Origin of the sequence: Paraburkholderia sp. RL17-337-BIB-A, from assembly GCF_046025895.1 — a bacterium.
GTDB classification, from domain to species: Bacteria; Pseudomonadota; Gammaproteobacteria; order Burkholderiales; family Burkholderiaceae; genus Paraburkholderia; species Paraburkholderia fungorum_C.
Map to the genome: position 1 here is coordinate 55,616 of NZ_JARESY010000002.1, position 230,686 is coordinate 286,301.

The window sequence follows — 230,686 nt, forward strand, 5'->3', positions numbered from 1 at the left end:
ACGGCGCGCCGGTTACGCCGAATACATGCGCACCACCAGCGCGCTGATTCCGTGGCCGCCGCGGCATTGAGATAGGCCGGGAGGCGCGTGCGGACGTTCAGTAGAGTCCAGATAAAACGATAGGGAGTCAGCCTCATGAGCCTTTCCACCACCGACCATACAATGCCGCCTTCCTCGCCAACTGAGCCCAGCGATGGCTGGCTGATCCAAAGCTGCGAACGCGGCTGGCTGCCCGACAGCCTGATCCGTTTCGGCATGCGTCAACTGCTGCGCCAGCGTTTGCGCGCCGAAGCGATCGACAACGGCGAGTTGCGCGCGCAACGACTCAACCGCCTGCTGGACGATTTGCGCGCGAGTCCGATCGCCATCGAAACACAGGCCGCCAACACGCAACATTATGAGGTGCCGGCCTCGTTCTTTCATGCGCATCTCGGACCGCATCTGAAGTACTCGTGCTGTTTGTACCCGGCCGGCAGCGAAACGCTTGCGCAAGCCGAAGCGACGATGCTCGAGCGCTATGCCGAGCGCGCGGAACTGGCCGACGGTCAGCGGATTCTCGATCTCGGCTGCGGATGGGGCTCATTGTCGTTGTGGCTGGCGGCACATTATCCGCGTGCGCGGATCGTCGCGCTGTCGAATTCGCATGGGCAGCGCGCGTTCATCGAAGCACGCGCGGCGGAGTTCGGTTTGCGCAACCTCTCGGTGGTGACGGGCGATGTCGTCGATTTCGAATTCGATGACGCGCAGCTTGGGGATGGTTTCGATCGCGTGGTGTCGATCGAGATGTTCGAGCATATGAAGAACTACGGCCTGCTGCTTGCAAAGATCTCGCGCTGGATGCGCGACGAGGCGAAGCTGTTCGTGCATATGTTCGTGCATCGCACGCTTGCGTATCACTTTCAGGTGCAGGACGGCAGCGACTGGATGTCGAAGTACTTTTTCACGGGCGGCACGATGCCGTCCGAAGCGCTCTTGCTGAACTTCCAGGACGATCTGCGGATGGAGCGTCAATGGTGGGTGAGCGGCACGCACTATGAGCGTACGGCGAATCATTGGCTCGCCGCGCTCGATGCGGCACGTGATCGCGTGATGCCGATGCTCGTCGATACCTACGGCGCTCGCGATGCGGCTGTGTGGTTTCAGCGGTGGCGCATGTTTTATATGGCCGTGGCCGAGTTGTTCGGCTATGCGAATGGAAACGAGTGGGGCGTCGGGCACTATCGGTTTGTAAAGCGCTAACGTGCTAACGGGTGTTGCTTCACATGCAGATGGCATCGGGTGCCGCGGTTGACCAGGCGTCGTTCGCGGGGTAAACGTAGAACTTCCTCGCCAACGCCAGGGTGAGCCTGCGATGACGCTTCCGTTTTTCACGATCGGTCATTCCACGCGTCCGCTGCACGAGTTCACCGATTTGCTCGAAGCATCCAGGATAGAAACCTTGGTGGACGTGCGTAGCATCCCGCGTTCGCGCACCAATCCACAATTCAATCGCGACACGCTGCCGGACTCGCTCGCGCCCGCGGGTATCGACTACCTGCACCTGAGCGAACTGGGTGGCCGTCGCAGCCATCATAAAGAGGACGCGCCGTCGCCGAACGGTTACTGGACGCATCCCGCCTTTCGCAATTACGCCGACTATGCGATGACGGCTCCGTTTCAGGATGGTCTCGCGCAACTGCTCGAACTCGGCCACCACCGCCGTTGCGCGGTGATGTGCTCGGAAGCGGTATGGTGGCGATGCCACCGGCGTATCATCGCCGACTATTTGCTGCTGCGCGGCGAGACGGTATTGCACATCATGGACGCGCACCACGCCCCTGCCGCGACCATGACACCGGGCGCGCAGGCGCAGCCGGGCGGCACGTTGCTTTATCCACCAGAAACCTGAATCCCGATCCGCGCCACGGTATGACCGCAACGAAACCCATTGCTCTCAATCGGCTATTGCATGACATTCGCGCCTGTACGGTGTGCGCGCCGGTGCTGCCGCATGCGCCGCGGCCGGTCGTGGTGGCGTCGTCTGACTCGCGCATTCTGATCATCGGCCAGGCGCCGGGTGCGCGCGTGCATGCTTCGGGCATTCCATGGAGCGATGCGAGCGGCGCGCGTTTGCGCAATTGGCTGGGGGTCTCCGACGAGACCTTCTACGACGCCTCGAAATTCGCGCTCGTGCCGATGGGCTTCTGCTTTCCCGGCAAAGGCGCAAGCGGCGACTTGCCGCCGCGGCCCGAGTGCGCTGCGCATTGGCATCAGGCCTTGCTCGCCCAGTTGCGCGAGGTGCGGCTCACGTTGCTGATCGGCCAATACGCGCAGCGTTTTGGTCTCGGTGACGCATTCGGGCCGACGCTCACCGATACGCTGCTGCGTTGGCGGGAATATGGCCCGAGCGTGGTGCCGCTTCCGCATCCGTCGCCACGCAATATCGCGTGGTTCAAGCGCAATCCGTGGTTCGAAGCGGAGGTGTTGCCGACGTTGCAGACGCGGGTGACGGCGGCGCTCAAAGCATGATTCGCCACGCGCGGTCGAAATAGACTGAATCACACTATTAAGCGCCTCGCGGAATAAACCGGCACACTAAGGCGTTAGCTTTGGTATCGGAGGCGAGAGCAGGCATTGCACCGGCACGGCCGACTTTTCAAACAGCTTTCGCAAGAATGCATTTGCAGACGGAGCGACCCATGAACACGCACGCCGATTCGCTGACCGATTCGACCGGCACGCCGGTGCCGTCGCGCTATACCCGCACGGCAATCACGCTGCACTGGCTGATCGCGCTGCTGATGATCGTCAACGTCGTGCTCGGGTTGACGGCCGAATCATGGCCGGACGACTGGGTGCGTCCGGTGGTCGATACCCACAAGTCGATCGGCATCACGGTGCTCGGCCTCGCGCTGCTGCGCATCTTGTGGCGCCTGTCGCACAAGCCGCCGCCGCTGCCGCGCGAGTTTCCGTCGTGGGAGAAGATCGCGGCGCACGTCGCCCATTTCCTGCTGTATCTGCTGATGATTGCACTGCCGCTCTCCGGCTGGTTGCACGATTCCGCCTGGAAAGATGCGGCCACGCATCCAATGCATCTGTTCAACCTGTTCCCCTGGCCGCGCATTGGCTATGTGATGAATCTCGACCCGGCGCTCAAGGAGACGCTGCATGACCGCTTCGGCGCCTTGCATACGTGGCTCGGCTACGCCCTGTATGCGTTGCTGGCAATGCATATCGGCGGCGCGTTGAAGCATCAATGGATCGATCGCAAGTCGGTTCTGAAACGCATGGTGCCGTGAGCACCACCACGCTGTTTCCCATTTAATAACCGCACCGTCGACGGACTCAGCAGTCACTTTGAAGAACACTCTGGAACAGGCGCTCGCCCTCGCATCGCCGCGCATTCTGCCGCGTCCCACTACGCTGCTGAGCACGCTGATTCATTTCAGCGTGGTCGTGCTGTGGTTGCTGCTGTTCGCTCGCGCCTTCTTTCTACAAGGCGTGGTGGCGTGGTCGACGGGGCTTGCGTACGTCGTGTACGACACCTTGCTGCTCGCGTTCGTCACGTGGAAAACGCTGCCGCTGATGCGGGCCACGGCGCCGCTCGAGCCCGACTTCGATTCCCGCAGGTTGCCGGGCATGGGTGTGATCGTCGCGTCGCATAACGAGGCGGCGGTGTTGCCCGTGACGCTCGCCGCGCTGCTGCGCCAGACGCATGGCCCGGCGCAAATCGTGATCGCCGACGACGGTTCCACCGATGCCACCTCCGCGCTGCTCACTGAACGCTTCGGCTTGACTGCCGCAGCCGAGGGCGTGCTGAGCGCGCCGAGCTCGCTTTACCCGAATCTATTCTGGCTGCGCGTGCCGCACGGCGGCAAGGCCCGTGCGTTGAACGCGGCGATCACGGTCATGACGACCGACACCGTCATGACCGTCGACGCCGACACGCTGCTCGACGACGACGCCACCTACGCGATGCGCGCCGCCTTCGCGAGCGAGCCGAAGCTGGTCGCGGCGGCCGGCATTCTGGTGCCGGTGTGCGGCAAATCGGTTTCGGGCCGCGTGTTCCAGTGGTTCCAGACTTACGAGTACATGCGCAACTTCATCGCCCGTTTTGCGTGGATGCGCGCCGACAGTCTGCTGCTGATTTCAGGCGCGTTCGCGTCGTTCAGGCGCGATGCGTTGGTCGACGTGGGCGGCTTCGATCCGCAGTGCCTGGTCGAAGACTACGAGTTGATTCACCGGCTGCGCCGCTATTCGGTCGACCACGGTCTCGGCTGGGACGTGCGCGTGGTCGGCGATGCCCATGCGCGTACCGACGCGCCGGACAACCTCGGCAGTTTTCTGCGGCAGCGCCGCCGCTGGTTCGCCGGCTTCCTGCAAACGCAGTACTGGAACCGCGACATGACCGGCAACCCGCGCTACGGCACGCTGGGCATGCTGATGCTGCCGGTCAAGGCCATCGATACGATGCAACCGATCTACGGGCTGACCGCCTTCGCATTGCTGCTCGGCTTTCTGTTCGGCGGGCATGGCGCGATCGTGGTGTCGATTTTCAGCGTGATCTTCCTCAAAACGGCGATCGACCTCGCGTTTTATCTCTGGTGTATCCATCTGTACCGCCGCTGGACCGGCGAGCGCACCGGCTCCAGTCTGTGGATGGCGGTGCTCGCGGCAATCGCCGAGCCGTTCACGTTCCAGTTGGTGCGGCATGTCGGGGCACTGCTCGGCTGGCTGCATTTCCTGCGTGGCGGACGCTCGTGGGGCGTGCAACGGCGCTCCGGCCTCGTGACGCACGACGAAAGTTAGCAGGCGGTCTCCTGTAGTCGGCGAAACCATACCACTTCGGCTTCGAGTAGACTGTACGACGATGTCGGCCCGCGAATTGCAGGCCGATCACCTTCTATCCGCTCGTGCACGGAGGCTCCACGTATGCATGCTGTTCCCCCGCTCGAACAAGACACCGTCGATGCGCCGGTCGATGCGACGGCTGCTCATGCAGCCACTCAGGCTAACGCCCCTGCCATAGGGAATGTCCACACGCCGGATAAAGACGCCAACGGCGCCCCGGTGCGCGATCTGCGCCGTGTAGGTATTCACCCTGATTACTGGTATCCGCTCGCGTGGTCGCATGAAGTGAAACGGGGCAAGACGCATGGTGTGACGTTCGCGGGAGAGCCGATCGTGCTGGCGCGTACTGAGTCGGGCAAGGTGTTCGCGCTCGAAGATCGTTGCGCGCATCGTCAGGTGCCCTTGCATCAGGGCGTGGTGGACGGCGAATCGATCCGCTGCGGCTATCACGGCTGGACCTACGATTGCTCCGGCACGTGCATCGACGTGCCGTATCTGGGCCGCGATCGTTTGCCGAACGGCGTGCGTTCTTATCCGTGCCGCGAAGTCGAAGGGCTGATTTTCGTGTTTCCCGGCAATGCCGGGTTGGCCGAAGCACGGCCGCTACCCGCGTTCGGCTCCGTATCCGACAAGAAGTACAAGACGCGCCGTTTCGGCCGTCCGGTGAATTGCCACTATTCGTTCATGCACGAGAACCTGATGGACATGAACCATCAGTTCCTGCATCGCCGGCAGATGGGGCAGATGCGCGCTCGTTCGCTGGGGCGGCGGCGCGGTGAAGGCTGGGTCGAAGTCGATTACACGTTTGCGCGCATGGCCGGCCAGCAGCCGATCGGCGAAGCGATCGTGTTCGGCCAGAGCCGCAAGACCGGCGGCGACAACGACAAGGACGTGATGACGATCCGCACCGAGTATCCGTATCAGACGCTGCAGATTCGCACGTCCGACCAGACGCTGGTGATGGATTTATGGATCTGCTACGTGCCGCTCGATCGCGAGCAGCGCACGAACCGCACCTTTGGCCTGCTGTCGATTCGCAAACCGGGTATTCCCGGCGTGCTGAATCTCGCGTGGCCACTGCTCGTGTGGTTCACCGAACGCATTTTCAAGGAAGACCGCGAGATCGTCGAAGCCGAACAGCGCGCGCACGATTCGCAAGGCGCGGACTGGAATCACGAGGTGTTTCCAGTCATCAACGAACTACGCAGTTTGCTGCGCGAGAGCGGTGCGCCGGATCAGGTAGTGGGCGCCGGCACCGGCGGCGCTGCGGTGATCCGCTTCTGGGATTCGCGTCACGGCAATCCCTTGTCGCATACCTGATAGCGGGTTTTTTGCGCCGCGCGGGACCGTACGATTATTGGCGACGATGAGTGAGAGCCGGCACAGCAATTGTGGCGGGGGTGTCTGAGCATGCCGGGGAGGTGGCTTTTGCGTAAGTTGGCTTTCCCGCCGGTGGTGAATTAATCCATCTCCGTGCGGGAGGGAATGCAGGCCCCTCAAGCAGCGATAATGGCATCTCACACACTAGGATTTGCGCCAATCGAGATGCGCCCGCCTCCGACCCGTGTACCATTTCGCTTTTTCCGATCTTTAAGAACACCTCGTGACTACGCAACAAATCCCTACCGCATCCCGTAAGTCCCTCACTCTGCTGCAACTGCTGGGCCTCATTGGCGCCGCTGGACTGATCGCAGCCATCGTGCTGAACCAGTTCGTCTGATCCCGCCACGAAGCCTTCGCTTCAAGCACCCGACCCTAGACCGGCGCTCGCCGCCGGCTTCATCGATATTCCGATTTGCCATGTACAAGAAGGGCGTAGCCGTAGAAATCCAGTTTTCGCCCGAGCGGCTCAATGACGGCGCCGGCGACCCTTACTGGATTGATTTGACGCGGGCCGAAGCGCAACGGCTGTTGGAAAGCCTGCAGGTACGCCTCGCTGAAAGCGGTGTGGGGACGGTCGCGCCGATGGTGGTGAGCCTCGATGACACGCCGGCATTGCAAGGTGGCGCCGCACCGCATGCGGCGGCAGAAAGCCCGGCATCCGCGGACGACTTCAAACAATGGGTCTGCGTGATCTGCGGCTGGATCTACGATGAAGCCGCCGGCTTGCAGGAAGAAGGTATCGCGCCGGGCACCCGCTGGGCGGATGTCCCGGCCGACTGGCGTTGCCCACTATGCGACGTGGGCAAGGAAGATTTTGCGCTGGTCGAGTTTTAAGCCGGGAAATCCGCGCCAATCGTGGTGGCTTCCCAGCCATCGAAGTCGCCGCGCATGAAGTCCAGCTTCTTGCGCGCGAGTTCGAGCGCGGTCTTGCCGAGCAGCAAGCGCAGTGGCGGGTTGTCCGACAGCGCGGCGTCGATGATGGCTTGCGCGGCGCGTACCGGATCGCCCGCCTGTTTGCCGCTGCGCGCTTCGGTCTGCTTGCGGCGCTCGCCGGCCGTGGCCGCGTAGGCATCGATCACGGTTGCCGACTGCTTGATCGACGGACCTGCCCAGTTCGTGCGGAACGGACCCGGCTCGACGATCAAGACGTCGATGCCAAGCGGCTTCACCTCCGTCGCGAGCGATTCGGACAAGCCTTCCACTGCGTACTTGGTGGCATGGTAGTAGCCGGTCGCGGCGAAACTCGTAATGCCGCCAATCGACGACACGTTCACGATCAGCCCGCTGTGCTGCTCGCGCATGATCGGCAGCACGGCCTTCGTCAAGTCGACGAGACCGAACACGTTGGTCTCGAACATTGCGCGGACTTCGTCGTCCTCGCCTTCTTCGATTGCAGCGAGATAGCCGTAACCCGCGTTATTGACGAGCGCGTCGATGCGGCCGAAACGCTGTTTGGCTTGCGTGACCACGTCTTCGATCTGCGCGCGGTTCGTCACGTCAAGCGGCAGAACCAGTGCGCGATCGCCGTGTCCTTCGGCGATGTCTTTCACCTTCGACGGGTCGCGGGCGGTGACTACCGCACGCCAGCCGCGCTCCAGCACCAGCTTCGCCAATTCGCGGCCGAAGCCGGTGGAACAGCCTGTAATCAGCCAGACGGGGTTGTCTCGATTCATCATTTGGGAAACTCCTGTTGATGGGTCAAACGGCCTGTGAAACGCCACGCGGCGCAGAGATGCAGGGCATCTGCAGATAAGTTATGGTTGCTTGCGTTTGGTGCGAACGCTTAATTGTAGCCGTAGCGCGGCAGCTTCGCTTTGCAGCGCTTCGACGAACGCACCGGCCAGCGGATCGCTCCCACGGATGGCCTCCGGCGTGCCCTTGCGCATGTCAGCTGTGCTGCGCGAAGCGGCGCGGCGTACAGGTCGTCGACGTTCAGCGCCACGGTGCATCGTGGAGACCATCGCTCGCCTTGCTGCATCGATCTGGCTTCATCGCGCCCTTACCGTGCGCGTGTACGACGCAATCATCGTCGCGAGCTCCTGCGCGGCAGGGGTGACCGGAATCGCCGCGCGTTGCAACAGACAGACGTTCTGTTCAACCGCTCGCTCGAGCACATTGATTGACGTAAGTGTGCTCGCAAACGGCCCACGCTTCACGACGACCGACGCCTCCAGCGACAGGCAATCCGTCGCGCCAACCAGATGCAGCGTCTCGTACAGACCTTCCACCGTCGCGATGATTCTGGGCGGCGGCAAGCCGTGGCTCTCGAACAGATGGTTTAGACGGTTAACTTGCGGATCGTCGGTGAGGTTCGGCGAGGGCGTCGCCACCCACGTGCAATCGACGAGTTCGGCAAGTGACGTCGCCCCCGCTTTCGGGTGACCGCGACGGCAGACGATCACCGGATCGGACGGATAGAGCGGCGTGACGGACAGATCGGCCGTGTCGGTGTGCTTCGATACCAGTGCGACAGCGAAATCGAGCGTGCCTTCGCGAATCCACGAAATCATCATCCGCGAGGTGCCGGTGCGCAAATGCACCGCGACCCGCTCGAAGCGCGCGCGGAATTCCGTCAACACCGGCGCGAACGCGTCGATGAGCGGCTCGGTGGTCATGCCGAACGTGACCTCGCCCGCGTAGTCGCCGCCCAATTGCTGCACTTCCTGCTCGGCGCGCTCGCATTCGCTGAGAATCGCGCTGGCGCGCTGCAACAGCCGCTGGCCGAGCGCAGTCAGCGCGATGCCGCGGTTCGTGCGGGTGAATAAGGTCGCGCCCAGGATCGATTCGAGGTTCTGCAACTGCTGGGTGATGCCGCTCTGCGCGATGCCGAGCGCCCGCGACGCTGCGCGAATGCTGCCGTGCTCGGCGACGGCAGTGAACGCGCGCAGTTGGGAGATCGTCATTGCCATGAGGAAGCCAGTGATCGGTAAAAGTGATCATGATATTACTTTTGGGACTTCTTTGAGGCGCGGCGGCGGCTTAGGATGCCCCTGTGTTAATCCCGGTAATAGTCCGTTCACCCACACCCATTTCCCATGAAAATTCCGCTGATGATCTTGAGCGCCGCGCTGGCTTTCAGTAGTGGTGCGTTTGCCGCCGACTCCGCCACGCTGCGCCTCGGTATCGATCCGAGCTATCCGCCGATGGACGCCAAGGCGCCCGACGGCAGCTTCAAAGGTTTCGACGTCGATCTCGGCAACGAAATCTGCCGGCGCATCCATGCGCGTTGCCAGTGGGTCGAACTCGAGTTCTCCGGGATGATCCCGGCGCTCCAGGCGCGCAAGATCGACGCGATCCTTTCGTCGATGGCGATCACGGAGAAACGCGAGCAGCAGATTCTGTTTTCGTCGAAGCTGTTCCAGTTCAAATCGCGGCTGATCGCCAGGCAAGGTTCGCCGCTCGCAGCCGGGACGAATGCGCTGGCCGGCAAGCAGATCGGTGTGCAGTCGGGGACGCAGTTCGAAGGCTATGCGTTGAAGAATTGGGCGCCGCTTGGCGTGCATGTGGTCGCATACAAGAGTCAGGATGAGGTGTTTGCCGACTTGCAGAACGGCCGTCTTGATGGTGCGTTGCTCGGTTCGGTCGAAGCCGACTATGGTTTTTTGCGCACGCCGGCGGGGAAGGGATTTGCGTTTGTCGGCGAGCCGCTTTCGATGGGTGATCGTGGCGTCGGCATCGGTTTGCGTAAGGATGAGACTGCGGTGCAGGCGTCTATTAACGCGGCGATTGCTTCGATGCTGAAAGACGGGACGTATGCGCAGATCGCGAAGAAGTACTTCGACTTCGATCCGTACGGCAATTGATTTTCCGTTTTACTTCTCTTCTACAGACCTCTGGCTCCCATGAACAAGCAATCGATTCCGCTTCTATCGCCGGCTATCGGCACGCACCGCGAACTGGTGTCGTTTCATTTTGGTCCCGCGGATAGCGGGCAGAAGATTTACATCCAGTCGTCGTTGCATGCCGATGAAACGCCGGCGATGCTGACGACGGTTTTGCTTAAGCGTCGATTGCTCGAACTGGAGAAGCAGGGTGCGTTGAATGCCGAGATTGTGCTGGTGCCGGTGGCGAATCCGGTTGGGCTGGGGCAGTACGTGCTTGGGCAGTTTGTTGGGCGATTTGATCTGGGCAGTGGGAAGAACTTCAATCGGCATTTCATGCAGTTTTCGAAGTTGGTGGCGCGGGCCAAGGAGGTTTTGGGTTCGGATGCTGAGGAGAATCGGCGGATTGTTCGGGAGTTGATTGCTGCTGAGCTGGCTGAACAGAAGCCGTTGACTGAGTTTGAATCTTTGCAGTTGGCATTGCTCAAGCTCTCATTCGATGCGGATGTGGTGATCGATTTGCATTGCTCTTTGGAAGCGGCGATGCATCTCTATACCAGTGAGGCTGCTTGGCCTGAGTTCGAGCCTTTGTCACGGTATTTGGGGGCGCAGGCTTCGTTGCTGGCTACGAACTCGGGCGGGGAGTCGTTTGATGAGACGCATAGCTTGTTGTGGTGGACGCTGCAGCAGGAAATGCCTGTTGATAAGCCCGTGCCCAACGGGACGATTGCTGTGACGGTGGAGTGTCGTGGGCAGCGGGATGTTTCTTATGAAGTTGCGCAGGAAGATGCGGATGCGTTGGTTGATTATCTCGGTTGGCGCAAGGCGATTCGGGTTGATGCGGTTAAGCCATTGCCCGACTTGTTGTCGCCCGCTACGCCGCTTGCTGGCAGCGAGCAGTTCTATGCGCCTGTTAGCGGGATTCTGATTCATCGTGCGAAGATCGGGGACTCGATTCGCGTCGGGCAGGCTTTGTTCGATATCGTCGATCCGTTGACTGATGAGACGACTACGCTTGTTAGCAATACCGAGGGTGTGTTTTATATGCGGCGAGCTATTCGGTTTGTGACGGCTGGGGCGCCGCTGGGGCGGGTGACTGGGACTCGAGCGTTTCGGACTGGGGTTTTGTTGGGGGCTTGAGTTTTTTTGCCTCCCGCGTGGTTAGCCATTTTTGAATTAATAGATCACAGCGGCCTGCGGCTTTCCGGCAGCGGCGTTTCAGCGTGCTTCGCCGCGTCGAGCATTGCTTTTGGCAACGGCGGTGGGCTGTCGGTTTGTGTAGTTTTATTTGTGCTGCGTGCAGCGGCTGGGCTCCTGCCCGCAAAGATGCGCGTGGGCAGCACGAAGCCTCTGAGTGCAAGCAGTTCGAGCGGACCTTTGGCGACGTCCGTGCGCATCATGTAAGTCAACGGCCACGTCAGGTCGGCCGATGCCGGTGTGAGGGGCCCCTGGGCCGTCAGAGGCGTGGTGCCCTCCGCGTCGGCATCGGTTTCGTCGTTTGCGGTCTCGCTCGCGCCGGTTGCCGTTGCGGCGCTCGCTGTCGTGGCGTTTGCCGCAGCCGGCATGGACGCGGGCCGGTTCGCCTCTGCCGGCTTTAGCGGCTTCGGGTCCGGGGCGCCTTGCCACGTCAACTGGTAGGTCGCGCTGTCGATCGGTTCGACCCGGGCGCGCTCCAGCATTCGCACCAGCCCCCAGCGGCCGCCGTACTCGAAGTTCTTGCTGGTGCCGGCCTTTTCGGTTTGCCATTCCAGCCGGGTACCGAGGTCCTGGGGACTGTTCGACGGCCACGTCAGCGCCTGCCACGTTTCCTGTTGGTTGTAGTAGTGCAGCTTCTGGCCGTCCAGCGTGAGCAGGGTGTTCGTCAAGCCCGGTGTCGGTACCGGCTTGAACTCGAAGCGGTATTGCGGTTCGCCCTGTGCAAGCAGATGCCCGGCAATGCGCTGCAACGTGTTAACCGCCTTCAGGAATGCCGGATCGAATGCCAGTGCCTGGCTACTGGTGCTCGCCGGGACCCATTGATCGCCTTGCAGTTCCAGCACACCCGCCAGTTGGGAGCCGAGGAAGGCGCCGATCAGACCACCCTGCGGACGCAGGAAGCGCGCGAGTTCCGGCAGCGACGCATCGTTGTCGGTGTTGGCGAACGGGTACAACTGGGAGATGATCCACTCGTATCTTGAGAATCGAATTAATCGTCTCATGGCAGACGATTGGCCCGCACTTGCGCTTAAACTGAGCCGCTTTGCCGGTTGGGAATTTGAGAGTGACTAGAAGTAAGTTTTCCTCCGGATGAAAGGAAGGCGCGACTGACCGCGCCTTTTTTTCTTATGAGCGCCAGCATGGACACACTCCAGCGGGCGCCAGTGCCGCCGTAAGTTGGTCACTTCGAACGAAGCGGAGTACAAATCCGTATGCGACCACAGGCGTCCAGGCCAACCATGTCCACAAGTCAGCACCGAACAGTCGCTGGTACATCGACAACACACACTTGAACATCGCACCATGAACTTAAAAATCAAGGGGTTTTATTCCTTCGAACTGGAAGACTACCTAGACCGCTATCGGCCCATTGAACGGGACAATTTCGGCACAACAATTCGTCTCTCAATCGGCCCTGCAGATGAAAAAGGGGCGGACGATTTTCTCCTTTTTGTTTGCACACCGCAGTGGCTCTCCGAAGAGCTCGAAAGAGATTCACCTGCCCGGTGGGCGCGCCACTTCCTGATTGTCAAGGAATATGACCTCGACTTGATCACCGATCAATGTGAGCGACTGGTGCGGCGATGCTGCGGTAATGACTGGCTAACCATTGCGCAGAAGATCGCACGCTATGCGTATTGGGAGTTTGAAGACATACAACCGTAAGCGGCCGGCACACGGGTCTGATTTATGAAAAGAAGGCACGAGCAATCGCGCCTTCTTTTCTGCGTTCGTACATCGACAAGCGTCACAACGACGGCCCGAAGGAAGCCGTTTTTTGTCAGTCTTTAAGTGAATGTTTCGCGGTCCGTGGTGTCTCCACCGGCAAGCAGTTGCGGAGATTTACTGTAACTTTATTTGCCAATTCATGCCGAGCGCAGCCGTGTGTTATGCCGATGCTGTTGCGCCAGCGCCGACCTTACTGCGCGTTCTCGTGCGCGGCGCTACTGATTCGCCCATCCCTTTCCTGCGGCGCACAGCATTCGATTCCGCCTCCTCCGCATCGGCCATCACGACCGACATCCTTCCTCGCTCGATATTCGCCTCGGTTTCGTACTGATGCGCGGTACGCTCCAGCAACTCGGCAAGCAACATCTGATCGCGACGGTCGCAATGATTCATCGCGATACCTTTGCGCAGCGTTCTCGCTAGCATGGCCAACGATGAAAGCCGTTCCAGATACGTACGAGTTACCTCCAACACCTCTCCGGCAAGACGCTTATATTCAGCGGGCTTCACCGACAGGCGAGGATTCATGAATGGAACTTCAGCGGGTTTGTTCATGGCGCGATTTCCGGTGGATTCTCGAAATCGCCCGACACTCGCTATAAACGGGTGGGCGGGCACGTAGCGAGGTTGACAGGCCGGCGCTAGTTCAAACCGGCGAGCCTTGCGGCTCCCTCGCCACGGCCCGCCCGTTGAAAGGGCGTGCAGAAGCTCACGCACTGCCTGCGAAACAGGTCGTGCGGGAACCAGCATTCAGGCTGTCAAACCCGGCCGTCGAAATTGCTTCAACAGCAGCCGAAATTATAAGTGCGCTCTCTTCTTAAAATTCACTTTGTTAAGCTAACTATCTAACTTTGGCCAATCGGCCTAAGACCGATGCAAAGTTCCCTCAATGCAACAAATCAACCACCCGAGCTTCGATCAAGCGCCGCAAACAACGCAGCCGCCCAACCGAAGCCCTGCTGTCATTACCAGCCCTTAATTCACCACCAAAACCGGCGCCACAGCCGCCGGATCACTAATACTCGGCCGCCCATTCTCCACATGCCCAGCCAAACGACGCGAGAAGCTAGCGTCATCATTACTCGTCACCGTCAAGTCATACCAGTGATGGCTCGACGCCAGCACCCAGGCCTCTTCGATATTCGCCCCGGCCGGCACCAGCACCGGACGCGTCCGCGCCCCATACGCGTTATCCGTCACCGTCATCCGCGCAATACCGCCACCGCCATTGCTGAACTTCAAAAACACATTCCCGTTCGCAACATCGTATTGCACCTTGATTTCCGGCAGCGCGGGCTTATTGTTGCCATGCCATCCCGCAGCCTGCGCGGTCTGCGCCGTCGCCTGCTGCGTATTACCCGCGAACTTCCGCACAAAACCATTCGGCCCAAACACCTCGAACGCGTACACACCGTTCGTCGTCGTCAGATCGAAGGTCTCGCTGAGCGACTTGCCGGCCTCGACGGTATAACGCCACGGACCATCCGTGCGATTCGTCGCGTACACGTAGAAATGCGCACCTTGATCGCCGGTATTGGCAATCACGATCTGGAACGTGTTCTTCTTCGCATCCGCTTGCCCGTTCACATGCAACTCATACGGCAACGCGCGCGCGAAACGAATACCACTTTCCTGCGGATCGATCACACCCGGCGTCGCGGGCACGGTCGGTTTCGGCTGCGTCGCGCATTGGTTGTCGGCGATGCTCTTGTAGTTGCTCGTGTCCGGCAGCGGCGGCACTTTCGAATCCGGCGTGCGGAAGTCGAACGCCGTCGTCAAGTCGCCGCACACCGCGCGGCGCCATTGCGTGATGTTCGGCTCCTGCACGCCAAAGCGCGTTTCGATGAAGCGAATCACCGACGTATGATCGAACACCTGCGAACACACAAAACCGCCCTTGGTCCACGGCGACACGATCGTCATCGGTACGCGCGGGCCGAGGCCGTAGGGCAGACCGTCCGCGGTATAGCTACCGCCGCGTCCCGGATTCACGACGTTGTGAATTTCGCCTTCCGTGCTGACCGTCGACTGCCCTTGCGCGGGCGTCGTTGCCGGTTGCGGCGGCACGAGGTGATCGAAGAAGCCGTCGTTCTCGTCGTACATGATGAACAGCACGGTCTTGCTCCACACCTCGGGATTCGACGTCAATGCATCGAGAATCTGCGACGTGTATTCCGCGCCGTACGCGGGCGTATAGCTCGGGTGCTCGGAGTACGCAGCCGGCGGGCACAACCACGACACTTGCGGCAGCTTGTTCGCCAGCACGTCGGCCTTCAGGTCGTCGATAGTACGCACGGTTTGCGCGCGCTCATACAACGGCGAACCCGGCTGCGCGTTGACGAAGTTCGTGAAGTTCTGCAGGATGTTGGTGCCGTAGTTGCCGTTCAACGGATCGGCGCCGGTCAAACCCTGCTGATACACCTGCCAGGAAATGCCCGCCGCTTGCAGACGTTCCGGGTACGTCGTCCACGAGAGCAATTGATATTTCGGCGGACCGTCGCCGTCGACGAAATCGTTGTTGTCGAGCAGCGGACCGCCCTGCGTGCCGGTCGGATCGACCATGCCGCTCATCAGATACGCCCGGTTCGGGTGCGTCGGTCCCGCCAGCGAACAGAAGTAAGCGTCGCAGATGGTGAACGCATCGGCCAGCGCGTAGTGGAACGGAAGGTCGCTGCGCAGGTGATAGCCCATCGTCATGTCGGTCTTGTTCGCGGGCCACTGATCATAGCGCCCGTTGTTAATCGCGGCATGGGTTGGATACCAGTTGTGGTCGAGATCGCCGAGACATTGCGCACTGGTGGTCGCCGTGTTCAGATGGAACGGCAGCACCGGTTGGGTCGGGTCTTCCTTCGACGGTTGATACCACACCGGCTTGCCGCCTGGGAGCGGAATCGGGAAGCGGTCGTTATAGCCACGCACGCCGCGTATATGGCCGAAGTAGTGGTCGAACGAGCGGTTCTCCTGCATGAACACGACGATGTGCTCGACATCGCGAATCGTGCCGGTGCGCGAAAATGCGGGCACGGCAAGTGCGTTGCGAATCGATTCGGGCAGCGCGGTCAGCGCGGCAGCAGCGCCGGCGGATGAAGCCACGGTCTGCAGGAAACGGCGACGGCTAGTTGATGTCATCGAAATATCACCTTCTGCGGGGAGGAAAAATAGCGCGCCTTGCGCGCCAGTGGAATCAGGTCAATTGCTGCTGGCGTTGTCGCCCGGTGCGTAATGCATCACGGGCGCGATTTGCTGGCTGTCGGCAGCAAGGTTGGCTTGCATGTTTTGTGTGATCGGGTCGGACGCCGCGGCGGGCCCGGCTGCGAGCGATGTCGACGCATTGAGCATGTCGGTCGCGGGATTGATTGCTGAACTTTGCGCGACATCGTTGTTAGCAACGCCCGGCGATAAAGGCGTCATCGCGGCGTTTTGTGCGGCATCGCTATTGGCCGCAGTCGTCGATGAAGACGAAGGCGCGGCGTCGTCCGCGCCACAGCCGCTTAGCGTGGAAGTTGCAACTGCAACAAAAATGGTAATAGCGAGGAGGGCGTGTCTTCTCATGTCTGCATCCGACTTGGTGATGGCGGATGCAGTCTCTAATTCTTTCAAGAAATAATTGTGAAACGTTTGCGAGTGAATCAATTTGCATCGCAATGTTGGTTGTTCGAAAGGAATTGGAAAGCAGTAAGCAGGAGAATGGTCACGTTAGCGCCATACGGCGAAAGCCCAGGCACACCGAACGATTGGCGATTTTCATATCCCGGTAAGTTCATGACACGCATCGAACACCCTTTCGACATCACGCGTCTCGAAGACGAATGGCTTGAGGCAGACGGCTTCGGCGGCTTCGCATCGGGAACCGTCGGCACGCCGCGCACGCGCCGCTATCACGCGTTGCTGCTTACGGCCACGCGCGCGCCCGGCGGCCGCGTGGTCCTCGTCAATGGTGTGGAAGCCTGGATCGAAGCGGACGGTCAGCGTTATCCATTGAGCATGCAGCGATACATGCCGGACGTGATCTATCCGGACCTGACGGCGAGTCTTCTCGCATTCGACACCGACCCGTGGCCGACATGGCGTTTGCAACTCGATCCGCACACCACGCTGATAGCGGAAGTGTTCGTGAGCAAGGCAACACGCGAAACGGTTTTGCGTTGGCGGTTGCAGAGCGACGAGGCGGATGCTCCAGCGAAAGCGTTCAATCTGAAAGTCAGGCCCCTGCTTTCCGGCCGCGACTACCACGCGCTGCACCATGAAAACCCCGTGTTCAACTTCAACGCGCAGACAAGCAGCGACGCGGCATGCGTGAATTGGCAACCCTACGGTGACCTGCCGATCATCAATGCGGTGACCAATGGCACGTACGCGCACGCGCCTGACTGGTACCGAAACTTCTGCTACGTGCGCGAGCGAGAGCGCGGCCTCGATTTCAGCGAGGACCTCGCCACGCCCGGCGTATTCAGCTTCAACCTCGCCGATGGCGAAGCGGTGATGATCCTGAGCGCGTCGATCGCATCATCGGCGTCGGCAGTACCCTCGTCGGCAACATCTGCGACATCTGCAACGGAGGTGGCAGGCGCGCAGGCAGTCGCCGCGTATGCAGCGGAGTCGGTCGGCGCAGCCGCTCTTTCAACGAGTCAGGTCGGCGCGAAGACCGCCGCCGGCTACCAGACGAACTCTGCGAGCACACAACCGGCCGCCGCCGACACAGCAGACTCCGCAACCACAAACCCAGCCGCCGCCCACGCAACCCAACTCGCCCACACCGAACAACAACGCCGCAGCGCACTCGGCTCCCGCCTCGAACGTTCCGCCGACGCCTACGTCGTAGCGCGCAACGAAGGCCGCACGATCCTCGCCGGCTTTCCATGGTTCACGGATTGGGGCCGCGACACGTTCATCGCCATGCGCGGCCTGCTGATCGCGACGGGCCGCCTCGCCGAAGCCGAGGCGATCCTGCTCGAATGGTCGGGCACCTTGTCCGAGGGCATGCTACCGAATCGCTTTCCCGACTACGGCGACACCCCGGAGTACAACTCCGTCGATGCATCCTTATGGTTCGTCATCGCCGTCCACGACTATCTGGCGACGAAGCACGCAAAAGCCGACACCCGAACACGTCTCCAACAGGCAGTGGAAACCATCCTCACGGGCTATACGAACGGCACGCGCTTCAACATCAAGGCATCCGCCGATGACGGCCTCCTGAGCGCCGGCGTCCCCGGCGTGCAACTCACGTGGATGGACGCGAAGGTCGGCGACTGGGTGGTCACGCCGCGCATCGGCAAACCCGTGGAAGTGCAGGCGCTCTGGATCAACGCATTGCGCATTGCAGCAACATGGAATCCGCACTGGCAACCGTCCGCGGAACGAGCGGTGCAAGCGTTCCATGAACGCTTTACCGATCCGTCGACACAAGCGCTTTTCGACAACGTCGACGTGGACTTCGAGAAAGGCAGCATCGATCGCTCAATCCGCCCGAACCAGATCTTCGCCGTGGGCGGTCTGCCGTTTCCGTTACTCGATGGCGCGGCGGCGCGCGCGGTGCTTGACCAGGTCGAAGCGCAGTTGCTCACGCCGCTTGGCGTCAGAACGCTTGCCCCGTCCGATCCAGCCTACCGTGGGCACTACGGCGGCTCCCCGCTGGAGCGCGATGGCGCCTATCATCAAGGAACGGTCTGGCCATGGCTGTTAGGCCCGTTCGTGGAAGCATGGCTACGGGTTCACGGTGCCGGGCCGGACGCCCGTGCACAAGCCAAAGCGCGCTTTCTCGACCCGCTGTACGCCCATCTCGATCACGCAGGACTCGACCATCTGTCCGAAATCGCCGACGGCGACGCGCCGCACACGCCCGCCGGCACGCCGTTTCAGGCGTGGTCGCTGGGCGAGTTGCTGCGCATCGAAACCCTGCTTGCCGGCCGGGAGCCCATCGCCGCTTAAACCGCGCTACGATGTGAGTCCCGCCGCCAAGCCCGACGCAAGGACGTAGTCATGCCACCGCTACGCGCTGCCAATCTGCTCGACACCATCGAAGGTTCACGGCTGCATTCAGCCGACTGCGCCCATTGGCAGCGCTGGGGGCCGTATCTCAGCGAGCGTCAGTGGGGCACGGTGCGCGAGGATTACAGTCCGGACGGCACCGCCTGGGACTACTTTCCGCACGACCACGCGCGCAGCCGCGCTTACCGTTGGGGCGAAGACGGCATTGCCGGTTTCGGCGACGACAAACTCAGCTGGTGCGTGTCGCTCGCGCTGTGGAACCGCAAGGATCCGATCATCAAGGAACGTCTGTTCGGGCTCACCAACGCACAGGGCAATCATGGCGAGGACGTGAAGGAGCTGTATTTCTACGTCGATGGCACACCTACGCATTCGTACATGCGCATGCTCTACAAGTACCCGCATGCCGCCTTTCCGTACGACGACCTGGTTCGGGAAAACGCGCGACGCGATGGTGACATGCCTGAGTACGAGATTCTCGATACCGGCGTATTCGACGATCTGTGTTACTTCGACGTGCAGGTCGAATACGCGAAACATGCGCCCGACGACATCCTGATGCGCGTGACGATCGAGAATCGTGCGGACCAGGCGGCCTCGCTCGATGTGTTGCCGCAGATCTGGGCGCGCAATTCGTGGTCGTGGAAGGAGAACAAGGACAAGCCGTCGCTTGTCGCAGGCCAGGACCACAACGGTGAAACCCATGTGGTCGGCCGGCAGCATGGCCATGAGCCGATCGTCGTGACGGCGTGGTCGAAAGACGCACCGCAGATGGCGTGGCTGTTCTGCGAGAACGATACCAACGTCAAGCGGCTGTTCAACATAGAAGGCACCGGACCGTTCAAGGACGGCTTCAACGACTACCTCGTACACGGCGACGAACAGGCAGTACGCCGCGACGCCGGCACCAAGGCGGCCGCGCATGCGTCGCTTGAACTCGCTCCGCATGGCCGCGCTGTGGTGTACATGCGCTGGCGTCCGCAGTCGTGTCCCGACGATACCCAGCTGGATGCCGATGCCGTGTTCGCCCACCGCATTGCCGAGGCGGATGAATTCTATGGCGCGCTGCAACACGAGATCGACGAGCCCGATGCGCGCCTCGTGCAGCGTCAGGCGCTCGCCGGCATGCTGTGGTCCAAGCAGTACTACCAGTACGACGTGCACCGCTGGCTCGAAGGCGATCCGCTGCAGCCCAAATCGTCCGCGAATCGCAAACACGGCCGCAATTCGGAGTGGCAGCATCTCTGCAACGCCGACATCGTGTCGATGCCCGACAAGTGGGAATACCCGTGGTACGCGTCATGGGACCTGGCGTTTCACGCGGCCGCGTTCGCGCTGATCGATCCGGCGTTCGCCAAGCGTCAATTGCTGTTGCTGGTGAAGGACCGCTATCAGCATCCGAACGGCCAGCTGCCCGCCTACGAATGGGCGCTCGGCGACGTGAATCCGCCGGTGCACGCCTGGGCCGCGTGGCGCGTCTATGAAATCGACCGCGCGCTGACCGGCAAGGCGGATCGCGATTTTCTGGAGCTTGTTTTTCACAAGCTGCTGCTGAATTTCTCGTGGTGGGTGAACCGTAAGGACGCGGACGGCCGGAATATTTTTCAGGGTGGCTTTCTTGGCCTCGACAACGTGGGCATGTTCGACCGCTCGTCGCCGCTGCCCACCGGCGGCCATATCGATCAGTCGGACGGGACCGCGTGGATGGCCGCGTACGCGCTCGACCTGATGCGTATCGCGCTCGAACTGGCGTATGCGAACCATGTGTTCGTCGATATCGGCGTGAAGTTTTTCGAGCACTTCCTGTATATCGCCGAGGCCGTGAGTTGCGACGACGACTGCGAGACCGGTCTATGGGATACCGAAGACGAATTCTTCTACGACAAACTGCACCTGCCCGACGGCACCAGCGTGCCGATGCGGTTGCGCTCGATCGTCGGCCTGATTCCGCTGTTCGCCGTGCACGTGCTCGAAGAGCGTTTGCATGGTCACCTGCCGGGTCTGCGCGAGCGGCTCGTCTGGTTCCTCGAACATCGTCCCGATCTGGCGAAGCTGGTCTCACGCTGGAACGAGCCCGGCAAGGGTAATGCCTTGCTGCTCTCGCTGTTGCGCGGGCATCGGATGAAAGCGTTGCTGCGCCGTGCGCTCGACGAAAGCGAATTTCTCTCCGATCACGGCGTGCGGGCGTTGTCGCGCTTTCATCGCGACAACCCGTTCGTGTTCACGCACAACGACACCAGCGTCACTGTCAAGTATCTGCCGGCCGAATCCGACACGCGCGTGTTCGGCGGCAATTCGAACTGGCGCGGGCCAGTGTGGATGCCGGTGAACTATCTGCTGATTGAGTCGCTGTACGAATTTCATCGCTATTACGGCGACGATTTCCGCATCGAGTATCCGACCGGCTCCGGGCAGAAGTTCTCGCTCTGCGAAATCGGCGACAAACTGGCGCGCCGGGCGACCACGCTGTTCCTCAAGGACAAAAACGGTGAACGTCCGGTGATGGGCGCGTATCCGCTCTTGCAGGCCGACCCGCGTTCGTGCGATCTGGTGCTGTTCCATGAGTATTTTCACGGCGACAACGGCCGTGGCGTGGGCGCCTCGCATCAGACCGGCTGGACCGGGCTGGTGGCGTTGCTCCTGCAACCGAGAGTGATGGCCGCGTCGGGCAATGTGCCGCTGGCCAGCGAGTCGGACCAGGCGCCGATTCCAACGTCGACCACGGTGCCCGCGCCCGAGTCCGCGTCCGAGCCTGCGCCTGCGCTGACCACCGCGGTGGCCAAATAGCGCGTGGCGACGCAGCCGCGCACGAGGTTGCATAGGCGATACAGCGCGCGGCATGGAAAGGTTTAGCAGTTGTTTTTGAACTGTGCTGGTTCAAGCGTGGTCTTTCATGTACCGCCACGTCCGTTCCATTGGCTTCCTTAAGCGAATCCCATGTCGACCACTCCGAATACCCAAACCTCCCCCCGCCCCGACGCCGGCCACGAACCCAGTTGCAAAGTCAGCGCGAGCCCGCATGATGCGCCGCCCTCGCCGGCGGGCAAGCGGCCTGCGCCGCCTTGCACGCTGGTGATCTTCGGTGCGGGCGGCGACCTGACCAAACGCTTGCTGATGCCCGCGCTCTACAACCTTGCGGTGGACGGCCTGCTCGACGGCGGCATGAAGATCATCGGCGTGAACCACGGCGAGCGCGAAACGAGCGAATGGCGCGAGGACTTGCACACGTCGCTGCAACAGTTCGCCGCCGACAAGGCCAGCACCTTCCACGCCGGCAAGCTCGACGACAAAGCGTGGGACTGGGTCGCGCAACGGCTCGAATACATGGCCGGCGAATTCGAAACCGACGACACCTTCACGAAGCTCAAGCAAAAATTCGATCAAGCGCCGGGCGGCAACGTGATTTTTTACCTGGCGGTCAGTTCGCACTTTTTCAAACCGATCGTCGAACATCTGGGCAAGGCGGGCTTGCTGAAAGAAGGCGAGAGCGGCAGCGGCGGCTTCCGCCGCATCGTGATCGAGAAGCCGTTCGGCACCGATCTCGCGTCGGCGCGCGATCTGAACGCGCATATTCTGTCCTACGCGGACGAGTCGCAGGTGTATCGCATCGATCACTTCCTCGGTAAGGACACCGTGCAGAGCATTCTCGCGGTGCGCTTTGCGAACGCGTTGTTCGAACCGATGTGGCGGCGCGAATACATCGACAGCGTGCAGATCACCGCGGCTGAAACGATCGGCGTGGAGGGGCGCGGCAAGTTCTACGAGCAGACCGGCGCGTTCCGCGACATGCTGCCGAATCACCTGTTCCAGTTGCTCGGCATGGTCGCGATGGAGCCACCCAATTCGTTCGATGCCGAAGCTGTGCGCGACAAGAAGGCTGAAATCTTCGACGCCATCCTGCCGCTGACCGCCGACGACGTCGTCTTCGGTCAGTACGAAAAGGGTCCGGCGGGCGTCGGCTATCGCGAGGAACCGGACGTCGCGCCCGACAGCACGACCGAAACCTATGCCGCCGCGCGCGTGTACGTCGAGAATTGGCGCTGGGCCGGCGTGCCGTTTTATCTGCGCACCGGTAAGCGCCTCGCCGCGCGTCGCACGGAGATCTCGGTGCAGCTGAAGCCGGTGCCGTTCCGCCTGTTTCGCGACACGCCGGTCGACGCGCTGACGCGGAACGTGCTGACCTTGCGCATCGATCCCGCGCACGGCACGAGCTTCGACTTCAATGTGAAAACGCCGGGGCCCGTGATGCAGATCGGCCCGGTGCAATCGTCGTTCGACTATGCGAACTTCTTCGCCGAACAGGCCAACGTCGGCTACGAGACTTTGCTGTATGACTGCATGCTGGGCGACGAGACACTGTTCCAGCGTGCCGACAGCATCGAAACGAGCTGGTGCGCCGTGGACGACGTGCTGCATCCGAAGACCGGCGGCGCAATGCTGGTGCGCGGCTATGCGGCGGGCAGCGAAGGCCCCGCGGAGGCGGACGCACTGCTGGCACAAAACGGCCATGCGTGGCGGCCTTTGCAAAAGCATGCAGTCGAAAAGAAGTAACTCCACTGAGACGGATCAACACAATCGGGGGACACCGTGGCCACACGTAAGACGAGTAAGGCAGGCAAGACGACTAAGCCAGGCAAGACGGCCAGGACGAAAGCAACCAGCAGTACCGAACGGATTCTGGCGATCGACGTCGGCGGCACCGGCCTGAAGGCCGCGATCATCGACGCGGACGGACAGATGAAAACCGAGCGTTTGCGCGTGGCGACGCCGCATCCCTGCACACCGGAACAACTGGTGGATGCATTGGCGACGCTGGTCGGACCGCTCGTCGAAAAGGAGCCGCCCACGCTGATGTCGATCGGCTTCCCCGGCGTGGTGCGCAACAACCGCATCCTGACGGCGCCGCATCTTGGCGTGGAAGGCTGGCACGACATTCCGCTGGCGGATTCGCTGGCGCAGCGCCTCGGCGGCTTGCCGGTGCGCATGATCAACGACGCGGAGATGCAGGGCTTTGCTGCGATCGAAGGTCATGGGCTCGAGTTCGTGCTGACGCTCGGCACGGGCGCGGGCACGGCACTGTTCCGCGACGGCGAGTTGATGCCTCACCTCGAGCTTGCGCATCATCCGGTCAGCAAGAAGGGTGTGGCGTACGACGAATACATCGGTGACGCAGCGCGTGAGAAGGTGGGCAATAAGCGCTGGAATCGCCGGGTCGAGAAGGTGATCGGGATTCTGAGTTCGCTGGTGAACTACGACAAGCTGTGGCTTGGGGGCGGCAACGCGGCGCGCTTGACGATCAGCTTGCCCGCCAACGTCGCGACTGTTTCGAACGATGCGGGCATTGAAGGCGGCGCGCGCCTGTGGCATCCGAAGTCCATACGTGAGACGCGGCAGTTGCCGGAAGCCAATGCGCGGACCGGCCGGTTCAAGTGATACGTGATTGCCGGGCGGATTCTTTGCACGTCGGCGGAATAAAGGGTTTGATCGATACGTTTGCTACCGGAGGTAGTCACGCAGATCCTTTGCGTGACTGCCGTTTTCAGGTTGGCTAACTCATACCCGGGCAATCAACGATGATTCGAAGCGATAACGCTGGCGTTGCACGACGCCTTATATTTGTCGGCATGTGCGCCGTGCTGACCTTTGCCGCTGTGAGCGCCCGCGCGGCTGACGCGTTCGCGCTGTCGTCGCCCGGATTGGCCGACGGCGGGACGCTGGACTCGAGCCATGCGGCGAGCGCGAATAATTGCGGTGGTGGGAATGTGTCGCCCGCGCTGCAATGGCGGAATGCGCCTGCCGGCACGAAGAGCTACGCGATCACGATTTTCGATCCGGACGGCGCGAAGGGATTGGGGATTGTGCACTGGATGCTGTATGGCGTCGCGCCCTCGGCGACCGGGCTGGGTGCTGGCGCTACGCCGCCGGCCGGCAGTGTGGGCGGAACGAATCGGACGGGCGGTTCGGGTTATTACGGACCGTGCCCGCCGATCGGGGAGGTGCCGCACCACTATGTCGTGCAGATTTATGCCCTTGATTTGCCGCCCGACGCACTGCAGGCAGGTCTGACGCGGGACGCTTTACAGGCGGCTATCAAGGATCATGTGCTTGCTGCTACCAGTACTGTGCTTCGGTACGGGCGATGATTTTTTTGCCTTTGGTTTTGTCTGCGCGGCGGCCGGGCAACTGGCGGCGCCGGCAAGGGCAACTTCCGCTGGCAAAGGCAACCTCGGCTGGCAAAGGCAACCTCGGCTGGCAAAGGCAACCTCGGCTGGCAAAGGCAACCTCGGCTGGCAAAGGCAACCTCGGCTGGCAAAGGCAACCTCGGCTGGCAAAGGCAACCCTGCCGGCAAAGGCAACCCCGCGCCGGCAAAGCGACCCCATTACCTGGCAGCATCACCCCATCGATATTCGTGGCTCGCCTCGTCAAGCTGCGACTTAACCTCTGCATCGAGCACAAGCTCCGAAGCCGCCAGCGTATCGCTCAACTGCTCAGCGCGACTGGCGCCAATAATTGCCGACGTAATCAGCGGATTAGCCAACACCCAGGCAAGCGAGACCCGAGTCAACGACTCGCCCGTCGACGCAGCGATCCCCTTCAACTTCTCGATCGTTTCGAACTCGCGCTGATGCCAGTACCGTTGCTGGTACATCGCGCCTGCCTTCCCGACGGTTTCGCTAAAGCGCCCGGACGTGGGCGCCGCATCCACCCGATGCTTACCCGTCAGCAAGCCACCTGCCAACGGGTTGTAAGGCATGACGGCTAATTGCTCTTCAGCCGCCAAAGGCAACAATTCCCTTTCGATCTGCCGGAACAGCAGGTTATACCGGGGTTGCACCGAGACGAAGCGCGCGACGCGCAACACATCCGCGCGCCCCAGTGCCCGTGCCAGCCGATAGGCGAGGAAATTCGACACGCCGATATAGCGCGCCTTGCCGGATCGCACGATCACATCCAACGCCTCCAACGTTTCATCAAGCGGCGTATCCGCGTCGTCGGAATGGAGCTGGTAAAGGTCCACGTAGTCCGTGCCGAGCCGCCGCAGCGATGCGTCGATGGCATCCAGCAGATGCTTGCGCGATGCGCCTTGATCCCACGGTGACGGCCCCATCTTGCCGACCGCCTTGGTCGCCAGAATGAAGCGGTCGCGTTTGCCCTTCAGCCAGCGGCCGACGATTTCCTCCGTGCGGCCGGCCACATCCTCGCTGCCGCCAAGCGGATAAACGTCCGCAGTGTCGATAAAGTTCACGCCGGCGTCCGCCGCGGTGTCGAGAATCCGCTGCGAAACGTCTTCTTCAGTCTGCAGGCCAAAGGTCATTGTGCCGAGGCACAGGCGCGAAACGGTCAGGCCTGTGTGGCCGAATTTGCGGTATTGCATAGTCATCTCCGAAGCAGGACGGAACAGTTGCGGTGTGCAGTGTTGCAAAAAGGATAAACGGTGTCGCGATTTTACGTTTGGCCGGCGGCGCGTGCAGACGCAGCTAACCGTCAGTATTTAGAAAGCTTTGCGCGCTGCTCAATTTATGTGAGCAAGTGCAACGCGTTTCCATCATCGGTGCACATCATGCGGATCGCGTCGCAGCTTCTGCGGTGAGTTCGCAGGATTTGGCGCAGTTATCTCAGATATAAGCAAATTCACCTATTCATCTGATTAACATTCAGAGTCCTTTCATGGCCTGTCGCTATACCTTACAAATACGTAATATTTGCCCGGTGCCGGCCCATCAAAAATTACGAAATCCATACGTTTGTAAAAAAAAGAAACAATTCAATTACACCAGGTAATGTTCAGCGCGATTGATGCATTTTTATGCATGTGGAATGATAGCGATTCTCATTTAACCAACTAGCCAGCCATCCCGTCGTCTTTGCCCTCAGCAGGAGACCGGCAGCCAGCCAATTGCGGTTTTGTCATTGATCCCATGCCGAACCATGCGGATCTGGCAAGCGCACTTCTGACGGGATTTCCCATGTTCAATCACACGCCGCTGGTGGCTGCGTTAGCGCTAGCCTTTGCCGTTCCGTTTGCCACGCCCGCCGTCGCGCAGACGGCTCCGCAGCCTTCGGCTCAAAACGCTCCGCAACCCGCATCGCAGCCTTCGGCTCAAAACGCGCCGACAACCGCAGCAGGCGACAACGCAACCTTGCCGACCATCGGCGTCGCAGCGCAAGCCGAACAACAGGACTTCCAGGCAGAACGCGCGACGGTGGGTGCAAAGACGCCCACCGCGTTGCGCGATATTCCGCAGACCGTCACCGTCATCAACAAAGCGGTGTTGGCCTCACAAGGTGCGACGTCGTTCCAGGACGCGCTGCGCAATGCGCCGGGCGTGACGATCGGCGCGGCCGAAGGCGGTCAGATCGGCAACAACATCAACTTGCGCGGCTTTACCGCACAGAACGACATCTATCTCGACGGCTTCCGCGATCGCAACCAGTACTATCGCGACACCTTCGACCTAGAGGAACTCGAGGTGCTGTACGGCCCGTCGTCGATGTTGTTCGGCCGCGGCTCGACCGGTGGCGTGATCAACCAGGTCAGCAAGAAAGCGAACCTGAAGGACTCGGCGGAAGTCTCGGGCATGATCGGCACCGACGATAAATATCGCAGCACCGTCGACGTCAACCATAAGCTGACCGACACGTCGGCGATCCGCCTGAACGCATTCGGCCAAAGCCTCGGCTCGACGCGCGACGAGATGAAGAACAAGGACTACGGCATCGCGCCGGAAGTGCGCTTCGGCATCGGCACGCCGACTGAAGTCACGATCTCCGCGCTGATCCAGCACAACTACGACATGCCCGACTACGGCGTGCAGGCGCTGAACGGTCGTCCGTCGCCGGTGCCGAAGAACACCTTCTACGGCCTGACCACCGACCGCACGATTCAGGACGTCCAGACTTTCACTGCGGGGGTCAAGCACAAGTTCTCGGATAACCTGATCCTGACGAACCAGACGCAGTTCTCGCACTCGATGACCGACGCGCGCGAAACCGCGCCGCAATCCGTGTTGACGGGCCCGCTTGCCAGCAGCACCGCGCTGACGAACGGCAATTTCACGACGCTATCGCCGTCGCAACTGTTCATCAAGCTGCAAAGCCACGACCGTGTCATCGAGAACCACTCGCTGTACAACGACACGATGCTCGAATACAAGTTCGACACCGGTCCGATCAAGCACGACCTGATCACCGGTATCGACCTCGGCCACGACAGCTATTCGAACCAGGCATCCACGCGGAACAACCTGCCGGTCGTTTCGATGGTGAATCCGCCGTATCTTTCGTCGCCCGCGGGCGTGACGACGACGGTCGGCAACTACGCGGACTCGGGTTCGAACGAGATTGGCGCGTACGTCAACGACACCATCTCGCTGGGCCGCGACTGGAAGTTTATTGGCGGCCTGCGCTGGGATCGCTTCCAGGCGCAGATCCACAACACGATCAGCCTGCCGGGCTACGCGACGCAAACCAACTTCTTCACCAGCGTGCGCGCCGGTGTGATCTATCAGCCGACCGACTGGCAGTCGTATTACGTCTCGTACGGGACGTCGTTCAATCCTTCGCTCGAAGCGCTGACGGTGACGAACCTGACGCAGAACCTCGCGCCCGAGTCGACCAAGTCGTATGAAGTCGGCGCGAAATTTGATCTGCTCGGCGGCAATCTTTCGGTCACGTCGGCGTTCTTCCGCGAGGAAAAGACCAACGCCCGCACGCAGGTTTCGCCGACCGAATACGAGCTTGACGGCGACATCCGCGTCGACGGCTTCCAGGCCGGCGTGACCGGTCATATCACCGACAAGTGGCAGATTTTTGGCGGCTACACGTACATGGACGCCATCATCCTGAAGGCGCTCGACGGCACGCAAGGGCACGTACCGGCCAACACGCCGCGCAACACGCTGACGCTCTGGAGTACCTATGCGATCACGCCGCATTGGGAAATCGGCGGCGGCCCGACCTATATGTCGCCGCGTTATGCATCGAACACGAACTACGTGCAGGTGCCGGGCTACACGCGCTGGGACGCGACCGCTGCGTACCACGCGAAGCAATACGACATCCGTCTGAACCTGTTGAACCTGACCAACAAGATGTACTACGACGCGCTGATTCCGTCGGACGGTGGCCGTTCCGTGCCGGGTATCGGCCGTACGCTGCTGGCAACGTTCGACTACCGGTTCTAAAGCTGCCTCATTGATACGGTAGGCTTGCCGTTCCACACACGGCAAGCCGACGTAACGAGGCAAAGGAAACCCAACATGCTGCTGCACATTCCGAATGTACTGAACGCCGAGCAGTTGCGCTTCGTGCGCGAACGGCTCGACGGCGCCGGCGATGCGTGGGTGGATGGCCGCGCGACCGCCGGCTATCAGGGCGCGCCGGTCAAACGCAATCAGCAGATCGCCGAGCATTCGCCGCTTGCGCGCGAGATCGGCGACGTGATTCTCGCGTCGATCGAGCGCAACCCGTTATTCATCAGCGCGGTGTTGCCGAACCAGGTGTACCCGCCGCTCTTCAATCGTTACGAGGGCGGCATGGAATTCGGCAGTCACGTCGACGGTGCCGTGCGTGTGCTGCCCAACGGCATCAAGCTGCGCACGGACGTGTCGGTGACGCTGTTCATTTCCGAACCCGCCGAATACGACGGCGGCGAACTCGTGATCGAAGACACCTACGGCGTGCAGCAGGTCAAGCTGCCGGCGGGCGACATGATCGTCTACCCCGCCACCAGTCTGCATCAGGTCACGCCGGTGACGCGCGGCGCGCGCCTCGCCAGCTTTTTCTGGGTGCAAAGCCTCGTGCGCAGCGACACACAGCGCGCGTTGCTATTCGATCTGGACACGGCGATTCAACGTCTGAACGCCACGCATGCCGACGATGCGGCGCGCCGCAGCCTGGTCGGCTGTTATCACAACCTGTTGCGTACCTGGAGCGAAACGTGAGCGCACCCGAGGCTATTGAATTCCAACCGGCTGCGGACATCGACGCCAAAGCGAGCGAACCGCAGCGGCTCGACCAAGGGGAGCTGAAAGCGCGGCAGCAGCGTTCGCGCCGCGCTACCTTCGTCAAGTGGCTGCGCAAAGTGCATGGCTGGATCGGTTTGTGGGGGGCGGCGCTGGGTTTGCTGTTCGGCACCACGGGCTTTCTGCTGAATCATCGTGGCGGACCGCTCAAAGTGTCGACCGGCGAGCCGCAGGTGTCGGTCGTGCAGGTGCCGTTGCCGCAACCGGCACCGGAGACGCCGCGCGAACTCGCCAAGTGGCTCAAGCATGAACTCAAACTCGCCGGCAACCCGGGCCGCGTGCAGAAAGAGCCCGCGCATCCGGTCGCGTGGGGAGACCGCACCATGGTCCAACCGGAACACTGGCAGCTCAACTTCGCGGCGCCGCATGAAAACACGGCCGCTGAGTATTGGGTCGGCAATGGTTACGTGACAGTCAAGCGCAGCGAAAACTCGTTTCTCGCGATGCTCACGAATCTGCACAAGGGCGTTGGCTTGAGCGTCGGCTGGGTGCTGCTGATCGATACGCTGGCGGGCAGCATCATTTTGCTGTCGCTCACAGGCGTCCTGCTGTGGACGGAGCTGAACAAACGCAAAACCGTCGGCGCCGTGCTGGTGATGGGATCGATCGTCGCTGCCGTTTGCATGGGGTTGATCTAAAAACCCTTTCATTTCAAGTCTTTCGCGCGTCACCCCAGCTTCCTCCACAACGCCGCTCCATGCGAGAATCGCGCTACGTCGATTGGCTGCCGCCGGGCAGCCGTCCGGCGTGCCTGGCCTTGTTTTTGCTATTCCAGTCCGCACGAATTCGAAACAGCAGCGTAGGAGATCGCGTTGAAAAAGCCGGACAGGGTCATGTCGGAGGAGGGAACGCCCGCGAACCTCGTCACGCCGTCGTTTCTTGCCGGCGGCGGTGAACTGGGTGCGCTGATCCGCGCCCACGACTGGACGCAGACGGCGCTCGGCGCACCCGAGAACTGGCCGCAAGGGCTGAAGATCGCGATTCGCATCATGCTGACTTCGCGTCAGCCGATCTGGATCGGCTGGGGTGACGAGCTTCTCTATTTTTACAACGACGCGTACAAATCGATCATCGGCGGCAAGCACCCGGCCATGCTCGGTCAGGCCACTCAAGTCGTGTGGCGTGAAATCTGGGCCGATATCGAGCCGCTCCTGGATACCGCGCTCAAAGGCGCGGAGGGCATCTTCGTCGAACAGAAGCTGCTCATCATGGAGCGCAACGGCTTCCCCGAGGAAACGTATTACACCTTCTCGTACAGTCCGATTCCCGGCGACGACGGCGAGGCCGGCGGCATCCTCTGCGCCAATAGCGACGACACCATGCAGGTGGTCGGTGAACGGCAACTGGCGCTGTTGAAGGAACTGGCGGCAGCCAGTCCGAATGGCCGCGACTGGCGTGAGGCGTGCGAACTGAGCGCGCGTGCGTTGCAGTCCAATCCGCAAGATCTTCCCTTCGCGCTGCTGTATGCAGGGGAGCCGGGCAGCAGCACGGTCACGCTAGTCGGCTCGTGCGGCATCGAGCCGGGTCATCCGGCGGCGCCTGAATCGATGAGCCTGGCCGGCGCCCCGGTGTGGCCGTTCGCGGACGTGCTGAAGCGCCAGGCGCCGCAGATGGTGCGCGGCTTGACGGAACGTTTCGGCATGGCCTTGCCGAGCGGCCCGTGGCACCTCGCGCCCGAGCAAGCGGTCATCCTGCCTGTGTCGGCGGGTAGCGAGACGGCGCCGGCGGTGCTGTTGATCGTCGGTCTGAATCCTTGCCGTCTTTTCGACGACGCTTATCGCAGCTTCCTGAATCTGACCGCCGGCCAGATCGGCGCGGCGATCGGCTACGCGCAGGCCTACCAGGAAGAGCGGCGGCGCGCGGAGGCGCTGGCCGAAATCGACCGCGCGAAAACCACCTTCTTCTCGAACATCAGCCACGAATTCCGCACGCCGCTGACGCTGATGCTCGGCCCGCTCGAGGAATTGCTCGCCAAGCCGCGGCTTGGTGCGAGCGCGGATATCCCTCGTCCCGGCAGCGATGCCGACGACCGCACGCTGATCGAGATCACGCATCGCAACGGCTTGCGTCTGCTGAAACTCGTCAACGCGCTGCTCGACTTTTCGCGGATCGAGGCGGGACGCATCCAGATTCACACCGAACCGACCGACGTCGCCGCTTTCACGGCCGAACTCGCGTCGCTGTTCCAGTCCGCTATCGAGGCAGCCGGCTTGCGGCTCGAGGTGGAGATTCCGCCCGCGCCGATCGTCGTGCAACTCGACCGCGAGATGTGGGAAAAGGTCGTGATGAATCTGCTGTCGAACGCGTATAAGTTCACGTTCTTCGGCACGATCCGGGTCGTGGTCCATGCTATCGAGGGCGGCGGTGCCGAAGTCAGCGTGAGCGACTCCGGTATCGGCATTGCGGAAGACGAAATGCCGCGCCTCTTCGAGCGCTTTCATCGTGTGGCGGGTGCGCCCGGCCGCTCGGTCGAGGGCAGCGGCATCGGTCTCGCGATGGTCCAGGAGCTTGTGAAGCTGCACGGCGGCACCGTACAGGTCGAAAGTCGTCTGGGCGAGGGCGCGTGTTTTACGGTCACGCTGCCGCGCGGCGTGGCGCTGCCTCATGCGGCAAACGAAGCCGCGGACGAAGCGGTGCGCGCCGCCATGAGCAAGCACGCGCGCACCTATGTCGATGCCGCATTGCGCTGGAGTCCGGAGAACGAAATTCTCGCCGATGCGTCGTCCGCCATGACGCCGGCCGGGAAGGCGGCCCCTGCGGTCGGGCCAACGGCGGCCGCGCGCTTGCTGGTCGTCGACGACAACGCCGACTTGCGCGAATACATGAGCCGCATTCTGCGCACGGCCGGCCACACCGTCCAACTGGCCAGCGACGGCCTGGCGGCGCTCGAAGCGGCACGCGCCGCGCCGCCCGACCTGATCCTGTCCGACGTGATGATGCCGCGCCTCGACGGTTTCGGCCTGCTGCGTGCACTGCGCGCGGATCCCGGCTTGCGCGACACGCCGGTACTGATGCTGTCCGCGCGCGCGGGCGAAGAGGCTCGCGTGGACGGTATCGAACACGGTGCCGACGATTATCTGACCAAGCCGTTTTCCGCCCGCGAACTGCTGGCGCGCGTGGCGGGCAATTTGCAACTCGCACGGCTGCGTCGCGAGACCGAGATGAAGCTGCGCGAGGAATCGCGCACGCTCGAAATTCTCAACCGCGTCGGCTCGACGGTCGCGGCCGAACTCGATCTGAACCGCGCGGTGCAGATCGTGACCGACGCCGCCACGGAATTGACCGGCGCCGCATTCGGCTCGTTCTTCTACAACGTAGTCGACCAGGTGGGCGGCAGCTATATGCTGTACACGCTCTCCGGTGTGCCGAAAGAAGCGTTCGAGAAGTTTCCGATGCCGCGCAACACGGCGGTGTTCGCGCCGACGTTCAATGGCGAAGGCATCGTTCGCGTCGACGACATCACCAAAGATCCGCGTTATGGGCACAACTCGCCGCATCGTGGCATGCCTGAAGGCCACCTGAAGGTGTGCAGCTATCTGGCCGTGCCGGTGCAATCGCGCAGCGGCGAAGTGGTCGGCGGCTTGTTTTTCGGCCATCCGGAACCCGCTGTGTTCACCGAGCGTGCCGAACGGATTGTGGCCGGTATCGCGGCTCAGGCGGCGATTGCGATCGACAACGCACGCCTCTATCAGGCGGCGCAAACCGAAATTGCCGAACGCACCAAGGCGCAAAGCGCGCTGCATGATCTGAACGAGACGCTCGAGCGCCGCGTGATCGAGACGGTGGCGGACCGCGACCGGCTGTGGGAACTGAGCGAAGACCTGCTCGTCGTGGCCGACGTTGAAGGCCGCTTGCAGCGCGTGAGTCCGTCGTGGAGCAGCGCCCTCGGACACAACGCGCAATGGCTGATGTCGCGTTCCTACTTCGATCTGGTCCATCTGGACGACATCGAGACCGTGCGCACGCACCTGGCCGAACTGCGCCGCACGGGTGTGCCGGTGCGCTACGAAAACCGCTTCAAGCGGATCGACGGCAGCTGGCGCTGGGTCGCATGGACGCTCGCGCTCGATCCGGACACCGCGCGGATTCACGGCGTGGGCCGAGATGTCACCGCCGACAAGGAAACCACTGAGGCGCTGCACCACGCGGAAGAGGCGCTGCGCATGGCGCAGAAGATGGAGGCGATCGGCAAGCTGACGGGCGGCGTCGCGCACGATTTCAACAACCTGCTGCAAGTGATCGGCGGCAACCTGCAATTGCTCGCGAAAGACGTTGCCGGCTCCGACAAGCCTGAACAGCGCGTGCGCAATGCACTGGCGGGCGTGGCGCGCGGCGCGAATCTCGCGTCGCAATTGCTGGCATTCGGGCGGCGCCAGCCGCTCGCGCCGAAGGTCGTCAATCTCGGCCGCTTCGTGCGTGGACTCGACGACATGCTGCGGCGCGCGCTTGGCGACGGCGTCGAAATCGAAACGATCGTGTCCGGTGGTTTGTGGAATACGCTGGTCGATCCCTTCCAGGTCGAGAACGCGCTGCTCAATCTGGCGATCAACGCACGCGACGCCATGAACGGCCACGGCAAACTCACTATCGAAGCCGGCAACGCCGCGCTCGACGACGTGTACGCCAAGCGCAATGCGGAAGTCACGCCGGGCCAATACGTGATGCTCGCGGTCACGGATACCGGTTCGGGAATGTCGCCGGAAGTGCGCGAGCGCGTGTTCGAACCGTTCTTCACGACCAAGCCGGAAGGACAGGGCACGGGTCTGGGCCTGAGCATGGTGTATGGCTTCGTGAAGCAATCCGGCGGCCATGTGAAGATCTACAGCGAGCAAGGCCACGGTACGACGATTCGCATCTATCTGCCGCGCGTGCGTCAGGAAGAAGACCTCGAAACGAATATCGACGCCGGGCCCGCGAAGGGCGGCACGGAAACGATCCTGGTGGTCGAGGACGATGAGGAAGTGCGCACCACGGTCGTCGAAATGCTGTGCGATCTCGGCTATCGCGTGCTGAAGGCGAAAGACGCGCAAAGCGCGCTGGCGATCGTCGAAAGCGGTGTGCCGATCGACATGCTGTTTACCGATGTGGTCATGCCAGGACCGCTGCGCAGCACCGAACTCGCCCGCAAGGCGCGCGAGCGGCTGCCGGCCATTGCCGTGCTGTTTACGTCGGGCTATACGGATAACGCGATCGTGCATTCCGGCCGGCTCGACGAGGGCATCGAATTGCTCAGCAAGCCGTACACGCACGAAGCGTTGGCGCGCAAAGTCCGCTATGTGCTGCAAACGCAGAATCCGCAGCTAGATGAAACCGCCGCGCTCGACCCGCAAGATCTGCAGATCGAGCCGCCGGTCATGCCGGAGGGCGCCGACAGCTTCGCCGTGGATGAGCGGTTGCGGATTCTGCTGGTGGAGGACGACGAGCTGATTCGTGTGAGCACCGCGGAGCTGCTGCGTAGCTTCGACTTCGACGTTCTGGAGGCCGAAGGCGAGCACGATGCCAAGCAGATGCTCAGCGAACACGCGGTCAACGTGATGCTGACCGACGTGGGGCTGGCCGGCAAGTCAGGTCTCGAATTCGCGCTGGATGTGTGCCATTCCCGGCCCGATCTGCGCGTAATCTTTCTGACCGGCTACGATCTCGTGCTGACGCCGGATCAGCGCAAGGTGTTGCCGCATGCCATCCTGCTACGCAAGCCTTACGATCTGCTTGACCTGATCGACGCGCTGAAAACGCCGCTGTGATAGTGGCTCGGCCGCCGGAGACCTTGTGCGTCTGCCAGCGGAAAAGTGGGTGCTCGCGCTAGAATCTGCGCAGACCGCCCAACCCGTTGGCCCTGCCGGAATTCCGCCGATGACCACAACGATGAAAACCTCACGCCGCCATTTTCTGACGCTGAGTGTGGGCGTGAGCTCAGCGCTCATGCTCTCCCGCCCCGCGTTCGCCGACGCCGCGAACGCGCTGAGCGAAGCCGATCCAAAGGCGCAAGCCGTCGGCTATAAAGAAGAGGCATCCAAGGTCGATAAAGCGAAATTCCCCGACTACGCCGCTGGACAAACCTGTGCCAACTGTTCGCTATTTCAGGGTAAGGCCACCGACGCTTACGGTGGCTGCACGCTGTTCGGCGACAAGCAGGTCGCCGCGCGCGGCTGGTGCAGTTCGTATTCGAATATGTGACGGCGCACGCGGCCGCGCGTCAGGATCCGGTGTCTGAAAACACTTGGCCTTAGGTCAAAGCGCTCAGCACCAGTTCATGCGAATGGCCGATCCACACCGCCGCGTCGCGGTGGTCGCGCAAGGCGTCGCCGGTATTCGGATGCAGAAAAATATCCAGCGCGCCGTGATTCAGCGTGAGCCAGCCGACCAGCTCGGCGAACTGCTCCTGCGTGAATGCGAGCTGATACGACCACATCGGGTGCGGTCCGACCGGACGTTCGTGAAAACGGCCCATTTGCAGTTTGCCGTTCCAATGCGCTTCGATTTGCTCGCGAAAGGTCCACGCGGCGTGGCGGCTGCCTGCATCGAAGTAAATATGCGCGTGCCAGCTTTCGATGGCTGAGGTGTCGCGAGAGGTCATAACAGGGTCCGTTGTGGCTCAGTCTTTTTCAGACATCCATTCTGCTCGTGTTTCCGCTGACGCGCGTGGCACGCGTCTCATGTGAAACTGTATTTCGTCTTCGTCGACGATTTCGAAGCCGAGGCGTTCGTACAGGCGCTTCGCGGGATTGCCTTTGAGCACCTTGAGGGTGACCGGCAGGGCGTCAGCCTGCGCGGCCAGCAAGACGGTTTGCAGCACGCGCTCACCCATGCCGTGCCCTTGATGCGCCGGCGCGATCTGCAATTGCACGACGATCCATTCGTTCTCGGTACGATAGGCTTTTAGCAAACCGGCCGGCGTGCCGTCGAGGCAAATCACCCGCGCCGTGTCATAGCGATGGCGCAGACGCGCGCGATGCTGGGCATCGTCGATGGATTCGCCGACGCGCGCCAGGTGCTCCGTCATGGTGGCCTTGCGCAGTTCGAAGAGAAAAGGCTCGTCGCCTTCTAGCGCCGGGCGCAGGGTGAGGGCAGGTTCTTGGACGGGCATGCGGGTAAGGTTCGGGCGCGCGGGCGGTGAGTAAGAATTGTCGTGAATTGTCGCGTGTGCAGCGCCTTTTTACCATGCGGGTTATGGTTAAGCCTCGCGATTTCATTGCTGGACGTCTTCACGATCCGCGATGCAGGTTATGCATTCATTGGCATGCGGTTTGCTTTTGCCTCATCCGCCGATCGAGCGGCTCAACGAAACTTTGCGAGGTGGGCTATGGAGATTATCGAGCGTGAAGCCAGCGTCTCGGCAGATGGACGCGCGGTGATTTTCCAGCTTTCGACGCGAGGTCGAGACCTCGAGTGCGCTGTCACGCGTGAAGCGTTGGAACAGCACTTCTGGCTGCAACCTGGTGCCGGTGAGGAACGCGTACTGAAGACCTTCGCGGATGGGCGCAAACGCATTACCGCGGTGGCCGAGAGAAAAATGCTGGCGCGGCCGGGTGAAAAGGTATTGCTGACAATCAGCGATTTTGCCGCGCGCGGGTGAGGCGCAAAATGATGGCTTAAATAAGCCGCTGTTCAGGTCTTGGCTTTCTCGCGGACCTTTCCCGCCGCGTGCACCGGCACACGTTGCGCGCCCTTTACGTCTGACGAAATTCGGCACGCTGCGCCGATTCGCCAAACTAGCCTGCCAATTCCCCTCGTTTCGCGCAATTGCATCCGGGTCCGCTCACATAAACTGTTTTCCATGGAGCGACAAGTCACCGCGCCCATCGACGCGGTCTTCCCCCGCGTTGTTTTGAACCGTACCGTTGATGGCAGTTTGCCGCGGTTGTCTGACGTGGCAGTGCAGTAAAGCAGTAGGAAGTCGAAGCAATGCAAACGGCGCGCAATCGAAATAACAATGCGCGCGTCAATCAGCAGGGGGTTGCAGCGAGGCGATGTTGAATGCGAGGGACCAAGCTGCGATCTGGTAGTAGCAATTCAGGTAGCAACAGCTTTGTTAGTTTGTGGTGGTTATAAAGTCGGCACGCATCCACGCGCCTGTACGACTCTTCCATCCTGTCCGGCCCTGTTCCCTCGCGAGAACAGGGCTTTTTTTTTCGTCAGTGCGGCAAAGGTGGCTTGTATTTAGCGGGTTCGAACTTATATGGCAGCGTTGCATTTCGGCGCTGGCGCCGCTGTCGCGGCGGAAAATCCGTTCGCGCGCGGCGAGATGCCGCGCACAATCGAGACTTTGAGCCGTTTAAGTCTGTCTTAATAGTTGCTTGCCATGATGGCTACACAGACTCACAGTAAGGGCCTGTCGTGCCGCCGGCGCATCGGCGGCGTGCCACCGGAGAGCACAACATTCGGTGGCAAAGCCGAGAGTTAGCGAAGGAGGTTGAATCAATATGTCCAGTAAATCGCGAGTCCGCAAGCACACCCAGCCGGCCATGTCCCCGCTGTTGCGCGCGCTGGCCTATAGCCGCACCGCCCACGAGCCGGTCACCGCGGCGATGCTCCTGCAGTGCTACACCGCGCTCGATGCATTCCGGCGCGGCCAGGGCTCGCGGGATTTACACACGACCTTGAGCCGGCATTTGCTGGTGTCGCAAGAATTGGCGCGTGTTGGACTCGGCGAAGAGGTCATTGCCGAAATCCAAAGCGCGCATGCGGCGATGGTGGAGCTCGACGCGCGTGAACATCACGACGGCGCCTGGATTCTCGAAGACAGCGAGTACGCCCGTCTTTGCACAGCGCTGGCGATTCTGGACGGGCAACTGGCCGTCGCATCGTTGAACGAGATTGCGAATGCGGAAGCGAAGATGATCGAAGGGCTGATGAGAGCCGCCAATACGCAGGCGATTGTCGAAGCCGTCGTTTAAACCGCGTCGCAGCGCTGCCGCAACCGCCGCACAAGAATACGCCCCACATGGGGCGTTTTTTTTTAATCCAGCGCAAGTCCTGTTGTCAGCCAATCCGCTGCACGGTTCGGTCAATCCGCAATGTGCTGCCAGACTTCGCCCCTATTTCCGCAGCGCCGCGACCATCTTGACTTCGACTAACAACTCGGGACGCGCCAGCGATGCCACGCCGAGAATCGTCCATGCAGGGAAGTCGGAACGGATGTAACGCTCCTTTACGGCCCGAAAATCACCGAGTTGTGACGCTATGTCCACGTGGTACGAAACCAGTTCGACGAGGTCGGTGAAGTCAAGACCGAGGTTCCGAAGAATGACTTCAGCACGCTTGAACGCCAAATCAATTTGCTCTTGAGCCGACACGGGAATGGACCCGTCCGCTCGCAGCCCGACCTGCCCTGCAATGAAGACCAGACCGTTCGCCGACACAGCAGGCGAATACTGGAAAAGGTCGAAAAGCTTGTTGCCGCCGAACGTATCATCGTTTTCGGGCAATCGCAGGCGCTCAATCTTGCTCATTTTTAACCTCACCGATGTTCATGCTTTAGTGCTGCCAACTTGCCTGACGGGCGGCATCACAAGTCAAGACGTAACCGTGGTCCCACCTCGACAAAACCCACGGACAGATAAAACGCCAGCGTGCGGGCCCAACGTGGCTGGCCAGGCGCGCCGACGTCGAGTCGTTTCCATCCTCGTTTCATGCCTAATTTCGTGGCTTCGCGGATCAGCGCAGCGGCCAGCCCGCGAGACCGATATTCCGGTCGGACGTATAACTCGGTAATCTGCCCGAATGCGCCTCCTGCGTATATTGCCATTCCTTCTGTCATGAGAAGCACGCCTACCGGACTATCGCCTTCGAGCGCCACGTATCCGAAGCTGCGACTCGTTTGATTCAAAACGGTTTCGGCAATGGACATTCGGTCCGCGGGTTCAAGCTGGCCTTGTTGTTCGGCACTGTATTCATGGCGCAAATCCTCTGCATCGAGCGGCTCAGGTGTCAAGCCGCGTAAGTGTCTGGGCGTGGAATGCCTGAGCCGCCGGGCTCTCCTTCCAGGCTACAACCTGGCCGTCAGATAGCCGCTCACGGCCATACACAATCCATGGGTCGTCGACAGTTCCGATTCGCTCGTCGATTCTGAATCGCGTGGGGTTCTCGGTTGCAAGGGACGAGTACGTCAGACCGCTTTTGTATTTGCCCGAAAGGAGTCCATCCGCAACCGATGCTGTCGACGTCTCCGGAATCAGAGTCAGTCCATCTGTATTGACATAGTCGCGCGTGGCCGGCTGAAGCGCCAGCGTTCGAGGTGTATCGACATCAATGCGGGTCACAACCGCCATGTCCTTGCTGGAAGAGACGAAGGCATCAATGACGAAAAGTTGTTTGCGGTACTTCGCGACGATGTCAGCCGTCGAAGGGTGTACTGCAACCTGAACGATATAGTCGGCTTCGCCGTCAATCACCATCCGTGCCGCTTCGTCAAAGCTCAACACCAGCGCCATCGACGCGCGTCCTTCCAGACCGTGATGTTGAATGTATCGAGCGGTCACAAATTCGTGATTGCTGCCAGTTGGTCCAAGTGTCAGAAACCGAAGCAATTTGTGTTTCTCCATTAACTTTGCGCAAGGAACTCGGGAGCATGAGTCCGCGCAAAAAAATTGCGTTACACGAGGACTAGGCCGCGTGAGTGTCGCCGGAATCTGAAGACTTCAGCATTGCGGGTTGTTTAGGCTTTCGAGGGTTGACGACGTTGACGTCTTTCCCTGTTCTGCGTGCAATGTTCAGTTCGAGAATCCGGAACGTATGCGACAGGAGGAACGTCATCGCCAGATAAACCATTCCCGCGCCGACGAAAATCTCATAGGGCGCGTAGGTTTCACTGACCAGAAGCTTCGACGTTCCCGTCAATTCCATGATGGTCACCGTCGACGCCAGCGACGTCGCCTTCAGGTTCAGAATCGTTTCGTTCGCGTACGCGGGGAGTGCAATACGGACGGCAATGGGTGCCTTAACACGAGTGAGTATGGAGGCTCGACTCAATCCGAGCGCCTCGGCAGCTTCCACGATGCCTTTGGGTACGGCGGACAGCGCTCCCGTCAGGATGCGCGCTGTGTACGCCCCGAATTCAGCCCCAAGCAATGACCGCACAGGTGAATGGGTCACGCAAGAGCGGCCAGACTATGGAGTGTCGGATAAAAGAGAACTGTCCGAAGCCGTAATAGAGAAAGAACAGTTGCACGAGCGCCGGCGTGCCGCGGAATGCGCCGATATAAAACTTGACGCTGCCGCTCAGAACCTTGGGCGAGCTCATTCCAACGAGCGCAGTAGGCACCCCCACAATGAGACCGACAACCACGATGGCGACAAACAGCTCAAGCGTCACAGGCAACGCAGCGAGCAGACGCGGGAAGCTCGAAATGAGCAATGAAAGTCAAACATGCCTCACCTCGCCAATGCGGTCGACGTCTTGCGACGAACCGTGCTAAAAACGTTTGTCAAAGCGAAGCTGAGAACAAAGTACAGCACAGGCGAGCTACCGATCCGAGGGGCCGGCTGAAATGAAAAACGCCCCTTGCGGGGCGTCTGGCAGTCCAGGCGTGGTTCGCCTTGTGCTAATCGTTGTACTCCGTCATATCGTAGTACGTAGTCCCATTGCGCCCGCCACCCAACTGCACGAGCCGCGAACCACCGGACGTCAACGCCGGGAACGGGCAATTCGTGCAAGTCTGCACACCCAGCGGGTCGACCCCTGCATGGACCGTGGTTTGATACTGACCGACCGTCGTGTTGTTCGGTGCACCAACCGAGAAGCCGTCGATCGCAGTTGTCGATCCGGAGCCCGTTCCCGGCGAGGCCTGGATTTGCACGGACGACACCGGGTAGGTGGGATTCGGTCCCGTCACGACGCTCGACCACGTCACGCTCATCGCGTACTGCACCCCGGCCAGCGATCCAGCTGGTGTGAGGAACTGGGTCGCGAAGTCCGGCAGCAGCGTCGGCCACGCGACCGTGCTGCCTGCCGCGGCGTTCAACGGGCTACCCGGGTTGATGATCGACGACTGACCGAGCTGCGCGCCGTTGTTGTCGTAGAACGTGACGGTGTAGGCCGCATAGAGCGGCACGGTGCTCGCGTCGATCGGCTGCGGCGCGTAGTAGCCGCTCGACGATGCCGGCGTGAAGTTCGCCGTCGACGACAACGACTGCCATGACCAGCGATACAGCGCCGTATTGCTATTGGTCAACGCCGGAGAAACTGGCGCCGCATTCAACGGCAGATCCGACAGACCGAGCGACCCGCTACCGGACGCATTGCGCTGCATCAGCCAGACCGGCGCAGCGAGGCCAGGCCCCGTGACGGACGCCGAATACACCGTTGGATTCGAAGCAGTCGGAATCGCAATCTTGAGGCCCGACTCGTAACGGTTCACGTCGCTCAGCTTCGAATCGAGAAAAGTGCGGCGCTGGATTTGCGACATGATCGACACAGCGAATTGCGACTGATTGCCGACCAGATCCCAGCCGAGCTGCGTGCCGTTAGCGAGCGTGACCGGTGTGGGCAGCTGTTGTGCAACGGTGTAGAGCACGCCAGCGGTTGCGCCGTTCGCCAGTGTGACCGGCAATTGCACGAGCGCAAGCTGCTTGCCGTTGCGCGTGAAGAAGGCGAGGGTCTTCGGCGAACCGAACACCGCGCCGCTCATGCTCGCATCGGTCAGACCGTGACCGACGGCCAGATCGGCCGAACCGTTTTCGAGGAACGTGGCGTCGATTGCCGGCGAGCATGATGTGTTGAGCGTGCCGTTCGCCGCGCAGGCAGTCAGCAGCGACGCAAGCGGCTCCAGATAGTTTGCCGCCACCGGCGGCGCTGCCAGCGTGACCGATTGCGCAGTCTGGTCGTTCAGCGAGACGGTCGTGCCCGGCGCCGCATTCGACAGCAGCAGCACGCCACCATTGGCCGCCGATACCAGCGACACCGTGTCGATCACCGCGTCGGCGCCGGTGTGGTTCGGCGTGAATGCCGTACCGATGGGATCGAAGCCCGCCGTCTGAATGCCGTTCTGCGCGAGGATTTTGGCCAGCATCGTGTCGAGCGTGATGGTGGCGATCTGCACGGACGGCAACGTTACGTTGGCCAGCGCCTTGGTGGACGCGAGGTCGGTCGGATTACCCGAGGCGGTCAGCATGGCGGCAATCGCGGTGGTCAGCGTGGTGACGTTGGCGACAGCCGGCGCCGTGCCGTTCGGCAGCCTGGCCAGCACGGAGACGAGTGGCGCGGAGATGCCGGCGGCGTCAGTCGCGACGATCAGGAACGGCGCGGTCATGCCCTTCACCGAGATCGCATATGCGCCTTGGGTATTGGTGGTAGCCGTGGCCTGAGCGCCCGTCGCATCGGTCAGCGTGACCGTCGCGCCCACGACCGCGGTGCCGGTGGCGACCGTGCCGCTCACCGTGGTGGCCGTGACGGCCGGCGTACTCGATGACGTCGAGCTGGAGCCGCCACCGCCACAACCACCGAGCTGAATCAAGGCAAAGGTGACCGCGGCCGCGACGCCGGTACGCACTAACGATCGATGCATGAATTTCCCGAAGCTCTGTTTGTATTGTATGAGTCGCTTGTTATGTCGACAGAGTATGCCGATGAGTCTGGCTGCGTTCGCCGCGTCGTCTTAGCGGATTGGAAGCAGATTTTATCCGCCGTTATCAATCGATAAACGGCATTCATGACACAGCTTTAACGCGTTCGAAGAATACTTTAAACAGACGATCTTGTGTCGCGCCTCGGGATGCGGTTCAGGCTTTCACTCTTCTGCCGATTACTTGCCCAGCTCGTGGCCGATCACCCCGCCGGCTACCGCGCCGCCGACCGTGCCGACCGTGCTGTGATTGGTTGCCTCGTTGCCGATCACGCCGCCCGCCGCCGCGCCGCCCAAGGTGCAGCCAGCCGTCAAAGTCAGCAGCACCAATACCACTGCAATGACGCCCAGATCAGATCGATTCCGCATGATGTCACCTCGGATGTTTATCGATATAAACGGGGGAGCAATCCCCATGCCGCGTCTGTATTACGAGTGTCCGTAGGCCTGCGGTTCGCTTGCGCCGGGCGCTAAAGCGGGTTTGCTGGAGTCCCCCGCGCTTGCTAGACTGCCTTTCGCAAGCTCTTTCGCAATCCAACTGTAAGCGCGTTTTTGCCGTCGTTCGCCTGGCTGGCGTTCACGTCCACGGCGCGATCAATCGGAGACGCCATGTCTTACATGCTGCTGATCGTCGAACCCCCGAAGCAACGCATCGAACGCGGCGAGCAGGCGGGGCGCGAAGTCTATGACCAGATGGTGCGTTTTGCCGCCGACCTCAAGGAGCGCGGCAAACTGCTGGCCGTCGAATCGCTGACCTCCTCCAGCGACGCCGTGCGCGTGCAGGTGCGCGACGGTCAGCCGAAACTGCTCGATGGGCCGTTCGCCGAAGCCAAGGAAATGATCGGCGGGTTCTTTCTGCTCGATTGCGAAACCCGTGAAGAAGCGGTGGCGATTGCGCAGGCTTGCCCAGCAGCCTCGTGGTGCACTGTCGAAGTCCGCAAACTCGGACCTTGCTTCATGTAAGCGGCTCGGCTATTCGCGGCTGTTTGCTGGGGTTTTCCCTAGCCGGCGACAAATATGTCGATCCGGTTGCGCATCGCTCGTCGTGTGAATAAGGAGCTGGCAGGCTCTTCACTTACCACTACCCACGGAGCGATTGCGATGCGATTCATGATCATAGTGAAGGCGACAGCCGTCAGCGAAGCCGGCGGCCCGCCTGACGAAGCCCTGATGGCCGCGATGGGCACGTACCACGAAGAACTCGCCAAGGCCGGCGTGCTGCTCGACGCAACCGGTCTGCAACCAAGTGCCAAGGGCTGGCGCATCCACTACAGCGGCGGCAAGCGTACGGTGATCGATGGTCCGTTCGCGGAAACCAAGGAACTGATCGCCGGCTACACGCTGATTCAGGTTCGCTCCCGCGAGGAAGCCATGGAATGGGCGCGGCGATTCCCTGCGCCGTTTGGCGAGCAGGCCGACGGCGAAATCGAGGTGCGGCAACTGTATGAACTCGAGGACTTCGAACCCAGCCCTCAAGTGGACCGCTTCCGTGAACTGAACGCGGCCAAACATTGATTTCGACGGATTCCATCATGCACAAGCAGATCTACGTCAATCTCGCCGTCGACAATCTCGAACAGTCGAAGGCATTTTTCAGCGCGATCGGTTTCGGCTTCGAGGCGCAATTCACCAACGAGCAGGCCGCGTGTCTGATCCTCGGCGAGAACCTCTACGCGATGCTGCTGGTCAAGGACCTGTTCAAGTCCTTCACGCGCAAATCGCTTTGCAATCCAAAGGAAAGCACTGAGGCGTTGGTGGGCTTGTCGTGCGAAAGCCGGGGCGAGGTGGACGCGCTGGTCGCGAAGGCGCTCGCCGCCGGCGGCACGGTGCCGCGCGCGCCGCAGGACTACGGCTTCATGTACGGGCACGGCTTCGAGGATATTGACGGACACATCTGGGAGCTGATCTACATGGACCCGAACGCCAAGGCAGCGGGCTGATCCCGTGACAAAGCCGGCCACCCATCGTGCCATCGAGGCCGTCTGGCGGATCGAATCGGCCAAGGTCATCGCCCACGTCGCGCGGATGGTGCGTGACGTGGGGCTCGCCGAAGAGCTGGCGCAGGACGCGCTGGTAGCGGCGCTCGAACATTGGCCTGACGCAGGCGTACCCGACAATCCCGGTGCGTGGCTGATGGCGACCGCAAAGAACCGCGCCCTCGACCGCTTGCGCCAGGAAGCGCTGCATGCCCGCAAGCGCGAAGAGCTGGGCCACGATCTCGACGCATTGGAGGCGCATCTCGTGCCGGATTTCGTCGATTCCCTCGATGCCGCGCGCGCCGACGATATCGGCGACGACCTGCTGCGGTTGGTGTTCACGGCCTGCCACCCGGTGTTGTCGACCGACGCCCGCGTCGCGCTGACGCTGCGCCTGCTCGGCGGCCTCACCACGGACGAAATCGCGCGTGCGTTTCTCGTGCCCGAGCCCACCATCGCGCAGCGCATCGTGCGGGCCAAGCGCACGCTGTCGGCGGCCAAGGTGCCGTTCGAGGTGCCGCAAGCGGACGCGCGTGCGCCGCGGCTTGCGTCGGTACTGCAGGTGATCTATCTGATTTTCAACGAAGGCTATTCGGCCACCGGCGGCGACGACTGGATGCGTCCGGCGTTGTGCGAGGAAGCGCTGCGGCTGGGGCGCGTGCTGAGCGGGCTCGTGCCGGACGAAAGCGAAGTGCATGGCCTCGTCGCGTTGATGGAAATCCAGGCGTCGCGCACGCACGCGCGCACCGATGCCGAGGGCAGGCCGGTGCTGCTGCTCGACCAGGACCGCAGCCGCTGGGACCCGCTCTTGATCCGCCGTGGGCTGACCGCGCTCGGCACCGCGCACGCGTTGGGCGGCGCAAGCGGGCCGTATGCGTTGCAGGCGGCGCTGGCCGCGTGTCATGCCCGCGCCCGCCGCGCCGATGAGACCGACTGGACGCAGATCGTCGCGTTGTATGACGCGCTGGCGCAGGTGGCGCCTTCACCCGTGGTCGAGTTGAACCGGGCGGTGGCGGTCGGCATGGCATTCGGGCCGGCGGCCGGTCTGGAAATCGTCGATGGGCTCGCGGCCGATGCGGCGCTCGCGAACTATCACTGGTTGCCGAGCGTGCGCGGCGATCTGCTGGAAAAACTCGGCCGCATGGAAGAGGCGCGGGCAGAATTTGAACGCGCTGCCGGCATGACACGTAACGCGCGCGAGCGCGAACTGCTGCTTGAACGCGTGCGCGGCCTCGCGCATTGACGGTTGTGGGGCGTCGCGCCCGAGCCTAAAAGCGGCTCGACGCGCTATGACTGCCGTTGTGCCTAGCCAGGCAATCGAATCTCTTCCACCATGGCAAGCACTGCGTTGATCACGATGTCCGGATCGTCGCGCTGCACGAAGTGCTGGCTCGCCGGGGCCATATTCTGATGCGCGTGCGTCGACAGTTGCAGCAGTTCCCGCTGCAGGTCTTCCCACTGCGACTGCAGCGCAGCCCGCGTCGTCGCTGGAAAGAATCGGGAATTCGAGTAAGCGCCCGCAGTAATCACTGTCACCGGAAGGTTACCGAGCGGCGCGATCTCGCGATACTTGTCGAGACTGACGGGCAGATCAAGGCGTTCGGGTGTCGCGTCGGGCATGCGCCACCCACCTGTCCAGAACGTCCGCATGCTTGCCTGTTCAGGCGTATCGGATCTGCTTGGGGGAGGAAACGCGTTGCCGAATACGTCGAACTGTCGCGAATGCATGGATTCCACCAGCACGAGCCCGCAGACTTCGTCGCGGTACCGCTGGGCGAACCCACGCGCCAGCAGTCCGCCAAACGAATGACCGACCATGAGGTAAGGCGGCGACGTCGCGGTTGCGTGCAGCAGGGTGTGCAGTTCGTCGACCAGATGGCCGGCGTGGCGCACCGTCGAAGGGGGCTCGCTCGCACCCCGCCCCAGCCGGTCGTAACGGAACACCCTGCAATGCACAGCAAGCGCGGACTGGATCGTTTGCCATTCGGCGCTCTCCGCGCCCAGTCCGGTTTCGAGCACAACGGTCGGCGCGCCATGCCCCGATACGGCATAGGCCACGCGGCCAGACTCGAGTTTGATGAACAGGTCGTCTGCAGCGTTAGGGGATGTATTCACGGTAAGTCCTCCATGACGGGTTGCGCCGAATACTGCGGCGCGGACACGCGATGCAAGATCGCGGCGCCCTTTGTTTATGTCATGAAATTGGACTACTGAGCATCCGATCCGCGCGTCTTTGACCCAGGGCAAAATGGCGCGCGGAGGGCTTTAGGGCTGATTTGAGGTTGAGGTGTTCGAGAGGCAAGCGGCCTATCGGATCAGCCGGCGCACGCCCAACGCGACGATCAGCCCGCCGCACACGCGATCGATCCACGCTTTGCAGCGCCGATACGCCGACGCAATCCGCGCCGCTCGCACAATCAAGCCGAAAAGAATGCCACGGCCGCAGTGATCACACCCGCAGCCGCCACACCGAACGACAGATTGCGCAGCCAATTCTTGCGAGTCAGCAACGTGATCGCGCTCAGGGCGATCGCCACCTGAATCAAGGTCGTGGCCTGCGCCCAGCGATGATGACCGTGCAGTAGCGTTTCACTCCTGGCGTCGTTATCCACGACTTCCTTTTCGATCGCTTCAGCGTTCGCGCGGATCGGCTCTTTCTGCTGCCTGTATTTGTCGACATCGGCGGCAAACTTCGCGTGCGCGTCGGCATTGCCGAGCGACAGCGCCGCGCCGAGTTCAGCGAGATTCTGTTTCTCGCCCTTCGCCTGGTAGTAGTTCCATTGATTCGACGCTTCAGTCTTTTTGATGGCGGCTTCGTTCTTGTAGTACAGCGCCAGATTTTCGCTGTTGCCGCTCTGGTATGCGCACAATGCGCCGATCGTCGCGAGGATCGCCGTCATCACGGCCATGCGGCTCGCAAACGGGTCCGCGTCGTGGTGGCCGGCGTGTTCAACCGCATGGTCGTGTGGACCATGCACTTCATATTCTTCAGACATCCGATTCTCCGAGCCAGGCTATTCGTGTGGTCCCCGGGCGGCGCGCATGGCGATGGCACATGCGCGGGCGACGCCGCAAGCGCGGCGCGCCGGCCCGGCGGCCTCAATCTTAGCGTGAGGTGCCCGGTGATGGAAAAGGTATCGGCGCGAGGAAGGTCAATGAGGACGTCAATGGCGCGTCAATGAATGCCGGCGGCCAGCCATGTCCGTACGAAGGGGATCGCGTGCTCGCCGGCCAGCATGCCGAGCAAGCCGACCAGTGCGACTGTCGGTGGCGCGGGCGATTTCACCTGCATCACGCTGTAGATCAAACCGACCACGACGCCGGCCACGAGCGAGATCAAATACGCTTTCATGTTCGTTGTACCCATCTGAAATGCGGGCCGCCACGCCCGCCGGTCGCATCGGCAATTACATCGTGATGACGACCCGGCCGCGCGTGCCGTTGGCTACCGCCTCGTAGGCCTCGCGGGCACGTTCGAGCGGGAATGCCTGCGCGATGGCCGGCCCTTGCAGCTTGTTGCTTTCGAAGCCTTCCACCAGCGCTGTCATCAAGGGCGCCGATTCGGCGACGCCCAGCTTGGCGCTGTCCACGCCGAGCAATTGCGTTTCGTTGTGATAGAAATCGATCAGGTCGAATTCCACGCGGCGCTTGCCGGTGGCGCTGATTTCCAGCACCCGGCCGCGATGCTTGACGAGACTCAATGCGGTCTCGAACGCCACGCCGCCGACGCTGTCGTACACCACGTCCGCGCCGGCGCCGCGGGTCAGCGCCTTCAGGCGCTCGGTGACGTTTTCGTCGAACGGGATGTATTCGTCGAGCAGTCGGCCTGCGGGCGTATCGGCGGAAAGCGGATGACGATCGATTGCGATCACGCGAGCGCCCCGTGCTTTCGCGATCTGCACGACCGCGCCGCCGACGCCACCGCCCGCGCCGATCACGGCAATCGTCTCGCCGCCTTGCAAGTGGGCGTACTCGACCGTGCCGAGCCAGGCGACCACGAAATTCACGCCGATCGCGGAGGCCTCCGCATGGCTGAGCGAGGCCGGCTTGCGTGACAGACCGGCGAGAGGAATCTTGATGAACTCGGCGTGCGTGCCGTCGCGGGTGAAGCCGATGTCGCCGCCGGTGCCCCACACCTCGGCGCCGAGCCATGCCTGCGGGCCGTCCACCACGATACCGCTGAAGTCGCGGCCAGGTGTGCGTGGCAGGACGGTGTGTTCGAAATGGCCGGACACGTTCTTGACGTCGCTTGGATTCACCGAGGCCGCCTTGACCTGTACGACGGCGGTCTGAGCGTCGGCTTGGGGCGTCGGCAGATCGACGTAGTCCAGCGTCTCGGGCTTGCCAAAAGTCTTGAACTGAATCGCTTTCATTGCGTGTCACTCCTGTCGGTTCGTGTGCTGCGTCGTGCAGCCGATGAGCGAAGTCTAGGTGACCGGTACAAAGGCGTGAAGACAAAGGCTTTCGAATTTCGGACAAGACGTGTTGCGTGCCGATCCGTCGTGTCGTGTTTCATTGAAGTCGTGATCGCAGTGGACGGCCCGACTTAAACATTAGTCGTTGCAATTGTCTTTCCGTAATGTGGAATGGCTTTCCCGGATGCCCTTCCAGCAAGCGTTTGCGATCGGTAAGCCCAGCAGAAATGGTGCATCGCACAATCGCGAAAATCAGCAAACCAGACAAAATCAAGTACAGGAGTCCATAACATAAGTTGTGACTTCCCCAGTCGCTAAGGGTTTAACGAGCACGTATCAATTGGCACTGTTTGCAGGTCAGCGAAATGGTCCGGGCTTATGGTCCAGACGCGAAGCTTGAAGGGCCGCCACACGGCGCTTAGAGTTTGGTGCCCTGCGACATTGGGTGCCTCCCGCGTAGCGAATGCGGTCGGTCGACCGTTGCGTGTGGTTAATTGAATTTGCTGACCTTCATGCCGCGATTGTCGCCTGCATGAAAGGTCAGCATGTCTGGAGATCGCCCGCTGCTCAACATGGACGCATTGCAGCTTACACCCGACCTTTCAATTCAATAAAATATCCTTTCGGCGGTTGCCTAAACCGGAACATGGCGCGATCGTGCAATCTACCCGACCCCCGACGCAACACCTACTTTCGACGACTACGCGGTAAAGGCAAGCCCGAGCGGTTTGATGGAGGTGGTGGGAACTCGAAAAGTCTTTTGATGGGGACGCCCAGAGCAATGGCGAGTCGCTCCGCAGCATCGAGGGTCACGTTTGTCCCGTCTTTTTCAAGTCTCCAAACGTAATCACGATGGAGGACGGCAGCAGTTGCCAACGTGACCTGTGAGACGTTTGTGGCTAGCCGTACGTTCTTTACGTTCTGCCGAAACCATTCAAACGCCTGCTCATCGGTCAGCTCGAACATCAACGGAACGCGCCTCTGCGTGAAAAAGGTCACGGGCTCGACTTCCAGCGCGCGAGACAGCGCAACGACTGTCCGTAGTTCGACATTCGCAGCTGTGCGTTCAATGTTGCCCACTGTCCCGTTTCTGAGCCCGGCCATCGCCGCTAATTCTATGGCAGCCAATTTACTTGCCGTGCGGAGAGCCAAGAGGCGGGAAGCGAAGAGATCGCGAGCGTTTTCTCGGTTCTGGGTCATATACCCGAAGCATTAACGATCCCGGAATTTTCGTCTACCTACTTATAAAAGTTGTTATCAATGATGTTTCTGAAAGCCGGGAAGCTGCGATTTTAGGGTGTGGTCGAGTATGCCTTGAGACTGGTTTTGCCTCGAAGCGAGTGAAGCTTTAGCAAAGACTTTTCAACCGTCGAAGGGACGCTGAACTAACGACGACGGAAAAATTATTTGATAAGGCCACTCGGTCGTCGAATATGAAAGCTCGGGCACTCGGAGTGCTTGCAGGAAAGATCCACGCGGGGAATCTCCCTCGACTCAGATTCCGGATAACGATTGTTTGAGTCCAGTCCCTCTGCTGAATAACTAGGCGAGCCGCTTACTCCTACGAAACGCCTGTGGCCTCCAACTGCCGGTAAGCCGCGAATCGGGTTCTTGACACACCTACTTATAGCGACTAGTTTACCTCTGATGGATAACCTACTTATAACGACTAATTAACGTATAGGATTGGACTGGCGCGGAACTGGAGCCGACAGCCAACGGGATCAGCCTGGCGGAGGGGGCGTATGAGAGGAACGACGTGACGGACTCTCGACCTGATACAGGGTCTGAATGATCCGTCGGCGGTAGCAGAGGCAGCGGGCTGGTTTCGCCCACTCGCATTCAGTCTTCCGCAAGGTTGCGGCACCGCGACGGGGTGGGGAATCGTCTGGCCTGAATGAGGCCAGCTTTCAACCACGAAAGCCGACTCATTTAACGGAGGTCACTGTGGGTGCATTTAGAGTCGAACCTCCGCGCGGAGGACTCGATGCGAGGCTGGAATTCTGGTCCATTCGGCAAACCGCAAGCGGCGAACAATTCCTTGTCGGACTTGATGCCGAGCGTGGACACGGCTGGGTCAGCGCCCCGATCGCTGAGCTTGATGCGCGCACACGCGTAGCAAAGATAACAAATGGCCAATCCTGTGTCCTATCCGGTGCCGGTGGTTACAGCCCGGACGCAGAGCATGTCTGGAACGGGCTAGCACGTGAAATGCGAGTTCCCGGATGGAGGGATGTCACTCCAGAACTTTGTCCAGATTGGAGGAACCCGGTTCCAGAAGCAGAGCGTCAGCCGGCGTCATCGGCTGGCGTCTTCCAGAGATCTGATCGCAGGGCCCGGTGAAAGGCAACCGCTGGGGGGTGCACTGCAAGCAACATCGGGCAGAGGAAACCCCTCGATCGAAATTTGCGCCTTATTGGCAGAGGGGTGGCTTTTGGCCAATCCTTGTCATACCCCTCTCAATCAACTCGCACTTCCGAAGTCTGGTCGAGGTTTTATGAAGTGAAAGTGCAGGTGTGCGATTGCTTTCTTAACCAGATTCTTCACATTCCTGATGACATTGTGGGAGGGAGGTCATGCGTCTGCAGATAGCATCAGATTTGCACCATCAATTTTCAGGCGCCGGGTTGGCGACGTCACGTCTACTACCGATATCGAAAGAAGCCGATATGTTAATACTCGCGGGAAACATTCATCTGAGCGACGCCGCGATAAATATGTATAGAGACTGTGGCCTACCGGTAGTCTTTGTGAATGGTTGCATCGAACTACATGGCGCAGATATTGGGGCGGCGCGCAAAGTGTTGTTTGCACGTACTGCCGGCACGTCTATGCGTTACCTTGAGCGCACAGCATTCGAGCAGGACCACGCGCGTTTCCTCGGATGTTGCCTCTGGACCGACTATTGTCTGGGATCACGACGTCCCGAACGCGTAATCAGTGCGGCTAATAGGTGCTCAATCGACCATCGCCTAATCCGATATGGCAGGAAATCCTTTGGTGCTGAGCATGCAGCGAAAGAGCATGCTAGCTCACGCGCGTGGCTCGCGCGGCAACTCGCCAAGACCTTCGATGGGGCAACAGTCGTCGTCACCCATCATGCACCAAGTATCAAGTCAATTCCTCTAGCGCTACGAAACCGGGAGGAGTGCGCAGCGCTTGCTTCGGAGCTCGACGATCTCGTGGCTAAAGCCGACGTCTGGATTCATGGTCTTATACCGGACACGCTCGACTACACAATTGGCCGAGCCAGGGTGATATGCAATGCGCGCGGGCTGCCTTGGGAATCGTACGCGGCGCGTCGCAGATTCGAACCGGAATTTGTTATCAAGCTTTAGCTGTATGCATTGTTTAGCTGATCGCAGTGTTCGTCGAAATCGCCGGCTGCAACCGGGCTTGATGATGCCAACGAGCAAATTGCGTCTCGTAGTTCATGCCTCAGCAAAACCCAGCAATAAGTCAGCTCATAACGGGAACGGTAAATGGAAAGTCCAAAATCTGTCTTTTGGCAAGCGGTTGCTTACGAAGGCGAATTCGAGGGGCACGGTCCGTTACAGTCTTTCAGTTGGGCAGCGCATGGTTCGTCGGAATACACTCTCGAAAAGGATGCTGAGCGTGATGAAACCACGATCTGTCTGCTATCGATGCGGATGCTCCTTGAGCGACTTTTGCAAGGGGAGCTTCGCGCGGCGAACCGTAGCGTGGGCGCACTCATGACAATCGTTGTTGAATGCTTTCCGACAAAGTCCCTCGAGTTCGGAAAAGTGGTGGCGAGGCTGGACACGCATCGCGTCAACGATACGGTGGTAGCTTCGACACTCACTATTCCAGGTTTGCCATCGCGTAGTCTGGAGCCTGTAGTTCTTGGCAGAGAGGAGGGTGCGTGGGAGTTGGTTATTCGCATGCTTGCTCATCTCTGATGGCGGGGGCTGCGTGTTTTAACAAACGGACGCAGTAGGCAGGCATTCAGCGTGGATGCCCCTAGTCAGCACGCGTTGTTGTCAAAGCTCTGTGAGCGGCACGCATTGCAAACTCAAACCCGCAATAAGTCGCCTTGCCTATTCGACGAGAATGCGAACAGGGGCTGGAATTGAAAAGATCGTTGCTTTTCTTTTCTTGACGGTTCCGACCCATCCGTCGACCTTTGCTAAAGGACGTCGTGCTGATTAATCCGATCTCCCGGGAGCTATTTCAAGGGCGTCTCAAGGTGTTTGTACTAGTCAAAAATGACAGCATCTTGTGGCTACGGTCGCATATGAAATTCGTAGGAAGCGGCATCAGCGAAGCTGGAGTCCCGGTCGATCTGTTGCACCGAAATCGAGGCTTTTGGACACACTGATCGGGCCCGCGTCGCTCGCGATTCTGCAAGCAGATCAAAATGATGTTCTTCGATTTGAAGAGTGCGTTCGCCCTCATTCCTGCATTACGTCCGACTCTCATATCTCAATTGCTCTGTGATTCCCGAGGTGCACAGAAATGCCTGCACTTCGAGTGAAACTCTGCCTGGCCGGTGCTACCATAATCTAAAGCGATGACCCGACTGGGCGACGCAGGGGTTGGGCAAATCTGGATTCGGAGTTGGTAGACTCGGGGTTGGTGGAATGAGCGACAGCGCGGTGGTTGATGAAGACGTAATTGCGGCTGAGGTACGAGTGTTCGGCCGCGTGCTGGTCATTCTCGAAGCATTCGTGCCCGAGAATCAATGGCTGTCGAATTCGGAACTCGCCTCCCTCACGGGGTTGCCGCGATCCACCGTTGCGCGACTGACGTCGCGGTTGAGCCGCACGGGCTATCTGGAGCAGTCGGCGCAGGCAACCAGATTTCGCCTTGGGCTCAACGTGCGGAAGTTCGGCTCCTACAGCATGTTGACGACTCATTTGATGGTCCTTGTGCGCCACTGCTTCCAGGACGTCGTCGAACCAGCGAAGGCGGTTTTGCGTGTATATCGGCTTGAGGGGGCTACCATGCGGCTCCTTGAAGCTTTGACGCCGAAAATCAACCTGGTCGCGGCATCGCCTATCGACGAAATGCTGGCGGTTTCAACGTCAGACGCAGGTATAGCCGTTCTCGCAAATTTGACCGAAACCCAGATGGGCAGCATCCTCGCGCAGGATGCCAAAGTCGAAAACTGGCGCGTCGCTGAGGTTTTTGCCCGTGTAAACGATGCGAAAGACCAGATTAGACAAAAGGGTTTTTATTCGGCGATAGGTCGCGGTTACCCTACGGTGAACAGTGTCACGACGGTGCTCGTGGTGCACGAATGTGACGAGTGCTACGCCTTTCACCTTGCGGGTCCGGAAACCGAATTTGTCGTTGATCGTATGAACTTCGAGTTCGGGCCGCTTCTGACGATGGCGACCAAAAAGCTCGCGGGTGAGCTCGGCCTAGGCGCCTGGCTCACCGGTGAGGTTAGAGCGCATGAGTGATGGTAGCGGCCGCACCCCGCAAGGCCTCGCGGATTTCTGCCAGACCAGGCGCCTTCTCGTTAAGGTTCGCGCGACAAGAAATCACTGCCACGACTGAATCAGCCAATTTGACGGGAATCGCGAAGTGCCATTCGTTGGGCTGGTCAACGGGTTGCCGTGTATAGATCCCTTCACGCGTGAGTTGGGCGAACGCATCGAACATTCCGGCGATCTCAGTTTTGGTCCCGATGAGGTTAATCTGCTTGAGCAAATCAACCTGAGCCTCGAATTTTTCTGCCCAGACCCAGGCCAGACCAGCCGGACATTGATGGAGCGGAATGGCCTGCCCGCCACCGTCGTGACTTCGCCGCTGCAGCGAAGTCGCCCAGGTCTTGATGCTGGAGATTCTCAGTCCGTCCCGCACATCAATGCTCAAGGCAACGTTACCCACAGTGGAGAATGCCTGCTGAAAAATGTCCGGCGCCAAAATCAGTAGCCGCTCCAGTACCCCGCTCGTCGACCGTTCGAAGGCCTGGCGCATCGCGCGCACAATGGGTTGTGGCCAGTATCGACCTGAGTCGGGCAACCGCGTGATATACCGGAACCGGGTCAATGTGTCGACAAGCCGGCGCGTTCGTCCTAGCGGCAGGCCGGCAAGCTCTGCAATCTCTTGGGCGGTAAGCGCGGTGGTGCCTGGCCCATACAGCTCCAGAATTCGCAGACCGCTAAGAATGATGTCATTGCTGGCATCCTCCGCTCCAGCTTCGGCTACCTTGCGCGCATCCATGCTCGATCACCAGCCTTGAGTTGGTCGTCACTTATCGTAGCATGGGGCACCGCGTATGGAACAACCTACCCTATGGGACGGCCGGCTCTCTTCAAAAAATAGTGCCACATCATAGTGGTCACATGTTGGGGCCGAACAACAGTGGAAGGTTTCGACTATCAGAATAGGTTGCCCTGCCTGGAGGCAGGGCAACCCTTGCGAAGAGCATCGGTGATGGTTGCGCCGCAGTGGACAGGTGAAAAGACCCTGTCCAAAACCGCCATTTTCGGACGATTTGCACCCCCCTTCGTCGTCTGCCGCCCACCCGACCGCGTACATTTTTCGCTGCACTTGTGCTCGATCAAGACCAGATTCGAGGTCGCCAACGTGGAAGCTAATCGGGACGACACGCGAAGTCAGGCGTTGCCGGTGACTCGCCAAAAAAGCGAAGGGCGCGAGGTTTCGGCGCACAGCGGGCTACAATTGATAATTGTGTAGGCCTGCTTATGGATTGGCAAAAAGTCACGAAATTTTCAACTGGCCGGAGGCGGTCGATGCCGGATTGGGCATCGTCGCCGGGGCATCGATACAGTGTTCCCCGCCACTGTTGCGATAGCCAACGAGTTTGCAACTCTGACCGTAGCAGCGAGAAGGGGCCAGCAGGCCGTACGTGGCGGGTGGCTTATCAATTATTGACAAGACCGCTGGCGCGTCGCGATTGGTGGAGCTCGACGGTCTCATGCGCCGTAGGCTTTGCAATTCGAGTTGCCCATCTTCGCGTCGCTGGACGTTCCAGCATAGGGCGGGCGTCCTCACACGAAGCCAGCGACCCTAATGTCCAGCGTGTTTCAGGCACAGCCAAGGGAACTACGGCGCAGGGTCCCGTCACTGTTCGCTACTGCCGCGCGCTATGCCTCCAAGGCGCGAGCGGCGAGTGTGGAGAGGTCATATCGAGATATTGACTTAACCGCATAATTGATAATTCGGTGACGAATTAAAAAACTAACTCCTTACGGATACATAAAGCCAACTATTCGATAGAAAAGCTATAAATATTTACCAATTGTTTTGGAGACAATGACTCCATCACACGACGAAGACGCGTCGCATCTATTTTCCCGTCTGTCGTTAAGGAAAAGTGAGAATAACCCCTCTATCTGCGGAGCAACTGTAAGTCCGTTGTTTAGCCTTGTCGCGACTATTGGATAAATAAATATCCCGGAGACGCAATGGAAATCAGTTATCAATTTGCGACCGCGAACCGGGGAGGGGCGACGTAGCAAAGGTTTGGCGGGGATTGATAACAGGCGCGAGGCCATCTTATAAGGAGGGTGGACAATCCGACAGATCGCACGTTTGCAAATTCACGCCAACGAACCGTCCGTCAAATACGTTACGGATCCGAGGATGCCGTAGCCGTCCATCCATTCACTTCGGAATTGCTCCTTTAACTCAGTTAGTGTAAAAATTTCAATTTTATGCCGAGTTGTCCGGAATTCGGGATGGCGGACACAATCTTAAAAACGTGTCACCGTTTTATGGAATTTCCAAACGAGTTTACCTATGCTTTTTTTGCCACGAAGCTCTCTGGATTACAGCGCGATATCGAATACGGCGCAGCAGATCCAGAGGCGGGCGCAGTACCCAAAAGCGTGATCCGCCTTTCTCTACGAGTCGCCGGATCAACACCCAACCTTATGAGCAGTATCGCACCCAATCGCGATGCTGCCTGATGCGAGCTGATCACCATGACGATCACAACTTATGTAGACAATCTGCCCACCGAAAGGGGCCGAACCCAGACCCAGCAGGTCAACAGAAGACCACCACCACCGATTCGCGATGGGTCCGCAGCTGAGCCGCCAGGAGAGAGGCGCGAGCAGGATGCGATCGATATCGCAGCGGCGTTTCTCGCGATTCTCCACTGCGCGTTCCACAACGCGTCGGCGCTGGCACTTGTCTCTCGAATTCCTCATAGATTCGCCCGACTGCTCGTACAGTTGCTCGAGGCGCACTATCGACATGTCGATAACGTCCGAGTCGTGACACCATATGAGATTCGGGATACCGGCAACACTGCGCGGCGCGAGATTTGCCCGATTCTCCGAGCAATGATTGCGCACTATTGGACGCTCCCGCAGCAGGTTATCCTTCCCGTTTTCGGTATCCAGCATACGCTCTCGCACGAGGCAGTCGCACGCGATATCTCTCGGATTGAGCTCGGCAATGTCTCGTTACTATTGCTGGCCACAACCGCCGATCACGATGGAGAAAGCGCCGCGCAAAGCGTGGACCCGGTCCTGGATCACGGCGATTGTGCCCTTACGAGCACACACACAGCCAGTCGCGTCAATCGACGGCGTGGGGTTCGAAACCCAGATGCACTGATGGCGAGTCTTGAGGCAGCAGCTCGGTTGTTTCACAACGAGTCGGTGCGTACCAATCTGTTGATGACGTTTGGAAGATACCTGGAATCCGACGGCCTCCGACTCGCTCGAGCCGTGATCAAGGATCGCTTTGGCAACAACCATTGGCCGGAAATGGCGGTGAGTACCCTGCATCATTTTGCGCAGGGATCGACTCTCAAACTGAATGCCTACGCTGAAATCGTATACTCGTACCTCGACGGGCACAACCACGACTACCGGGGATTCTGTCGGGAGACGATTGAGCGCCTCGTGCGCACTGACATTGCGGGCGACGCGGCAACCTACACAAGGCCTGGCGGCTATGCTTCGATTACACAAAGGGAGGACATGAGGTGGGAGGTGTTTCTGTGGACAAAGTTCGAGCCCCGTGACTGCTTCCACGGTTCCGACTAAAGAGGAGCAGCGCGTCGGAGCTGGAGGCTGGCGCGTCCGGCGCGACAGCCTCTCTCCTGATCCCCTTTCGTAATGCACTTGGCCTAATTTCCGAAGGTTGTCGGACTTCGGGACGACAGCAGAACCAAATTCGGGTAAACGATGTTATGACACTAGTTGCGCATGCAACTAAATGAATCGCAAACCCTTGCCAGGCGGGGCAGAAAAATATTTTGCCCCGAAAAACGCGGTTTTCCGGAAAACGGGGTGTAGGATAAATTCAAGGTCGAAGAGTTTGTGTAGCGAGCTCGCCCGGCCGATGCCGCACAGCATGGATCCGATTCTTGCAAGAAATCGGATGCGCCCGACAGCAATCGGTGGCGCGAACGCTATTTAGCATCGCCACGTTGTGAATGGGCAGGCGCTGTCTGTACTCGTTGTCCGTTCGTGAGACCGGCTTGTCATCAGGATCATAGCGATGGGGGCCGCCGTAATCGCACGGCAACCATCACACAATATGCATAGGAGTACATATGAAGTATCGAATGCAGGATCGCACTGAATTTGGGGAGCAGATTACTGTTGGGAGGCTTCCGGCGATTCAGATCGCAACGCCCGGATGTGACTGGAATCTCGTAACCCGCTTCTCTCGCGAGGTTCCGACAACGATTGTGATCGGTGGTTACGAGAGCCCGGATTGCAGCCTGGCGACCTTCGAGATGATTGATGGCCAATCATGGTGGCTTCCAGCGGGTTGTCGTCGCGTGCCAGAGGCTGGCGATTCGGGCGCATGGCCACATTGCGTCTCGCTCCAACGACGCGACGTAGACCTTGGAACCGTTCAGCTCAGTGGGGCGTCGTTGCGGCTACCCGCCACGGGCGCGAATTCGGTTGAAGACGAACACGCCAACCCGAAAATGCTGAGGCGGTTTTTCCGGGAGGACGCAGCGTGGCTCGCAGATATCGTAAACCGTCGCTGTGACGACACTGCGATTTCTGTTGTCGCGACTGCCGGTGGCGAAGAGGGACGTAGGTCCATACAAGAAGTCCCGGACATCCGTAGCGCGCTGCGAGAGGTCGGTCTGCAACTGCAGCAGGCTTCAAAATTTACACTGCCTGAGGCCCGATGCCGTGCGCTTATGCGGAAGGCCCGGCGTGCATTAAGTCGGTACGCGTCAATCCACATTGACGCGGAAGGTGTTTACTTGCCTCAGAAGGCACTTTTACCTTACAGCATAAATGGGTCCAGGATGCTGGGAGCGCGAATGCCGCTCGTCGACAGTCCAGCCCCGGGCGTTCGCCGCGTATCGACAGCCGACCTGCTCTATACGACGTCGTCGCGCTTCCCCGGGCAGGAGCAGGACGACAGGCCGCACTTATGTGACCATGTGTTTGCATGGTGTCACGTTATCGCTTTTCTCACTCGGAGGCTCGCAGGAAGTGGTTTGCGTGCGGCTATCGAAGGCCTCCCTCTGGACGCCCTGGCGGGCGAGTGCCGCATCGTCGTCAGCGTGTTTGTGGAGGGCGTATCTATTGAGGTGGAGGACGAGATGGCGTGCGACTTAAACAATGCCATCGCCCGCACGCCGTACGCCGCTTTTGTGCACGTTCACGTTCTCGGCGTGCATTCCATCGACGAGGTAATGGAAACCGTGCGAACCCTCGGGCACGATGCAGTCGACTGCATCCACGGCGCACTGATGGACGATGCCGACTCTTTCCGACCGCACGATCTGACGGCCGTACAGGGGCAGGAATCCGTTGCCGATGGGTTTATGGTTGACCGTCGGATGAATGACGAGCGGCAAGGCGAAGAAGTTGATTATGCAGCCGACTCCGTGCAATGCGAAGACACCACGCATTGTCAGGGTGCACCCACCTGGAGTTCTCGTTTGTCGGACGATCAGACCGTCGACGATGAGCAAGTGCGTGCTTTGGAATACGAATATAGCTGAGGTGTGGACATGGGCGCTGTGCAGGCCGAAAGGCACAAGGCCAGACTTCTGGCGTTTTGAGTACCGGCCGGAGTTACCTCAGCGTGCTGGATTGTAGGCCGCAACTTCGCGTGCGATTGTTCGGCAGATGCGTTTCCGGGTCTCGAGGAGCCGTCCGCGATTTTTTGACGAGTGAATTGCTATAGGAGCTTGGAGCAGAAAAGAAATCAATTGGTAGGGCGCATGGAACCTTGACTCAGGATCCGTCGCAACCAGGCGTGAGCATACGACTCGGTCCATCGAGCGGCCGCGTGCACCGAATTCCAGCGGCGCGATTTGGCCGTGAACTCGTGTATCTCGCTTCCGATTGCGAGCTCGCGACCTGGTTGTATTGTTTCTTCCAGGCGGATGTTCGGCACATTGCGACGCAGGTCGATTGTGAGCCGGAGGATACAAAACGAATCGCTGTCGAATGCGGAATGAACCATCCTCGCGACCGCCGAGGGCGGACTTGGACTATTTCAACCGACCTTGTTGTGACGCGCGACAACGCGGGTAGCGTGAAAACGGAGGCAATCAACGTAAAGCCGAACGATTTTGACATCACACAGGAACGCTTCCAACGACTGTGTGAAATCGAGGCCCGTTACCACTATGAACGAGGGTCGGCCTTTGCGCTCGTACTCAGTCATGGGCTCAACACAAACTGGGCGCGAAATTTTTTCTACCTGTATCCGGCGGCCGATGCTTTCTATCGGAGCGGATTCAGTGACGAACAATTGCACGTGCAGACGCGCGTCCTCCGACGACTGAGGCGCCCGAATGGCGCACCCACGGTGCGCGACGTGTGCCGACATTTAACCCAAGAGGAGAGGTTGGAACCGGGTGCGGCGGTTGCAGCTTATCGTTCCCTGCTCGCGACCAGGAAGATCTGGACCAGCATGAATGTCACAGATCTACTCTCTGTCGCTCCTTTCGCGGTCACAGATCAGAAGGTTGGGGCCTTCGATACAGTCAGAGTGGGAACAGTTTAAGCAACTAACTGCGGCAAACCTTCCAGTTGGCTTCGCCGGCGGGCGGGTTTGCCTCAAAGGAGATGCGTATGGCTATTGAGGTCCGGGCCGTTCCGACAATAGCTCTTCGCGAGCTTTATCAGGACACCGGCAGCAACAAGATTTATCGGATTGTGTTCACAGGTTTCGGCCAGACGCACACGTACCTGTGCCACATTCTCGGCGAGCGATTGGATCTCCTGAAATTCGATAGCCAGGAGTTCCTGCGATTGCTTGACCCCGCAAAGCCAGACCGCCGCTTTGTTAAGTACGGTCACGATCCGTTCGCGCTCTCATCGATGGCTAGTCGAGGGACACCGGGTCAGGAACAAAAATCGGCAGACAACTGGAGGGCGATCGGGCCACTCGTTGAGGGCTTTGATGATGACGGAAACTGGCGCCTGCGATGGCTGGTCGACTCTGCTACGCGGGCTCGTTTTTTAAGGGAACACGCGGCGCAGACGGGGAATTCTGTTGGCCTGCTGTACAAACTCCTGCGCCGATACCTGCAGCGCGGGATGAATCGTCTTGCTGTCGTCGGGCAGTATGCGAACTGTGGTCATCTTCGTACCAATGTGCTGTACACAGCGGGGGAGGTGAGCGAGGGGCCTATCCTAAGTGAGCGTATAACGCGGAAATACGAGGGGCGGCCAGGGCCTCCTCCTGGTGATACCTCTCATACTTTTGCGGTGCCATCGGGCGAACTCGAGCGTCTTATTGAGCAGCACCTCGATATCTACGCAACCTGGAGAGAGGGAGTCTGGGCACTGCCGCCAGAAGCACGAGCGTTGGGCCGGCGAATACGCAAGCGGGCGCGCGATGAGCGCGGCCTATTAGCAGTAAATCCTGCTCGCGCGGCACGCGCACGCACACCATCGATGGACCACCGGCCGGCGCGCGGAAAACGTAGTAAGCCAAGCCTGCAGGATCTTACGGACTCAATCAATTACCAACTGCGCCGTGATGTCGAAGTTTGGGATGACGGTCATCTGGTACATCTAGTACTGCGAAAGACGGGCGTCGTAACGACACGTCAAGTCCAATGGATGTGGCAGAAGTCCCGACCAGATTTTGTACGTCGTCGAAAGCGGCACCCCGGCGAAAAGCAGCTTCGACCGCTGCCGGCGCCAGGCCGTGCCAGGCAACACGTGCAGGGGCCAGGGCAGCAGTTTCTGGTTGATTCGACCGTATTGGACGTATACGTCGTGTCGCCATTGGACCGAAAGAAGGTCTTGGGGCGACCCACGTTATACCTGATCGTAGACCTTTATTCGGGGATGATTGTCGGCCTGTATCTTGGTCTGGAGCACCCGTCGCGAGAAGCTTGCGCGATGGCGGTGGTGAATACCGTAACGAACAAAAGTGAGTATTGCACGGAGCTGGGGTTCGATATCAAAGACGAGGACTGGCCTGTCTGTCATCTACCGTTTGAGTTCGTCGCGGACCGAGGCGCGGAATTTTGCTCCACCGAACCGTGGACGGGTTTGGCACAAACGATCGGTGTTGGAATGAGCAATGCACCGCCGCGTAAGCCTCGATGGCGTGGGCTGGCAGAGCGCCGGTTCGGAATTGTGCCGCGTGCGTATCAGACCGCAGCTTATGGTGTGGTCGAACGCGATTTCAATACGCGGACTGGGCGGCGCTATGCGTGGGATGCGCGCTATACGTGCGCAGAGGTCGAATTGATGCTGCTGCGCGCGATACATGTGTACCACCGCACGCCGGTATCAGGTGACCAGCCCCCTGTGTGGGACATGGTCAACAACCACGACGCAAACACGCCCTTGAATCGTTGGAACTACGGCATTGCGAGTGGATCCGGGACTTTGCAAACTGCAACGCCTGAAGAGATACGAATGGCTGTGTGGCCAAAAGCCCGAGGGCGTTTGTATCGCGATGGCGTTCTGTTTAAAGGGATCTGGTATCAGTGCAGGATATTGCTGGAGGAATTTCGACGTTCCGAACATGGTAAGGGTGCGCGTCGCAGCCAGTCTGTCGAAGTTCAATTCGATCCGGCAAATCTCGGTGAAATTTCGGTGTTTGTTTATGGATATCGCCAGACGTGTCTCCTCGATGCGAATCGCAATGTACATCAGTTGTTTGGTGTATCGCTTGCCGAGTGGGAGGAGTTGCGCTCTAAGGATCGCGCGAACCGACGTGCCAAAAAGCTTGCGGAGCAGGCGAAACGTTACCTGTTGATGCAGAACACTCAGATGGACAATGAACTCGCGGGTGAAGAGCAACGCAAGCAACTGCAAGAGGCTGGTATGGATCACCCTGACGCATCCGACATGAAAACAGAGCGGGCGAAACAACGCCGAATCGACGCTGAAGCCGTTCGCAGCCGCCGCGCAGCAAAAGCGATAAGTAAGGGTATCACTCACGCCGACATGACAAATAAGGAGGAGCAACCGCGCCCGGAGCCGGATGCAATAGAGGAGTTTGACGATCCATTGCGCGATGCGATGTATGGCAATGCGCCAGAAGTCGTGTAGTCCCGCAAGCTTTTGGGGTGGACCATCGAAGCCACGGGCCTGCTGACCTGATGCTCAGTTTGCCGTCACGCGGAACCGTGTAAAGGCGAATGGTCGCCTATTTTTATTCAATGTTCTTCTCATTAGTCTGTGCTCACGCGTACGTCTCGCTCACTCAACGGGCGATACGTGCGCGTGAACCAAGATTATTTTTTTGGAGATGTCTATGGATGATGCAGTGCTGGAAGATGAAGTCGAGGCGAAAGCAGAGCTGCGGCAGCAAATTGGTCTGGAGCACAAAGAAGGCGCTCACACCAAGGTGGGTGCAGTTAAGGTTAAAAAACGGGATGTCGAGCTGATTCCAGGGGACGCTTCCCGTTACCGTGTAAAGGCGGTGTATCACGATCCCGCTCTGGAGCCGCCCGAATATCGTGAAAACCCGTTGATCCTCGCGTTGCCGCCGTATCACAGGCGCCTTGAAGTCGCGGCGGCCATCAGCAACCTGTATTCAGTGGCACACGACGATGCATTCAGGAACTGGCCCACGGAAATCCGCCTGATGGCACTTTCGCGGATTTTCCGCAATGTTGTGAGCCAGCCGATACATCTGAAAATGCTCGACTGGATTCATCAACACATGCGGGCCCACTATCAACCGCTCCATGATGACGAGGTGCGAAGCGATCGCCAGGCGAGGTATGAATCTCAGCAGGCGGGAGGTATCGAAACGATTGAACCATCCGAACGATCTCACTCGCCTGCAGTTATCGTAACTGGCTTATCGGGGCTTGGAAAATCAACTGCTGTAAAACTGGCGTTGAACCAGTTTCCTCGAGTGATTGAGCACGAGGAGTTCAAGGGAAAGGCCTATCGCGTCACGCAGATTGTCTGGCTGTATTCAGATTGTTCTCATAACGCGTCGGTCGGTGCCCTGTGTCGATCGATTCTCGCCGACGTTGATGCGCTGCTCGGTACGTATTATGAAAAAGAGATGGGCTCGCGCCGCGTCAACGCGGCCGATTACGTACGAAAAGTTTCCACGGTCCTTCGATACCACAAGGTCGCCATTCTCGTTCTGGATGAAATCCAGAACGTTCTGAGCAAGGGACCTGAGGGACGCCTCCTCGATGAACTGGTGAACATGTTAAATGGTCGACCGTGTCCGTTGCTTTGTGTTGGGACACCTGAGACAGCACTACTGGGTCCCAAAAAAATGCGGCTTGCGCGTCGCATTGGTGCGCACGAGATTTCGCTTCAACCATTCCACAAAGGACTGAAGGCGCAAGGATACCGGGACCGTGACTGGTTTCTCCAATCGGTTACGCGTTTGGATTTTCTGACGCACCGATTTACAGACACATCGGGCGTCTACGACGCGCTAATGACGGCGAGCGCTGGTGTGCCGGCGTTCATTACTCTGGCGTGGTGGAGCGTGCAATATCTGGGGATCACCAAAAACGAGAAAATGGTGACAGCCAATCTCGTGCGTGCGGCAACGCAAGAGATCTTTGGGATGGTTCGCGGACTGATCTCGGTGCTTGAACGTCGCGACTACAAGGCCCTCGCGATGATAGGCGATGCAGCCGTCGACACTTTGAGGACGGAAATCGACCGTTGGGTTACCGACGAGGACAGTGCTGCTTTTCACAAGGCCCGGGCGGAGCAGGATGACATCAATCACTTTTATTCCGCGTTGGCTGTGTTGATGAGTTTGGGTATCGGACAGGGTGACGCCGAGCGCAACATCTCGACGGTTCAGCGGGAGACGCCTGCAGCTGACGTGAAGGAGATCGTTCGCCGCGTCCTTGAAATAAGACGCAAGCCTTTTGCGTCAAAAGATGTCGGGCGGGAAAGCAATGTAGCGGATGGTCAGGATTCGAGCGCATCGGACCTCAATCACGCGGCAAGTGAATCATCGGCACAACCGAAGCCGCCGGCGGAAAATGCTTGTCCGGATGAAAAGTCCGCCAAAAAGGTCGACGGCGTTGGTAATTTCCGCATCCGGAAGAAACGGAGCGACGTCAGCGCCGATAACGAGCATGCGGTGAAAGCAAAGGAATTCGACTCGCGTACTCACCCGGCATCCGAGATGGAGATCTGATGGCTGTGTATTTACCCGAGCCAGTGCACGGCGAAAGCCTGACCAGCTGCGTTGGGCGGTATGGCCGCGATCTGGATGTCGTGCATTGGCCGGGTTTTGTGCAAAGACTTTTCGGCTACAAGCATGCGCTTAATCCGGCATATGGTCGAAATCTTAACTATCTCGCGGAGGAGACGAGAGCGTGTTGGGGCATGAGTGGCATTAAGATTGCCCGGAACTTGACGCTTGTTCCCTATCTCTGCGCATTTCGTACTGAGGTGGCTGGAAAAGAGCTCGAGGCGCATGTTGTTGGCCGTCTCGGGCATAAACGCTCGTTTCTGGCGCGCTCTATTGGACGCAACCGGGCGCTACGATATTGCGTCCGCTGTTTCGAAAGCGACTATGCGCAGGGGCAGCCGCTCTACTGGCGGCTACTGCATCAGGCACCGGCCGTGCTCGCCTGCGATAGGCACGGCGAGTGGCTTCACGAACTAAGATATGGCAACCATTGGTGGGTTCGTTGGCCTGCTCCGGAGTTGGCGAACAGCGCGCGCGCACCGGCGTTTCTGGGCAAGCCGGAACCCATCTGGAAGGATGTCTCGACGCTGTCTCGCCAGGCGCAAGAGGGCAAGTGGCCTTTGCTGGTTGCAGCGTCGCCGGCAGGCTGGACTCATGCGCTGGGAGAGTTCTACTCGCTTTGCGACCCGATTGACCGAGATGAGCTACATCGCACGTTCTGTAGTGCGTTTGGTGTCAGGCAACTCGAGAAGCTAGGACTGCGGCTGTCTGCCGGTAATGACTGGCTTTCCGCGAGACTATGCGGCCGTGCACGGGGACTTGCACCGTTCACTGATGTTCTGATAACGGCGTTTTGCCATAGCTTACTGCGAAGGGCCGAGTGGCCGGGCTGGCAGCCCTGCGTGAATGCCTTCGCTACGCACGGTGAGGGTCAACTTGCTCAATGGATATCGCAAGATGCTCGAGGGGTTAGGGCCGCGTGTATCTGTGGTTCTTCGTTTTCAATCCCGCACCGAGGGTTAGCCACGAGCTCCAAGTGATGACCCTTGCCTCGTGGTCAAACGTCATGGTGCGTAAATGAGTTGATCTCTTTCAATCCGGAAATAAGTGCCATGGCTATCTATTTGCCAATGCCGTTCGACGACGAACTTTTTAGTGGACTGATTTTTCGTTACATCTCGATGTTGGGTGTGAAATTCTATTCCCACTTTCGAGGGGCTCGTGATATGGCGCGTGGACTACGTCTGCCGAGACTGCAAACTCTCGACTGGTGGAGCGAAGAGACGCACCGCAGTCTCGGGCTCTCGGGCCTCGAGATAGCAATGCGACATACAACGCTTCCCTTTTATTCCGCCCTTCGAGTTGGCATTGACTCGACGGAGGCGTACGAAAAAATCCAGTCACACAACGTTAGACCGACACTGCTTATCCCACGCGAGTTGCGGTTCTGCGGTCAGTGTTTCCGGGAGGACCGGCTGATCGGACGTCGCGCCTACTGGCGGCGTTCTCACCAGCTTCCCGGTGCATTGTATTGCCACATCCATCAGGTCCCGCTATATCAGACTCGCAAAGACATGGAGGGGACTGCTCTTTATGATATCGCGACGGCAGAGGAAACGGGCGTGCGGTTCGAACTCGATGTGAACGATGCGCAGCGCACCAACATCGTAGCAGTTGCGAAACTGACGAATTGGATACTGAGCAATCGCTCTGCTTACTGTGGCAGAGTTGGTGGATCTCGCTACTTTTGTGAATATGCGGTCCCAGGGCGGGAGACGCAGCGAACGTTCGTCAGTTCCAATGTCGCTCCTGCACGATATCTCGCTCATTACGGAGAGTCATATATTGACAAATGCGCCACCATGTTCGGGGCTCGATGCGTTGCACGGATAAAGAGTAGAAGCCGTGGTCCATACGTGAAGCGCGAAAATATGGATCTCCTGCTCCGGCATGCGATGCTGAAGCAGTCCTGGGATTTGGCCTGGCCGAAATGCGTCAACCTGAGCGCAGCACATGGTCCTGATTACCGTGTGAGTTCGGTCGCGAGGCTAAACGATAGGTGGGTCGCGACCTGCGAGTGTGGGTGCACATTCGAGTATGTCCGCGTGCCGATTGAGGCCGGAGTGAGATTCGAGGTCACGGCGATGAAATTGCCTAACGTAGGGAGTGATTGAGTTGACATGTGCTTGAGCGGAGAGCCGCCTCGGCGGGGATTGCACCAATCGTTACCGTCAGGTCCTCTTCCCTTAATGCCGGTATTGGACGTCCGCTGTGTTGGCACGATGTGCAACGGGCATAGCCCGACGTCCAGACTATTCCGACATCCCTTGCCGCCGCTTGTGCAGTGCCGGGCAGTGCATTGTCATGCGGACGCCAAAGATTCAAATTTGGCTACAACCTGTCGGTGATGGAGGCGTACGTGGCACAGGATCGCAAGGAGCAGCCTCCCGCTGATAAGTCCCACCAGGTGATTGCGAAAATCACTGCGGAGCCAGTTGGCAGCCTTGGACCCACGTCAAACGATGGAAGAGAGCAGACGGCGGCGCTTCTGGTAATTTTGGCAATGGGGCAGAAAGATCTTAAAGCTGGCAAATACAGCGATGCGGATGAGTTTTTCAAGGAATTTGACTCGGATCCGGAATCGCAGTGACCCACTGCCATAGCTTCGTGGCCGGAGCTAGTATTCTTCGGCCATTTTTCACTTGTCCTTTGGGGCAGCACCCTGCAGCAGGTCGGCCGAGCTGGCAAAAGCAAAGAATCTTTTTTCTAGCATAAAAATCTCATATGTGAGACTATAGTGTGGCCGATGCAAGAGCCCGAGCGATACTCGCGCTTTTCGTCAGGTGTGTCGTTAATGATCGACTGGAATCTGGAAGCGAAGCGTTTGCTTCGGGCGGAACTCGTCCGTAGACAGATGGGCTACAGGCAGCTTGCCGTTCTACTTGAAGGACTTGGTATTCAAGAAACCGAACGTTCAATCGCGAACAAAATTTCGCGAGGAGCTTTCACATTTGCATTTTTTCTGCAATGCATGAAGGCGTTGGGTCGTCCGGCGGTGCACATCGACCTGACGGATATCGGCGATTGAACACACTGGAGTGGATAGTGGAGTTGGCATACGCACAAGCGCTGTCCAACGATCAAGGGCAGTTGTACTCCAGAGAAGTAAGTAGGGTAGCGATACAACCCTAACTTCGGCAACTACGTGTTGACAGGCTCAGGCGAGTTTCCATGAATAATATTATTAGGATTGCAGATTAGTTGAGCTTGAACTTCCGGGCAGGACATTTATGACTGTGTCTGAACTTATTGGAATACTCAGGAACGCTCCTCAGGAATCCAGGGTGACGTTCTTGACATGGGGTGCCGACGAAGATGAGGTACAAGACGTCGTCGCTGTGGCAACGCCGGGATGTATTTGGACATGGGCTGCAACCGCAGAAGGTGAGCGCAGTACTTCGCGCCCTCGTGCGTTGCAAGCGCCCTATGTTCCGAAGGAGTCAAACGTCATTCCGTTGTCGGTAAGTCTCGTCGTCCTCGGATCCGATGAGGATATCTTAACTACCCGGCGATTTCGGGATGACTGACGCCACGATAGCTGTGCGTGGCGCCGCTGGCGCACGTGTGGGAAGGCGGGTTGCAGGGGCAGGGCCGAAGTACGAAGAGTAACAGGGCCACTGTCGAAGGATGAGTGAGTCGCCCCAGCCCAGCCGCTGAGGAGTGGAAATGAAAATTCAGGTTGCGTCGGATCTTCATCACGAAATGGCACAGCCATTCTCCAGGTTGGCCATGCCGCTTGCGGTAGGGTGCGAGACGGATGTCCTGGTGTTAGCGGGCGATATTCATGAAGGTACCAAAGCTATTGAGCTGTACGGCAGCTGCAAAGTCCCGGTCGTGTACGTGCCTGGAAACACTGAGCCAAATAGACTTTCCTTCGAAAATTATTTGGAGGAGGCCCGTGCGTGCGCACGAAGCAGTTCCGTGCATTTTTTGCATGAAGACGAACTCGTGCTCGGGGAGGTCAGGTTTCTCTGCACCATGCTCTGGACGGACTATAGCTTTTACCCGCTACTACTGGACGATGCCTTGGGTAGCGCTGATACGGAAAGAGAAACGGACGCGCCCGTTGAAAGAGGGGTACGCCGCTTTTTCCGGCCAGAAGACGCACGTGAGCATCAGCGTCGAACCTTACGTTGGTTAGCGGCTCGCCTTGATGAGCCGTTCACAGGCACAACGGTTGTCGTCACCCACCATGCACCATCAGGGCTGTCAATTCCTCAAAGGAACCAGGCTCGCTCTCTTGATGCTTCTGATGCGTCCAATGTTGAGCTTCTAACGTTAAAGTCAGACCTCTGGATGCATGGGCACATTCATGAGTCGAGCGACTATCAGATAGGCACTAGTCGGGTGATTTGTAATCCACGAGGGCGACCTCGACCGAACTCGAAATATCCAACGATTCCTTACGAGAACGCCAAATTCAATCCGCTTTTCGTTGTTGATGTGTAGATAACGGATTTTGATCTTCGGAGGAAAGAACCGTGTCTCTTTACGTAACGTCCAGCGCTGAATCCGTATACCTGGAACGATGGTCGATTCGCGAATCCGACAAGGGAGAAAAGCATTTTTTGGGGCATAACATTCTCAGTCAAAACGGCCGCGTTAGTACCGCAATCAGATTCTTTGATCCGGTTACGCGTACTGGAACGACGGCTACTGGGAGCAAGTATCGGTTGCTCGGTAAAGCCGGTCGCGATTCCGATGCAGAGTACGTGTGGGGTGCTGCAGCCAAGGCTTGGGGAATCAAAAAGTGGGAGGATGTCACCGCTAGTCTTGTGCCAGATTGGAGGGTCGGTCTCCCATTGACAGATTCAGAGTTGGACGAAATGCGAGATATCAATTAGGCGGAGAGTGGCGATGACTCAACCATACGAACGTTCGAATGCAGTGTTGCGTGTGCGAGATTTGCTTTGTGAGCTTGCGGATGCAAAAGACGGTTCAGATCTGCAAGCGTTCCGAGAGCGGTCGCGTGCGTTGCTCCGGCATTTCCCCGAGCGCGTCCATCTGCATCTGTCAGCGGCGTTGGCGCCGGAGATTTGGGGAGAGCCCTGCTCGAGGACTCGTAACTGACCAATGCTGGCTTTCGAGTCAACCTGGGGCGGCAGGAGGCGACGGCCAGCGTGAGGGCTATCCCTGTTCCTCCGGGCTAACCTGCAATCGGGACCATGACGAACACAACGACAGGCACACAACAGGCTGTTTCCTGATGGCGTTCGTCACGCCAGCTACGTTTTGACTTTTCTTATCACAAAATGGAATCTTCGTCGCAGCGCGCGTTCTATGAGAAGCTTAAGCGGCAGTCCATCAGGGCGCGCCGGCAGATGATACGAAGCGGCGAGCTCCTGACCGAAGAAGAGTTTCGGCGGCGCCGACCTATCAGCCCTAGCCAACTGTCACGCTTGCTGACTAGTGGAAGCGTCTTTTCGGTCGACGTCGAAGGAAGGCAGTACTACCCAGCCCTGCTCGCCAACCCAAAGCACGACAGCCGACGCCTGGCGACAGTCTGCCGAATCCTGTGGCCCGCTGAGCCTCATTCTCGCTTATTCTTCCTGACGGCTCGCAATGCCGCCCTCGGCGGGGAAACTCCGCTTGAGGCGATGCGCTCGGATGAGGGCTACAAACGACTGCTCGTGAAAGCGCGCGGGTGGGCGTCGGAATGGTCGCGTACGGTCGTTGAGGTGCGGGTCGGCGAATACCTGGATCCAAATTCTCTCCTTCCGCTCGCATGCACGGCTGTTACTGAAATTGATCCGCGTACTTCTGTCTGGCGTCGTGCGCTCGACGCGCTGGAATCTGCGGGAAATGTGAGGCCCGATGGCCCATACTCAAAAGCGGCGGCCGTGACCGTTTTTATTTTTCTGTCCAGGGCTGGCGAAGCTGGCGCCACGGAAGAGGCGCGTCTGGATATTGTCGTGGAGAGGGGCGTCGCACACACGGGAGTCGTGGCCGCCGGCTTCCCTCGATCTGACTTGCCATCGGCGCGCGTGGGTAAAGCTGACGACGTTGTCGAGGTCGCGCGGAAGGTTATCGGCCAGGCGAGCAAGCGTGCTCATCAGCGTTGATCAGATTTTTCCCGAGGAGCGGATTGCGCGGGTCCACATGCTACTCGTGAACCGGCCATAGCGCGCCGTGTGAGTGCCATCCAGCGGGGGTCTGTCCGATGCAAATTGGAGGGGGCAGAAAATTTGGCGCGATTTGCCCAATTTATCCGCTCAGTATCTGCCTGTCGTCGCGCAGATACTGAGCGGATATTTTAAGTTTTGAGCGGATAGTCGGGCGTAATTTCTATCACGCATGGATCCGTGACGTATCTAGCGTCTACTCATCCTCTGCGGCCTGCGATGGCTGTTCCAAACCGGTTCGCGGCGCAAGCGCGACAATTTCCTGGATCTGAGCAGCGTGTCGCGCGGGGATGATTCGGTCTTTTGATGGATATGCGTTACCTGTCAGAGTAATAGAACCCAAGTCATCGATAGACATCCACGGCTGCTCTGGTGGACCCATCTGGTCGGTCCCTCCTAGAAATCCGACAAACACGGACCGTTGATTTTGAGCAATGCCAAATGCCCGCGCCTCGAGGGTGTGCCTGTTGTTCCATTGGTCACAGTAGGTCACGATGTGTGCGGAAAGCACGGCATGGACAAGGTCTATGTCACCTTCGAACATCGCTTGGATTTCGGCCGCGCCCATGGTGTCAAAGTCCGCCGGTACGCTCAGTTGCCACTTTGCAATGCCGACCCGCCGCATCGCATTTTCTTCGTTTGCCGCGTCGTTCAGGTCATCTTGCATTTTCGTGTTCCGCCGCTGAGGAGGACGCTACAGTTTAGCTGAAGTCCATCGACGTTAGTTCGGAGCGTTGCCGTGAAAGTTGCTAGACGGGTCACACCCTCAGACTCAGCTCGTGGCCGACGCCGCTCGAAATTGCGCTTCGGAGCGCATCCGGGCGGAGGGGCACCCTGCGTGCCGCGTGCGAGCCGGTCCCGCGATTTGTCTTGCAAGAGCGATAAATGTCGTCGTAATGACTCACTGCTAGATTCGAGAGCTATTTGGTTGGTGACGCATCGAACTGAACTGGTGTGCGGACGTTGGCTCGCCACACGGCGTGGTCCACCGCGTCGGAGTGCGAAAGGCACCGCTGGTGATGGCGCTCGCGCTTCACCTCTCAGCAGGGACAGCCGTTTGCCCTGCGAATGCAAACTGCGTGAGCAGATTTGTGCACGTTAAAACAAAATATCGGCGGCCACGAAAGTGTTGCCTTTGAAACCGCCGGGAAGGCTATGGCGTCGAAGCTCGTACCGCAGATAAATCCCGGTCAGCGTATCCGAACGTTGGAACGCGCACACCTCATGAACTCTGGGCGGAGGCAGGGAGGGCTCGTCCCAAATCACGCAAAGGGCTACCAGTCGGCGTGAGACGAGGCTACCGCTGGTGCGTCTGGTCGCTGACGAAGGTGCTGTTCCGCTTGCGGGCTGGAAGTCCGTCCGGCTTTATGGATTCCGGCTTGGACCGGAAGTCGTCGCCTGGGGCCGTTCGGTGGAGGAGGCCGCGAAGTCGTCGTTCGCCAGTTTCTCGTTCGTACATCATGCGCGGTTGCTTCGGCGTCGGTTAATCGCGCCCAGGTCGGCCTTTCCTGAACAAAGAGGCGGGCAAGACTAACCATCCGATGCAGTCCGTCGGCAAACGCAAAGGACGAAACGCCATGGCTGCACGCGTCGGGGGCTGCGCATACGTGGTTCGTGGGTGCTTTGCGAAACCTGAGCTTGGCGGCGGTGTCGGATGCTCCGTCAACTGTTGTACGAGGAAATTGTCATGTCATACGCATACATCAATCGACACAAGCGTGAGCGGAACTCGTCACTCAGTCTTTTGATTTCGTTGCCACGTTCCAATGTACATAGCCCAGCGAGTCTATGCAGCGGACGCGGCTCAATAACTGCTTTGTAGATACCGGTTTCGCCTGCTGTCTATCGGGCGAGGCGGCGCCCCCCGCGCCTAGCTTTGCGCGTGTGCGATAGTCATCAGGTCGGTTTTTAACGACGGCCATCTAAATCTCCTTCAGGAAGCGGCGGATTGTCTTTTCGTCCATGGCCTTGACGCACCAGTCCTTCAGCCTTTGCGTCGTCTTCTCGGTTTTTCGCGTCGCCGTGGAGCTACCGTCGGGTGCGACAACCAAAGTGAAGGTTCGCTCACCGTCTGATTTCGTCCACGTTCGCGTGCCATGCTTATCCGTCGTATAGCTCCAGTCTAGTTCATTCCCGTCCAGGCTCGCCAAAGCGTTTGCAACTTCGATAACCGCCTTATATCGGTCATTGACCGAGACGGCGAGGCACTTTTTGACGATAGTGCGCAGGGTGTTGGGGATGTGCGCCGGAAACCGATTTCGATCTGGGAAAGCCGCCGTATGAACAGCAACGGCAAACTCCTCGTTAGTGCTGTACTTCCCAAACTGCTCGTAGAAGGTCGAATTACCGCAGCACATGCGGTACAAGGTCAGCCCGACCTGATATACGTCAAACGCCGGCGTATGCTCGTCCTCCAGGAACGCCTCGGGAGGAATATTCTTCCAGTACATCAAAGGCTGTATCGCCTTTCCGCCAGTATGCATCTTCTGGGCGAGGCCAAAATCGGAAACCAGCGCCTCGTTACGGTTGGACAGCATGATGTTATCGGGCTTGATGTCGAAATGAATCAAGCCTTTCGAATGGATGTTGTGCAGGCCACTTAGAAGCTGAATGGAGTAGCGCACAATTTCCCGTACTGTCAGGAAGCGTTGTTCAAGCAACTTGTTCAGGGAGCCCGACGAAAAGTAAGGCATCGCAAGATAGATGAACTCGTCGTCTTCACACGCATAATGGATGGGTGCCACGTTGGCATGGTCACTTAGATACAGGATGCTCGCTTCGCGATAGTAGTGTGCGACGTCGTTCATCGAGTCTTTCCGGACACGTTTTATTGCAAGGTCAGCGTCGAGCTGTAAATCGTGTGCATGGAACACGGCCGAATTCTTGCCTTCAGCACCAATTTCTTCGCCGAGCTGAAATCTGAGGCTCGCTTCGGTGTGTGGATTAAGCATTCGCAGCTCCAATGGCTGTTGCGATTGCCTCGCGCTCTTCCTTCTTGAGCTTCACCCAGCCCTCCACCTCTTCATAGTCTGCACCCTCGAGCAGTTCACGTAGATGCTCGCGGCTCATCTTCAGCCTGGCGGCAATGCGTGCAATCTGACCGCAGAAATAGCTTTCGAGCTCACTGCTTGCGAACGCTTCCTGAATGACACCTTCGAGTTCGATGCGCTCGATGGAGATTCCCTGAGCATTGCCCTCGGTGATGCGGATACCGGCTCGCCTCACGTCATATTCCCGGATGACGTCGAGGACGGTGTTTCTGACGTATTTCAGCTGCTCAGGCGTCTCCAATGCTTTGGGTACAACGATGCCTTCCAGGTTCACAATCTGCTTTTCGTCCGCGTCGTACACGACGAACGTGACCCGTTTCGGCGCAACGCGTATCCCAATCGTTCTCATTTTTCTCTCATATTGTGCAGGTGAGCATGTTGGCCGCTGAGCCAAGCACACAGAGTGGCTCACGTGTCCGCGCGCCCTGTGATTCAACTGCATGCAATGCGGAATCTCGATGTGCCGGTGGTGAACCGGAGCGGCACAGCCGCGAGCGGTCGAATGACCTCCTGCGGATGCGCTATCGATTCGCCCACGGCGCCCAAACTGCTTCTGTGCTGGGCAATTCTAGCAGGGTCAAGGTGCCGTACTGCTCGGAAGCGATTTTCATTTCCCGCAGTTTGGTGCCCGGGCTTGCGTCCGCAAACCAGACGCTGGCAGGAACCGTCGCGCCCTCGGTTTCCCGAACGATTGACTCGTTTGCCGCAACTGACGCCCCTGGAAGCTCGACGACGTGTTTGCGTGCTCTGAAAAACGCACCGGACTTGCGAGCGCTTTCGCTCGAGTAGGACCAGCGCATGAAGCCATCGTTCGACGCGATCAGAACAACCTTCTTGTCCGTTGCGCTTACCCACCTGAGCGCTGCGGCCGTGAGCGACACGCCGTAGCGGGCCGCGCAATTACCCAGTTGCTCAAAGTCGACCCTTGGCGATATCTGCTGTCTGAAATCATCAAGAGGCATCAGCAGATTCGCGGCAAAGCTGTCGGCCTCGATTTCGATTCGTCGCTCATCCGCCTGCCAGTCGTCCATATCCTGGTCGGTGCAGTTGAACTCTGTTTGGGCGGCACGATGAAGGATGTAGTGCCCGAGTTCATGCGCCTGGGTGAATCGAACACGCCCTTTGGACCTGACGGCTTCGTTATAGATGAGAGCCCAGCCGTTGCCATTTCCAAGATAAGAGAGACAGCCATCGAAGCCGGGAATATCGGCCCCCACGACGCTGGTAATCGGGTCATGCCATTTGAATATTTCGTGGCAATTCTTTGCGAGCGACTCGACATCAACCGGGAAACGCACGTCGCCATGAGCCGCGCTCAGTTGATTGAGAAGACTCGTCAAGCGAAATGCAGCCCTCGCAGGCGTCAGCACGTCTGTCTGCATCTTAGTTTTTTAGCGCGTCAAGAATCTTGCGAAGCCGTTCTTTTGCGTCTGCGTCAAGCTTCTTGTAGTTGCGGTAGAACGCCTCATCCAGGTGATGCTGCTCTGGCGCTTGTACGTCATCTTCGACCAGATAGGCAGAACTCACCCCTAACGCATCTGCCAGGGCCATGAGCTTCTCCGCAGATGGTCTCTGCGATTCGCGGTTCTCAAGTTCCCACAGATAACTCTTGCTCAAGCCTGCTTGCGCTGCCAGAGCCTCAAGGGTCAGTTTCTTCCCCTTACGCAACTCGCGAATTTTTTCGCCGAGCCGAGTGGCCATCACAAATACCCCCAAAGATACACACCTGAAATGTACCACGATTCCGAACTTTTTGAGTGTCCAAGCCGGAAAAAGTTATTGACTTTCCGTATGAACAAAGCAACACTGCAAGTGAAGTTCGGTACACCGGAAATTTACTGACACTTCTGACGAAACTTCGTGCTACTCCATCTCTCTGTAAGGATTGAAATTATGACCAAGCATTACCCGAAAGGCCTGGATGGCCGTCAGCGTGACGCCAATGGCGAGATCCGCCACAAGCGCGGTGACACTCTCGTTCGTACATTGCGCAAGGAGTACGGTGAGGATTTTGCAAAGGGCGTGCGTTCGGACGCCCGTCTCGATACCGTGCTTGAGCGCACCGGGGCCACTTCATTGAGCGACCTGTTGAAGAAGAAGTGAAGCGGTTGGAAGCAGAAAGTTTCACCACCGGAAAAGTTAAGCGGAAAAAAAGTCGTGTTATCAGGTATTTTTTACTTGATAGCACGATGACAGATTTTGTATGTTGATGGTGTTTTTCAACAAGATATAGTGCCGCGTGCAGGACCGCACCATGCGAATGACGCCGGGTCGAACGCTATGCCTGGTTGCGTTCTGGTTGCCAGCGTATCGGCCGGAATGTCTGGCTGATAGCTTTCGAGCGTGGGGGTTTGGCGCGCTACGACGCTGCGTGGGATGGCAGTTCCTGGCTAGCAGCGCGATTTGTAGATGCGAGAACCGGCGGTAGCTGTAGAACCGAACGTGGTGAATGCAGCCTGTCAGTTGAAAACCGGCGGGCATGGAGCGAGTGGGGCAGAGGTGCTGCCAATTCGAAGGATGTGGCCAGAACATCTGTCGTTTCGCGCAACATAACACGTCGATCCGGGCGCAGGTCGGTCGAGTGGTCGATGAGGCGCGCAATGGAAAGTTTTCGAGTTTGAACTTGAAGTCTCGGTGAGCACGCCTGCGTACCAGCGGGGCTGACGGCAAGCACATGTCCTGGCAATTTTGTTCGGCCATGCGCAGAGATTTGGACCCTGGAGTGAGAGCGACAAAATATGACAGACCATGAATACTCCATCCTTGACCACGACCGGGGTCGGATTTTCCAGTACATCGGTACCGGCATCACTATTTTGGCCGCGTTATACGCGGCTAGCTGGGGGCTGCTCGGGCAACTGGTAACGCGGATTTTTCCATCCGTATGGGGGTTTGTTCCTAAAACCCTCGATAGCGGTATTGCTTTTGCGGTTTTGTACTTCGCGTTTAATCGTTGGTTTTGGCGCAACTGGGTTTGCCGAAAGCTATTCGGCTTTCACAACGTCAGTGGTGAATGGAGCGTTGCAGGTACGACGCTGGGGCCCGCAGAGGCGTTGCCGCAAGGAGGTGCACCACGACAATGGGCGGGAAGCATCAAGGTTAATCAGCAATGGACAAAAATCGGCGTCCACCTGAGAACGAAAACCTCGGAATCGTTCAGCCTGTCTGCGGCCGTAAAGGACCATGACGGTGAGGCATTGCTTATGTACTCCTATTCCAATGAGCCGACGGCCCGAGCTAGAACGGCGGATGGCCTGCAGGTACACCGTGGCTACTGCGAGCTACGCTTCAGCGAGGATGGTAAGAGCGCGTCCGGTTGGTACTTCAATAACATGGGGCGGGTCACCTACGGCGAAATGGCGCTCACAAAAATCGACCGGAGACCATAAGATGGCAAGCAACTACACACAGAAGCTCGAGAAGCTTCGCCAGCGCCGCGCCCCGACCAATTTCGCAAAAAGCCTGACCGCCGGACTCATCTTCGATTCTGCCGAAGCCCGACATGCGGTCGAGTCATTTGAGTCGAAAGGGAAGGGCGACGCAACACGGTACGCGCTGGGGTGCATGGCTGAGGTGCCGCCAGAGTACACAGAGATTTCCATCCGGGACGGGCAACGAATTTCCGATCAGCTCACAAAGCAAACGGAATATGGTGTGCTTACACGGCTGCAGGGCTCGGTACCGCTCAACATTCACATTTACGCCTCGTCGGATGTCGACTTGCTGGTGATTGCAGATTGGTTTGTCACTGTCGATATGCCTGTCGTTGCACCAGGTACATACAACTTCCGTCCGGACCTGTCACCCGTGTCGGAATTGGGAAGACTGCGATCGTTTTGCGAAAGATATCTGACCGGCAAATACCCAGCTGCTGATGTCGATGTATCAGGCGCTAAGTCGATCGCGGTGTCCGGCGGGTCGCTCGCGCGAAAAGTTGACGTAGTTCCCGCGCACTGGGTTGACACGTGCGACTACCAGCAGACAAAGAATCAAACGTATCGGGACGTTTGCATCTTAAACAAGACAGACGGGTCGACGATGTCGAACCGGCCGTTTCTGCATATGGCGCTCATCGACCTGAAGGACAGCGCTTCGGACGGCTACGCCAAACGCGCGATTCGCCTGCTGAAGTGCTTGTCTCGCGACGCGGATGTCGACATTAAGTTAAGCAGCTATGATATTGCTGGCCTGATTTACCATATGAGCAATGACCAGTTAAAAGTGAATCAGTACTTGCCGCTGCAATTGCTGAACCGCATCGAAGAATATCTTCGGTATCTGGAGGCGAACCCCTTTTATGCCGTGTCTCTTAAGGCGCCCGACGACACTCGCACCTTGCTGGACTCGGCAGACAAGGTACGTTCTCTCTCGGCGTTACGCCAGGAGTTGACGGACACCATTGAGAATGTTGCGGCAGAGTACAACACCGAGTTGGCTTACATCTTCGACCGGGCCCGCGCTGCGGAAGCGGCACGCAGAACGCTGAGGGAAACGGTCATATTTTAAGTTGGCGCGGACAACGAGGTCCGTGGAGGTGCTTCGGCCGCAAGCCTCGTTCCAATGCTGATTCGACCGCATTCGGGTAACGCGAAAAAATAAGGTCTCGCGCCGCGCTCATGGTCATCTTCGACATGTCCAACACGAGATCTGCTATTTCATCGGGCATCATCAAGGCAAGAAGGTTGTCCCGCGCGATGGCCTCGTCGGGGCGAGAATTTTTAGATTTGAAGATGCGGGCGCTCCTTTGCGGGGCGCCCGGAACATTACGCTGACTGCACCTTGTCTGGCGATGCAGGGAGCGGCGTCACAGAGCCCAGCGTGAACATCTGGTCGAAGTGATTCAGGAACGTCTCTAACAGATGACCGTGATAGTAGCCGTAGGCGGTCATTGAGACATTGTCGTCCTCAGACGGATAGATATTGAACCTTAGTCTTCCGTTGTCGACCGTTGCGGCAAACCATGCCTGGCCTCTCCAGTCCTTCGACTTGTGTGTATAGAACTTTCCGTCGTCACTGATCTCCCAGGTCGTAATCTTGCCCGTTTGCTCAGTCTGTTTGATTCGTTTGTTGAATTCGCTCAGAAGCGCTGAAGGTTCGCTTGTCTCAAAATATACGGCCATAGTTTCTCCCGTGTCATTTCTTTTAGGATTACGCCCGCTTACGAATGTAGTCGCGGGCCACGCACGCCGGCGGCTTCAGTGTTTCAAGGCTGGCGACTCTCGATTTTTACACAAGAATCAAGGCTATGTTGTCCGACCGGATGCAAGAGCAAAAAAACTGTGAACATGAACATCGAGTCCTCCGAGAACAATCCAACGCCGTGGTATCGAAAGACGAAATTCGCCTACGGCTTATATTTGGCTGCGCTCATTGGCGGCGTCTTGACCGTTGGTATCGGGAAAATCCACTTGCCATCCTCATGGCCGGACATGGTGCTGGAGACAGCTGCCGTTTGTGCGTTGATAGCGGGATTCCTGATTCGATTCTTCCCGGTCATTGCTGCGGTATGGCGACATCCGTTGGCAAGGTGGGTCTTGCTTGTATATGGAGCAATGGCGACGGTGATCGCAACCGCGCCGGCCAAACACATCGTGTCTGGCGCACTCCAGTTACCCGCAACGGACTTCACTTCCACGCTGGCGTTCTGGACGCTTCTTTGTGCGCCTCAGCTTTGGTTGTCCGGCGCCGCTTTCGCGGCCACAGGCGTCTACGCATTGCTATTGTGTCGCATCTTTCTGGAAGGGCTGTTCGTTCATAGTTTTCTCGGAGCACCGGTCCGGATTGGTATGCGCCTCTTTCCTTCGCTTCGAAGCTGGCTGGGAGCCAAGGAGACCGAGGATGTCAGCTCTTTTCTTTGGACTTTTCTCGATTGCGCCGCCGCCGCGTCGCTTGCGCTGGCACTCGGTTCAGGCGTCGACATCGCGTACAACGCAGTCAACAGACCAAGACTGGTTCGATTGTTTGCGTTCTACGCTGACTACGAGACTGCTTCCGCCTACCCGGGCGTTGAACCGGGAGAAGCATATGTGTTGCATGCCAATAACGTTGTCTCGTACGCGTGCCGAACTGGTCATGACATCGTTATTCGCACGGACCAGGTGAGATCACCCTCTTTCGGACGGGGACATTGACCGGTAAGCAAGCGACCGAAAGTCAAGCTGCAGCGGATGCCGCATCCCCAAGGGGCATGGTTCGATGCGCAATCTTTCATGGTTCCTGCCTGACGGGACGGATGCGTTGAGCTTCGCGCTGTCGCTGAACAGCAGACCCGTGCAGGTGTCATTGAGGGGCTTGATGGTCCGGTCCATTTCGCCGGTGTGCCAGCTGTCGGCGAACGCCTGGTCGTCGCTATGGTGCCGGCACCGCCGGTTGCTTTCAGGAGTTGCGACAAACCGTTTTCCGCAGGCGACTACTGTCTGAAGCGGGCGGATATCTCCGTGCTCACCAGAAGATTCGATCAGGTTCTGGTGACCGATACGTTGCTCGCGAGATTCGAGCGCAGTGTGCAGTGCGAGGCCAATTGCCGCTCCAATCAGCTCGGCAATGACGAAGCAGGGTAAGTGCGCTGGTTTCTCCAAATCCTGCTGAGAACCGGCGCATCTCAATACCCAGTCCTAACCGGGTATCGATCTGGTGTGCTCGAACGAGCGCTTACGCTTCGAAGGCCTTCTGGAAAAGTTCGGCCGCGACCGCGCTGACGGAAGTGGGCATTGATGCAGAACGCGCAATGCGCCTGTGAAAATTCTTGTGACAATCCGGCCTCCGCCCTTGCTAGACGGGCACTCCGGGTACCAAGCGACAGCCGCAACACCCTCGGCGATGCGAAGGTATTCCGCAAGTTATCGATAGATAAACTATACTGTTTTGAACGTTCCAGCTGGCCCTTGCGCGGAATCGCAGGTCGGCAAATTCGCGCATTGCCAGCGGCGAGTAACGCTTTGGCAAATCCGATTTCGGAAGCGTCGCGATCGCCGCGCGGCCACCGATGCTCACAAATCTTTCGGCAGGAGAGAGTTATGACTTCAGCGTTGTTTTCCCCCGTTACTATCGGGCCGATTACGCTCCCTAACCGCGTTGTCGTATCGCCAATGTGTCAATACAGCGCCGACGATGGATGCGCTAACGACTGGCATCAGATGCACCTGATGCAACTTGCCATGTCCGGCGCAGGTCTCATTGTTCTTGAGGCCACTGCGACCGAACGGCAGGCGCGCATCACGCATGGATGCCTAGGTCTCTACAGTGACGCAAACGAAGCATCGATTGCGCGCGTGTTGGCTGCGGCGCGGCGCGTGGCACCAAAGCAGACCCGTTGGGGCATCCAGATCAGCCACGCCGGACGCAAAGCCTCCGCGCAGCGCCCCTGGGAAGGCAGGGCAGCGCTTCGTCCCCTCGAGGATCCCTGGCAGACAGAAGGTCCGTCTGCACTGGCAGCCGGGGCGGACTGGCATACGCCCAAAGAGATGACACGGTCCGACATGGATCGAGTACGGGATGGATTTGCGGCGGCCGCCGTTCGTGCCGCACGCTTGGGCTTCGACGTGGTCGAGATTCATGCGGCGCATGGATATCTCATCCATCAGTTCCTCTCGCCGATCGCCAATCTGCGCACCGACGGTTACGGCGGTTCCCTTGAAAACCGGATGAAATTTCCGCTCGAAATTGCAACTGCAGTTCGTGAGGCGCTTCCGGCAAGCGTGTGCTTCGGCTTACGAATCACAGGATCGGATTGGATGCCTGACGGCCTCGCCGTCGCAGACGCAGTTGCCTTCGCCTCCGCTCTGAAGAATGCCGGGGCCGACTATGTGTGTGTCAGCTCAGGCGGGATCGCCAACGTTCGCATACCTGTGGGACCGAACTACCAGGTCCCCCTCGCCGCCGAAGTGAAGGCAAGCGTCGGAATCCATACACGAGCTGTAGGCATGATTGCTGACGCGGACCAAGCAGACGAAATCATTGCGTCTGGTCAGGCGGATACCGTGGCGATCGGTCGAGCGTTTCTGGACAACCCGCGCTGGGTGTGGCATGCGGCAGAGCGCCTTGGCGCGGAGGACCAGATGACCTATCCGCCGCAATATGAACGTAGCAAGCGTGCGTTGTGGGCGGGCGCTAAACTGGCGAGACCAGGTACGGCCTCTGCCTGACAAACTTGTAAATCCCCCGTTGGATCCGGTGACAATACCTCGCGGTCACCGGAGACCGGCGGAATAGTGCCCGACCTTGCTGGCCGAATCCCCGATTGTCGGGGCGTGAGCTCAGTGAGGGGAGGCTGGATAGTCAGTACGCGTTTGCGGACCGCAAGCGCGTACTCACGTGACTGGCGATCGCTGAGGAATACCCGGCACGGCGCAAGCAGGCCTAGAAGGTTTAGTTACGCTTGCGGGTGTCATGCGGCTCAGCTAAACAAGCTTTCCACGGCGCTCGTCGAAGAGTACGGCGCCATCTTCATTGGCAACTTGAGCGCCTCGACGCTTGCGAAGACACGGGTGGCGAAGTCCGTGCTCGGCGAGAGCTGCAGTTCGTTCCGAACCATGCTGCAGTACGAGTGCGATTTTGCCGGCGTGTGGTTCGGTGAGGTTGACGAAGCGTATTCAACCCCGACCTACAACTGCTGTAAAAGGCGCCCAGGCCCGAAGGGCCTGGAAGGTTTTGGAATAAGGGACTCGGCCTGCTTTGGCTGCGGCGCATATCATCACTGCGGCGGAGAACATTCTCGCGGCAGGATGTCGCAGTCTGGCAGTAGAAATCCCCGTCCTATCCGCGCCCAGCGCGGCAGCAGCAGGCTGAAATCGGGGAGGACATCAAATCGCGGCCTCTAGATATGCAATGGCGGCCGCCGAAGCTTCGGCAGCGAGAGTCTTCCAAGACATGGAGACAAACGCGCCATCGTTGCCACTTGCCTTTCCAACAACTGCTGAAGCAATGATTTGAAAAGAAAAGGTCGTAATTAAATCGGCACGAGCCGTCTTTAACGGCGGAAGAATTGAGCCAAGGACGGCGCGATACTGCAGGTAAATACGACGTCGACCGAGAGAGCCGATCTGGCTTAATGCAGGCTCTTTGACTCGGCGGTCGAACAACACTCTGTGCAACGCTCGTCACGACAAAAGCTTTTCACCAATGCGTCTACCAGAGCGATCACTAAACTTCGGATATCGGTGAACTGCTCGCCTTGCAATCTTTCGATGACAGCCTGCTCAATTCGGTCGGTTACTTCCTGCTTGATGGCGGCGAGGATGTCTTCCTTGGCGCGAAAACGGCGGTAGATGTTGCCCACTGGCAAACCCGATTTTTCAGCGACAGCGGCAATCGAAAAACCGTCAATTCCTTCGGTTCGCAGGAGCAATTCGGACGCGGTAATGATCTTGGCGAGCGCTTCACGGCTTCGCCGCTGCTGCGGTCGGAGAACGTGAGGAGAGTCTTCGAAGCTGGGGTTGTCAGGGGACATGGCGTGTTATCACTGGGAGGCCGGCTACCTTCTGACACAAGACGAAGTTGCCGCCGCGCGAAGAAAAAAGTGCGAGTTAGTATAACGCACGTGCTGTTCTCCCCAAGGGCCATCCAACCGGAGTTTGACCAAACGAATGGGGTGCCGCATAGATTCAACGTATTCGCGCTGACGTGTCCGAGCAGTTATTTTTTGAACGCTTCTTGCCTCCAAGAGGAATCGACGTAGGTAACCGGCGCGCTCGCATTACAAGGAAAAGCAAACGCCCTACGGTGCCTGTAAGGAAACTGCCGGCGAAGAGACTTCCGAATCCTTGGAAAATCTCACACGTTTGCTTTTCGGCAACGCTGAGAATGGTAGCCTAAAAAATGTTCTGCCCGGAATTGTGACTAGCTGTCGTTCGCAAGTTACCACGTCGCGACGAATGCACGGAGGTTAGTTAGGCGACGGTCATATCGCTGTTCGCAGCATGCGCGCTACTAATCGCTGTACATGGGCACATCACAGTGACTCGACGTATTGACGAGTCGACTGCGTGAAGCGTCTCGCTCTCCGCCGATCGCGAGAAAACCTCAGCTTGCTCATCCGCATCATCAATGCGTCAAGCGATGTGACTTACATCGACTCCGGCGTCGTCAGATTCGGCAAGCAACGTCCGCGCGAAAATCGCCGACGGCTGCGCGCCCCCGACCCGGCTATTGCCGATTCGCACGGTTGGCACTGCTCGGACGCCTTGCGTCTGCGCATCGAGTTCCCTGGCAACGACTTCAGCTTCTCCATGCGCGCCGCTGAGAAAAGCGCGGACCTCCTGAGCATCGTATCCGGCGAACTCGGCCAACGGCACCAGCGCATCGATCGTCCCAATGTTTTCTCCGCGCGAAAAATAAGCGGCAAAGATGCTCTCGAACAGCGCTTCGGTTTTCTCCTTGTCACCGATCCGTTGAGCTAGCACCATCAACCTATGGGCTAGGCGGGTGTTCGGGGTAACTCCGACTAGATCGTAGTTGAACTCCAGTCCCACCGTCCTTCCAGCCGCAGCCACGTCGGCGTCCATTGCCTGCGAACGAGCCCAACTGCCGAACTTGGCGGTTCGATATTCCTTCCTTGGCAGCCCGGCCAGGGGCATGGCCGGGTTAAGCTCGAAGGGCGTGTACGACAGCTTCGTCGATACATCGGCTGCCTCGCCGCTCAGCGCATTCTTCAGGTTGCGGTGGCCAATCCAGCACCACGGGCAGATGAAGTCGTAAGTGATTTCGATATCCAAGGGTTTCATGTCCGCTCCTTCCTTCTGTTGACCCAACCAGAGTAGGCCCATTCCGGCGTCGTTTGAATGGCAATATGGCGCAAGTCAGCGTTGCTCCTGCCGCAACGCGGCGTCCCTGCCTTGCGGCGCCTGCAAAGCCGCGTTGCGCTGCGCGCCCATTCTCGGTGTGGCCGCCTGGCCATATTCTGCGGCAACGAAGTTCCATCGTCCGACACTCAGCAAGGAGAGCATCATGCAATCCCCGGTTCTGCACTATCTGTACGACCCGTTCTGTGGTTGGTGTTACGGAGCCGCGCCGATGGTCAGCGCCGCCCAGCAGATTCCCGATTTGAAGATTCGAGCGCACGGTGTCGGATTGCTTTCCGGCGACAAGGTGCAGATGATGTCGCCGGAATGGGTAGATTTCGTCCGCCCGCATGAAGCGAGGATTCGCGCGTTCAGCAAGCAGCAGTTCGGCGATGCATATGTTCATGGCGTGCAGGAACATCAGGACGTCTTGCTGGATTCGTCGCCGCCAATTGCCGCCATGCTAGTCGCAGAAGAGTTTGACGCAAGGGGTGTCGTGATGCTCAAGCGTCTTCAGACCGCCTACTATCAGGAAGGCCGTGCCATCGCCGATCGTGCGGTCATCGGTGAACTCTCGGAAGAACTTGGCTACGAACGCGATGCGTTCCTGAACCGTCTCGAAGCCATGCTCACGAGCAACGTGATCAGTCATATAGCGCTCAGCAATGACATGCTGAAGGCGCTGAACATGCGCGGCTTCCCGGCGTTCGCTCTAGAGATCGACGGCGAGCTTCACAACATGCCGCTTGGCCGCTACTTCTCCCGGCCCGCGTTTTTCAAGCAGGAAATTGAGGCGCTGCTGGACGGGCATCGGGCGTAGTGCGCCATCACGAACCGGACCACCCAGAGAAATCCTGTGAACGAAGGCGTTCACCGGCCGCAGGTGAACCGCATGGCCTCCACTTGCTCGGCACCGTTAGACTTCGCGACCGAAGAGTCCTTTCGCGCCCCGATATTGGCGGCGCGCGTGAGGCGATTACGCAGGTAGTGCGATAGCGTTGCGGCCGGCGTGATTACGCGAACGATGAGCGTGGCGGTTCGGGCCATGCAGGCTGAATTCATTGCCATCCATTCGGCCGTATCGCCATCGCCAATGATGAAAACCTTTTTGCCACTACATCTCGGCACTCCGCTCGGCGCGGCGCTGCAGAAAACGCTGGCGCCGGGCAAGCGCTGCCCGGCCGGTATGCCGCAAACGCGGTATTCAAAATATGCAAGCTTGATCTCGCGCCTGGATCCCTGTGCCAGGCGGCGCGTCTGTTCCATCGCGTATCGCGCGGATCGCCGGCGGGGCAGAGCATGAGAAATGTATTCATCTCAGGATTGAGCCCGTCCAGTCACGCACCGGTGCAATCAAGCGCTCCTTTGCGCGCCACGCAATGCTGCGTGGCACGGTACACGGATTCTCCTGAAGGCGGCGTCCCCCTATCGTTGAGCCCATCGATAACCCAACTTCCTCGACGGAGCAACACCATGACCACGCACCTCTTCAGCCCGCTCAAACTCGGCCGCTTCTCACTCGATCACCGCGTCGCGATGGCTCCACTGACACGCTCGCGGGCCGGTTAGCCAGGAAACATCCCGACGTCGATGAACGTCGAGTATTACCGGCAGCGTGCGGGCGCCGCGCTCATTGTCAGCGAAGCCACACAAATTTCGCAGCAAGGTCAGGGCTACGCGTGGACACCGGGTATTTACACCCAGGAACAGGTCGAGGCATGGCGCACAGTCAGCGACGCCGTGCATGCGGAAGGAGGCCGGATGTTTTTGCAACTGTGGCATGTCGGCCGCGTCTCGCACCCAGTGTTTCAGCCCAACGGGGGACTCCCGGTTGCCCCGAGCGCGATGCCGGTGCCCGGCAAGACCTTCGTCATCGACGAAGAAGGCAACGGCGTCTGGGGTGATATCCCCGTCTCGCAGGAGCTGACCTTGGGGGGAATTAGAGGAATCGTCGACGACTATCGCCGCGCGGCGCGCAACGCAATGTCAGCGGGTATGGACGGTGTCGAGATTCATGCCGGCAACGGCTACCTGCTTGACCAGTTCATCAATAGTGCAAGCAACCGTCGGGAAGACGCGTACGGTGGCAGCATCGAGAACCGGGCGCGTCTTCTGCTCGAAGTCGTCGAAGCGGTGTGCGACGAAGTCGGCGCGGAAAACGTGTCCGTGCGCCTTACCCCAATGGGTCGGTTCATGGGAATGGGCGACGATACGCCGGAGGCTACTTTCGGCTACATCGTGCGCAGCCTCGACAAGTGGAACCTCGCGTATCTGCATCTGGTGGAACCGGCGATGGTGGGCACCGTCAAGGACGAAAACTTCGACCCGCGCTGGGACGCGATCGTCAAACAGCTACGTGGCGAATACCACGGGGTGCTCATGCTGGCAGGCGGCTACAACGGCGTGACTGCGGAGGCCGCGCTCGCAAGCGGACGTGCGGACATCATAGCGTTCGGACGACCCTTCATCGCGAACCCCGATCTGCCCTCCAGGCTGCGTCATGACCTTCCGCTCAACGCCCCCGACAGCAGCACGTTCTTCGGCGGTGGCGCGACAGGCTATATCGACTATCCGGCGCTCGTCTGAACCTCCGGAGAGCAGCAGTCCATGCAGCCATTGTGGGGGAAGGGCGCGGGAGGACAGTCATGGATGTCGTCAACCGTCACCGCGCACCCATCATTGGCGGTTTTTGGTCGAATTGCTGGCGAGCGAAAGAATCAGCAACCCGACGCTTCATTCTTTTCTGGCGCGTGCGTCGGCGGCATCGTGCAGATCGTCTCGCTCGGTCTATTGTCGGCGTGGATTGGCATGGATTGGCATGGTTGTGCCAATCCCCGTGGCTCGCGGCACTCGCCCTGATGGCGCTCGCATTTGCGACAGTTTCGCATCGCGCTGTGCGTTCGTTAATGCACGACTAATGCTACTGCTCCACGCGGTCAACCAAGATTTCTCAGCTTGCTAATTGTCGCTCGATAGATAAAAATATCGGCTCGGACAGGAGCCCGAGTCATGCCGAAACGAAAACCCGACGCACCTTCGCCGTCCGACGACATGGCGACTGATCTGTTTTCGGTCCCCGCAGGCCGCAGGCTGACGCCCGAAGCGCGCGAGCAGCAGATCGTCGCGAAGGCTATCGAGCATTTCGCCACACATGGATTTTCTGGCAGCACGCGCGAACTAGCGCGACAGCTCGGCGTCACGCAGCCGCTTTTGTATCGCTATTTTCCCAGCAAGGAAGCGCTGATAGAGCGCGTCTATCGGGAAGTCTATAGCTGGGACGGAGCATGGGAGAAACTAATCGCCGATCGCTCGATTTCACTGCAGGAGCGGTTATCGAGTTTCTACAAGTCCTACGCGCGGACGATTCTTCGGCGTGAATGGATCCGGACCTTTATCTTTGCAGGACTGAGCCGCGAAGGTCTCAATACGAAATACCTGACCAAGCTTCGCGAGCGTGTCTTCCTTCCGGTACTGCGAGAGGTTCACGAGACGTACGGCATTCCGGGACCTTCGGCCGGTGCACGGCTGGATGCTGAAATCGAACTGGTCTGGAGCCTGCACGCGAGCATCTTTTACCTTGGCGTTCGTAAATGGGTTTATGGGCTTGCCGTGCCTGACGACTTCGACGAGGTTATCGACCGTCAGGTCGACGTCTTTCTCAATGGCACGCCGGCGACGTTGAAGAAAATGAACGCGGACGCTCCGCGAGTAAGTCGCCGCAAGAGCGCTTAAGTTAATCTTGAGCGCCTGTGCGTGCACCGGCGCGCCGTGGCACTGAGCGTTATCCCGGCAATTGCGCTGTATGGGCCATCAAAACCCGAACAAGGTGCGAGCATGGACAAGCTAGCAGCACTTCGTGCATTCGTGGAAGTTGCGGAAAGTGGCGGTTTTTCCAGCGCGGCACGACGGCTCGATCTCGCCGCGTCGTCGGTCGTGCGGTCGGTAGATGCACTCGAAGAGTCGCTCGGAGCCGCGCTCTTCAATCGCACGACACGGCTGGTGACGCTTTCCGATGCCGGCAACACCTATTACACCCGCGCCAAGAAGCTGCTCGACGACCTGGCTGAAGCCGACGCGTCCGTTTCAGATCGCGGAGGCGAGCCTTCGGGGCCGTTGCGGGTTTCTATTCCGGTCGCGTTCGGCTCACGGATCATCGCGCCACACATTGCCTCGTTTTTGTCGCAGTACCCAAAGATCGAGCTTGATGTGCGGCTCAGCGATTCCATCGTCGATCTCGTCGTGGAGCGCATTGATGTCGCGATCCGTCTTGGCGAAGCGGCTTCGACAGCCGATGTTGTGAGTAAACACCTGACTGGCTTCAGGCGCTGCGTTGTTGCAAGTCCCGACTATGTACTTGCGCACGGTCAGCCGGCGGCTCCGGTGGAGCTGGCGGAGCATGAGTGCCTTCGCTTTACATATGGTTTGGATCCGCAGGTCTGGAGCTTTTCGCGTGATGGAACATCAACACGTGTAGCCGTTCGTGGACGACTGAAAGCAAACACATCTGAGCTGCTTCGGGAGGCGGTCCTGGGCGGCGCCGGCATCGCGCTGTTGCCGGACTGGCTGGTTCGCGACGACATCAAGGCCGGAAAAATGACTGAGCTGTTTCTCGACTTCGACTGCCGGCCGAATGAAGCGCAAGCGGTTGTCAACGCGTTGTACCTGCCAAACCAGCGCGGCTCGCGTCGCGTCGGCGCTTTTATCGGTTTCGTTTCCTCAATAATCGATTCCTGCGAATAGCGGTATCCGGCCTTTCGTGTGTACAGAAGGGGGCGCCTACGATTCAGGTGACTCCCGCGCCGCTCGTCAGGACGTCGGATTCACTCGAGACGCAAAAAAGCCGGCTCGGCACTGTAGCTAACCATCTCTGACTTGCCGGCTGAAGCGGTGAGTTCGGCCGCGCGCTTCGTGCCTTCCGAAACGGTGCTTTCTTGGCCAACCTGCTGTTACTACGGCTATAAGTGCCGTTGACCTTTGCGGCGTGTGCAAAGCTACTAGCGAGTTGCAGCCAATTATCAGGTCGTTCGACGTGGACTAAAGTGCTTCGTAAGAAAGGAGCCAATCATGTCTGATAACATCGAGACGTCGTCGTCCGGTTGCACTGCCGCTTCAAAGCGCGCTCTCGTCATCGGTGGATCGCTTGCTGGGCTGTTTGCGGGCACTCTGCTGCTTCGAGCGGGATGGAACGTCGATATCTTCGAGCGCTCGCCTGACGATCTTGACAGCCGGGGCGGCGGCATTGTGCTGCAGCCGGAAGTAGTCGAGGTGTTCCGCCAGGCTGGCGTGGACTTCAGCATGCATGCGCTTGGCGTTAGCTCACAATACCGCGTCGTATTTCATCCGGACGGTTCGATCCAGAGTCGCCGACTCGCGCCGCAGACACAGACCTCCTGGTCGCTGATTTATTCCACCATGCGGCGCGCATTCGGTACTCAGAGCTATCACCAGGGGCGCCCGCTGGCTGACATTCGTCGCAATCCAGGTGGTAGGGTGACCGCCGTTTTTGATGACGGCAGTGAGGAAACCGGCGACCTGCTTGTCGGCGCGGACGGCAGCAACTCGACCGTTCGGCAGCTGCTGTGGACAGACGCTGAACCTCGTTATGCGGGTTATCTGGCATGGCGCGGGCTGGTGCCAGAGGATGCTATGCCCGAAATCACCCGCGAGACGCTGCATGGCGACTTTGCTTTCGCAAACAACCGCGAATCGCACATCCTCGGCTATCTCGTACCTGGGGAACGAAACAATACAACTCCCGGACAGCGGTTCTACAACTGGGTCTGGTATCGCACGGTCGACGACGTCCAACTGCGCGATGTCATGACTGACGTAGACGGTAGGTATCGCGGATATTCCATTCCTGAGGGAAAACTTGCGCCAGCGTGGCGCGAGCACATCTGGCGCGACGCCGATGCGTTACTGCCGCCAGCGTTCCGGGCGATAGTCAGAGCCACCGCACAGCCCTTTGCCCAAGCTATCCGCGACCTGTCGGTTGATCGCATGGTCAAGGGGCGGGTAATACTGGTCGGCGACGCGGCGTCCATACCACGACCGCATACTGCCGCCAGCACGTCCAAGGCAGCGACCAATGCACTAGCGCTCCAGACGGCTCTGCTACGCCTTCCCGACGATGTCGATAAGGCGCTTGCTAGCTGGGAGCCACAGCAGACTGCCTTGGGAAGGTACCTGCGTGAGCACGGCTGTCAGGTGGGCAACCACCTGCTTTTCGGTTCGGCTTCGCCCAAACAAGTTGGGTAAACTGACGCGCTCGCTCAAGATTTTTCCAGTATGGAAGGGCTGATCCAGCCGTCTCATTCGTATCTTGTCGCAAACGGGAAGCACGTAAGGAGCCTAGTCCTTTCTTCTCACGGCCCAGCACGGTCGCATCCTCTTTTCACAGCCGTCTACGGCAGAGAGCCAGGGTAAATCCCCATTCAATTCGTCTTGGCTGTGCAGTGGGGGCGCCATATAATTTATCGAACGATCAGTAATCGATAGATAAATTAAAGGAGGCAGACATGCCTATTTCGAAACTCGCGCACTACTCGATCCGCACGACCGATCTTCAGAAGTCTTGCGAATTCTACGAACGGGTACTCGGCTTCAAGCAGGGTTACCGCCCGCCGTTCGATTTCCCCGGTGCCTGGCTCTATAAGGGTGGTGACGAGAAGGACTTGGGGACGGTGCATATCATCGGCATCGACCCCGACAATCCCGAGGGTCTGCTGGCCTACCTCGGTGATAAGGACCTTCCGTCCACCGGCACAGGAACCGTCGACCACATCGCATTTCTTGCGACGGGCGTCGCGGATATGTGGAAGACGCTCGAAGCCGAGGGGCTCGACTGGCGAGATCGGACCGTCCCGAGCCTCGGCCTGCACCAGGTATTCATTGAGGATCCCTCGGGCGTCACCATTGAACTCAACTACCCCGCCTCAGAAGTGGCGCACCTGAAAGTCCCGCATGCGGCAGCAGCGGGCGCAGAAAACAACGTTGGAGACTGATCATGACTACGCTTTCAGCTCGTCCCAAAGCCATCGTGGTGGGCGGCTCTTTAGGAGGCCTGTTCGCCGCCAATCTGCTTAGCCGCAACGGCTGGCGGGTTGATGTATTCGAGCGCGTGCCCGAAGAACTGGCTGGTCGAGGTGCCGGTATCGTCACGCACCCCGAGTTGTTCGAGGCGCTTACCGCAGCGGGGGTCGATCTCGACGATTCAATCGGTGTGCAGGTTCAATCGCGTGTCACCTTCGCTCAGGATGGCAGTGTCCTTTCCGAGCGCAGCCTGCCGCAGACCTTGACGGCGTGGAGCAAGATGTACCATGTCTTGCGCTCCGCCTTTCCCGATGCGCACTATCATTCGGGCGGTACGGTTGTCTCGGTGCAGAATGAGACCGACTGTGCGTCCGTTACTCTCGGCGACGGCACTGTGCATCGCGCTGATTTCGTCATCGCTGCAGACGGATTCAAATCCGGACTACGCGACCAATTCCTTCCCGACGTCGAGTTGCAATATGCTGGATACGTTGCCTGGCGAGGCCTGGTCGATGAGGCCGCGCTTTCCCACGAAACGCACGAAGCGCTGTTCGACAAGTTCGCTTTCTGCCTTCCTCCGCGTGAGCAGATCATCGGATATCCCGTAGCGGGCGCGGGCAATAGTACGAAACCTGGTGAACGTCGCTACAACTTCGTCTGGTACAGGGCGACCAGTGAGGACATTGACCTGCCCAATTTGCTGACAGACGCAACCGGCAAGCGATGGGTCGGCGGCATCCCTCCGACTCTCATTCGCCCCGACGTTCTCGCCGAAATGGAAGAAGCAGCGCACGCTCTTCTCGCACCGCAGTTCGCCGAGGTAGTCACGAAGGCTACTCAGCCTCTCTTTCAGCCCATTTTCGATGTCGAAGTGCCGCAAATGGCGTTTGGACGCATCGCATTGCTCGGTGATGCCGCGTTCGTCGCGCGACCGCATTGTGGGATGGGCGTAACCAAGGCAGCGGGCGATGCGATGGCTCTCGTGGCGTCTCTGAACGCAGGCACATCGATACCCGACGCATTGCTGGCTTATAGCGATGTGCGGACCCAGTTTGGAAACTCGATTGTTGAGCACGCACGTCATCTCGGTGCCTACATGCAGGCACAGCTGAAAACCGACACTGACAGGGCAATGGCTGAACGTTACAGGACCCCGGAAGCTGTAATGCGGGAGACCGCTGTCTCTCCTCACTTCTGACAAATCCGAGGCGTGCCGGCCAAACCGGCTTGCCTTCGTCCCCTCGATGACAACGTACCCAAGGAGACACCGTGGAACAAAATTCCCCGGCCTACGGCATCGACGCACTAGACACGGGCACGCCCCGCGCCGTCGTTGCTAATCCGATTCTTGACGATATTCGTTTCCAGACTCTTGTCCGCAAACGCCGCCGGTTCTCGTGGTCACTTACGGTGCTCATGTTGATCTTGTACTTTGCTTTCATCTTGACGCTGGCTTTTGCACCGGATTTGCTTGGACGACGCATCTCAGCGGAGCAGCCTTGCACATGGGGTATTCCGGTTGGGTTCGGCATGTTTGCCGTCACGTTCGCTCTGGTTGCGGTCTATGTCGTCCGTGCTAATACGGTCTTTGACGCCGCTGCGAGCAGAATCAAGGAGGGGGTACGGAAATGAAACGCCTCGGACTATGCACATTTCTGCTTTTCGGCGCGCTACCTGCGTTTGCTGCTGCGCCGGCTGGCCTCAAGCAAAGCCATAACCCGATAGCCATCGGAATGTTTCTTGTCTTCGTCGCCTCGACGCTGTTCATCACTCGTTGGGCGGCACGAAAGAACAACAGCGTCTCTGACCACTACGCAGCCGGGGGCAAGATCACCGGCTTTCAGAACGGATGGGCAATCGCCGGTGACTACATGTCTGCGGCGTCATTACTAGGCATTTCCGCGCTCGTTTTCTCCAGTGGATACGATGGTCTGATCTACTCGATTGGCTTCCTTGCCAGTTGGCCCATCATCCTGTTCCTGATTGCCGAGCCGTTGCGCAACCTCGGTCGATACACCTTGGCAGACGTAGTGTCCTATCGCTTGCAACAACGCCCGGTTCGCGCGTTTGCGGCGTCCAGTTCCATCGTGATTGTTCTCCTGTACCTCGTCTCACAGATGGTCGGTGCCGGCAAACTCGTAGAGCTGCTTTTCGGTTTTAACTACGTCGCAGCGGTTGTAATTGTCGGCGTGCTAATGGTCGTCTACGTATTCTTCGGCGGCATGCTGGCTACCACCTGGATTCAGATCATCAAGGCAGTCCTGCTGCTTGCTGGCGCCGCGTTTATGGCATTCATGGTCCTTAGCCGCTTCGGCTTCAGCTTGAACGCATTGTTTGCCCAGGCGATTCTCGCGCACCCGAAACATGTTGCGATTATGAGCCCGGGCGGCCTCGTCTCGGATCCTGTCTCAGCTGTCTCTCTCGGCCTGGCACTCATCTTTGGCACCGCAGGGTTGCCCCACATTCTCATGCGGTTTTTCACAGTCGGTGATGTCAAGGCGGCCCGCAAGAGCATCCTGTATGCGACGGGAATCGTCGGAATCGGCTACGCGCTCATCATCATTATCGGCTTCGGAACGATCGCCCTCGTTGCGACGGATCCTCAGTACCATACGTCGTCCGGTGGCGTCATAGGTGGCGTCAACATGGTCGCCATCCATCTGGCTCATGCTGTTGGTGGAAACGTCTTTCTGGGCTTTATTTGCGCCGTTGCTTTCTCGACCATCCTCGCCGTGGTCGCGGGCCTAACCCTCGCTGGTTCGTCGGCCGTGTCGCACGACCTCTATGCAAATGTGATTCGCAAAGGCGCGGCGACTGACAAGGAAGAGATGCGTGTTTCGCGTTTGACGACTCTGGTGCTCGGCGTTCTCGCCATTTTTCTTGGAATTGCTTTTGAAAAGCAGAACATCGCATTTATCGTCAGCCTGACGTTCTCGATCGCCGCGAGCTCGAATTTCCCGGTCCTTCTGCTTTCAATTTACTGGAGAGGACTAACCACGCGGGGAGCTGTATGGGGAGGTTCCCTCGGGCTGGCGACTGCCGTAATACTCACGATTCTCAGCCCGACCGTTTGGGTTCAGGTTCTCGGTCACGCACATGCAATCTATCCGTACGAGTATCCGGCTCTCTTCTCGATGTTGATCGCGTTCGCAGCAATCTACGTATTCTCTGTCACGGACAGGTCTGCCGCAGCTACGCGAGAGCGCAGCCTCTTTGAAAACCAGCTTGTCGACTGTGAGCTCGGTATGGTGAAGCAGGGTTAAGTGTGGACAGAGACGCGACGAGATGTGACCGGATTATGGATCGCGTCTGTCGCGCTTCACTGGCGATTCGGCGGATTCCAAGCGCCCTGATGCCCGCAGACATAACCTGCCGAAGTAAGAGTGAGGCAGCGCTGCCGGCCGGAAAGTACTCGATTTGAACGTGCAGCGGTTATTTCGATTAGGGCAGGCCCCCAATGCCGCTCAAACGATGTTGTTTCTTACAACGTCTGTGCTTGGAGACTTACGTCTTGTTCGCGTGGTCACTGCACGCCGGCGGCGCTAGATGACCCTGTGAAGGATTCAAGTGTCTTGACCCGCGCGGCCGCGTTACGCGCGGCCTGATTGACCTTTGCATCGGCAGACTATGAACATGAACTTTAGACCGTCGTCCGCTACGTGGTTTGCTCCGCACAACATCCGGCAGTTGGGTCCCTTCGGTCAATCAGAGCGGTCACATGGTTCAAGCGCTCTACGACAGTCACGGAGAAGATCCCACACATTTCCGATTGTTTCCTTTCGATCCGGAGAGATACACCGCGCCGGTCCGAACGGTCAATCAATCCAGTCGAAGAATCCGTGCGGGCATCCGTTTGAACCCAGGCCCAACAAATCTACGGTCCGAAGCCAGGGCTCACGCCGCAAGGATCTTTTGAGCATGATGAAAACCCTCCGCTGGTGTGCGCACTGGGTTGCAAGTGCTGGCGTCATTGCCCATCTTTGAGCAGTCGGTCCTCAGACGTTCATGTGGTGAGCCCACAGGTCTGCCGAGGGCGATTGGGTATAGCGACGGTAGATTGAAGCACTCTGCACAAGGTCCTTTCTCAGGAGAGAGTCCCAGCCTGATCCCGTTTTCTCCAATCCCTACGCGCGGGCAAGGCTGTGGGTGCTGCGATACGCAATGGTGCCTAACGCGAGCGTGAGCAGTCCCAGGACGACCGCCAAGCCGGTAATCGCAAGGTTCAGTCCGATTTTGTCAGCGAGCATGCCGAGTCCGACGATGGGCACAATCCCTCCAAGATATGCGATGGAAAAAAAGGAAGAGATCGTCCGGGCGCGATGTGCAGGCGGGGCAATCTGGTTGATAACCGCGATTGCAGACATAAATGCAAGACCTTGCCCGAACCCACCGATCAGGTCACTGGCGACGAATAGCAAGCCGGAGTGCAGCGGCAACGAAGCCGCCATCAACGCCACACTGATTCCGATCGACACCGCGCCGAAGATCAGACCACGACGGACGTCTACTTTACGCAACGCGAATTGCGCAATCGCTGACCCGACGAACAGCGTGGCCACGCCCGTGCCCGCGCTTGCGGGGCCATGCCAAGGAAGTAGGTCGCCAAGAATGCCAGGTGCGAGCGAGGCAAAGAGGCTGAACAGCGTGTAGCCGGTAAAGGTCGTAATCGATGCTATAGCGAACGGGCGCGCCGTGGAAGCGCTCGGCGCAACAAATCGCAGAGCAGGGCGGAACTGTCGAATGGGACTTACTTCACCATCGGCAGGGTGAACTGAAAGCGCTCCCAACGCAAGCGCAGCTGCAATGCCGAATACGATATACGGTGTCAACAACGGATGCGGCAGCATCTGCGCGACAACGCCACCGGCGAACGGACCGAAACCTAGCCCCACGATGTTCACGATCGAACCCACCAATGTGGCGCGCGGAGTTTTCCCAGCCGGTTCAAGAGCGACAAGTCCGGCAGTTGCCGCGCTTGAAGCAATGCCTGCAGCCACGCCAATTCCAAATCGCCCCAAGGCGAGAATCGGGAGGGAATGTGCGGCTGCGGACGTTGCCAGTCCAGCAAGCAAAAGCAGTACGGCGATACGCAGCGCGTGGATGAAGCCAACATGATCGCTCATGTGGGCGAGCAGAAGGAGAGCGAGCAGCGCGCCGCCCATGTAGCTTGAGTAGACAACCGTAACGCCGCTCGACGTTAAACCAATTGCCTGCTCATAGAGAGGATAAAGAGGGCTGGCGAGAGTGGCGCCTGCCATAGTTACACCAAGCGCAAACGCGATGGCAACGAAGCGCCGCATTGCCGTGGCATGCGCGACGGGAGCTTGCTGAAGGTCTTTCATTTGGGGAAGCCTCAAAGCGATGAATTGCTTACAAAGATAGAGCTTCCAATCAGCGGCCGGAATCCCATCGTCACGCAATGCTGCTTTGCGCAAGAGCAAGACTGCTACTAAGCCACGCCGCGCCTTCGTAGCGTCCCAACAACCCCAAACGCCTTTGCCGCGCCGGAGCCGGTTGTCGAAGCTAATGGGACGGCTGCATCAACGCGTGCGTGACGTTTGAGAGCTTGAGATCGCTGATGGATTATTGGTGACGACTTCAGCTTGATTCGTCAGACGAGACGTCGAAAAACAGCGTGTCTATCGTCGTGCGGGGCGCGGCCGTGGCCCGTCGTAGGTGCGATGCGGATCAAGATCGGGCCAAGTCTGACCCGATTCGGTCGTTCCTCGATACGTGGTCGCAGCAGACGACGATCACTTCCGGGTGCCTGCGGGGACGGCTGTAGACGCTCCGCCGGGGGCACCATTGCCTCATTTACATGCCCCGAAGTGCGTTGATTGTTACGGGGACGATAGTTTCATGGTCGTCGTGTCGCCAGGTCGACCGCGCAGAGGCCGTTTCAACGGAAGCAACTACTTCTGGCCTATGTTCATGATCTGGTTGCCGATCTTGATTCCCCAGTCCGTCATGCTCATTCCGTCGCTTACCTGCGTATCCTGCCATTTGCCGAGCGGTAGAGTAATATCGCGTTCGCTGTAAAGAGCTCTCGCCAGAGCCACTGCATTTGAGGCCGCCTGGGCTGTACTGCCCGCCGTATGGGGGCGGGGCACGAACGCAGCGTCTCCGACCAGTACCACCCGGCCAAAGACCATCTGAGGCACCTGCAAGTCCTGAATTTTCTGCACAAAAATGTCATCCGTCTTGTCGATCAGCGCAAGAAAATCTGGATTCGCGCGCTCGGCAGCCATCCGCCGGAACCACGCGTCTTGACTTGGAGAGAGGTCGCCCGGCGGAATAGAATGAGCGCGGCGGCGTCCCGTCCGGTCCGTCAAAACGGCGTCCAGCTCATCACCCGTTGCTGATTTCAGATACCAAAGCCAGTTGTATCTGCGGCTGCCTTTTTCAGTCGAGCCGTCAATGCCGGGGACCATGTACTGAAGCATCAACGCTTCTTCGTCTTGCTGGAAGACGAAGTTCTCATACAGACTAGGCGCGGCAGAACGCGCTAGCCGATTCTCATCGACCAGTCCCCGCCAAACCGTGTAGCCCGCATAGCGGGGCGACACGTGCGGAAGCATCAAGTCACGCACTGTGGAGTTGCCACCGTCAGCTCCTATCAGCAGGTCTGCGTGTGCTCGATGTCCATCCTCAAACACGGCCGTCACGCCATTCGCGTCCTGCTCGATTGCGACAAGCTTTGCGCCATTGTGGTAGCCGACGTCGGGGAAATTTCGCCTGAGAGAGCCGTACAGCTTATTCCACGAGGTCTGAATCTGCGGCATGTATTGGCGGCCGACAACAGTGCCGTCGCGGTCGAGGTAGATCCGATCGTTCGATTGAACACCGAGCTTGCCCGTTGGCTGAATGCCAGCGAATTGAAACGCGCGCACAACGGCACCTTGCAGCACGATTCCGCCGCCCCGGCTATCCAGTTTTGATGGCGACCGTTCATATATCTCGACGTCCCAACCAATCGCACGCAGCGAATTCGCCGTGAACAAGCCACCTAAGGACCCTCCGACAACAATTGCCTTCGGACGGCGGTCCGCCGGGAGGACGATGCGAGGTGTCCTCTCCGCTGAAGGTAGCTCGGACGAGGAGCTTGCTTCAATTTCCTTGACTAATGCTTCGTTCATGTCCATGACGTGCTCCAGGGGGTTGATCCCGAGCGGTTACTTGACCTCGATTGGGATGAAGCAAGGTTAGAGCGGTCGTTGACAGACGTGAATGGGACCGTGCTGCAACGTACCTTTGCGTCGCGAGCAATTGTGGAGTGGCAAGACCCGGCCGCCACCTGCGCGGTTTGTACCTTGCCCGAGACGCAAAGCTACGTTGCGCTGCCGTGCTATTCCGGGGGCGGCGGTTGTCGCCTAGTCTGGCTTCATCGCGAAACACTGGGGAGTGAATCATGAAGCCGATCGAGATACAGGTTGCCGGTGCTGCTGGATTGGTCAGCGGTACCTGAAGACTGCAATCGCGACGGACAAGCCTGTGCAACGCGTCGATGTCACGTATGTGTCTTTGAACTCAACCGACCCTTGCCGAGGAGGGGGATCAGCCGCAAAGAGTGCCGAACACGGAAGTTCGGGACATCGCATCGCTGCTCCTCCACACGAGTGGCGCCGAAGCAGAGAAACCCGAGCTGAAAGGGCTGAGCGAAGTCGAGAGGTCTGGATGTAGCAATGCCGCCTGCGCGATCGTTGACTAGGACGTTGAATATACATTTCGAAACATGGAGAGCTGAAATGGACACTCAAATCAAACTTCATTACGTATATGACCCGTTTTGTGGCTGGTGTTACGGGCTCGCGCCGCTACTCGCCGTTGCGGCGCAGACGAGTGGCATAAAGGTTGTTCCGCACGCCGGCGGAATGCTGGCGGGAGAGCGTGCGAAGTTGATGTCCGAGGACTGGCGCACATTCGTACGGCCGCACGAAGAGCGTATTGCGGCGCTCAGCGGGCAAACGTTCGGCCCGGCATACAGCGACAAAGCCCAGTTCGACTACAGCATTCTGCTCGACTCAGGGCCTCCGAGCGCCGCCATGATTGCAGCGGAAGAACTGGCGGGCGCGGGGCTGGCGATGCTGAAAAAGCTGCAAGTAGCGTACTACGTCGAAGGGCGTCCCATTGCTACCCGCGAAGAGATTCTACGGAACGCAAGCGAGCTTGGCCTGGACGGCAGCAGTTTTGCCGAAGCGTTCGATCGCGCCACCCGAAGCCTGGACGAGCATTTCGTCGAGACCAGCGTATTGCTGGCGAAGCTGCAAGGCCAAGGGTACCCGACACTTGCCATTGAAAGAGACGGGGTTTTGCGCAAGCTGCACCTTGGACACTTCTTCGGAAAGCCTGATGTTTTTCGCGAAGCACTCTGTCAGGAGTTGGAGTCGGTAACGGCGTAACCTGGCATTGTTAGCAAATTTGGCAGTGCTGAATCGGCCAACCGCTGCTTTAACTCGATCCGCGTGGCACATACAGTGCCGCGTCATAAAACTCTGGAGATATATCGTGGTAGTCGTGCAAAGCGTTGCAGGCGAATCTTTTGCTGGCCTGAATGGGTATTCCCGCGTGTTTGCGCCGGGACATCTGACCGTCGGTTTCATTCTGCCGCTTGAAGGATACCCGGCCGGCCCGGCGCCGACCATGAAGGACCATGCGGTCACGACCAGGCTCGCAGATGAACTTGGTTTTGCCGCGCTTTGGGCGAGGGACGTGCCCACATACGACCCGCAGTTCGGTGACGTCGGCCAGATCTTTGACCCTTTTACCTATCTCGGTTTCCTTGCTTCGAACACCCGCAAGATTGCATTGGGAACGGGAAGCGCCGTTATCACGTTGCGTCACCCGTTGCTGCTTGCCAAACAGGCCGCTTCCATCGACCGACTGTCCAACGGGCGCCTGCTTCTTGGCATTGCGTCGGGGGACAGAGCGGTCGAGTATCCCGCATTTGGCCTCGAGGACGACTTCGAAACTCGCGGGGAGCGGTTCCGCGAGGCATTTGACATGTTCCGCACAGCCACCGAACAGGATTTCCCGGTGGGCAAATTTCCCCGTTTCGGAGAACTGACGGGAAGGGTGGACACCTTGCCAAAGCCGACCGTGGGCAGAATTCCGACGTTTGTGACTGGTCGCAGCAGGCAGGACGTCGACTGGATTGCGTCCCATGCGGACGGCTGGTTTTTTTATAACGTCGGGCTGGAGCGGGTCGATATGATCACGAGGACGTGGTTCGATGCGGTGAAGCGCAATCATGGCGAGCAAGCGTTCAAGCCTTTCTTCGAAGGATTGTTCCTTGAGCTCGAAGAGGATCCGAATTTTCCGCTCACTCCCATACCCGCCGGAATTCGCGTAGGGCGAAATGGGTTGATTTACTACCTGGAAACTCTTCAGCGGGCTGGAGTTAATCACACTGCGTTCAACCCGAAGCCGTCGCGCCGGCCGTTCACGGAAGTCCTGCATGAACTGGCGGAATACGTGTTACCGACGTTTCCTTCGCTTAACTAGCGCATAAGTGCTGGAAGGGGCCGGCGAGCCACGCGTCCGCTGCGGCGTAAAAAATCTGGAGTGTCTCAGTTAGTGCAACCATCTCACAGATGGTCCAAGAAAGACAGGGAGTTGAAGTCGTCGATATGAGCAACCGGGTCGTCAAACAGTAGAACGGGCGGCGCCGCCTGAAGCTTCGCATTCGTAGCGAGCATGATGGAAAGTACAAATGCCGCTCGACGATACACCCCGCCTGTGGCGGGGCACAGTCGATAGACAGCGCTATCGCCGAGATGTTGTCTAGGCAAACCGAACTTCTGGAAGAGGATCCGTTTGTGCAGCCTGCAGTATCCGAATTAGTTCGGGTACCGCCGGTCCGGTCTGTTTCTGTATATCCCGGGCGAGCTTGATACATGCGGCCCGGACGAAGGACGCACTGACCGCCTCCCGGCTGATGACGTCAATGTCTGGATAGTTCCGTTCGTCGAACAGTACAGGAAGATTGTTGATGAGAATCCCCACCTCCCGATCGGCGAGCCAGCCTCTGTTATACATCTCACGGGCTGTCCAGAGGAGTTCAGCAAGACCGGGTGACCTGCCAGAAGCAATCACGTAGATCATGTGGGAAATCAAACTCGCCGTGACCGCGTTCTCCGCGAGTTGCCTCCAGTTCGACAGTGCGAAAGATGCATAGCCCACAACTTCTGCTTCCCGACTGTGCATTCCCTGTCGGATTGAGGCTTCGAGCACATCCGCGCAAAGCGCCGACGATTTTGCGAAGTACGGAAAGGCCGTCAGGCCAGATGATGCTTTACTTTCCGTAAAAAACGAGTGCAGTCGTCTGAAGTTTTCTTCGGTGACGGCAGTTTCTGGTAGCGACGGCACTACTGACCGACCCAATACTATGCCGATGAGTTTTCCATTCTCGAGGGCGTGACGTCCTTCCACTTCCATAGTAGAACCAGAGGGCAGTCGCCACTGAACCAACGCCTCAAAACAGGATAGTGCCTGCTGTGAATCAGGCAGTTCTGGTGCGTCCTTGTCGAACGCAGCGTTTGCGATTGCAGCTAGTAGCGGCCCATTGTAAAAGTCCTCACCGGAGCCATCAAAGAGCGCCTTCCGGATTCGGAGTCGGGTACGCTCCGGCTTTGGCGAGGGAATCTTCAGTAGCTGGTTCAGTGGCAAGCCCGTCACCGGAACGTCCATTGACTTGGCGTTGTCAGGCCAAACCGCGTCAGCAATCTTGTCAAGTTCAGTTTGTGACAGGAAATTGTGGTCGATGAGCGGCAGTAGTCGAGCTAAAGCCGGACCACTAGACTTGGCGACGGGAGCTATGCCTTCGATAAGTTCGTCAATCCGTCGGTCGAGCGCGGCGTTTATGATCCTCCCTCCTGGGCACTCGACGATCGGATTCGGCCAGGACCTGAAAGAGTTGTTTTTAATCTCGCAAGGAAGTGGGAACTGCAAGGCGTCGGGCAAGACCTCACATTGTCGCTCGGCTGGAATGCTGGCCATCGAGTACTCGATTAAGTGCTGCAACGGCTCAAACATCCAATGGTGATGAAGTTCAGCCATCTTTCCGAGTTTCATTGCAAGCCTGAAGACTTCGATAGCAGCTTCCGGCTCTGACCGAACGGATGTGCGTGCGGCGACCTCGATGAGAACTCGCAGCCGGGACATTACATCGGTTCGTTTATTGCCATTGATCTGCTTCAACCAGAACTGCATGGCATCGACAGTGCGCTCCCGGAGGCTTGTTGCAATCGAAATATCCATCGAAGCCACGCGTACCCGTGAGAACGTGACCTGCAGCGACCCAGATCTCTCGCTGCTCGCTGAACGTATCGAGAGCGGTATCCGATACTTATCCTCGAGGCCGTCCAGTTGGGAAAGTGTGGTCGCCGGATCAGTCAGAAGTCCGGCGGTGCCCCACCGCAATGGCATCCCGGCATTGCGCGATATGGCATCGAGAAGAAGCAAGGGGTGGGACTCTGAATCGAATGTGACGACATTCGAATTGTCCGTGTAAGACCCGGGTTCGAATAGAGGCACAATCTGGCGCTTTTCATTCTCTCGATCCCGTTCGAGCGCCACCTGCCTTTTAAGGTGATTGATCTCGTCAAACGGATTGCACTTTGGCTCGTCGTAAATAGCAGGGAAGGATTCGGACGGAATGTGTGTCCTCATAGTTGTACCGCGAAGCATGCAGTGGGCCCACGCCAGTCTGGAGAACACGTAGATCGAGTTCCTGTCGTTTCGATGCTGTGCCGACAGATCGCGAAAAGCTTCTGTCAGTAGCTCTTCCGCTCTTTCAAGTCGGCCTACTTCCGACAGAAGAGACGCCTTGCGCATCTTCCATGCGGAATCGAGCTCAGGGAGCGACTCCGTAAGCTTTTCAAGCGCGGTATAGTCAAGTCTATCGCGGGCGACCACGGCCTGATGAAAGACCAGTTCAGCAGCCAGCTCCGGCCAATGGGGCAGGTTTGCCTCCAGAATGGCTGTCGTTCTTTTCCCGATCTCATTCAATTCCGCCTCATCCATCCAACGCGTGCTGTTCAGCAAATAGAGAGCGATCTCGAGTTGCTGCTTACGGGTCAGTACATTGCGAACCGCAGGATTGCAGATTTGACCAGCTCTGCGCACAGCCATTGTGGTATCGCGTCAAAGGCCGTGCGACGGCGCCAGGCGATTTCGTAGAGAAGTTTCGTCTTGCTATCCGCGTCCAGTCCGGCCATATTCTTTGGATTGGGGAACGGAGCGCTGATTTGCGAAAGTAACTGCGATCGTACAGTTCTCGGGCAAATCAACCATCCAGGATAGGAAGCGCGGTCAGCCTCGAGCGTGGGGAGCTGCTCCTTGAATAGCGACGCTGCGTAGCTGGGATCCTCCGCCGACTTCCGTAGGTAATCGTCGGGTGGATGCTTTGGATGCAGGCTTGTTGGTTCCCACTTCCACGTGGGCGTCGGCCTCAGGCTTTTCAGGGTATCAAGGAAGATCTTCAAGGCTTCGAAATGTCTTAGCTCCCTATCGTCGAACTCTGCAACGACTTCTGCCAGATCTATCGGCGCGATGTTGATGGATTCGAGATACTTGCGCTTTGCGGACGTCAGGTTCAATGCCCCCGCAAGGTAGATGCGGCGAGCGTGAACAGGTAGTTGGTCCCGAACCCAACCTGCCCATTGCAGGAAGTTTGGATCGTCTCCGGAGAAGCCGATGAGGCATAGTTCGTTTTCGACGAACACCTGTCGTGAAAAATTCACGAACGTCGCGTACCTATGTGGATATCGCCGGTAGTCCTCCTGCGTGAACACAAGCTCGTCGGTGACGTTGATTGTCCCGTGGAGCTTAACGATACGCGGTGAGCAGGCGCTGGATAGTTCTTCCTGACGTCGCACGATGCTGTACACGGGATCATTGACAGTCTGTGCTGCGCGTTCGAGCAACGTATCCCAGTTGGTGGTCAATACCTCGGTCCATGGCAGCTCTAGTAACGAGTTGAATAGTGGCCCTGGGGTCCATGCGGAATCGTTAATTTCCCTCACGACGAGGTCGTGTAGAGCCTGTTTGCCGAAGTAGGCGCTATATTCTTCAGCCAGTCGCAACGGGTCAGTGGTGCTGGTGGATTCCAACTCTTGTGCGAGAAGAGTCGAGAAATTTCCCCAAAGCGGAAGCCTCTTGCCAGCATCGCCGGCCGTTGCCGCGCAGCGGCTGAAGCCGGCGCCTACCATGACGGCTGCTCCATGAAACCCGCTATCAACTTGCCATAGCGATGCGGCAAACTTCTTCAAGGCTGCGTAGTCCGCTAGCTCTTCAATTTTTTTTGTTTTTCTGGTTGTCATAGAGTAGGTCAGGCAAAATCCTTGATGCCACCTTTAGGCGTCGAGCCGAAGCTCTTATGTATCGTGCGTTGCAACGTGGTAGCTCAAAAAAGGGTGCGTCGAAATATGCTTGCGAATGGACGATTGATCGTCGCGAACGCTTCGATAACGCGGTCGAATACAAAATCAAGCGCAAGCCCATAACCGTGTCGCAAACTGGCCGAGGCTGTGTGAAAAGACGTGTTGAATGTGATCTTCAATAAAATCGACCCGTCAGATCGCGCTGTATTGGCTTGGTAGCAACTCGGGAAGGGTAAAGCGACACCCGAAAACCGAGTACTTTTGCGTTTTCACACAGCCTCGGCCGTATCAAAGCCGAGTTGCTGAAGTTGGACAAGCTTCTCTCCTACGTCATGTGCGTCGGCGATACGCAGTTCGTTGCAAACGAAGAGGGCGGAAATGCCTGGGTTTCGTGTATCCCAGTTCTGCGGTGCCTCACGATTTCTGTAGGCATCGACGCGCTCCTCGCTGCGGTCCAGTCCTTCCAGAATGTTCAGGAGCGTCTGGAACAACTTCAGGCTTCCCCACTGCGTTATCGCGTCTCTCGGCACTCCCGCAGCTTCGAGCAGTCTTCTCAGAAAGCCAAGAGGGACACATTGCCAAATCTCATGAATGGACTTGCATCTCGAGAGAAACGCCTGTTGGCTCATCTCCAGCGGAGCGACCTGTGCAAGCCGGCGAAGTTGGGGATAGTTTAACCAGCCATTGTCAACGATACCTTGCCGGGAGAGATGGACGAGATCAGACGCTACCTTGTCAATTCCCAGCGACGCTGCCAGTTCCGAGAGGTGGTCCCCAAGTTGGAGTAACTCAGCCACTAGCCGATCGGTCTTTGAGACGATGTGCTCCTCGGTCAGATCGACCTGGGCAATCCTCGCAGGACCCACGGCGTGCACGTGGGCACGCAAAATCTCTCTTTCGGGCTTCGCTTGATAGAGGTCGCGCAACGATACCCGTATGAGATTTCGTCCGACGCGCCGGCAACCGGTGAAACTCCACTGCCCAAGATAAGATGGGCTGCAATGCCAGGCTTCGCCGTGCACTTTCACCGGCGTGCTGTCGTAGAAGCTGTTCTGCTCGTATTTCTCTAAAAAACTGTCGTCAAGGTAAACGCTATCGCGATCAAAAATGGAATTGGCGCGGTCGTGGGTTACAGGGTCATCTATTCCCGGCCAGAGAATCCCATTTGCGGTCTGGTTCTCGCATAGCTCACACTTGATGGCATGCACGGTCGCCCAGAGCTGGATGAGTAATCCCCCCCTGTGCTCCCGGATATCGAGCAGAAACCAATCGCCTTCGCCTTTCAATTCTACGTGCGGCTCACTTCCCATCAGATCGCGAAGCTCGCGCGTGTCCGGCATAAGCCGCTCATAGAAAAATGTTCTCACGCCGATAGCGCCTCGCATCCACAGATATCTGCGCAAGTACTCATTGGACATGACCCAGCTGATGTTTCGGGAGGACTGCCAGTAGTACTGGCCAGAAACCTCACCTCCGGCAACGTTGAACTCAGGTAGCCCGAGGTCGTCGTATACCATGCGCTGCTCTTCGTTGCCGATGCATCGGGGTGTCAACCCCAGGGCCATCCATACTTTTTCCGCAAGGTTAAATGTATAGAAGGATCCACTGCCCCACGACGCTATGACATAGTCGTGTCCATCCAGACTGGGACAAAACTTCTCCGAAGCACCCTTCGCGTCGCTGGCGGGCACTGAGTAAGCGACAACGCCATGGTTCCACTCGACGGGCAGCGGGAGTTCTTTGCCATCGTCGGGCACGACTGCCATCGCCATTTGAATGCACTCCCGGTCTTGACCGTGAGGGTCGAGCTCGAAACGACTACATACTTCCACCCGCAGCCCTGGATCGAGGCCGATTGGCTCAAGGAGCGAACGTAGACGATGCGGCAGCAAATCGACCGGTATAGGAAATGCGCGCAGGTAATCGAACATTGGAGACGCTCCGCCTCAGGTCACGACTCGAGAATGAAGTTGCTGGACGCAAGAACTCTCGTCTGACTGAGGTTGCAATAATAGCAGCCGGCAGTTCGCCAGACGCATCCGGGTCGTGCGTCCGACTTGCATTGTCAGGCACCCTCGACGGCATACACGATGAAGGGTTCGTCGGCCAGTTCGGAAGCGGACAAGGTTGTTCAGGTCGCGAGGTGTGACTGGAGCCATCCGTGGAGCGCGTCAATTCGTACAAAGTGCGTGGGGACTTCATATGGCGGATTCCTCATCCACCAGTAGATGTCCCTACTGACGTAAACCTCGATGAACCGTGGAGGGGCAGTGCCGGTGGGCTCAGGCCACCCCAGGAGTTGCCGCAGCTGATCGACACGAGCGGCCAGGAATGCACGTCGCCCCTCGATTTTGGCGAACTGTCCTCCATTTTCTCCCGCACCGAAGATCCGGTCTCTAAGGCGACGAGCGTCTTTCAGGCAAAACGGTGACTGATTGTATTTGCATTCCGCGCTGAGCCAAAGGTTTGATTCCGGCCAGTATGCCAGCACATCGAAATCGCCCACGTCATCAAAATTCTCCTTGGGGAACCGCCGCTTGAAGTCGATCCCCGGGAGAACGTACGTGGCCATACGCGAACACACGTTGAATGCCTGAACTTCAAGCCGCTTCTCAATACTTTCCTTGATTGCACGGACTTGCTTTTTGATAGCTGGCCATTCAAAGTCGGCGGGCAGATATCCGTTCGAGACCGCATTGGTCCAAATACTGGAGGTCCGTTCGGCAGTTGCAGCGCCCCAGGCTATAAGCTCATTGCTGAGCGCGACAAGTGGTCGTATCGTGTATCTATCACCGCGCTTGGTATGTTCCCACACGGGCACGTCAGTTTCGTCCGTTTCTTTGCCGAGTAACCTGCGAATCCCAGTGGGCTTTAGCGTCAGGAATTCGATTATTTGATGCGCCTGAACTTCAGAAAGACCCTCAAGCGTGGCGACCAGCTTGGTGACAATCTCTGCGGCCGAAGCTTGATAGCAAAACTTGAGTTCTGAGGTGCCACCGACAGCGCGCCAGCTTGTAAGCACTGTCAGAGCTTGTAGCAATTGCGTAAGTGAGAATCCAAGTTGCCCGAGAAACGCGCCGTCGAGATCTTGGCGCGTCTTGTCTGTTTCCAATATGGAATTGACTTCGTCCTCCTGTATGAGGTCAAGGCCCAGACTGTCATGTGCTGCCTCGCGAGAAAACCGCTGTTCCTTCTCTTCGCGGTCGTCTGAATAGAAGACTTCGGGGACGTACCAGTCGTCCAGCTCTATGCCGCCAGCCTCGATACCGTTGTGCAGGGTATCGCTTGCGCCGTACAGCACGAAGAGCCAATTAATAGTCGCGAGCAACTGGACAACCGTAGGTGCGTCAGCGTTTCCCGTCCCGTGGGCTTGGAGGCTCAGGCAGCACTCGAGAAGGTAGCGGTAGTTTCGGGCGTTCTGATTGAAGCGGTCATGCGCTTCAATGAGCGCCTGGGCACGGTCGTATTCTACTTCGTGGCTCAAGCTCTGTTTGACCTGGAAGACACTGCGGCGATGTTCGGCGATTAACGCATCGTTCTGTTCAATGCAGAAAAGAAGAAGACCGTCTCGATCTAGCGATGAAATCCGCCGGTGCAGGTCTTGACGCATGGTCTCACGCGCGGCGTCGATGATTGCTTTGGCTGGTGCCAGTTCGTACCGCGCTGGAGCGGCGACTCCCTGCTTGCTCAGTGCGACCGCGAGGTCGCGTCGCGCGATCTTATAGTGTTCCGACTCAGGCAATTCCGGGCTTGCGCAGTCAGGAACATCAACGCGTCGTTCCACTCGCTTTAACGTGAAGCGTGGCAGTCGGGATGCAGTGGAGGCCAAGGCGCCCACGACGTCGGAGTTGATTGGCATTCGGAGCAGGTCGGATAAGCCTTGAACCACTGGTAAGCGCCTCGCTTGGACCGTTCGGGTTTTTCTGGACGACGCGATGTGAAGCGGGACATGCTATCTCCTTTGGGTATTTTGCGTTACCCGGTAACGAATTCAGACATATCGTTACCGGGTAACAACGACGAGGAGAAACCGATGGCGCAAACAACAGCGGAGCGGCAGGCCGCCTTCCGGGCAAGGCGGGCGACAGCTGGAAACGATGGCAACGGGGAGCGGCGGCTTGATATGTGGGTGACCACTGAAGCCGATCTCGCGCTCGCACGGCTGGCACGCCGTTACTCGGTAACGAAGCGTGAGATGCTGGAGCGGCTGGTAGTGCGGGCCGACGCGGCTATCGTGCGCAGGCTCGATCCGGACTCCGCAGAATGGGATACCTACTTCCAGGTTCGACGGTAGCCCTTCAGCGTTACCGGGTAACGGACCGCTGTCCCAGGTGCAGTCGGCTACTGGCTCAGCGCGTGTGAGCCGTTCCGGGCGATCGGGGCGTGCTGTCCACCGCTGTTGTTCAACCGGTCGGAACCGCAGGTTGGGGCGGATTTTGCAGGTGTGCGGCAACGCGCCAGGGCAGCAATTCGTCGACGCGGTTGATCGGGTGATCGGCGATGCAGGTCAGCACATGGCACAGGTAAGCACGCGGATCGACGCCATTGAGTTTGCACGTGGCGATCAGCGAGTACATCGCCGCTGCCCGCTCACCGCCGCTGTCAGAGCCGGCGAACATGAAGTTTTTTCTGCAATGCAATTATGTGCATTGTCGGAATAATGCGCAGTTGCAAATTATGCGGAGTTACTCATTGTCGAAGAGTGCCATGCGAGTCGCCGACGCGATCCGCAGGGATTCGCGGTTCGGCGAGCTACGCATAATTACAGCGACTCAAGGAACTGGAGGATGCGGTCCGGTGGTCGATAGCGACGGTTCTTCACTTCCGGTGGCTGAATCCTGCTCAGCGCTCGCTGCTTCATCGTCAGATCGGCTTCCATATAGCAGTGTGTTGTCGATGGGCTTTCGTGTCCCAGCCACAAGGCGATGACCGAGAGGTCGACGCCTGATTGAAGTAGATGCATGGCAGTCGCGTGACGAACCAGGTGCGGAGAAACACGCCGTTTGGCGAGTTGCGGACATTGGTCCTTCGCGCGCGTTACGGCAATTCTCATTCGATCGGCGACATTGGAGCGTGTCATCGCGTTTCCCGATCGATTTGGAAAGAGCCTCTGACTTGATGCATCCTGGATCTGCGGCAACCACCCCTTGATGAGCCTGGCCGTGGATCGCCATAAAGGCACCGTTCGTTCCTTGCGTCCTTTGCCAAGAATATGAACGAAGGGTGATGTACCCAGCACGACATCACTGACGCGTAGTGCCAGCATCTCCGAGACGCGCGCCCCCGTGTTATACATCGTTGCCAGCAGAACCCTGTCGCGTTGACCCGACCAGGTGTCCGGGTCAGGCGCCGTCAACAGTTGCTGAATCTCTTCGCGTGACAGGAATCCGACCATAGGTTTATCGCACCGCTTCATCGGCACGGAGAGTGCGCGCTGTATAACGGCCAACGACGCGACGTCACGGTGTGCCGCGTACTTCAAGAACGAGCGCAACGCTGCGAGTCGAACGTTGCGGGTCCGCGTGCTGTTGCGCCGCTCAACCTCGAGATGCCGCAGAAACGCCAAGATCAGCGGCGCATCCATGTCCGACAGCTTCAGATCAGTTGGGCACCTGGCAAGGCGATCCGATGCGAACTGAAGAAACAGACGAAACGAATCGCGGTAGCTCGATATCGTCTCCGGGCTCACCGCACGTTGCTGCATCAACCGTTCGACGAAGAAGTCCTGCAGGAGCGTCGCGAAGGAAGGAACTAGGCAGGCTTTAGTCATGACGTACCCCTTCGGCAAAGCACGCAAATTTCCGGCTCACGATTTCCATGAGATCGGGAACCGCAGTCAGATACCAGTAGGTATCGCTCGGCTTCACGTGCCCCAGATATGTCGACAGCGCAATCATCCGGTTGTCGACGTTCACGCCGTCCTGATACCACTTGAGGATGCACCGGCACACGAACGTGTGGCGAAGATCATGGATTCGAGGCAACGCGTGGTCACCCCGAGAAGTCCACGCGAGTTGCTCGCGAAGCCGACCGAACACCCAGTGCACCGTTCGGGCCTGCAACTTCCTGCCATCAAGATTCACAAAGAACGAATCGCACGGCTCTGCGGCGACGACCAGCGCACGGCGAGCAGCGTAACGCTTCATGGCCAGAGTTACGGTAGGATGCATCGGAATAAGGCGCGACTTGTGAAACTTCGTCTCGCGCACCGTGAGCGTGCCCTCAGCAAGATTCACGTCGTCTCGAGAGAGATTGATGGCTTCCGAGATACGCAAGCCGGTTGCCGCAATCAAACCAAACAGCGCTTCATATGTAAGCGGTATGATCGAACCGACGGGTAACATCGCCGCCGACGCCGTGAGGAGTTCGCCGAGTTCCTGCTCCGTGTAGATGTGCGGCGCCAGACGACGATGGGCCCGCCCGCACAAGTCGCGTCGCGGAACAACCGTATCGGGATAGAACTGCCTGAGGTACTTCGCGAAGGGGCGCACTACCTCGATCCGACGCGCCCAGGTAATGGACCTTTGGCTCGGTGTCGAGTGTGCCCAAGCAAGGGCCAGACTTTCGGTGATCGGACCGCGATCGTGCGCCGTATCCGCGAAGCGGGCGAAGTTCATCAGCACCTGCCCCGAGATCGCAAGGTCGAAGCCGAGACAGCGTCGCTCTGCGAGATACGTTTCCACCAGCGATACCATTGTGTGTGCCGATTTGACGGGACGCTTCATGATTTGCTCCCCGGCCAGGGAAGCGCCACGGCCTCCAGGCTTCGCAGGTCGATCTTCGTGTAGATCGCGGTGGTGTCGATGCTCTGATGGTGCAATACGTCAGCCACTTCCTTCAACGACGAGCCGGAACGAAGCAGCCGTCGGGCCACGCTGTGCCTCAGAAGATGGGTTCCAGATTGTTCAGTCCAGCCGCAGCGAACATATGCGGCATGCACGGCCTGATGGACGCGCCCGGTTCCCAACGGAACGTCGGCGGGTGCGTAATGCCGGACAAAGACAGCACGGGAGGTCGTCGTCTTCCTTCGGGCTAACCGGATATAGTCGGCGATCGCACGACCTGTTGGCTCGGGCAACGGAATGACGTAGCCCCGTCGCGATTTGGTGCGACGGATTTGCAGCGTGCCTTCGCGCCAGTTTAAATCGTCGAGTTGGATTTGCACGACTTCCGCAGCCCGCAACCCAAGATCAGCCAGACAGCGCGCCACTGCGTAATCACGTAAGCTGGACGCAGTCGCGCGATCGAAGGAGTTCAGGAACTGCTCAATCGCTGCATCCGAAAGCGTTTCAGGCAGCGCCGCCAACCTCCATCCAGCCACGTTCGGTACTGCCGCGATCAGCTCTTCGACCTGGTCGTTATATTGCATGGTCCTGAATCGCAGATAACTGCGCAACGTCACGCCCGCTACGTGAGCGGCTCCAGCATTGCACCCGTCAGGGTAGCGCGTAACGAAACGACGGATATCCCGAATCGTTAGCTGCTCCATGTCGATGTGTTTGCGACCAAAGCGCTGACGCAAGAAATCGCGAATGATTCGACCACGCTGATATCGCGTGCATTCGGCTAGGCCGCAAACGTCCTTGAGGTGGTCAGTAAAGCGACACACCTCCTGTTGCACCGAATCCGGTTCTGCCTGCAGAAACCGAGGGACACCGCACGCGCCCAACACGACCAGCAAATGCCGAAGTGCAGCACTCACGTCTGTCCGACACCTCGGAATCGGATCTGGGCAGGTACATCGCCGCAAATGGTCGTTCACGAACCTGCAGACAAGTCGATCGTCGACACTTGCTACGGCTATACGGTGCGTTGTAAGCCAATACGCAAAGTGCGCGGCGCACCTCACGTAGCGGTTGACGGTGCCGGCCGCGTAGCCGGTATCAACGAGATATTCGCAGTAGCGCTCTGCGAAAGGAGAAAGGACGCTGCGCCACAACCACGCCTGAGGCTGCGGTCGAAGAGGAACCAAGCCGATCATGATGATTCTCCTGAATGGGTAACAACCCAAACAGGAAAGCATCTTTTTTATGTGCAGTTTGCTGCAAGCCACAGATCCCTGCAAGGCGCGTCGCACTGGCGCTCGTGACGAGCCGTACGATGCAAACTCCGCATAATTTGCGGCTGCGCATTATTTCGTCCCAGTGAGACACAGCGCAGCGCGTTCTCCGCGATGTTGTTGTCTATCTCCACCGTGCCATCGTCGCAGTACAGCGTCAGCGCGAGCCATTGATTGAGCGAGTAGTTGATGGCCTTGGCCGTATCCGACTTCGTTGACAGCATCTGGAGCTTTGCCCTGAGCCATGCACCGTAGGTTTCAAGCAGCGGTTTGGCCTTCTCCTGCCGCACACGCAGCCGCTCGGCAGGCGGCTTGCCGCGGATACTGGCTTCGATGCCGTAGAGCTCGCCAATATAGTCGAGCGCCTTTTGCGTGGTTTCAGACGGCGTGCGCACGTGAATGTCGTACAGCTTTCTCCTCGCGTGCGCCCAGCATGCTGCCTCGCGCATCGAGCCGTCCCGGAACAGCTCGTTGAAGCCCGAATACGCGTCTGCCTGCAGGATCCCGCTGAAGCCGGTCAGATGGCGCTGGGGATGGACGCCTTGCCGGTTGGGCGAGTACGCAAACCAGACGGCGGCTGGTTCCTTCGAACCGGACCGACGGTCATCACGCACATAGACCCACAGCCGGCCTGTCTTTGTCTTCTTGTTGCCCGGCGCGAGCACAGGGATCGGCGTGTCGTCCGCATGGATCTTGAGGCCGCCCATCGCGTAGCGGCGCAGCGCTTTCACCAGCGGATCGACGAGCGCCTCGCACTGACCAACCCAGCGGCCCATGCTCGCCGGGTCCAGTTTGACGTTTTCGCGTGCAGCGATCTCCGACTGCCGGTAAAGCGGCTGGTGATCGGCATACTTGGCCACAAAGATCTCGGCAAGCAGGCTTGGGTGCGCGATGCCGCGCTGAATCGGCAGGCTCGGTGCCGGCGGCTGAACGATGCGACCGCAGCAGGCGCAGATCTTCTTGCGCCGGATGGTGCGGATGACCTTGAACGCTGCCGCGATGCGGCCGAGCTGCTCGGAGACGTCCTCGCCCAGCGCTTGCATCTGGCCGCCGCATTCGGCGCAGGTTGGCTCCGGCTCGAGCACGTGCTCCTCACGCGGCAGGTGGTCCGGGAGCGCCTCGCGCGAAGCACGTTCGGGCGCGTCGGACCTGCTCCTGCCGCCGGCCTGTGCTTCGCGCGTTTCGGCTGCGCCACGGCTGCCGGTCAGATCATCCAGTCGGGTCTCAAGTTCCGCAATTTGCCGGTCCAGTTTCTCGGACTTGCGGCCGAACTGCATGCGCTTGAGCTTGTCGATCTGTGCCTTGAGCCGTTCGATTTCCAGATCGCGCTCGGCCAGGGACGCCCGCGCCTCGAGCAACAAGGCCTTGAGTGCATCGATGTCATCAGGAAGGTCGCTGGCATCAGACATGCCACGCAGTTTACGCAGGTGTTGCGCGGTTTACAACATCGACAGTGGCTCGGCGGTACGGCGTGGCTGCCGCCAGTCGATGCCCTCAAGCAGCATCGACAGCTGGGCCTGGGTCAGATGGATCTTGCCGCTATCGGCCTGCGGCCAGACAAAGCGGCCACGCTCGAGCCGCTTTGCAAGCAGCCATAGCCCGTCGCTGGTAGCCCAAAGAATTTTTATCAGATCACCTCGACGGCCGCGGAAGATGAACACGTGACCGCCCAGCGGATTCTCCTGAAGCGCCGTCTGTACCTTGGCGGCCAGGCCCTGGAACCCGGAACGCATGTCGGTCACCCCCGCGGCAATCCAGATGCGTGTGCCCGCCGGCAGACCGATCATCGCGACAGCTCGCGAATCAGCAGCCGCAGTGTCTCCGGCGAGACCTCGCCGCGAATGCGCAGGCGTGCACGCTCGAACTCCACCTCGCAGACACTCTCCAGCGGCTCAGTTGTAGTGACCGTTGGCGGCGGCGCCTGTACAGACGTACCGTCGATGATGTTCACCGGCAATAACGGCGGAATCTCGCACTCCGCCTGCTCGGACAGCGTCGGCAGACCGTACGCTCCCTCGAGATACGCTCGCCGCCACTTGAAGAGCAGGTTCGCGTTGACATCATTGCCGCGCGCGATCAGGGCAACCGATGCACCCGGCTCAAAGGATTGCTCGACCAGGTGCCTCTTGAACTCGAGCGAGAAATTCGGCCGCTTGGTGCGTGCGCTTGATGTTTTGTCCACGTTGGTGCCCACAATAATTTGGTGGACACCAAATTACCCAAAGCATCGACCAGTCGTCCAGAATGGCCCTCGCGAGTTGCTTACGAACCACTGCGGTGAGGCATTCCACTTCAAATGAAGCGTCTATTGGCGAGTCGAGCCGTTCCTGGAGGCGCGCCAGGTTGACTTCTACCGTTACATCGACACAACCTGGTCTCGGGTCGGGCCGATGCAGCCGAGGGTCCCAAGAGGGAATCATGCTGCTCGACGAAAGACCAGAACCTTTCAAGCTCATCGGTATCCGACAGTGAATCGAATATCGATACGAAATCGGGCAACGAGAGGAGGCGCGTTCCCCCTTTGGGCGTTTTGATAGACAGCCAGGACGTTGCCACGCGATCGAGAATGGCCAGTATTCCGATTTCCGCAGAACTGGGTGGCGAGCCATCCGCGTTCCTGAGTTCGATGTACTGGTTGCTATCTTCGAGATGAAACGCCCAGTCCCCACTTGCTACGAGGCTATGTACCTGGTGCTCGAAGGCGTCGAGCGCCGGTATCTCGTCGATCGAGACGAGTGCCACGAGATAAATCCTTTTTCCCGCTCGGCAAACAGCAGCAATATGCCTATCTATCCTAGATTTTCGGGAGACCAACCTGAGCGGGCCTTGACAGACCGTTGGATCTCCAAACCTGCGTAGCAGGAAGCTGCCAATACGACGACATCGCCCGACAAAGTCGACCGAAGCGGCTGCGACCCGCGTCGCCCACGCGTCAATCACTACAGACGTCGCGTTTCGCAACGAAACCGGCAAACGCTTGCCATCAATCAGTGCAGTGGTCGCCGCGAGCGATGTGCCTTCCATAACTGCGTCGCCGAACTGTGTCCACGTTGCCAATGACGGACCATGTCCCTGTTCAATCGTTAGCTGTGGGCTGAATTTGTGACCCAACGACTGTACGGCAATGCACGCTGTTGAAAGCGCTGCGCGACACGTTTGCCAGAAGAGCACGGATGGCACTTCTCGGTGCCCGCTGGAGATATTATCTACGCTTCCGACGACGTCCCGGCTGATGTTGGAAATCACGCAATTTTGCAACGCAATCGCGCAAGCCATATCGTCCAGTGCATCCGCGTGATCTGCATAAATCAGACGGAACGCTTCGACGAAGTCCGGAATCCGTTCCACGGCACAGCCATAAAAAACCGCGCGGTATTCGTCGTCCGATGAGAGGCGGATGTCACCCCAGTCAGGTTCAGGCACGAAGTCTTCCAGCGATGGAAAACTGGGGATGACTCGGTATATCTGCGTGACAAATTCGCAAAATTCATCGTAGCTGTCGATACCTTTTGCTCGTGTGAACTGCTCAGAGTGCATCGAAAGGGCGACGCCAAGGGCAAGGTGATGCGTCACATGGGCTGAAATGTTCGGGAGCCATAGATGCGAGACCTCCAGTGAAAGAACGACGTCATATGGGTTGTATTGCGCATAAATGTTCTGAAGGTCCTCGCGGGCTTGCCGGAGGGCAATGTCCATGTCGTTTGTGAAATCGCATCGACCCAAGGCATGCAGGGGATTTATGCCCTGTTCACGGCGCTCACGCTTCATTCGAGACTTTTTCCCCATAGCTGCTCCCCGTTCTTCAAGTTTTGTGACTTGCCTGTCGAAGCACTTTCACAAGGTAGGGTGATATGCCCTAAGGTGATTCACCCGGCTCGACAAACTGTGCAGCTTCCGGCTTGATATCTGGATTTCGGGCAAGCGGGTAGATGTGACTTCGGTTGGAGTGGAACCAATGCGTCAGTTTAACGGCCGGGGCGACTATCGCTCTGTGTGTTGTGGTGGCCCCCGGCGCCTCTACGATAAGCGACTAAATGGACAATGGCGAGCTTTTCAATCATTCAAGTCGACGTCGATACCCGGATAGGATATCAAGCGAGGGCCCGTGCATGGCGGATGCTCCGTCCACTGTGTCAAGAAAATTTTCCATAAATAATTTTCAGCCCGAGCCACCACGCATAATGGGCTGACAAGGCAAAGCATGCTGTATCGTCCATGAGACCGTGCGCAAGCTGATTGCGAAGATTGGGTCCGAACTGACTACAGAAAAGGGCTTTAAGCTCAAATATCAGATCGTCACTGAATATATCGCGCATTTCTGGCATGTCAACCAGCGTACTCATCCCATTTTCCATCTCTATTCCGACCGCATCAAGGGTAGTGGTTTTGGCTCCTGCCTGCTTCAAGTGATATCGGATCATGTTTTCAATTTGAGGAACAAGAACATGCAGCGCTGCGACCATGTCACCTTCGAATCCATAGGATAGCGCCTTGCCATACAGGCGCGTCCTGTCCGGCGGAACAAGGGGAGATTGCTCCGCGACGAGAACGAAGTCCTGTTCACGCAGCTGCTGCTCCTCGCGTAGTACTTCGAGCGCCGGAAGGATGCAGCCGTGACTTACCAAATCGACTCGAATCCGATACTCGGCGGTCATTTGTTCGAAAATGGCGAGTTCATCCGGTCCCGCGTTCCGATCGAAGCCGGCAGCCGAAAGGCGTGCAACGACGCGCCCATCGGGCGATAGATAGGTACTGCCGAACAGATTGCCAAACAGGCTCTCGCTGCAGCGCTTTTCGGCGTTCGCGCGAAGCCTGGCGACGTTGCTTAGCGGGGACACCGCTGCGAATTTCGCGAGTGCATCCAAGCTCTCGAGCCCGCGTACGGCATCGCGCGATGCTTGAACGGTCTCTTCCAGGTTAACAGGCTTGCTCCGAATCGTTTGCATCTGGCCGATTGCTCTCTGCTGCGCCGCCGACATCGCGCCGTGGTACTGATCGATTAGTTCAGTAACACCGAAGTCAGCGCGATGAGCGTTGGGAATGCCTCGCAACTGGTGAATCGCTTTCTCATACTGCATCGACGCCACAATAAAGTTGGAAGGCTCGGCACCTATCTTCGCGGCTGCGTCGTCAGCGAATGCCTTTGCTGCCTTAATCTTGATCGCGCACGATGCCTGCACGTCCCCCTCTTTGACGAACCATCCATCGGCTCCGCTGTAGTACGCCGTAGTTCGATTGACATCACCCGTCTTGGCGAATGCGTCGGCGAGCTGCGTCAGATGTGTTGCAATCATAGTGCCATGCGACCTTCCCAACCCGTACTGCTCAAGGGCGTCGGCGATCCACAGCGCGAAAAAGCCGGCATTGTCGGATGCCCCGCGAAGTGCGTCGGTCAGCGACGTTTCAATCTCGGAAAGTCGCGAACCTGCGGCTGCCTTGAGGCGCATTGACAGGCTGATGGCGCGTTCCCATGAAAGGCGACCGTTGTTTATCCAGGTGTCCTCGTTGAGGGGAAGGTTTCGATACGCGTCGATTGCCTCAAGGGCGAACGTGAATCGCTTGCGAAACCGTATCCAGACCATATCAGCGAGGCGGGCACGGAGTTGGGACTCGTCGACTTCGGTCGTGAATGAGGCAAAGAAGTCGATGTCAGCGTCAGACAGGTCACGGAACGACGCTGACGATCGACCATCGGCGAGCACAAGCATCGGAACAAACGGATCGGTCGCGCTGGAAGGCGCCAGGGACATCGAGCAGGCGTGTGAAAGTAGCGACAGAACACGGGCTTTTCTGAAGTCCCCCGCTTCCTTTGCACGCTCAGATGCAACCGAAAACGCGTGCCAGAAAAGCGGCCAGCCATCGTCTTTGCATGCGTCGAGAATATCTTTCCATCCGGACTGACGGAAATCATCGATTGTCAGCGGCGCGTCAATTTCGGGCATTTCTCTTCTCTTGCGATAGCGGGTTGACGGAGGGGACATGCTATTGAACCTTACCGGAAATACGGACGCCGCCCACGGGCTTTTGTGCGGCGTGGCATCACCCGACGGAAAGCTTGCGATCGCTACCACGAGCAGGACGGGCGTTGCACTGACGAAAAAGCAAGCCTAAAACAAGATTGGCCGATATAGCGACGGCCTTTCCCGGTAAGCCCACAAGCATATGAAACCGCTCACAGACAAGCGTGCCGGATCAGCATCGCAGATATTGAATGGTGCGCAAAGGTCCCCTGTTGATGAGGTAAAGTGCCTGTTTGCACACGCGATGCTGGACCCTGCCGGTCCGAAGTCCATACCGACGGATTCAATCCACTCTTTCCGCTTGATGTGCGTTGCAGAGCTCACGACGGGGATATAGACAAGATGAACGAGCAACAGATCAATCTCAAAACAGTGTTCCAGCTTCGGATCGACGAAGCTGGTCGACCATTTCGTTATTACATCCCGGCGTACCAACGTGGGTACCGATGGGAGCCGAAGCAGGTCACGCAACTGCTTGAGGACATTTGGGAGTTTACAAAGCGCGCGAATCCCCAACCGGAGGAGTTTTACTGTCTGCAGCCGCTAGTTCTGAGGTTAAAGGAGGACGGTAGCTACGAGGTGGTAGATGGTCAGCAGCGTTTGACTACGCTTTTTCTGATTCTCCGGCATTTTAACGAACGTTTGGCTCCGCGTTTCCGGGAGACGTTGTATGAGCTGGAGTATGAGACTCGAACCGGGCTGGTCGGGTTTTTGGAGGCCCCGTCGGATGAGCAGGCGCAGAGCAACATTGACTTCTTCCATGTTAACGAAGCGGTCAAGATCATTGACGACTGGATAGAGGGAGATGAACACCGCAATGATGTGGACACGATTAAGGCGGCGTTGCTGAATCAAGCTAAAGTGATATGGTTTCAGCTTGCTGTGGACGAAGACCCAGTCGATGCCTTTACGCGATTGAACGTAGGGAAGATCGCGCTAACCAATGGCGAGCTGATTCGGGCACTGTTTCTGAAAGGATCCAAAAATAGCCTTGCTCAGTTGTCGCAAGTGCGGATAGCGCATGAATGGGATCAGATTGAGAAATCTCTTCAGGACGATGACTTATGGTGCTTTGTGAGCAACGAAGTCAACAAGCGCGGCAATAGGATTGGATTTCTTTTTGATTTGATTGCCCGCGAGGGCGGCATGGAAAGAAGCTCAGACACGTACGCCACCTTCTACCATTTCAGCGCGAAGCTCAACGAAAAGAGTGCTGATCCGGAGGCCGAGTGGCTTGCTGTCAAAGGCGCATTCATGCAGCTTGAAGAGTGGTTCAAAGACCGGCGACTATATCACCTGGTGGGTTTTCTCATTTGGGATGGTGTCGACATCAAGGAACTGCGTAAGCTCGCCAAGGAAAAAACAAAGCGGCAGTTCAAAGAATCGCTGCGGGCCGAAATTTTCGAACGCGCGATGAAGCCACTTAAACGGGAGGCATTGTACGCAGACGGACTACGAGATGTGATCGACGAACGCATGCGGCTTTTCGAGTATCCAGGAAACCGGGCGCAGATCAAGGCCATCCTGCTACTGTTTAATCTGGCTAGCCTGCTCCTGAACCCGGTGTCGAACCTGCGTTTCCAGTTTGAAGGTTTCAAAACAGAAGAGTGGGACATAGAGCACATTCGCTCGGTGGCGGACGCGCGGCTCGACTCGCTCAAGGATCAACGCGAATGGCTCATGCATTGCCTTCGCTACCTTCAACTTTCTTCCAACGCGTCTGATTTACAAACGGAGATTGAGGACTTCATCAAGCTGCCGCCGGCTGACGCGAGCATCACACGGTTCGAAGCGCTCTATGGGCATGTTGTCAAGCATTTTGGCGAGTTGGACGAGGAAGAGCCTGATCACAGTATCGCCAATCTGGTGTTGCTTGACGCCAATACGAACCGCAGCTACAAGAACGCCGTGTTCGCCGTCAAGCGGCAGCGGGTGCTTGACCTGGACCGAGATGGCATCTTTGTGCCTCTTTCTACACGCAACGTCTTCCTGAAGTGTTACAAGCCGTACGTCGAACACACGATGTTCTGGACGAAGGATGACCGTGATGGATACCAGGCGGCTATTGTCGACACGCTTCATAACCTCTTCCGGGGAGAGTGGGTTCATGAATGATCTGAATAACGCAATCAGTTTCGTTGACCTGATACGAATCTGCTCCAAAATTGAGATCCCGCAGATTCAACGCGATTACGCTCAGGGTCGTGACACAGAGAATGAAGTTCGCAGAGAGTTTCTTGGTACTTTGCATGGTGCTTTGCAACCAGGCGAGGCAAATGTCGGAAGGCCGGTGAACCTGGATTTCATATACGGCAGTATGGAAGGGGGTGATGCCGGAAGCTACTTCCTGCCGCTTGACGGGCAACAGCGACTCACGACGCTTTTTCTGCTCCATTGGTACCTCGGATGGCGCGACGCCCAGCTTCGGGATTTTCAGTCCCGCTTGCGGGATGGCCGCCATTCGCGCTTTGGCTACAAGGTGCGTCCGAGCAGTGCTGAGTTTTTCGATAATCTTGTCGCGTACGTACCGGGCGCGAGTTCGACCGATGTAGCGTCTGTGAGAAAGCTGATAGAGGATCAATCCTGGTTCTTCCTGAATTGGCGCCTTGACCCGACGATCCAGTCCGCTCTGACAATGCTGGATGCGATTCACGAACGGTTCAAAGGTAGCGAAGGCTTCTATGCTCGACTCACAGACGACGAAAGGCCAGCCATCACGTTCCGGTTGCTACAGCTTGAGAATTTCGGTCTGTCGGACGACCTCTATATCAAGATGAACGCACGAGGAAAGCCGCTAACCGCATTTGAAACGTTCAAAGCACGGTTCGAAGAGGATCTGAAGTCGCTGTTCCCGGACGAGCAACGCCAACTTGGAGGGAAGTCCTGGAGCGTGAGGGATTTTTTTGCTCTGCGCATGGACACACAATGGACGGATCTGTTCTGGAATTACCGAACGTCCGCAAGTAAGGTTTTTGATACAGAAGCGATGAACCTTTTCTGGACGTTAGCGCGCATCAGCCTGGATCCTCAGAGTGCAAGCTTCCTGAACGACACCTTTTTGCTACAGAGCAGGCGCGGCGCCATCACCTATTCGGCTCTGCGAGATGGCGGGTGGTTAACGCGGGATTTTGCTGAAAACTGGATGGCTCTGCTGGAGACCTGGAGCGGAGGGGTTGGCAAGCTTCGGGCCCAGCAGGGAAATCACCGTTACTTCGATGAAGACGCTATCTTCCAGAAGATAATCAAGTCTGCCACGGCGTTGAACTATGCGGAAACGTTGCAGCTAACTGCGTTTGTACTGTATCTGCGAATGTGGGGAAATGAAGGGCGGCCTGAGTTACTGCAAGACTGGATGCGAGTGGTATCGAATCTTGCGTGGAACACAAGTTATGACCACATGGAGGTGTTCCAGCGATGTATGGCGGGTTTGCGAAAACTACTCCCAGAGAGTCAGCGCATCCTTTCTCATCTTGCAGAAATGGAAGCGGTGCCCTTGGGCTTTAGTCCTCAGCAAGTTCAGGAAGAGGTGCTGAAAGCGCGGCTGCTTCTCGCTGATCCTCGCTGGCGGGCGCAGATTGAATTGGCGGAGGAGCATGGTTACTTCCAGGGGCAAGTCGACTTTCTCCTAGACTTCGCCGGCGTACGTCAAAGGGTAGAGGAATCGCCGGTTTCACAATGGTCAGAACAGGCGCATGCCGACAGGTTGGCATTATTTGCCAGCTATCTTGTGAAAGCGGAATCAACGTTTGACGAAGCCGGACTAGTTGAGCCAAATGGCGCATCTTCCCGTTCCTACCTTTGGCAGAGAGCGTTGCTGTCGGTAGGGGATTACCTGATGCCGCTGTCAAGCAACCATTCTTTCGGTGTTAACGTTGCAGACGAGGGCGATAGCTGGAAGCGGTTCCTTCGCGGCGGTGGAATTGAAGCGACGAAGCGTCGCACATACCTGAAGACGTTGTGGGACAGGATCGACGTTTCGGCGCCAATTTCGGCACAATTGCAAATCATCATTGATGAGACCAGGAACCTGGAGCCATGGCGTCAGGGCTTTGTGGGATATCCCCGGGCTATCGATTACTGCGAACAACGCAAGATACGCAGGAGTCAAGAGGGGCAAATTTATCTTCTGAAGCGCACCAAGATGAACGGTACGCATGCCGAATTTTTCACTTTCATGTTGTTTGAAGATCTGAAGACGGCGTTGATGCGGGACAAGTTGGCTCCGATTGTGCTCGATTCGTACCGCGCGGTGTCGGAATCACTGCTCGAACCGCGCGTTCTGCTTTATGTGGTCGTCGAAGAAGTTCGTACGGGTATATCGATTGAGCGAGATAACGGGCGATTCACAATCAGGGTCCAACGCAGTCCGCTCGCACAAAGGCCCGCCATCGAAGAGAAGCTCAAACTGCAGATGCATTTTGAGGCACGGGCGGAGGAACTTATGGTTCACTGCGGCGCTGATTCCGTGACGGACATAATGTCACAGCTTTCACAGATATTTCGATTGGCCTGAGCATAATCGAATAAGTTAAGACGTTGAGGTGTGCCCGGGTGCTTCGAAGGAAAGCGGCCGCCGCCCATCTCACCGCTGGGTGGACGTGTCGCATTGCCTTTTCGCACTGACACAAGAGTCTGGCGACTCGAAGCGCAGAGCAGTCGGGTTCTTGCTTCAGAAGTGGCGTGGGCCGGTTCTGCAGCGTTAGCTACGAGGTTGACAGATTCTCAATGTCGCGAAAGGCCTCGCAATCGAGTTATTTTCTTCATACAGTTCGCGTACGTTCTGGCGCTGACTTCTCCTGCATATCGATTTGATTCGAGCAAACACTAAGCAAACGTTTCCCTGTTTCGGCTTCCCTTAAGGACATAACGTAAGCGCCTCGCTTGGACCGTTCGGGTTTTTCTGGACGACGCGATGTGAAGCGGGACATGCTATCTCCTTTGGGTATTTTGCGTTACCCGGTAACGAATTCAGACATATCGTTACCGGGTAACAACGACGAGGAGAAACCGATGGCGCAAACAACAGCGGAGCGGCAGGCCGCCTTCCGGGCAAGGCGGGCGACAGCTGGAAACGATGGCAACGGGGAGCGGCGGCTTGATATGTGGGTGACCACTGAAGCCGATCTCGCGCTCGCACGGCTGGCACGCCGTTACTCGGTAACGAAGCGTGAGATGCTGGAGCGGCTGGTAGTGCGGGCGGACGCGGCTATCGTGCGCAGGCTCGATCCGGACTCCGCAGAATGGGATACCTACTTCCAGGTTCGACGGTAGCCCTTCAGCGTTACCGGGTAACGGACCGCTGTCCCAGGTGCAGTCGGCTACTGGCTCAGCGCGTGTGAGCCGTTCCGGGCGATCGGGGCGTGCTGTCCACCGCTGTTGTTCAACCGGTCGGAACCGCAGGTTGGGGCGGATTTTGCAGGTGTGCGGCAACGCGCCAGGGCAGCAATTCGTCGACGCGGTTGATCGGGTGATCGGCGATGCAGGTCAGCACATGGCACAGGTAAGCACGCGGATCGACGCCATTGAGTTTGCACGTGGCGATCAGCGAGTACATCGCCGCTGCCCGCTCACCGCCGCTGTCAGAGCCGGCGAACATGAAGTTTTTTCTGCAATGCAATTATGTGCATTGTCGGAATAATGCGCAGTTGCAAATTATGCGGAGTTACTCATTGTCGAAGAGTGCCATGCGAGTCGCCGACGCGATCCGCAGGGATTCGCGGTTCGGCGAGCTACGCATAATTACAGCGACTCAAGGAACTGGAGGATGCGGTCCGGTGGTCGATAGCGACGGTTCTTCACTTCCGGTGGCTGAATCCTGCTCAGCGCTCGCTGCTTCATCGTCAGATCGGCTTCCATATAGCAGTGTGTTGTCGATGGGCTTTCGTGTCCCAGCCACAAGGCGATGACCGAGAGGTCGACGCCTGATTGAAGTAGATGCATGGCAGTCGCGTGACGAACCAGGTGCGGAGAAACACGCCGTTTGGCGAGTTGCGGACATTGGTCCTTCGCGCGCGTTACGGCAATTCTCATTCGATCGGCGACATTGGAGCGTGTCATCGCGTTTCCCGATCGATTTGGAAAGAGCCTCTGACTTGATGCATCCTGGATCTGCGGCAACCACCCCTTGATGAGCCTGGCCGTGGATCGCCATAAAGGCACCGTTCGTTCCTTGCGTCCTTTGCCAAGAATATGAACGAAGGGTGATGTACCCAGCACGACATCACTGACGCGTAGTGCCAGCATCTCCGAGACGCGCGCCCCCGTGTTATACATCGTTGCCAGCAGAACCCTGTCGCGTTGACCCGACCAGGTGTCCGGGTCAGGCGCCGTCAACAGTTGCTGAATCTCTTCGCGTGACAGGAATCCGACCATAGGTTTATCGCACCGCTTCATCGGCACGGAGAGTGCGCGCTGTATAACGGCCAACGACGCGACGTCACGGTGTGCCGCGTACTTCAAGAACGAGCGCAACGCTGCGAGTCGAACGTTGCGGGTCCGCGTGCTGTTGCGCCGCTCAACCTCGAGATGCCGCAGAAACGCCAAGATCAGCGGCGCATCCATGTCCGACAGCTTCAGATCAGTTGGGCACCTGGCAAGGCGATCCGATGCGAACTGAAGAAACAGACGAAACGAATCGCGGTAGCTCGATATCGTCTCCGGGCTCACCGCACGTTGCTGCATCAACCGTTCGACGAAGAAGTCCTGCAGGAGCGTCGCGAAGGAAGGAACTAGGCAGGCTTTAGTCATGACGTACCCCTTCGGCAAAGCACGCAAATTTCCGGCTCACGATTTCCATGAGATCGGGAACCGCAGTCAGATACCAGTAGGTATCGCTCGGCTTCACGTGCCCCAGATATGTCGACAGCGCAATCATCCGGTTGTCGACGTTCACGCCGTCCTGATACCACTTGAGGATGCACCGGCACACGAACGTGTGGCGAAGATCATGGATTCGAGGCAACGCGTGGTCACCCCGAGAAGTCCACGCGAGTTGCTCGCGAAGCCGACCGAACACCCAGTGCACCGTTCGGGCCTGCAACTTCCTGCCATCAAGATTCACAAAGAACGAATCGCACGGCTCTGCGGCGACGACCAGCGCACGGCGAGCAGCGTAACGCTTCATGGCCAGAGTTACGGTAGGATGCATCGGAATAAGGCGCGACTTGTGAAACTTCGTCTCGCGCACCGTGAGCGTGCCCTCAGCAAGATTCACGTCGTCTCGAGAGAGATTGATGGCTTCCGAGATACGCAAGCCGGTTGCCGCAATCAAACCAAACAGCGCTTCATATGTAAGCGGTATGATCGAACCGACGGGTAACATCGCCGCCGACGCCGTGAGGAGTTCGCCGAGTTCCTGCTCCGTGTAGATGTGCGGCGCCAGACGACGATGGGCCCGCCCGCACAAGTCGCGTCGCGGAACAACCGTATCGGGATAGAACTGCCTGAGGTACTTCGCGAAGGGGCGCACTACCTCGATCCGACGCGCCCAGGTAATGGACCTTTGGCTCGGTGTCGAGTGTGCCCAAGCAAGGGCCAGACTTTCGGTGATCGGACCGCGATCGTGCGCCGTATCCGCGAAGCGGGCGAAGTTCATCAGCACCTGCCCCGAGATCGCAAGGTCGAAGCCGAGACAGCGTCGCTCTGCGAGATACGTTTCCACCAGCGATACCATTGTGTGTGCCGATTTGACGGGACGCTTCATGATTTGCTCCCCGGCCAGGGAAGCGCCACGGCCTCCAGGCTTCGCAGGTCGATCTTCGTGTAGATCGCGGTGGTGTCGATGCTCTGATGGTGCAATACGTCAGCCACTTCCTTCAACGACGAGCCGGAACGAAGCAGCCGTCGGGCCACGCTGTGCCTCAGAAGATGGGTTCCAGATTGTTCAGTCCAGCCGCAGCGAACATATGCGGCATGCACGGCCTGATGGACGCGCCCGGTTCCCAACGGAACGTCGGCGGGTGCGTAATGCCGGACAAAGACAGCACGGGAGGTCGTCGTCTTCCTTCGGGCTAACCGGATATAGTCGGCGATCGCACGACCTGTTGGCTCGGGCAACGGAATGACGTAGCCCCGTCGCGATTTGGTGCGACGGATTTGCAGCGTGCCTTCGCGCCAGTTTAAATCGTCGAGTTGGATTTGCACGACTTCCGCAGCCCGCAACCCAAGATCAGCCAGACAGCGCGCCACTGCGTAATCACGTAAGCTGGACGCAGTCGCGCGATCGAAGGAGTTCAGGAACTGCTCAATCGCTGCATCCGAAAGCGTTTCAGGCAGCGCCGCCAACCTCCATCCAGCCACGTTCGGTACTGCCGCGATCAGCTCTTCGACCTGGTCGTTATATTGCATGGTCCTGAATCGCAGATAACTGCGCAACGTCACGCCCGCTACGTGAGCGGCTCCAGCATTGCACCCGTCAGGGTAGCGCGTAACGAAACGACGGATATCCCGAATCGTTAGCTGCTCCATGTCGATGTGTTTGCGACCAAAGCGCTGACGCAAGAAATCGCGAATGATTCGACCACGCTGATATCGCGTGCATTCGGCTAGGCCGCAAACGTCCTTGAGGTGGTCAGTAAAGCGACACACCTCCTGTTGCACCGAATCCGGTTCTGCCTGCAGAAACCGAGGGACACCGCACGCGCCCAACACGACCAGCAAATGCCGAAGTGCAGCACTCACGTCTGTCCGACACCTCGGAATCGGATCTGGGCAGGTACATCGCCGCAAATGGTCGTTCACGAACCTGCAGACAAGTCGATCGTCGACACTTGCTACGGCTATACGGTGCGTTGTAAGCCAATACGCAAAGTGCGCGGCGCACCTCACGTAGCGGTTGACGGTGCCGGCCGCGTAGCCGGTATCAACGAGATATTCGCAGTAGCGCTCTGCGAAAGGAGAAAGGACGCTGCGCCACAACCACGCCTGAGGCTGCGGTCGAAGAGGAACCAAGCCGATCATGATGATTCTCCTGAATGGGTAACAACCCAAACAGGAAAGCATCTTTTTTATGTGCAGTTTGCTGCAAGCCACAGATCCCTGCAAGGCGCGTCGCACTGGCGCTCGTGACGAGCCGTACGATGCAAACTCCGCATAATTTGCGGCTGCGCATTATTTCGTCCCAGTGAGACACAGCGCAGCGCGTTCTCCGCGATGTTGTTGTCTATCTCCACCGTGCCATCGTCGCAGTACAGCGTCAGCGCGAGCCATTGATTGAGCGAGTAGTTGATGGCCTTGGCCGTATCCGACTTCGTTGACAGCATCTGGAGCTTTGCCCTGAGCCATGCACCGTAGGTTTCAAGCAGCGGTTTGGCCTTCTCCTGCCGCACACGCAGCCGCTCGGCAGGCGGCTTGCCGCGGATACTGGCTTCGATGCCGTAGAGCTCGCCAATATAGTCGAGCGCCTTTTGCGTGGTTTCAGACGGCGTGCGCACGTGAATGTCGTACAGCTTTCTCCTCGCGTGCGCCCAGCATGCTGCCTCGCGCATCGAGCCGTCCCGGAACAGCTCGTTGAAGCCCGAATACGCGTCTGCCTGCAGGATCCCGCTGAAGCCGGTCAGATGGCGCTGGGGATGGACGCCTTGCCGGTTGGGCGAGTACGCAAACCAGACGGCGGCTGGTTCCTTCGAACCGGACCGACGGTCATCACGCACATAGACCCACAGCCGGCCTGTCTTTGTCTTCTTGTTGCCCGGCGCGAGCACAGGGATCGGCGTGTCGTCCGCATGGATCTTGAGGCCGCCCATCGCGTAGCGGCGCAGCGCTTTCACCAGCGGATCGACGAGCGCCTCGCACTGACCAACCCAGCGGCCCATGCTCGCCGGGTCCAGTTTGACGTTTTCGCGTGCAGCGATCTCCGACTGCCGGTAAAGCGGCTGGTGATCGGCATACTTGGCCACAAAGATCTCGGCAAGCAGGCTTGGGTGCGCGATGCCGCGCTGAATCGGCAGGCTCGGTGCCGGCGGCTGAACGATGCGACCGCAGCAGGCGCAGATCTTCTTGCGCCGGATGGTGCGGATGACCTTGAACGCTGCCGCGATGCGGCCGAGCTGCTCGGAGACGTCCTCGCCCAGCGCTTGCATCTGGCCGCCGCATTCGGCGCAGGTTGGCTCCGGCTCGAGCACGTGCTCCTCACGCGGCAGGTGGTCCGGGAGCGCCTCGCGCGAAGCACGTTCGGGCGCGTCGGACCTGCTCCTGCCGCCGGCCTGTGCTTCGCGCGTTTCGGCTGCGCCACGGCTGCCGGTCAGATCATCCAGTCGGGTCTCAAGTTCCGCAATTTGCCGGTCCAGTTTCTCGGACTTGCGGCCGAACTGCATGCGCTTGAGCTTGTCGATCTGTGCCTTGAGCCGTTCGATTTCCAGATCGCGCTCGGCCAGGGACGCCCGCGCCTCGAGCAACAAGGCCTTGAGTGCATCGATGTCATCAGGAAGGTCGCTGGCATCAGACATGCCACGCAGTTTACGCAGGTGTTGCGCGGTTTACAACATCGACAGTGGCTCGGCGGTACGGCGTGGCTGCCGCCAGTCGATGCCCTCAAGCAGCATCGACAGCTGGGCCTGGGTCAGATGGATCTTGCCGCTATCGGCCTGCGGCCAGACAAAGCGGCCACGCTCGAGCCGCTTTGCAAGCAGCCATAGCCCGTCGCTGGTAGCCCAAAGAATTTTTATCAGATCACCTCGACGGCCGCGGAAGATGAACACGTGACCGCCCAGCGGATTCTCCTGAAGCGCCGTCTGTACCTTGGCGGCCAGGCCCTGGAACCCGGAACGCATGTCGGTCACCCCCGCGGCAATCCAGATGCGTGTGCCCGCCGGCAGACCGATCATCGCGACAGCTCGCGAATCAGCAGCCGCAGTGTCTCCGGCGAGACCTCGCCGCGAATGCGCAGGCGTGCACGCTCGAACTCCACCTCGCAGACACTCTCCAGCGGCTCAGTTGTAGTGACCGTTGGCGGCGGCGCCTGTACAGACGTACCGTCGATGATGTTCACCGGCAATAACGGCGGAATCTCGCACTCCGCCTGCTCGGACAGCGTCGGCAGACCGTACGCTCCCTCGAGATACGCTCGCCGCCACTTGAAGAGCAGGTTCGCGTTGACATCATTGCCGCGCGCGATCAGGGCAACCGATGCACCCGGCTCAAAGGATTGCTCGACCAGGTGCCTCTTGAACTCGAGCGAGAAATTCGGCCGCTTGGTGCGTGCGCTTGATGTTTTGTCCACGTTGGTGCCCACAATAATTTGGTGGACACCAAATTACCCAAAGCATCGACCAGTCGTCCAGAATGGCCCTCGCGAGTTGCTTACGACATAACGTTGCCTGCCGATAGATGTATTGTTGGAAGGACTCGACCGGGCGTCCGATCAGGTGAAAGAGCCTGCGAGCTGTCCGACCGGGCTAAGTTGATTTAGGGTGGTAATCGCGGGAGTGGGGGCAATGAAGATGAGTGGCATGACTATGAGAACCAAGCTCACTTTGGGCTAAAATCGCCGTGCAAGACTGCGGTGTGTTCGCACGGGTTTTCGTTCCTCCCGCCGGCGGTATCGTCGGGACCGGGGACGCCCTGTCGGGTATGCGTGATCTGATGGTGTACGGCGTCGACGGGAAAGCGAAGCAGTCCGGTTTGCTTGATCATCGACTTGCGCATGTCTACCTTCACACACTGACAAACGGCGTGCTCGTTGCAGGAGATAACTCGAAGATGAGCATTCTGGAAAAACTTGTTCGCCTGGCGCTGGAAAACTAAAAACTTCCCGATAGGGTTGGCGCCCGCAGGCAACTCAATATTTCGCCTATGCAGATATCACAGCCGGTGCGCCGAAACAAAGCTCGCAAAAAGGCTTGGCATCGTGCGATTTTCACGGTGGATTCAACCTACCAAAGATAACATATGGCGCGCGTATTTCCAGCGAGCTAAAATCTTGACACGATCGGTAATCAAATCGACGAGGGTACGTGTGGCAAAACTAAAAGATTGGTGCGACGCCATTGATGAGACGGTGAACGGCCACAACATGCGGATGCTGAAAGCGCAGGCCGCAAAGATCAACGACGGAATTGACGCTGTCGCGCTCGACGTTCCAGACCACTACGCAGCAAACGCTAGGATTGTGCGGCTGATTCGATTGCTCGGTAAAGACAAAGCAGCTGAGTATCTGGAAGAGAAACTTCCGACCGGCAAAAGCATCCGATCCGGAGATCTGGGTGAAATGCTGGGCGCGGCTTACGTTGCGGAGTACACAGGATACAGCTCGGGAGTGAATCGGTTGCGATGGAAGGACCATCGTGAGATGGCGATGCGCGGTGACGATCTTCTTGCTGTTCAGCCCGATCCCAAACTCAAGATTATATTTTTGAAAGGAGAGGTCAAGAGTAGCGTGTCGCTGTCATCCGGCACGGTAACAGCAGCACGCAAGGCCCTTTCGAGTCAGAACAACCGCCCGTCTCCGCACGCACTTTCGTTTATTTCGGACCGTTTGCATGAGGTGGGAAATCATACCTTAGGGGATTTGATTGACTTGGCTCAATGGCGCGACGGGATCAAGATTGCTCAGGTAACGCACCTACTTTTCACCTTCAGTGGCAACGATCCTAGAGGAATTCTGAGGAAGGATCTGAATGGATATGCTGGCAAGGTTGCACAAATCGTTGTTGGAGTGTACGTGCCAAAGCATCAAGACTTTATCAAGGCTGTCTACGCAAAGGTTGTGATCAATGGCGTTTAGCAACGGTGAGATTGAGGCCGCAATTCGTGAAGCTGTTGCACCGGGTTTTCGCGAGAACATGCTTGCGCGTGGTCAGGCGCGGTCGATGATTTGGGCTGAGGGCGTCTTGCCGGAGGGTGCTCCTCAATTCTCGCGTGTCCTGACGTACGACCTGATGTCGTATGGATACTCCTTGCTTACACATGCGCTTCGCTTGCTGGAAGGCAATGGAGATATCGAGCTTGCGCGAACGGCTCTGGAGCACGCTGCGAGTGCGATTGAAGCCGTAGTTGTGGATGGAAAAAAGAATAGAAGCCAAGACTTTCATCGTCTGATTGCGGCTGCAGCCTATCATATTGGGCAGTTCTCCGCTCGTGCATATTCCCTTATTCACGTGGGCCTGCATGAGGCGAATTTGACAGAGGCTGAAACGTGTCTGGCGTTGTTAATGCTGCGCGACGTGGACGGTCTGGATGCACAGATCAGGGAGTGGAAACTGCCGGGTCGGGGCACAGACGCAGCCCTCGTCGGGATTCTCCAGGACATTTTGCCCAGCGACGAGGCAGACGACTTACCGGGCGACGACTCCGACAGTGGTGGCAACGGCCCCGACGGTGACAGAAATGTTCTCGACGTAGTTGTTGTCGCGTTGACCGACAGCTATATGTCCGCTGTTGGCATGGCAATGCTCGGCTTCGAACGAGGAGAATCGGAACTGGTTGATGAAGCGCTAGGCAAGCTTCGGGACGGGCTCGGTGTCTGTGCAGAGCTAAACCTGGTGTCGCAGTGGTGGTGCTTTCGATTGACGATTTACCTATTGGGCGATTTGTGGGCGTCGAGTTTTCATCGTCGGTTGCCTCCGCCGGTCGACGATGTGGTTTTACCTCAATGGAACCGTCTTCGTTCGATCTTTATCGCGTCGCTGTATCGGCGGTCCAAAGCAGAGATTGAACTCTGGCCGTCTCAGTTCGGAGCTGCGGAAAAAGCATTGGATCTGGCTGATAATTTGGTTGTCTCACTGCCGACCAGTGCTGGCAAGACGCGGATTGCGGAACTGTGTATTCTGGCATGCTTGTCAACTGGGCGGCGCGTAGTGTTCGTTACTCCACTGCGTGCGCTTTCTGCGCAAACAGAGGTCAGTCTCTCTCAAACGTTTTTGCCGCTCGGGAAGACGGTGTCAAGTCTTTACGGAAGTATTGGCGCGAGTGATGTCGACGGAGATACCCTCCGCGAACGTGACATTATCGTGGCTACTCCGGAGAAGCTGGATTTCGCGCTTCGTAACGACCCGACGCTCCTTGACGATGTTGGCCTTGTCGTTCTTGACGAAGGGCACATGATTGGGCTTGATGAGCGCGAGGTGCGATACGAAGTTCAGATTCAGCGGCTGCTGAAGCGGGGTGATGCAGCGGATAGACGTATCGTGTGTCTGTCTGCAGTATTGCCGAGCGGTTCCGAGCTTGACGATTTCGTCGCCTGGCTTACTCAGGACGGGACTGATGGGCTCATAAAGAGCGATTGGCGGCCCACTCGCCTTCGGTTCGGAGAAGTGCAATGGAAGGGAGCTCACGGGCAGTTGAATATACAAGTGGGTGACGAGACGCCGTTCGTTCCACGATTCGTAGCAGCAACTGTTCCTCCGAAACTGAATCGCAAGGAGCCAGTTCCGCGTACGCAGCGCGAGTTGTGTTTGGCGACGGCGTGGCGCCTGATGGACGAAGGTCAGTCGGTTCTTATTTTCTGCCCTGAGCGCCGGTCTGTCGAACCATTTGCGACGGTGATTGTTGATTTGGCAAAGCGCGGTGTCCTTGCACCCGTTCTGGCGGGTTCGGAGAATGAGTTGGCAGCAGCCCTGGCAATCGGCTCCGAATGGTTCGGGGACGACCATGTGTTGCTTAAATGTTTAAAGCTCGGGGTAGCGATTCACCATGGCGCCCTGCCGACCCCGTACCGCAAGGAAATCGAACGGTTGCTTCGGAAAGGAGTGCTGCGACTGACGGTTTCATCACCGACTCTCGCACAGGGTTTAAATCTGGCTGCATCCACTCTTGTCATGTTTGGTCTCGATCGTAATGGCGAACTGATAAAAAGCTCGGAGTTTCGAAACATCATTGGGCGAGCCGGTCGTGCGTATGTCGATCTTGAGGGGCTGATTCTGTACCCAATGTTTGATAGGCATCAGGAGCGTGGCGAAAAGTGGAAGGAGTTGACTGAAAATTTGGCGGGACGTGAGATGGAGAGCGGACTTCTTCGCCTTTTGATGACGCTCTTGACGCGAATTTCCAAAAAGCTCAAGACGAAATCGGTGGCCACAATCTCAGAGTACGTTCTTAACAACGTAGGCGCATGGACATTTCCTGAGGTCCAGAACGAAAAACTTCGAATCACTGCATCGGAGCAACAGAACTGGAGCAAGTATCTGACCAGTCTGGACACGGCGATTCTAAGCATGCTTGGAGAGGGTGAAGTAGATGAAGCGGAGATTGAGGCGAAGCTGGATGACGTGCTGGCCGCATCGCTCTTTGTTCGACGCATGACCCATCGGAAGGAGAGCGTGCGCAATCTTCTGAAAACGACGCTTGCCCTGCGGGCCAAATATATATGGAACAGGACGACTTCGACACAACGACGAGGTTACTTTTTGGCTGGCCTCGGATTCGACACGGGTCAGCAGCTTGACGCACATGCACCCCGGCTCGAGGAGTATCTCGCGACAGCAAATCGGGCAATTCGGGACGGTAACGGCGTGCAGGCGAAAGCGTCAATTACACAGTTTGCCGAGATAGTGTTTGAAGTCACACCATTTATTCCGTCAGATCTGCCTGAGAACTGGAGGGAAGTGTTGGATACATGGCTGGACGGAATGCCGGTTGCGGAAGTCGCGGCAAACAACGAGTCCGAGGTCTTGCAGTTCATTGAGGGCGGATTAGTTTATCGACTACCGTGGGCAATGGAGGCAGTTCGAGTTCGCACGCTCGCGCATGAAGACCCTTTGCAGGTAAATGTCCATGCTGAAGATATCGGCCTAGGCTATGCGGTCGCTGCGGTCGAAACGGGCACCCTCAGCCGCTCGGCTGCGCTGCTGATGCGTACAGGATTCAGTTCGCGAATTGCGGCGATCAAGGCAGTGAATGACACCGGGGCCGATTTCATCGCAGTTGGGAAGATGCGAGCCTGGTTGAAGTCAGCCAAGGTTAAAGAGTGCGAGGAAGACAACGCTTGGCCTAGCCCGGAGAGTCGGCAGCTCTGGGACGATTTCAGGTTGTCGATGGTTCCGGCGGCTCAGCGGGAATGGGATACTTCGGGTTCAGTCGCCCGGGTTCAGTGGGACGATGAGATTGGTCCCTTAACGGGAACTCCTTTGAGAGTAGCGCGGAGCGACACGGGTGATGACGTCATTGCTACAGCGGACTACGAACCGGTGGGGACGTTGGAACGACCGGTCAACCCTGACCGTCGGGGACTTCTGAAAGTAACGGTGGGTCGCAAGGCCAACACGGTCCGAATGGAATACCTCGGTCCAGACGATCTTTATGCAGAGTAGCGGGTACAACATTGTCTCGCTAGAGCGGGATTCTGCTTTAATCTCCGGCAGTCGGCATTGCCGCTGCCAGAACACATTTTTCTCTTCATGAGTGATTCTCTTTCAGACATTGAAGCTCTGTACCTTCGATGCAGAGCAGATCGGGCGCGCGAATATGTTGCGGAGGCCGTCCAGTGCTATCGTGCTGGCGCCTATCGGTCAGCCATTGTAAATACTTGGATTGCGGTAGTTTTTGACCTTGTTGACAAGATCCGTGAACTCTCGCTGGCGGGCGACCCGATCGCACGGCAACTTAACACGCAATACGAAGCGTACATAGCCCAAATCAACTCCGGAAATGAGCAAGGAGTTAAAAACGCACTCGAATTTGAGAGAACGATATTGACGGTGTGTCGAGATCGGCTTCAGTTTTTTGATCACCAACAAATGCGAGATCTGGATCGGTTGAGAGAAGATCGGCATCAGTGCGCGCATCCCTCTTTTCAACGCGCCGGCGAACCGTATCGGCCAACCGCCGAGCATGCGCGCTTGCATCTTCGGACAGCTGTGGACCACGTTTTATCTCGACCACCGGTCCAGGGGCGCTCAGCGATCGTGGAGGTCCTATCGACAATCGCGTCGGAGTATTTTCCTAGGAATCGTACACAGGCCACGACCGCGCTACGTAGTACGCCGGTGGCCGCTGCCACAGAAGCACTGACTCGAGGAGTTATCGACGCACTCATTTTTGGCTTCTCTGACGCAACCAGTCCGGTTCAAGGCAAAATTCAGGTAGCGTTCGCGCTCGGAGCGCTGCTTGACCTGCAACGGCCCGTTGCGGAGCCCCGCATAGCCCTCCAGCTCAGCAAGCTTGTGCGAGATATTCACGACGAGGGACTGTCTTCAGTCGCTGCATTGGTGGGGTCGACGTCGGAGGCGCTCAATCTGATTGATCAGCCCGCGATAATTCGCCTCACCGAGTTTGTTAGAGCCGCACCGGCCGGCGACGTTATCAAGGCAATAGACCTGCTATCGACACATCCAGCGGTGAACCCTGTCGCCCAGGAACGAATGCTCACAATTGGGTTCGAACAGTTAGCTGATGGGGTAGCGCTTTACGGATTGCGCAATCTGGCGAAGGCGCCCGCACTTACGATGTTGTCTGAAGCAGGTAATTGGAATCGCGTAAACGAAATAATTGGGCGCTTGATAATGCCACTTTTTGATTTGCTCGAAAGAGGTGACATTGAACGAATTATACGGATGCCGCGAGAGACGAGAGCAGATCTTCCAGGCGCTTCTGGTTATGCGCGTCTCATCGAGCAGGTAAGACGGCGGCCGGAACTCATTCCAAGGGATGAAGTGGATGCGCTCTTGAGAGCGAACCATGCCGAATATTTGATAGTCGACGCGCAATAGGTGTCCGGCAGTGCCGGCTGGGGCGTTCTGGACGGCATTTGTAGCCGACGACCGCGCTCGTGGCTTCCTTCGAGCCGATTGCACGCAGGTTCAACAGGAAACCGCTGTCCCGTCGCGTATGCGCTAATTGGGCAAGCACTACGCCTGCTAGACTCTCGATACGGCACCCGGATTTGGTACTGCAGTGAGGCGGCTGTAATGGCAGGCGTGCGGGCCGCGTGCTTTCGTGGCGACTGAGCGGACAAGCTCGCCTAGAAATTCATCCGCGCGGGTGCGCACGCATCCCCTCTCAGGGGCTTCTGTCCGGAGCATTGACCACATTCCAGAACGCGGACGGAATGGCTGCGCAGGCGTGGAACGCGGGGTTTTCGGCGGCTTGAGTCCGTCGTCGGTGCCCGACGGGGAAGACCGGAAGCCGGCAGGCCGCACGCGGCGTACCGGGCTGGACGGCCTTTCCTATCCCAATCGCGCCTGCAAACTACAAGGAGAAAAAACCGGGTAAAGAAGTGCCTTTCACCTTCGTGGTAGCGAAGTCAATCTCCGGGTGCCTGTGCTGCGTTCTCCCACCAAATCCCCAAGTACAACCAGTTCAGGCCTTCCGAATTGGAAGTATTTCATACATTCAAGGAATTGTCCGTTCTTCAGGACAAAGTCGTTGAGATAGGCAACACTTATCCCGAGTTTCGAGGTGATTTGTTCGGTTACTCTGTCGACCCAGTCGGGCCGAAGTGGATCAAGCATTGTGCCGATCCTAAAGAGCAAATCGATCTTTAGTTCGGTGCTGAAGTTGAGGGATCTCTGCAATAGGGATATGAGCTCGTAATAATAGGTGCGTCGAATCATGCCGCTGACCAGCGTAGACCAGCGAATCGGTCCATGGCACTCCAACCTTTCTGGAAGATAACTTCTTATCCGTTCAAGCAACCTGACGAGAAATGTTGAAGCCAGGTCACTCTCGATTGGTAGAGCGCTCGATATGATCGTCTTCGCCCCTGCGAGAAAGAACGCTTCTGCTGTCGATTCATGTCCCTTGTCGACGGGACTCGTATCGCAGGTACTGAGGATAACAATTGGTGAAACGTGAATTTTGTCGTAGATGTCAAAGATCGTGACGGTCTCGTTTTTCAGATGCATCAGGCCGCCTACTTCATTTCTGTGACTCCCGTGCAAGTCAAAGACTGTCATGGCACACGGGTTCGAGTTTATCGCCTCAATCAGTTCGTCCCTGTCGGAAACCTCCACCCACTTGAATCGGATCTCAAGCCGGTTTATCTCGCGCGGCATCTCGTAGCCGGACGCAAGAGCACCACTCGCTTTAAACCGGTCAATCGACGGTCCCAAACGCTCGGTTGAAAGATTCTTCTGGATCAGGTTCACCTTGTCTTTAAGGTCATTCCGAATTGGATCATCGTCAGCGAATGAGCTAATAAAGAGGATTTCACGAAAACTATCGGGCGACAGGTGCACGACATCGGAGTCAAGCAACAGTGACGATGTCACATAACCCGGTGTCATGGGGATTCGACTTACTTCATGCCTCACCATGAGAGGGAGCCCTTGGTGATATGTCCACTCCAAGGGAAAGTTCGATATCAGCTTGATCGCTAAAGACGGCGATTCGTCGGCGTATTCGAGCCATTCATCAAGATATTGGGAGAAAGCCTCTCGAACCTGCTTCATTAACGCGTTGGTCTTCCGTCCGTCGCCACGGTCGGATGAGGCGAGATTCACTACTTGCGAGAATGCCCTATTGTTACTTAGCGGGAGCTTGACGACTGGGGCTGCATTGTTAGCCGCGCTGAGCACAATAAGACTATCAACTAGACGCCGCTCATTTTCGAGTGACACGATAAACGGATTGGTCGAGTCTATATCGCCCACGAGTCCACGGTCGGAGACCTTAATCGCTTGAACTAATGCTTTTCCGTCCTGCACTCCTCGGCTTCGAAGAGCGGCCTCCGTATAGCTGCGTTTGTCCTTGTAGAACTCAAAGCTACTGGAGGTATCGGAAAAGTACATCTCGACGGCAGGATCCATCCCTGCCAAGCCCATCGTGTTAGCTATGTGAGCCCGAATCTGGATAATTCGATTGACAAGATCGATGATCTCATCCCTGTCGAACTCAGAAGAAGTCCCGGTCTTTCTGACCTTGAGGCGCAAAGCATCGAGCACCGCAATGTTGATCCGTGTATAGAATCCTTCCTTGACTTCAGTAGCGACCTCCAGTTGGCTATACGTCGGTTCGAAGCCTATCTGATTTTTTAGTTCTTCCAATAGTGCTCGCTGATCGTCTTCGAGCCTCGAGATAATCGCCAATGCTTTGTCTTTCAGGAGGCTCGGCGTAAAATTGTCGAGATGCAAATATTTGGCATTAACAGCGGGGTGATTGTCAATCAGCACGACAATAGTTTGCGCGTCAATCAGATGAGCGTCTGGTGGAGTTTCTGTGAATAGAATTTTTACAGCATATGGGCTGTCCTTGACTTCTTCAACGGATTTGACTGTTTGGATCTGATGCCCGTCGAAAACCCCAATCATGCGATTTCGGATCGCATGCTCTTTGTCGCAATAGATTTCGGGAATATCTTTTTGTAGACTTGCTATTTTTTCGATTACTTTGACAATCTCGATCAATCTCGAATCGTAGTGGTTCGGAAACGAGGAATTGCCATCCGATGACAGCTCTAAAAAATAGGCGATTTTGATCAGATACTTGTGCTCGTTTGACATTTTCTGTTGAGTGTATTTGAGGACGTCATTTTTTGAGGGCGTTGTGTGGTCATCAAATGCAGAGTGTGCCAGCTCTGCCATGACAGTACCGCAGGACTCGTGCTCGGATTATATCCGCATACCACAATACTCGATAAAAGAATGACCAAACATCTCAGAAACCTTGTCGATTGCCGCTGATCGACTGGTTCGCACGGCGCACTTCGACACGAATCTCAACTATGGTATGCACTCGTTATCTCGAGCGGAACTGGCATGAATACTGGCACCGTTGTGCCCGGCAACACAGGCACGTCGCCGTGCAAGCAGGTTCGTGTTCAGCTTGCGGTGCAGCGCGATGACCGCGAGCGATACCGGGCTCTTGGCAGGCTGCCCCAACCTGAGCCTCGGACTCGGCTTTATAGCGGTGACATCGTCGCCGCCCAAGCGGCACTTCTTCTTTGATAGCGTTCGCGTGTCCACCTATTTTGAGTGGATACGATACTCCCAAGACGTCCAACGTAACTCAAGATTGGATAATCCGGCCCTTACATTTTGGCCCTCTTTGCCACAAACGAAATAGCATCCGGCGATGCCGTGCAGTGCTAGGCTGCTTTCGGCCGTTCAGGAACTTTCGTTAGAGAACCTCACCAAGTTGCGCCCTTACGCTATCCGGCGGCTCACCATCGTAGAGGTTTCGCCAGACGCGCTCAAACGCATGCCGGGGATGATTGCGAATAATCCGACGTACGGATGGAAGAATGTCATTCGCTTGGGCTAGGAGACCATGCTTATCGATAGCTGCTACCGCTTCGACCGCGTCAGCGAGCTGGTCGGCAGGGGTTATGGCGGCATTCACTCTGTTTCCCCATGCAATGGCAAAATTGGGTAGTCGCTCTTTGGCTGGGTAGTCTTTGCGCATGATAATTTCTAGCGCAACTGCAGCGTCCCTTCGTGCGTCTTCCTTTTTGTCCTGGCGGAGGCGTGCGTATCCCCGGTTGCTGAAGATCCGCTGCTGCAGCATTGGATCCGCGCGGACGCGGGCGAGGAATTCTACGCAGCGGCTTAGCCGGGTTTCTGCGCCCCCAGGATCGTTCAGGTCGGACATCTCTGAGGCAGTGTTCTGGCCAAGGTGCAGCAGAATTGTAGCGAGCCCATCAGCGTTTCTGTCTGGTCGATCAAGAAATGCGTCTGCAAGTACTGCCTTCACTTCTGACCTTTGTTCAGCAAGCCAGGAGTTGCGGATAGTCAGGAGATCGGTCGGTGTCACGCCTCGTTCGACGTCAGCAACTATGCGTGACTCGTCAAATCTGTCGACTCGCATGCCAATGTGACCGTCTCGCGGCGGCTCGGTTGAATGAGCCATGTGGAGATTGTAGTCGACGCTCTCGAGGTTTTGCCCCGCTGCTAGATCATCGATGTTCTGGACGTTATACATCGCACGCCCGGCCGCCAGATGCGCGATGAACGCGAGTCGGACTTCGGCGAGAATGCGACGCGCTTCTACCGCGATAACGTGCATCAAGTTCGAACGGTACCATCGCACGTCCCCGTGATACACCCGTCATAGCAACTCACGCGGAAGCGGTCCCGGATTTTTGGAGCGCGATGGCAGATGCGGTCCCCTCGGCGATTCGCGTGAATCGGACTGCATCGTGAGTTCCCGGGACCAGGAGCTATCACGCTCGGCAAGGGGGATAAATTACGTCGCTTAACGTTGGATGCAAAAACATCCAGCGTCTCAAGCGGCGAAGCCGCATAAGCCATTTCTTAAATGGGTCGGCGGTAAGTCCCGCGTACTTCAACATGTCACCCAGCGACTGCCTCGTGGACGGCGGCTAGTTGAACCTTTCGTCGGCGGCGGCGCGGTCTTTCTCGGAACTGACTTTGAGGAATATCTGCTCGGTGATAGCAATGCCCACCTTATCGAACTCTACCAGGAGGTTGTTCACCGGCGCGACGCGTTTATCGAGCTCGCGCAGACCTTCTTCGACGAAAATTATCGCTCATCGACCTCGTATGCCTCAGTACGAGCCGCCTTCAATAAGGAGCCGGACAGTGTCACGCGATCTGCTCAGTTTCTATATCTCAATAAATTCGGATTTAATGGGTTGTGCCGCTATAACAAAGCAGGTGCGTTCAACGTTCCTTACGGGCATCCTGTACGTGTTCCAGGCTTCCCGCTCAAGGAAATCCTCGCATTCTCCGAAAAGGCGAAACGCGCGACGTTCACTAACGATGATTTCGCCTCTGTGATGAAGCGCGCGCAGGCAGGTGACGTCGTCTACTGTGACCCACCATATCTGGACCCCGACGGGGCCAAATGTTTTACAGCCTACGGGGCGAATGGTTTCGACTTAACGCGTCAGCAGGAACTCGCCCGGCTCGCCAAAGAGCTAGCGCTGAGAGGTGTGCCAGTAGTGGTATCGAATCATGACTGCAGGGCCGCGCGGGAGCTCTATGCCGGCGCTGAAATCCATGCCTTCAGCGCACGTCGTTCAATCAGTGGGACAAGCGTGCGAAGAGGAGTCGTTGGCGAATTGCTGGCAATTTTTCGCTAGTTCCGGTGGCGGCCATCTGTTGAGGGTCTTTCGCGAGTGAGGGGGAATCGTCAACGGGCACTATAAATTCCCGCGCTGAGTGCCGCACCGGTAAGCGGGCGACGGGAGAGGGGGCCACACATCGTCATGCGCCCCTACGACCTCGGAGTAGCCTCACAACTACATCAAGTTCAACACCCTCTTCGAAGTCGTCAAGGAAAACAAACGGGTCGCACACACCGCATGGGCCGACAAGCACGCGTGAGGCTACGATTGGCTCAACGGACCGTCCGGTATTGGTGTTGACGACCTCTGGCGCACGGAAATCAATTCGATCGACCCCGCGACCAATACCAAGTACATCGACGTCTACACCCGTACGGAAAAATTCGACGACTTGCATGCTCAGTCGCTGATTGCCGAGATCGATGGCAAGGACTCGACTGGCCAGTCGCGCACCGACGTCCCCACGCTGTTCGGCACCAACTCCCAGACGCTCAGCGTTACCCAGAAGGCCACCGTCGCGACGGGTGGCGGCTATCTGGATGCGAGAGTTTTACACCGGTGCAGGTCGCCGGCGCGATAGCCTGTCTCGACGATGCTTTGTGGCCGTATCGTGGCCGAACTCAGGCGACGCGCGCTCTATTCGTCCACCGCGATCATGGTCACGGCCAAGCATGGCCCAGTCGGCGACCGATCACTCGAAGCTGGTGAAGAACGGCGACACGCTCTCGAAACTGCAGGAAGCCGACCACTATCTCGACCGAATGGCAACTTCGGGCAGAACGCGACGAAGAGCGGCAATCTGAACGACGGGACCGTCCTCGTGGATACCGGCATGGTTCAGTCGGACGACGTCGGCTTAATCTGGTTGCGGAATAATAGTGAGTTGCCGGTAGTCGTCAAGACACTGAAGGACAATCTCGGTCGCAATGCTCGGGCATTTGCGCAGATGGCCCGCAGGAGTACATTCTGTACGGCCCGCAAATTGCCGCGCGTTTCGGCGATCCAGCGCGCGGCCGCATGCCCGATATCATCGTGCAACCGAATCCGGGCGTGATCTATACGTCGAGCACGTCAAAGGACGAAGAGCACGGCGGCAACGCACCCGATGACAGCCACCTCGATCTCGTGGTTTCCGTTCCCGGCGCTCGTCGAACTGGCCAAACCATCGACGAACCGGTGCTGACCACTCAGGTTGCGCCGACCATCCAGCGCATGCTTGGGCTCAGGCCTGAATTGCTGCATTCAGTTGCGCTCGAAGGGACGCGTGCGTTCCCGTGTTTTGAGCGTGAACACCTTTAGACGCGGAAGCCGAGTCTATCACTGACTTACACGACGCAGCCGTTCGACTCCCTTGAGGCTGCGTCGTTAGTGTTGGCCGGTGGTAGCAGAGTACGGAGCGAACTGGGTGTGATCCGCTGTGCATCATCGCCAATTCTAAAATTGCTCGACCCGCCGCCTGACGCGGAACGCGCACGATAGCAAGCAGGCTCTGTGCACAGACCTGACGCTATGCAATCGCGGCTGGCCAGTCAGATAACGAGACATGCGTCGTCAGGTCCTCCACGGTCGTGAGCATTGCCGGCTTGACCTGTTTCCCATCCGCGAGCGTGGAGACGTAGTGCGCTGCAGCGTATCGCCAATGTCCTTCATCTAACGTTGCAGCCGACATATGGCGAGCTGGAACGTTCGCCACGCGGCGAAGGTCCGTGAAATGATTGAATCGATACTGAACGAGAGCGCAGGTTTCTTCGAAGACATATACGACTGGAATCGCCTCGCGAAATTTGAACATATGAGGCCACAAGTCTTGTTTGGGCGCCCAGAACGCGTGATTGACCGTAAGGTGTACGCGCGGCTGATTTCCATCACTCATCCTTGAGAAAATATTGCCGAGCCCTGGGTCGAGCAGCAGTTTGTCGAGCAGTTGCAGACGCTCCTGGGGCAAACGAACCACGATACATTGCCGTTCGGCTATGCGATCCGCAAATGGCTTGGGCAGAGCCGACGAGTCAACTAGATAGCAGGTTTCCCACGACGCTTTGTCACGTTTAATTGCATCGATGACCTCGCTGCTAAGCGATAGCTGGACGAGCTCGCTGGTATTCGATATCCGGTCTGCGTTCAGCCGGCGGCAGAACACTTCGTAGACGCACCGGGGAGTCGCGTCTCGACCATCTTCTCTGCGATTGCAGACATCGAGCATCAGGGCGATGATATGAGTCGCCTCGTCATCATCAGCGGTGCGAGTTGATAACAGTGCACGCAGTGGTTCGCTGAGCCTACGCCATTGAAGCTCGGCATCTTGCATAGTAGAAACATATGACGTTGCCTCCCCATAGAAGTCGGAGATAAGGCCTTCCCGTTCAACAAAGTCTGCATAGGTCGGCGAGGCGGTTTGAATCCATTCACCTAATACTGACGTGTACACCGTCGACCAGAAGTGCGAATGGCGGCCTTCATCCATGCGCTCAAGAGTGGACCGGAACCACTCAGTCGCTAGGTGAAACAGGTCGTCGCAATATCCGCTGGGATCGCCGCGCCTCACGACATACCAATAAGTCCGGTAATGGTCGAACATCGGCTCGCGGATGGTGTCGTCGTCGCCACACGGACCGACAGGTTCCTCATCGCCCCAAGGGATTTCATCGATAAGCTCGAGCTTCTCCTGAACGAGCGGCAGTATCGAATTGAAGTTCTTGCGGAACGCCGCGCTGACGACAGACCGGCCCTGTGCCGACAAGGCATCCATCAGGTCGTCGAACGTGATGCGGGTAAGCAGTAGGGCCTGTTCCTCAGTCACGTTGCTGTCGTACGAGTGGGAAACAAAAAGCATCTGCTGCGTTCTTCTGCGAAGGGTGCCGTATTCCTCTAGCAAGGCACTGAAAGCGTCTTGCAGCCCGCTTTTTCTGAGCTCGGTCATGAGTTCTGGCGAGGTCTGGTCCATCATCCACATAACCACACTGGGCACGACGGAAACCATCCCGTCCGAAGAAAGAAGGGACTTGTCCATTTCTGCTATCAGTTCGATAGCGGTAGCGAAGACGGTCTCCAGGGTGGTCTGGCGTTCGGAATTACAATCGGCGTTCATCTCGGTCGACATATTTGCGTTAAAAACGTTGCTATGCAAACCTGTAGACAATGTTTTTAGCTGAGTCTCTTTTCCGGAGCGTTGGCCTGAAACGTTAGGGTCCTATACAGAAAGTCGGCGGCCGCTGTATCTTTCCTACCCCGATAGGCATCTTCATATATTGAGACGCAGCTGCCCGCGCTAGCGGCTGAGGTCAAGGTTGTTGAAGTTGTTACACGGGAGGGCGATCGTTAGCGGCCGACCGCTACTGGCATGAACGGGATCCCACATGCTTGCGAGCAGGAAGTCTTACATCGGCTTGGACCGGACATTCGGAGAAGGAAAGCGACCACTCCGCGCGTCCTGTCTGGCTTCGACTTTCGATAAACGCACGCCCCGCGTGAAGGATTCTGTTTGCCAGCAGTGGTCCTCGCGCCCAGCATTTGCGCGCCACAGAGTATAGGTCTTTACCTGTTCGCGGTGAGACAAGCGCGCGCGTGCGAACGGCGTGGACTGTCAGAGTTGTGCGGCCTTACTGGTCTGGCTCCTGCCAAGCATACTCGTTGTGTCAGTCGTCGAATAAGGCCTTCCAGCCGGCATACGCGAGACCGGCGACCGTTGCGCCCACTGCCAGTGGTATCAACACTGGGGCCGCCGCCGCACCACCCACTAACCCCGCAACCGCACCCCCACCGCTCACCAGGCCAGCAGTCGCACCGCCGCCGGCCCCCATGCCGCCGGTAAGGCCAGCAACTAATGCTGTAGTTCCACTTGACGTTGTAGTTGCTGAACTGGTCGCACCGAAGGCACTTGCTGCAGCGCGCGCAAACGACGCCGTACGGTAAATCGTGTCGCCCTGTTGCGCAGTGGTCCAAGCCTGATACGTGCGGAAGGCGAATGCTGCGGCTGCAGCCTTTCCGGACGCGCGGAATATGTCGTTGACCTGTTCACTTGTGTGTTCGCCTTCTATGCACCACGTTACAAAATGCTCGCAGTTATTGAACACCAGGTTGTATTCCGCTTCGCCGATACGCTGGTTGGCCCGTCGCACACTTTCCAGTCTGCCGTGCTGCCTATCGGAATGGTCTTTCACGTGAACTTCGGCGCCATCCGAAAAACTGTCAAGAGTCGTCTCGGCGATCATGCCGTCTTCGTACAAACCTTTCTTACCCATGTAGTGGATGACGGTGTTTTTCCCGCTGGCGATGCCATGATGCGCGTATCCAGTGCACCGTACCCACAGATGATCTCCTGCGCGGATTATTGCGTTGGCCATGTTTGCGTCTCCCGGTGAATAGGCTTTCCTCCAACGCGAATTACGGCACTCTCTGTGCGAACTTGAATGCATTCGGTCGGACCATCTATCGACATTTGTGTGCAAAAAATCGGTGAGCAGACGTGCTCGCGCTGCCAGAAAAGATATATGACTTCACCAAAACCACTCAAACCGATTGCGCTCGGTCGATTTGTGGTCGGGGCAAAATCCGAGCGCTTCCCGCTTAGACGCTTGGGACGGGGTGACGTCGCACGCCTGTATGTTCGGCGGGGGCGTCGCGGACAGACTGGCGCTGCTGAGCGACAGTTTGACGGCGCGTATCAACGTGATGTGTTTGATTGTTCGCGGCAAGGTTGGGTCTTGGCGCACGATCTTGGCGGGACGTGCCTCCGGCATGCCATTGCTGCTGAAGACGAGGGTCTCCCTGATATCGGTTGGAGCCATGCTGGGCATACTTCTCCGACGGATGTACGTGTCGCCGGCCGATGACCGAATGAAGGTTGTCGCGCCGGTGAAATATTTCCTGACGCCTGTCGCCGCGACCGTAAAAGTGGCGCTGGCGCCGCCCATCTGTTCCTCTTACCCAGATGTATGTGTTACCGCCTACGAAAACGACGTCGCTGTTAGCAGCGACCGAGATGTATGCGTCATAGGTTTCGGGAACAACCTCTTCCTCGACGACCGGTCTCGCCACTGCAACCGGGCGCGGCGGCGGAACTGCGACTATCGCGACGGCGGGTTGAGGGTGTGGCGCCGGCCCCGCAGTCACCGGCGTCTGTCCGGTTGTCACGCAGCCGGACAGGTGCAGCGCAGTCACGATCCCGGCTACGCATGCCGTCAATCTCATATCTTTCAAACGAAGCTCCGCGTTACGACATTGTGTTGCGTCAGATAACGGCCGATTGAAAGGAATCTTTAAGCGCAGGCTCGGTGACACACCTTACCCGAAGGCGGTTATTGGCTCATTTGGGCACCTGCTGCGACTGTTGATATCGGAAAGGCCCGAGCAGGAGGAAGTGCGGCCAAAGTTCGAACAACGTACGTTTGCTTCGGTCTCGGTTCAGGCAGTGGGGTGACTGGCAGGTTGGTACGGTCAAACGGCAAACTTCCCGCCTAATCATTCTTGTACTTCGGTCCACTACGGCGTTTCCACATTAGACCGGCAGGGCTGCTATTCAAACTTTAGAAGTTTCAACGGCGCCAGTTCTATCCGCTTCGACCGGTGCGAATAGTAAGCCTGTTGAATCTCGAATGTGTTGCGGCCCTCCGCACCGCACTTACGTCTGACTGTCTCAATGATGCGGAGCTTGTCTTCGACACTTGTCTTGATACCGAAGACGATCCCGGCCAGATCGGAGAACTTGTACTTGAGCTTGCGGGACTGCGGCTCATCAAAAGGCTGCAACATCGAATAGAGCGTGAGCCTCCGTTCCTGTTCGTGGCTCCATTCGGGCGACTTAACGCGGAAACTGTCGAGGAATCTGTTCCAATAGTCCAGTCTCCAGGCTTCGTCCTCGCTGCGCAGGCGCGAACCGGTGGAACTTGTTTCGCCGCTTTCACTTCGAAACCAGAATCCCTCAACCTTGAATTTTGGAAGGGCGCCGATTGATTCGAAAAAGTCTATTTCCGGAAAATCCGCTGTGTAGCGTATTTGCTCGAACGGATGGGGAACATAGTCGTAGGTTTCAACGATCCCGTTTTTGTTGCCGCTGAACCCCACGCGCCTGCGCAACGTCAACGCCTGGCCGCCTGATGCCGTCGTTTGTGTCGAAAATTTCAGGCAAACGCCGCGATGATTGTCTCCATAGCCTCCCCACATCGAAGAGTTTGTTGGATCCGTCACGAAGCATGCGACGCTCCAGTCGGGGTACAGAATGCGCTCCAGTGCATTCACATAGTGACCAGGAATATCCCGCGCGATAAAACGCCAGGCGCGATCGTTGTGTCCGTTCGCCGGATTGCTCAGTTCCTGCATCAAAGTCATTTGCGACTGCGTGTTCTCAAGAGCAGCAAACAGCTGGTCGACGTCAGTCTCAGGGCGATTGGCACGCAGAACCGATTCCAAGACGCTCGCGGTTTTTTCAGCGGCGACACGTAACGAATCACTCGAGTTCGCTTGTGAAATGAGCCCCTGATCGGCGAACGATGAGGTGAGAATCTGCATGAGAAGCGGTTGCAACTGGCGTAGATAGTAGGCGAGCTCGTCTCTACGCACAACTCGCGCCTCGCTAGATAAGGTGTCGACAAGCAGATTCGGCACGCGATGAGCGAAAAAGCACTCTGCTACGTGCTCGTACATGGCTCTGATCGACGGATCGGGGATGTCATCAGGTGTCAGGTGAAGCAATGCCGCCGGTATTTCCAGGGCGAACTCCTGTTGCATGACCGCCCAACTCACGGAGAGGTTCATCACCGTCAACAGATAGTGACGCAGCAAGTTGTGCCAGACGATGTGGTCTCCCCGCCAGAAAATGTCTTTGAATCCTTCCAGCGGGTCGTTCAGATGCTCGGGCGGCGAAAAATAGATCTCTTGAGCTTCCAGTTCGTTGAATCCGTCGAGGAGAGCGTGCGTTGATCGGAAGCGATAGACGTGATTCGACATATTCGTGGGTGGTGGGTGCGGGACAGAGGGCTGCATTTTAACCGGCCGTGTCCTCAGGATCTGCAGGGTGAGCTTCGCCAGTTATGCGGCTGGTTAGTGTTTCTACCCTTGTCTTCGTAGTGATCCAGCGTCGCTGGCGAACGGACGACACCCAATGCTACCTTGGTCTCATCAGGCGACGCTTTGTGTCGGGCGTATTCTGCATCTTGACCGTCAACCTCGATGAGGCCGTGCAATTCGCAAGTGCGCTATCCGCGCATTGGCCCGTAGAACGGTGCTCGCCTCGCTGATTCTATGGGGAACGCATCAAGGCCGAGCTCCGTTCCAACAGGCGGTTGCAGATGCCGCTGACGGATGTCTCGCCGCATCGCGTTGAATAACATGCGGTAGGCTTCCTCGCGGCCCGCCTGGGGCTCGAGTTCACGAATAGATTTGGAAAGGGCATTGGCGGCCTGAACGACCGAATCTGGCGCAATCAACCAGAGCTTACGGACCGTGCGCAAATACGCGTCGACACCCAAGCCGCCTGAATCAGCAAATATGCTCTCAACTTGAGTGGCGACTTCAAGATACACATTACGACGGAGTTCGTATTCGGCCCAGGAATTTGCGCTCTCAGAGAGTTTCGCATCTGTGTCAGCCCTAAGTTGAGCGGTCAACAGATTGAGTCTTCCAGTCATGAATGGTGACCAGAATCCCACTAACAGCGATACTGCGGCGGCGACCACCGCAGACACAATGGTCGGGTTCAGCGTTTTAAGCAAATCGAGTGTGGCTTGCATCGAGGTCTGGAAAGTTGTTGAATGTCATCCGAACTGGCGCTCAAACATCGGTCCTACCGGCCCGCATAACTTGATTTTCACGTGATATGAGTCCGGCGTTGAGGTCAGCGTTTCTTCAGTCTGCGATTCCGGGTCGTATCGAAAAATACTTTGCCGAACGATTATTGCGCTCATGCTGAACTCGGAGTCGGTCCCACTGAAGTTTTCCACGGCGGGCTTGGCTGAGGCCTTCAGCAACCAGGCGTACAGGTTGTCAATGTCTTTTTTGGTCAAATTGACGCTGGATGCACTGAATATTGTCATGTCGACTCGATTTCTCCTAGTGACTACGGACATGATTTTCCATTTGTTGGGCATTGTGATTTGTCCATGGGCTGAGTGGTCGTGCGATTCTACTTCCCTGACTCGCGTCGAGTGACAGTTCGATTGTCGATAACATGCACCGTCCGGTCTTCGGAATTGCCTGTTCGCATCGCCTCAAGCTCGGCGAATGTCGGATGATTTTTGGACTGCGCGGTCAGGTCACAGATACAAAGGTCATCGTAAAGCTCCGGCGTAACGGGGATAATCTCTAAAATCCTCGCGTCGTCGAACTGGTAAACGACTAGGAGTCGTCCAAGTTTTAGGTGAGGCATCGCGTAGAAGGGATGGAAAGGTAGCGCGATATTTCCATCCCGAAGCATCAGATTGGCCTAGCGTAAGTCGTCCGGTCGAGTCATGACGACAGCACCGTATCTGGCATCGGTCGCGGGAAATTCGGCGCCCTTTCTCTCTGGCACCGCCACAATGACGCAGCGCTCGTTCGGCAGCAGTTCCTCCGCTAGCAAAACGTCCTCCGCGAGGGCATTAAAGGAGCATGGGTGGCTGGCCTCTGAAATGTACTCGTTGATGGAGTCCATAAGTTCCTGGTCGAGTTCGGCGTCGGAAAGTTCTTTCTGGTTGACTTGCAATTTTTTCATCGTGTTTCTCCATTGGAAAGTAATTTAGGTTTTGCCAGCAATGTGTTGGCTGTTGAGGTGCATTTTGTACAGGGCTTCGCCGATACGCCGGATAAGTGGCACAACCAGGGCGTTGCCCATGAGTAGCGCACGCGTCACATCAGACACGCCGGGATGAGACGTAAATGCACGAGGAAATCCATTCAACGCTTCCAGTTCCTCGGGCACAAGGCGGCGAAGGAGACCGGAGTACTCACGGATTGCATGTTTTGTCCGTGTCGCAGTGGTCCCGCCTTCGGACGTAATGATTGTTCTGGCTGGTCGGTCTAGCGCGTCGGGAAACGACATGGCTCCTTCAGAGTAGTTATACGTAAAACCGTCCTTCATTCGGGGGATGTTCTTCGCTGCTTTGGCGGCGCGCCACTTATTCTCGTCTTCTGGCTTGATGTAGAACACTGTCGGTACCGGACCGGTCTTGCTCACGATGTCCGCGAGCGTCAACGGATGAGCGTGTCCTGTGAACTCGTTGAAATCATCAATGTCAGCTGCGTCAACGGTGAGCGTTCTTACGTCCGCGTCGAGCATCAATCCGCAGTTGGCGAAACGCGACTTTCCGTTCGAGAGAGGCTGGTAGTGCATCTGCTCGCCGAATGGATCTGAGCGTAGGGTCAGGACAGGTGCTTCGCCATCCAGCGGGTTGCGGGGGACGCAGGGGAATGCTTCATTGAGGACCGTGCGCGTGAGCCATCCCGAGCCGTCGGATGCGAGACCATCGTTTTGCATCCTTTGGTAGGTCTCAGTGCACTTGTGGTAGGCGACAATGAACACGCGCCGGCGACGTTGAGCGTTGCCATAATCTGCTGCATTCACTATGCGCCATTCGACGGCATACCCGAGAGAATGTAGAGTGGACAGCATGACGGAAAAATCCCGACCTCGACACGAAGCGGGGCTGGAAAGTAGGCGGTCGACGTTTTCAAGAATCAGATATTTGATTGGCTCTGCATCGTGCACGCGCTGCTGGAGCAATTTCGCGATGGCCCACCACAAAACGCCCTTCCGTCCTGCTAGACCATCAGATGCTAACAGGGGTTTCGCGACGCTGTAGTCCTGGCACGGAAATCCGCCAACCAAAACATCTGGTCGCGCGTTCCTTATGGCCTGCGCGCCCTCGTCCGATTCGAGTACCCTGAAGATGTCCTCGTTGATATGAACGCCGTCATTCCAGCGAGCCTGATAGATTTCGCTTGCGTGCTGCTTTCTTCTGGAAGGCTCGAATTGATTGCTGAGTACGACGTGGAACGGTTTTCCGTGTACTGCTTCAAGCCCTAAGCGGAATCCTCCTACACCCGCGAATAGCTCAATAACGCGAAGTTCGTCCGTAGTGTTGATATTGTTTTGCGCTGACATCCTGTTTTCCGTTGATGGTGGAAACAGGTACAGCGAACGGGTTTAGCCTTTTACGAGAGAATTTTGAAAACGTTGAACGCTGAACAGGGCGCTTCGAAATTCCCAACTACTGGTGCCAGCCAGCCAGCCGGCCGGCCAGCGAGCGGTTAGGTGAGGACGTACGGGATCTGATTGGCGCGTTGGGCGACACTTGGGTGTCGAGGCGGCTCGCGGCGTGCGAACAGCATGAAGCTGGTCGGACGTCTTCGTCGGCGTCACTTGTATGGCCGATGGGCCATATGAGCTGACGCAATTCTGCTCGAGTGAGGCTGTCACGGCCGCACCAACGAGACGGCGGACAAAAACGGTCCGCCGCGAATCGTTCATGTACCTTCGCGAGTGCTCGTTACTGCGATGCCTCAACGGCGGCCGAAACACAGCGGGGTACGTACCTCGATATCTTGTCCTTAGCTGCAGCCGTTCTCGAGGCTCGAGATCGGTCAAATGGGCCTAGCTGTGGGCCGCCTGCTGGGCGGCCGTCGCAGACAATTGCTCAGTAAGATTGCGCTGGGCGACTAGCTGAATAAGCATCCGCCAAAGGGTTGGCGTGGATCCGGCCGCATAGGTCGATAACTTGCTCTAGCATCGCCGGCTTAAGTTGCGTCCCGTCGGGAAGCGAATCTAGACTTTCCTGTGCTAACCAATCCGTCCACGGGCCATCTGAAATGTAGACGGTGCTGTAATAACGGGGGTGGACATCCGTGATTTGTCGAAGGTCCGAAAAATGCTCGAACGGGTATTGAACCAGGATGCACTGCTGGTCGAATATGAACAAGACCGGGATGGCACGCCGGAAACGAAAGAGTGCCGGCCACAACGCGTTGTATTCGCACCAGAAAACCCGGCTTACGGACAGTTGAGTTTTGCAGACTTTTCCCGGTCCGGTCTCTTCGGAGAAGAAGCATTCAAGCCCGGGGGCTTGACCCAATGTTTGCGCAATTTGAAGGCGCTCTTCAGGTAACCTCACCGCAAGGCATTGCCGTTCGCTGACCGTTCCGCGAAGCGACTCTGGCAAGTCGGCGCAGGAAATCAGATAGCAGGTATGTAGTGCATTCGGGGCGTGTCGGATTTGTTCGGCGGCGTCGGACGTCTGGCGAGTTGCTACGATTTCAGTCATCCTGTTTCGTTCCGCCGAGGCTTCTGCCGAGCCGCGACGCTTCAGCATGTTTCGAAGGAGCGAGGTCCATGCAGGTAGTTCGTCCTCGGCAGTGTCATCGGCTCGCACAAACTCTGCGATGACCAGTGACGCTGTCGGTTCGTCGGCGCGCAGCACCAGCGCACGGACAGTTTTTCCCATTGCATTCCAGATGTGCTCAACCTGTTCAACGGAGTGCCGGAATCGGGCAAGTTCGGTGAAGAATGCTTCGGCCTGTCCGGCAGCTAATACCTCGGCCGCCAGCTCGGGCAAATCCTCCTGCAACCACGCTCCGAGAACGGACGTATAAACGTGAGCCCAATGTCTGTTTTTGCGACCATCGTCGTTTGCGACGAGTTCGCGCCGGATATGCTTGAGTGCAGTCTCCACCGGTTCGGCCATCTGCGCATAGAGAGTGGCGGACGTGTCTTCCATGACGGTCGCGAATTGTTCGCAGGCGGGGAATGAACCCTTTGTGCCGAATGGGAGCGGCTCGCCGAGGTCTCCGACCATTTCGTACTGTGGATACGGCGTGGCACTGGAGGCGCGTAGGACCCTTTTGAAACAGAGGCGCGCTGAGCGGTCTGCTGGGCGCCAATCACCGTAGTCCAGAGCATATTGGATATCATGAAGTCCGAGATATCCAACGTCCTGCAAGTCGGTGCATATTTCCGCTTCGGCTCGCAGATGATTTTCGAATCTCAGTGGCCCGGCGAGGGCGCGAAGTTCCTGATACTGGGCAAGTCGCAGCCGAAACCTGTCGAGAAGGTCAAGCCCGCGCAGTTGCTGGATGAGCGACGGATTAATCTGCTCCAGAGTCCAGATAAAAACCTCCGGGATGAGGCGTACTCCTCCGAAGCCAGCAGCGCTGTCCATATCCGCGAGAAGGCGGACGGAGTAAATCAATGATGCTTCGATGGTCATGACGCGTGTACGGGCGATGTTTGTTTCCATGTTTGGCTCCAGGATGTGTTGTGGAACCTGTAGAAACTGGGTTTTAGCCGTTGGTGTGATGTTACGAGAGCCGTTGCTCAGCGTCTTTCGGGAGATGCTGGCGCAATAGATGGCGCCGGTCTGCTATATGGCTATATTCAGGGTAGACGGCCCGGTGCGCCGAATTGACGCCGACTCAGGTCTGCCATTCCTACCAGCGCAACCGGTGGATATCTGCGACTTTCGCGTCCAACAAAGAGCGATCTACTACGTTAGCGGAGGGGTCTTCAATCCGCGCTCGAATCGACCCGGGCAAATCATGCTACGGTTGTCGATGTAGGGTAGCGGGGCGATTGTATGGCGAGATGACGGCCTTGTTCGAGCATCTGGCTAGCTTCACGCCGCCATTCACATTGTTTGACCCTAATTTCCACTCGGCTGTGGAGGCCTGCTCATGGACAAGGATGAAATGCTGACGGTTGAAGAAGCGGCGAAGATCCTTTTTGTCTCCAGAACGCACGTTCGTAAGCTTCTCGAACGAGGTGACCTTACGGCGATTCAGCAGGCGCCGGAGAGCACCGTGCAGCTTCTTCGAGCGGCCGTTCTTCAGTACAAGAATGAGATGCGAGCGAGGCAGAAGGCAGGCATCCAGGCGATGATGGACGCTTCGGAGCGCCTCGGACTTTATGATCAAGAATTGGAGGGTCTGCCAAATCCTCGCAAAGACTAGCGCGTAGGTGTCGTGAATCTGCGGGGGAATAGCGTGTGGGTTCCCGCTTCTGGCTTTCCTAAGTTCGGCGGTCACCAATTTCGCGGTCCCGAGCGGTGGTGGACACTGGGTAGTGCAGGGGCCGTTCGTCATGCCAGCTGCGAAGGCCATAGGCGCAGATCTCGGCAAATCGGCGATGGCAATCGCTTACCGCGAGGCATGGACCAACATGGCGCAACCGTTCTGGGCGCTGCCGGCGTTGGCTATTGCAGGCCTCGGCGTACGGGACATCATAGGGTACTGTGTGACAGCGTTGCTCTTTTCCGGCGTAGTGTTTGTCGCTGGCCTCTACCTGTTCTGATTCAGGCAGCGTGGTCGCTTACCTATGAGGCTCTCGGCGTACCGATCACGAGCATTATTTGCTACTGCGACGATTGTCAGGCATGGATTGACAGGGCAAAAAAAGCGGAGGCACAAGCCTCCGCAAATTACTTGGGTCAAATCGGTTGAACTGTCAATCATCTGTAGCATCAGAGAATCTGAAAGTCATCGAACATCAGCGCAGCTTTTTCCGCCTTCGCTTCGTCACGCGCTTCGTTGGAGCGCTCCCGAACCTGGAAAGTCATAGAAAACGCTCGGTCGATGTTGTTATGGTAGACGTACTCGCACAGCCTCGCGTTCGAGTTTCTGAACAACCAGAGAGTGACGAGACGGCCATCGTCTTCGTGCCATATCTCAGGAACGATATCGCCGGAAATGATAACGCGACCTCCTGCGAGAACAAGTGACGTCGCACTTTTTCCATTTCGCTTGACCTGAACGTCTACGCAAAAATATTCGCACTGGATTCGGATGTCTCGTGGCAATAGGTCGTCGACCACGACGGCCACACACTTCTCCGAATCGTCGACTGAAAGACCAAACAATTCTGGCAGCGGCACGACAAACATCTGCGGCGAGTCGGGCTCTGCTGCACGACGTTGAACCCGTTCGATGAACTCCTCGAGGATGTCCTCTTCGTCAAAGTCCTCTGTTTGTTGTCCATCAACTAACACTTCGATTGTCTGCATCATTAGCTTTGAATTGGCTAGGACGCGACAAGCGTCCCCCAGCGTTGGAACTGTTCGGTCGTTGCAGTTGTCCACATCGTCTGCCGACTGTGCATCGGGTCGGCAGTCGGAAAAAATTCACATCTGTCACCAACACCCTTTGGAATAGGATGGGTGTACCTTTTCGAGTGCCACTATCAATGTGACGGTTCAACCTCGACCACGATGTGCTCGAACACTCCTATGACCTGTTCATTGCTATGTGCTGGCGCTGCGGCCTCTCGGAGAGTGAAACGGGCATTGCTCTGGGCGGCCTGTTGAGTTGCCTGCAAGTCCTCGATGTGCGTAGTCAAAATCGTGTACTCAGTGAACTCAAGGCTATCCGCAAACATCCACGCAATGAGGAGTTGACCGTTCAAGTCAGCGCGTGCGGCTTGAATGGTCCGCCCAGATATAGCTACTGTTCCACCAGCGGCCATCACACATTCCGTGTCAGTTCCGTCAGGGCGCGTTCGAACCTCGACGCGAATCTCCTGCGCAGCATGGTCAATTTCCCCGGCCAGAATATCCGGCAATGCAATCACGACGAACTTTTCGTTCGAGCGTGCAGGCGACCGTTCAGGCATCTCAAGAATCTCAGACCGGGGCACGACGTAAGCCGTCCGGTCCGGGTTGGCTTTGCAGTGCTTGAGGAGTGCTGCGGCCAACTCATCCTTGATTCCGGGCGCAGCGCAAAGGCTGTCATACATATCTCACTGTCCTTTCAGTTATATCTAGCAGCGGTTTGCAGACGACGGTCTCTTGTCGTATAGCAACCTGCTCCCGTTGTGTCGTTCGCTGGTGATGCAATTAAACCGATTGTCGTTCCGTTAAATTAAGACTATCGAATGAGTCAGGAAAACTCAATAGGTTGCCGAAAATTTATTTTAAACGGGACATATCGAATGCGTTGCTCAAAAAATTGAAAACATAAGAATTTATACATTTATCGGGTTTGTATGATTTGATAATTGTTATCAAATGGCTGGCGAAATTGATTTGGCGAAAAATGGTATAAAAGGCATGCCAGGTAGGGGTTTGTCAAATCTCTTGTTGCTGAAAAATCAGGGTATCGGTCGAGACCAGATTGAATTTAATTATTTAAACCGGCTTAAATACTATGTTGCCTGTCTTGGATAACGTGGCTATGATTTGCGCAATTGCTGGGAACAGTGAATCACGTTGGCTCTACGAACCAGGATATACACGTTAATGAATTTATCACGCACTACTTTGAAGGCTTTTGCGGATTATGTGAGCAGCGCGCTCGCGCAGCATGGGTTCAGCTTGATTGCCCCGCAACTGGCGGAGCGCCGCGCTCCAGGGATGCGACAGGGCGTCCTGTTTGCGACTGAGGAAATGGCGGGTCGAGACTGGGTGAGCGTGCGCACATACTCAGTCTTCTGCCACGAACTGGACGACGGCCCGACACCTGACAAGCTCATGACTTATGACACCGTGGCAGGAGTTTGCTCGGGCAGCACGATGTCCGACGAAAGTGGTTTTTTGTCGACGCTCGAGATGACAATGGGAATTTTTCTGCCCAACATTCTGCGCTACGGAAGCGTCGATGCGATTGTTAAAGACGTCGAGAGTTACCCCGGCTCCGCGAGCCGTCACCTCGGAAGTAGCCCTGTCGCCGCGAGGTTCAATCTCGCGCATTGCATGGAGATGATTGGACGGTCGTCGGAGGCGAAGGCCTTGTACGTCGAAACCGCAGAACGATTCGAAGCGAGCGATGATACTTTGGCATCAGCATATGCTGATGCCGCTCGGCGACACGTTGCCGCGCTTGGAGGTGCCGACATCAAGGAGAGCACTTCGGCGAAGTCAGGTGATGCTGGAAACGACGCGCTCGGGAAGTTGGCACTTGCAGAGGCGGATGAAGCCGGGCGACCGTTCTACATGGGATTGCTGCGATATCTTGGGAGTGCTCGCCAGAACCCAGCGGCTAGCTACCCGTCTCTGCTATTTCGTGCCATGGATGAGTTGTATGAGACGCAAGCACGACCCGGGTTTTGGAGGGCAGTGTCCTCGAGCGCGGTCATGAACGTTGTCAAAACTTACGCGCCCGATTTCGAGCGAGAAATGACTGCTTCGTCACCGGACGAACTCACTGAGTATGTCGAGGACCTCGAGCTTGGTTTGTGCATGCGGTCATTCGACGAACTCTGCGCCGAGCGGTTGCTGGCGCTGCCTCCAGATGTCCGGCCGGAGATGCGGGAGGATATCTACGACTGGTTGATGGCCGACTTTGACCGCAGGGGTGAAGAGGACGAGTCGGAATATCTGGAGCGAGATGGTCTGAAAGGTGCCGATGCTGTCATCAGGGCAATGGGGATCCTGTCCGCAACGGCCGAGTCTGCTTAAGACGCAGGCGTTTCGGATTGCAGTTGATATCTGATAGTGTGTTGAGCGGGTGGAGGCTTCAGCATGGCGCATGCTTGCCTTACCTTGGACTGCGAACTCGGAGAGTCTGTGGAAGTTCGCAAAATGACAAGATGCGAGTGCGCTGGGAATCCGGCGCGAACGTCCGCTATCCTCCCGGCGCGACTTGAGTGGCCCGTTCGTTTATTTGTCTATTGGCTAGCGCGTTAGTCTCTCGCGATTGTGAGTGGCACCTACATGTTCGCGCAGACCATGACCGCCCAAACGTGGTCGACTTAGGACATTTCAGCATCAGCCGATAGATTGATGTACCTTAGTAATCTTCGGGATTCGACCAGACGCGTGGGCCTAGCGCAAGCCGTGCATATTTGGCCACATGCGGAAAACAAAGCCGGCCAGCTCGGGTCGTATGCCGCCTCGCACAGTAGTCAGAGACACCGACGCGCTATCTGCGGTTGAGTGCGGTATGTACCTATGCGGTGAGCTCAAGTTAGAAATAGTGCGCGCAGAGAGCTTTACGGCTGAAGGTCGAACTCAGAGATTGAGTTGCGCCGGGACGAACACAAAACGAGAAAAAGGAGACTTGCCGTGACAGTCCGTGCTGCTGTTCTAATTGGCGTTGATCGGGCTGGCAATCTGCCAGAGTTATCAGCGGCGGCGGCTAACGCCGAAGCGATGAGTGAATGGGCTCTAGCTCAAGGCATGACGCAACAGCATGTGGCGCTGCTCACAGATAGAGATGGGCCAATTCGGATGCATCAAATCGTCGACGCCATTTTGGACGTCATCAGAGATAACGACATTGAACAACTTGTAATCTATTTCGCAGGCCATGGCCTGAATCTTTTCCGTAGCGAGTTCTGGTTGCTGAGCCGGGCGCCCGACGACGTAAACGAATTCGTTAATGTTGAACTGAGCGTGAACGTCGCGTGGACATCTGGCATCCCGAACGTGGTGCTGATTTCGGATGCTTGTCGAACTGTGCCAATCACTGTAGCGGCGCAGACGCTCGCCGGAGGATGCCTTTTCCCCAACAATCCCGCCGATGCGCCCGAGGGGAAAGTTGATCGCTTTTTTGCGACGCGGCTCGGCGATCCCGCGACGGAAGTTCGTGGCTTCCGTGTTCCTAACCATTATGATGCTGTGTATTCGGCCTTGCTGATCGATGCACTGCGAGGAACGCCGGCCGAGATTCTAGACAGGGCGGGCCCGCAAACTTCGCTGGTTCGGACGAGGCGGCTTGCCGACTTCCTGGAAAGAGAGGTGCCGGTAGCGGCTGCGCCGCATAATGTCAGCCAGCGTCCTATCGCTAGGATTTCGTCTGATGAAAATAGTTGGCTCTCTTTGCTTAATAATCCTGCAGGAGAGGATACGTCTACAGCGTACTCGTCCGAAATTTCACTGGGGTATCCGCAAACTCCGGAGGTCCTGATGACCGACGCAACGACCGATTTCATGGATAGACTGCTCTCCAGCGCCATGTCGGGAGACGTCAAGAAGTTCGAACGGGATCTCGCAAGTGCAGACCGCCGTGACGAGGGAATCCAGACCCTGGTTACCGGCTATGAGTCGGCCGTCGGCCGTCCTTCGCGAAAATTATCCGGGCCATCGAAGGCTGCGGGAATTGAGGTTTCTGGCGCTGTGATGAGTAGACTCTATTCGGGTGACCAGGAGCTTACTCGTGAGGGCAACGTCGCATTCGGTGACTTGGGTGACATCCGCGCCTGTAGCGTGCTGCTTGAACTAAACGGTGAAGCTTGTGTAATCGTCCCAACGATAGCGGGAATGCTTTGCCGCGTTCATTTTGCGGACAATCAGATTGTCCACATCTCCTATGAGCCTTACCCTTCGGAACGACGCAAAGCTGTCGGTGAGCGGCCCGCAGATAAGGGTTTGACGATACTGAGCGCCGTCGCTGCGACGGCCGCGCGGTTCGGATTCCTCGAGCTTGCCAGGGCAGAGGGGGAACAAATGAGTTCGATCCTCACGACGCGCAAAAAACTCGATTTGTCGCTGGCACTTTACTCGGCCTACGCATTCAATAGTCGTGGCGAGTTCGATAAAGTGCGTTGGATCGCTCGTCGCATGGGTAACGACTTCGGGTTTCAGTTTCTCGATTTTGCTTTGCTCGCAAGCCCGAAGAAGTTTGAGTCGCTGGGCAAGAAAGTATTTTTCACTTGGTTCCCTATGCTCGCCCAAGGATGGTCTCTGACTTCAATTGCTGAAAAGTTGGACGCTAAATTCTCTCACTTGCTGCCCTATGTGAAATCGTCTGTCTGGACAATGTTTGACCCCGAAGCGTGGTCGCATCTTGAGCGAATCGTAATAGAGGAGCCGACAACCTTTTTCCCGGGAGAGAGCAACCATGGGTAAGAAACTGATACTGATACATGGGCGCTCGCAGGAAAACAAAGATTCGGAAGAACTGAAGCTGGAGTGGATTGGCGCTTGGGAAAAGGGCTTGAAAGCATGTGGCTTGGAGCGGCCAGTAGCTGATAGTGACATCTGTTTTCCATACTACGGCGATGCATTGTACAAGGCCGCATATCCTTCGAAGACTGACGGTGTCAAGTCGCGCGGAGACCTGAACGACAAGGAAGTTGAATTCATCAGCGATGTATTGGGTGAAGTCGCACGCCACGAAGGAATCGATGTTGCCGAGATACCGGTCGAGGGCGACGAGTCAGTCAAAGACCGTGGGCCCGGCAACTGGGCACTAACGCTTGCGACTGCTCGCGCAATTGATCAACAGGCAGGCTTTGCGACGAGCCTTGCAATTATGACGATGGCGCGCGACGTCCATAAATATATGCAAAGGAGTGACGTTCAGCTCGTCGTCGACAAGATAGTGGACGCCGCGTTTGCCACAGACGACGATCTGGTGGTGGTCGGCCACTCCTTGGGAAGCGTCGTCGCATATCGAATGCTTCAGAAGCATTGTGCAACTCTGGGACGCAAGGTGCCCTTGTTCGTGACGCTCGGTTCCCCTTTGGGAATCAGTCGAATCAGAAAACTGCTTTCGCCAGTCAAACATCCTCCATGCGCCGCGACGTGGTTTAATGCACGCGATGACCGAGACGGGGTTGCGCTTTTTCCGTTGGCGCCGCCGCATTTCAAGGTCAGTCCGTCAATCGAAAATCACTCGCAGGTGAAAAACTGGACGGACAACAAGCACGGCATTGTTGGATATCTGGACGATCCCGTTGTCGCGAGACGAATTTTCGATGCCTTGATTCAGTGAGCCACACAGCCAGTTTGCGCGAGGTGCATTTGATCTGGTCATTGTCTGTTAGAGCTCAAGACGTCAGCGCGCAGGCAACGTACAAATGCCGAGCGCTATAGTGCGCGACATCTTCTTGCCTGGTTGAATGCCCGAGATGACGCGTTTTGCGGGAAGGCGCCTCGGCGACTTTGCCGCTGATTGATCGGTGTAGACAAATGCCTTCGGATGGAAGATTCGCGGGAGAATCGCCAGGTAGAGATCGGAACGAGGGCAAAAAAATACCCGGAAATCCGGGTATTTTTCAGTCAATCTTTAATAGTCTATTCTTTCGTCGGCGACCTCAAGGCGTTCGACGGTATCTCTGAGCTCTTCGATAGAGTCGGTAATTTCAGCAGAGAACGATGATTGTCCCTCAGGGGACAGGCCAAAGACGCGTTGGAAATCAGCAGGCTCGCCTTCGATACTGACGCCGAACAAGCCTTCGTGAATCACCCTGAAACCTTGGTCGTCAAGAACGTGTGCGACCTGAGCCACCGCTTCCCGGGCTGGCGGTTGGTTTTCGTCGTCAAACGTGTCTTTGAGCGTTACCGTGGCTAGGATGGACATCACTCCCTCCTTTGGAGGTTGTTGGCGTAAGTATAGAACCCGATTCTTACAGTCAGTTCCTGGCTAAACTTGTGCCAACGCTGCGGCCGCGTCCACGAAGCCGAAGCCGCAAGCAATCGACGGTTTCGGGCCCGCCGGATTACCTTGTGCGCTCACGCCTTTAAATACGTCGCGTGAACTGGCACGTAAAATGCTTACTACTTCTTGCTGATCCAATGAGTTTTTCCCGGCCCTATCTTCGGCTTTTTCAAAAAGCAGCGCAACTATACCCGCAAGCTGCGCCGTTGCTGCGCTGGTGCCACCGATGCCGACCCAGCCATCATCAGGATCGGTGTAATCGCAGTCTGGAGGCGGCAGCGATGCATGAGTCTTATCAAGAAAGCTTCCAGGCTGAGTCGGAGACAGTATGTAAATCCCATAAGGCTCACGGCCAGCAAGGCCGCATACGTCTGGCACGTTGCGGCCGCCGGCAGTCACGTACCCGTTCGCTATCTTGCTCGCATGCTTCACATCCTGGTCATCGATGTGAACACCCCCCACAGAGATGACCTCATCCATATTGCCGGGCCATTGAATATGGCCGTTTCCTGCAGCGAAAAGAACGATTCGGTCTTGAGATACAGCATACCGAATCAGCTTGGTGAGTTGTCTGTGCGGTGCCACACCCCAGGAGCAGGAGATGATCTTCGCCCCTGCCTGCAACGCGCTATCGAACGCGACATCGGGCAGCGCACGAATCTGCTGGAATCCGAGGAGCGTTGCATCTGGTGCCACGACAAAGAAGTTCATGGCCATCGCAGTTCCGTGGCCATACTGGTCAATGCCGGGGAAAGGGCACCCGCCGGTAGGCTGTGGTCGATAGCGGTAGCGAGCGAAGTACGGGTGATCCCAGAACCCTGAATCAATCATTGCAACAACAATGCCCTTTCCCGTTGGTCCGTCATCTGGGATGTTGAGGTGACGTCTAATCGAAAGAGCGTCCAGATAGCGATTGGGTATATGGGGTGGCGTGGAGGATATCTGCCTCGCTGCCGCAGAATAAATGGTAGGCGGTGAGAACTCGAGGGACCCAACGCCTTCAATCGTGACGATCCTATCCGGTTTGTCGAGCGGTGCGAGGAACAGCATATCTTCCGTCGGTTGCTCGAAGCGCCGACTTACCGTCGAATCCGTCACATCTGTTAAAGACGCGGCATAGAGACATAGCTTGATTCCCAGGTGTTCCTGAAAAAGTATGTATGGTCCTTCAAACGATGTCGAGAAGATCCCCTTGTGCACGAGCGAGAATCCTCGCGCGAGTAACGCGTCGATGATGCGCTCGCGTCGGCGCTCGTCAGGGCGAAATCTGTCGAAGTCGATGCGGGTGTCGGCCGACGCGTGAAATGGAAACTCTTCGCCGCTTACGCTCGGAGTTTCCAGGCTGAAGAAAACATGCGTCGCAAGTTCCTTGGCTCTTTTCATGAGTCGAGGCGAACGCATCACCACTTCGCGCAGACCTGGTGCGCATGCAATTACATTGGCTCGCCCTGCAAGGCCGCCGAAGTCCTCGAAGGGCTGATTCCGGGGCAAAGAACGCGGTAAGACGAATGATTTCCGCCGAGCCGGCACGCCTCTCTTTCTTCGAAGTGAGGTTTGCGACAGTACGAGGGCGGCTCTTTGCGTTTCGCGTGTTCGCTCCGGGAAGACTTGTGGGCCGGCCGCCATTCGAGCAATCATCAGCCTACGGGCCTTGGGATTGCCTAGGCGCCTGGCGGTCTTTTTCGCTCCACCCCCTGGATTACTGAGTGACAGGCCACGCAGGCTCCTCGCTGTCTTCTTGGCATTCATAGTTAGCTATCCTGCGGTCGGCTATTGCTTTCTATGGCCTTACTGGCCGTCGCACTTCGTCTAATCGAGATCCGAAGTGAAGTGTCGTCGTTATGCAGGTAAGTGCGGAATAGTCTGATAATCAGCGTTTTTGAAGATAGCATAGCGGCGTTGTTTATGCACCCCGAAGACACCTGTCGGCATTCCCTATCCAAGTGTGAGTATGTAATTAGCGTCGTGTCCAGGCGGGATATTCGCCGATTGCGAAGCAATACATTCAGTCACTCGGTGGTACGTTAGCGCCCATCCACAGGAGCGATTGTGTCTTCATATCTGATTCCAGAATTGCCTCGCGCCGAAAACAGTTCCGGCGTCAGTCAGAAAGGGATGGGTTCTTCGTCGTCGTTGGATGTGGCGAGACAGTCGTTGTCAGAAGTTGACTCGGATTCAGTTACGTTCAACGCCCGTTTGATAACAACCGGAAGCTCGAACGCGTGGGCGGTTTCGCTGTCAGACGGCTCATCATCAACGGGATGTCGCGATTGCGCGTTCATTTCATGTATCCACGTTCTTCCTGAAGTGCTTCCGTTGCTGGGATGACGTCAAGGAAACAGCCGTCTTCAAACAGATACAGTACGCGGTATTGCGAGCCCGGCTCCGCCAGACCCAAGGTGTACGTCTCAAGCAGGACTTGCCCGCTTCGCAATTCCAGGCAGGCTGTGCCTCTGCCGTCGGGTCGACCTCTCAGCACAAGAGCCTGCGGTTGTTCGGTCGAAGGTGGCACATCGGCCGACGAAATTCCCGGCAAGGCGATGACCACGCATGCATCGTCCCTCACCAAATCGGGGCGGACGAAGATAGCATTTGCTGTGGTTCTGTAGGAAGAAGGCTCGCAGGCCTGTCGACAGTCTTCCATGATTTGGAGGGCAAGTTCCCAGTTCAGTGCATCGGTGCTGAGCTGGATAGTCAGAATTTTGGGTTCATTCATGGCAAAGCTCGTTAATTTATTTTTTCGATGTGGTTAAAAGGATCGCGGCGGGAGTGCGAGTGAAGCAGAGCCGTCAGCGCTACTTTTATAATAGAAAGCCGTTTTATCCGGGCGCGAACGTGTTCGATTTTTCAGAAAAAAATTGCTACCGCGTCCAGAATTGTTTGACCTGCAAGCTGCGCGAAACTCAAATTTCCCATGATGCGTTGAGCGCAAATCCATGGCATGAAGACGAACTTGAGCGCGATGCCGCGCGGCCGCGTGGACGTTCGCATGGCGAGTTGGAATTGAAAATGGATATAAATAATTGGAATTGCTTTGATAATAATTTTAATGGATTTAAATTGTGATTTGATAACGATTTGCCATAGAGAAAGTGAGCGGTTAGTATCGAGTAGCGTTATGGGGATGTGGAGTCGTGGTTAAATTTGTATTAGGTGAAAGAATGGAATCAGGGAAGTTCGAATCAACCGTAGGGAAAGAGTTGATTCAGTTTGGGCGGCTGGAGCGTGCCGGTGAGATGGCGGCCCGTATGAATGGCGCGTCAGCTCTGCGCTCGGACACGCCAGTTTTCGTTACCTCTGTTGACGATGCAAAGTTTCTACGCCATGTAGACGGAGGGGCATCAATGGCGATTGGTGCAATCGAAGCGGATGCGTGCGTCATCATCACGGTGCAAGTACAGACCGGGGGCGCTCTGTACACATGGCTTGCTGACCCTACTGACTCGGAAGTTTGGCATGCAATGGACCGCATGGACCAGACCGGGCATGTAGCATTTGCTTTTGAGGGCGACGCCGACACGTGGCTTCAAGGTTTCGGCGTTCGACACAAACGCGGTATTCACAAGTACAGACGGGAAATGGGGCGCAAAGGGGTTCTTTTTTTGCAGGAAGCGATGTATAGGATCGCTAGCGGGACGATTTCTGAAAGCTTGAACAGCCTTATAGCCGACCTGACGGTGACGTATTCGCCGGTGAGTATCCTGGCGACGCGAGACGTCGTCACGGCCGCAGAAAGGCTATACGCCGGCTTCTCTGCTTGGGATGGGCGTGGCTCAAGAGGCGGTTCCAAAAATTAACGTTATCGGAAGATCTGCTTGAGAGCGTAGACGAGGAAGGAAAAGACCCTGATAGTCTCGGCCAGTCCGTATGCGTTGACTATGCGCCAAACGGAAGTCAATCTGGCGGGTGGTCCTGCTGTCGGGAAGGCTCTGCAACTGAAGCAATGTCGGCGGATATTTGTTATGCAGTGCCATCCCCGATTGCGTGACCGCTCTTCGTGATAAACCCTCACAGGCCGCTCGAATGCTCAACAACCGTTTTGATGCCTATTGCCTGCTACGCAACCTCGGGGCATCCGCACGATTGATCCGGCATGTCGAGCTCGTTGGCGAGGCCGGCGAGGCGCTTGTCGCAAATCTGCAGAAGCGTGGCATCCATTTTGACGCCAATTTCGTTGAATGCGGAATTGCGATCCACGATGCCGGGAAAATGCTATTTCCTGAGGAACTGGACGGACCAGGCAGTCAGCATGAGGTCGCGGGCGAGCGGATGTTGCTTGAGCGGGGCGTCGACCCAAAGCTGGCGCACTGTTGCGTCTCGCACGCTGTGTGGGCTGCTGATGGCGTCACTTTTGAAGAACGGCTTGTTGCGCTCGCCGACAAACTGTGGAAGGGAAAGCGGGAGAAGGCGCTTGAGCTTGTAATCATTGATAGCGCGGCCGAGCGGTCTGGACTTACCCGTTGGGACTTGTTCGCGGAACTCGACATCCTGTTTGAAGAGATTGCGGCAGGAGCAGATGACCGGTTGGCGCGAAGCAAAGTTGCTTGACTGTCGACAAAACGGTGTCGCGCCGCTCGGCGGCAACACGGTTGAAGTCTGCAAGGAAGTTTTTGAGGCCTGTCTCGTGGTGTCCGGACGAAGCGCGCGGTGCCAGCTGCAGGCTGGGTTTATGGATAAAACCAGGAGCAATACGTGGTTCTTACTACTTGCTCCTTCTTGCCATGTCGACTGACACCAACTCGCCTTCCAGCGAAACCCTTGAGTTCCCTAACCAGGATTGCGTCGACGACATCACTGACAACAGGGATGACGTTGACTACGATTACGAGCCGCCTATTCCGTATGACTTCCGTCACCAATGGGCCGACCGCCCGGTGGAGTGGGCTCTGTCGTACGCCGCCAACCAGATTCGACAGTTCGACCGGGGCCTCGATTTCTACAGGAATCTCAATCCGGATAGTATCGAGACGTGGGTCTTCGACGTCTATCCGGAGTTGCTTGAGACCCTTCGCGGGGACAACGCGGTCGAAGAATTCCTTTCCAGGTTGGCCCGACACTGCCGCATGCTGCAAGCCGCAGCATTGCTCGCAAATGAGGTTCTCCAGGTGCGCCAAGGCTTGAGCAGCCCCCTCACGTCGGCGCTTGCCCTATGCGAGGAGTTTTTCCCCGGCTGGCTTTCGACCATTCAGACCCAGGCTGAATGGAGCTGGCAAACTCGACTTCCCGGCCCGGTCGCTGAGCTGTATGGAAAGTGGCACGCCAGCGAGTACACGAGCAGGCACCACAGTGATGGTATGGTCGGTCATTCAGAGGCCCTCAGTTGGGACTTTTCTGACGAGGCCGACGAGGAGCGTGAAAATGTCACAGCGTATCTGCTGGAGCGAGATTCTTTTCCGTTAACCATAAAAGCCTGCACTGACGAACGACTCGCTCTCGTCGTGCGCGCCCCTGCGGGAACCGACATCGCGGCTCTCACGAGAATTAACCGGACAGCTCTGGCTGTCTGCGAGCGCGAGGCTCACAGGGCTTCGTGGGACTTGTCGTTTGGACACGGCATATTGTCGCTGCCAGTACTGAAGCACGAAGATATCCTCCTCAAGTTCCGCAACCACGCGCCAGTCATCTTTCATTTTGACGGTAAAACATTGCTGGCCGAGTATGACTGGAATCCCATTGCCTTTGGGCACGAATATATCAAACTGGCAAAGGAATTAAATCCCGGCACCGACACTGCCAGACTACCTCCACGGATGATGTGTAACCTGCATCCGACGGCGATACGAATTGAGCGCATCTGCCCAATGCTGAAGTACGCGTTTCCGGGTAGAGCGTCGGTAGACGCTGCCGTGAACATCGAGGCCGACGACGATTACGTACCTTTCTGAAGGCGGGGCTTGGCGCGCTGGGGAGTCGTAACGGGCAAGCAAACTCGGGGGCAGTGTCCATCATCGGCGGCGGGCACAATAACCTACACGCCAAGGCTTCACAATAAGTCTGTCTCGAAGAGCCGTCACTGCGACATCTTCCCAATGCAAAGGTCCATGCTGCTCGGTCAATCGGGTACCGGCTAGTTGTCAACTAGAACGTCGAATGCAGTTGCAAGGCGATTGGTTTCAGCAGCCATACCGATGATGGCAACCATTTCGGCGAAATCCTTGTCTGTCATACCCTTGGCTCTGGCAGACCACTCAACAGTTCGATGTCGCAGGCGGAGTCACCCGGCTGCAGGTCTACAGTCATCGCTATATACGAGGTTTGACAGGTAAACAATCGAGGTCAATCATCGACACCGTCGAAAATACTGCGGTCGGTCAGCACCATTAAAGTATGTCAATGCGCAGGAAGTGCATATGTGAATTAACTAGGCCTGAAGATCGTGATAATTCACCAGTTTTGATCAACTGATAGTTGATGCGCCGCAGGTACGTCGTTACCCTCAGGATCAAATTTGGCCTTCACGTAAAATAACATTGCCTGTCGTAGGCTCAGCGTGGCCTCCATGCTCTGCAGCGGCAAATCATATTCCAACGCGATTGCCTGACGCTTCTCAAGTGCAAGATCTCGGTTGGGCGTTACGAGTACATTCACGACCGTCGTCCAGTCGAGATCGCCAGAGGGGTCAACCTCAGAGTTTTTTACCTTTCGTGTTGCCAGAATCCGGCCCAGCACAAAGTCCCTGAATTCATCTCGTGTATGGCAGTATGCGCGGACATGCCATCGTTCTCCATCTGAAGCGAAGGCATGCGGCGAGAGCCATCGCCAGCCAGGCTTTTCTCCGGTCATTGATTGATATTCCACTTCGATCTTTTGCCGTTCCCGCACCGCAGCCACCATAGCCTGCAGCACCTGAGGCGTGGCACGACGATTCGGTAGGGGCCAGCGCGCAACAGGCACGAGCGGGGAATCGATACTCGCGAATTCGTCGAGCGTTTTGGGCTTGATCAGTTTCGGAACAAATCCTGGCAGGGGGAGGTAGCGCCTGCGTGATTTGTTGTATTCCATATTGTCCGGATACCGCTCCATGTAGGTGCGGAAATCCTTGGCAGCCTGAATCGGGTTGATGCCGAAAGCGTCAATAAGGTCGGCTCGCTGCAATTCTCCCCGCCAGAACAGACATCGTTCCAGATGCATCAACCGTTGGACAACGGTTTGCGGCAAGTCGTCTGCGTGAGTTGGTGCGAGGGTGTGGTCTACGGTTTGAGGCACGAGGCTGGTCCTGTCCGGAAAACCCGAGGCGCGAGTTAAGTGACGCCACCGCCGAGGCGGAGCCGACCCTGTAATTATATCCAGTATTGACAGATACTAACATCGACCATTACTCTGCGCTACATGTAGCGTAAAGCTATGCATAGTATAAAGCTACTTATAGTCATCGATGTTTTGAACAGGGGTTAATGTGAGCGATCCAGTCACGACGCACGCGGTACATGAGAGGCCACGCTTTGCGCTGCAGCGCGTGTTGCTGGTCGATTCTTATACCGCCGGTCGAATCACGGAATTGCCTGTTGAAGGCGGGACGGCAATCGTGAGCCCCAACGGACGAGGGAAGACCTCGTTGCTTCAGTTGATTCCAGCGTTCTATGGCGAGCGGCCCGACCGGATTGTGAAGCCGGTCAGCAATCAGGGGAATTTCGCACGCTATTACTTGCCGCGATCCACGTCATACATCGTCTTTGAATACCGGCGAGATGGAGTTGAATGCTGCGCGATTCTCTGCGCGGATGCGTCAGGCGATGGTGTGGAATATAGATTTGTACGCAGCGGGTATCGGCGTGAGTGGTTTGTGCACGACGACGAGGCCACCCTTGTTGAAAACGCCAATCTGCTAGAGCGACTTAAAGTGAACGGCGCACATTGCACGAGAAAAATGCCGCTTGACCAGTATCGCGCAATCATCCAGGCCAAGCGAGCTCACGGGTCAGACCTCAAGCAGCATCGTCGCGATATTCTCGACTATGCCTACGGACCGGGTACCCATCCGCTGCTACACATCGAGCGCATCGTGTTTGGGATGTTTATGCGCAAGTCTAATTTCGTCGATCTGCAACGGATGATCGTTGCGACTGTGACCGACGCTGCAGGAAAAATCGCGTTGGGTGCGGAGCGAAAGAAGATTGAGGCGTGGCCGGATGCGTTCGCGAGCTACGCAGCCGTGATGGGCGAGGCACATCGGATGGACCAGGTGCAGCGATCGTACGACGCAGTGCTCGCCGCCGAACAGGAACTTCGGAACATCCATGGGCGATTTTTGTCGTTCGACCGGATGCTCGAAGACGAGCAACTGCAAGAACAACGCGAGCAGACTCTAGCCAGGCAGGAGCTGACGACTGCGGAGCAGGTGTATCTTGAGGCACGTCGTGACATGCTCGAGCTGATTCGCACAGCCGATCGCGCAATACTTGAAACTGGTGCAAAGCTCGAATCTTTACATCGACAACAGGAACACTACCGGGATCAGGGCGTGGAGGCCAAAGCAACCCTGCTTGACCGTGAGAACGAGATTGCACAAAGTCACACGCAACTGGCTTTGCGCAAAAACGCCTTACTCAGTGAATTGTCGAACATCGAAGACGAGTATCGAAAAATACTTGATGGTGCTGCGCTGGAACACAAGGATAGAGAGGTTGGGTTTGAGCGGCGGCGTGCGAAAGTGAGGGAAGCAAGCCAGTCTCGGCTGGACGCGCTTCACGTTGAAAGCCGGCAGCAGGAAAACGCTGCGCGACTGGCATCCGAGGCGGCTGAGAAGGAAATTCAGGCGTCGGTCGACCACGCTACACAAAGTGTGGGCCAGACAAAGCAGCAGTTGGATAATCCGCAGCCTGCGCCGGAACTGGTCGAAATCGCGGAGCAACAGCAGGCTAAAGCCGATGATGCACGTGTAAGGCACGTAATCGCCATCGAGCACGAAAACGAAGCGAAAAAGGCATACGAACAAAGACGCACCGCGTTCTCGCAGACCGAGAGTCAGCTGCGCAATCTCGGCGTCCAGATCACGAACGATAATAAGCATCTCGATTCTCTCCTGATGCAGGCGTCGCCCGATGAGAGTAGCGTCCTCTATGTTTTGCGCGACAAGCGACCAGACTGGGCTCGTGACATTGCCAAGGTGCTGCGTGAGGATATTCTGACGCGTACCGACCTATCTCCGGTTATCGGTGCGATTCAGGACAGTGTGTACGGTCTTCAACTGGACCTGGAACCTTTGGACACGCCGCTTGTAGCCGATGAACTTGCAATGCAGCGGGCCATGGAGGCGACCCGGGAGGGGCTGAAGCGGCTTGAGTTGCGTGTAGAGGAGCAACAGGCAATTCTTTCTCAGAATGCCATCGAGAGGCAGCGCGCGGAAGAGTCAGTCAACCTTCGGTCGGCCGAAACAGCAACGGCGAAGGCGGCACAGTCGTCCGCTGAACAGCAATTGAAGACCGCTCGGCTTGAAGTGCAACGAAGTCGCGACGCCGCCAGGGAAGCTGCGCAGCAAGCACATACCGAAGCGACGCGTGTCCGGACTGCCGCTCAGCAAAAGCTGTCGGAGCATCGCAAACGGCTGGAGCAGGAGTTGTCTGCTCTTGCGACCAGACACGACCAACGCGCTGGCGATATCAAGCGCGAACTTGGGGAATCGTTGAACGACATTGACCACAACGAAGCCGACGAAAAAAAGCGTTATGAAATTGCAACGTCGCAGATTGACGACGAGCGTAAGGCGAAACTGAAGGCGAGCGGTGTTGACACAGTGGCACTGAGCGCACTGGAAGAGGAGATAGCAACTGCCGCTGCACAGTTGAAAACAATCGCCGACTCGCGCAACCTGGTTGTTGACTGGCGCCGTTGGTTGAGCCAGGAGTGGAGTCGCAAGCCTCAACATGAAGATGAGCTTGCCCGGGCTCGGAAGGAGAAGGCAGTTCACGCCGGCACCCTGGAAACATGTGAGAACTCGTGGAAGGAGGACGCGAAGCAACGAAACGGGCGCATTAGCGATATCGGCAAAAGATTGGATGAAATTGGGGGTAAGCGAGCCCAGCTTGGACGTCATCGACATCTTTTGGCTCCCTATCCGGTCGATACGGACACGCTTCCTGAATACGACCCTGCATGGCAGGCTGTCACACTGGTCGGTCAGACGAACGAGCAGCGTCGCGCGCTTGGCATGCATGAGGACCGTCTCCAGCAGGAGATTGGTGCGATTAAGCGGGTGTTCACGTCCAGCAGACACTCCCCGTCCGACCAGTATTACGAAACACAAAGGCAAATTATCGGACCGGACCGGTCAGACAGGCCGCGAGAGTGGGTACCCTTGTTCAAAGCATGGTACGCGACCGACCACGAGCACTGCCGAAATCTGCTCCGGGTCGATGCGCGGACTATCGCCGAGGCGGTTGGAGATTTTCGGGACCGTATGGATACCTTCCATCGGAAGGTTCAGCAGTTCAATCGCGAACTGCAGGAAAGCCTTAACTCTAACCAGGGTTTCCGAAGTATCGGAGGATTGACGGTCGAAATCGTGTCGTCCATTCGGGAGCTGGAGTACTGGGGCACCATTGAGCGGGTCACCGAATCCCGTCGTGAATGGATGGAGGGTGACCTTGCGGACTTGCCGCCGCCGGAGTTTGGCATTGCACTGCGCGAGCTTCTCAATCACTGGCAGTTAAAGGAGGGCATTCAGGCAGAATTGACCAATCTCGTTCGAATTCAGGGTGAAGTCATCGAGAACGGCAATCGCCGCCCGTTCAAAAAGGCCGAAGACCTTGAACGGATTTCTTCTAACGGGCTGTCGTATATCGCGATGGTGTTGATATTTGTCGCTTTCATCAACCGTGTGCGAGGCAACACTCCTATCAATGTCGTATGGGCGCTTGACGAGATTGGCGCGCTCGACACCGGGAACGTCATATTGCTTGTCGAAATTCTGACGAAAAATAACATCACGTTAGTGACAGCGTGCCCCGACCCAAAACCGGATGTTTTAGCGCTGTTCCGAAACCGGCGTTCCATCAGCGGCGACCGGCGCATCTACGATCCGTCACCGGCTGTGCCGGTTCCGGTACATAACGCAGCTGATGAGACAGACGAGGTTTTCAATGTTTGACGTAGCGATGTCCCTGTTACTCTCCGGCGAATTTGTTTGTGAGGTGCGTTATCCGGATGCCTATAGGTTCTTGGCCGTAGATGCGCATCAGAAGGACGCGAACGCCTATCTCGCTCGCATCAATCGAACGCTCGCCACGACCGAGCAAGGCGGCGCATGGTATGCGGCCTACGACCGGATCGATCAGGACGAGAAACGCGCGATAAAGGACGAGTTCACGCAAATCAAACAGAAGATCAGGTTTCTCGTCGATTTTTTCGTGAAAGCGATGCGAGCGACCAATCAGGAAGTCTTTTATTCGCGTGGGGACAAGATTGAAGCGCACGCCCTTATGGCCGCTATCGACGGCAACCCCGGCCTTCGGGCCGAATTTCAGGCGATGGCAACGGTGGGGCGTGGCGGCGCCACGGACGGCAAGATGAAGGGTAGCCTGGACAGGCAGCTCAACTTTCTTGTTGATAACGGCTATCTGGTCGTTTCAAATGCGGATCGTGAGATCTATCAAGTTACTGGCAAGATTGAATATTTGACCGAAATCGTGCAGTTTCTGATGACGACGGACAGCATTCCGGACGACATGGGGGACGAGCAGGATACGACAGCCCTGCTCATCTAAAATTATATGGCTGAAAAATCAGATTTGGTCATCGCTTATCTGGGAAAGCTTTCCAGGTACAAAGAACTGATCGCGACGGCTTATCACCGGGGATCGATTGACGCATCGGATACTCGTGACGGTGGGCGGGGAATATTCGAGCTCACCCAGGCGCGTGTGCTTGTACCTTACAGGGAAGGGACGTATCGTCTCGCGTCGTCCCTGTCGAAGCATCTCGATGAAGTATTGCAGATTGAGCGGCTCTATTCGGCGGCAGGGGCCAATGTGTCGGAGCTCGCCCAGCGGCTGCCTAACATTGCCGGTCTCGTTGCTGACGCAGTATTTGACGGCCGGATCGATGACGCTGACCGATATATCGATGAGTTTGACCGCGCTGTATTCGAGCTCGCAGACAGCGTCACGGCCGCATTGCAGTCGCTGCGAATACAGGCTGACAACAGGTTCGCAAATGTAAGCAGCTACTCCGAGAAGCGTCGTCAGAACGAGTTCTATCTCGACCGGGTAGAGCGTATCAGTGAGGCATTGAGCGCCATCCAGTCAGGAGACATGATCCATTCGCTCGAGTCCACGCCCGAGGGTGAGCGCATGCTGGAGTCGTACCGTTCACAGATTGCAGATCATCTTGCAGAGTGGCGCGCGCAGCTACTCGACATCACAGCGATACTGCGTGAATACCTGTTCCGGACGCGGCAGATTGAGTTGATCGCGCGACGCATGCGTTCGTTCGAGCTATTCCTGAAAAGGACTCCAGCGTACGTTCCGCCGGACGTCGAAAGCATTCCCGATACGCCGGACTGGACAAGGCGCGCGGCGGATATTCAGCTAGTTGCGCATGCCTGCGTGCAGAATACTGCGCAGGACGAAATTCTTCTAGACATCGCGAGATCCATCCCGGCGATCAAGCCGATCACTATCGCTGCGCCTCGTATAGGTAAGCTGTTAGCTGACGCACCAATTGAGTCTGATGAGAACGAGGCACGGCCGCAGGCATGGGAAGAAGCCGTGTCTGTGATGCTCGACAATCTGGACTCGACACCCGTTTCTGCGCTGGAATGGAAAGCGGGTCATGTGGAAATCGCCACGCTTGACGATGACATCTGGTTGCTCTGTTTGTTACACGAGGAGGAGAAAAATCTTCCTCGGCATGCGACGCTGCGTTTCGAACATGTTTCTGGACAGGCAGAGCGTCTGTCCGGAGTGATTCCACTCACCGATATTGTTGTGTCGAGGCTCCTACCGTGACCGATAAGAGTCTTGCAAGGGCGTTGCTTCGGATTGTCCAGAGCCCGATTGAGCAGACTGAGTTTGTTAAGTCTGCGACATTGCTAGAGTTTGTCAAAGATACCGGAATCGGTCTTCCCAGGGGCCGTCGGATTCTATTCAACGAAAAGCACAAGGAGCGAATCCGGTCCTGGTTAAGGGCAGACAATATCGATCCGCAGACAGCTCTCGATGCGTGGACAAATCTCAGTCGTTCTGAAGCGCTGAAGATTGGGCCAGACGAAAAATGGGCGGGCGTAGCAGTCCGTTCGCAGCGCATTGCCTTTAAGGCGCTTAACGAAAAAGCTATCGTTACTGGCGGCGCACCAATTTTCCTACCGCCTACGGCGAATATGGAATGGACCTGCGCCGAGGCGCTCGACGCTCTTCAGCACGACGCAGTGGTCGTTGTTGAAAACTGGGAGGTATTTGAGCATGTAAAAGGTTTGCAACTGGACATAAGCCACGTATCTCCCAATCCGCTCATCCTGTGGCGCGGTGGGTCAACGACCGCATCAGTGGGCGCCGCCATGCGATTTATCGAGGCCTTCGGTCGGCCGGTGTGGTCAGCACCTGATTATGACCCTGAAGGACTCGCAATCGCGGCGCGGCTACCGCATCTCGCTGGAGTCCTTGCGCCTCCTGACGAAGAACTTCGCAAGCTTCTGGAGAGTTCGCATATGCACGATCGATACAATCAACAACTGCCCGGTGCACTGGCAACTCTAGACAGGGCAAGTCACCCAGACGTCAAACGATTGTGGGCTCTCGTTCGAGCAAGTGGTAGTGCTCTTCCGCAGGAGCGGTTGTGTTTGCGCAGTTAAGCTTTTCAGTGCGTGACTCGCCTCCGCAGGTAATGGAAAGGGTGAGCAGCTGGATTGCCACACGCACAACAAGGATCGGAACGGCGAAATCTGGCAAACCGTGGATGATTTGTCAAAGACAAGGGTTAGCTTACATGCGGCGAAGAGCCGACGCGACATGCGTAATCAAGTTATCAGTCGTGTAAGGAACCGATGAATGTTGGCGCGGTATCACATGTTGTCGCAATAGGTTTTCTGGAAACGTTTAATCTCCCGACCTGCATTCTTCGAAAAAGTGGTGTGCCGAGCGGGTAGCGCTGGCCAATTTGCGAACGTTTTCGACAGCGTCGCGAACGTTGTGTTGGCGCTGCTTTCACGACTTTGCGTTTAAGGCATTCGGGCCAGTCCGGGGATTTTGGGGTCGTTTCACGACACTTCGCTGGAAGGCGGGTATTGAATCCTAGCCGGAACCCCTGTCGTTACAGGATCGGGATTCTCAACTCTTTTGTTCACGGACACGTCGGCCGCGTTGGGGATTCGCAGGGGATTGTGTGATTGACAGCGCGAAATGGCTCGGCTTTCAGCGTGAACCGTTCAGCTGCTAGCGAGTGGCCTGGCTGTCAGCGCGAGCGGCTCCGCTGTCGGCGGACAGCTTGTGTTGCGCGGGCTCCGGCGAAGCCTCAGAAGCGGCCTCGCTCAGCGTGCCGCCCGGATCGAAGCCGGTGGGCGGCGCACCTAACTCACGCCGGAACATGTCGCTAAAGCTGCTCGGCTGGAAGCCCAGCGAACGCGCGATGCTGCTGACCGAGCGTCCCTCCGCCAGGCCTGACACGGCGACCGCGAGTTGCACTTGACGCCGCCATTCGGCAAAGCCCACTCCCAACTCACGCGTGAAGAGGCGCGCCAGCGTGCGCACGCTCGCGCCGACCGAAGCCGCATGCTGTTCGAAGCTGATCGCGATCGACGGGTTGTCGATCACCGCGCGGCATAACGCATCGAGCCGCCGGTCCGAGGCGTCGGGCAGCGCGATGCGCAGCGACGAGCGCGGCGCGTGCCCCAGTTCCAGCATGGCGAGACGATACGCGGCGTCGAGATAGGTTTCGTCACGATCATGAGTGCGCTCGTGTTCCGCAATCGAGGCGATGAGTTCGCGCAGCAGGCCGTTGATCTCGAACACGTCGCCGCGCCGGCTCAGATGACCCACATTGCGCTCGTGCAGATAGAGATTGCGCATCTCCACCTCGCTCATCATGTGGATGGAGTGAACGGTGCCGGCCGGAAGCCATACCGCGCGCTGCGGCGGCACGACCAGCGCTTCGCGGCCGACTTCCACCCACATCACGCCCGAGACCGCGTACAGCACCTGCGCCCACGTGTGCGAATGCGGATCGATGCGCAGTCCACGCGGATAGTGCCGCGCGAGCGAGCGGGCATCGGCGTCGTCATGGAGTTCGGGAGGTCGGGCTTTAGGCACGGCGGTTCGGTTTGCTGTCGCGTATGAAGGTCGCGGACCTTGCTGGTCCGTGCGCAAAGCATAGCGCGAGCCCCGAAGCGGCGCCTGGATTCCGTTACGTGCGGTGCCCCATCAACATCAGCAGCACCGAAAGGGTCACCACCGATCCCACCGTCGACAGCAAAATCGTCCGCGACGTGATGTGCGCCTCGCGCCGGTAGAACTCGGCCAGCATGAACGGGCCGGTGCCGGTGGGCAGTGCGGCCAGCACGACGGCCATCTCGACGAGCGAGGGCGAGAGCCCGAACACGCGCGCCGCGAGCCACCACGTCAGCGCCGGCTGCACCAGCAGCTTGACCCCGGTCAGCAACAGCGAGATGCCGCCCGAGCCAGCCTCCGACGGACGCTTTTCCGCGAGGAACAAGCCAAGGCTCACCAACGCGCACGGACTGGCGGCGCCACTCAGCAGCTTCAGAAACGTCTCCGCGCTCTGCGGCAACGCGACGTGGGTGCTGGCGAACAGCACGCCCGCGATCGGCGACACGATCAGCGGATTGCGCGCCAGAGAGCCCAGCACTTTCAGCGCTAGCTTGTGCGGCGTGCGCTCGCTCTGCAAGCCGATTTCGATCAGCACGATCGCAACCGCAAACAGCACGCACGCGACGAGGATCGTGGCGATCGTGGTCGGCGTCAGGCTGGCTGAGCCGAACGCGATCAGGGCGAGTGGAAAGCCGATGTAGCCGGTGTTCGGATACGACGCCGCAATCGCGTCGACGCTCGCATCGGCCAGATGCCGGCCACTCAGCATGCGGATGACGAGAATCAGCACGAACACGCTGACGCAGCCGATCGAGAACGTCGCGACGAAGCCTGGCTGGTAGAGCTGCTGCCAGGTGGCGCGTGCCATCGTGTCGAACAGCAGAGCCGGCAGCGCCAGCCAGACCACGAAGCGGTTCAGTTCCGATGCTGAATTCGGTCCCAGCACGCCGCGCCGGCGGCAGGCAAAGCCCGCGAAAATCAGACCGAATACGGGAAGCAGAATCTCAAGAGTGGCTAACATCGGTGCAAATAGGCGTGGGCGGTTGGAGCGATGCGCCAGCGTAGTGGCTTGCGTTGATACAATCCAATACTGTTTTTGGTCTCCGACAATACCTTTTTTGCATCGTCGTTCAGCCTGAGGGCGTCGTGATCGATATCAAACCGCTGCGTTACTTCGTGACACTGGCCGAGGCGCGCCATTTCGGCCGGGCGGCGGCGCGCCTGAATCTGTCGCAGCCGCCGTTGAGCCGGCAACTGGCGGCGCTGGAAGCGAGCCTGGGCGTGACGCTGCTCGAGCGCAGTCCGCGCAGTGTCACGCTGACGGCGGCGGGCGAGCGCTTTTACGCCGATGCGAAGGCGATTCTTGCGTCGGTGGAACAGGCGGTCAGCAACGCGCAAGCCGCGGCGCACGGCGACGCCGGCAAGCTCGCCATCGGCTTCACGATGTGCGCCGCGTACAACGTCGTGCCTGGCTATGCGCGCGCCTTCGGCGCCGCGTTTCCCGAGGTGGCGTTGAACTTGCGCGAGGTCGTCTCGAACGATCTGGCCGCACAGGTGCTGGCCGGCCAGATCGACGCGGCGATCATGTTTCCGAACGTGCCCGACAAGGGCCTCGCCACGCGCACGATTCTCCGCGAGCCGTTGTGCGTTGCGCTATCGCGTGGTCATCCGCGAGCACGCGCACGGCGTCTGAAGATCGCGCAGTTGGCGGGCGAGCCATTCGTGCTGGCGGTGGAGGAAGTCGCGCCGACTTTGCGCGCGACCATCCTCGAGCATTGCCGCTCGGGCGGCTTCGAACCGGATATCCGCTTCGAAGTGCAGTTGCAGCAGACCGTGCTCAGTCTTGTCGATGAAGGCGTGGGGGTGGCGCTGGTGCCGGCCTCGATGCGCAAGACGCAACTCGCGGGCGTGGTGTTCCGGCCGCTGGTTGACGCGCCGCTGATCGAGCAGGTGCTGGCGTGGTCGCCGGCTAATCGCAATCCCTGTCTGGCGCGGTTTCTTGAGTTGACGTGAGGGGTGGCTTCATGAACTTGCGAGCGTGCTGTCGGCGGGTGACGGCGGGTCGTCGGGATAGCGCAGCGAGTCCTGCTTGATGCGCCGTCGGCACCAGAAGGTCCACCCCGTCAGGCCGGCGTAGACCCCGTAGCGCAGTACTTCGGAGGCGACCGCCGCGCGCGGGTCGTTCGGCCAATGCCAGACGATCAGGCTGCGCAGGATGTTCTCGCCTGTCATGCCGAGACCCCATACGAGTGTCATCAGGCGGATGTAAGCGGCGAGGATGGGCCGCTCGCGCCAGTGCTTCTCGAAGCTCTCGGCGCTGCGATGGTCTTCGCGTGACATCGTCGAACGAGCGAGGTAAAACACCAGCGGCCGCCGCAAAGTCAACGAGATCAGGAAGGACACGCCGATCATGCCGGAGACCATCGGCTCTTCGATCGCGCCGATTAGCCGGTCGCCGCCCAAGGCCGTTGCGATCAGCGAGAGCACGATGCCGACCAGCACAAGCGCGCTGAGCGCGTCGAAATGGCGGTAGCGCAGCAGGTCCCAACACATCCACGCGATCAACGGTAGCGCCGACGCGGCCAATGCGCCGGAATGGCCATAGTGCGGGAATGCGAGCCGGTACGCGAGCCACGGCAAGGCGACGTTCACGATCAGCGCGGATAGGTAGCGCAGGCGGGCTTTCATGGACGGAGCGGCGATAAGCGTGGCAGTAGTGCACGAGTTGCGCGCGCGGCTCGCCGACGCGGCTTATCGCACCGGCTTGGCAGCACATGCGTACCCAGGGAGTGTAGGGCGAAGCCCCTTTGCACGCCAGAGTTTGCAGTGCGGCGCGAGCGTCGCCTGGATCGTGGCAGTGAACCTGGTGCACAAAAAATCTGCGATCATCCAGGCACGCTTCAACGCTTCTTAACCCTGAAAGCGTCCACGCTAACTATTCGCTCACCATGCCCACCCGCCCCGCGCTCCTCACCACCGACCGCCTCATCATGCGCCCGCACGCGCGCGACGATTTCCTCGACAGCTATGCGATGTGGTCCGATCCCGAGGTGATCCGCTATATCGGCGGCAAGCCGTTCACGCGCGAAGAAGTCTGGGCGCGTCTGCTGCGTTACGCCGGGCATTGGGCGATGCTGGGATACGGCTATTGGGTGGTGCGGGAAAAAGAAAGCGGCCGGTTCCTGGGCGAGGTCGGCTTTGCCGATTATCACCGGGAGATCGAGCCTTCGTTGCTGGATACCCCTGAGGTCGGCTGGGCACTCGACCCCGCCGTCCACAATCGCGGCTACGCGACCGAAGCCGTGCGCGCCGCGCTCGCCTGGGCCGACGCGCATTGGCCTGACGGCGACACCGCCTGCATCGTCGCGCCGGACAACCAGCCGTCGCTGCACGTCGCGCATAAATGCGGTTATCGCGAACAGCTTCGCACGACGTACAAAGGCAAACCAACCATCGTGATGCGGCGAGCGGCAGGCGGGGTTGCCTGAGCCGTCGCATGGGCGGCGTCGCCTGAGCCGCGCTGGCCGCTGGCCGGTCGCCGCGTGTCGCTGGAATCGCCCCGCCGGCCGCGCGATGGCCGCGTGTGGGTCGAATAAGCGCGTGGCTGATGTTGTCGCTCGGGGCCAAAGCGATGTCACCGTGTCGCCGGAATCCTCGCTCCGACCGTGTGATGGCCGCATGCCAGTCAACCAGGCGGCTGCCTCATCGACCGCCTTCGCTCGCCGCTGCCCGCTGCCGTGCGATCAGGTCCACTAGCCGTTCAATCTGCTTGCCCTCTGCATCGAAGTTGCCGGCGTCGAGCCAGCGCGCGTAGCTCGGGCGCAGGGCGGGCCACTCGCTGTCGATGACAGAAAACCACGCGGTGTCGCGATTGCGTTCGTGATACACAATCGCCTGCCGGAAAATCCCTTCGAACGTAAAGCCATAGCGCAGCGCCGCCGTGCGTGACGGTCCGTTCAGCGAATCGCACTTCCATTCGAAGCGGCGATAGCCGAGGTCGTCGAACACATGGCTCATCAGCAGGAACATCGCTTCGGTGGCAATGCGGGTGCGCTTCAGGCGCGGCGAATAGGTGACGTGGCCGACTTCGATCACGCCGTTCGCGCGGTCGATCCGCATCAGCGCGAGCGTGCCGACTGCCTTGCCGGTCGCCAGATCGATCACAGCGTGGTGCAGCGGATCAGGCGATGCGGCCATGCGCGTCAGATGTTCGCGATACACGGTGAGGCTCTCGAACGGCCCGACCGCCAGATAGGTCCAGTCGCGGCCATCGGGTGCCGAGCTGTAGGCCTCGTACAGGTCCGCCGCATGACGTTCGACGTCCACAGGTTCGATCCGGCAAAAGCTGCCCGCCAGCGGCTCGCGGCCTGGGGCCTTGGCGCCTTTCCACTCCAGCACGGGGGCGCCGATAGGCTGCCCGAAGGCGTTACGTCTCGGTTCCATGTCTGCTTCTCCAGTCGATAGTTGGTGATGGTTCGTTGCGGAGAACAATACGGCAAACGTGGTATGTTAAAAAGATCCAACTTAAGCCAATTTGATAGGTCCAGTCGCGATGATTGAAATCATTGGTCCGCTCGCCAACCCAGGCGTCAAGACCAGGGCCGCCAGCGGCAACGCTACCGGGACTGGTACTGGTACTGGTACTGGCACTGGCACTGGCACTGGCACTGGCAAGGGCAAGGGCAAGGGCAAGGGCAAGGGCAAGGGCACTGGCACCGGCAAGGGCAAGGGCACCAGCACCAGCACCAGCACCAGCCCCGGCACCAGCCCCGCCCCCGCCCCCGGCAGCGGCGAAAAATCCACGCCGCTGCAAAAACAACTCATCGAACGTTTGCAGCAAGCGATCCTCACGGGGCGTTTGCCTGCAGGATCGCTGCTGCCGTCGTCGCGGATGCTGGCGGCGGAGATGGGCGTGTCGCGCAACACGGTGGTGATCGCGTACGAGCATCTGGCCGCCGTCGGTTATGTCGTGGCCGACAAAAAGGGCACGCGCGTGAGTCCGCTCTCCAGCCCTTCTGCACGCGGTGAACCGCGGACACCCTCGGTCGCACCGAAAGTCGCCTACGCGGCGCGCGTAGAACAATTCGCGGCGACCCGCACCCATGTCGACAGCACCTTGCCGCTGACACCGGGCACGCCCGCACTGGACCGCTTTCCACTGACCGCCTGGCGGCGCGCACTCGAACGTTCGATGGAGCGTGCGTTGCCGCTCGCGCTCGGCTACGGCAATCCGACGGGCGAACCGGCGTTGCGCGATGCGATCGCCGCGCATTTGCGGATGGCGCGGGGCGTGCGCTGCGAGGGCTCGCAGGTGGTGATTACCGAAGGCGCGCAAGAGGCGCTGAACCTGTGCGTGCGGCTCTTTACCAATCCGGGCGACCTCGCCTGGGTTGAGGATCCCGGCTATCGCGGCGCCAAGGCCGCCTTCAATGTCGGCGATCTGGCCGTGCGGCCGATGCCGGTGGACCTTGAAGGCATCGCCGTGCCAGCCGACGCGTGGCGCACGCATCCTCCCAAGCTGATCTACACGTCGCCCGCGCATCAGTATCCGACCGGTGCGGTGCTGTCGGTGGCGCGTCGGCTGGAGCTGATCGCGCAGGCGCGCCGCTGCGGCGCCTGGCTGATCGAAGACGACTACGACGGCGAGTTCCGCCATACCGGTGAGCCCATCGCCAGCATGCAAGGGCTGGTCGAGGACGCGCCGGTTTTGTACGTCGGCTCATTCAGCAAAACGATGTTTCCGGCGCTGCGCATCGGCTTCGTGGTGCTGCCCCGCAGCATCGCCGCACACACGGCGGTCGCGTTGCAGGAGATGCTGCGCGGCGGGCACCGTCTGGAGCAGTTGGCGCTGGCGCCTTTCATCGAAAGCGGCGAATTCGGGCGGCATCTGGGCCGCATGCGGCGTCTGTATCGGGAGCGTCAGCAGGCGCTGCGCGATGCGCTCACCACGCATTTCGCGCCGTCGCAGATTCTGGGGGGCAATTGCGGGATGCATCTGACACTTCGTCTGCCGCCGCGCATTTCCGATCGGACCCTCGCCGAACGTGCACTCGCCGCGCGACTCAATCCGCGCGCGTTGTCGGGTTTTGCATTGCAGCAGCGGGAGGAGGCGAACGGGCTGGTGATCGGCTATGGCGGCACGACCGCCGAGCAATTGGTGCTCGCTGTTCGCACCTTGGCCAGGCTGGCGCGGGAGATCGCGCGCGAGTCGAGCAGTGGGCCGGCGAGCGTGGCGCCATCCAGGCGGGCGAGCGGGGCGACAAGCGGCTCGGCAAGCGGCTCGGCAAGCGCCTCGACAAGCGCCTCGGCAAGCAGGACAACCGCCAAACGCGCCGTGTAAGTTTTTACGTTTGTCCGCGCGGCCCATGTCGCGCTATCGTGTCGTTTATGCGCGGCGATTCGGAAGTGCACGACGTCGACGAATCGTCCGCAGGTCATGCCCGGCGCACCGCGACGCGACATCGCGTGACATGCGGCGCGCGCTTGCGGGGCCGCTACCTGGCTCGGGCATGAAGAATGCCTTTGTTGTAGTTATCTATGACGATTTATCGACCGGAGACGACATGAAGGAAATCGAACCGACCGCTTGGTTTGAGCTTGCTGCCCACACGCCCGTCCGTGAAGGCTGGTACGAGGTGCAATTGACGAGCGGGGAGACGGCCTTTGCGAAGTATGGCGCCGGCATATGGACCGAGAAACCGTTGCTGGTGTTCACGCACTGGCGCGGACTTTCCGCCGACCCGTCGAAAGCTGGCGAGGGCGAGGCAGAATCGATCGGCGCGGAAGCCACCGCAGCTCAGGGCGTGCGCGCTGCGTGGAACGCATTCTTCCCAGGACTCGGCGAAGAGCAGCACAAACCGCTGGACGCCGTGCCCAACGGCAAAGCCCCGCATTGATTGATGCGATGCCTGGGCGGCGGCTTAACGGCTGCCGCCTGATGATTGCTTACTTCCCAGCGGTCACTTCCGCTTCAGCGCTTCAGCCGCCATTCTGCCGATGTCCATATCGACGTCCGGCGCCGCACCCGTTTCAAGAATCCACGCAGCCGACAAACCCGACCACGCGAGAATCCACTGCAGCAAGCGGCGCCTGTCGAGCGCGGCGATGTGCGCCACGCGTTCGACGCGGCGCGCGAACCGTCCGGGTACGAGTGCGGACGCCTGGTCCGGATTGCAAAAGATGTTCGCATAGTCGAAACCGCGCTCACCGTACAGACCTTTCGGGTCGATCGCCAGCCAGCCGCGTGCGCCGAAATCGAGCACGTTGCCGTGATGGATATCGCCGTGCAGCACAACCTGGTCTTGAGGCGCGGCAAGCAGTGCTTGCGCTGCGGCGGCACTTTCGGCGAGCCAGCCGCCGTAATGCTCTGCCGCGGGCCAGAGACACTGGAACCAGCGTGGCAAGCCGACCAGTTCGGGCAGGGGTTTGTTACGCGGTGCGTGGAGTTTTGCCGCAGCGGCGCAAAGGATGTCGATGGCATGGTCATCCGCATCGTTGTCGCCCATGCGGGCTTGGTCCGCCAACGAGTAATGGCTTGGGGCGCGCTCCAGCAGCAGGGCGTCGGCGTCATGCGCGAGCACGCGGGCCGCGCCATCGCCGTCCCACCACACCATCAATTGCGCGCCGAATTTCTCTTCGGGTTCCTGCGCAACTTTAAGCATCGCGGCGACGCCATGCTGGCGCACCGGCAACAGGCGGCTGCTATGCGTGCGAATCGGCTCGCCGTCCGGCAGCAAGTCCCACTTGACGATGTACTCGGCGAACATCACGCGTCAGGCTGCGAGTGTGGCCGCGTGGGTTCTGTTCGGCGGCAAGCGTGTCTCATCTATTGCCATCGGCAAACGCCGTGAGTGCCTCGCCCGCCAACCGATAGCGAACCCATTCGCTTTGCGCGCTCGCACCGATCGATTCATAGAAGCCGATCGCCGGCTCGTTCCAGTCGAGCACGCTCCATTCGAAGCGGCCGCAGCCGCTCTCGCATGCAATCTGGGCCAGGTGGCGCAGCATCTGCTTACCCGCGCCACTGCCGCGCGAACTCGGCGACACGTACAGGTCTTCCAGATAAAGCCCGTGTTTGCCGAGCCACGTCGAATAAGAAAAGAAATAGACGCAGAAGCCGATCGGCTCGCCGTTCATCTCGCAGATCAAAGCCTTCGTGGTCGAGCTGGCGGCGAACAGGCTCGTTTCGATATCTTGAACGGTAGCGACAACTTCGTGCTCCGCTTTTTCATAGACCGCGAGTTCGGTGATGAAGCGGAGAATCAACGCGGCGTCGGATGCGTGGGCGGGGCGGATGTGGATGGTCAAGATCAGGTGCTCGGTCGGTTTGTAGGGTGGATCGAAGGTTAGCGAGTACGCTTGCGCATCGGATCAAACATGCATCGTATCGTTTATTCTGCTGTCATGGCCAGCGAGCGCTGGCACCCTGCGATGTGGAGATTGTGATTGACGTGCCTTCGCAAAATCGCTTACTGTCGATCCATGGACTTCCACTCGATTCCCTTCGCTGCCGTCACCACCACGACGACCACCTTCACAGGCGGGTCGTCTGGAGGTTGCGCACGCTAGAAGCAAGAAGCTGTGGCAGACCACCAAAGGCCCCGCCGGAAACGGACGGGGCCTTTGGCATTTCTGGACCTCCGTTTGCGGCATCGATCCACCGTATCTGCAACGTCAAGACAAACGGAGCGTCATCGTGAACGACATCGACCATCGTGTACTGGGCAACAAACTCGACCTCTTCCACCAGCAGGAAGAAGGCGCCGGCATGGTTTTCTGGCACCCGCGCGGCTGGGAGCTGTACCGTCTGCTGGAAGACACCATTCGCGCCCGCATGCGGCGCGCGGGCTTTCGCGAGATCCGTACGCCGCAATTGCTCGCGCGCTCGTTGTGGGAGAAAAGCGGGCATTGGGAGAAGTTCGGTGCGTCCATGTATTCGTTGGCCGACGCGGAAGAAGGGCGCGCGCTGTGTCTGAAGCCGATGAGTTGTCCCTGTCACGTACAGGTGTTCAACCAGCGTGTGCGGTCGTATCGCGAGTTGCCGGTTCGTTATAGCGAGTTCGGTGCGTGTCACCGTGACGAACCTTCGGGCTCGCTTGAAGGGCTCAAGCGTACGCGTGCGTTCGTGCAGGACGATGCGCATGTGTTCTGCACGGAGGCGCATATCGAAGCCGAAGTCGGCCGCTTCTGCGCGCTGTTGCGTGCGGTCTATGCGGACCTCGGTTTCCCCAACTTCAAGGTCGCGCTCGCCACGCGGCCAGCGATGCGCGCGGGCAACGACCCAACGTGGGATCGCGCGGAAGAAGCACTGGCAAATGCAGCGCGTGCAGCGGGCCTCGAATTCGACATACTCGAAGGAGAGGGCGCATTTTACGGCCCGAAACTGGAGTTTCATTTAACGGACAGCCGCGAACGCCGCTGGCAATGCGGCACGATCCAGCTCGATTTCGTGTTGCCCGAGCGGCTCGACGCGGAGTTTGTCAACGAGCGCAATGAACGCGAGCGACCGGTGATGATTCATCACGCGGTACTCGGCAGCATGGAGCGTTTCATCGCGATGCTGCTCGAACATCACGAAGGATGGCTGCCGGTGTGGCTCGCGCCCGAGCAGGTCGTGGTCGCGACGATCAGCGATGCGAATACGGCCTACGCGCGGGAAGTGATGCAGGCGCTCGATGACACAGGCATACGGGTGCTGCTCGACAACCGACCGGAGCGGCTGGAAAAGAAGATCGTCGACGCAAGGGAAAAGCAGGTGCCGATTTTTGTCGCGGTAGGTTCGCGCGATGAACGTGATCGGACAATCAGCATTCGCATGCGCGACGGGCAGCAGTCGACGTTTGCGATTGCGGAAGGTGTCGAGTATTTAAGGCTGGCTGCGCTGCCACCTCCATTGCAATCGAGGCTGTGACGGGCGCCTGTCATTAGTGGCGGCCACACGTGTGGCCGCCACACGTGTGGCCGCCAACCGGTTCACCCGCCACCGCCGGTGCCAGACCACGGGGTGTCCCGCCCGCAATGTCAGAATTGATGCCGCATCCCCATGACCAACAACAACTGCCGATTGTTGGCCGATGGCGGGACGTTGAACATCGACGCGTTAAATAGCGCCATGCCACCGCCCCCAGTGACTACCTGGTAGAGGCTTTCCAGATAGACATCGGTGCGTCGGCTAAAGGAATAGTCGGCCTGAGCGATGGCCTCGTGCCATTTTGGATTGAGATGCACGCTTCCTGAATCGAAATGTCCATCGGTCAGGGTGTACGACGCGCCAAGACTCAAGGCGTGGGTCACAAAGTACCGGCCATTGATTTCGAAGTTGTCGAAGCGAAGATTGTTGCCATCGCCACCGGGAAAAGCACCACCCTCGCCGTACGCGCTGGTGACATTATTAAAGGCCGAATGCGTCCATACGAAGCCCACAGACGAGGCCCCAAAACTGTACTTGCCTCCGACCCCCCAGATTTGCTCCCGACCGCCGTTAATAACAGAATCGTCGCTGCTCTCGGCGCCGTTCGTGTTCAGGTCGGTAGCGCTGGCAGAGCGATCGACCTGCTCGAAGGCAGCCGCCAACGACACCGGGCCATTCGCGTACCGCGTACCAAAGCTATAGACCCGATTGTTGGAGAATTGGCCTGCTTCGTTCGAGAAGCCATACATGCCGCCCGCCTGCAAACCGTTGTAATTGACGCTGTCGAATCTTATCGAGTTATTGACGCTCTGATGCCGAATCATATCGTCGTTATCGAACGGGTGATCGGCAAGATTGCCGGCCCATCCAATTCCCTCGGCGCTTAGCGGCGACACCCATTCGGACATGAAAGCGTAGCGCCGTCCGAGGGTGACGGTCCCATAGCGTGAGGAACGCAAGCCGACATAGGCCTGCCGCCCGAAGATGTCGCCTGTATTGCTGAGTTTGCCATTGGCGCTGGAAAAGCCGTCCTCGAGATCGAAAATAGCGGCAAGTCCACCGCCAAGGTCCTCCGTTCCGCGAAAGCCAAATCGCGACCCACTGATGCCACCGCTGTCCATCTCGACACCGCTGCGGCCCACGCCTCGTTGCCCCGTACTCTCGTTGTTCCCATAAATCACCGCAGTATCGATGATGCCGTAAAGCGTCACGCTGCTTTGTGCATAACTGGTTCCCGCCCAGAGAAATAAAACAGCCGCCGAAAAAACCGATTTAATCATTTGCACTTTCAAGATTCGTAGTTCGATGCATAAACGATTACCGCTATATATTATTTTATATAGCGGTAACAACAAAAAAAGGCGCTTGCCGCCTGTGCGTCCTCAAAGAATCTGGGCCGTCTAAATCGTAGCTGATATGTTGATTTGAACGGGGTAACAGTTCGCCGCCAATGCCGGGATCACAGTGCAAACCTTTGCATCGACAATTGGAGTCAGCCAACCCGGTGGACCCATTTGCGCAAAGGTGATTTCGATGTCCGGCACTTCTGAGGCCAGCGGCTCGCACTTATAGTCGGTTCAGCTTTCAGACGCGAACCCCAACTTGCGGGGCCCACGCGAAGCTTCCCCAATCTTAAGGACCCGACTATGTTGACCAAAACGTCCCCGGCGCCTCTCGCCGAACTCGATGCCGTTACCCTCGACGCGCAATACTTCGAATATACGTCGTCGGCCAATCCGATCGGCGCGAAGCTCATCTCGCGCGTGCCGTTCCGCAATTTCTCGCCTTCGCTCTACGCAACCGGCGAGACCCGCATCGTACCCCTCGACCTCTCCGCGGAGTTGGGGTGCCCCAGTCCCGCGACCGGTCCCGGCCTGTGCGCCAATTTCCTGCGCATCAACGCCGGGGATGCGTTGACGCTCGCCCCGAACGCAACCTCGCAGCTTTGCTACGTCATCAGCGGGACCGGCAACGTGACGCAGGGCGAGACCCGCTTCCCGTTTGGGCAGGGCGATTTCTTCACGCTGCCCGGTGGCGATGCCGCCGTGCTGTCCGCCGACGCGACGGCAACGCTCTACTACGTCAACGATGCGCCGCTGCTCACCTATCTCGGCACGACCGGCGTAGAGGCGCGCTTTACACCGACGCTCTATCCGGCCGCCCGGGCGCAGGCGGAATTGCGCAAGGTCGCGGAAGAAGCCAATGCGGGTCGCCGCAACCGCATCAGCGTGCTGATGGGCAATGCCAACTTCCCCCAAACGCGAACGGTCACGCATGTCTTGTGGGCCATGTTCGGCATTGTGCCGCCCAACTCGATCCAGAAGCCGCACCGCCACCAGTCGATCGCACTCGACTTCATCGCCGGCGGCCAGCCGGGTGTCTATACGCTGGTCGGTACGGAACTGGATGAGAACGGCAATATCGCGGATCCCACGCGCGTCGATTGGGAAGCCGGGATGGCGTTCGTTACACCGCCGGGATACTGGCATGCGCACTTCAATGAAACGAACGAGAACGCCTATGTGATTCCTATCCAGGATGCCGGCTTGCAGACCTGGCTGCGCACGCTCGATATCCGCTTTGCCCGTTAAGGCTGTAGCGCCAGCGCGAGTCCGTCGTCCCAGTACGGCGGCTCGCCAAACACCTCGGCATAAAAATCCACGAAGGCGCGCACCTTCGACGAGACGATTTTCTTCGGGGGGTAGACCGCCCAGACCGCTGGTTCGGCTCGCCCCGTGCGCGCCTCCCATTCAGGCAGCGCGTGCTGCAGGCGCCCTTCGCGCAGAGCCGTAGCCGCGAGCCATGTCGGCAGAAGAGCAAGCCCGCAGCCGGCCACAGCGAGTTCCAGCACGGCTTCAGAGTCGTCTGCGCGCAAGCGCCCTTGCAATTCCACCACCACCTGCTCCGACGCCGCGTGACTGTCTGCGGCGTGGGTGAAGGACCATTTGTCGTCCGGCAGCAGGGACAAGCGCAGCGCATCGTGCGCGGCCAGATCTTCAGGGACACGAGGCATCCCGCTTCGCTCGAAATACGCCGGGCTGCCGCAGACGATACGACGATGCGGTGCAATGCGCCTGGCCATCAATGACGAATCGGGCAGCACGCCGATACGGATCGCCACGTCGATCCCAGCTTCGATCATATTGAGCGTTTCGTCGGTCGACACGATATCGAGGCCGATGGCGGGGTAGCGCGTCATGAACGCCGGCAGATGCGGCACGATATGCCGGCGCCCGAATGCCGCCGGCATCGTGACGCGTAGCACGCCTTGCGGCGTGCGATTCAGTGACGACGTCACCTGGCGCGCATCATCGAGCGCCTGCAGGGCAACCATGGCGTGTTCACGAAACAGCCTGCCGCCCTCCGTCAGGACGAGCCCACGCGTCGACCGGTTAAACAGGGCAATGCCCAGATCCTTTTCCAGCTCGCTCACGTAGCGCGAGACGGTCGAGGTTTTGACCGCCAATTCACGGGCCGTCTTGCTGAAACTCTGCAGTTCAGCGGCGCAAACGAAGGCCCTTACCGCCGCAAAATAATCCATGGTATTTCCGACGCGAAGCGCGCGTCCTGCAAGAAAACTTCACGAAGTGGGGACCGGAAGCCGCGCAACGCTCTGCGTGCGAGACGTCGGCGCATGCGCGTGGACCGCACAATCCGGCTTTTGCCTGGACGGATAGTGTACTGGCACAGCGCTGTCAACGTGAGGATGGAGCCGATCGCAGAGTCAAAGCGATTGCGTTGTATGCAAAAGTCCGCTTTGGGGGGAGCGTTCGGTCATGGGTTGCAGGTCCGCGAGTGTCGCTTGTTGGCGTGTGTCCATGCCAACGACCACGGTTACAGTGTTTGATCCGACTGTTGCTCGATTACGCCGAACCAGCCCATACCGCGATAAGTTTCATAGCCGGGTGTCAGCGCATATCCGACAAGCGATCCTTCAGCCGTACGGTAAGTTCCGGTATCAGCAATGTTCGGTGGCAGGTCGAAGCGCATACCCTCGCGGCCCGCTGTCGCGGAGGAGGCGATCACGCGACCACTTGCGTCGACGATCATGCAGCGCGTCCGCTCCCGTTCTCCATGGGTCAGCCGGACGCCATTGACGACGGTCGACGCCTGCTTGGCCCAATCGAAGAACACGGCCAGAACGCCGACGACCTTTCCGTCACTCGCACCGTCCTTGCGGATCGCCGTCGCATAGGTGGCAACCTGCGCGCCGTTCAGATCCGCGGCTATGTCAACGTTGGCGGTTGCGTATTCATCGCCGGAGCGCGTAGCGAGCGCCGCAGCGAACCAGTCATGCTGGGCAGCGTTCACTCTGTCGACGACTGGAAACAGCGAAGGTCTTCCGTTCGCAACGACGCAACCCTCGGTATCCAGCACCCAGATGTCGAGGTACACCGTATAGCTATCCAGGATGACGGACAGCCGCTTTGCCGCATGCGCGGCAGCCGGCGCCGATCCAATCGTCATGCAATCGACAACCGCTGCATCGGTTGCCCACCAACGCACATCGCATGACCGTTCGTAAAGGTTGCGGTCCACCACGTCGATCATGTTCAACGCCAGGTCGGTCAGACGCTGGCCCTGTTGCCGCTCAAGTTCCGTCACCATGCGTTCGCTGATGCTGGTCAATTCCTTACCCAGCTCGCCGGTCAGTTGCCCGATCCGGCCGGACACGTTCTTGACCTGGTTCGCGACGACCGCAAAGCCGCGGCCTGCCTCTCCAGCACGAGCAGCTTCGATCAACGCGTTGATTGCCAGATAGGTCGCCTCGCGATTGATCAGGTCGATATCGGCGATCTTATCCCTGGAGATCTTGCGCACTTCGCGGGTCAATCCGGCGATGATCGCGCCTTCGGACGATTGACGAGGTTTTGCCTGCTCTATGGACATCTGTATATCCCAAATGCGTGCGGGGTGGGGAGCCCGTTGGCTCCTCGCCAGTTCGAAGAAGTAATCGGGATTAACGGCATTTTGAAGCAGATACTTAAGGGAAAAACGACCGATATTTTGGCGCTTTGATGCGCCATTTTCGTGCGCACCGACGCTTGGCGTTTTTTGTCGCCCATTGCGCTCGTCGCGAGCAGCCGCGTCGCGTCAACGTGACCTCTGTTATGTGGCCGTCTCTGAAGCCTCCCCTCTTGCCAAAGCGACGACAGGTTTATGTAAGCGGTACTCATGGCGACCTGCGCGCTCCACTGAGGTTCTAAGCCGAGCTGCGACAAATGGCCGCATGAGTCGCCGTCCGCTCAAGTGGGGTGAACTCCAGCCGATATCCCTGGGATGACTGGACTATGTATCTTGAATGCAATCTGCATGCTCGTGACATGGCAAACGTAAGGAATCCATAAAAATGAAATTGTCTTTCGTCCAGAAGCTCTGGCTGCCACTGATTCTGAGCCTGGTGTGTCTCGCTGGAATATCGATCTACAACGCTTACCAGACGAGAGAAATGCGGCTGGCGGAGCGCAAGGCCGACCTGATACACGCGTCGGAACTTGCCCTGAGTATCGTCAAGAGCTCTGCTGAGGAGGCGGCCGCTGGCGCCATACCTTTGGCGGAAGCCCAGAAGCGAGCAATGGAGCGCATCCGGAACATGCGGTACGGCGAGGCTGGCTATTTCATGATCGTCAATTCGCAGCCGAAGGTCCTGATGCACCCCATGCAAGCGGAGATGAACAACAAGGACGTCAGCGACTACACGGATCCGAACGGTGTTTACCTCTTCAGAGATATGGTTGCTGTCATCAAGCGCGACGGAAAGGGCTTTACCGCATTTGCGGGTAACAGGCCGGGAAGCACCGGAACTTTCCCGAAAATTGCCTACAACGTGACATATCAACCGTGGGACTGGATTATCAACACGGGGCTCTATATCGACGACCTCGATGCGGCATTCCGCTCGTCGCTGTACCAGAGCCTCGGCATTCTGGTGATCCTGGCCGGTGCCCTGTCAGCTGTCGTGGTGCTGCTCAACCGCGGCATCCTCCGCTCACTGGGCGGCGAGCCGTCCTATGCCGCCGGGATCGCCAACCAGATTGCCAACAACGATCTGACTGCCGTGGTGAAGACGGCACCGCATGACCGCTCGAGCCTGCTGTTCTCGATGAAGCGCATGCAGGAGCAGCTCACGCACACGATCGGCACGATCAAGGTGTCGGCCGACTCCATTGCCACTGCCACGCACCAGATTGCCGCGGGTAACCAGGACCTGTCGCAGCGCACCGAAGAGCAGGCCGCCTCGCTCGAGGAAACGGCGTCCAGCATGGAGCAGCTGACCTCGACCGTTACCCAGAATGCCGACAATGCCAGTCAGGCCAACCAGCTCGCTGCGCAGGCTGCCGCGGTGGCGGAACAGGGTGGCACCGTGGTGTCACGCGTGGTGGAAACCATGGACGGCATCAACGCCAGTTCGGACAGGATCGCCAACATTGTCGGCATCATCGAGGGCATCGCCTTCCAGACCAATATCCTGGCGCTAAACGCGGCCGTCGAAGCGGCGCGTGCGGGTGAGCAGGGACGGGGTTTTGCGGTGGTCGCCTCGGAAGTACGTTCGCTGGCGCAGCGCTCCTCGGCGGCATCCAAGGAAATCAAGGAGCTGATCCACGAATCCGTGGAGCGCGTGCAGGCAGGCGCCGGCCATGTGCGGGAAGCGGGCGCGAAGATGCGCGAGATCACTCATGAGATCAGACGCGTGGCGGACATCATTGGTGAAATCACCGCCGCCTCACAGGAACAGAGCAAGGGCATCGGCCAGGTCAACCAGGCCGTCACGCAGATGGACGAAGTCACGCAACAGAACGCGGCGCTGGTCGAACAGGCGGCGGCCGCCGCCAGCTCGCTCGAGTCGCAGGCGAGCGATCTGAAAGCGTCCGTATCGATGTTCAGGCTAGACGTGGCTCATGAGGCCGGGGCCACGCGTCCCGTCGCGCCGGCACGCACGGTGGCTCCGGTGCGCGCGAGAGCGCCGGTCACGCCTGCAGCGAAGCGGTCCGCACCGCAACCCGTTCGGGTGGCGCAAACCGCTGAGGCTGGAGAATGGGACAGCTTTTAAAGGCGTCCGTCTTGCAGGGTGATTGAGCAGCAGCGCAGTCAGCCCGACCTGGCACTAAAGGTTCGCCGCTCAACTTGCAAAACTCCGGCGGACAGGGCTCATCGGGGTCCCACGTGGAATACCGGCGTGTATGAAAACACGATAGGTACTGAGCCATTGCCTGAATTCGCTACAGCGAGAGCGCATTTCACCGATACCTGAACGAGGTGCGGTGGGCGGAGGTCGAGAGTCGAGACATGCATTTCAATTCATACAAAAAATCACCGGAGACACGTTCATGAATGTCGCATCGCCTCCGTGGATCCACAATCTCCGGTCAGTGCTGCTAGCCTTGATGGCGACATCGCTCGCTTGCATGGTCAGCTTTGCACTCAAGACCGTGGACGACGAAATCGCGCCGATTTGGCTTACCAACTCGGTCTTGCTCGCGCAGATTGTGGTTGCGCGGCCCCGGCAGCGATATTGGGTGCTCGCCGGCGGAGCGCTCGGCAATCTCGCGCCCAGGCTGATGGCCGGTGAGAGTATGGCGGTGCTCTTGTCGTATTCGTCCAGCGGCATGCTCGAGGTGGTGATCGCGTTGCTGTTCGTCCCGCGTGTTGCCACGGTTGCCGAACTGATTCGTCCCAAACCGCTGGTCAGGTTTCTCGTCGGTGGCGCACTGCTCCCCCCTATTGCACCCGGGTTACTTGAGACGGCTTTGGTGGGGCGGCCACTGACCGACCCTTTACTGCCGACCCTGGTCTATTGGTACGTCTCGCATGCTCTGGGCCTCGTCATTTTCACGCCGGTGGCCATGGCCTTCTGGACGGGCGAAGTGACTCAAGTTCTGCGCGCCGCCAACCGCATGAAGACCGGTTGTCTGTTGCTGCTGGTCTGCGTTGTCACGACGGTGGTATTCGGGCAAAACCGGTTTCACCCGCTCTACTGGGCTCTTCCGCCTATCGCGGTGCTGGCATTTCAGGCAGAACTCGCTGCCGTGCTGCTTGGCCTCCTGCTGTGCCTGGCGATTGCGATGTGCTTCACGATGCACGGCCTTGGCCCGTTCTGGATCGAGCCTTTTGAGAACACACAGGGTCGCATTTTCGGCCTGCAGCTCTACTACATGGCGGCGCTGGCCATAGCGTTGCCCATCAGCGCGTCTCAGGCGCAGCGCAATCGCCTCATCGCACGGCTACGCGACGGCGAGCGGCGATACCAGGTACTTGCAGAGAACGCTACTGACATTGTCATGAGCATGAAGCTTGAGGGCAGGCTGACCTACGTCTCGCCAAGGGTTACCCCCGTGCTGGGCTATGCCCCTGGTGACCTCCTCGGCATTTACTACCCGGACCTCGTCCTGCTGGACGACCGCGCTGCACTGGCCACCGCCATTGAAAGCCTGACCGGGGGGGTGACAGAGGCCTCTCACGACAGTCGCTTTCGGCGACCGGACGGTCAAGTCCTGTGGATGAAAACATGTCTGCGGCTGATCATCGACCCGTTTTCCGGCAAGCCTGAGGCAGTGATGGCTACCGTTCGCGACATTACGGAAAACAGGGTCGCGGAGCAACGCCTCGCAGTCGAACGCAGGGAACTGCAGGCGCTCGTTTTCCGCGACGGCCTGACCGGCGTGTTCAACCGGCGACATTTTGATCATGAACTCGAGCGCCAATGGCGTAAGGAAGCACGCGCAGTCGGCCCGTGCCCGATGGCCGTGATCATGATCGATATCGACGCATTCAAGGACTATAACGACCACTACGGGCACCAGGGTGGCGACGAGTGCTTGCGTACGATCGCACAGGCGATTGCCTCCGCGGCCAGGCGACCGACAGACGTCGTGGCACGGTATGGCGGCGAAGAGTTCGCGCTGATCTTGCGAGACGCCGATCAGGAGGGCGCGCAGCGCGTTGCCGAGCGCATCCGGGCAACGGTCGAAAACCTGCGGCTTCCACATCAGGCTTCCCGTGCCGGTATCGTGACCATCAGCGCTGGTGTGGCCGCGCAACGACCGGTCGAAGGTGGCGACGGCAATAGCCTCGTCGCGGCAGCAGACAGGGCGCTCTACACGGCCAAACAGCAAGGGAGGAACCGGAGCTGCTCGGCTGATGCCGATTTTGCAGATCAGGCTGTTTCATGATGTGACGCCGCTTCGCGTACGCGTTCGCGAAGCGGTCAATCGAATCTCGACCACCTTCCGATGTTCGGCACGACCGTGATCACCAGACTCGCTACCACCCTATTTCCTCGTACCACTGATGGGATCATGCAGCCATGGAGGGTGTGGTTGTCGGCCGCCGGCATCTTCGGCGCGGTCCTGACGGCATCCGTCGCGGTTGGCTACCATGTTGTCACCGAGCGCACGCTGCAGCGCGAAGCGGCCCTTGCGAAAAACATTGCTCTGCCGCTGGGGAATCTCGTCGATGCGGTCAGGACCGACGGACAGCACCTCGCACAGTTCGCGGGGCAGTCCTGCGCGAGGATTCAGGCCACGATTACGCAAGACGACAGGCTTGCACAATATGTTCGCAATGTCTTTTTCGTCACGAACGATCGCATCTACTGCTCGTCCGTATTTGGGGACCGCGACGTCCCGTTGCAGGCGTACCTGATGTCCCCGGGCGCCGCGACCCGGATCGTGATGCATGGCGGCGCGCCACGTCGTCCGCACTGGCGGGCGATGGTGATATACGAGCGCCTGTCCAGGCAAAGCGGCATCGGCTTCGTCGTTCCAGGCGCTTACGTCGAAGACATCCTTGCGAGCGTGCAGGCGGCCGGCGCGCTATCAGCGGCTGCCATCGGCTCCGACGGCAGCGCGCTCACCAGCGACGGGCGTTTTGTGACGTCTATCCCGTCTGGTAAAGACTGGGCGAGTTACGCCGCTCCTCATGCGATTTTCTCCGTGTCGGTAAAGGGATGCACCGCATGGCGGCTGCAAGCCTTGATTGATGGCGAAGGTGTGGCTTTGCTGATCGGACTGTTGCTGGGTTCGGCGACAGCCACCGGCTATCTCACTTGCAACGCACCGAGGCAGCGTCTGATCCGTCAGGTCCGTCGAGGTCTCGCACGCGGTGAATTCGTGGTCTTCTATCAACCTATCGTCGACATCGCGACCGGGCGTTGGGTGGGCGCCGAGGCGCTGGTGCGCTGGCAGCACCCCCACCGGGGCCTGGTGACGCCGGGCCATTTCATCGGCGAAGTTGAGCGCAGCCCGTTGATCGCGGACTTGACGCAATTCGTCCTCCGGCGGGCGCTCAGCGAACTGGGCGCCATGGATTTGCCAGACGGGTTTAGCCTCACCGTCAATCTCGCGGCGTTCCATGCAGGCCTGAGCGGCTTTCCCGGCGACCTGAACGAGATCCTCGCTGCCAGTCAGACCCGACTGCAGGTTGTCCTCGAAATCACCGAACGAGGCTTGCTCGCGGGCGTTGACGGCGTGAAAGACAGCCTCGCCGAACTGCGGCGCCAAGGTGTCAAGTTTGCCGTCGACGATTTCGGCACTGAAAACAGCAACCTTGTGCTGCTGAAGCGATTTCACTTCGACTACATCAAGATCGACCGGCAATTCATCCAGAATGTCGTCGGCGACGATTACGCGCTGGTGGAGGCCATCACGTTCCTCGCGGGGCAAGTCGGCGCACTGGTGGTTGCAGAGGGCGTCGAGGAACCGGCGCAGCTAGGCGTTTTGAACAAGATCGGCGTGACGCTGGCGCAAGGCTTTTTGTTCGCGAGGCCGGGTTCGGCCACGCAATTCGCACAAGGCTATGCGGCGTCAGCCGGACGTGCCGCCGGCTTCGGGCCGCCCCCGTTACGCTCGATTGATTGCGGTCACGGGGCCGAAATATAGCCGGGCTTCGCTTGCCGGATCGAGAACCCCTCGTGCCATGATTGATAGTGCCCGGGTAGATGAGGTGCAACCAGACGCTCAAACGGCTCGTCGTTGGCTGAATCGACCAGGGCCACCATGCTTCGCGTGCCTGAAATCTCGCTTCATGGCGCTCGTGATAGAGTCGAGCGTCTTTCTTTATCGCGTAGCCCTTGGTCGCTACGCATTGAATCTGGACCCGTCGATCCGGCGGATCATCAACAGGGCATGGGAAGCGCCGCCGCGGCGCAAAACGTGAACATGCAAATTCCAGCGATCGTTCCAGCGCAAACCGCTCTCGTGGTCATGCACTATCAGACTGACATCCTGGCGTTATTTCCATCGGTCGCGCCCACGTTGCTCGCCAATACGCGCAGGCTGTGTGACGCTGCGCGAGCCAGAAGTGTCAGCGTCTATTTCGCCAAGATCCAGTTTAGTCCAGGCTATCCGGAAGTCAGTCCGTTGAACAGGAACGGGCAGGGAATCAAGCAACTTGGTCTTTTCGTCGACGACAAGATCGCGCCCGAACTCGGCCAGCAGGCCACTGAGCCGCTCATCATCGCGCATCGTGCGAGCGTGTTCTTCGGTACCGGGCTGCAGGCGCGGCTTTCCGCGCAGGGGATCGATACGCTGCTCATGGTGGGCATAGCGTCGACCGGTGTCGTGCTGTCGTCGGTTGCGTACGCGAGCGATGCGGACTTCCGCTTATTCACGGTCAAGGATTGCTGCTACGACCCGGACCAGGTCGTGCACGATCATCTTTTTTCAACGGCGTTCGATTCGCGCACGACGGTGCTCTCACTCGCTGATGCCTTGTTGTTGCTTGCTTAGTGTCCTGGCACTTCTCTACCTGACACTGCACGACCGATACCGCGCATGGAAGGGCTTCGACTGGGATGTGCTGAACCGACTCTACGAACGAGGCTTCATCGACGACCCCGTCAACAAGACGTAGTCCGTGATCTTTACGGAAGAAGGACTGCGCGAGTCCGAGCGGCTTTTTATTCAGCACTTTGTCATTCCGGAAAGAACCGGGAATTGATTCAATGAACTTTTGCCCTGTCGGCATTCCATTTATCCGACCGGCACCTGGATCAACTGGATACCTTGATCACACTTGCGTCCTCGATATGTAGGAATCCTTCTATCACGGTCGATGAAAGACGGCGTCGTCAGACGCTGCTTGAATTGCTGGTGGATACGATGGAGAAGTATCAGCAGGAACTCGAATGCGACCGCGAGTTGTATCAGGTGATCGCGCTTGATGCGAAGGGCGTGGCGCAAGGCCGCATCACGGCGCGGCAGGCGGCGACCTTGCTCGCGGGGATTTCGTGCCGTTTCAAGAAAGGCATCAAGCTTCGTTGCGAGAACGCGGCACGTCCCTGCAATACCTGGGCGGAATTTCCGGTTATTCCCGAGCTACCGCTTTTTTTGCGGGAAGGCACCACGACCACTCTATAAAGGAATCGCTCGTTGCCGGTATCCAACTCGCGAAAAAAAGTGCATATGCGTGGTCGCCCCGACCAGTCGTGCATACGCCAGGCGTGACTATCTTCCGTTCAGGCTACAGGTGGCCGGTGTGGGTCGATCAGCGACGACCACCATCCGGCAGGATCCGTTGAGGCTTGTTCGACGCCTGCCGCCACGCGCCGCAGCGTGTTCACAGTCATGCTGACCTCGGCAGGGATCCAACAACCCTCAACGACCTGAGACGATCATCATTGCCTCTGTCGCGACAAAATCGCGCCGACAATTAATCATCCGCTCCATGGACGAATTGACGCGGTGTGAGATCTCAACTCTTTTTTGACGTCTTGGCGATAAATGGCGTCGGTACGTGCTGACACATCTCGCTTGCACATTTCGGGCAACGCGGATGGGCGCTCTCGTGTTCAGCGAGATGCTCAGCGTGCTCGAACAAATGGCCACACTTCTCGCAACGATATTGGTACGTTGGCATTTGCACTTCTCCAACAAGAATTCACCTGGCTGACCTGATACGACTCACTAGCACTGTTCGGCACTGTGAAAATCCATTCTAGTGCAGGAAATGCACAGGCATGCGTCTCCAGTTCGTACTAGGCTTGATTATGGTCAAGGCGGTCACCGTCCGGCGAAACTTGATGTACTGATACCCGCCTGCTGGCGAAAACCGCTCTCTCCCAGTGTTCTTGGCAGCACAGAGCGAGGTCCGATATGCAAGTGCTTACGGTAACAATCGTCAAACCCGAAGCGACGAACTTCATCCTGGGGCAAAGCCACTTCATCAAGTCTGTCGAGGATCTGCACGAGGCAATGGTCGGTACCGTTCCGGGTATCAAGTTTGGTTTGGCCTTTTGTGAAGCGTCAGGTAAGCGCCTTGTGCGCCGGTCTGGCACGGACGCCGCCCTGGTCGAGTTGGCGTGCCAGAATGCCACGGCCATCGGTGCGGGTCACAGCTTCGTGATTTTTCTCGGCGATGGCTTTTACCCCGTCAATGTTCTGAATGCGATAAAAGCTGTGCCGGAGGTATGCCGGATAATCTGTGCGACGGCGAATCCGACGCAGATTCTGGTTGCCGAGACAGAGCAGGGGCGCGGCATCCTGGGTGTGGTTGACGGGTTCCCGCCGCTCGGCGTGGAAAACGAGGAGGACGTCCAATGGCGTAAGGATCTGTTACGTGCTATCGGTTACAAAGTGTAGGTGCGGCCGCTCTCCTCGCGCGACACGCGTGCTCATCGAACCATGGAAAATTTACGTCTGCAACCCGGCACGCTGTGGCCGGCCATCCTGCGTCAGACTGAGCATGCGCTGCGTCGTGGTGCACTGCGGCCAATCGAGACAATCCAGACGATGCTCGAAGAACGCGGTATACGCTTTCTCGTCCACCAGGTCTCCAGCCTTGCGCGCAAGGAGGAAACCCGACAGGCGCGCAAGGTCGAGGTGGGGGCGTGCAGCGCGGTGAATCCGTTCCTTCCTTACGACCCCGACCTCTTTGTGGCCGATCTCTCGGACACACACGTCGCCTTGCTCAACAAGTTCAACGTCATCGACCATCATCTCCTGATCGTCACCCGTCGCTTTAAACCGCAGGAAGCGTTGCTCGAGTTCGCGGACTTTGTTGCATTGGGCGCCTGCATGGCTGAGTTCGACGGCCTCGGCTTCTACAATGGCGGAGCGGAATCCGGCGCGAGTCAACACCACAAGCATCTGCAGATCGTGCCGCTGCCGCTCGGAGAATCAGGTCCGCCGCTCCCCATTGAATCCGTTTTCAGGCCCGGAGGCATGGAAGGTCCGGTCGGCACTATACCTGGCCTGCCTTTTCTGCACGCGTTCGCCCGTCTGAAACTGACTCCTGCCGCCTCGCGGCACGCAGCACACGCCGCGTTTGATTGCTACCACGCGTTGCTCGAAGCGACTGGCCTGCGAGCGATCGAGGTGAATGGCGAATTGCATCAGTCGGCACCGTACAACCTGCTTGTCACCCGCCAATGGATGCTGCTCGTACCAAGGCATTCGGAATGGGTCGAGGGCATTTCAGTGAATGCGCTGGGGTTTGCCGGATCGCTCTTCGTGCGTGACGCAGCACAGATGGAAGTCATTAAAAGGCTCGGTCCGATGTCCGTGCTGCAACGCGTCGCGGTCCCTGCCGCCGTGGGTCGACCGGGCCCATCTGCATAGCGTTTTCGCTTCCAGATGCGAAACAATTGTGCCACCGGAGAAGGTCGATCCGGCGGTAGCGGTGGCCGAAGGTAAGGTCTCAGTACAGCCAGTAACGGCTGGTCGACTCGTATGCGGTGGTATTTCAGGCGCTGATATTGATAACCGAGCCGACCATTGTCGTGCCGGAACCAGTAGTGGATTGTGATGACGATGGCGACCAACCCGCCAATGCGCTTACTGCGCCATGCGCATGATGGACGCTTTTGCCAAGGCTGCTCTGCGACGTTGCCGCATTCAGATGTGCTGCAAAGCTCGGCTGGCTCGATTCACTCGTGGAGCTTTGGCCTGTCAGCTTCGACAGCCCGGAACCGATGGCGCTGCTTACGTCGCTGAGTACTGTGGCTGCTACACCGATTGGAATCATATCGACATCCGTCAAAATGGGGCAACCGAAATGCCCACGTCTTTGAACTATACCGAGTTTCCCCGCTGTGCCGGCGTGTCAGCCTCCATATGCTATCGAAATAACGGCTATCGTTGACGCTAGGGGCATCGGGCGGTGAGACTGGACGGCTCTTCGGATGGCCCAGGCGAACGCAATAACCTGTTGCGGAGTGATCCACGTTAGGCGGGTCGACGCACTGCGCGGGAAGGTGCTTGAAAAATCGTCGACCGCGAGTCGCCGAGCGCCGCTTCGCAAGTTTCACTCGGCGTATGCTGATTGCGTCGGGCAGTAGGCGGTACACCACAAAAAACGAAATGGCCCACGAATGCCCATTCGGCCGCTGCGGGCACTGAGTTATTGCACTTTTTTGCCATGTCGGGAACTAGCCGCGCGGCGAATTGCGCATGCATCGCCGCGTTGGAAAACTCGTCTTCCGCGTCGCCAAATCAACCCATCAAGCCGACCTACTGACGCCGTTGCGTCGTTCGAAATAGACCGTTTCTGTCCGTGAGTTGATTCTTCGATATGTTTCACTGTATATAACGGGAGGAAATTTTTTTGAATATTTCGTAAGGGCTGGAATGAATCACAAAAAAGCTGTGTGGATGGTCGCCGCGATCGCCCTTCCGGGAGCACAGGCACAGGCACAGGCACAGGCACAAACAAGCGTTTCCCTGCCGGCCATCTCGATCACTGAAAGTAGCCTTCCCGCAGTGCCTGACTACAACCCACTAAGCGCGGTGTTTGGTCCGATGGGTAACCAGTCGATTCTGAACACACCGACGTCAATCACGGTGATTCCGCAGGACGTGATCGTCAACACCCAGGCGCGCACGGTCAACGATGCCTTGCGTTCTCTTCCGTCAGTCATCATCCGGAACCAGCAAGGCTATGAGGTGTCGCGTCCGCAGTCGCGGGGCTTTCAGAGCAGCATTGTGCAAAACACCAGGCTGGATGGTTTGAACGTCATTGGTACAACGGCTATTCCGACCGAGAACCTGTCTGGTATCCAGGTCCTGAATGGACTTGCCGGCTCGTTATACGGACCGGAAACGCCTGCCGGTGTATTCAACTACATACTGAAGCGTCCCACCGATACAACGACTGCACAATTTACAGAGGGTTATAGCTCGGACAGCGTTTTCACCGAACAGGTCGATGTGGGCGGCCGTACCGGTCCCGACAACGCGCTAGGCTATCGCTTCAACCTGGTACACGGCGAAGGCCAGAGTTGGGCTCCTGAAAGCAATGTCAATCGAACCTTGGTCAGTGGAGACTTCGACTTTCATGTCGATGACAAGACAGTCGTTGAAGCGGACTTCAGCCATTATTCGACCGACATCACCGGCCTGCCCGGAAGCATCGTGTATGACGGCGGCAAAAGCACTATGCTGCCGAGCGCGGTTGACCCGACTAGGCTTGGCTACGGTCAGCCGGGCGCCGGCTCTGACCTGGTGACAAACACCGCGCTGGTCAAAGTCAAACACAAGTTCAACGACAACTGGAGCTTCGAAGTCGGCGGCCTTTACCAGAATTCGGAACGAGGACTTTACGGGATCACCAATGCGTTGACCAACAACGCCGGCAACTACACGGTAACCAAAAACTTCACTGCGATTCCGCACTTCACGATTAGCAGCAACACGGCAGCTCTGAATGGTCATTTCGACGTGTTGGGCTTAAGAAACGACGTGACGATCGGGACGAACGGTTTCGTCAACAATCAGTATTCGTCGCGAAATTCCATAGCGACCGTGCTCGGCAGCGCCAGTCTCGCGAGCCCAGTCGTATTCTCGTCGCCACCGGTTCCCGCGACGGGCGGCGAGTATCGATCTGCTTCGTTGATTGAACAATCCATCATTACGGGCGACACCCTTCACTTGAACGATCAGCTTGCGCTGCAAGGGGTCTTAAGCACGTCGTTCCTGCACGATACAAGCTTCAATGCCGCAGGCAAGGTCACGAGTTCGGATGACCACAACGGCGACCTGAGTCCGACTGTCAGCATTATTTATAAGCCGCTTCCCCAGGTCACTACTTACGCGACGTACTCGGACAGCATCGAAGAAGGTGACCAGGCACCGGCGGGCACCGTGAACGCCAACCAGTTCATGGCACCGTACAAGGACAAGCAATACGAGGTCGGCGCGAAGTATGCAATGTCCGATGATCTGCTTGTCACATTGGCTGCATTTCGAATGACTCGTCCGCTTGCTAACACCAACGCGCAGACCAATGTGTTTTCCGTAGTAGGTACACAGATGAACACGGGCGCGGAGTTGTTCGTCCAGGGGGATGTGCTGCCGTACCTGAGTCTCTTCGGTGGTGTGACCTACATCGATGCACGCCTGAAAGGCACCGGAAATGCAACGACGAGCGATAAGCGGGTCGTTGGTGTTCCGGAATTCAAGGCGGATCTCGCGTTCGATTACCACCCTGGGTTTAGCCAGGGCTTCGGCCTGACCGGAGCCGTTCATTACGAAAGTGATCGAGCGGCAACCAACACGAACAACTCGTTTGCTCCTGCGTACACCACACTGGACCTGGGAATGCGGTACTCGGCGCATTACTGGAATCATCGCGAAATTTATCGCTTCCAGGTCATAAATGTTACGGACAAGGAATATTACTCATCCATTGCGGACGGGAATATCGTGGGAAGCGCTGGCGCCAACACAGCCTACCTGGGTCAACCGCGGACCTTTATGGCAAGCCTGGAAGTAGACTATTGAAAAAATAAACATACACGGGAATTCTGGGTGCCGTCAGAGACGGATAAGGGCCGCAGACATTCGTGAGCATGCGGCATCCAGATCCCGATGTGATCCAGACTAAACAAATCCGGAGACGTCTTCTCCGGCGCTATCGGTCATACGAGCTGCTGGTGATATCGAAGACCGCTTCGTTGAAGGCCTGCTGGAAAGCAACCAGCACGTCTTGTGGGTTCTTCTGATTCGATCTCCAGTTAGCACGATAGCGCCAGCCTTTGGCGCTTGCCGAAACGTTACTCACGCCGACGAGAATGCTATTGAGCAACATCCAGAGTAGTTGTCGATTGACACACGACTCGACATCGGCGACCGCATCCGAGATGCTGAGAATTCGCTGAAACGTCTGCTTCGAGTACAGCCAGCGGCCATCGATACCCGGTGCAACGAGCGTTGCAGGCCAATGTGACCGTATCTTCGGGGACGAGGACAGTTCCAAGACGTTTGCTTCGTGAAGTACTCGACAGTAATCGCCAAACAATGACTGGCAACTCCTGATTGCCTTCTTGGCCGCTGTGAGGTCAACGAAGAGGATGTTTGAACTGAGGTCGTTCTCGGTGACATGGTGACCGATGACGTGCTGGCCGATCAGTTCCCAGTTAACGCAGTCGTGGCGGGGCGAAGGCTGTTCTAATTCCTGCAGCGTCAGAGTACCGATAAGGGGATACTGAAACGGAAGAACGTGCCTACGCGCGCGTTTTGAGCAGCTCATTTGCTACCCGTCGCACTTGTCGGACACGCGTAACGACAGCGGAGCATACAAACGTTCCTCCCGATGATTTGCCGCGTTCGGTGGGGGCTTGGACGTAGCCTTGATGCACTCCAGACATCTGGAACACCTAATAATGCGTAATATACCACCGAATATAACGAGCCGTTTTTCGGTCACTTGCCAGGTCAACAGAGTGGGTGATTATGTGGAACAACGCGCGCCGGCCGTAGACCGCGTTAAATTTGTCGTCGTCGCGACAGTAAATCTGTCAACTCGCGGGGACGCGGCGTTCGCGTAACGATCCAGCCTTGTTCCTTGCCGTAACTTCATCTCCTGCCACAACGCATGATGCGCCAAAGGAAGTTGGCGCTCGTGTCCTATCAGGCTTGCGACTGTCGCGACCGTCCTTCTAAAACGGATCCGCTAAGAGCCGAGCTAACCTGGCATAACGCCACCAGAACTAAAAAGCCCAGGCGCGCTGGCAGCAAAGCATCGCGCGTCACAACGGCTCACAGCGGCATCGCGATGCGACGATCCGAGCCACCAATCCCTGTCCGCACAGCGCGCGCGGGCAATTCGTCAGACGCATCATTCCATTCTGTTACGCTGACGCGTGGATTACGATAATCGTTAAATAACATCTACATAGAAAGCAATCGTTTCCAATTGAGTAAGCTACAAGGAGACTAATTGTCGACCGATTGTATGGTTAACACCGATTTATACGTAAACGAACAAAAAGGAACATCGAATCCGTTGTTTTGATTTCCTTTTAGAAAAAGGGGCACGCTTCGCTGTCCGCTCAAAACGCGTAAGAACGACCGGAACCGTTAGCACCGTACCCATCCCCATCACCGCCCAATTGCCGCGCCAGGGCCCCGCAGCACCGAAGACGCACTAGAACGAAGGAGAGCGATTTGGTCTTGGAACTGGAGCGTGTGACAGTCGTTTCGGGCGCTCAGACGCATCTGTACGGCGTCGACCTGCGGCTCGTCCCCGGTGCGATCAACGTGCTGCTTGGGCCGACGCAAGCCGGCAAGACCACCCTGATGCGCGTGATGGCCGGCCTCGACCGCCCGGCTTCGGGCCGCGTGCTTGCCGACGGCACCGACGTGACCGGCGTCAGCGTCAGGCAGCGCAACCTCGCGATGGTCTATCAGCAGTTCATCAACTATCCGGCGATGACGGTGTTCGACAACATTGCGTCACCGCTGAAGTTGCAAAAAACGCCCGCCGACGAGGTCAAAAGGCGCGTGCACGAAGTCGCCGCCAAACTCCATATCGATCACCTGCTACAACGCCGTCCGAGCGAACTGTCCGGCGGCCAGCAGCAACGTTGCGCGCTGGCGCGGGCGCTGGTCAAGCGGTCGTCGCTGGTCCTGCTTGACGAGCCGCTAGTCAATCTCGACTACAAGCTGCGCGAAGAATTGCGCGTCGAACTGTCGTCGCTGTTCGCGGACGGCAAGACCACCGTCGTCTACGCGACGACCGAACCGCTCGAAGCACTGCTGCTCGGCGGCTACACGGCGATCGTCGACAAAGGGCGCGTGCTGCAGCATGGCCCGACGCTCGACGTCTACAACGCGCCCGACAATGTCGACGTCGCAGCCGTGTTCAACGATCCGCCGATGAACATGCTCGCCAGCGAACTCACCGCGAACGGCACCGCGCGCCTGCCGATCGGCATCGACGTGCCGCTCGAACGGGCGAGCGCGCGCGCCGTCGGCGGCAACGAGACGTTCCGCATCGGCATTCGTCCCGGCCATCTCCGGCTCGCGCCTCGCACCCCGCGCTCCGTTGCGGTGCCGTGCCGGCTCGAACTGGCCGAATTGAGCGGCTCGGAAACCTACCTGCATCTGCACACGCGGCAAGGCGGCGTCGATCTGGTCGCGCAACTGCAAGGCGTGCATCAGATCGATCTCGGTACGGAACTCGATGTGTACATCGATCCCGACGAACTGTTCGTGTTCGGTGCCGACACAACATTGCTGTCCGGCCCGGAGGGCGCTCATGGCGCGCATTGAGTTTCAGAATCTCGCGCACGCGTATGCACCCCATCCCGCCACGCTCGACGACTACGCACTGCAACCCATGAGCATGGTCTGGGAAGACGGGGGCGCGTATGCGTTGCTCGGGCCGTCTGGTTGCGGCAAGTCCACGTTACTCAACATCGTATCGGGCCTTGTGAGGCCGTCGGAAGGCAAGGTGCTGTTCGACGGGCGCGATATCACCGCGATGAGCCCGCGCGAGCGCAACATCGCCCAAGTGTTCCAGTTCCCGGTGATCTACGACACGATGAGCGTGTTCGACAACCTCGCGTTTCCACTGCGCAACCGGAAAATGACCGCGCGTGACGTGAAACACCGCGTTCACGAAGTGGCGGAGATTCTCGACATGACGCGTGAGTTGCCGCGCAAGGCGAACAATCTGTCGGCGGATGCGAAGCAGAAAATTTCACTTGGGCGCGGCCTCGTTCGCAAGGACGTCGCCGCGATCCTGTTCGATGAACCTTTGACCGTGATTGATCCACATATGAAGTGGATCCTGCGCCGTCAGTTGAAAAAGATTCATCAGCAACTGAAGCTGACGCTGATCTACGTGACGCACGATCAGGTCGAGGCGCTGACTTTCGCCGATGAAGTCGTCGTGATGACGAACGGCCGCGTGGTGCAGAAGGGCGGTCCGGACGCGCTGTTTTTGCGGCCCGACCATGCGTTTGTGGGCTATTTCATCGGCAGTCCTGGAATGAATCTCTGTCCGGTCGATCTCGACCCCAACGGTATCAGGATCGGCACGCAGCATCTGCAACTCGATCCGCATACGCTCGATGCGCTGAAACACGCAAACGGCACGCTGACGCTCGGCGTTCGGCCGGAGTTCGTGCGTCTTGTGAGCGACGGCGAACCCGGCGCGGTGAAAGCCCATCTGCTGCGCGTGCAGCAACTCGGCAACTACCAGCTGGTCACCGCGCAATGCGACGGCCACGTCTTCAGGGCCAAGGTCGAACCGCATCTGCGTGTCGGCGAAGGTGCCGTCTGGTTGAAGCTCGCCGCGGCGGAAACCGTGTTCTTCAGCAACGATGAAAGGATCGTGCGATGAACAAGCCCGTCAACCAGAAGGCTTGGCTGCTGGTCGTGCCGGTGTTCATCTGCGTCGCGTTCTCCGCCATTTTGCCGCTGATGACGGTGGTCAATTATTCGGTGCAGGACATCATCAGCCCAACGCAACATGTGTTCGTCGGCACCGAGTGGTTCCGCGCCATCATCAACGACGACGACCTGCGCGGCGCGCTCGGGCGGCAAATCGTCTTCTCCGCCTGCGTGTTGCTGTTCGAGATTCCCCTCGGTGTCGGCCTTGCACTGGCGATGCCCGCGTCCGGCTGGCGTGCGTCGGCGTCGCTGGTCGTGCTCGCCATGCCGCTCCTGATTCCGTGGAACGTGGTCGGCACGATCTGGCAAATTTTTGGGCGGCCGGACATTGGCCTACTCGGTTATGCGCTCAATCACGCGGGCATCGAATATAACTACACGGCCAGTCCCAGCGCTGCGTGGATCACGGTGCTCGTGATGGACATCTGGCATTGGACGCCGCTCGTCGCGCTGCTCTGCTATGCCGGCTTGCGTGCGATTCCCGACGCGTTCTATCAGGCTGCCGAAATCGACGGCGCCAGCCGCTTCGCGGTATTCCGTTATATCGAACTGCCGAAGATGCGCGGCGTGTTGATGATCGCCGTGCTGCTGCGCTTCATGGACAGCTTCATGATCTACACCGAGCCGTTCGTGCTGACGGGCGGCGGCCCCGGCGATTCGACCACGTTCCTGTCGCAGTACCTGACGCAAAAGGCAGTCGGCCAGTTCGACCTCGGCCCGGCGGCGGCGTTTTCGCTGATCTACTTCCTGATCATCCTGTTGTTGTGCTTCATCTTGTACAACTGGATGGAGCGCGTGGGCAAAGGTGACGACCATGCGCAATAACCGCTGGATGCGCGTGGTCGTACTGACGCTGTACATCCTGTTCGCACTGATTCCGCTTTACTGGATGCTGTCGATCTCGCTGCGCACGAACGAAGAGACGATGTCGGCGTTCGCGATCTGGCCGCATCACGTGACCTTCGACAACTACAAGGTTATCTTCACCGACCCGTCCTGGTACTGGGGCTACATCAACTCGATCATCTATGTGCTGATGAACACGGTGATGTCGGTCCTGGTTGCGCTGCCGGCTGCGTACGCGTTCTCGCGCTATCGCTTTCTCGGTGACAAGCATATGTTCTTCTGGTTGCTCACCAACCGGATGACGCCGCCTGCCGTGTTCCTGCTGCCGTTCTTTCAACTGTATTCGAGCGTTGGTTTGATGGACACGTATATCGCGGTCGCGCTCGCGCACATGCTGTTCAACGTGCCGCTCGCGGTGTGGATTCTCGAAGGCTTCATGTCGGGCGTGCCGCGCGAAATCGACGAAACCGCCTACATCGACGGCTATACGTTCCCCGCGTTCTTCGTGAAGATTTTCCTGCCGCTGATCAAGTCGGGCGTCGGCGTGACCGCGTTCTTCTGCTTCATGTTCAGCTGGGTTGAACTGCTGCTCGCGCGCACGCTCACCACCGTCAACGCCAAGCCGATTGCCGCCGTGATGACGCGCACGGTATCGGCGGCGGGGATGGATTGGGGCGTGCTGTCCGCGGCGGGCGTGCTGACCATCGTGCCGGGCGCGCTCGTCATTTACTTCGTGAGGAATTACATCGCGAAGGGCTTTGCGATGGGGAGAGTCTGATGCTGACGTGGATGTACTGGACACCCGAAGTCGCGGTCTTTTTCGGCTGCATGGTGGTGATGCTGGCGGGCATGACCGTGTGGGAACTCCGCTCGCCGACCGTCGAACGCAAAGGCTTCCTGCCGATCGGCACCACGCGTGGAGACCGGCTCTTTATTGGGCTGCTGATTGCCGCGTACATCAATCTCGCGTGGATCGGCATCAGCGCGGAACACGCGAGCGCGTGGCCCGGTTTCGCGGCGTCGATGCTGGTGCTGTTCATTGTCATGTGGAAAGGATGAATAGCGTTGCGTCCTGAAGGTTTGCGTATCTGGACAGACCGGTTCCGTTGATGCCCCGGGCGGACCTCGGCAGTTGCTCCAAGGGGTGCGGAGACACAGGAGAAAGCCATGCAACAGAGGAGACGAATCGTCACGCTCGCCGTGGCGTGCGCTATCGCGACAGGCTTGACGAGCCATGCCGCGAGCGCCGGTACGCCCGAAGCGCAGAAGTGGGTCGACAGCGAGTTCCAGCCGAGTACGCTGTCGAAACAGCAACAGATGGACGAGATGAAGTGGTTCATCGATACCGCTGCCAAGCTGAAATCAGCAGGGGTTAAAGAGGTGCATGTGGTGTCCGAAACGCTCGACACGCACATGTACGAATCGAAAACGCTGGCTAAGGCATTCACCGAAATCACCGGCATTTCAGTCAAGCACGACATCATCCAGGAAGGCGACGTCGTCGAAAAACTGCAGACTTCGATGCAATCCGGTCAGAGCATTTACGACGGCTGGATTTCGGACTCCGACCTGATCGGCACGCACTATCGCTATGGCGTGATCATGCCGCTGTCAGACTATATGGCCGGCGAAGGCAAGCAGTACACGAACCCCGGCCTCGACATCAAGGACTTCATCGGCACGAGTTTCACGACCGCGCCGGACAAGAAGCTCTATCAGTTACCCGACCAGCAGTTCGCGAATCTTTACTGGTTCCGTGCCGACTGGTTCGCGCGCAAGGACCTGCAGGACAAGTTCAAGGCGAAGTACGGCTACGATCTCGGCGTGCCGGTGAACTGGTCCGCGTATGAGGACATTGCCGAATTCTTCACGAACGACGTCAAGAATATCGACGGCGAGAAAGTCTATGGCCATATGGATTACGGCAAGAAAGACCCGTCGCTCGGTTGGCGGTTTACCGATGCATGGCTCTCGATGGCGGGTGAAGCGGATAAGGGCATCCCGAACGGCATGCCGGTCGACGAATGGGGCATTCGCGTCACGCCCGACGGCTGCCATGCGGTGGGCGCGTCGGTATCCCGCGGCGGCGGCACGAACAGTCCGGCCGCGGTTTTCGCGACCACCAAGTACATCGACTGGCTGAAGAAATATGCGCCGCCAGAAGCCTCGGGGATGACCTTCAACGAAGCGGGACCGGTGCCGGCGCAAGGCAAGATCGCGCAGCAGATCTTCTGGTACAGCGCGTTCACCGCGTCGATGTTGAAACCCGGCAACGTGACCAACGCGGACGGCACGCCAAAGTGGCGGATGGCGCCGTCGCCGCACGGGCCGTACTGGAAGGATGGCATGCAGAACGGCTATCAGGACGTTGGCTCGTGGACCTTCTTCAAATCGACGCCGCCGAATCAGCGCGCCGCCGCGTGGCTATATGCGCAGTTCGTTACGTCCAAAACGGTCTCGCTGAAGAAATCGATTACCGGTCTCACGTTTATCCGTGATTCCGATATCCATAGCGATTACTTCACGAAGAACGCGGACAAATACGGCGGGTTGATCGAGTTTTATCGAAGCCCGGCACGCGTCGCCTGGACGCCGACCGGCAATAATGTGCCCGATTATCCGAAGATGGCGCAACTCTGGTGGAAGAACGTCGCGACGGCCGTCGCCGGTGAAAAACCGCCGCAAGCCGCAATGGACAACCTGGCGAAGGAAATGGACCAGGTGCTGGCCCGTTTGCAGCGCGCGGGGATGAAGGTTTGCGCGCCGGAGTTGAATGCGGAGAGTGACCCGGCGAAGTGGCTGTCGGATCAGCACGCGCCGTGGAAGAAGCTTGCTAATGAGAAGCCGAAGGGGGAAACGGTTAAGTATGAGCAGCTGTTGACTGCGTGGAAGGAGGGGCGGGTGAGGTAGGGGGCGATGCGGTTGTGACCCGTTGGGCGATCGCGCCGCCGATCAGCGTGATCGGTTTCGGCGGCGCGGTTGTCGCGCCTGGATGGAGTCAGCTTCGGCTGACTCTTCTTTATGGCTGTTTGTCATGACGATCGTGTTGCTTCTACTCGCCTTATCCGATTGGCCAAATCGAACGTTTGGCCTACAACGTTGGACGCAACGTGGGCGGTCTCCCTTATAATTACCAAGTCGTCGGGAAACACTCTTCGACCAGGTTTAGCAGCCTGTTGCTTGAAACCGCACTCCCGCTCAGGCGGGACGTGCGTCTACCTCTGCACGTCTATATTTCAATGGGCGGGCCGTGGTGGGGAGCCGCAAGGCTCGCCGGTTTGTTTCAAGCCCGGTCTGCTAACCTGCTACGTGCCCGCTCACCCCCTTTGCAAGCGAGTGTCGGGCGATCCAAGAAGTAACAGGGAGATCGCACCATGAGCAAATCCATCAAAACCCAACCCGACTCACGTCCACCTGTCGACGCACTCCAGTACGAGAAGCTTGCCCTGTCGGCATTCCATTTATTCGACCGGCACCTGGATCAACTGGATACCTTGATTACACTTTCGTCCTAAATATGTAGGAATCCTTCTATCACGATCGATGAAAGACGGCGTCGTCAGACGCTTCTTGAATTGCTGGTGGATACGATGGAGCAGTATCAGCAGGAACTCGAATGCGACCGCGAGTTGTACCAGGTGATTGCGCTTGATGCGAAGGGCGTGGCGCAAGGCCGCATTACGGCGCGGCAGGCGGCGAACCTGCTGGCTGAGGCGTCGCGGAGAGCGAACGAACCGGTAGCCGACGCGAATGCGCTGGAGCGCAAAAGCCCGTCATCGGAAAGCGCCGGAACGCTAAAAGCCGACGCCGTCCAGCGATCGGTTGTCGCGGCACACTAGGCACTGTACTTCGTCATGAAAAACACCCCAACGGTTGGATCGACGTCCAACTTTTGGGGTGCAGTTCAGACGGGACTCTTTGCTACTTACACTCCTGCGACCTCAGCCGAAAATCTCAAGACCGTTCTTTTGCACGAGCTGGAGCATACGAGCTGCGATCCCGCTGGGTTTCTTATCACCCTGTTCCCATTGCCGAATGGTAGACGCAGTTGTGTTGAGATATACGGCAAACACACCTTGACGGACGTTCACACCTTTCCGGATGCGAGCGAGTCGCCCCAGACCCTGCCGTTTCGGCACAACCAACAGATCCGTCAGCGCGACACTCATCAGACGCTTTTTCCGAGGAAGTGAACGAGGTCCCCGGATCACGCCTGCGGGTACGGTCAGTTACTCGTGCGAATCGCTGACAGAAATCGTGCGCAGACTTCATCTGCAAGCCGGCATCGAGCACGGCGATGCCAGCGCAGCGCGCCGCACGTTCGCGGTCAGATTGCACCGCGACGGGCGCTCGCTAAAACTCATACAGCAATTGATTGGAGTTTCCAGGCTATCCGCCGTTAAGAACCTGGTAGAGGGTGATCCTGTGCGGTTGTCGTCGATCGTGAGCGGGGTGATCTGATGGTCGGGAGGAAACCCGTGGTGGTTTCTCAGCAGGAATTTCTACGCGACGCGATCCAAAGGCTCGGCCTGACGCGCGCAGGCTTCGCCAAGCGAATTAGCGTGCCCCAATGGGGGTATATATCGAACGTAACGAACTTTGCTTCGAGAGACACATGCCCAATCAATCTGCCGCGCTGCTGAAGACGATCGACGCCGACAAGGAGACGCTCGATGCTGCGCGCCCGCTTCCTCAGCACACGGTCGCGTCTCTGCGCGAGAAGTCGGTGCTGGAGTGGACGTATCACTCGAATGCGATCGAGGGCAACACCTTGACGCTGCGCGAGACCAAAGTGGTACTCGAAGGCATCACGGTCGGCGGAAAGTCCCTTCGGGAGCATTTCGAGGCGACGAACCACCGCGACGCGATCCTATATGTCGAGGACATCGTCTCGAAGGCTTTCACATCCATATCCGCGAACCCGCCATAGTTGCATCACACAAAGCATGCCAGCCATGCCTTGCCAATTGCACTCTGAACGACCTATAACCCTAGACGCGCGCATGCTCCTCAAAAGGACCGTCGCCTATATGAACAACAGCAGGAACGATACGTGCACAGTGTTCGCGCCGCCGCATGATTCGTCCTCGTCGACGAGTCCACTAACTGGCGAATCGCAAGCCGGCGTATACGCCGGCTTGCCGCACACGTTCTGCTATCCTTTTCACCGTGCTCCGGCGTATAGCGTATGAATTCGACGTCGGTACCACTGGCAGGCGGTATCCACTCAAGAGGGTAGAGATCATCATGACCAGTCAGTCGAATTCGCGTGGCGTCATCAGCATCATCACGTTCCTCTTTACGTTGCTGACCGCGCTCTATCTGCTGATCGGCGGCGCATGGTTGCTCGTGGTCGGCGGCTCGGCGTACTACGTCGTCACAGGTGTCGTGCTGTTGGGCGTGGCCTGGCTGCTTTGGCGGCGCAATCCCGCCGCACTCGTGCTCTATGCGCTTGTGCTTATCGGCACGGCGATCTGGGCCCTCATGGAGTCGGGTCCCGACTTCTGGGCACTCGCGCCGCGCTCTGGTGTGCTTGTCATCTTCGGCGTGTGGTTGCTGCTGCTTATGAGTTGGCGGTTGGAAGGCGAGCGTAAGCTCGGTGTCGCCTCGCTCGTCATCGCACTCGTGGCTTGGGCGGGCGTGCTCGTGTACGCGAACTTCAACGATCCGCAGCAGGTCAACGGCACACTCAACGCTGCCGCGCCCGCAAGCGGCGGCACCAGCACCGCGATCGACCCCGCCGACTGGCCCGCCTATGGGCGCACCCAGGAAGGCACTCGCTACTCGCCATTGCAGCAGATCACGCCTGAGAACGCGAAGAATCTCCAGGTGGCCTGGACCTTCCGCACGGGTGACATGAAGGGGCCCAACGATCCCGTCGAGATTACCAACGAAGTCACACCGATCAAGATCGGCGATCTGCTTTACCTATGTTCGCCGCATCAGATCCTGTTCGCAGTGGATGCGAAGACGGGCACGCTCAAGTGGAAGTTCGATCCGAAGCTACAGGCGGATCCATCGTTCCAGCACGTCACTTGCCGCGGCGTGTCGTACGTCGATCTGTCGGCCAGTGCCACGGCGGCCGCCGCAGCGCCGGCGAGCGATGCAACCACAGCAGCCACCGCGCTGGCGAGCGATGTAACCACAGCAGCCACAGCGCCTGCGAGCGATGCCGCCGCACCCGCCGCAGCTACAGACACCTCGGACACAGCTGCCACCGCCGCCTCGGACGCCGCAGCCACGACCACATCAGGCACTGCCGCAACCGCCACCTCAGGCCCGGCAACCACCACCGCCTCGGCCCCCGCAACCCCATCCGCCTGCACCCGCCGCATCTACCTCCCCGTCAACGACGGCCACCTCTACGCGCTCGACGCGCTGACGGGCCAACGCTGCGCGGACTTCGGCAACGACGGCGACCTCGACCTTCAACACGCCCAGCCGGTCACGACGGCGGGCATGTACGAGCCCACCTCACCGTCGATCATCACCAGCAAGGTGATCATCGTGGCGGGCTCGGTCGAGGACAACTTCTCGAACCGCGAGCCGTCGGGCGTCATCCGCGGCTTCGACGTGCGCACGGGCGAATTGCTCTGGGCGTTCGACCCAGGCGCGAAGGACCCGAATCACATTCCGGGCCCGGGCGAGCATTACACATGGAATTCGCCCAACTCGTGGGCCCCCGCCGCCTACGACGCGAAGCTCGACATTGTCTATCTGCCGATGGGTGTGACAACGCCGGACATCTGGGGCGGCCAACGCACGCCGGAGCAGGAGCGTTATGCCAGCGGGCTGCTCGCACTTCACGCCTCGACCGGCAAGCTCGCCTGGTTCTACCAGTCCGTGCACCACGATCTGTGGGACATGGACCAACCGTCGCAGCCCACGGTCGCCGACATCACCGACAAGGATGGCAAGACGGTGCCGGTCGTGTATGCGCCGGCCAAGACCGGCAACCTGTTCGTGCTCGACCGCCGCACCGGTGAGCCGGTTGTACCGGCGCCCGAAACGCCCGTGCCGCAGGGCGCCGCCCCCGGCGACCACGTTATGCCGACACAGCCGTTCTCGCAGCTCACGTATCGTCCGTCGAAGAAGCTGACCGACGCCGACATGTGGGGCGCGACGATGTACGACCAGCTCGTGTGCCGCGTGATGTTCCACAAGCTGCATTACGAAGGCACGTTCACGCCGCCATCGCTGCAGGGCACACTTGTGTTCCCGGGCAACCTGGGCATGTTCGAGTGGGGCGGTATTGCCGTCGACACCGACCGCCAGATCGCCGTCGCGAACCCGATCGCGTTGCCGTTCGTCTCGCGTCTGATTCCGCGCGGCCCGGGCAACCCGCTGGAGCCGGAGCCGGGAGCCAAGGGCAGCGGCACGGAGTCAGGCATCCAGCCGCAGTACGGCGTGCCGTTCGGCGTGACGATCAACCCGTTCCTCTCGCCGCTGGGCTTGCCGTGCAAGCAGCCGGCATGGGGCTACATTTCCGCGATCGATCTCAAGACCAATGAGATTGTGTGGAAGAAGCGCATCGGTACCGTGCGCGACAGTTCGCCGATTCCGCTGCCGTTCAAGATGGGCATGCCGATGCTGGGCGGTCCGATCGTCACGGCGGGCGGTGTCGCGTTCATTGGCGCGACGGCGGACAACTACATCCGCGGGTTCAACGTGAACAACGGTGAGCAGGTCTGGGAGGCGCGCCTGCCCGCTGGCGGTCAGGCGACGCCAATGAGCTATTCGATCGATGGCCGGCAGTACGTCGTGATCGCGGCGGGCGGACATGGCTCGTTCGGCACGAAGCTCGGCGACTATGTGATTGCCTATGCGTTGCCGCAGCAGTAAGCGGCACGCGTCGCTTACGCTGCTTCGCGCAGAAAATACGCGATCGTTTCCTCGATCACCGACCTGGCGAGACCCTGGACGATGAACGCGAGCCACGTCGTGTGAGCGTCGTCGGGCCATGCTTTAAGCCGTAACGGTTCATGCAGCAACTGCTGCACGCCATGGAACACAACCGGCCGCTGTTCGCCGATGAAATTGCCGATCCCCTTAACCCGCAGAATGCGTTCGCCGCGAGAGCAGGTGCTGGCGACGTTCAAGGAACTCATCTCAAAGGCGAACGCTGGCGCGGAGGCGAGGAAGACGGGAAAGCGCCTCGGCGCATCCATAGGACCTCCGGATCCGGTTTGACGTTGGCACCTCTTTACGGAATCCCCGTAGCGAAGTCTCAGAGTTTGTGTGCGGTAGCGCACACATAGGAATGCGCACTAAAAAATTCTCGGAGGACAATTGCACAACTTCAAAAACATGCGGAGCGGATGGCCTTCAATACACGCCAGGCGGTCCTAAACTCCCAACCCACACGCGATGAAACGACCATGAACGCAGCGGGCAAAGCGGTACGGCTGGAGGATCGGCTCGGTCCGGTGGTCGACCTGCTGTACGATGCCGCGCTCGATGAGGTCAGATGGCAAGGGTTTGCCGCAGCCGTCGCCGACGCGTTTGCCTCTACCAGTGCGGTGCTCAAGACCTGTGGCGGGCCGCTTGGCCCCCAACTTGCAAGCGTGACCGACAATCTGCGGATATCGGCCCAGGAACAATCGTGGGCCGACCACTGGCATCGCAACGACCTATGGGTCGAGCGTTCCGCGCAACTGGAACTGGGCCAGGTGTTCACCAGCCAGAGCCTGATGCCGGATGCGCAGTTCGAGCGCACGGGCTTCTATCAGGACTGGACACGGCGACTTGACATCTATCACATGGTTGGCGTGCTGTTTCCCACTGGCCACGGCGAAACCGGCGTGCTGGGTGTGCACCGGGCACGTGCCGCCGGTCCCTATGGCGAGGCTGATCGCCGTGCGCTGGAGACGCTATGCCCACATGTGCGCCGCGCGCTGACGCTGCGCGACCGGCTGGGCAAAACCGCGCTGGCGCAGAGCGCCGCTCTGGCGGCTCTTGAGCGCATCGAGACCGCGCTCCTGGTGGTCGATGCGTGCTGCACTGTGCTCTATGCCAACCGGGCTGCCGAACAGCTGCTGGAATCGTCGCGCGAAATCCGCACACAGGCACAACGGCTGCGCATTGATGATCCCGGATTGAACAACCGGCTGGCGCGGCTCGTCCGGGAGGCTGTACGGACCGCTGCTGGCGAAATTCACCTGCCGGGCACGGCAATCGCAGTGGCGCGCCCGGGGCGATTGCCGGTCACGCTGCTGGTTTCGCCGTGGCGTGCCACCTTGGCATCCGCCGATATTGCGCACCCTGCGGCGATGATTTTTATCCGCGATCCGGAGGTTTCGGGATCGGCCGCCGGCCAGACGCTGCGCGAGCTGTTCGGACTGACACGTGCGGAAGCTGCGATTGCCGTGGCTATCGGCGAAGGCCAGTCGCTGGAGCACATTGCCACTGCGCTGGGCGTAGGCCTTGGCACCGTGCGCACGCATCTGAAGAAAGCGCTGGCCAAGACCGGTACCAGCCGGCAGGCCGCGCTCGCTGCTCTGGTGGCGCGTAGCGTGGCCGGTATTTCAACCCACCTTTAATTTCTATCCTCTTTGGGAGACGACCGCACGATGACCCGGTCGTAAATTGAAATTGTCTCGCCCGCCAATGTGACTTTTGATCCGCGGGGCCGATCGAAGAACGCCAGGTGACCGTGTGCCGCTACAACGGCGTGATGATCCCATTGGGCAGTTGTAAGTGCGCTGCGGGAACTGAATTGTCCGGTGGTGCGGGTGCCCCTGGCAGCTAGCCCACCTGTGTAGCCACGATCAAGCGTTGCAAGCGAGCGTCTAAACACCACAGTGAGGGGTGTCTGGCATGGACAGGCGAAAGAAGGTGTGCGTTTCGGCCGATACGCATCCGCGTGGCCATTCGATGAGGACGTCTACAGCGTGGCGCCATCTCCGTGCCGCGGCTTTATTCTGCGCCGTCGCCGTGACGTGCACACACGCCGACGCCGAAGACCCGCCGTCAGGGACACTCGATGGCCTGTTCCAGTCGATTACGAAAAATACGGTCGACGCCGTCAAGAAAGGGATCGACAAGACGCTGAACAAAACAATCGGGAACTCGGGTGCCAGTTCAAACAGTAGCTCGACGGGTAACGCGAGCGCTGGTTCGAGCTCGAATGGACTCCCATCGCAAAGCACGGGAGCCGCTGCGCCGATGAGTGTCGCGCAATCATCCCACCCCGGCGTGCCAGCGAAGATTCCACTCACCCAGGATCAGATCGACAAGGGTGCGAAGGGTTACTACGAGAACTGTGCGAACCACACGACCTATCTTCGAAATCTGCACGATTGCAATTGTCTGACCGAAGGCTACAAGCAGATCGCGACCGCGAAACACAGTACGCAGCTTTCACCCGAAGAACAAAACCGGATCGGGCAGACCTGCCCTGCACCTAAGGCGACGACGTATGCATGGGTCTACAAGACCTGCGACGACTACATGCAGCATGTCCGGACGGACCACGCAGAGTTTTGCGGGTGCACTGCCGAGCACTTTTCCACGACGTTTCAGAGTCAGCCGAATTCGAATCTGCGCAAGGTCGAAGCCTTGAGAGCGGAATCGATGAAAGCCTGCGGGCTCGCTGATCGATCGCACAACATACATTGAAGGGGGCGACGCGCGGTGCTGGACGCCGCCGTCGCCTTAAGGTATTTCCGGAAAAACCGTCATGCGGCGACCAAGGCGGCGATCAGGACTCCCCGTTCACGCATCAGAATGCGGGCGGATTTCATGGTGTCGGGAGAAACGCTCGACGGGATCAAACGCTAGTTGATCTAGCGATGTTTGGGAGAAGCGCAGCATCCCCACACTCTCCATACATCGCCATTCCACTTTCGGCGAGCACCTCGGTCAACGAACGGCGCAACAGCTCGACGGGCCGCATGAGCCGCCCGGGAAGCGACCCATGAATGAACCATGCATCGATGCCCGCACGAAAGTCCGAGGTCTCGACAATCCGGAGCGCCGAGCGATGGACAGAACGTTCCAGCAGATCCGGCGTGACGAGTCCAATGCCGACACCGCGCGCAACCAGCGAAAGCTGCAACTCGGAACCAAACGCTTCGACAGCGACATTGAAGGGAAGTCCCGCTGCCTCCAGCGCCTGTCTCAGTGCCGAGCGCATTCCGCAGCCATCCTGATTGAGGACCCACTGACGCTGTGACAGATCCGCCAGCGTCATCGGCTTGTCGGGAAGACCGAGCGAGCGCGCCGCGACGATCACAGTCGGCAGGAACGCGAGGGGCGTAGCGTGCAACGTTTGAGGTGGCGAGAAGCTTGACGGCATCAGCACGATCGACGCGTCGAGCGACGCGCGCTCAACACTCTGCACAAGACCTGGCGACCAACCCGCTGTGACGCGCAGCGTAAGCCGCGGAAAAGCACTTCGCAGAAGATCGACTGGTTTTTCCAGCGCCACCTCCGCCAGAAACGGCGGCATGCCGATTCTCAACTCGCCGGCAGGCTCGCTTCCCGGCGACGCAACCGACAACAGATCGTCCACCGCGCGCAACACGGTGCGCGCGAGCGCATAGACCTCGTTGCCCGCGGCGGTCGGCTTGAGCGGCTTGCTCTGGCGATCGAGCAACTCGTTACCCAACGTGCTCTCAAGGTTTTGCACCCGACGTGTCAGGCCGGGCTGCGTGAGATGAAGCTTTTCGGCGGCGCGCACCATCGAACCGCTTTCGACGACTGCAACGAACGCCTCCAGATCGCGCGTATTCAAAGTGAACTCGCATAATCATTATCAACATATTTCAATTGTCGCATATTGAGCGGCTCATTAGGATGGCTTTTTCACATCCGTCCTGAGAGCGCCGTTCGATGAACTCATCCGCCGAAAACCCCGCCAGCGTTGTCGCGACGCAGGAGGCCGATACCCCGCAGCAGCTCACCGCGCTGCTCACCCTCTTTTTCGCAACGGCGGTGGGCGTGAATGTGATGAACCTGTTCGCCGCGCAGCCGTTGACCGGTGCGATCGGCCGCAGTCTGCACCTGGCCCCCGCGTTAGCGGGTCTTGTTGCCATGCTTCCGCAACTCGGCTATGCAGCCGGGCTCGTGCTCCTGGTGCCCTTGTGTGATTTGCTGGAGAACCGCCGCCTGATCGTTCGGACACTGGCGTGCTGCGCCGGCTTTCTCGCTATCGCGATGTTCACCGATTCGCGAGGCGTGTTTCTGCTCGCCGTATTCCTGGCCGGCGCGGCATCCAGCGTGATTCAGATGCTGGTACCGATGGCGGCTTCGATGGCATCGGAGAGCCATCGCGGAAGGGCCGTCGGCAACGTGATGAGCGGTCTGATGCTCGGCATCCTGTTGTCGCGGCCGGCTGCGAGCGTGATCGCGGGGGCGATCGGCTGGCGTGCTTTCTACGGCCTTGCCGGGTTAGTCGATGCGTTCCTCGCGGTGGTTCTCTACGTGAAGCTGCCCGCTCGCCTGCCGGTTGTCGCCACGCGCTATCCGGCGCTGTTGCGCTCGCTGTGGACCTTGCTGCGGACTGAACCGGTATTGCAACGCAACGCTGCCTCGGCTGCGTTGGTGATGGGTGCATTCAGCGCGTTCTGGACCGCGATCGGCTTGCGGCTTGCGCAGCCGCCGTTCAGCTTCGACATGAATGGCATTGCGCTGTTTGCACTCAGCGGCGCGACGGGTGCGATCGTGACGCCGCTTGCGGGTCGCGCAGGCGACTGCGGGGCGGGGCGCAAGGCACTGATTGCGGGTCATCTGACCATGCTCGCCGCCCTCGTGGTAATCGGCGTAGCAGGCGCAGGCTGGGGCGGTTTTTCAACAAGTACCCATCCGGTGCTGGCGGTTGCGTTGCTGGTTGCGGGCGCGGCCGCGCTCGATGCCGGTGTCGTCACTGACCAGACGCTAGGCCGGCGCGCGATCAACCTGATGAATCCCGCCGCGCGCGGAAGGCTCAATGGACTGTTCGTCGGGGTATTTTTTGTCGGCGGTGCGTTGGGCGCGATGTTTGCGGGGGCGGCATGGTCGCTGGCAGGTTGGACCGGTGTCTGTGCGGAGGGCTTTGTGTTCACCGGCGTCGCGTTTGTTCTCAGGCTGGTTGGGCTGGTTCGCGGCACTGGGGATTAACTCACAGTCCCACCGCGATGGCGCATGTTTTTTGCTTACAGAGAGTGCTTGTCGGGAGCGCGACGCGTGATAAGCCGCAACGTGGCCGCAGATCCCCAGCCGGTCCTGGAGGAGTCGCCATGCGTAGAACAAATGACACGGTACGCGCTGCAGTTTTTGCCGTCGCGATCTCAGTGCTTTCGGCATGCGGCGGAGGCGGAGGTGGAGGCGGCTCGAGTAATGGCACCGCGGCCACACCGGCGGGCGGCATCAATCTGCAAATTGTCTCGTTCGGCGACAGTCTTTCGGACGTCGGCACCTATGCGCCGATCGCGCGTGCGGTGGGCGGCGGGCGGTTCACGACCAATCCCGGACAAGTGTGGACCCAGAATGTCGCGCAATATTACGGCGACACGTTAAGCGCCGCGTACACGATCGACATCACGCATAAACTCACTGCGCAGAGCGGCCTTGGTTATGCGGAAGGGGGAGCCACGGTCGCGACGCCTGCAGACCAGTCCGATTTTCTGACCGCCGTGATCGGCAACATCGAAATGCCGGTCAATCAGCAGGTTTCAAGCTATCTGAGCGCTCACGGGAGCTTTAAAGCCAATCAACTGGTGCTCGTGTGGGCCGGTGCGAACGATGTGCTTCGCGCTGGGGCGCCGCCGGCCGCCACGCAGACCGTGCAGACGGCGGCCACCACGCTCGCTCAAATAGTCGGGCAGATCGTCCAGAACGGCGGTACGCACGTCGTGGTAGTCAATCTTCCGAACGTCGGACTCTCGCCGGACGGCCTCGCCTCGTCCGATGGCGGGGCAAACTTCACCCAGTTATCGGAACTCTTCAACAGTACGCTGAGCGCTGCTTTGCAGACCAATGGTCTGCAAAGCAAGGTCATCCAGATCGATGCGTATACGTGGTTGAACCAGATCATCGCGAACTTTCAGGCCAACGGCTTCGCGGTGTCGAATACGGGCCAGGCGTGCGACCCTAAGAAAACGCCCGATAACACGTCATTGCTATGCTCGCCGGCAACCTACGTGAGCGCCAACGCGGACCAGACGTACATGTTCGCCGACGACCTTCATCCGACCACGCACCTGCACACGCTGTTCGCTCAATTCGTGGAGCAGCAGATTGCCAAAAGTGGTCTGGGCCATTAAGTCGCGGGGATCACGCAAAACGTCAGGATACGGAACATGGAATTAGGGTTTATACTAATGCCAAGGTAGCGAGGCGGTGCGCCTCGCCCGTATATTGGCTACGCATGGCGTCTCGAGGCAACACCCTTTCCGGACGACAGCGGGCAGGCCGCCGTCAAACAACGGGAATCCGATCATGAAATCGCTCATCTCCGCAGCAATCGCCGCCACCGTTCTCGCCCCTGTCGTATCCGGATGGCTCGCGCGCCTTCCAGACGCAATCCGCGACGCCCTAAAGACTCGCGCCGAAGTCAGCGCGATCATGGCTGAGGCATATTCGCGCCAACACTGAAGCGGTACGTAAAGGTCGCTGACCTATTACGAATACCTGCTCTTTCCGCTGATCATTGCAGCACTCCATTTGATGGCGTGTTGAATCACGGCGTAGTGCGGTTGCGCGTGGCTATAACGCAGCCGCTCGCGACGGCTTCGCGTCGGCGACCGTCTCTCCACGCAGGCGGTCGTATTCCGCTTTGTCGATCGGGACCGCGTCGGGCTCGCCGAGTTGGCTTATCGGGATGCGATACGTTTCGCGCGCGCTCCAGGCCGCCAGCGCCGCGATGATCGTGACCCCCAACGTGATCGAGCCGACCGTGACAGGGATATTGTTCGATCCAGGCGGCGCAACCGTCGCAAACAGTGCGGGTAGCAGTGCGGTGATTAGCGTGCCAACGTTTTGCGCAATCGCCATCGCTGAAACGCGGGAGCGCGTCGGGAAGAGTTCCGGATAGAAACTTGGAAACACCGCGTTATAGCCTTGGTAGACGATTCCCCACATCAGCAGCGACATGACGAAAGCGAGCGGCACACTGTGGATGCTGATCGCGTAGAGATAGCCAAACGACAGCAGCCCCGAGCCGACCGCGCCCACTGCGACCGGCAGCTTGCGGCCGATGCGGTCCGACAGGTTGCCGACGAACGGGATCACCAGCACCGCGATGATGTTACCGGCCACCGGGATCCACAGATACACGCTCTTGTGAAAGCCAATCCCGTAAGAAGCTTGTACCGCGTACGCCGCGCCAAAGATCGTCGCGACGACAGGGATCACGTTCATCAGCGCCATGCACACGACGCGGATCATGTCCTTCCAGCTGTATTTGAAAGCTTCCCTGATCGGCGCCTTCGGTACTGAGGCTGCATCGGCTTCGTTGGCAAAAGCCGGCGTCTCCTCGACTTCACGCCGGATGAAGTAGCCCGCGACCAGCACGCCTGCGGAGAGCAGGAACGGAATGCGCCAACCCCATGAATTAAACGCATCCTCCGGCATGAAGTACGCGAGTGGCAGGAACACGGCCGCCGCGAGAATCTGGCCAGCCTGCACGCCCTGCAGCGCGAAGCTCGCGTAATAGCCGCGCCGGCCGAATGGCGCATGCTCGAGAATCATCGAACTCGCGCCGGAGATTTCGCCTGCCACCGCGAAGCCCTGAACCAGGCGCAGCACGACCAGCAGCGCGGGTGCGAGCATGCCGACCTGGTGGTAGGTCGGCAGCAGGCCGACGGCCATCGTCGAGACGCCCATCATGAACATGCATACGAGCAGCACGGTTTTACGGCCGTGTGTGTCGCCCCAGTGTCCCAGGAAGAACGCGCCGATCGGCCGTGCCACGTAGCCGACGCCATAGGTTGCCAGCGACGCGACGATCGCCACTTTCGGATTACCCGATGGAAAGAACAGCTGCGGGAAAATCAGCGCCGCGGCCTGCGCATAGATGAAGAAATCGTAGTACTCCAAAGCCGAGCCGATCCAGCCGCTTGCCGTTGCCTTTTTTGTCTGCTCGCGGTGATGTTGCGCCTCGTCCGTGCCGCCAGGCATTCCTTGCGATTTGGGTTCCATGTCGTCTCCAGAATTGATTCGCTTGGGAAAGGCGTCCTTCGACTTATTGAGTGCCGCTTGGGATCGCGTGGTCGATCAATGCTGGGACCGATATTGACACAAGTCCGCGAGGTGTGGAATAGTGTTCCATAGATAATGGAACAAAATTCCAGTCGGTGTTTACCCCGCCGTCGGTAATGCAAAGGAGGCACATATGGCAAACACATCACAGGAACTCAGCTTTACGGGCGTCCTGGATCGTGGTTTGGCAATCATGGAATTGCTGGCCGGAAGCGCGGATGGCCTGGCGCTGAGCGACATCTCTGACGAGTTACGGATTCCTCGCAGTGCGACCCACCGTTTGCTGACGTCACTGTCCGGTCATGGCTACGTCCGTCAGGAAGAGGAACGTGGGACGTACGTCCTGACATCGAGGCTTCAGGTACTTGCTTTTCGCCATCTGTCGGCGAGCGGATTCGTTGATGCCGTCCAGCCGGTGATTAACCGGCTGGCGATGGACACCGGCGAACTCGTGCGACTCGCGGTCGCGGACAACGGGCAACTAACGTGGGTGGCCCGCGCTCAAGGCGCTCGCTCCGGGCTTCGCTACGATCCGGACATGGGCATGGACGCCAAACTATCGTGCTCGGCGACTGGCTATGCATGGCTCGCCTGCATGAGCGATGAAGAAGCACTCGCCCTTGTTGAAGGGCAAGGCTTGGGCTCGCCCGATGAGTTCGGCCCCGCAGCTCCGCAGACGTGCGCGGACGTGCTGGAACGCGTTGAGCTGGCCCGCCAGCGCGGGTACGCAGTCGCGGTCCAGACCTTTACGGACTGGATGTCCGCGATGGCCGCGCCGCTCGTGCACCCGGTCAGCGAGAAAGCGATCGGTGTGGTGAGTGTGGCGGGCCCCGTGTCTCGCCTGACTGAAGCGCGCCTGCACGAATACGCGCCGCTCCTCCTGGAAGCCGTAGCGGAAATCACTCAACTCATTCCGGGGTCGCCATCGCTGATGAATCCGGCCATGGCAGCATTCAGCGCCCGGCAAGGGCTCGTTTCGCAGCCACTGTGAAATGAGCCACTCGACGCAGATGAATTGCGACCTGCTCGTCGTCGGTTCGGGCGCCTCGGGTCTGGCTGCGGCTGTCACCGCGGCGTGGCACGGTCTCAAGGTGGTGGTGGTCGATAAAGACGCCGTATTCGGCGGCGCAACCGCGTGGTCGGGCGGCTGGATGTGGGTGCCGGGCAATCCGCTCGCGAAGCGTGCCGGCATCCACGAAGATCCGCAGCAGCCGCGCACGTACCTCAAGAACGAGTTGGGCGATCGCTACGAACCGGAACGCGTCGAAGCGTTTCTCGACAACTGCCCGCACATGGTGGCGTTCTTCGACGAGCACACCGCGCTCAAGTTCGTCGACGGTAATCAGATTCCAGACATTCACGGCAACGTCGAAGGGGCGGCCACCCAGGGTCATCAGGTCATCGCCGCGCCTTACGATGGACGCGAAATTGGGCCACTCATCAAGCGGCTGCGCAAGACGATGCGCGAGACCTCGTTCATGGGCATGCCGATCATGGCCGGTGCGGACCTGATGGCGTTCCTCAGCATGACGCGTTCGCTCAAGTCGTTCGTGCACGTGACGAAGCGCTTCACGCGGCATCTGTTGGATCTGGCGCGATACGGTCGGGCGATGCAACTCGTCAATGGCGTGGCGCTGGTGGGACGGCTCGCCAAGTCGGCTGAGGCGCTGGGCGTCACACTGATGGAATCCGCACCAGCGAAGCGTTTGATTCTCGAAAACGGTGTCGTGCGCGGTGCGATAGTCGCGACAGCAAGCGGCGAAATCGGGATTCGTGCGACAAAGGGCGTCGTGCTGGCTGCGGGTGGCTTCCCCAACGATCTGAAGCGACGCAAGGATCTATTTCCGCGCACGCCGACCGGCCGCGAGCATCTTGCATTACCGCCTGAGAGCTGCTCGGGCGACGGGATCAGCCTTGGCGAATCGGCGGGCGGCATTCTCGTGACGGACGTCGCATCGCCTGCGGCGTGGGCGCCGGTCTCGAAGGTCAAGCATCCGGACGGAAGCATTGGCCACTTCCCTCACATCATCGACCGGGCAAAGCCTGGCGTGATCGGCGTGCTTGCCAATGGCAAACGATTCGTGAACGAAGCCGGTGGATACTACGACTACACCTCCGCGATGGTCGCAGCCGCACCGCAAGGGCAGGAAGTCGCGTCATGGCTCGTCTGCGATCATCGTTTCCTGCGCCGATATGGTCTCGGCTATGCACGGCCTTTCCCTGTTCCGGTCGGCTCTTTTGTCCGAAACGGTTATCTGCAGCGCGGCGCGACGATGGAAGAACTCGCCACGCGCTGCGGCATCGCGCCCGACGCGCTTGCCGAGACCGTCAAGGTCTTCAACGAACACGCACGCCGTGGCGAAGATCCGCAGTTCGGACGTGGTTCTACACCGTACAACCGCAAAGGCGGCGATCCATTGCACAAAGGTCCTAACCCCTGCGTTGCGCCGATCGAGCACGGTCCGTTCTACGCGGTGAAGGTCTTTCCTGGCAGCTTCGGCACTTTCGCCGGGCTGGGGACGAACGGTTCCGCGCAGGTGCTTGATCAGGATGGCAAACCGATTGCCGGCCTGTACGCGGTGGGTACGGATATGGCCAGCATGATGGGCGGTTTCTATCCGTCGGGGGGCATTAATCTCGGCCCCGCCATGACGTTCGGGTACATCGCCGGCCGCCATGCCGCGGGTGCGATGGACTACGAAGAGAGCGACCAGCAGAGCGCGGGCGATATGACGCCGCAGACGACCAGGGGCG

192 protein-coding genes and 14 pseudogenes (2 of these 206 cut by a window edge) are annotated in these 230,686 nt (G+C 58.4%); 115 read left to right on the top strand and 91 right to left on the bottom strand.

Features of this window, described 5'->3' with window-relative positions; translation table 11 throughout:
- From P0D84_RS21255 to P0D84_RS21290, 8 genes are all read left to right on the top strand, one after another.
- A protein-coding gene (locus P0D84_RS21255; RefSeq protein WP_408340093.1) for a DUF1295 domain-containing protein crosses the window boundary here: on the top strand, window positions 1-70 show its 3' end. Its footprint begins 707 nt before the window's first position; the window shows 70 of its 777 coding nt (coding positions 708-777); its start codon lies beyond the left edge, outside the window; the stop codon is at window positions 68-70.
- Between the two features lie 65 nt (window positions 71-135).
- Complete coding sequence (locus P0D84_RS21260) at window positions 136-1,239, top strand: SAM-dependent methyltransferase (protein WP_408340095.1); 1,104 nt, start codon at window positions 136-138, stop codon at window positions 1,237-1,239.
- 112 nt (window positions 1,240-1,351) lie between these two features.
- Complete coding sequence (locus P0D84_RS21265) at window positions 1,352-1,888, top strand: DUF488 domain-containing protein (protein WP_408340097.1); 537 nt, start codon at window positions 1,352-1,354, stop codon at window positions 1,886-1,888.
- Window positions 1,889-1,908: 20 nt separating this feature from the next.
- Window positions 1,909-2,508, top strand: coding sequence for a uracil-DNA glycosylase family protein (locus tag P0D84_RS21270; protein WP_408340099.1), 600 nt, complete (start codon window positions 1,909-1,911; stop codon window positions 2,506-2,508).
- A 170-nt stretch (window positions 2,509-2,678) separates the two neighbouring features.
- Window positions 2,679-3,278, top strand: a complete 600-nt coding sequence (locus P0D84_RS21275) for a cytochrome b (RefSeq protein WP_408340101.1) — start codon at window positions 2,679-2,681, stop codon at window positions 3,276-3,278.
- Between the two features lie 58 nt (window positions 3,279-3,336).
- Complete coding sequence (locus P0D84_RS21280) at window positions 3,337-4,788, top strand: glycosyltransferase family 2 protein (protein WP_408340103.1); 1,452 nt, start codon at window positions 3,337-3,339, stop codon at window positions 4,786-4,788.
- Between the two features lie 123 nt (window positions 4,789-4,911).
- Window positions 4,912-6,150, top strand: a complete 1,239-nt coding sequence (locus P0D84_RS21285; protein WP_408340105.1) for a Rieske 2Fe-2S domain-containing protein — start codon at window positions 4,912-4,914, stop codon at window positions 6,148-6,150.
- 480 nt (window positions 6,151-6,630) lie between these two features.
- Window positions 6,631-7,047 (top strand): rubredoxin, encoded by a 417-nt coding sequence (locus P0D84_RS21290; protein WP_408340107.1) that lies wholly within the window; start codon window positions 6,631-6,633, stop codon window positions 7,045-7,047.
- On the opposite strand, the gene P0D84_RS21295 is transcribed toward P0D84_RS21290, so the two are convergent.
- From P0D84_RS21295 to P0D84_RS21305, 3 genes are all read right to left on the bottom strand, one after another.
- Window positions 7,044-7,889, bottom strand: coding sequence for an oxidoreductase (locus tag P0D84_RS21295; protein ID WP_408340109.1), 846 nt, complete (start codon window positions 7,887-7,889; stop codon window positions 7,044-7,046). The genes P0D84_RS21290 and P0D84_RS21295 overlap by 4 nt on opposite strands.
- 78 nt (window positions 7,890-7,967) lie before the next feature.
- Window positions 7,968-8,099: a hypothetical protein gene (locus P0D84_RS21300; RefSeq protein ID WP_408340111.1), complete on the bottom strand. Its 132-nt coding sequence runs from the start codon at window positions 8,097-8,099 to the stop codon at window positions 7,968-7,970.
- A 102-nt stretch (window positions 8,100-8,201) separates the two neighbouring features.
- Window positions 8,202-9,122, bottom strand: a complete 921-nt coding sequence (locus P0D84_RS21305) for a LysR substrate-binding domain-containing protein (protein ID WP_408340113.1) — start codon at window positions 9,120-9,122, stop codon at window positions 8,202-8,204.
- A gap of 126 nt (window positions 9,123-9,248) precedes the next feature.
- On the opposite strand from P0D84_RS21305, the gene P0D84_RS21310 reads away from it, so the two are divergent.
- Both P0D84_RS21310 and P0D84_RS21315 read left to right on the top strand, forming a co-directional pair.
- Window positions 9,249-10,016, top strand: coding sequence for a transporter substrate-binding domain-containing protein (locus tag P0D84_RS21310; protein ID WP_408340115.1), 768 nt, complete (start codon window positions 9,249-9,251; stop codon window positions 10,014-10,016).
- Between the two features lie 39 nt (window positions 10,017-10,055).
- A complete protein-coding gene (locus P0D84_RS21315; RefSeq protein WP_408340117.1) occupies window positions 10,056-11,174 on the top strand; it encodes a succinylglutamate desuccinylase/aspartoacylase family protein in 1,119 nt (372 codons plus the stop codon).
- A 44-nt stretch (window positions 11,175-11,218) separates the two neighbouring features.
- Here the strand turns inward: P0D84_RS21315 and P0D84_RS21320 are convergent.
- A pseudogene (locus tag P0D84_RS21320) lies at window positions 11,219-12,181 on the bottom strand (type VI secretion IcmF C-terminal domain-containing protein); the annotation flags it as partial.
- A gap of 10 nt (window positions 12,182-12,191) precedes the next feature.
- Here P0D84_RS21320 and P0D84_RS21325 point away from each other — a divergent pair.
- Together P0D84_RS21325 and P0D84_RS21330 are read left to right on the top strand one after the other, a co-directional pair.
- On the top strand, window positions 12,192-12,302 hold the full coding sequence (locus tag P0D84_RS21325) for an Imm8 family immunity protein (protein WP_408340119.1): 111 nt from the start codon (window positions 12,192-12,194) through the stop codon (window positions 12,300-12,302).
- Window positions 12,303-12,533: 231 nt separating this feature from the next.
- Window positions 12,534-12,896: an immunity 8 family protein gene (locus P0D84_RS21330; RefSeq protein WP_408340121.1), complete on the top strand. Its 363-nt coding sequence runs from the start codon at window positions 12,534-12,536 to the stop codon at window positions 12,894-12,896.
- 222 nt (window positions 12,897-13,118) lie between these two features.
- On the opposite strand, the gene P0D84_RS21335 is transcribed toward P0D84_RS21330, so the two are convergent.
- The 3 genes from P0D84_RS21335 to P0D84_RS21345 form a co-directional block, all read right to left on the bottom strand.
- Window positions 13,119-13,514 carry a hypothetical protein gene (locus P0D84_RS21335; protein ID WP_408340123.1) on the bottom strand — a complete coding sequence of 132 codons (396 nt, stop codon included), beginning with the start codon at window positions 13,512-13,514 and terminating at the stop codon, window positions 13,119-13,121.
- Window positions 13,515-13,934: 420 nt separating this feature from the next.
- Window positions 13,935-16,088: a phosphocholine-specific phospholipase C gene (locus tag P0D84_RS21340; protein ID WP_408340125.1), complete on the bottom strand. Its 2,154-nt coding sequence runs from the start codon at window positions 16,086-16,088 to the stop codon at window positions 13,935-13,937.
- 60 nt (window positions 16,089-16,148) lie between these two features.
- Window positions 16,149-16,592 carry a hypothetical protein gene (locus P0D84_RS21345; RefSeq protein ID WP_408340127.1) on the bottom strand — a complete coding sequence of 148 codons (444 nt, stop codon included), beginning with the start codon at window positions 16,590-16,592 and terminating at the stop codon, window positions 16,149-16,151.
- Between the two features lie 129 nt (window positions 16,593-16,721).
- Here P0D84_RS21345 and P0D84_RS21350 point away from each other — a divergent pair, with 129 nt between their 5' ends.
- The 5 genes from P0D84_RS21350 (at window position 16,722) to P0D84_RS21370 (ending at window position 25,093) form a co-directional block, all read left to right on the top strand.
- On the top strand, window positions 16,722-18,890 hold the full coding sequence (locus P0D84_RS21350; RefSeq protein ID WP_408340129.1) for an amylo-alpha-1,6-glucosidase: 2,169 nt from the start codon (window positions 16,722-16,724) through the stop codon (window positions 18,888-18,890).
- Between the two features lie 51 nt (window positions 18,891-18,941).
- Window positions 18,942-21,737, top strand: coding sequence for an MGH1-like glycoside hydrolase domain-containing protein (locus tag P0D84_RS21355; protein WP_408340132.1), 2,796 nt, complete (start codon window positions 18,942-18,944; stop codon window positions 21,735-21,737).
- A 150-nt stretch (window positions 21,738-21,887) separates the two neighbouring features.
- On the top strand, window positions 21,888-23,501 hold the full coding sequence (zwf, locus tag P0D84_RS21360) for a glucose-6-phosphate dehydrogenase (protein WP_408340134.1): 1,614 nt from the start codon (window positions 21,888-21,890) through the stop codon (window positions 23,499-23,501).
- Between the two features lie 123 nt (window positions 23,502-23,624).
- Window positions 23,625-24,383 carry an ROK family protein gene (locus P0D84_RS21365; protein WP_408345882.1) on the top strand — a complete coding sequence of 253 codons (759 nt, stop codon included), beginning with the start codon at window positions 23,625-23,627 and terminating at the stop codon, window positions 24,381-24,383.
- Window positions 24,384-24,523: 140 nt separating this feature from the next.
- A complete protein-coding gene (locus tag P0D84_RS21370; protein ID WP_408340136.1) occupies window positions 24,524-25,093 on the top strand; it encodes a YbhB/YbcL family Raf kinase inhibitor-like protein in 570 nt (189 codons plus the stop codon).
- Window positions 25,094-25,330: 237 nt separating this feature from the next.
- Here P0D84_RS21370 and P0D84_RS21375 read toward each other — a convergent pair whose 3' ends face one another.
- Window positions 25,331-26,326 carry an aldo/keto reductase gene (locus P0D84_RS21375; RefSeq protein ID WP_408340138.1) on the bottom strand — a complete coding sequence of 332 codons (996 nt, stop codon included), beginning with the start codon at window positions 26,324-26,326 and terminating at the stop codon, window positions 25,331-25,333.
- Between the two features lie 592 nt (window positions 26,327-26,918).
- On the opposite strand from P0D84_RS21375, the gene P0D84_RS21380 reads away from it, so the two are divergent.
- The 5 genes from P0D84_RS21380 to P0D84_RS21400 all read left to right on the top strand — a co-directional run bounded on the left by P0D84_RS21380 (window position 26,919) and on the right by P0D84_RS21400 (window position 36,152).
- Window positions 26,919-29,135 (top strand): TonB-dependent receptor, encoded by a 2,217-nt coding sequence (locus tag P0D84_RS21380; protein WP_408340140.1) that lies wholly within the window; start codon window positions 26,919-26,921, stop codon window positions 29,133-29,135.
- A gap of 75 nt (window positions 29,136-29,210) precedes the next feature.
- Complete coding sequence (locus tag P0D84_RS21385) at window positions 29,211-29,894, top strand: Fe2+-dependent dioxygenase (protein WP_179740031.1); 684 nt, start codon at window positions 29,211-29,213, stop codon at window positions 29,892-29,894.
- Entirely contained in the window at window positions 29,891-30,613 is a 723-nt protein-coding gene (locus P0D84_RS21390) for a PepSY-associated TM helix domain-containing protein (RefSeq protein WP_408340143.1), read from the top strand. The genes P0D84_RS21385 and P0D84_RS21390 overlap by 4 nt, the downstream gene beginning before the upstream one ends.
- 195 nt (window positions 30,614-30,808) lie before the next feature.
- Window positions 30,809-35,719 (top strand): response regulator, encoded by a 4,911-nt coding sequence (locus P0D84_RS21395; protein ID WP_408340145.1) that lies wholly within the window; start codon window positions 30,809-30,811, stop codon window positions 35,717-35,719.
- Window positions 35,720-35,840: 121 nt separating this feature from the next.
- Window positions 35,841-36,152 carry a high-potential iron-sulfur protein gene (locus P0D84_RS21400; RefSeq protein WP_408345885.1) on the top strand — a complete coding sequence of 104 codons (312 nt, stop codon included), beginning with the start codon at window positions 35,841-35,843 and terminating at the stop codon, window positions 36,150-36,152.
- A gap of 49 nt (window positions 36,153-36,201) precedes the next feature.
- Here the strand turns inward: P0D84_RS21400 and P0D84_RS21405 are convergent, their stop codons facing one another.
- A complete protein-coding gene (locus P0D84_RS21405) occupies window positions 36,202-36,552 on the bottom strand; it encodes a DOPA 4,5-dioxygenase family protein (RefSeq protein WP_408340147.1) in 351 nt (116 codons plus the stop codon).
- An 18-nt stretch (window positions 36,553-36,570) separates the two neighbouring features.
- A complete protein-coding gene (locus tag P0D84_RS21410; RefSeq protein WP_408340149.1) occupies window positions 36,571-37,062 on the bottom strand; it encodes a GNAT family N-acetyltransferase in 492 nt (163 codons plus the stop codon).
- Between the two features lie 216 nt (window positions 37,063-37,278).
- On the opposite strand from P0D84_RS21410, the gene P0D84_RS21415 reads away from it, so the two are divergent.
- On the top strand, window positions 37,279-37,551 hold the full coding sequence (locus P0D84_RS21415) for a DUF1488 family protein (RefSeq protein WP_408345888.1): 273 nt from the start codon (window positions 37,279-37,281) through the stop codon (window positions 37,549-37,551).
- Between the two features lie 847 nt (window positions 37,552-38,398).
- Window positions 38,399-38,872: a hypothetical protein gene (locus tag P0D84_RS21420; protein ID WP_408340151.1), complete on the top strand. Its 474-nt coding sequence runs from the start codon at window positions 38,399-38,401 to the stop codon at window positions 38,870-38,872.
- Window positions 38,873-39,013: 141 nt separating this feature from the next.
- Here the strand turns inward: P0D84_RS21420 and P0D84_RS21425 are convergent, their stop codons facing one another.
- From P0D84_RS21425 to P0D84_RS21455, 7 genes are all read right to left on the bottom strand, one after another.
- Complete coding sequence (locus P0D84_RS21425; protein ID WP_408340153.1) at window positions 39,014-39,427, bottom strand: RidA family protein; 414 nt, start codon at window positions 39,425-39,427, stop codon at window positions 39,014-39,016.
- Between the two features lie 56 nt (window positions 39,428-39,483).
- Window positions 39,484-39,909: a GNAT family N-acetyltransferase gene (locus tag P0D84_RS21430; RefSeq protein ID WP_408340155.1), complete on the bottom strand. Its 426-nt coding sequence runs from the start codon at window positions 39,907-39,909 to the stop codon at window positions 39,484-39,486.
- Window positions 39,899-40,408 (bottom strand): hypothetical protein, encoded by a 510-nt coding sequence (locus tag P0D84_RS21435; RefSeq protein ID WP_408340157.1) that lies wholly within the window; start codon window positions 40,406-40,408, stop codon window positions 39,899-39,901. The genes P0D84_RS21430 and P0D84_RS21435 overlap by 11 nt, the downstream gene beginning before the upstream one ends.
- Window positions 40,409-40,580: 172 nt before the next feature.
- Complete coding sequence (locus P0D84_RS21440) at window positions 40,581-41,045, bottom strand: ABC transporter permease subunit (RefSeq protein ID WP_408340159.1); 465 nt, start codon at window positions 41,043-41,045, stop codon at window positions 40,581-40,583.
- Window positions 41,032-41,331, bottom strand: a complete 300-nt coding sequence (locus P0D84_RS21445) for an ABC transporter permease subunit (protein WP_408340161.1) — start codon at window positions 41,329-41,331, stop codon at window positions 41,032-41,034. Before P0D84_RS21445 ends, P0D84_RS21440 begins: the two co-directional genes overlap by 14 nt.
- A gap of 187 nt (window positions 41,332-41,518) precedes the next feature.
- A complete protein-coding gene (locus tag P0D84_RS21450) occupies window positions 41,519-43,480 on the bottom strand; it encodes a hypothetical protein (RefSeq protein ID WP_408340163.1) in 1,962 nt (653 codons plus the stop codon).
- Window positions 43,481-43,717: 237 nt separating this feature from the next.
- A complete protein-coding gene (locus P0D84_RS21455) occupies window positions 43,718-43,906 on the bottom strand; it encodes a glycine zipper 2TM domain-containing protein (protein ID WP_408340165.1) in 189 nt (62 codons plus the stop codon).
- 240 nt (window positions 43,907-44,146) lie between these two features.
- Between P0D84_RS21455 and P0D84_RS21460 the strand changes: the two genes are divergently transcribed.
- The 4 genes from P0D84_RS21460 (at window position 44,147) to P0D84_RS21475 (ending at window position 46,756) form a co-directional block, all read left to right on the top strand.
- Window positions 44,147-44,500 (top strand): YciI family protein, encoded by a 354-nt coding sequence (locus P0D84_RS21460; protein WP_408340167.1) that lies wholly within the window; start codon window positions 44,147-44,149, stop codon window positions 44,498-44,500.
- Window positions 44,501-44,638: 138 nt separating this feature from the next.
- Window positions 44,639-45,052: a YciI family protein gene (locus tag P0D84_RS21465; RefSeq protein WP_408345891.1), complete on the top strand. Its 414-nt coding sequence runs from the start codon at window positions 44,639-44,641 to the stop codon at window positions 45,050-45,052.
- 17 nt (window positions 45,053-45,069) lie between these two features.
- Complete coding sequence (locus P0D84_RS21470) at window positions 45,070-45,477, top strand: VOC family protein (RefSeq protein ID WP_408340169.1); 408 nt, start codon at window positions 45,070-45,072, stop codon at window positions 45,475-45,477.
- 4 nt (window positions 45,478-45,481) lie between these two features.
- Window positions 45,482-46,756, top strand: a complete 1,275-nt coding sequence (locus tag P0D84_RS21475) for an RNA polymerase sigma factor (RefSeq protein ID WP_408340171.1) — start codon at window positions 45,482-45,484, stop codon at window positions 46,754-46,756.
- Window positions 46,757-46,818: 62 nt separating this feature from the next.
- On the opposite strand, the gene P0D84_RS21480 is transcribed toward P0D84_RS21475, so the two are convergent.
- From P0D84_RS21480 to P0D84_RS21505, 6 genes and pseudogenes are all read right to left on the bottom strand, one after another.
- Window positions 46,819-47,628, bottom strand: coding sequence for an alpha/beta fold hydrolase (locus tag P0D84_RS21480; protein ID WP_408340173.1), 810 nt, complete (start codon window positions 47,626-47,628; stop codon window positions 46,819-46,821).
- Between the two features lie 192 nt (window positions 47,629-47,820).
- A pseudogene (locus tag P0D84_RS21485) lies at window positions 47,821-47,919 on the bottom strand (LysE family translocator); the annotation flags it as partial.
- 11 nt (window positions 47,920-47,930) lie between these two features.
- Complete coding sequence (locus P0D84_RS21490; protein WP_408340175.1) at window positions 47,931-48,509, bottom strand: DUF4337 domain-containing protein; 579 nt, start codon at window positions 48,507-48,509, stop codon at window positions 47,931-47,933.
- Between the two features lie 179 nt (window positions 48,510-48,688).
- Window positions 48,689-48,880, bottom strand: a complete 192-nt coding sequence (locus P0D84_RS21495) for a DUF1427 family protein (protein WP_408340177.1) — start codon at window positions 48,878-48,880, stop codon at window positions 48,689-48,691.
- Between the two features lie 40 nt (window positions 48,881-48,920).
- On the bottom strand, window positions 48,921-49,886 hold the full coding sequence (locus P0D84_RS21500; protein ID WP_408340179.1) for a quinone oxidoreductase family protein: 966 nt from the start codon (window positions 49,884-49,886) through the stop codon (window positions 48,921-48,923).
- Between the two features lie 729 nt (window positions 49,887-50,615).
- Complete coding sequence (locus P0D84_RS21505) at window positions 50,616-51,128, bottom strand: helix-turn-helix domain-containing protein (protein WP_408340181.1); 513 nt, start codon at window positions 51,126-51,128, stop codon at window positions 50,616-50,618.
- 2,282 nt (window positions 51,129-53,410) lie between these two features.
- Here P0D84_RS21505 and P0D84_RS21510 point away from each other — a divergent pair.
- A complete protein-coding gene (locus P0D84_RS21510) occupies window positions 53,411-53,848 on the top strand; it encodes a hypothetical protein (RefSeq protein WP_408340183.1) in 438 nt (145 codons plus the stop codon).
- Window positions 53,849-54,529: 681 nt separating this feature from the next.
- Window positions 54,530-55,354: a helix-turn-helix domain-containing protein gene (locus P0D84_RS21515; RefSeq protein ID WP_120306367.1), complete on the top strand. Its 825-nt coding sequence runs from the start codon at window positions 54,530-54,532 to the stop codon at window positions 55,352-55,354.
- Here P0D84_RS21515 and P0D84_RS21520 read toward each other — a convergent pair.
- Window positions 55,338-56,120, bottom strand: coding sequence for a helix-turn-helix domain-containing protein (locus P0D84_RS21520; protein ID WP_408340185.1), 783 nt, complete (start codon window positions 56,118-56,120; stop codon window positions 55,338-55,340). The genes P0D84_RS21515 and P0D84_RS21520 overlap by 17 nt on opposite strands.
- Window positions 56,121-57,601: 1,481 nt before the next feature.
- Here P0D84_RS21520 and P0D84_RS21525 point away from each other — a divergent pair.
- The 13 genes from P0D84_RS21525 (at window position 57,602) to P0D84_RS21585 (ending at window position 72,580) form a co-directional block, all read left to right on the top strand.
- Window positions 57,602-57,832 carry a hypothetical protein gene (locus tag P0D84_RS21525; protein ID WP_133748208.1) on the top strand — a complete coding sequence of 77 codons (231 nt, stop codon included), beginning with the start codon at window positions 57,602-57,604 and terminating at the stop codon, window positions 57,830-57,832.
- 15 nt (window positions 57,833-57,847) lie between these two features.
- On the top strand, window positions 57,848-58,921 hold the full coding sequence (locus tag P0D84_RS21530) for a hypothetical protein (RefSeq protein WP_120306369.1): 1,074 nt from the start codon (window positions 57,848-57,850) through the stop codon (window positions 58,919-58,921).
- Window positions 58,922-60,165: 1,244 nt separating this feature from the next.
- The gene (locus tag P0D84_RS21535) at window positions 60,166-60,855 is read left to right on the top strand and encodes a hypothetical protein (RefSeq protein ID WP_408340188.1); all 690 of its coding nucleotides are present in this window, start codon (window positions 60,166-60,168) and stop codon (window positions 60,853-60,855) included.
- 329 nt (window positions 60,856-61,184) lie between these two features.
- The gene (locus tag P0D84_RS21540; protein ID WP_408340190.1) at window positions 61,185-61,868 is read left to right on the top strand and encodes a TnsA endonuclease C-terminal domain-containing protein; all 684 of its coding nucleotides are present in this window, start codon (window positions 61,185-61,187) and stop codon (window positions 61,866-61,868) included.
- A 68-nt stretch (window positions 61,869-61,936) separates the two neighbouring features.
- Complete coding sequence (locus P0D84_RS21545) at window positions 61,937-64,381, top strand: TnsB C-terminal domain-containing protein (protein WP_408340192.1); 2,445 nt, start codon at window positions 61,937-61,939, stop codon at window positions 64,379-64,381.
- 205 nt (window positions 64,382-64,586) lie between these two features.
- Window positions 64,587-66,461: an ATP-binding protein gene (locus P0D84_RS21550; RefSeq protein WP_408340195.1), complete on the top strand. Its 1,875-nt coding sequence runs from the start codon at window positions 64,587-64,589 to the stop codon at window positions 66,459-66,461.
- The gene (locus tag P0D84_RS21555; RefSeq protein ID WP_408340197.1) at window positions 66,461-67,498 is read left to right on the top strand and encodes a TniQ family protein; all 1,038 of its coding nucleotides are present in this window, start codon (window positions 66,461-66,463) and stop codon (window positions 67,496-67,498) included. The genes P0D84_RS21550 and P0D84_RS21555 overlap by 1 nt, the downstream gene beginning before the upstream one ends.
- 90 nt (window positions 67,499-67,588) lie before the next feature.
- Complete coding sequence (locus tag P0D84_RS21560; protein WP_408345894.1) at window positions 67,589-68,632, top strand: TniQ family protein; 1,044 nt, start codon at window positions 67,589-67,591, stop codon at window positions 68,630-68,632.
- 245 nt (window positions 68,633-68,877) lie between these two features.
- On the top strand, window positions 68,878-69,108 hold the full coding sequence (locus P0D84_RS21565) for a hypothetical protein (protein ID WP_408340199.1): 231 nt from the start codon (window positions 68,878-68,880) through the stop codon (window positions 69,106-69,108).
- A 204-nt stretch (window positions 69,109-69,312) separates the two neighbouring features.
- Complete coding sequence (locus P0D84_RS21570) at window positions 69,313-69,546, top strand: DUF6471 domain-containing protein (RefSeq protein WP_120306377.1); 234 nt, start codon at window positions 69,313-69,315, stop codon at window positions 69,544-69,546.
- Window positions 69,547-70,184: 638 nt separating this feature from the next.
- Window positions 70,185-70,967 (top strand): metallophosphoesterase, encoded by a 783-nt coding sequence (locus P0D84_RS21575; RefSeq protein WP_408340201.1) that lies wholly within the window; start codon window positions 70,185-70,187, stop codon window positions 70,965-70,967.
- Between the two features lie 408 nt (window positions 70,968-71,375).
- Window positions 71,376-71,588 (top strand): BPSL0761 family protein, encoded by a 213-nt coding sequence (locus tag P0D84_RS21580; protein ID WP_408340203.1) that lies wholly within the window; start codon window positions 71,376-71,378, stop codon window positions 71,586-71,588.
- A gap of 182 nt (window positions 71,589-71,770) precedes the next feature.
- Window positions 71,771-72,580: a hypothetical protein gene (locus tag P0D84_RS21585; protein ID WP_408340205.1), complete on the top strand. Its 810-nt coding sequence runs from the start codon at window positions 71,771-71,773 to the stop codon at window positions 72,578-72,580.
- Window positions 72,581-72,836: 256 nt separating this feature from the next.
- Here the strand turns inward: P0D84_RS21585 and P0D84_RS21590 are convergent, their stop codons facing one another.
- The 5 genes from P0D84_RS21590 to P0D84_RS21610 form a co-directional block, all read right to left on the bottom strand.
- Complete coding sequence (locus P0D84_RS21590; protein ID WP_408340207.1) at window positions 72,837-73,307, bottom strand: hypothetical protein; 471 nt, start codon at window positions 73,305-73,307, stop codon at window positions 72,837-72,839.
- Window positions 73,308-74,562: 1,255 nt separating this feature from the next.
- Window positions 74,563-75,591, bottom strand: coding sequence for a serine/threonine-protein kinase (locus tag P0D84_RS21595; RefSeq protein WP_408340209.1), 1,029 nt, complete (start codon window positions 75,589-75,591; stop codon window positions 74,563-74,565).
- On the bottom strand, window positions 75,584-76,039 hold the full coding sequence (locus tag P0D84_RS21600; protein ID WP_408340211.1) for a hypothetical protein: 456 nt from the start codon (window positions 76,037-76,039) through the stop codon (window positions 75,584-75,586). Before P0D84_RS21600 ends, P0D84_RS21595 begins: the two co-directional genes overlap by 8 nt.
- A gap of 172 nt (window positions 76,040-76,211) precedes the next feature.
- Window positions 76,212-77,072 (bottom strand): ImmA/IrrE family metallo-endopeptidase, encoded by an 861-nt coding sequence (locus tag P0D84_RS21605; RefSeq protein ID WP_408340213.1) that lies wholly within the window; start codon window positions 77,070-77,072, stop codon window positions 76,212-76,214.
- A 1-nt stretch (window position 77,073) separates the two neighbouring features.
- A complete protein-coding gene (locus tag P0D84_RS21610; protein ID WP_093634565.1) occupies window positions 77,074-77,391 on the bottom strand; it encodes a helix-turn-helix domain-containing protein in 318 nt (105 codons plus the stop codon).
- Between the two features lie 192 nt (window positions 77,392-77,583).
- On the opposite strand from P0D84_RS21610, the gene P0D84_RS21615 reads away from it, so the two are divergent.
- The 3 genes from P0D84_RS21615 to P0D84_RS21625 all read left to right on the top strand — a co-directional run bounded on the left by P0D84_RS21615 (window position 77,584) and on the right by P0D84_RS21625 (window position 80,196).
- Window positions 77,584-77,793 carry a hypothetical protein gene (locus tag P0D84_RS21615; RefSeq protein WP_408340216.1) on the top strand — a complete coding sequence of 70 codons (210 nt, stop codon included), beginning with the start codon at window positions 77,584-77,586 and terminating at the stop codon, window positions 77,791-77,793.
- A gap of 635 nt (window positions 77,794-78,428) precedes the next feature.
- Window positions 78,429-79,079, top strand: coding sequence for a Cap15 family cyclic dinucleotide receptor domain-containing protein (locus P0D84_RS21620; protein ID WP_408340218.1), 651 nt, complete (start codon window positions 78,429-78,431; stop codon window positions 79,077-79,079).
- Window position 79,080: 1 nt separating this feature from the next.
- Window positions 79,081-80,196 (top strand): hypothetical protein, encoded by a 1,116-nt coding sequence (locus P0D84_RS21625; protein WP_408340220.1) that lies wholly within the window; start codon window positions 79,081-79,083, stop codon window positions 80,194-80,196.
- Window positions 80,197-80,453: 257 nt separating this feature from the next.
- Here the strand turns inward: P0D84_RS21625 and P0D84_RS21630 are convergent, their stop codons facing one another.
- On the bottom strand, window positions 80,454-80,810 hold the full coding sequence (locus tag P0D84_RS21630) for a hypothetical protein (RefSeq protein WP_408340222.1): 357 nt from the start codon (window positions 80,808-80,810) through the stop codon (window positions 80,454-80,456).
- Between the two features lie 159 nt (window positions 80,811-80,969).
- Between P0D84_RS21630 and P0D84_RS21635 the strand changes: the two genes are divergently transcribed.
- The 4 genes from P0D84_RS21635 (at window position 80,970) to P0D84_RS49075 (ending at window position 84,509) form a co-directional block, all read left to right on the top strand.
- Window positions 80,970-81,821, top strand: coding sequence for a hypothetical protein (locus P0D84_RS21635; RefSeq protein WP_408340224.1), 852 nt, complete (start codon window positions 80,970-80,972; stop codon window positions 81,819-81,821).
- Window positions 81,822-82,127: 306 nt separating this feature from the next.
- Window positions 82,128-82,250, top strand: a complete 123-nt coding sequence (locus tag P0D84_RS21640; RefSeq protein ID WP_408340226.1) for a hypothetical protein — start codon at window positions 82,128-82,130, stop codon at window positions 82,248-82,250.
- 456 nt (window positions 82,251-82,706) lie between these two features.
- Window positions 82,707-83,834, top strand: coding sequence for an NADH:flavin oxidoreductase/NADH oxidase (locus P0D84_RS21645; RefSeq protein ID WP_408340228.1), 1,128 nt, complete (start codon window positions 82,707-82,709; stop codon window positions 83,832-83,834).
- A gap of 387 nt (window positions 83,835-84,221) precedes the next feature.
- Window positions 84,222-84,509 carry a hypothetical protein gene (locus P0D84_RS49075; protein WP_459252222.1) on the top strand — a complete coding sequence of 96 codons (288 nt, stop codon included), beginning with the start codon at window positions 84,222-84,224 and terminating at the stop codon, window positions 84,507-84,509.
- On the opposite strand, the gene P0D84_RS21650 is transcribed toward P0D84_RS49075, so the two are convergent.
- The 4 genes from P0D84_RS21650 to P0D84_RS21665 form a co-directional block, all read right to left on the bottom strand.
- Window positions 84,492-84,773, bottom strand: coding sequence for a hypothetical protein (locus P0D84_RS21650; protein WP_408340230.1), 282 nt, complete (start codon window positions 84,771-84,773; stop codon window positions 84,492-84,494). The genes P0D84_RS49075 and P0D84_RS21650 overlap by 18 nt on opposite strands.
- Window positions 84,737-85,138 (bottom strand): TetR/AcrR family transcriptional regulator, encoded by a 402-nt coding sequence (locus P0D84_RS21655; protein WP_408340232.1) that lies wholly within the window; start codon window positions 85,136-85,138, stop codon window positions 84,737-84,739. Before P0D84_RS21655 ends, P0D84_RS21650 begins: the two co-directional genes overlap by 37 nt.
- 601 nt (window positions 85,139-85,739) lie before the next feature.
- Entirely contained in the window at window positions 85,740-86,438 is a 699-nt protein-coding gene (locus P0D84_RS21660) for a DsbA family oxidoreductase (RefSeq protein WP_408340234.1), read from the bottom strand.
- Between the two features lie 48 nt (window positions 86,439-86,486).
- Complete coding sequence (locus P0D84_RS21665; RefSeq protein ID WP_408340236.1) at window positions 86,487-86,636, bottom strand: hypothetical protein; 150 nt, start codon at window positions 86,634-86,636, stop codon at window positions 86,487-86,489.
- Here P0D84_RS21665 and P0D84_RS21670 point away from each other — a divergent pair.
- Window positions 86,635-87,288 carry a DsbA family protein gene (locus P0D84_RS21670; RefSeq protein WP_408340238.1) on the top strand — a complete coding sequence of 218 codons (654 nt, stop codon included), beginning with the start codon at window positions 86,635-86,637 and terminating at the stop codon, window positions 87,286-87,288. The genes P0D84_RS21665 and P0D84_RS21670 overlap by 2 nt on opposite strands.
- A 50-nt stretch (window positions 87,289-87,338) precedes the next feature.
- Here the strand turns inward: P0D84_RS21670 and P0D84_RS21675 are convergent, their stop codons facing one another.
- The gene (locus tag P0D84_RS21675; protein WP_408340240.1) at window positions 87,339-87,734 is read right to left on the bottom strand and encodes an NAD(P)/FAD-dependent oxidoreductase; all 396 of its coding nucleotides are present in this window, start codon (window positions 87,732-87,734) and stop codon (window positions 87,339-87,341) included.
- 207 nt (window positions 87,735-87,941) lie between these two features.
- Here P0D84_RS21675 and P0D84_RS21680 point away from each other — a divergent pair.
- The 8 genes and pseudogenes from P0D84_RS21680 to P0D84_RS21715 all read left to right on the top strand — a co-directional run bounded on the left by P0D84_RS21680 (window position 87,942) and on the right by P0D84_RS21715 (window position 96,763).
- Window positions 87,942-89,054, top strand: a pseudogene (locus P0D84_RS21680) (alkene reductase).
- 423 nt (window positions 89,055-89,477) lie between these two features.
- On the top strand, window positions 89,478-90,200 hold the full coding sequence (locus P0D84_RS21685) for a TetR/AcrR family transcriptional regulator (RefSeq protein ID WP_408340242.1): 723 nt from the start codon (window positions 89,478-89,480) through the stop codon (window positions 90,198-90,200).
- Window positions 90,201-90,302: 102 nt separating this feature from the next.
- Window positions 90,303-91,208 carry a LysR family transcriptional regulator gene (locus tag P0D84_RS21690; protein ID WP_408340244.1) on the top strand — a complete coding sequence of 302 codons (906 nt, stop codon included), beginning with the start codon at window positions 90,303-90,305 and terminating at the stop codon, window positions 91,206-91,208.
- Between the two features lie 324 nt (window positions 91,209-91,532).
- Window positions 91,533-92,726 (top strand): FAD binding domain-containing protein, encoded by a 1,194-nt coding sequence (locus P0D84_RS21695; RefSeq protein ID WP_408340246.1) that lies wholly within the window; start codon window positions 91,533-91,535, stop codon window positions 92,724-92,726.
- 260 nt (window positions 92,727-92,986) lie between these two features.
- Window positions 92,987-93,472 carry a VOC family protein gene (locus tag P0D84_RS21700; protein WP_408340248.1) on the top strand — a complete coding sequence of 162 codons (486 nt, stop codon included), beginning with the start codon at window positions 92,987-92,989 and terminating at the stop codon, window positions 93,470-93,472.
- 2 nt (window positions 93,473-93,474) lie between these two features.
- A complete protein-coding gene (locus tag P0D84_RS21705) occupies window positions 93,475-94,698 on the top strand; it encodes an FAD binding domain-containing protein (protein WP_408340250.1) in 1,224 nt (407 codons plus the stop codon).
- A gap of 71 nt (window positions 94,699-94,769) precedes the next feature.
- Window positions 94,770-95,132, top strand: coding sequence for a DUF485 domain-containing protein (locus tag P0D84_RS21710; protein WP_408340252.1), 363 nt, complete (start codon window positions 94,770-94,772; stop codon window positions 95,130-95,132).
- A complete protein-coding gene (locus tag P0D84_RS21715; protein WP_408340254.1) occupies window positions 95,129-96,763 on the top strand; it encodes a cation acetate symporter in 1,635 nt (544 codons plus the stop codon). The genes P0D84_RS21710 and P0D84_RS21715 overlap by 4 nt, the downstream gene beginning before the upstream one ends.
- Window positions 96,764-97,624: 861 nt before the next feature.
- On the opposite strand, the gene P0D84_RS21720 is transcribed toward P0D84_RS21715, so the two are convergent.
- A complete protein-coding gene (locus tag P0D84_RS21720) occupies window positions 97,625-98,935 on the bottom strand; it encodes an MFS transporter (RefSeq protein WP_408340256.1) in 1,311 nt (436 codons plus the stop codon).
- A gap of 477 nt (window positions 98,936-99,412) precedes the next feature.
- The gene (locus tag P0D84_RS21725; RefSeq protein ID WP_408340258.1) at window positions 99,413-100,642 is read right to left on the bottom strand and encodes an FAD binding domain-containing protein; all 1,230 of its coding nucleotides are present in this window, start codon (window positions 100,640-100,642) and stop codon (window positions 99,413-99,415) included.
- 603 nt (window positions 100,643-101,245) lie between these two features.
- Between P0D84_RS21725 and P0D84_RS21730 the strand changes: the two genes are divergently transcribed.
- Entirely contained in the window at window positions 101,246-101,899 is a 654-nt protein-coding gene (locus P0D84_RS21730) for a DsbA family protein (RefSeq protein ID WP_408340260.1), read from the top strand.
- 106 nt (window positions 101,900-102,005) lie between these two features.
- Window positions 102,006-103,001, top strand: coding sequence for an LLM class oxidoreductase (locus P0D84_RS21735; RefSeq protein ID WP_408340262.1), 996 nt, complete (start codon window positions 102,006-102,008; stop codon window positions 102,999-103,001).
- Between the two features lie 279 nt (window positions 103,002-103,280).
- Here P0D84_RS21735 and P0D84_RS21740 read toward each other — a convergent pair whose 3' ends face one another.
- The 4 genes from P0D84_RS21740 to P0D84_RS21755 form a co-directional block, all read right to left on the bottom strand.
- Window positions 103,281-105,629, bottom strand: a complete 2,349-nt coding sequence (locus P0D84_RS21740; RefSeq protein WP_408340264.1) for a hypothetical protein — start codon at window positions 105,627-105,629, stop codon at window positions 103,281-103,283.
- Window positions 105,575-106,819 (bottom strand): SIR2 family NAD-dependent protein deacylase, encoded by a 1,245-nt coding sequence (locus P0D84_RS21745; protein ID WP_408340266.1) that lies wholly within the window; start codon window positions 106,817-106,819, stop codon window positions 105,575-105,577. The genes P0D84_RS21740 and P0D84_RS21745 overlap by 55 nt, the downstream gene beginning before the upstream one ends.
- Before the next feature lie 329 nt (window positions 106,820-107,148).
- Complete coding sequence (locus P0D84_RS21750) at window positions 107,149-108,810, bottom strand: hypothetical protein (RefSeq protein ID WP_408340268.1); 1,662 nt, start codon at window positions 108,808-108,810, stop codon at window positions 107,149-107,151.
- 200 nt (window positions 108,811-109,010) lie between these two features.
- Window positions 109,011-110,663 carry a hypothetical protein gene (locus P0D84_RS21755; protein ID WP_408340270.1) on the bottom strand — a complete coding sequence of 551 codons (1,653 nt, stop codon included), beginning with the start codon at window positions 110,661-110,663 and terminating at the stop codon, window positions 109,011-109,013.
- A 249-nt stretch (window positions 110,664-110,912) separates the two neighbouring features.
- Between P0D84_RS21755 and P0D84_RS21760 the strand changes: the two genes are divergently transcribed.
- Window positions 110,913-111,173: a hypothetical protein gene (locus P0D84_RS21760; RefSeq protein WP_408337159.1), complete on the top strand. Its 261-nt coding sequence runs from the start codon at window positions 110,913-110,915 to the stop codon at window positions 111,171-111,173.
- Window positions 111,174-111,282: 109 nt separating this feature from the next.
- Here the strand turns inward: P0D84_RS21760 and P0D84_RS21765 are convergent.
- The 9 genes and pseudogenes from P0D84_RS21765 to P0D84_RS21805 all read right to left on the bottom strand — a co-directional run.
- A pseudogene (locus tag P0D84_RS21765) lies at window positions 111,283-111,510 on the bottom strand (transposase domain-containing protein); the annotation flags it as partial.
- A 131-nt stretch (window positions 111,511-111,641) separates the two neighbouring features.
- Window positions 111,642-112,649: a tyrosine-type recombinase/integrase gene (locus P0D84_RS21770; protein ID WP_408339057.1), complete on the bottom strand. Its 1,008-nt coding sequence runs from the start codon at window positions 112,647-112,649 to the stop codon at window positions 111,642-111,644.
- Window positions 112,642-113,604, bottom strand: a complete 963-nt coding sequence (locus P0D84_RS21775; RefSeq protein ID WP_408339055.1) for a tyrosine-type recombinase/integrase — start codon at window positions 113,602-113,604, stop codon at window positions 112,642-112,644. The genes P0D84_RS21770 and P0D84_RS21775 overlap by 8 nt, the downstream gene beginning before the upstream one ends.
- Entirely contained in the window at window positions 113,601-114,581 is a 981-nt protein-coding gene (locus P0D84_RS21780) for a tyrosine-type recombinase/integrase (protein WP_408339053.1), read from the bottom strand. Before P0D84_RS21780 ends, P0D84_RS21775 begins: the two co-directional genes overlap by 4 nt.
- A 428-nt stretch (window positions 114,582-115,009) precedes the next feature.
- Window positions 115,010-116,347 (bottom strand): annotated as a pseudogene (tnpC, locus tag P0D84_RS21785) (IS66 family transposase); the annotation flags it as partial.
- 30 nt (window positions 116,348-116,377) lie between these two features.
- Window positions 116,378-116,725 (bottom strand): IS66 family insertion sequence element accessory protein TnpB, encoded by a 348-nt coding sequence (gene tnpB / locus P0D84_RS21790; RefSeq protein ID WP_408243351.1) that lies wholly within the window; start codon window positions 116,723-116,725, stop codon window positions 116,378-116,380.
- Window positions 116,722-117,120, bottom strand: coding sequence for an IS66-like element accessory protein TnpA (gene tnpA, locus P0D84_RS21795; protein WP_408337155.1), 399 nt, complete (start codon window positions 117,118-117,120; stop codon window positions 116,722-116,724). The genes tnpB (P0D84_RS21790) and tnpA (P0D84_RS21795) overlap by 4 nt, the downstream gene beginning before the upstream one ends.
- A gap of 110 nt (window positions 117,121-117,230) precedes the next feature.
- On the bottom strand, window positions 117,231-118,724 hold the full coding sequence (locus P0D84_RS21800; RefSeq protein WP_408340272.1) for a hypothetical protein: 1,494 nt from the start codon (window positions 118,722-118,724) through the stop codon (window positions 117,231-117,233).
- A 347-nt stretch (window positions 118,725-119,071) separates the two neighbouring features.
- Window positions 119,072-120,880, bottom strand: a complete 1,809-nt coding sequence (locus P0D84_RS21805; protein WP_408340274.1) for a DUF7380 domain-containing protein — start codon at window positions 120,878-120,880, stop codon at window positions 119,072-119,074.
- A gap of 420 nt (window positions 120,881-121,300) precedes the next feature.
- Between P0D84_RS21805 and P0D84_RS21810 the strand changes: the two genes are divergently transcribed.
- The 3 genes from P0D84_RS21810 to P0D84_RS21820 all read left to right on the top strand — a co-directional run bounded on the left by P0D84_RS21810 (window position 121,301) and on the right by P0D84_RS21820 (window position 126,229).
- The gene (locus P0D84_RS21810; protein ID WP_408340276.1) at window positions 121,301-123,073 is read left to right on the top strand and encodes a DUF262 domain-containing protein; all 1,773 of its coding nucleotides are present in this window, start codon (window positions 121,301-121,303) and stop codon (window positions 123,071-123,073) included.
- On the top strand, window positions 123,066-125,471 hold the full coding sequence (locus P0D84_RS21815) for a GmrSD restriction endonuclease domain-containing protein (protein WP_408340278.1): 2,406 nt from the start codon (window positions 123,066-123,068) through the stop codon (window positions 125,469-125,471). Before P0D84_RS21810 ends, P0D84_RS21815 begins: the two co-directional genes overlap by 8 nt.
- A gap of 497 nt (window positions 125,472-125,968) precedes the next feature.
- Window positions 125,969-126,229 carry a hypothetical protein gene (locus P0D84_RS21820; protein ID WP_408337159.1) on the top strand — a complete coding sequence of 87 codons (261 nt, stop codon included), beginning with the start codon at window positions 125,969-125,971 and terminating at the stop codon, window positions 126,227-126,229.
- A 109-nt stretch (window positions 126,230-126,338) separates the two neighbouring features.
- Here the strand turns inward: P0D84_RS21820 and P0D84_RS21825 are convergent.
- The 7 genes and pseudogenes from P0D84_RS21825 to tnpA (P0D84_RS21855) all read right to left on the bottom strand — a co-directional run.
- A pseudogene (locus P0D84_RS21825) lies at window positions 126,339-126,566 on the bottom strand (transposase domain-containing protein); the annotation flags it as partial.
- A 131-nt stretch (window positions 126,567-126,697) separates the two neighbouring features.
- Window positions 126,698-127,705 carry a tyrosine-type recombinase/integrase gene (locus tag P0D84_RS21830; protein WP_408339057.1) on the bottom strand — a complete coding sequence of 336 codons (1,008 nt, stop codon included), beginning with the start codon at window positions 127,703-127,705 and terminating at the stop codon, window positions 126,698-126,700.
- A complete protein-coding gene (locus tag P0D84_RS21835) occupies window positions 127,698-128,660 on the bottom strand; it encodes a tyrosine-type recombinase/integrase (protein WP_408339055.1) in 963 nt (320 codons plus the stop codon). The genes P0D84_RS21830 and P0D84_RS21835 overlap by 8 nt, the downstream gene beginning before the upstream one ends.
- A complete protein-coding gene (locus P0D84_RS21840) occupies window positions 128,657-129,637 on the bottom strand; it encodes a tyrosine-type recombinase/integrase (RefSeq protein WP_408339053.1) in 981 nt (326 codons plus the stop codon). The genes P0D84_RS21835 and P0D84_RS21840 overlap by 4 nt, the downstream gene beginning before the upstream one ends.
- 428 nt (window positions 129,638-130,065) lie before the next feature.
- Window positions 130,066-131,403 (bottom strand): annotated as a pseudogene (gene tnpC, locus P0D84_RS21845) (IS66 family transposase); the annotation flags it as partial.
- A gap of 30 nt (window positions 131,404-131,433) precedes the next feature.
- The gene (tnpB, locus tag P0D84_RS21850) at window positions 131,434-131,781 is read right to left on the bottom strand and encodes an IS66 family insertion sequence element accessory protein TnpB (protein ID WP_408243351.1); all 348 of its coding nucleotides are present in this window, start codon (window positions 131,779-131,781) and stop codon (window positions 131,434-131,436) included.
- The gene (gene tnpA / locus P0D84_RS21855; protein WP_408337155.1) at window positions 131,778-132,176 is read right to left on the bottom strand and encodes an IS66-like element accessory protein TnpA; all 399 of its coding nucleotides are present in this window, start codon (window positions 132,174-132,176) and stop codon (window positions 131,778-131,780) included. Before tnpA (P0D84_RS21855) ends, tnpB (P0D84_RS21850) begins: the two co-directional genes overlap by 4 nt.
- Before the next feature lie 284 nt (window positions 132,177-132,460).
- Between tnpA (P0D84_RS21855) and P0D84_RS21860 the strand changes: the two genes are divergently transcribed.
- The 4 genes from P0D84_RS21860 (at window position 132,461) to P0D84_RS21875 (ending at window position 138,600) form a co-directional block, all read left to right on the top strand.
- Entirely contained in the window at window positions 132,461-132,700 is a 240-nt protein-coding gene (locus P0D84_RS21860) for a hypothetical protein (RefSeq protein WP_408340280.1), read from the top strand.
- Between the two features lie 211 nt (window positions 132,701-132,911).
- On the top strand, window positions 132,912-133,679 hold the full coding sequence (locus P0D84_RS21865) for a Hachiman antiphage defense system protein HamA (protein WP_408340282.1): 768 nt from the start codon (window positions 132,912-132,914) through the stop codon (window positions 133,677-133,679).
- Complete coding sequence (locus tag P0D84_RS21870) at window positions 133,669-137,202, top strand: DEAD/DEAH box helicase (protein ID WP_408340284.1); 3,534 nt, start codon at window positions 133,669-133,671, stop codon at window positions 137,200-137,202. The genes P0D84_RS21865 and P0D84_RS21870 overlap by 11 nt, the downstream gene beginning before the upstream one ends.
- Before the next feature lie 57 nt (window positions 137,203-137,259).
- Window positions 137,260-138,600 carry a hypothetical protein gene (locus P0D84_RS21875; protein ID WP_408340286.1) on the top strand — a complete coding sequence of 447 codons (1,341 nt, stop codon included), beginning with the start codon at window positions 137,260-137,262 and terminating at the stop codon, window positions 138,598-138,600.
- A gap of 513 nt (window positions 138,601-139,113) precedes the next feature.
- On the opposite strand, the gene P0D84_RS21880 is transcribed toward P0D84_RS21875, so the two are convergent.
- Window positions 139,114-141,411, bottom strand: coding sequence for a CHAT domain-containing protein (locus P0D84_RS21880; RefSeq protein WP_408340288.1), 2,298 nt, complete (start codon window positions 141,409-141,411; stop codon window positions 139,114-139,116).
- A gap of 535 nt (window positions 141,412-141,946) precedes the next feature.
- Window positions 141,947-142,834, bottom strand: coding sequence for a hypothetical protein (locus P0D84_RS21885; protein WP_408340290.1), 888 nt, complete (start codon window positions 142,832-142,834; stop codon window positions 141,947-141,949).
- 196 nt (window positions 142,835-143,030) lie between these two features.
- Between P0D84_RS21885 and P0D84_RS21890 the strand changes: the two genes are divergently transcribed.
- Complete coding sequence (locus tag P0D84_RS21890) at window positions 143,031-143,870, top strand: DNA adenine methylase (RefSeq protein ID WP_408340292.1); 840 nt, start codon at window positions 143,031-143,033, stop codon at window positions 143,868-143,870.
- A gap of 151 nt (window positions 143,871-144,021) precedes the next feature.
- Window positions 144,022-145,154 (top strand): annotated as a pseudogene (locus P0D84_RS21895) (alkaline phosphatase family protein); the annotation flags it as partial.
- A 208-nt stretch (window positions 145,155-145,362) separates the two neighbouring features.
- On the opposite strand, the gene P0D84_RS21900 reads toward P0D84_RS21895, so the two are convergent.
- The 9 genes from P0D84_RS21900 to P0D84_RS21940 all read right to left on the bottom strand — a co-directional run bounded on the left by P0D84_RS21900 (window position 145,363) and on the right by P0D84_RS21940 (window position 156,058).
- A complete protein-coding gene (locus P0D84_RS21900) occupies window positions 145,363-146,955 on the bottom strand; it encodes a hypothetical protein (protein WP_408340294.1) in 1,593 nt (530 codons plus the stop codon).
- A gap of 535 nt (window positions 146,956-147,490) precedes the next feature.
- The gene (locus tag P0D84_RS21905; RefSeq protein ID WP_408340296.1) at window positions 147,491-148,198 is read right to left on the bottom strand and encodes a lecithin retinol acyltransferase family protein; all 708 of its coding nucleotides are present in this window, start codon (window positions 148,196-148,198) and stop codon (window positions 147,491-147,493) included.
- Window positions 148,199-148,351: 153 nt separating this feature from the next.
- Window positions 148,352-148,768: a hypothetical protein gene (locus P0D84_RS21910; protein WP_408340298.1), complete on the bottom strand. Its 417-nt coding sequence runs from the start codon at window positions 148,766-148,768 to the stop codon at window positions 148,352-148,354.
- A 601-nt stretch (window positions 148,769-149,369) separates the two neighbouring features.
- A complete protein-coding gene (locus P0D84_RS21915; RefSeq protein ID WP_408340300.1) occupies window positions 149,370-150,800 on the bottom strand; it encodes a DUF2971 domain-containing protein in 1,431 nt (476 codons plus the stop codon).
- Window positions 150,801-151,048: 248 nt separating this feature from the next.
- Window positions 151,049-151,582 (bottom strand): hypothetical protein, encoded by a 534-nt coding sequence (locus tag P0D84_RS21920; RefSeq protein WP_408340302.1) that lies wholly within the window; start codon window positions 151,580-151,582, stop codon window positions 151,049-151,051.
- Window positions 151,583-151,606: 24 nt separating this feature from the next.
- Window positions 151,607-151,885, bottom strand: coding sequence for a hypothetical protein (locus P0D84_RS21925; RefSeq protein ID WP_408340304.1), 279 nt, complete (start codon window positions 151,883-151,885; stop codon window positions 151,607-151,609).
- A gap of 389 nt (window positions 151,886-152,274) precedes the next feature.
- Entirely contained in the window at window positions 152,275-152,541 is a 267-nt protein-coding gene (locus P0D84_RS21930; protein ID WP_408340306.1) for a hypothetical protein, read from the bottom strand.
- 24 nt (window positions 152,542-152,565) lie between these two features.
- Window positions 152,566-153,930 carry a DNA (cytosine-5-)-methyltransferase gene (dcm, locus tag P0D84_RS21935; protein ID WP_408340308.1) on the bottom strand — a complete coding sequence of 455 codons (1,365 nt, stop codon included), beginning with the start codon at window positions 153,928-153,930 and terminating at the stop codon, window positions 152,566-152,568.
- A gap of 532 nt (window positions 153,931-154,462) precedes the next feature.
- Window positions 154,463-156,058 carry a hypothetical protein gene (locus tag P0D84_RS21940; protein WP_408340310.1) on the bottom strand — a complete coding sequence of 532 codons (1,596 nt, stop codon included), beginning with the start codon at window positions 156,056-156,058 and terminating at the stop codon, window positions 154,463-154,465.
- A 433-nt stretch (window positions 156,059-156,491) separates the two neighbouring features.
- Between P0D84_RS21940 and P0D84_RS21945 the strand changes: the two genes are divergently transcribed.
- The gene (locus P0D84_RS21945) at window positions 156,492-156,767 is read left to right on the top strand and encodes a helix-turn-helix domain-containing protein (protein ID WP_408340312.1); all 276 of its coding nucleotides are present in this window, start codon (window positions 156,492-156,494) and stop codon (window positions 156,765-156,767) included.
- A 40-nt stretch (window positions 156,768-156,807) separates the two neighbouring features.
- Window positions 156,808-157,107, top strand: a pseudogene (locus tag P0D84_RS21950) (TIGR00366 family protein); the annotation flags it as partial.
- Window positions 157,108-157,276: 169 nt separating this feature from the next.
- On the opposite strand, the gene P0D84_RS21955 reads toward P0D84_RS21950, so the two are convergent.
- Together P0D84_RS21955 and P0D84_RS21960 are read right to left on the bottom strand one after the other, a co-directional pair.
- Window positions 157,277-157,819, bottom strand: coding sequence for a hypothetical protein (locus P0D84_RS21955; protein WP_408340314.1), 543 nt, complete (start codon window positions 157,817-157,819; stop codon window positions 157,277-157,279).
- A gap of 173 nt (window positions 157,820-157,992) precedes the next feature.
- The gene (locus tag P0D84_RS21960) at window positions 157,993-158,544 is read right to left on the bottom strand and encodes a hypothetical protein (RefSeq protein ID WP_408340316.1); all 552 of its coding nucleotides are present in this window, start codon (window positions 158,542-158,544) and stop codon (window positions 157,993-157,995) included.
- A gap of 502 nt (window positions 158,545-159,046) precedes the next feature.
- On the opposite strand from P0D84_RS21960, the gene P0D84_RS21965 reads away from it, so the two are divergent.
- The 3 genes from P0D84_RS21965 to P0D84_RS21975 all read left to right on the top strand — a co-directional run bounded on the left by P0D84_RS21965 (window position 159,047) and on the right by P0D84_RS21975 (window position 163,463).
- Window positions 159,047-160,204 carry a hypothetical protein gene (locus tag P0D84_RS21965; protein WP_408340318.1) on the top strand — a complete coding sequence of 386 codons (1,158 nt, stop codon included), beginning with the start codon at window positions 159,047-159,049 and terminating at the stop codon, window positions 160,202-160,204.
- A 606-nt stretch (window positions 160,205-160,810) separates the two neighbouring features.
- Window positions 160,811-162,595 (top strand): hypothetical protein, encoded by a 1,785-nt coding sequence (locus tag P0D84_RS21970; protein ID WP_408340320.1) that lies wholly within the window; start codon window positions 160,811-160,813, stop codon window positions 162,593-162,595.
- A complete protein-coding gene (locus P0D84_RS21975) occupies window positions 162,588-163,463 on the top strand; it encodes an alpha/beta hydrolase family protein (RefSeq protein WP_408340322.1) in 876 nt (291 codons plus the stop codon). The genes P0D84_RS21970 and P0D84_RS21975 overlap by 8 nt, the downstream gene beginning before the upstream one ends.
- 294 nt (window positions 163,464-163,757) lie before the next feature.
- On the opposite strand, the gene P0D84_RS21980 is transcribed toward P0D84_RS21975, so the two are convergent.
- The 4 genes from P0D84_RS21980 to P0D84_RS21995 form a co-directional block, all read right to left on the bottom strand.
- Window positions 163,758-164,051 carry a hypothetical protein gene (locus P0D84_RS21980; RefSeq protein WP_120306465.1) on the bottom strand — a complete coding sequence of 98 codons (294 nt, stop codon included), beginning with the start codon at window positions 164,049-164,051 and terminating at the stop codon, window positions 163,758-163,760.
- Between the two features lie 63 nt (window positions 164,052-164,114).
- Window positions 164,115-165,512 (bottom strand): S8 family serine peptidase, encoded by a 1,398-nt coding sequence (locus tag P0D84_RS21985; protein ID WP_408340324.1) that lies wholly within the window; start codon window positions 165,510-165,512, stop codon window positions 164,115-164,117.
- 722 nt (window positions 165,513-166,234) lie between these two features.
- A complete protein-coding gene (locus P0D84_RS21990) occupies window positions 166,235-166,411 on the bottom strand; it encodes a hypothetical protein (RefSeq protein ID WP_408340326.1) in 177 nt (58 codons plus the stop codon).
- Window positions 166,408-166,845, bottom strand: a complete 438-nt coding sequence (locus tag P0D84_RS21995) for a hypothetical protein (protein WP_408340328.1) — start codon at window positions 166,843-166,845, stop codon at window positions 166,408-166,410. The genes P0D84_RS21990 and P0D84_RS21995 overlap by 4 nt, the downstream gene beginning before the upstream one ends.
- Window positions 166,846-166,904: 59 nt before the next feature.
- On the opposite strand from P0D84_RS21995, the gene P0D84_RS22000 reads away from it, so the two are divergent.
- The 4 genes from P0D84_RS22000 to P0D84_RS22015 all read left to right on the top strand — a co-directional run bounded on the left by P0D84_RS22000 (window position 166,905) and on the right by P0D84_RS22015 (window position 170,014).
- Window positions 166,905-167,195: a hypothetical protein gene (locus P0D84_RS22000; protein WP_408340330.1), complete on the top strand. Its 291-nt coding sequence runs from the start codon at window positions 166,905-166,907 to the stop codon at window positions 167,193-167,195.
- Between the two features lie 95 nt (window positions 167,196-167,290).
- Window positions 167,291-167,926 carry a hypothetical protein gene (locus P0D84_RS22005; RefSeq protein WP_408340332.1) on the top strand — a complete coding sequence of 212 codons (636 nt, stop codon included), beginning with the start codon at window positions 167,291-167,293 and terminating at the stop codon, window positions 167,924-167,926.
- 226 nt (window positions 167,927-168,152) lie between these two features.
- Entirely contained in the window at window positions 168,153-168,677 is a 525-nt protein-coding gene (locus P0D84_RS22010) for an HD domain-containing protein (RefSeq protein ID WP_166660580.1), read from the top strand.
- The gene (locus tag P0D84_RS22015) at window positions 168,674-170,014 is read left to right on the top strand and encodes a hypothetical protein (protein ID WP_408340335.1); all 1,341 of its coding nucleotides are present in this window, start codon (window positions 168,674-168,676) and stop codon (window positions 170,012-170,014) included. The genes P0D84_RS22010 and P0D84_RS22015 overlap by 4 nt, the downstream gene beginning before the upstream one ends.
- A 499-nt stretch (window positions 170,015-170,513) precedes the next feature.
- Here the strand turns inward: P0D84_RS22015 and P0D84_RS22020 are convergent, their stop codons facing one another.
- Complete coding sequence (locus P0D84_RS22020) at window positions 170,514-171,287, bottom strand: helix-turn-helix transcriptional regulator (RefSeq protein ID WP_408340337.1); 774 nt, start codon at window positions 171,285-171,287, stop codon at window positions 170,514-170,516.
- A 238-nt stretch (window positions 171,288-171,525) separates the two neighbouring features.
- On the opposite strand from P0D84_RS22020, the gene P0D84_RS22025 reads away from it, so the two are divergent.
- From P0D84_RS22025 to P0D84_RS22040, 4 genes are read left to right on the top strand one after another with little or no spacing between them, the layout of a single operon-like run.
- The gene (locus P0D84_RS22025; RefSeq protein WP_408340339.1) at window positions 171,526-175,215 is read left to right on the top strand and encodes an ATP-binding protein; all 3,690 of its coding nucleotides are present in this window, start codon (window positions 171,526-171,528) and stop codon (window positions 175,213-175,215) included.
- On the top strand, window positions 175,208-175,831 hold the full coding sequence (locus P0D84_RS22030; protein ID WP_120306472.1) for a condensin complex protein MksE: 624 nt from the start codon (window positions 175,208-175,210) through the stop codon (window positions 175,829-175,831). Before P0D84_RS22025 ends, P0D84_RS22030 begins: the two co-directional genes overlap by 8 nt.
- Before the next feature lie 6 nt (window positions 175,832-175,837).
- Complete coding sequence (locus tag P0D84_RS22035; RefSeq protein WP_408340341.1) at window positions 175,838-177,073, top strand: hypothetical protein; 1,236 nt, start codon at window positions 175,838-175,840, stop codon at window positions 177,071-177,073.
- Entirely contained in the window at window positions 177,070-177,915 is an 846-nt protein-coding gene (locus tag P0D84_RS22040) for a DUF7281 domain-containing protein (protein ID WP_408340343.1), read from the top strand. The genes P0D84_RS22035 and P0D84_RS22040 overlap by 4 nt, the downstream gene beginning before the upstream one ends.
- A 580-nt stretch (window positions 177,916-178,495) precedes the next feature.
- Here the strand turns inward: P0D84_RS22040 and P0D84_RS22045 are convergent.
- On the bottom strand, window positions 178,496-179,368 hold the full coding sequence (locus P0D84_RS22045) for an AraC family transcriptional regulator (RefSeq protein ID WP_408340345.1): 873 nt from the start codon (window positions 179,366-179,368) through the stop codon (window positions 178,496-178,498).
- Window positions 179,369-179,462: 94 nt separating this feature from the next.
- Window positions 179,463-180,407, bottom strand: a complete 945-nt coding sequence (locus tag P0D84_RS22050; RefSeq protein WP_408340347.1) for an AEC family transporter — start codon at window positions 180,405-180,407, stop codon at window positions 179,463-179,465.
- Between the two features lie 125 nt (window positions 180,408-180,532).
- Here P0D84_RS22050 and P0D84_RS22055 point away from each other — a divergent pair, with 125 nt between their 5' ends.
- Complete coding sequence (locus P0D84_RS22055) at window positions 180,533-181,399, top strand: LysR family transcriptional regulator (protein WP_408340349.1); 867 nt, start codon at window positions 180,533-180,535, stop codon at window positions 181,397-181,399.
- Between the two features lie 9 nt (window positions 181,400-181,408).
- On the opposite strand, the gene P0D84_RS22060 is transcribed toward P0D84_RS22055, so the two are convergent.
- Window positions 181,409-182,074 (bottom strand): VC0807 family protein, encoded by a 666-nt coding sequence (locus P0D84_RS22060; RefSeq protein WP_408340351.1) that lies wholly within the window; start codon window positions 182,072-182,074, stop codon window positions 181,409-181,411.
- Window positions 182,075-182,334: 260 nt separating this feature from the next.
- On the opposite strand from P0D84_RS22060, the gene P0D84_RS22065 reads away from it, so the two are divergent.
- Window positions 182,335-182,874, top strand: coding sequence for a GNAT family N-acetyltransferase (locus tag P0D84_RS22065; RefSeq protein ID WP_408340353.1), 540 nt, complete (start codon window positions 182,335-182,337; stop codon window positions 182,872-182,874).
- A gap of 214 nt (window positions 182,875-183,088) precedes the next feature.
- On the opposite strand, the gene P0D84_RS22070 is transcribed toward P0D84_RS22065, so the two are convergent.
- Window positions 183,089-183,829, bottom strand: coding sequence for a GNAT family N-acetyltransferase (locus P0D84_RS22070; protein WP_408340355.1), 741 nt, complete (start codon window positions 183,827-183,829; stop codon window positions 183,089-183,091).
- Window positions 183,830-183,938: 109 nt separating this feature from the next.
- Here P0D84_RS22070 and pdxR point away from each other — a divergent pair, with 109 nt between their 5' ends.
- Window positions 183,939-185,726 carry a MocR-like pyridoxine biosynthesis transcription factor PdxR gene (gene pdxR / locus P0D84_RS22075; RefSeq protein ID WP_408340357.1) on the top strand — a complete coding sequence of 596 codons (1,788 nt, stop codon included), beginning with the start codon at window positions 183,939-183,941 and terminating at the stop codon, window positions 185,724-185,726.
- Between the two features lie 223 nt (window positions 185,727-185,949).
- Entirely contained in the window at window positions 185,950-186,282 is a 333-nt protein-coding gene (locus P0D84_RS22080) for a hypothetical protein (protein WP_408340359.1), read from the top strand.
- Window positions 186,283-186,345: 63 nt separating this feature from the next.
- Here the strand turns inward: P0D84_RS22080 and P0D84_RS22085 are convergent, their stop codons facing one another.
- Window positions 186,346-187,152, bottom strand: coding sequence for an aminoglycoside phosphotransferase family protein (locus P0D84_RS22085; RefSeq protein ID WP_408340361.1), 807 nt, complete (start codon window positions 187,150-187,152; stop codon window positions 186,346-186,348).
- Between the two features lie 55 nt (window positions 187,153-187,207).
- On the bottom strand, window positions 187,208-187,693 hold the full coding sequence (locus tag P0D84_RS22090; RefSeq protein ID WP_408340363.1) for a GNAT family N-acetyltransferase: 486 nt from the start codon (window positions 187,691-187,693) through the stop codon (window positions 187,208-187,210).
- A gap of 388 nt (window positions 187,694-188,081) precedes the next feature.
- On the opposite strand from P0D84_RS22090, the gene thrS reads away from it, so the two are divergent.
- Window positions 188,082-189,296, top strand: coding sequence for a threonine--tRNA ligase (thrS, locus tag P0D84_RS22095; RefSeq protein WP_408340365.1), 1,215 nt, complete (start codon window positions 188,082-188,084; stop codon window positions 189,294-189,296).
- 110 nt (window positions 189,297-189,406) lie between these two features.
- Here thrS and P0D84_RS22100 read toward each other — a convergent pair whose 3' ends face one another.
- Window positions 189,407-190,576: a porin gene (locus P0D84_RS22100; RefSeq protein ID WP_408340367.1), complete on the bottom strand. Its 1,170-nt coding sequence runs from the start codon at window positions 190,574-190,576 to the stop codon at window positions 189,407-189,409.
- A 366-nt stretch (window positions 190,577-190,942) separates the two neighbouring features.
- Here P0D84_RS22100 and P0D84_RS22105 point away from each other — a divergent pair, with 366 nt between their 5' ends.
- The gene (locus tag P0D84_RS22105; RefSeq protein ID WP_408340369.1) at window positions 190,943-191,887 is read left to right on the top strand and encodes a cupin domain-containing protein; all 945 of its coding nucleotides are present in this window, start codon (window positions 190,943-190,945) and stop codon (window positions 191,885-191,887) included.
- On the opposite strand, the gene P0D84_RS22110 is transcribed toward P0D84_RS22105, so the two are convergent.
- Window positions 191,884-192,837, bottom strand: a complete 954-nt coding sequence (locus P0D84_RS22110; RefSeq protein WP_408340371.1) for a LysR family transcriptional regulator — start codon at window positions 192,835-192,837, stop codon at window positions 191,884-191,886. The genes P0D84_RS22105 and P0D84_RS22110 overlap by 4 nt on opposite strands.
- Window positions 192,838-193,130: 293 nt before the next feature.
- Entirely contained in the window at window positions 193,131-194,186 is a 1,056-nt protein-coding gene (locus P0D84_RS22115; protein ID WP_408340373.1) for a cache domain-containing protein, read from the bottom strand.
- A 460-nt stretch (window positions 194,187-194,646) separates the two neighbouring features.
- Here P0D84_RS22115 and P0D84_RS22120 point away from each other — a divergent pair, with 460 nt between their 5' ends.
- The 6 genes and pseudogenes from P0D84_RS22120 to P0D84_RS22145 form a co-directional block, all read left to right on the top strand.
- A complete protein-coding gene (locus tag P0D84_RS22120; RefSeq protein ID WP_408340375.1) occupies window positions 194,647-196,347 on the top strand; it encodes a methyl-accepting chemotaxis protein in 1,701 nt (566 codons plus the stop codon).
- A 277-nt stretch (window positions 196,348-196,624) separates the two neighbouring features.
- On the top strand, window positions 196,625-198,466 hold the full coding sequence (locus tag P0D84_RS22125; protein WP_408340377.1) for a diguanylate cyclase domain-containing protein: 1,842 nt from the start codon (window positions 196,625-196,627) through the stop codon (window positions 198,464-198,466).
- 126 nt (window positions 198,467-198,592) lie between these two features.
- On the top strand, window positions 198,593-200,173 hold the full coding sequence (locus P0D84_RS22130; protein WP_408340379.1) for an EAL domain-containing protein: 1,581 nt from the start codon (window positions 198,593-198,595) through the stop codon (window positions 200,171-200,173).
- Window positions 200,174-200,419: 246 nt separating this feature from the next.
- A complete protein-coding gene (locus P0D84_RS22135) occupies window positions 200,420-201,022 on the top strand; it encodes a cysteine hydrolase family protein (RefSeq protein ID WP_408340381.1) in 603 nt (200 codons plus the stop codon).
- A pseudogene (locus P0D84_RS22140) lies at window positions 201,000-201,233 on the top strand (DUF6429 family protein). The gene P0D84_RS22135 and the pseudogene P0D84_RS22140 overlap by 23 nt, the downstream one beginning before the upstream one ends.
- Window positions 201,234-201,247: 14 nt before the next feature.
- Window positions 201,248-201,652, top strand: a pseudogene (locus P0D84_RS22145) (hypothetical protein); the annotation flags it as partial.
- Window positions 201,653-201,986: 334 nt separating this feature from the next.
- Here the strand turns inward: P0D84_RS22145 and P0D84_RS22150 are convergent.
- Window positions 201,987-202,151: an FmdB family zinc ribbon protein gene (locus P0D84_RS22150; protein ID WP_408340383.1), complete on the bottom strand. Its 165-nt coding sequence runs from the start codon at window positions 202,149-202,151 to the stop codon at window positions 201,987-201,989.
- Window positions 202,152-202,387: 236 nt separating this feature from the next.
- Here P0D84_RS22150 and P0D84_RS22155 point away from each other — a divergent pair, with 236 nt between their 5' ends.
- Both P0D84_RS22155 and P0D84_RS22160 read left to right on the top strand, forming a co-directional pair.
- Window positions 202,388-202,873: an adenosine-specific kinase gene (locus P0D84_RS22155; protein ID WP_408340385.1), complete on the top strand. Its 486-nt coding sequence runs from the start codon at window positions 202,388-202,390 to the stop codon at window positions 202,871-202,873.
- A 42-nt stretch (window positions 202,874-202,915) separates the two neighbouring features.
- Window positions 202,916-203,851: an ATP adenylyltransferase family protein gene (locus tag P0D84_RS22160; RefSeq protein WP_408340387.1), complete on the top strand. Its 936-nt coding sequence runs from the start codon at window positions 202,916-202,918 to the stop codon at window positions 203,849-203,851.
- A gap of 124 nt (window positions 203,852-203,975) precedes the next feature.
- On the opposite strand, the gene P0D84_RS22165 is transcribed toward P0D84_RS22160, so the two are convergent.
- Complete coding sequence (locus P0D84_RS22165) at window positions 203,976-204,257, bottom strand: hypothetical protein (RefSeq protein WP_408340389.1); 282 nt, start codon at window positions 204,255-204,257, stop codon at window positions 203,976-203,978.
- A 602-nt stretch (window positions 204,258-204,859) separates the two neighbouring features.
- On the opposite strand from P0D84_RS22165, the gene P0D84_RS22170 reads away from it, so the two are divergent.
- Window positions 204,860-207,010 (top strand): TonB-dependent receptor, encoded by a 2,151-nt coding sequence (locus P0D84_RS22170; RefSeq protein ID WP_408340391.1) that lies wholly within the window; start codon window positions 204,860-204,862, stop codon window positions 207,008-207,010.
- 130 nt (window positions 207,011-207,140) lie between these two features.
- Here P0D84_RS22170 and P0D84_RS22175 read toward each other — a convergent pair whose 3' ends face one another.
- Window positions 207,141-207,758, bottom strand: a complete 618-nt coding sequence (locus P0D84_RS22175) for a hypothetical protein (protein WP_408340393.1) — start codon at window positions 207,756-207,758, stop codon at window positions 207,141-207,143.
- 917 nt (window positions 207,759-208,675) lie between these two features.
- Between P0D84_RS22175 and P0D84_RS22180 the strand changes: the two genes are divergently transcribed.
- The 7 genes and pseudogenes from P0D84_RS22180 (at window position 208,676) to P0D84_RS22210 (ending at window position 215,592) form a co-directional block, all read left to right on the top strand.
- Window positions 208,676-209,782, top strand: coding sequence for an ABC transporter ATP-binding protein (locus tag P0D84_RS22180; protein ID WP_408340395.1), 1,107 nt, complete (start codon window positions 208,676-208,678; stop codon window positions 209,780-209,782).
- Window positions 209,769-210,857: an ABC transporter ATP-binding protein gene (locus P0D84_RS22185; protein WP_408340397.1), complete on the top strand. Its 1,089-nt coding sequence runs from the start codon at window positions 209,769-209,771 to the stop codon at window positions 210,855-210,857. The genes P0D84_RS22180 and P0D84_RS22185 overlap by 14 nt, the downstream gene beginning before the upstream one ends.
- Window positions 210,854-211,732: a carbohydrate ABC transporter permease gene (locus tag P0D84_RS22190; protein WP_408340400.1), complete on the top strand. Its 879-nt coding sequence runs from the start codon at window positions 210,854-210,856 to the stop codon at window positions 211,730-211,732. The genes P0D84_RS22185 and P0D84_RS22190 overlap by 4 nt, the downstream gene beginning before the upstream one ends.
- Window positions 211,722-212,531 (top strand): carbohydrate ABC transporter permease, encoded by an 810-nt coding sequence (locus P0D84_RS22195; RefSeq protein WP_323048438.1) that lies wholly within the window; start codon window positions 211,722-211,724, stop codon window positions 212,529-212,531. The genes P0D84_RS22190 and P0D84_RS22195 overlap by 11 nt, the downstream gene beginning before the upstream one ends.
- Entirely contained in the window at window positions 212,531-212,812 is a 282-nt protein-coding gene (locus tag P0D84_RS22200; RefSeq protein ID WP_408340402.1) for a DUF2160 domain-containing protein, read from the top strand. The genes P0D84_RS22195 and P0D84_RS22200 overlap by 1 nt, the downstream gene beginning before the upstream one ends.
- Before the next feature lie 108 nt (window positions 212,813-212,920).
- The gene (locus tag P0D84_RS22205) at window positions 212,921-214,663 is read left to right on the top strand and encodes an ABC transporter substrate-binding protein (RefSeq protein WP_408340404.1); all 1,743 of its coding nucleotides are present in this window, start codon (window positions 212,921-212,923) and stop codon (window positions 214,661-214,663) included.
- 464 nt (window positions 214,664-215,127) lie between these two features.
- A pseudogene (locus P0D84_RS22210) lies at window positions 215,128-215,592 on the top strand (hypothetical protein).
- Window positions 215,593-215,694: 102 nt separating this feature from the next.
- Here P0D84_RS22210 and P0D84_RS22215 read toward each other — a convergent pair.
- A pseudogene (locus P0D84_RS22215) lies at window positions 215,695-215,865 on the bottom strand (helix-turn-helix domain-containing protein); the annotation flags it as partial.
- A gap of 503 nt (window positions 215,866-216,368) precedes the next feature.
- Between P0D84_RS22215 and P0D84_RS22220 the strand changes: the two are divergent.
- Together P0D84_RS22220 and P0D84_RS22225 are read left to right on the top strand one after the other, a co-directional pair.
- Window positions 216,369-216,650: pseudogene (locus P0D84_RS22220) on the top strand (Fic family protein); the annotation flags it as partial.
- 350 nt (window positions 216,651-217,000) lie between these two features.
- Window positions 217,001-219,595, top strand: a complete 2,595-nt coding sequence (locus P0D84_RS22225; RefSeq protein ID WP_408340406.1) for a glucose/quinate/shikimate family membrane-bound PQQ-dependent dehydrogenase — start codon at window positions 217,001-217,003, stop codon at window positions 219,593-219,595.
- Between the two features lie 14 nt (window positions 219,596-219,609).
- Here the strand turns inward: P0D84_RS22225 and P0D84_RS22230 are convergent, their stop codons facing one another.
- Complete coding sequence (locus tag P0D84_RS22230) at window positions 219,610-219,921, bottom strand: CobW C-terminal domain-containing protein (protein WP_408340408.1); 312 nt, start codon at window positions 219,919-219,921, stop codon at window positions 219,610-219,612.
- Window positions 219,922-220,179: 258 nt separating this feature from the next.
- Between P0D84_RS22230 and P0D84_RS22235 the strand changes: the two genes are divergently transcribed.
- Together P0D84_RS22235 and P0D84_RS22240 are read left to right on the top strand one after the other, a co-directional pair.
- Window positions 220,180-221,292 carry a helix-turn-helix transcriptional regulator gene (locus P0D84_RS22235; RefSeq protein WP_408340410.1) on the top strand — a complete coding sequence of 371 codons (1,113 nt, stop codon included), beginning with the start codon at window positions 220,180-220,182 and terminating at the stop codon, window positions 221,290-221,292.
- Between the two features lie 394 nt (window positions 221,293-221,686).
- The gene (locus P0D84_RS22240) at window positions 221,687-222,370 is read left to right on the top strand and encodes a hypothetical protein (protein WP_408340412.1); all 684 of its coding nucleotides are present in this window, start codon (window positions 221,687-221,689) and stop codon (window positions 222,368-222,370) included.
- 151 nt (window positions 222,371-222,521) lie between these two features.
- Here P0D84_RS22240 and P0D84_RS22245 read toward each other — a convergent pair whose 3' ends face one another.
- Window positions 222,522-223,487: a LysR family transcriptional regulator gene (locus tag P0D84_RS22245; protein WP_408340414.1), complete on the bottom strand. Its 966-nt coding sequence runs from the start codon at window positions 223,485-223,487 to the stop codon at window positions 222,522-222,524.
- A gap of 98 nt (window positions 223,488-223,585) precedes the next feature.
- On the opposite strand from P0D84_RS22245, the gene P0D84_RS22250 reads away from it, so the two are divergent.
- From P0D84_RS22250 to P0D84_RS22260, 3 genes are all read left to right on the top strand, one after another.
- Window positions 223,586-224,851 carry an MFS transporter gene (locus tag P0D84_RS22250; protein WP_408340416.1) on the top strand — a complete coding sequence of 422 codons (1,266 nt, stop codon included), beginning with the start codon at window positions 223,586-223,588 and terminating at the stop codon, window positions 224,849-224,851.
- Window positions 224,852-224,970: 119 nt separating this feature from the next.
- Entirely contained in the window at window positions 224,971-225,996 is a 1,026-nt protein-coding gene (locus tag P0D84_RS22255) for an SGNH/GDSL hydrolase family protein (protein WP_408340418.1), read from the top strand.
- Window positions 225,997-226,171: 175 nt separating this feature from the next.
- Window positions 226,172-226,327 (top strand): hypothetical protein, encoded by a 156-nt coding sequence (locus P0D84_RS22260; protein WP_408340420.1) that lies wholly within the window; start codon window positions 226,172-226,174, stop codon window positions 226,325-226,327.
- Between the two features lie 111 nt (window positions 226,328-226,438).
- Here the strand turns inward: P0D84_RS22260 and P0D84_RS22265 are convergent, their stop codons facing one another.
- Window positions 226,439-227,872 (bottom strand): MFS transporter, encoded by a 1,434-nt coding sequence (locus P0D84_RS22265; protein WP_408340422.1) that lies wholly within the window; start codon window positions 227,870-227,872, stop codon window positions 226,439-226,441.
- Window positions 227,873-228,065: 193 nt separating this feature from the next.
- On the opposite strand from P0D84_RS22265, the gene P0D84_RS22270 reads away from it, so the two are divergent.
- Window positions 228,066-228,923, top strand: coding sequence for an IclR family transcriptional regulator (locus P0D84_RS22270; RefSeq protein WP_408340424.1), 858 nt, complete (start codon window positions 228,066-228,068; stop codon window positions 228,921-228,923).
- Between the two features lies 1 nt (window position 228,924).
- Window positions 228,925-230,686: the 5' portion of an FAD-dependent oxidoreductase gene (locus P0D84_RS22275; RefSeq protein WP_408340427.1), read on the top strand. 20 nt of this gene lie beyond the right edge of the window; the window shows 1,762 of its 1,782 coding nt (coding positions 1-1,762); it begins with the start codon at window positions 228,925-228,927; the stop codon falls past the right edge of the window.

Coding starts and splice junctions, on each gene's coding strand:
- P0D84_RS21715 (WP_408340254.1), top strand. CDS start 95,129: ATGAAACGCCTCGGACTATGCACATTTCTGCTTTTCGGCGCGCTACCT.
- P0D84_RS21610 (WP_093634565.1), bottom strand. CDS start 77,391: ATGGCCACTCGGCTCGGCGAAAAAATTCGCGAGTTGCGTAAGGGGAAG.
- P0D84_RS21510 (WP_408340183.1), top strand. CDS start 53,411: ATGGAAAGTCCAAAATCTGTCTTTTGGCAAGCGGTTGCTTACGAAGGC.
- P0D84_RS22225 (WP_408340406.1), top strand. CDS start 217,001: ATGACCAGTCAGTCGAATTCGCGTGGCGTCATCAGCATCATCACGTTC.
- P0D84_RS22250 (WP_408340416.1), top strand. CDS start 223,586: ATGAACTCATCCGCCGAAAACCCCGCCAGCGTTGTCGCGACGCAGGAG.
- P0D84_RS21830 (WP_408339057.1), bottom strand. CDS start 127,705: ATGACTAAAGCCTGCCTAGTTCCTTCCTTCGCGACGCTCCTGCAGGAC.
- P0D84_RS21385 (WP_179740031.1), top strand. CDS start 29,211: ATGCTGCTGCACATTCCGAATGTACTGAACGCCGAGCAGTTGCGCTTC.
- P0D84_RS21625 (WP_408340220.1), top strand. CDS start 79,081: ATGGCAAGCAACTACACACAGAAGCTCGAGAAGCTTCGCCAGCGCCGC.
- P0D84_RS21335 (WP_408340123.1), bottom strand. CDS start 13,514: ATGAACAAACCCGCTGAAGTTCCATTCATGAATCCTCGCCTGTCGGTG.
- P0D84_RS21425 (WP_408340153.1), bottom strand. CDS start 39,427: ATGAGCAAGATTGAGCGCCTGCGATTGCCCGAAAACGATGATACGTTC.
- P0D84_RS22125 (WP_408340377.1), top strand. CDS start 196,625: ATGAATGTCGCATCGCCTCCGTGGATCCACAATCTCCGGTCAGTGCTG.
- P0D84_RS22110 (WP_408340371.1), bottom strand. CDS start 192,837: ATGGATTATTTTGCGGCGGTAAGGGCCTTCGTTTGCGCCGCTGAACTG.
- P0D84_RS21955 (WP_408340314.1), bottom strand. CDS start 157,819: ATGATGCAGACAATCGAAGTGTTAGTTGATGGACAACAAACAGAGGAC.
- P0D84_RS22160 (WP_408340387.1), top strand. CDS start 202,916: ATGGAAAATTTACGTCTGCAACCCGGCACGCTGTGGCCGGCCATCCTG.
- P0D84_RS22100 (WP_408340367.1), bottom strand. CDS start 190,576: ATGATTAAATCGGTTTTTTCGGCGGCTGTTTTATTTCTCTGGGCGGGA.
- P0D84_RS22080 (WP_408340359.1), top strand. CDS start 185,950: ATGAAGGAAATCGAACCGACCGCTTGGTTTGAGCTTGCTGCCCACACG.
- P0D84_RS21700 (WP_408340248.1), top strand. CDS start 92,987: ATGCCTATTTCGAAACTCGCGCACTACTCGATCCGCACGACCGATCTT.
- P0D84_RS21740 (WP_408340264.1), bottom strand. CDS start 105,629: ATGGCTGTGCGCAGAGCTGGTCAAATCTGCAATCCTGCGGTTCGCAAT.
- P0D84_RS21760 (WP_408337159.1), top strand. CDS start 110,913: ATGGCGCAAACAACAGCGGAGCGGCAGGCCGCCTTCCGGGCAAGGCGG.
- P0D84_RS21890 (WP_408340292.1), top strand. CDS start 143,031: ATGCAAAAACATCCAGCGTCTCAAGCGGCGAAGCCGCATAAGCCATTT.
- P0D84_RS21575 (WP_408340201.1), top strand. CDS start 70,185: ATGAAAATTCAGGTTGCGTCGGATCTTCATCACGAAATGGCACAGCCA.
- P0D84_RS21645 (WP_408340228.1), top strand. CDS start 82,707: ATGACTTCAGCGTTGTTTTCCCCCGTTACTATCGGGCCGATTACGCTC.
- P0D84_RS21920 (WP_408340302.1), bottom strand. CDS start 151,582: ATGCAAGCCACACTCGATTTGCTTAAAACGCTGAACCCGACCATTGTG.
- P0D84_RS21910 (WP_408340298.1), bottom strand. CDS start 148,768: ATGGGCGGCGCCAGCGCCACTTTTACGGTCGCGGCGACAGGCGTCAGG.
- P0D84_RS21580 (WP_408340203.1), top strand. CDS start 71,376: ATGACTCAACCATACGAACGTTCGAATGCAGTGTTGCGTGTGCGAGAT.
- P0D84_RS21990 (WP_408340326.1), bottom strand. CDS start 166,411: ATGAACGCGCAATCGCGACATCCCGTTGATGATGAGCCGTCTGACAGC.
- P0D84_RS21615 (WP_408340216.1), top strand. CDS start 77,584: ATGACCAAGCATTACCCGAAAGGCCTGGATGGCCGTCAGCGTGACGCC.
- P0D84_RS22005 (WP_408340332.1), top strand. CDS start 167,291: ATGGAATCAGGGAAGTTCGAATCAACCGTAGGGAAAGAGTTGATTCAG.
- P0D84_RS21570 (WP_120306377.1), top strand. CDS start 69,313: ATGATCGACTGGAATCTGGAAGCGAAGCGTTTGCTTCGGGCGGAACTC.
- P0D84_RS22120 (WP_408340375.1), top strand. CDS start 194,647: ATGAAATTGTCTTTCGTCCAGAAGCTCTGGCTGCCACTGATTCTGAGC.
- P0D84_RS21600 (WP_408340211.1), bottom strand. CDS start 76,039: ATGAGAACGATTGGGATACGCGTTGCGCCGAAACGGGTCACGTTCGTC.
- P0D84_RS21525 (WP_133748208.1), top strand. CDS start 57,602: ATGGCGGACACAATCTTAAAAACGTGTCACCGTTTTATGGAATTTCCA.
- P0D84_RS22155 (WP_408340385.1), top strand. CDS start 202,388: ATGCAAGTGCTTACGGTAACAATCGTCAAACCCGAAGCGACGAACTTC.
- P0D84_RS21325 (WP_408340119.1), top strand. CDS start 12,192: ATGATCCACTCGTATCTTGAGAATCGAATTAATCGTCTCATGGCAGAC.
- P0D84_RS21605 (WP_408340213.1), bottom strand. CDS start 77,072: ATGCAGACAGACGTGCTGACGCCTGCGAGGGCTGCATTTCGCTTGACG.
- P0D84_RS21535 (WP_408340188.1), top strand. CDS start 60,166: ATGCCGCTCGTCGACAGTCCAGCCCCGGGCGTTCGCCGCGTATCGACA.
- P0D84_RS21690 (WP_408340244.1), top strand. CDS start 90,303: ATGGACAAGCTAGCAGCACTTCGTGCATTCGTGGAAGTTGCGGAAAGT.
- P0D84_RS21590 (WP_408340207.1), bottom strand. CDS start 73,307: ATGCAAGATGACCTGAACGACGCGGCAAACGAAGAAAATGCGATGCGG.
- P0D84_RS21515 (WP_120306367.1), top strand. CDS start 54,530: ATGAGCGACAGCGCGGTGGTTGATGAAGACGTAATTGCGGCTGAGGTA.
- P0D84_RS22200 (WP_408340402.1), top strand. CDS start 212,531: ATGCTGACGTGGATGTACTGGACACCCGAAGTCGCGGTCTTTTTCGGC.
- P0D84_RS21340 (WP_408340125.1), bottom strand. CDS start 16,088: ATGACATCAACTAGCCGTCGCCGTTTCCTGCAGACCGTGGCTTCATCC.
- P0D84_RS21285 (WP_408340105.1), top strand. CDS start 4,912: ATGCATGCTGTTCCCCCGCTCGAACAAGACACCGTCGATGCGCCGGTC.
- P0D84_RS21270 (WP_408340099.1), top strand. CDS start 1,909: ATGACCGCAACGAAACCCATTGCTCTCAATCGGCTATTGCATGACATT.
- P0D84_RS21355 (WP_408340132.1), top strand. CDS start 18,942: ATGCCACCGCTACGCGCTGCCAATCTGCTCGACACCATCGAAGGTTCA.
- P0D84_RS22060 (WP_408340351.1), bottom strand. CDS start 182,074: ATGAAAGCCCGCCTGCGCTACCTATCCGCGCTGATCGTGAACGTCGCC.
- P0D84_RS21500 (WP_408340179.1), bottom strand. CDS start 49,886: ATGAAAGCGATTCAGTTCAAGACTTTTGGCAAGCCCGAGACGCTGGAC.
- P0D84_RS21315 (WP_408340117.1), top strand. CDS start 10,056: ATGAACAAGCAATCGATTCCGCTTCTATCGCCGGCTATCGGCACGCAC.
- P0D84_RS21410 (WP_408340149.1), bottom strand. CDS start 37,062: ATGCCCGTCCAAGAACCTGCCCTCACCCTGCGCCCGGCGCTAGAAGGC.
- P0D84_RS49075 (WP_459252222.1), top strand. CDS start 84,222: ATGCTGCAGTACGAGTGCGATTTTGCCGGCGTGTGGTTCGGTGAGGTT.
- P0D84_RS22260 (WP_408340420.1), top strand. CDS start 226,172: ATGAAATCGCTCATCTCCGCAGCAATCGCCGCCACCGTTCTCGCCCCT.
- P0D84_RS21945 (WP_408340312.1), top strand. CDS start 156,492: ATGGACAAGGATGAAATGCTGACGGTTGAAGAAGCGGCGAAGATCCTT.
- P0D84_RS21820 (WP_408337159.1), top strand. CDS start 125,969: ATGGCGCAAACAACAGCGGAGCGGCAGGCCGCCTTCCGGGCAAGGCGG.
- P0D84_RS21750 (WP_408340268.1), bottom strand. CDS start 108,810: ATGTTCGATTACCTGCGCGCATTTCCTATACCGGTCGATTTGCTGCCG.
- P0D84_RS21685 (WP_408340242.1), top strand. CDS start 89,478: ATGCCGAAACGAAAACCCGACGCACCTTCGCCGTCCGACGACATGGCG.
- P0D84_RS21620 (WP_408340218.1), top strand. CDS start 78,429: ATGACAGACCATGAATACTCCATCCTTGACCACGACCGGGGTCGGATT.
- P0D84_RS21915 (WP_408340300.1), bottom strand. CDS start 150,800: ATGTCGAATCACGTCTATCGCTTCCGATCAACGCACGCTCTCCTCGAC.
- P0D84_RS21870 (WP_408340284.1), top strand. CDS start 133,669: ATGGCGTTTAGCAACGGTGAGATTGAGGCCGCAATTCGTGAAGCTGTT.
- P0D84_RS21405 (WP_408340147.1), bottom strand. CDS start 36,552: ATGACCTCTCGCGACACCTCAGCCATCGAAAGCTGGCACGCGCATATT.
- P0D84_RS21965 (WP_408340318.1), top strand. CDS start 159,047: ATGAATTTATCACGCACTACTTTGAAGGCTTTTGCGGATTATGTGAGC.
- P0D84_RS22270 (WP_408340424.1), top strand. CDS start 228,066: ATGGCAAACACATCACAGGAACTCAGCTTTACGGGCGTCCTGGATCGT.
- P0D84_RS21725 (WP_408340258.1), bottom strand. CDS start 100,642: ATGGACATGAACGAAGCATTAGTCAAGGAAATTGAAGCAAGCTCCTCG.
- P0D84_RS21595 (WP_408340209.1), bottom strand. CDS start 75,591: ATGCTTAATCCACACACCGAAGCGAGCCTCAGATTTCAGCTCGGCGAA.
- P0D84_RS22230 (WP_408340408.1), bottom strand. CDS start 219,921: ATGGATGCGCCGAGGCGCTTTCCCGTCTTCCTCGCCTCCGCGCCAGCG.
- P0D84_RS22050 (WP_408340347.1), bottom strand. CDS start 180,407: ATGTTAGCCACTCTTGAGATTCTGCTTCCCGTATTCGGTCTGATTTTC.
- P0D84_RS21400 (WP_408345885.1), top strand. CDS start 35,841: ATGAAAACCTCACGCCGCCATTTTCTGACGCTGAGTGTGGGCGTGAGC.
- P0D84_RS21450 (WP_408340163.1), bottom strand. CDS start 43,480: ATGCATCGATCGTTAGTGCGTACCGGCGTCGCGGCCGCGGTCACCTTT.
- P0D84_RS22010 (WP_166660580.1), top strand. CDS start 168,153: ATGCTCAACAACCGTTTTGATGCCTATTGCCTGCTACGCAACCTCGGG.
- P0D84_RS21465 (WP_408345891.1), top strand. CDS start 44,639: ATGCGATTCATGATCATAGTGAAGGCGACAGCCGTCAGCGAAGCCGGC.
- P0D84_RS21415 (WP_408345888.1), top strand. CDS start 37,279: ATGGAGATTATCGAGCGTGAAGCCAGCGTCTCGGCAGATGGACGCGCG.
- P0D84_RS21555 (WP_408340197.1), top strand. CDS start 66,461: ATGGCTGTGTATTTACCCGAGCCAGTGCACGGCGAAAGCCTGACCAGC.
- P0D84_RS21395 (WP_408340145.1), top strand. CDS start 30,809: ATGTCGGAGGAGGGAACGCCCGCGAACCTCGTCACGCCGTCGTTTCTT.
- P0D84_RS21260 (WP_408340095.1), top strand. CDS start 136: ATGAGCCTTTCCACCACCGACCATACAATGCCGCCTTCCTCGCCAACT.
- pdxR (WP_408340357.1), top strand. CDS start 183,939: ATGATTGAAATCATTGGTCCGCTCGCCAACCCAGGCGTCAAGACCAGG.
- P0D84_RS21470 (WP_408340169.1), top strand. CDS start 45,070: ATGCACAAGCAGATCTACGTCAATCTCGCCGTCGACAATCTCGAACAG.
- P0D84_RS21350 (WP_408340129.1), top strand. CDS start 16,722: ATGACACGCATCGAACACCCTTTCGACATCACGCGTCTCGAAGACGAA.
- P0D84_RS21665 (WP_408340236.1), bottom strand. CDS start 86,636: ATGATGCTCTCCTTGCTGAGTGTCGGACGATGGAACTTCGTTGCCGCA.
- P0D84_RS21310 (WP_408340115.1), top strand. CDS start 9,249: ATGAAAATTCCGCTGATGATCTTGAGCGCCGCGCTGGCTTTCAGTAGT.
- P0D84_RS21530 (WP_120306369.1), top strand. CDS start 57,848: ATGACGATCACAACTTATGTAGACAATCTGCCCACCGAAAGGGGCCGA.
- P0D84_RS22085 (WP_408340361.1), bottom strand. CDS start 187,152: ATGTTCGCCGAGTACATCGTCAAGTGGGACTTGCTGCCGGACGGCGAG.
- P0D84_RS22030 (WP_120306472.1), top strand. CDS start 175,208: ATGTTTGACGTAGCGATGTCCCTGTTACTCTCCGGCGAATTTGTTTGT.
- P0D84_RS21520 (WP_408340185.1), bottom strand. CDS start 56,120: ATGGATGCGCGCAAGGTAGCCGAAGCTGGAGCGGAGGATGCCAGCAAT.
- P0D84_RS21435 (WP_408340157.1), bottom strand. CDS start 40,408: ATGGCGCTGGTGTTGAGCTTTGACGAAGCGGCACGGATGGTGATTGAC.
- P0D84_RS22150 (WP_408340383.1), bottom strand. CDS start 202,151: ATGCCAACGTACCAATATCGTTGCGAGAAGTGTGGCCATTTGTTCGAG.
- P0D84_RS22115 (WP_408340373.1), bottom strand. CDS start 194,186: ATGTCCATAGAGCAGGCAAAACCTCGTCAATCGTCCGAAGGCGCGATC.
- P0D84_RS22190 (WP_408340400.1), top strand. CDS start 210,854: ATGAACAAGCCCGTCAACCAGAAGGCTTGGCTGCTGGTCGTGCCGGTG.
- P0D84_RS21705 (WP_408340250.1), top strand. CDS start 93,475: ATGACTACGCTTTCAGCTCGTCCCAAAGCCATCGTGGTGGGCGGCTCT.
- P0D84_RS21300 (WP_408340111.1), bottom strand. CDS start 8,099: ATGCGCAAGGGCACGCCGGAGGCCATCCGTGGGAGCGATCCGCTGGCC.
- P0D84_RS21770 (WP_408339057.1), bottom strand. CDS start 112,649: ATGACTAAAGCCTGCCTAGTTCCTTCCTTCGCGACGCTCCTGCAGGAC.
- P0D84_RS22065 (WP_408340353.1), top strand. CDS start 182,335: ATGCCCACCCGCCCCGCGCTCCTCACCACCGACCGCCTCATCATGCGC.
- P0D84_RS21975 (WP_408340322.1), top strand. CDS start 162,588: ATGGGTAAGAAACTGATACTGATACATGGGCGCTCGCAGGAAAACAAA.
- P0D84_RS21670 (WP_408340238.1), top strand. CDS start 86,635: ATGCAATCCCCGGTTCTGCACTATCTGTACGACCCGTTCTGTGGTTGG.
- P0D84_RS21880 (WP_408340288.1), bottom strand. CDS start 141,411: ATGGCAGAGCTGGCACACTCTGCATTTGATGACCACACAACGCCCTCA.
- P0D84_RS21305 (WP_408340113.1), bottom strand. CDS start 9,122: ATGGCAATGACGATCTCCCAACTGCGCGCGTTCACTGCCGTCGCCGAG.
- P0D84_RS21695 (WP_408340246.1), top strand. CDS start 91,533: ATGTCTGATAACATCGAGACGTCGTCGTCCGGTTGCACTGCCGCTTCA.
- P0D84_RS21930 (WP_408340306.1), bottom strand. CDS start 152,541: ATGAAAAAATTGCAAGTCAACCAGAAAGAACTTTCCGACGCCGAACTC.
- P0D84_RS21730 (WP_408340260.1), top strand. CDS start 101,246: ATGGACACTCAAATCAAACTTCATTACGTATATGACCCGTTTTGTGGC.
- P0D84_RS22195 (WP_323048438.1), top strand. CDS start 211,722: ATGCGCAATAACCGCTGGATGCGCGTGGTCGTACTGACGCTGTACATC.
- P0D84_RS22205 (WP_408340404.1), top strand. CDS start 212,921: ATGCAACAGAGGAGACGAATCGTCACGCTCGCCGTGGCGTGCGCTATC.
- P0D84_RS21265 (WP_408340097.1), top strand. CDS start 1,352: ATGACGCTTCCGTTTTTCACGATCGGTCATTCCACGCGTCCGCTGCAC.
- P0D84_RS21545 (WP_408340192.1), top strand. CDS start 61,937: ATGGCTATTGAGGTCCGGGCCGTTCCGACAATAGCTCTTCGCGAGCTT.
- P0D84_RS21490 (WP_408340175.1), bottom strand. CDS start 48,509: ATGTCTGAAGAATATGAAGTGCATGGTCCACACGACCATGCGGTTGAA.
- P0D84_RS21745 (WP_408340266.1), bottom strand. CDS start 106,819: ATGACAACCAGAAAAACAAAAAAAATTGAAGAGCTAGCGGACTACGCA.
- P0D84_RS21905 (WP_408340296.1), bottom strand. CDS start 148,198: ATGGCCAACGCAATAATCCGCGCAGGAGATCATCTGTGGGTACGGTGC.
- P0D84_RS21455 (WP_408340165.1), bottom strand. CDS start 43,906: ATGCGGAATCGATCTGATCTGGGCGTCATTGCAGTGGTATTGGTGCTG.
- P0D84_RS22130 (WP_408340379.1), top strand. CDS start 198,593: ATGCAGCCATGGAGGGTGTGGTTGTCGGCCGCCGGCATCTTCGGCGCG.
- dcm (WP_408340308.1), bottom strand. CDS start 153,930: ATGTCAGCGCAAAACAATATCAACACTACGGACGAACTTCGCGTTATT.
- P0D84_RS21810 (WP_408340276.1), top strand. CDS start 121,301: ATGAACGAGCAACAGATCAATCTCAAAACAGTGTTCCAGCTTCGGATC.
- P0D84_RS21585 (WP_408340205.1), top strand. CDS start 71,771: ATGGAATCTTCGTCGCAGCGCGCGTTCTATGAGAAGCTTAAGCGGCAG.
- P0D84_RS22170 (WP_408340391.1), top strand. CDS start 204,860: ATGAATCACAAAAAAGCTGTGTGGATGGTCGCCGCGATCGCCCTTCCG.
- tnpB (WP_408243351.1), bottom strand. CDS start 116,725: ATGATCGGTCTGCCGGCGGGCACACGCATCTGGATTGCCGCGGGGGTG.
- P0D84_RS21630 (WP_408340222.1), bottom strand. CDS start 80,810: ATGGCCGTATATTTTGAGACAAGCGAACCTTCAGCGCTTCTGAGCGAA.
- P0D84_RS22165 (WP_408340389.1), bottom strand. CDS start 204,257: ATGATTCCAATCGGTGTAGCAGCCACAGTACTCAGCGACGTAAGCAGC.
- P0D84_RS22185 (WP_408340397.1), top strand. CDS start 209,769: ATGGCGCGCATTGAGTTTCAGAATCTCGCGCACGCGTATGCACCCCAT.
- P0D84_RS22255 (WP_408340418.1), top strand. CDS start 224,971: ATGCGTAGAACAAATGACACGGTACGCGCTGCAGTTTTTGCCGTCGCG.
- P0D84_RS21330 (WP_408340121.1), top strand. CDS start 12,534: ATGAACTTAAAAATCAAGGGGTTTTATTCCTTCGAACTGGAAGACTAC.
- P0D84_RS21495 (WP_408340177.1), bottom strand. CDS start 48,880: ATGGGTACAACGAACATGAAAGCGTATTTGATCTCGCTCGTGGCCGGC.
- P0D84_RS22135 (WP_408340381.1), top strand. CDS start 200,420: ATGGGAAGCGCCGCCGCGGCGCAAAACGTGAACATGCAAATTCCAGCG.
- P0D84_RS21295 (WP_408340109.1), bottom strand. CDS start 7,889: ATGATGAATCGAGACAACCCCGTCTGGCTGATTACAGGCTGTTCCACC.
- zwf (WP_408340134.1), top strand. CDS start 21,888: ATGTCGACCACTCCGAATACCCAAACCTCCCCCCGCCCCGACGCCGGC.
- P0D84_RS22105 (WP_408340369.1), top strand. CDS start 190,943: ATGTTGACCAAAACGTCCCCGGCGCCTCTCGCCGAACTCGATGCCGTT.
- P0D84_RS21560 (WP_408345894.1), top strand. CDS start 67,589: ATGCCGTTCGACGACGAACTTTTTAGTGGACTGATTTTTCGTTACATC.
- P0D84_RS22070 (WP_408340355.1), bottom strand. CDS start 183,829: ATGGAACCGAGACGTAACGCCTTCGGGCAGCCTATCGGCGCCCCCGTG.
- P0D84_RS21380 (WP_408340140.1), top strand. CDS start 26,919: ATGTTCAATCACACGCCGCTGGTGGCTGCGTTAGCGCTAGCCTTTGCC.
- P0D84_RS22265 (WP_408340422.1), bottom strand. CDS start 227,872: ATGGAACCCAAATCGCAAGGAATGCCTGGCGGCACGGACGAGGCGCAA.
- P0D84_RS21805 (WP_408340274.1), bottom strand. CDS start 120,880: ATGCCCGAAATTGACGCGCCGCTGACAATCGATGATTTCCGTCAGTCC.
- P0D84_RS21460 (WP_408340167.1), top strand. CDS start 44,147: ATGTCTTACATGCTGCTGATCGTCGAACCCCCGAAGCAACGCATCGAA.
- P0D84_RS21900 (WP_408340294.1), bottom strand. CDS start 146,955: ATGTCGACCGAGATGAACGCCGATTGTAATTCCGAACGCCAGACCACC.
- P0D84_RS21925 (WP_408340304.1), bottom strand. CDS start 151,885: ATGACAATATTCAGTGCATCCAGCGTCAATTTGACCAAAAAAGACATT.
- P0D84_RS21675 (WP_408340240.1), bottom strand. CDS start 87,734: ATGGAACAGACGCGCCGCCTGGCACAGGGATCCAGGCGCGAGATCAAG.
- P0D84_RS21815 (WP_408340278.1), top strand. CDS start 123,066: ATGAATGATCTGAATAACGCAATCAGTTTCGTTGACCTGATACGAATC.
- P0D84_RS21985 (WP_408340324.1), bottom strand. CDS start 165,512: ATGAAAAGAGCCAAGGAACTTGCGACGCATGTTTTCTTCAGCCTGGAA.
- P0D84_RS21800 (WP_408340272.1), bottom strand. CDS start 118,724: ATGGGGAAAAAGTCTCGAATGAAGCGTGAGCGCCGTGAACAGGGCATA.
- P0D84_RS21960 (WP_408340316.1), bottom strand. CDS start 158,544: ATGTATGACAGCCTTTGCGCTGCGCCCGGAATCAAGGATGAGTTGGCC.
- P0D84_RS21995 (WP_408340328.1), bottom strand. CDS start 166,845: ATGAATGAACCCAAAATTCTGACTATCCAGCTCAGCACCGATGCACTG.
- P0D84_RS21835 (WP_408339055.1), bottom strand. CDS start 128,660: ATGAAGCGTCCCGTCAAATCGGCACACACAATGGTATCGCTGGTGGAA.
- P0D84_RS21940 (WP_408340310.1), bottom strand. CDS start 156,058: ATGGAAACAAACATCGCCCGTACACGCGTCATGACCATCGAAGCATCA.
- P0D84_RS21370 (WP_408340136.1), top strand. CDS start 24,524: ATGATTCGAAGCGATAACGCTGGCGTTGCACGACGCCTTATATTTGTC.
- P0D84_RS22035 (WP_408340341.1), top strand. CDS start 175,838: ATGGCTGAAAAATCAGATTTGGTCATCGCTTATCTGGGAAAGCTTTCC.
- P0D84_RS21505 (WP_408340181.1), bottom strand. CDS start 51,128: ATGACCCAGAACCGAGAAAACGCTCGCGATCTCTTCGCTTCCCGCCTC.
- P0D84_RS21775 (WP_408339055.1), bottom strand. CDS start 113,604: ATGAAGCGTCCCGTCAAATCGGCACACACAATGGTATCGCTGGTGGAA.
- P0D84_RS21375 (WP_408340138.1), bottom strand. CDS start 26,326: ATGCAATACCGCAAATTCGGCCACACAGGCCTGACCGTTTCGCGCCTG.
- P0D84_RS22175 (WP_408340393.1), bottom strand. CDS start 207,758: ATGAGCTGCTCAAAACGCGCGCGTAGGCACGTTCTTCCGTTTCAGTAT.
- tnpB (WP_408243351.1), bottom strand. CDS start 131,781: ATGATCGGTCTGCCGGCGGGCACACGCATCTGGATTGCCGCGGGGGTG.
- P0D84_RS21980 (WP_120306465.1), bottom strand. CDS start 164,051: ATGTCCATCCTAGCCACGGTAACGCTCAAAGACACGTTTGACGACGAA.
- P0D84_RS21420 (WP_408340151.1), top strand. CDS start 38,399: ATGTCCAGTAAATCGCGAGTCCGCAAGCACACCCAGCCGGCCATGTCC.
- P0D84_RS21290 (WP_408340107.1), top strand. CDS start 6,631: ATGTACAAGAAGGGCGTAGCCGTAGAAATCCAGTTTTCGCCCGAGCGG.
- P0D84_RS21275 (WP_408340101.1), top strand. CDS start 2,679: ATGAACACGCACGCCGATTCGCTGACCGATTCGACCGGCACGCCGGTG.
- P0D84_RS21550 (WP_408340195.1), top strand. CDS start 64,587: ATGGATGATGCAGTGCTGGAAGATGAAGTCGAGGCGAAAGCAGAGCTG.
- P0D84_RS21655 (WP_408340232.1), bottom strand. CDS start 85,138: ATGTCCCCTGACAACCCCAGCTTCGAAGACTCTCCTCACGTTCTCCGA.